The organism is Pantoea sp. RIT413 (assembly GCF_003057675.2).
Classification (GTDB): Bacteria; Pseudomonadota; Gammaproteobacteria; order Enterobacterales; family Enterobacteriaceae; genus Pantoea; species Pantoea eucrina.
Window position 1 is genome coordinate 1 of sequence record NZ_QBJB02000001.1, and the last position, 228,709, is coordinate 228,709.

At 55.8% G+C, this 228,709-nt stretch carries 218 protein-coding genes, 4 tRNA genes, 1 other RNA gene and 2 pseudogenes (1 of these 225 cut by a window edge); 114 read left to right on the forward strand and 111 right to left on the reverse strand.

Annotated features, from left to right (window positions below; genetic code table 11):
- Positions 1-245: 245 nt before the first annotated feature.
- Positions 246-935 (reverse strand): helix-turn-helix transcriptional regulator, encoded by a 690-nt coding sequence (locus tag DBY66_RS00005; RefSeq protein WP_039385017.1) that lies wholly within the window; start codon positions 933-935, stop codon positions 246-248.
- Between the two features lie 723 nt (positions 936-1,658).
- Between DBY66_RS00005 and DBY66_RS17960 the strand changes: the two genes are divergently transcribed.
- From DBY66_RS17960 to DBY66_RS00050, 9 genes are all read left to right on the forward strand, one after another.
- Positions 1,659-1,952, forward strand: coding sequence for a hypothetical protein (locus DBY66_RS17960; protein ID WP_233499554.1), 294 nt, complete (start codon positions 1,659-1,661; stop codon positions 1,950-1,952).
- Positions 1,949-2,650 carry a replication protein P gene (locus tag DBY66_RS00015; protein ID WP_108569409.1) on the forward strand — a complete coding sequence of 234 codons (702 nt, stop codon included), beginning with the start codon at positions 1,949-1,951 and terminating at the stop codon, positions 2,648-2,650. Before DBY66_RS17960 ends, DBY66_RS00015 begins: the two co-directional genes overlap by 4 nt.
- A gap of 94 nt (positions 2,651-2,744) precedes the next feature.
- On the forward strand, positions 2,745-3,512 hold the full coding sequence (locus DBY66_RS00020; RefSeq protein ID WP_104085114.1) for an antitermination protein: 768 nt from the start codon (positions 2,745-2,747) through the stop codon (positions 3,510-3,512).
- A gap of 220 nt (positions 3,513-3,732) precedes the next feature.
- Complete coding sequence (locus DBY66_RS00025) at positions 3,733-4,101, forward strand: hypothetical protein (RefSeq protein WP_039385009.1); 369 nt, start codon at positions 3,733-3,735, stop codon at positions 4,099-4,101.
- Positions 4,102-4,273: 172 nt separating this feature from the next.
- The gene (locus tag DBY66_RS00030; RefSeq protein ID WP_039385006.1) at positions 4,274-4,504 is read left to right on the forward strand and encodes a class II holin family protein; all 231 of its coding nucleotides are present in this window, start codon (positions 4,274-4,276) and stop codon (positions 4,502-4,504) included.
- A gap of 1 nt (position 4,505) precedes the next feature.
- Positions 4,506-5,018 carry a lysozyme gene (locus tag DBY66_RS00035; RefSeq protein WP_039385005.1) on the forward strand — a complete coding sequence of 171 codons (513 nt, stop codon included), beginning with the start codon at positions 4,506-4,508 and terminating at the stop codon, positions 5,016-5,018.
- Between the two features lie 200 nt (positions 5,019-5,218).
- Positions 5,219-5,533: a hypothetical protein gene (locus tag DBY66_RS00040; RefSeq protein WP_071667929.1), complete on the forward strand. Its 315-nt coding sequence runs from the start codon at positions 5,219-5,221 to the stop codon at positions 5,531-5,533.
- A 110-nt stretch (positions 5,534-5,643) separates the two neighbouring features.
- Positions 5,644-7,464 (forward strand): amylovoran biosynthesis protein AmsF, encoded by a 1,821-nt coding sequence (locus tag DBY66_RS00045; RefSeq protein WP_108569408.1) that lies wholly within the window; start codon positions 5,644-5,646, stop codon positions 7,462-7,464.
- Positions 7,465-8,067: 603 nt separating this feature from the next.
- The gene (locus tag DBY66_RS00050) at positions 8,068-8,268 is read left to right on the forward strand and encodes a hypothetical protein (RefSeq protein WP_039385001.1); all 201 of its coding nucleotides are present in this window, start codon (positions 8,068-8,070) and stop codon (positions 8,266-8,268) included.
- 592 nt (positions 8,269-8,860) lie between these two features.
- Here DBY66_RS00050 and DBY66_RS00060 read toward each other — a convergent pair.
- Positions 8,861-9,034, reverse strand: a complete 174-nt coding sequence (locus DBY66_RS00060) for a DUF333 domain-containing protein (RefSeq protein ID WP_108569406.1) — start codon at positions 9,032-9,034, stop codon at positions 8,861-8,863.
- A gap of 14 nt (positions 9,035-9,048) precedes the next feature.
- On the opposite strand from DBY66_RS00060, the gene DBY66_RS00065 reads away from it, so the two are divergent.
- Entirely contained in the window at positions 9,049-9,243 is a 195-nt protein-coding gene (locus tag DBY66_RS00065) for a hypothetical protein (RefSeq protein WP_052246500.1), read from the forward strand.
- Between the two features lie 73 nt (positions 9,244-9,316).
- Here the strand turns inward: DBY66_RS00065 and DBY66_RS00070 are convergent, their stop codons facing one another.
- The 3 genes from DBY66_RS00070 to DBY66_RS00080 form a co-directional block, all read right to left on the reverse strand.
- Complete coding sequence (locus DBY66_RS00070; protein WP_039384996.1) at positions 9,317-9,550, reverse strand: hypothetical protein; 234 nt, start codon at positions 9,548-9,550, stop codon at positions 9,317-9,319.
- Positions 9,551-10,056: 506 nt separating this feature from the next.
- Positions 10,057-10,185, reverse strand: a non-coding RNA gene (locus DBY66_RS00075) — RtT sRNA.
- Positions 10,186-10,231: 46 nt separating this feature from the next.
- Positions 10,232-10,319: transfer RNA gene (locus tag DBY66_RS00080), tRNA-Ser, on the reverse strand.
- A 246-nt stretch (positions 10,320-10,565) separates the two neighbouring features.
- On the opposite strand from DBY66_RS00080, the gene phoA reads away from it, so the two are divergent.
- Complete coding sequence (gene phoA, locus DBY66_RS00085) at positions 10,566-11,972, forward strand: alkaline phosphatase (RefSeq protein WP_094111049.1); 1,407 nt, start codon at positions 10,566-10,568, stop codon at positions 11,970-11,972.
- 62 nt (positions 11,973-12,034) lie between these two features.
- Here the strand turns inward: phoA and DBY66_RS00090 are convergent, their stop codons facing one another.
- The 9 genes from DBY66_RS00090 to pth all read right to left on the reverse strand — a co-directional run bounded on the left by DBY66_RS00090 (position 12,035) and on the right by pth (position 20,546).
- Entirely contained in the window at positions 12,035-12,760 is a 726-nt protein-coding gene (locus DBY66_RS00090) for an amino acid ABC transporter ATP-binding protein (protein ID WP_094111097.1), read from the reverse strand.
- On the reverse strand, positions 12,747-13,511 hold the full coding sequence (locus DBY66_RS00095; protein ID WP_039384993.1) for an amino acid ABC transporter permease: 765 nt from the start codon (positions 13,509-13,511) through the stop codon (positions 12,747-12,749). Before DBY66_RS00095 ends, DBY66_RS00090 begins: the two co-directional genes overlap by 14 nt.
- A gap of 45 nt (positions 13,512-13,556) precedes the next feature.
- On the reverse strand, positions 13,557-14,318 hold the full coding sequence (locus DBY66_RS00100) for a basic amino acid ABC transporter substrate-binding protein (protein WP_071668910.1): 762 nt from the start codon (positions 14,316-14,318) through the stop codon (positions 13,557-13,559).
- A 190-nt stretch (positions 14,319-14,508) separates the two neighbouring features.
- On the reverse strand, positions 14,509-15,735 hold the full coding sequence (locus DBY66_RS00105; protein ID WP_108569405.1) for an MFS transporter: 1,227 nt from the start codon (positions 15,733-15,735) through the stop codon (positions 14,509-14,511).
- An 11-nt stretch (positions 15,736-15,746) separates the two neighbouring features.
- Positions 15,747-16,508 (reverse strand): ABC transporter ATP-binding protein, encoded by a 762-nt coding sequence (locus tag DBY66_RS00110; protein WP_039384982.1) that lies wholly within the window; start codon positions 16,506-16,508, stop codon positions 15,747-15,749.
- A complete protein-coding gene (locus DBY66_RS00115; protein WP_071668908.1) occupies positions 16,505-17,545 on the reverse strand; it encodes an iron chelate uptake ABC transporter family permease subunit in 1,041 nt (346 codons plus the stop codon). Before DBY66_RS00115 ends, DBY66_RS00110 begins: the two co-directional genes overlap by 4 nt.
- Entirely contained in the window at positions 17,545-18,543 is a 999-nt protein-coding gene (locus DBY66_RS00120; protein WP_039384973.1) for an ABC transporter substrate-binding protein, read from the reverse strand. Before DBY66_RS00120 ends, DBY66_RS00115 begins: the two co-directional genes overlap by 1 nt.
- 214 nt (positions 18,544-18,757) lie before the next feature.
- Positions 18,758-19,849 carry a redox-regulated ATPase YchF gene (gene ychF / locus DBY66_RS00125; RefSeq protein WP_108569404.1) on the reverse strand — a complete coding sequence of 364 codons (1,092 nt, stop codon included), beginning with the start codon at positions 19,847-19,849 and terminating at the stop codon, positions 18,758-18,760.
- 109 nt (positions 19,850-19,958) lie between these two features.
- Positions 19,959-20,546, reverse strand: coding sequence for an aminoacyl-tRNA hydrolase (gene pth / locus DBY66_RS00130; RefSeq protein WP_039384967.1), 588 nt, complete (start codon positions 20,544-20,546; stop codon positions 19,959-19,961).
- Positions 20,547-20,808: 262 nt separating this feature from the next.
- Here pth and ychH point away from each other — a divergent pair, with 262 nt between their 5' ends.
- Positions 20,809-21,084, forward strand: coding sequence for a stress-induced protein YchH (gene ychH, locus DBY66_RS00135; RefSeq protein ID WP_071668907.1), 276 nt, complete (start codon positions 20,809-20,811; stop codon positions 21,082-21,084).
- On the opposite strand, the gene DBY66_RS00140 is transcribed toward ychH, so the two are convergent.
- From DBY66_RS00140 to lolB, 4 genes are all read right to left on the reverse strand, one after another.
- The gene (locus DBY66_RS00140) at positions 21,081-22,253 is read right to left on the reverse strand and encodes a GGDEF domain-containing protein (RefSeq protein WP_108569403.1); all 1,173 of its coding nucleotides are present in this window, start codon (positions 22,251-22,253) and stop codon (positions 21,081-21,083) included. The two genes, ychH and DBY66_RS00140, sit on opposite strands and share 4 nt — an antisense overlap.
- 225 nt (positions 22,254-22,478) lie before the next feature.
- Positions 22,479-23,426 carry a ribose-phosphate diphosphokinase gene (prs, locus tag DBY66_RS00145; protein ID WP_104085358.1) on the reverse strand — a complete coding sequence of 316 codons (948 nt, stop codon included), beginning with the start codon at positions 23,424-23,426 and terminating at the stop codon, positions 22,479-22,481.
- A gap of 136 nt (positions 23,427-23,562) precedes the next feature.
- A complete protein-coding gene (gene ispE / locus DBY66_RS00150) occupies positions 23,563-24,420 on the reverse strand; it encodes a 4-(cytidine 5'-diphospho)-2-C-methyl-D-erythritol kinase (RefSeq protein ID WP_108569402.1) in 858 nt (285 codons plus the stop codon).
- Positions 24,417-25,043, reverse strand: coding sequence for a lipoprotein insertase outer membrane protein LolB (gene lolB / locus DBY66_RS00155; RefSeq protein WP_039384950.1), 627 nt, complete (start codon positions 25,041-25,043; stop codon positions 24,417-24,419). Before lolB ends, ispE begins: the two co-directional genes overlap by 4 nt.
- A gap of 215 nt (positions 25,044-25,258) precedes the next feature.
- Between lolB and hemA the strand changes: the two genes are divergently transcribed.
- From hemA to kdsA, 6 genes are read left to right on the forward strand one after another with little or no spacing between them, the layout of a single operon-like run.
- Complete coding sequence (gene hemA / locus DBY66_RS00160) at positions 25,259-26,515, forward strand: glutamyl-tRNA reductase (RefSeq protein WP_108569401.1); 1,257 nt, start codon at positions 25,259-25,261, stop codon at positions 26,513-26,515.
- 41 nt (positions 26,516-26,556) lie between these two features.
- Positions 26,557-27,639, forward strand: coding sequence for a peptide chain release factor 1 (prfA, locus tag DBY66_RS00165; RefSeq protein ID WP_071668904.1), 1,083 nt, complete (start codon positions 26,557-26,559; stop codon positions 27,637-27,639).
- A complete protein-coding gene (gene prmC, locus DBY66_RS00170; RefSeq protein WP_108569400.1) occupies positions 27,639-28,469 on the forward strand; it encodes a peptide chain release factor N(5)-glutamine methyltransferase in 831 nt (276 codons plus the stop codon). Before prfA ends, prmC begins: the two co-directional genes overlap by 1 nt.
- An 11-nt stretch (positions 28,470-28,480) precedes the next feature.
- On the forward strand, positions 28,481-28,879 hold the full coding sequence (locus DBY66_RS00175; protein ID WP_039384943.1) for a SirB2 family protein: 399 nt from the start codon (positions 28,481-28,483) through the stop codon (positions 28,877-28,879).
- Entirely contained in the window at positions 28,876-29,685 is an 810-nt protein-coding gene (gene sirB1 / locus DBY66_RS00180) for an invasion regulator SirB1 (RefSeq protein ID WP_039384942.1), read from the forward strand. The genes DBY66_RS00175 and sirB1 overlap by 4 nt, the downstream gene beginning before the upstream one ends.
- A 24-nt stretch (positions 29,686-29,709) precedes the next feature.
- Positions 29,710-30,564 carry a 3-deoxy-8-phosphooctulonate synthase gene (kdsA, locus tag DBY66_RS00185; RefSeq protein ID WP_039384940.1) on the forward strand — a complete coding sequence of 285 codons (855 nt, stop codon included), beginning with the start codon at positions 29,710-29,712 and terminating at the stop codon, positions 30,562-30,564.
- 63 nt (positions 30,565-30,627) lie between these two features.
- Here kdsA and chaA read toward each other — a convergent pair whose 3' ends face one another.
- Positions 30,628-31,713: a sodium-potassium/proton antiporter ChaA gene (gene chaA / locus DBY66_RS00190; protein WP_039384935.1), complete on the reverse strand. Its 1,086-nt coding sequence runs from the start codon at positions 31,711-31,713 to the stop codon at positions 30,628-30,630.
- Positions 31,714-32,079: 366 nt separating this feature from the next.
- Between chaA and chaB the strand changes: the two genes are divergently transcribed.
- Together chaB and DBY66_RS00200 are read left to right on the forward strand one after the other, a co-directional pair.
- Positions 32,080-32,310: a putative cation transport regulator ChaB gene (gene chaB, locus DBY66_RS00195; RefSeq protein WP_039384929.1), complete on the forward strand. Its 231-nt coding sequence runs from the start codon at positions 32,080-32,082 to the stop codon at positions 32,308-32,310.
- A 231-nt stretch (positions 32,311-32,541) separates the two neighbouring features.
- The gene (locus DBY66_RS00200; protein WP_169713300.1) at positions 32,542-33,216 is read left to right on the forward strand and encodes a gamma-glutamylcyclotransferase; all 675 of its coding nucleotides are present in this window, start codon (positions 32,542-32,544) and stop codon (positions 33,214-33,216) included.
- On the opposite strand, the gene DBY66_RS00205 is transcribed toward DBY66_RS00200, so the two are convergent.
- From DBY66_RS00205 to DBY66_RS00240, 8 genes are all read right to left on the reverse strand, one after another.
- Complete coding sequence (locus DBY66_RS00205) at positions 33,213-34,628, reverse strand: serine/threonine-protein kinase (protein WP_108569399.1); 1,416 nt, start codon at positions 34,626-34,628, stop codon at positions 33,213-33,215. The genes DBY66_RS00200 and DBY66_RS00205 overlap by 4 nt on opposite strands.
- A 64-nt stretch (positions 34,629-34,692) precedes the next feature.
- The gene (locus DBY66_RS00210; protein ID WP_071668903.1) at positions 34,693-35,643 is read right to left on the reverse strand and encodes a hypothetical protein; all 951 of its coding nucleotides are present in this window, start codon (positions 35,641-35,643) and stop codon (positions 34,693-34,695) included.
- Between the two features lie 15 nt (positions 35,644-35,658).
- Positions 35,659-36,435, reverse strand: coding sequence for a PP2C family serine/threonine-protein phosphatase (locus DBY66_RS00215; RefSeq protein WP_108569398.1), 777 nt, complete (start codon positions 36,433-36,435; stop codon positions 35,659-35,661).
- Positions 36,432-37,562, reverse strand: coding sequence for a type VI secretion system-associated FHA domain protein TagH (gene tagH, locus DBY66_RS00220; RefSeq protein WP_108569397.1), 1,131 nt, complete (start codon positions 37,560-37,562; stop codon positions 36,432-36,434). Before tagH ends, DBY66_RS00215 begins: the two co-directional genes overlap by 4 nt.
- A 33-nt stretch (positions 37,563-37,595) precedes the next feature.
- Entirely contained in the window at positions 37,596-38,294 is a 699-nt protein-coding gene (gene tagF / locus DBY66_RS00225) for a type VI secretion system-associated protein TagF (RefSeq protein WP_108569396.1), read from the reverse strand.
- A 13-nt stretch (positions 38,295-38,307) separates the two neighbouring features.
- Positions 38,308-40,422, reverse strand: a complete 2,115-nt coding sequence (gene tssM, locus DBY66_RS00230; RefSeq protein ID WP_108569395.1) for a type VI secretion system membrane subunit TssM — start codon at positions 40,420-40,422, stop codon at positions 38,308-38,310.
- Positions 40,422-41,636 (reverse strand): type IVB secretion system protein IcmH/DotU, encoded by a 1,215-nt coding sequence (gene icmH / locus DBY66_RS00235; RefSeq protein WP_071668898.1) that lies wholly within the window; start codon positions 41,634-41,636, stop codon positions 40,422-40,424. The genes tssM and icmH overlap by 1 nt, the downstream gene beginning before the upstream one ends.
- A gap of 85 nt (positions 41,637-41,721) precedes the next feature.
- Positions 41,722-42,210, reverse strand: a complete 489-nt coding sequence (locus DBY66_RS00240) for a hypothetical protein (RefSeq protein WP_039385979.1) — start codon at positions 42,208-42,210, stop codon at positions 41,722-41,724.
- A gap of 594 nt (positions 42,211-42,804) precedes the next feature.
- Here DBY66_RS00240 and flhB point away from each other — a divergent pair.
- Genes flhB through DBY66_RS00255 form a run of 3 tightly spaced genes read left to right on the forward strand, consistent with a single transcriptional unit; the run spans position 42,805 to position 46,440 of the window.
- Positions 42,805-43,959, forward strand: a complete 1,155-nt coding sequence (flhB, locus tag DBY66_RS00245) for a flagellar biosynthesis protein FlhB (RefSeq protein WP_039384913.1) — start codon at positions 42,805-42,807, stop codon at positions 43,957-43,959.
- Positions 43,952-46,039 carry a flagellar biosynthesis protein FlhA gene (gene flhA / locus DBY66_RS00250; protein WP_039384912.1) on the forward strand — a complete coding sequence of 696 codons (2,088 nt, stop codon included), beginning with the start codon at positions 43,952-43,954 and terminating at the stop codon, positions 46,037-46,039. Before flhB ends, flhA begins: the two co-directional genes overlap by 8 nt.
- Positions 46,039-46,440, forward strand: coding sequence for a flagellar protein FlhE (locus DBY66_RS00255; RefSeq protein WP_071668897.1), 402 nt, complete (start codon positions 46,039-46,041; stop codon positions 46,438-46,440). Before flhA ends, DBY66_RS00255 begins: the two co-directional genes overlap by 1 nt.
- 45 nt (positions 46,441-46,485) lie before the next feature.
- Here DBY66_RS00255 and argS read toward each other — a convergent pair whose 3' ends face one another.
- A complete protein-coding gene (argS, locus tag DBY66_RS00260; protein WP_104085103.1) occupies positions 46,486-48,216 on the reverse strand; it encodes an arginine--tRNA ligase in 1,731 nt (576 codons plus the stop codon).
- A 174-nt stretch (positions 48,217-48,390) separates the two neighbouring features.
- Positions 48,391-48,513, reverse strand: a complete 123-nt coding sequence (locus DBY66_RS18065; RefSeq protein WP_255402039.1) for a hypothetical protein — start codon at positions 48,511-48,513, stop codon at positions 48,391-48,393.
- Between the two features lie 310 nt (positions 48,514-48,823).
- Between DBY66_RS18065 and DBY66_RS00265 the strand changes: the two genes are divergently transcribed.
- Positions 48,824-49,384 carry a VOC family protein gene (locus tag DBY66_RS00265; protein ID WP_094111062.1) on the forward strand — a complete coding sequence of 187 codons (561 nt, stop codon included), beginning with the start codon at positions 48,824-48,826 and terminating at the stop codon, positions 49,382-49,384.
- Here the strand turns inward: DBY66_RS00265 and DBY66_RS00270 are convergent.
- Positions 49,381-50,520, reverse strand: a complete 1,140-nt coding sequence (locus DBY66_RS00270; protein ID WP_108569394.1) for a PatB family C-S lyase — start codon at positions 50,518-50,520, stop codon at positions 49,381-49,383. The two genes, DBY66_RS00265 and DBY66_RS00270, sit on opposite strands and share 4 nt — an antisense overlap.
- Before the next feature lie 85 nt (positions 50,521-50,605).
- Here DBY66_RS00270 and cutC point away from each other — a divergent pair, with 85 nt between their 5' ends.
- Together cutC and DBY66_RS00280 are read left to right on the forward strand one after the other, a co-directional pair.
- Positions 50,606-51,358: a copper homeostasis protein CutC gene (cutC, locus tag DBY66_RS00275; protein ID WP_071668894.1), complete on the forward strand. Its 753-nt coding sequence runs from the start codon at positions 50,606-50,608 to the stop codon at positions 51,356-51,358.
- Positions 51,359-51,626: 268 nt separating this feature from the next.
- Positions 51,627-52,475: a hypothetical protein gene (locus DBY66_RS00280; protein WP_039384901.1), complete on the forward strand. Its 849-nt coding sequence runs from the start codon at positions 51,627-51,629 to the stop codon at positions 52,473-52,475.
- 45 nt (positions 52,476-52,520) lie between these two features.
- Here DBY66_RS00280 and cmoB read toward each other — a convergent pair whose 3' ends face one another.
- The 3 genes from cmoB to DBY66_RS00295 form a co-directional block, all read right to left on the reverse strand.
- Complete coding sequence (gene cmoB / locus DBY66_RS00285; RefSeq protein ID WP_039384896.1) at positions 52,521-53,489, reverse strand: tRNA 5-methoxyuridine(34)/uridine 5-oxyacetic acid(34) synthase CmoB; 969 nt, start codon at positions 53,487-53,489, stop codon at positions 52,521-52,523.
- Complete coding sequence (gene cmoA, locus DBY66_RS00290) at positions 53,486-54,214, reverse strand: carboxy-S-adenosyl-L-methionine synthase CmoA (RefSeq protein WP_039385978.1); 729 nt, start codon at positions 54,212-54,214, stop codon at positions 53,486-53,488. Before cmoA ends, cmoB begins: the two co-directional genes overlap by 4 nt.
- Positions 54,215-54,291: 77 nt before the next feature.
- Entirely contained in the window at positions 54,292-55,113 is an 822-nt protein-coding gene (locus tag DBY66_RS00295) for a DUF72 domain-containing protein (protein ID WP_108569393.1), read from the reverse strand.
- A gap of 201 nt (positions 55,114-55,314) precedes the next feature.
- Between DBY66_RS00295 and aspS the strand changes: the two genes are divergently transcribed.
- The 6 genes from aspS (at position 55,315) to ruvB (ending at position 60,874) form a co-directional block, all read left to right on the forward strand.
- Positions 55,315-57,096, forward strand: coding sequence for an aspartate--tRNA ligase (aspS, locus tag DBY66_RS00300; protein ID WP_039384894.1), 1,782 nt, complete (start codon positions 55,315-55,317; stop codon positions 57,094-57,096).
- Positions 57,096-57,527, forward strand: a complete 432-nt coding sequence (nudB, locus tag DBY66_RS00305) for a dihydroneopterin triphosphate diphosphatase (RefSeq protein ID WP_039384893.1) — start codon at positions 57,096-57,098, stop codon at positions 57,525-57,527. Before aspS ends, nudB begins: the two co-directional genes overlap by 1 nt.
- 270 nt (positions 57,528-57,797) lie before the next feature.
- The gene (locus tag DBY66_RS00310) at positions 57,798-58,541 is read left to right on the forward strand and encodes a YebC/PmpR family DNA-binding transcriptional regulator (RefSeq protein ID WP_039384891.1); all 744 of its coding nucleotides are present in this window, start codon (positions 57,798-57,800) and stop codon (positions 58,539-58,541) included.
- Positions 58,542-58,577: 36 nt separating this feature from the next.
- Positions 58,578-59,105, forward strand: coding sequence for a crossover junction endodeoxyribonuclease RuvC (gene ruvC, locus DBY66_RS00315; protein WP_039384890.1), 528 nt, complete (start codon positions 58,578-58,580; stop codon positions 59,103-59,105).
- Positions 59,106-59,246: 141 nt separating this feature from the next.
- Positions 59,247-59,861, forward strand: a complete 615-nt coding sequence (ruvA, locus tag DBY66_RS00320; RefSeq protein ID WP_039384888.1) for a Holliday junction branch migration protein RuvA — start codon at positions 59,247-59,249, stop codon at positions 59,859-59,861.
- Positions 59,862-59,869: 8 nt separating this feature from the next.
- Entirely contained in the window at positions 59,870-60,874 is a 1,005-nt protein-coding gene (ruvB, locus tag DBY66_RS00325; RefSeq protein ID WP_065649104.1) for a Holliday junction branch migration DNA helicase RuvB, read from the forward strand.
- A 68-nt stretch (positions 60,875-60,942) separates the two neighbouring features.
- On the opposite strand, the gene znuB is transcribed toward ruvB, so the two are convergent.
- Positions 60,943-61,728 (reverse strand): zinc ABC transporter permease subunit ZnuB, encoded by a 786-nt coding sequence (gene znuB, locus DBY66_RS00330; protein WP_039384882.1) that lies wholly within the window; start codon positions 61,726-61,728, stop codon positions 60,943-60,945.
- The gene (gene znuC, locus DBY66_RS00335; RefSeq protein ID WP_039385977.1) at positions 61,725-62,480 is read right to left on the reverse strand and encodes a zinc ABC transporter ATP-binding protein ZnuC; all 756 of its coding nucleotides are present in this window, start codon (positions 62,478-62,480) and stop codon (positions 61,725-61,727) included. Before znuC ends, znuB begins: the two co-directional genes overlap by 4 nt.
- Before the next feature lie 77 nt (positions 62,481-62,557).
- Here znuC and znuA point away from each other — a divergent pair, with 77 nt between their 5' ends.
- From znuA to lpxM, 3 genes are all read left to right on the forward strand, one after another.
- A complete protein-coding gene (gene znuA / locus DBY66_RS00340; protein ID WP_108569392.1) occupies positions 62,558-63,517 on the forward strand; it encodes a zinc ABC transporter substrate-binding protein ZnuA in 960 nt (319 codons plus the stop codon).
- 14 nt (positions 63,518-63,531) lie between these two features.
- A complete protein-coding gene (mepM, locus tag DBY66_RS00345) occupies positions 63,532-64,857 on the forward strand; it encodes a murein DD-endopeptidase MepM (protein ID WP_071668885.1) in 1,326 nt (441 codons plus the stop codon).
- 125 nt (positions 64,858-64,982) lie between these two features.
- A complete protein-coding gene (gene lpxM / locus DBY66_RS00350; protein WP_108569391.1) occupies positions 64,983-65,957 on the forward strand; it encodes a lauroyl-Kdo(2)-lipid IV(A) myristoyltransferase in 975 nt (324 codons plus the stop codon).
- A gap of 45 nt (positions 65,958-66,002) precedes the next feature.
- Here the strand turns inward: lpxM and DBY66_RS00355 are convergent, their stop codons facing one another.
- Positions 66,003-67,238 carry an MFS transporter gene (locus DBY66_RS00355; protein ID WP_104085099.1) on the reverse strand — a complete coding sequence of 412 codons (1,236 nt, stop codon included), beginning with the start codon at positions 67,236-67,238 and terminating at the stop codon, positions 66,003-66,005.
- Between the two features lie 90 nt (positions 67,239-67,328).
- Positions 67,329-68,804 (reverse strand): pyruvate kinase, encoded by a 1,476-nt coding sequence (pyk, locus tag DBY66_RS00360; RefSeq protein WP_108569390.1) that lies wholly within the window; start codon positions 68,802-68,804, stop codon positions 67,329-67,331.
- 617 nt (positions 68,805-69,421) lie between these two features.
- Here pyk and zwf point away from each other — a divergent pair.
- Both zwf and DBY66_RS00370 read left to right on the forward strand, forming a co-directional pair.
- Positions 69,422-70,900 carry a glucose-6-phosphate dehydrogenase gene (zwf, locus tag DBY66_RS00365; RefSeq protein ID WP_071668883.1) on the forward strand — a complete coding sequence of 493 codons (1,479 nt, stop codon included), beginning with the start codon at positions 69,422-69,424 and terminating at the stop codon, positions 70,898-70,900.
- A gap of 215 nt (positions 70,901-71,115) precedes the next feature.
- Positions 71,116-71,754: a bifunctional 4-hydroxy-2-oxoglutarate aldolase/2-dehydro-3-deoxy-phosphogluconate aldolase gene (locus tag DBY66_RS00370; protein ID WP_094111070.1), complete on the forward strand. Its 639-nt coding sequence runs from the start codon at positions 71,116-71,118 to the stop codon at positions 71,752-71,754.
- A 51-nt stretch (positions 71,755-71,805) separates the two neighbouring features.
- Here DBY66_RS00370 and purT read toward each other — a convergent pair whose 3' ends face one another.
- Positions 71,806-72,984, reverse strand: coding sequence for a formate-dependent phosphoribosylglycinamide formyltransferase (purT, locus tag DBY66_RS00375; RefSeq protein WP_071668882.1), 1,179 nt, complete (start codon positions 72,982-72,984; stop codon positions 71,806-71,808).
- Between the two features lie 163 nt (positions 72,985-73,147).
- Here purT and DBY66_RS00380 point away from each other — a divergent pair, with 163 nt between their 5' ends.
- Both DBY66_RS00380 and DBY66_RS00385 read left to right on the forward strand, forming a co-directional pair.
- Positions 73,148-73,783 (forward strand): DUF533 domain-containing protein, encoded by a 636-nt coding sequence (locus tag DBY66_RS00380; protein ID WP_108569389.1) that lies wholly within the window; start codon positions 73,148-73,150, stop codon positions 73,781-73,783.
- Between the two features lie 95 nt (positions 73,784-73,878).
- Positions 73,879-75,942 (forward strand): prolyl oligopeptidase family serine peptidase, encoded by a 2,064-nt coding sequence (locus tag DBY66_RS00385; RefSeq protein WP_108569388.1) that lies wholly within the window; start codon positions 73,879-73,881, stop codon positions 75,940-75,942.
- Here DBY66_RS00385 and exoX read toward each other — a convergent pair.
- The gene (exoX, locus tag DBY66_RS00390) at positions 75,936-76,604 is read right to left on the reverse strand and encodes an exodeoxyribonuclease X (RefSeq protein WP_071668880.1); all 669 of its coding nucleotides are present in this window, start codon (positions 76,602-76,604) and stop codon (positions 75,936-75,938) included. The genes DBY66_RS00385 and exoX overlap by 7 nt on opposite strands.
- A 3-nt stretch (positions 76,605-76,607) precedes the next feature.
- Positions 76,608-76,838: a DNA polymerase III subunit theta gene (locus tag DBY66_RS00395; RefSeq protein WP_039385974.1), complete on the reverse strand. Its 231-nt coding sequence runs from the start codon at positions 76,836-76,838 to the stop codon at positions 76,608-76,610.
- A 191-nt stretch (positions 76,839-77,029) separates the two neighbouring features.
- Here DBY66_RS00395 and DBY66_RS00400 point away from each other — a divergent pair, with 191 nt between their 5' ends.
- Positions 77,030-77,377, forward strand: coding sequence for a YebY family protein (locus tag DBY66_RS00400; protein ID WP_233499556.1), 348 nt, complete (start codon positions 77,030-77,032; stop codon positions 77,375-77,377).
- Positions 77,378-77,751: 374 nt separating this feature from the next.
- Here the strand turns inward: DBY66_RS00400 and DBY66_RS00405 are convergent, their stop codons facing one another.
- Together DBY66_RS00405 and DBY66_RS17885 are read right to left on the reverse strand one after the other, a co-directional pair.
- The gene (locus DBY66_RS00405; RefSeq protein ID WP_108569386.1) at positions 77,752-78,507 is read right to left on the reverse strand and encodes a glycosyltransferase family 25 protein; all 756 of its coding nucleotides are present in this window, start codon (positions 78,505-78,507) and stop codon (positions 77,752-77,754) included.
- Positions 78,508-79,587: 1,080 nt separating this feature from the next.
- Entirely contained in the window at positions 79,588-79,758 is a 171-nt protein-coding gene (locus DBY66_RS17885) for a hypothetical protein (RefSeq protein ID WP_039384855.1), read from the reverse strand.
- 202 nt (positions 79,759-79,960) lie between these two features.
- On the opposite strand from DBY66_RS17885, the gene DBY66_RS00410 reads away from it, so the two are divergent.
- The 3 genes from DBY66_RS00410 (at position 79,961) to DBY66_RS17890 (ending at position 80,777) form a co-directional block, all read left to right on the forward strand.
- A complete protein-coding gene (locus tag DBY66_RS00410) occupies positions 79,961-80,167 on the forward strand; it encodes a hypothetical protein (RefSeq protein ID WP_039384852.1) in 207 nt (68 codons plus the stop codon).
- 137 nt (positions 80,168-80,304) lie between these two features.
- Positions 80,305-80,442 (forward strand): hypothetical protein, encoded by a 138-nt coding sequence (locus DBY66_RS17825; RefSeq protein WP_158086430.1) that lies wholly within the window; start codon positions 80,305-80,307, stop codon positions 80,440-80,442.
- Between the two features lie 167 nt (positions 80,443-80,609).
- On the forward strand, positions 80,610-80,777 hold the full coding sequence (locus tag DBY66_RS17890) for a hypothetical protein (RefSeq protein WP_166713891.1): 168 nt from the start codon (positions 80,610-80,612) through the stop codon (positions 80,775-80,777).
- Positions 80,778-80,973: 196 nt separating this feature from the next.
- On the opposite strand, the gene rsmF is transcribed toward DBY66_RS17890, so the two are convergent.
- From rsmF to yebS, 3 genes are all read right to left on the reverse strand, one after another.
- Positions 80,974-82,398: a 16S rRNA (cytosine(1407)-C(5))-methyltransferase RsmF gene (gene rsmF, locus DBY66_RS00415; RefSeq protein ID WP_108569385.1), complete on the reverse strand. Its 1,425-nt coding sequence runs from the start codon at positions 82,396-82,398 to the stop codon at positions 80,974-80,976.
- A gap of 75 nt (positions 82,399-82,473) precedes the next feature.
- Positions 82,474-85,107, reverse strand: coding sequence for a PqiB family protein (locus DBY66_RS00420; protein WP_108569384.1), 2,634 nt, complete (start codon positions 85,105-85,107; stop codon positions 82,474-82,476).
- The gene (gene yebS / locus DBY66_RS00425) at positions 85,076-86,320 is read right to left on the reverse strand and encodes a membrane integrity lipid transport subunit YebS (protein WP_071668878.1); all 1,245 of its coding nucleotides are present in this window, start codon (positions 86,318-86,320) and stop codon (positions 85,076-85,078) included. Before yebS ends, DBY66_RS00420 begins: the two co-directional genes overlap by 32 nt.
- A 217-nt stretch (positions 86,321-86,537) precedes the next feature.
- Between yebS and DBY66_RS00430 the strand changes: the two genes are divergently transcribed.
- From DBY66_RS00430 to htpX, 4 genes are all read left to right on the forward strand, one after another.
- Entirely contained in the window at positions 86,538-87,038 is a 501-nt protein-coding gene (locus DBY66_RS00430) for a GAF domain-containing protein (RefSeq protein WP_071668877.1), read from the forward strand.
- Positions 87,039-87,134: 96 nt separating this feature from the next.
- Positions 87,135-87,815 (forward strand): RNA chaperone ProQ, encoded by a 681-nt coding sequence (proQ, locus tag DBY66_RS00435; RefSeq protein WP_039384840.1) that lies wholly within the window; start codon positions 87,135-87,137, stop codon positions 87,813-87,815.
- Between the two features lie 20 nt (positions 87,816-87,835).
- Positions 87,836-89,875 carry a carboxy terminal-processing peptidase gene (gene prc / locus DBY66_RS00440; RefSeq protein ID WP_039384838.1) on the forward strand — a complete coding sequence of 680 codons (2,040 nt, stop codon included), beginning with the start codon at positions 87,836-87,838 and terminating at the stop codon, positions 89,873-89,875.
- A gap of 220 nt (positions 89,876-90,095) precedes the next feature.
- Complete coding sequence (gene htpX, locus DBY66_RS00445; protein WP_108569383.1) at positions 90,096-90,977, forward strand: protease HtpX; 882 nt, start codon at positions 90,096-90,098, stop codon at positions 90,975-90,977.
- Between the two features lie 67 nt (positions 90,978-91,044).
- Here the strand turns inward: htpX and DBY66_RS00450 are convergent, their stop codons facing one another.
- Together DBY66_RS00450 and DBY66_RS00455 are read right to left on the reverse strand one after the other, a co-directional pair.
- Positions 91,045-92,421, reverse strand: coding sequence for an MFS transporter (locus DBY66_RS00450; RefSeq protein WP_108569382.1), 1,377 nt, complete (start codon positions 92,419-92,421; stop codon positions 91,045-91,047).
- Positions 92,422-92,563: 142 nt separating this feature from the next.
- Positions 92,564-92,803: a YobH family protein gene (locus tag DBY66_RS00455; RefSeq protein ID WP_039384778.1), complete on the reverse strand. Its 240-nt coding sequence runs from the start codon at positions 92,801-92,803 to the stop codon at positions 92,564-92,566.
- Positions 92,804-93,011: 208 nt separating this feature from the next.
- Between DBY66_RS00455 and DBY66_RS00460 the strand changes: the two genes are divergently transcribed.
- The 5 genes and pseudogenes from DBY66_RS00460 (at position 93,012) to rlmA (ending at position 96,132) form a co-directional block, all read left to right on the forward strand.
- Positions 93,012-93,287, forward strand: coding sequence for a YebO family protein (locus DBY66_RS00460; protein ID WP_094111077.1), 276 nt, complete (start codon positions 93,012-93,014; stop codon positions 93,285-93,287).
- Positions 93,288-93,305: 18 nt separating this feature from the next.
- A complete protein-coding gene (locus DBY66_RS00465) occupies positions 93,306-94,307 on the forward strand; it encodes an MBL fold metallo-hydrolase (RefSeq protein ID WP_104085088.1) in 1,002 nt (333 codons plus the stop codon).
- A 514-nt stretch (positions 94,308-94,821) separates the two neighbouring features.
- A pseudogene (locus DBY66_RS17965) lies at positions 94,822-94,956 on the forward strand (DUF2627 domain-containing protein).
- A gap of 21 nt (positions 94,957-94,977) precedes the next feature.
- A complete protein-coding gene (gene cspE, locus DBY66_RS00475) occupies positions 94,978-95,187 on the forward strand; it encodes a transcription antiterminator/RNA stability regulator CspE (RefSeq protein ID WP_021510024.1) in 210 nt (69 codons plus the stop codon).
- Positions 95,188-95,325: 138 nt separating this feature from the next.
- Positions 95,326-96,132: a 23S rRNA (guanine(745)-N(1))-methyltransferase gene (gene rlmA / locus DBY66_RS00480; protein ID WP_071668874.1), complete on the forward strand. Its 807-nt coding sequence runs from the start codon at positions 95,326-95,328 to the stop codon at positions 96,130-96,132.
- Here rlmA and DBY66_RS00485 read toward each other — a convergent pair.
- The 4 genes from DBY66_RS00485 to manX are packed head-to-tail and all read right to left on the reverse strand — an operon-like array spanning position 96,129 to position 99,295.
- On the reverse strand, positions 96,129-96,587 hold the full coding sequence (locus DBY66_RS00485) for a DUF986 family protein (protein WP_039384768.1): 459 nt from the start codon (positions 96,585-96,587) through the stop codon (positions 96,129-96,131). The genes rlmA and DBY66_RS00485 overlap by 4 nt on opposite strands.
- A gap of 52 nt (positions 96,588-96,639) precedes the next feature.
- A complete protein-coding gene (locus DBY66_RS00490; RefSeq protein WP_108569381.1) occupies positions 96,640-97,485 on the reverse strand; it encodes a PTS mannose transporter subunit IID in 846 nt (281 codons plus the stop codon).
- A 14-nt stretch (positions 97,486-97,499) separates the two neighbouring features.
- Positions 97,500-98,300: a PTS mannose/fructose/sorbose transporter subunit IIC gene (locus DBY66_RS00495; protein WP_108569380.1), complete on the reverse strand. Its 801-nt coding sequence runs from the start codon at positions 98,298-98,300 to the stop codon at positions 97,500-97,502.
- Positions 98,301-98,347: 47 nt separating this feature from the next.
- Positions 98,348-99,295: a PTS mannose transporter subunit IIAB gene (gene manX / locus DBY66_RS00500; RefSeq protein WP_108569379.1), complete on the reverse strand. Its 948-nt coding sequence runs from the start codon at positions 99,293-99,295 to the stop codon at positions 98,348-98,350.
- Between the two features lie 493 nt (positions 99,296-99,788).
- On the opposite strand from manX, the gene DBY66_RS00505 reads away from it, so the two are divergent.
- Complete coding sequence (locus tag DBY66_RS00505; protein WP_039384757.1) at positions 99,789-101,354, forward strand: TerC family protein; 1,566 nt, start codon at positions 99,789-99,791, stop codon at positions 101,352-101,354.
- A 47-nt stretch (positions 101,355-101,401) separates the two neighbouring features.
- Here DBY66_RS00505 and DBY66_RS00510 read toward each other — a convergent pair whose 3' ends face one another.
- The 4 genes from DBY66_RS00510 to pabB all read right to left on the reverse strand — a co-directional run bounded on the left by DBY66_RS00510 (position 101,402) and on the right by pabB (position 106,670).
- Positions 101,402-102,961, reverse strand: a complete 1,560-nt coding sequence (locus DBY66_RS00510) for an EAL domain-containing protein (protein WP_039384755.1) — start codon at positions 102,959-102,961, stop codon at positions 101,402-101,404.
- A gap of 229 nt (positions 102,962-103,190) precedes the next feature.
- On the reverse strand, positions 103,191-104,555 hold the full coding sequence (locus DBY66_RS00515) for an L-serine ammonia-lyase (protein ID WP_039384754.1): 1,365 nt from the start codon (positions 104,553-104,555) through the stop codon (positions 103,191-103,193).
- A gap of 188 nt (positions 104,556-104,743) precedes the next feature.
- The gene (locus tag DBY66_RS00520) at positions 104,744-105,310 is read right to left on the reverse strand and encodes a CoA pyrophosphatase (RefSeq protein WP_039384751.1); all 567 of its coding nucleotides are present in this window, start codon (positions 105,308-105,310) and stop codon (positions 104,744-104,746) included.
- Between the two features lies 1 nt (position 105,311).
- Positions 105,312-106,670 carry an aminodeoxychorismate synthase component 1 gene (gene pabB / locus DBY66_RS00525; protein WP_108569378.1) on the reverse strand — a complete coding sequence of 453 codons (1,359 nt, stop codon included), beginning with the start codon at positions 106,668-106,670 and terminating at the stop codon, positions 105,312-105,314.
- Between the two features lie 111 nt (positions 106,671-106,781).
- On the opposite strand from pabB, the gene DBY66_RS00530 reads away from it, so the two are divergent.
- Positions 106,782-106,967 (forward strand): YoaH family protein, encoded by a 186-nt coding sequence (locus DBY66_RS00530; protein WP_039384746.1) that lies wholly within the window; start codon positions 106,782-106,784, stop codon positions 106,965-106,967.
- Between the two features lie 12 nt (positions 106,968-106,979).
- On the opposite strand, the gene DBY66_RS00535 is transcribed toward DBY66_RS00530, so the two are convergent.
- The gene (locus DBY66_RS00535; RefSeq protein WP_108569422.1) at positions 106,980-107,324 is read right to left on the reverse strand and encodes a RidA family protein; all 345 of its coding nucleotides are present in this window, start codon (positions 107,322-107,324) and stop codon (positions 106,980-106,982) included.
- 124 nt (positions 107,325-107,448) lie between these two features.
- Here DBY66_RS00535 and DBY66_RS00540 point away from each other — a divergent pair, with 124 nt between their 5' ends.
- The 5 genes from DBY66_RS00540 to rnd all read left to right on the forward strand — a co-directional run bounded on the left by DBY66_RS00540 (position 107,449) and on the right by rnd (position 113,868).
- A complete protein-coding gene (locus DBY66_RS00540) occupies positions 107,449-109,359 on the forward strand; it encodes an ATP-dependent DNA helicase (protein ID WP_039384744.1) in 1,911 nt (636 codons plus the stop codon).
- Positions 109,360-109,411: 52 nt separating this feature from the next.
- Positions 109,412-110,110 carry a tRNA (adenosine(37)-N6)-threonylcarbamoyltransferase complex dimerization subunit type 1 TsaB gene (gene tsaB / locus DBY66_RS00545; protein ID WP_108569377.1) on the forward strand — a complete coding sequence of 233 codons (699 nt, stop codon included), beginning with the start codon at positions 109,412-109,414 and terminating at the stop codon, positions 110,108-110,110.
- 61 nt (positions 110,111-110,171) lie between these two features.
- The gene (locus DBY66_RS00550; protein WP_071668868.1) at positions 110,172-110,765 is read left to right on the forward strand and encodes a Slp family lipoprotein; all 594 of its coding nucleotides are present in this window, start codon (positions 110,172-110,174) and stop codon (positions 110,763-110,765) included.
- Between the two features lie 205 nt (positions 110,766-110,970).
- On the forward strand, positions 110,971-112,647 hold the full coding sequence (gene fadD, locus DBY66_RS00555; RefSeq protein WP_139239674.1) for a long-chain-fatty-acid--CoA ligase FadD: 1,677 nt from the start codon (positions 110,971-110,973) through the stop codon (positions 112,645-112,647).
- Positions 112,648-112,746: 99 nt separating this feature from the next.
- Positions 112,747-113,868 (forward strand): ribonuclease D, encoded by a 1,122-nt coding sequence (gene rnd / locus DBY66_RS00560; RefSeq protein ID WP_108569421.1) that lies wholly within the window; start codon positions 112,747-112,749, stop codon positions 113,866-113,868.
- A gap of 55 nt (positions 113,869-113,923) precedes the next feature.
- On the opposite strand, the gene minE is transcribed toward rnd, so the two are convergent.
- The 3 genes from minE to minC are packed head-to-tail and all read right to left on the reverse strand — an operon-like array spanning position 113,924 to position 115,750.
- The gene (minE, locus tag DBY66_RS00565) at positions 113,924-114,193 is read right to left on the reverse strand and encodes a cell division topological specificity factor MinE (protein ID WP_039384731.1); all 270 of its coding nucleotides are present in this window, start codon (positions 114,191-114,193) and stop codon (positions 113,924-113,926) included.
- A 3-nt stretch (positions 114,194-114,196) separates the two neighbouring features.
- Positions 114,197-115,009: a septum site-determining protein MinD gene (minD, locus tag DBY66_RS00570; RefSeq protein ID WP_039384727.1), complete on the reverse strand. Its 813-nt coding sequence runs from the start codon at positions 115,007-115,009 to the stop codon at positions 114,197-114,199.
- Positions 115,010-115,042: 33 nt separating this feature from the next.
- Positions 115,043-115,750, reverse strand: a complete 708-nt coding sequence (gene minC, locus DBY66_RS00575) for a septum site-determining protein MinC (RefSeq protein WP_039384722.1) — start codon at positions 115,748-115,750, stop codon at positions 115,043-115,045.
- 155 nt (positions 115,751-115,905) lie between these two features.
- On the opposite strand from minC, the gene DBY66_RS00580 reads away from it, so the two are divergent.
- The 3 genes from DBY66_RS00580 (at position 115,906) to DBY66_RS00590 (ending at position 117,616) form a co-directional block, all read left to right on the forward strand.
- Positions 115,906-116,181 carry a YcgL domain-containing protein gene (locus tag DBY66_RS00580; RefSeq protein ID WP_039384721.1) on the forward strand — a complete coding sequence of 92 codons (276 nt, stop codon included), beginning with the start codon at positions 115,906-115,908 and terminating at the stop codon, positions 116,179-116,181.
- 263 nt (positions 116,182-116,444) lie between these two features.
- Positions 116,445-117,104 carry a fumarylacetoacetate hydrolase family protein gene (locus DBY66_RS00585; RefSeq protein ID WP_108569376.1) on the forward strand — a complete coding sequence of 220 codons (660 nt, stop codon included), beginning with the start codon at positions 116,445-116,447 and terminating at the stop codon, positions 117,102-117,104.
- A gap of 65 nt (positions 117,105-117,169) precedes the next feature.
- On the forward strand, positions 117,170-117,616 hold the full coding sequence (locus DBY66_RS00590; RefSeq protein WP_039384718.1) for a YcgN family cysteine cluster protein: 447 nt from the start codon (positions 117,170-117,172) through the stop codon (positions 117,614-117,616).
- A gap of 11 nt (positions 117,617-117,627) precedes the next feature.
- Here the strand turns inward: DBY66_RS00590 and dsbB are convergent, their stop codons facing one another.
- Entirely contained in the window at positions 117,628-118,158 is a 531-nt protein-coding gene (gene dsbB / locus DBY66_RS00595; RefSeq protein WP_039384717.1) for a disulfide bond formation protein DsbB, read from the reverse strand.
- A 285-nt stretch (positions 118,159-118,443) separates the two neighbouring features.
- Between dsbB and fadR the strand changes: the two genes are divergently transcribed.
- A complete protein-coding gene (gene fadR / locus DBY66_RS00600; protein WP_108569375.1) occupies positions 118,444-119,163 on the forward strand; it encodes a fatty acid metabolism transcriptional regulator FadR in 720 nt (239 codons plus the stop codon).
- Between the two features lie 34 nt (positions 119,164-119,197).
- On the opposite strand, the gene DBY66_RS00605 is transcribed toward fadR, so the two are convergent.
- Positions 119,198-120,733: a SpoVR family protein gene (locus tag DBY66_RS00605; RefSeq protein WP_108569374.1), complete on the reverse strand. Its 1,536-nt coding sequence runs from the start codon at positions 120,731-120,733 to the stop codon at positions 119,198-119,200.
- Positions 120,734-121,221: 488 nt separating this feature from the next.
- Between DBY66_RS00605 and DBY66_RS00610 the strand changes: the two genes are divergently transcribed.
- Positions 121,222-122,523 (forward strand): D-amino acid dehydrogenase, encoded by a 1,302-nt coding sequence (locus tag DBY66_RS00610; RefSeq protein WP_108569373.1) that lies wholly within the window; start codon positions 121,222-121,224, stop codon positions 122,521-122,523.
- Between the two features lie 21 nt (positions 122,524-122,544).
- Positions 122,545-123,615, forward strand: coding sequence for a catabolic alanine racemase DadX (gene dadX, locus DBY66_RS00615; RefSeq protein WP_108569372.1), 1,071 nt, complete (start codon positions 122,545-122,547; stop codon positions 123,613-123,615).
- Here the strand turns inward: dadX and DBY66_RS00620 are convergent.
- The 6 genes from DBY66_RS00620 to yeaG form a co-directional block, all read right to left on the reverse strand.
- Positions 123,608-124,801, reverse strand: coding sequence for a multidrug effflux MFS transporter (locus DBY66_RS00620; protein WP_039384710.1), 1,194 nt, complete (start codon positions 124,799-124,801; stop codon positions 123,608-123,610). The two genes, dadX and DBY66_RS00620, sit on opposite strands and share 8 nt — an antisense overlap.
- A 118-nt stretch (positions 124,802-124,919) precedes the next feature.
- Entirely contained in the window at positions 124,920-126,386 is a 1,467-nt protein-coding gene (gene wbaP / locus DBY66_RS00625) for an undecaprenyl-phosphate galactose phosphotransferase WbaP (RefSeq protein ID WP_039384708.1), read from the reverse strand.
- A gap of 375 nt (positions 126,387-126,761) precedes the next feature.
- A complete protein-coding gene (locus tag DBY66_RS00630; RefSeq protein WP_108569371.1) occupies positions 126,762-126,995 on the reverse strand; it encodes a DUF1480 family protein in 234 nt (77 codons plus the stop codon).
- 76 nt (positions 126,996-127,071) lie between these two features.
- The gene (locus DBY66_RS00635) at positions 127,072-128,799 is read right to left on the reverse strand and encodes a potassium/proton antiporter (RefSeq protein ID WP_039384705.1); all 1,728 of its coding nucleotides are present in this window, start codon (positions 128,797-128,799) and stop codon (positions 127,072-127,074) included.
- A 227-nt stretch (positions 128,800-129,026) separates the two neighbouring features.
- The gene (locus DBY66_RS00640) at positions 129,027-130,304 is read right to left on the reverse strand and encodes a YeaH/YhbH family protein (protein ID WP_039384703.1); all 1,278 of its coding nucleotides are present in this window, start codon (positions 130,302-130,304) and stop codon (positions 129,027-129,029) included.
- Between the two features lie 88 nt (positions 130,305-130,392).
- Positions 130,393-132,327 carry a protein kinase YeaG gene (yeaG, locus tag DBY66_RS00645; protein ID WP_065649162.1) on the reverse strand — a complete coding sequence of 645 codons (1,935 nt, stop codon included), beginning with the start codon at positions 132,325-132,327 and terminating at the stop codon, positions 130,393-130,395.
- 439 nt (positions 132,328-132,766) lie between these two features.
- Between yeaG and DBY66_RS00650 the strand changes: the two genes are divergently transcribed.
- Both DBY66_RS00650 and DBY66_RS00655 read left to right on the forward strand, forming a co-directional pair.
- Positions 132,767-133,489 (forward strand): MipA/OmpV family protein, encoded by a 723-nt coding sequence (locus DBY66_RS00650; RefSeq protein WP_104085354.1) that lies wholly within the window; start codon positions 132,767-132,769, stop codon positions 133,487-133,489.
- Between the two features lie 64 nt (positions 133,490-133,553).
- A complete protein-coding gene (locus DBY66_RS00655) occupies positions 133,554-134,399 on the forward strand; it encodes an aldo/keto reductase (RefSeq protein WP_104085077.1) in 846 nt (281 codons plus the stop codon).
- Here the strand turns inward: DBY66_RS00655 and DBY66_RS00660 are convergent.
- Positions 134,396-135,280, reverse strand: a complete 885-nt coding sequence (locus DBY66_RS00660) for a D-hexose-6-phosphate mutarotase (RefSeq protein ID WP_039384696.1) — start codon at positions 135,278-135,280, stop codon at positions 134,396-134,398. The genes DBY66_RS00655 and DBY66_RS00660 overlap by 4 nt on opposite strands.
- A 72-nt stretch (positions 135,281-135,352) precedes the next feature.
- Positions 135,353-136,351 (reverse strand): glyceraldehyde-3-phosphate dehydrogenase, encoded by a 999-nt coding sequence (gapA, locus tag DBY66_RS00665; protein WP_039384694.1) that lies wholly within the window; start codon positions 136,349-136,351, stop codon positions 135,353-135,355.
- 338 nt (positions 136,352-136,689) lie between these two features.
- On the opposite strand from gapA, the gene msrB reads away from it, so the two are divergent.
- Together msrB and DBY66_RS00675 are read left to right on the forward strand one after the other, a co-directional pair.
- Positions 136,690-137,100: a peptide-methionine (R)-S-oxide reductase MsrB gene (gene msrB, locus DBY66_RS00670; protein ID WP_039384692.1), complete on the forward strand. Its 411-nt coding sequence runs from the start codon at positions 136,690-136,692 to the stop codon at positions 137,098-137,100.
- Between the two features lies 1 nt (position 137,101).
- Positions 137,102-137,383 carry a DUF1315 family protein gene (locus DBY66_RS00675; RefSeq protein ID WP_039384691.1) on the forward strand — a complete coding sequence of 94 codons (282 nt, stop codon included), beginning with the start codon at positions 137,102-137,104 and terminating at the stop codon, positions 137,381-137,383.
- A 30-nt stretch (positions 137,384-137,413) separates the two neighbouring features.
- On the opposite strand, the gene pncA is transcribed toward DBY66_RS00675, so the two are convergent.
- The 3 genes from pncA to sppA form a co-directional block, all read right to left on the reverse strand.
- Positions 137,414-138,022 carry a bifunctional nicotinamidase/pyrazinamidase gene (pncA, locus tag DBY66_RS00680; RefSeq protein ID WP_039384690.1) on the reverse strand — a complete coding sequence of 203 codons (609 nt, stop codon included), beginning with the start codon at positions 138,020-138,022 and terminating at the stop codon, positions 137,414-137,416.
- A gap of 15 nt (positions 138,023-138,037) precedes the next feature.
- Positions 138,038-139,051, reverse strand: a complete 1,014-nt coding sequence (gene ansA / locus DBY66_RS00685; RefSeq protein WP_039384688.1) for an asparaginase — start codon at positions 139,049-139,051, stop codon at positions 138,038-138,040.
- Positions 139,052-139,135: 84 nt separating this feature from the next.
- Positions 139,136-140,992, reverse strand: coding sequence for a signal peptide peptidase SppA (gene sppA, locus DBY66_RS00690; protein ID WP_108569370.1), 1,857 nt, complete (start codon positions 140,990-140,992; stop codon positions 139,136-139,138).
- Positions 140,993-141,163: 171 nt separating this feature from the next.
- Between sppA and DBY66_RS00695 the strand changes: the two genes are divergently transcribed.
- From DBY66_RS00695 to DBY66_RS00705, 3 genes are all read left to right on the forward strand, one after another.
- Positions 141,164-141,715 (forward strand): NAD(P)H nitroreductase, encoded by a 552-nt coding sequence (locus DBY66_RS00695; RefSeq protein ID WP_039384682.1) that lies wholly within the window; start codon positions 141,164-141,166, stop codon positions 141,713-141,715.
- A 146-nt stretch (positions 141,716-141,861) separates the two neighbouring features.
- Positions 141,862-143,781 carry a DNA topoisomerase III gene (locus tag DBY66_RS00700; protein WP_039384680.1) on the forward strand — a complete coding sequence of 640 codons (1,920 nt, stop codon included), beginning with the start codon at positions 141,862-141,864 and terminating at the stop codon, positions 143,779-143,781.
- Positions 143,778-144,077: a YnjH family protein gene (locus DBY66_RS00705; protein ID WP_039384678.1), complete on the forward strand. Its 300-nt coding sequence runs from the start codon at positions 143,778-143,780 to the stop codon at positions 144,075-144,077. The genes DBY66_RS00700 and DBY66_RS00705 overlap by 4 nt, the downstream gene beginning before the upstream one ends.
- Positions 144,078-144,110: 33 nt before the next feature.
- Here the strand turns inward: DBY66_RS00705 and xthA are convergent, their stop codons facing one another.
- The 5 genes from xthA to DBY66_RS00730 all read right to left on the reverse strand — a co-directional run bounded on the left by xthA (position 144,111) and on the right by DBY66_RS00730 (position 146,793).
- Positions 144,111-144,917, reverse strand: coding sequence for an exodeoxyribonuclease III (xthA, locus tag DBY66_RS00710; RefSeq protein WP_108569369.1), 807 nt, complete (start codon positions 144,915-144,917; stop codon positions 144,111-144,113).
- A gap of 145 nt (positions 144,918-145,062) precedes the next feature.
- A tRNA-Tyr gene (locus DBY66_RS00715) sits at positions 145,063-145,147 on the reverse strand.
- A gap of 43 nt (positions 145,148-145,190) precedes the next feature.
- Positions 145,191-145,275 (reverse strand) — tRNA-Tyr (locus DBY66_RS00720).
- 157 nt (positions 145,276-145,432) lie between these two features.
- Positions 145,433-146,281 carry a formyltetrahydrofolate deformylase gene (purU, locus tag DBY66_RS00725; protein WP_039384674.1) on the reverse strand — a complete coding sequence of 283 codons (849 nt, stop codon included), beginning with the start codon at positions 146,279-146,281 and terminating at the stop codon, positions 145,433-145,435.
- Positions 146,282-146,337: 56 nt separating this feature from the next.
- Positions 146,338-146,793, reverse strand: a complete 456-nt coding sequence (locus DBY66_RS00730) for a YchJ family protein (protein ID WP_039384671.1) — start codon at positions 146,791-146,793, stop codon at positions 146,338-146,340.
- A gap of 96 nt (positions 146,794-146,889) precedes the next feature.
- On the opposite strand from DBY66_RS00730, the gene rssA reads away from it, so the two are divergent.
- The 5 genes from rssA (at position 146,890) to DBY66_RS00755 (ending at position 152,395) form a co-directional block, all read left to right on the forward strand.
- Positions 146,890-147,789, forward strand: a complete 900-nt coding sequence (rssA, locus tag DBY66_RS00735; RefSeq protein WP_108569368.1) for a patatin-like phospholipase RssA — start codon at positions 146,890-146,892, stop codon at positions 147,787-147,789.
- 101 nt (positions 147,790-147,890) lie between these two features.
- Positions 147,891-148,907, forward strand: a complete 1,017-nt coding sequence (gene rssB, locus DBY66_RS00740) for a two-component system response regulator RssB (protein WP_071668865.1) — start codon at positions 147,891-147,893, stop codon at positions 148,905-148,907.
- A gap of 193 nt (positions 148,908-149,100) precedes the next feature.
- A complete protein-coding gene (gene galU, locus DBY66_RS00745) occupies positions 149,101-150,009 on the forward strand; it encodes a UTP--glucose-1-phosphate uridylyltransferase GalU (protein ID WP_039384664.1) in 909 nt (302 codons plus the stop codon).
- A 23-nt stretch (positions 150,010-150,032) separates the two neighbouring features.
- Positions 150,033-151,373 carry a UDP-glucose/GDP-mannose dehydrogenase family protein gene (locus DBY66_RS00750; RefSeq protein WP_039384663.1) on the forward strand — a complete coding sequence of 447 codons (1,341 nt, stop codon included), beginning with the start codon at positions 150,033-150,035 and terminating at the stop codon, positions 151,371-151,373.
- A 14-nt stretch (positions 151,374-151,387) separates the two neighbouring features.
- A complete protein-coding gene (locus DBY66_RS00755; protein ID WP_039384660.1) occupies positions 151,388-152,395 on the forward strand; it encodes an NAD-dependent epimerase in 1,008 nt (335 codons plus the stop codon).
- A gap of 95 nt (positions 152,396-152,490) precedes the next feature.
- Here the strand turns inward: DBY66_RS00755 and hns are convergent, their stop codons facing one another.
- The gene (hns, locus tag DBY66_RS00760; protein ID WP_039384658.1) at positions 152,491-152,898 is read right to left on the reverse strand and encodes a histone-like nucleoid-structuring protein H-NS; all 408 of its coding nucleotides are present in this window, start codon (positions 152,896-152,898) and stop codon (positions 152,491-152,493) included.
- A 373-nt stretch (positions 152,899-153,271) separates the two neighbouring features.
- On the opposite strand from hns, the gene tdk reads away from it, so the two are divergent.
- The gene (gene tdk / locus DBY66_RS00765; RefSeq protein WP_039384655.1) at positions 153,272-153,892 is read left to right on the forward strand and encodes a thymidine kinase; all 621 of its coding nucleotides are present in this window, start codon (positions 153,272-153,274) and stop codon (positions 153,890-153,892) included.
- A 51-nt stretch (positions 153,893-153,943) separates the two neighbouring features.
- Here tdk and adhE read toward each other — a convergent pair whose 3' ends face one another.
- Positions 153,944-156,622, reverse strand: a complete 2,679-nt coding sequence (gene adhE, locus DBY66_RS00770) for a bifunctional acetaldehyde-CoA/alcohol dehydrogenase (protein ID WP_039384652.1) — start codon at positions 156,620-156,622, stop codon at positions 153,944-153,946.
- 386 nt (positions 156,623-157,008) lie between these two features.
- Here adhE and DBY66_RS00775 point away from each other — a divergent pair, with 386 nt between their 5' ends.
- The 6 genes from DBY66_RS00775 (at position 157,009) to oppF (ending at position 164,024) form a co-directional block, all read left to right on the forward strand.
- Positions 157,009-157,656: a YchE family NAAT transporter gene (locus tag DBY66_RS00775; RefSeq protein ID WP_039384649.1), complete on the forward strand. Its 648-nt coding sequence runs from the start codon at positions 157,009-157,011 to the stop codon at positions 157,654-157,656.
- Positions 157,657-158,428: 772 nt separating this feature from the next.
- A complete protein-coding gene (oppA, locus tag DBY66_RS00780; RefSeq protein WP_039384646.1) occupies positions 158,429-160,069 on the forward strand; it encodes an oligopeptide ABC transporter substrate-binding protein OppA in 1,641 nt (546 codons plus the stop codon).
- Between the two features lie 81 nt (positions 160,070-160,150).
- Positions 160,151-161,071 (forward strand): oligopeptide ABC transporter permease OppB, encoded by a 921-nt coding sequence (gene oppB, locus DBY66_RS00785; RefSeq protein ID WP_039384644.1) that lies wholly within the window; start codon positions 160,151-160,153, stop codon positions 161,069-161,071.
- A 15-nt stretch (positions 161,072-161,086) separates the two neighbouring features.
- Entirely contained in the window at positions 161,087-161,995 is a 909-nt protein-coding gene (oppC, locus tag DBY66_RS00790) for an oligopeptide ABC transporter permease OppC (protein WP_039384641.1), read from the forward strand.
- Between the two features lie 11 nt (positions 161,996-162,006).
- The gene (locus DBY66_RS00795; RefSeq protein WP_039384639.1) at positions 162,007-163,023 is read left to right on the forward strand and encodes an ABC transporter ATP-binding protein; all 1,017 of its coding nucleotides are present in this window, start codon (positions 162,007-162,009) and stop codon (positions 163,021-163,023) included.
- Positions 163,020-164,024 (forward strand): murein tripeptide/oligopeptide ABC transporter ATP binding protein OppF, encoded by a 1,005-nt coding sequence (oppF, locus tag DBY66_RS00800; RefSeq protein ID WP_039384638.1) that lies wholly within the window; start codon positions 163,020-163,022, stop codon positions 164,022-164,024. The genes DBY66_RS00795 and oppF overlap by 4 nt, the downstream gene beginning before the upstream one ends.
- Positions 164,025-164,087: 63 nt before the next feature.
- On the opposite strand, the gene DBY66_RS00805 is transcribed toward oppF, so the two are convergent.
- Both DBY66_RS00805 and cls read right to left on the reverse strand, forming a co-directional pair.
- Positions 164,088-164,417 (reverse strand): HI1450 family dsDNA-mimic protein, encoded by a 330-nt coding sequence (locus DBY66_RS00805; RefSeq protein WP_199181676.1) that lies wholly within the window; start codon positions 164,415-164,417, stop codon positions 164,088-164,090.
- Positions 164,418-164,452: 35 nt separating this feature from the next.
- Positions 164,453-165,913 carry a cardiolipin synthase gene (gene cls, locus DBY66_RS00810; protein WP_108569367.1) on the reverse strand — a complete coding sequence of 487 codons (1,461 nt, stop codon included), beginning with the start codon at positions 165,911-165,913 and terminating at the stop codon, positions 164,453-164,455.
- Positions 165,914-166,076: 163 nt separating this feature from the next.
- Here cls and DBY66_RS17755 point away from each other — a divergent pair, with 163 nt between their 5' ends.
- Positions 166,077-166,250, forward strand: a complete 174-nt coding sequence (locus DBY66_RS17755; RefSeq protein WP_128083772.1) for a YciY family protein — start codon at positions 166,077-166,079, stop codon at positions 166,248-166,250.
- Positions 166,251-166,270: 20 nt separating this feature from the next.
- On the opposite strand, the gene DBY66_RS17830 is transcribed toward DBY66_RS17755, so the two are convergent.
- Both DBY66_RS17830 and DBY66_RS00815 read right to left on the reverse strand, forming a co-directional pair.
- Entirely contained in the window at positions 166,271-166,441 is a 171-nt protein-coding gene (locus DBY66_RS17830; protein WP_158086426.1) for a hypothetical protein, read from the reverse strand.
- A gap of 3 nt (positions 166,442-166,444) precedes the next feature.
- Entirely contained in the window at positions 166,445-166,741 is a 297-nt protein-coding gene (locus tag DBY66_RS00815) for a YciI family protein (RefSeq protein ID WP_039384635.1), read from the reverse strand.
- Positions 166,742-166,945: 204 nt separating this feature from the next.
- Here DBY66_RS00815 and DBY66_RS00820 point away from each other — a divergent pair, with 204 nt between their 5' ends.
- Positions 166,946-167,677, forward strand: a complete 732-nt coding sequence (locus DBY66_RS00820; RefSeq protein ID WP_108569366.1) for an energy transducer TonB — start codon at positions 166,946-166,948, stop codon at positions 167,675-167,677.
- 45 nt (positions 167,678-167,722) lie between these two features.
- Here DBY66_RS00820 and yciA read toward each other — a convergent pair whose 3' ends face one another.
- Genes yciA through DBY66_RS00840 form a run of 4 tightly spaced genes read right to left on the reverse strand, consistent with a single transcriptional unit; the run spans position 167,723 to position 169,972 of the window.
- The gene (gene yciA, locus DBY66_RS00825) at positions 167,723-168,139 is read right to left on the reverse strand and encodes an acyl-CoA thioester hydrolase YciA (protein ID WP_039384631.1); all 417 of its coding nucleotides are present in this window, start codon (positions 168,137-168,139) and stop codon (positions 167,723-167,725) included.
- A 54-nt stretch (positions 168,140-168,193) separates the two neighbouring features.
- Positions 168,194-168,733: a septation protein A gene (locus DBY66_RS00830; RefSeq protein WP_039384629.1), complete on the reverse strand. Its 540-nt coding sequence runs from the start codon at positions 168,731-168,733 to the stop codon at positions 168,194-168,196.
- Positions 168,734-168,792: 59 nt separating this feature from the next.
- Positions 168,793-169,527: a YciC family protein gene (locus tag DBY66_RS00835; protein WP_039384626.1), complete on the reverse strand. Its 735-nt coding sequence runs from the start codon at positions 169,525-169,527 to the stop codon at positions 168,793-168,795.
- A 49-nt stretch (positions 169,528-169,576) separates the two neighbouring features.
- Entirely contained in the window at positions 169,577-169,972 is a 396-nt protein-coding gene (locus tag DBY66_RS00840) for a YkgJ family cysteine cluster protein (protein ID WP_108569365.1), read from the reverse strand.
- A 229-nt stretch (positions 169,973-170,201) separates the two neighbouring features.
- Between DBY66_RS00840 and ompW the strand changes: the two genes are divergently transcribed.
- Entirely contained in the window at positions 170,202-170,837 is a 636-nt protein-coding gene (gene ompW, locus DBY66_RS00845; RefSeq protein ID WP_199559907.1) for an outer membrane protein OmpW, read from the forward strand.
- Positions 170,838-170,875: 38 nt separating this feature from the next.
- On the opposite strand, the gene DBY66_RS00850 is transcribed toward ompW, so the two are convergent.
- From DBY66_RS00850 to DBY66_RS00880, 6 genes and pseudogenes are all read right to left on the reverse strand, one after another.
- Positions 170,876-171,190 (reverse strand): BON domain-containing protein, encoded by a 315-nt coding sequence (locus DBY66_RS00850; RefSeq protein ID WP_039384615.1) that lies wholly within the window; start codon positions 171,188-171,190, stop codon positions 170,876-170,878.
- Positions 171,191-171,376: 186 nt separating this feature from the next.
- On the reverse strand, positions 171,377-172,180 hold the full coding sequence (gene trpA, locus DBY66_RS00855; protein ID WP_039384612.1) for a tryptophan synthase subunit alpha: 804 nt from the start codon (positions 172,178-172,180) through the stop codon (positions 171,377-171,379).
- The gene (gene trpB, locus DBY66_RS00860; protein ID WP_039384608.1) at positions 172,180-173,373 is read right to left on the reverse strand and encodes a tryptophan synthase subunit beta; all 1,194 of its coding nucleotides are present in this window, start codon (positions 173,371-173,373) and stop codon (positions 172,180-172,182) included. The genes trpA and trpB overlap by 1 nt, the downstream gene beginning before the upstream one ends.
- Positions 173,374-173,416: 43 nt before the next feature.
- Positions 173,417-174,778: a bifunctional indole-3-glycerol-phosphate synthase TrpC/phosphoribosylanthranilate isomerase TrpF gene (gene trpCF / locus DBY66_RS00865; RefSeq protein WP_199559911.1), complete on the reverse strand. Its 1,362-nt coding sequence runs from the start codon at positions 174,776-174,778 to the stop codon at positions 173,417-173,419.
- A 7-nt stretch (positions 174,779-174,785) separates the two neighbouring features.
- A pseudogene (trpD, locus tag DBY66_RS17970) lies at positions 174,786-176,379 on the reverse strand (bifunctional anthranilate synthase glutamate amidotransferase component TrpG/anthranilate phosphoribosyltransferase TrpD).
- A complete protein-coding gene (locus DBY66_RS00880; RefSeq protein ID WP_108569361.1) occupies positions 176,379-177,941 on the reverse strand; it encodes an anthranilate synthase component 1 in 1,563 nt (520 codons plus the stop codon). The pseudogene trpD and the gene DBY66_RS00880 overlap by 1 nt, the downstream one beginning before the upstream one ends.
- Before the next feature lie 280 nt (positions 177,942-178,221).
- Between DBY66_RS00880 and DBY66_RS00885 the strand changes: the two genes are divergently transcribed.
- Positions 178,222-179,097: a PHP domain-containing protein gene (locus tag DBY66_RS00885; protein WP_039384594.1), complete on the forward strand. Its 876-nt coding sequence runs from the start codon at positions 178,222-178,224 to the stop codon at positions 179,095-179,097.
- A 21-nt stretch (positions 179,098-179,118) separates the two neighbouring features.
- Positions 179,119-179,739: an L-threonylcarbamoyladenylate synthase gene (locus DBY66_RS00890; RefSeq protein WP_039384591.1), complete on the forward strand. Its 621-nt coding sequence runs from the start codon at positions 179,119-179,121 to the stop codon at positions 179,737-179,739.
- A 23-nt stretch (positions 179,740-179,762) separates the two neighbouring features.
- Here the strand turns inward: DBY66_RS00890 and DBY66_RS00895 are convergent, their stop codons facing one another.
- Complete coding sequence (locus DBY66_RS00895) at positions 179,763-180,404, reverse strand: hypothetical protein (RefSeq protein ID WP_039384588.1); 642 nt, start codon at positions 180,402-180,404, stop codon at positions 179,763-179,765.
- 777 nt (positions 180,405-181,181) lie between these two features.
- On the opposite strand from DBY66_RS00895, the gene rluB reads away from it, so the two are divergent.
- On the forward strand, positions 181,182-182,057 hold the full coding sequence (gene rluB / locus DBY66_RS00900) for a 23S rRNA pseudouridine(2605) synthase RluB (RefSeq protein WP_071668861.1): 876 nt from the start codon (positions 181,182-181,184) through the stop codon (positions 182,055-182,057).
- A gap of 28 nt (positions 182,058-182,085) precedes the next feature.
- Here the strand turns inward: rluB and cobO are convergent, their stop codons facing one another.
- Together cobO and DBY66_RS00910 are read right to left on the reverse strand one after the other, a co-directional pair.
- The gene (gene cobO, locus DBY66_RS00905; RefSeq protein ID WP_039384586.1) at positions 182,086-182,673 is read right to left on the reverse strand and encodes a cob(I)yrinic acid a,c-diamide adenosyltransferase; all 588 of its coding nucleotides are present in this window, start codon (positions 182,671-182,673) and stop codon (positions 182,086-182,088) included.
- Entirely contained in the window at positions 182,670-183,434 is a 765-nt protein-coding gene (locus tag DBY66_RS00910) for a YciK family oxidoreductase (protein ID WP_039384584.1), read from the reverse strand. Before DBY66_RS00910 ends, cobO begins: the two co-directional genes overlap by 4 nt.
- 175 nt (positions 183,435-183,609) lie before the next feature.
- Here DBY66_RS00910 and sohB point away from each other — a divergent pair, with 175 nt between their 5' ends.
- The 6 genes from sohB (at position 183,610) to acnA (ending at position 192,815) form a co-directional block, all read left to right on the forward strand.
- Complete coding sequence (gene sohB / locus DBY66_RS00915) at positions 183,610-184,656, forward strand: protease SohB (RefSeq protein WP_108569360.1); 1,047 nt, start codon at positions 183,610-183,612, stop codon at positions 184,654-184,656.
- Between the two features lie 463 nt (positions 184,657-185,119).
- Positions 185,120-187,717, forward strand: a complete 2,598-nt coding sequence (gene topA / locus DBY66_RS00920; protein WP_104085016.1) for a type I DNA topoisomerase — start codon at positions 185,120-185,122, stop codon at positions 187,715-187,717.
- A gap of 184 nt (positions 187,718-187,901) precedes the next feature.
- Positions 187,902-188,876 (forward strand): HTH-type transcriptional regulator CysB, encoded by a 975-nt coding sequence (gene cysB, locus DBY66_RS00925; protein ID WP_039384577.1) that lies wholly within the window; start codon positions 187,902-187,904, stop codon positions 188,874-188,876.
- A gap of 492 nt (positions 188,877-189,368) precedes the next feature.
- Entirely contained in the window at positions 189,369-189,527 is a 159-nt protein-coding gene (locus tag DBY66_RS00930; protein WP_071668859.1) for a YmiA family putative membrane protein, read from the forward strand.
- Positions 189,528-189,530: 3 nt separating this feature from the next.
- On the forward strand, positions 189,531-189,710 hold the full coding sequence (locus DBY66_RS00935; RefSeq protein WP_108569359.1) for a hypothetical protein: 180 nt from the start codon (positions 189,531-189,533) through the stop codon (positions 189,708-189,710).
- A gap of 423 nt (positions 189,711-190,133) precedes the next feature.
- Positions 190,134-192,815, forward strand: a complete 2,682-nt coding sequence (gene acnA, locus DBY66_RS00940; protein WP_108569358.1) for an aconitate hydratase AcnA — start codon at positions 190,134-190,136, stop codon at positions 192,813-192,815.
- 31 nt (positions 192,816-192,846) lie between these two features.
- On the opposite strand, the gene ribA is transcribed toward acnA, so the two are convergent.
- A complete protein-coding gene (gene ribA / locus DBY66_RS00945; protein ID WP_039384570.1) occupies positions 192,847-193,440 on the reverse strand; it encodes a GTP cyclohydrolase II in 594 nt (197 codons plus the stop codon).
- A 225-nt stretch (positions 193,441-193,665) separates the two neighbouring features.
- Between ribA and pgpB the strand changes: the two genes are divergently transcribed.
- From pgpB to yciH, 5 genes are all read left to right on the forward strand, one after another.
- Entirely contained in the window at positions 193,666-194,430 is a 765-nt protein-coding gene (gene pgpB / locus DBY66_RS00950; RefSeq protein WP_108569357.1) for a phosphatidylglycerophosphatase B, read from the forward strand.
- Between the two features lie 124 nt (positions 194,431-194,554).
- Positions 194,555-194,860 (forward strand): LapA family protein, encoded by a 306-nt coding sequence (locus tag DBY66_RS00955; RefSeq protein WP_039384565.1) that lies wholly within the window; start codon positions 194,555-194,557, stop codon positions 194,858-194,860.
- A gap of 6 nt (positions 194,861-194,866) precedes the next feature.
- Positions 194,867-196,036, forward strand: coding sequence for a lipopolysaccharide assembly protein LapB (lapB, locus tag DBY66_RS00960; RefSeq protein ID WP_039384563.1), 1,170 nt, complete (start codon positions 194,867-194,869; stop codon positions 196,034-196,036).
- Positions 196,037-196,223: 187 nt separating this feature from the next.
- A complete protein-coding gene (gene pyrF / locus DBY66_RS00965) occupies positions 196,224-196,931 on the forward strand; it encodes an orotidine-5'-phosphate decarboxylase (RefSeq protein WP_039384561.1) in 708 nt (235 codons plus the stop codon).
- The gene (gene yciH / locus DBY66_RS00970) at positions 196,931-197,254 is read left to right on the forward strand and encodes a stress response translation initiation inhibitor YciH (protein ID WP_039384559.1); all 324 of its coding nucleotides are present in this window, start codon (positions 196,931-196,933) and stop codon (positions 197,252-197,254) included. The genes pyrF and yciH overlap by 1 nt, the downstream gene beginning before the upstream one ends.
- A 62-nt stretch (positions 197,255-197,316) precedes the next feature.
- Here yciH and osmB read toward each other — a convergent pair whose 3' ends face one another.
- Entirely contained in the window at positions 197,317-197,535 is a 219-nt protein-coding gene (gene osmB / locus DBY66_RS00975; protein WP_039384556.1) for an osmotically-inducible lipoprotein OsmB, read from the reverse strand.
- Between the two features lie 316 nt (positions 197,536-197,851).
- Here osmB and araD point away from each other — a divergent pair, with 316 nt between their 5' ends.
- Entirely contained in the window at positions 197,852-198,547 is a 696-nt protein-coding gene (araD, locus tag DBY66_RS00980) for an L-ribulose-5-phosphate 4-epimerase (protein WP_039385955.1), read from the forward strand.
- A 313-nt stretch (positions 198,548-198,860) separates the two neighbouring features.
- Complete coding sequence (locus tag DBY66_RS00985; RefSeq protein ID WP_039384553.1) at positions 198,861-199,727, forward strand: crotonase/enoyl-CoA hydratase family protein; 867 nt, start codon at positions 198,861-198,863, stop codon at positions 199,725-199,727.
- 15 nt (positions 199,728-199,742) lie between these two features.
- On the opposite strand, the gene pdeR is transcribed toward DBY66_RS00985, so the two are convergent.
- The 5 genes from pdeR to DBY66_RS01010 all read right to left on the reverse strand — a co-directional run bounded on the left by pdeR (position 199,743) and on the right by DBY66_RS01010 (position 208,783).
- Positions 199,743-201,725: a cyclic di-GMP phosphodiesterase gene (gene pdeR / locus DBY66_RS00990; RefSeq protein WP_039384551.1), complete on the reverse strand. Its 1,983-nt coding sequence runs from the start codon at positions 201,723-201,725 to the stop codon at positions 199,743-199,745.
- Between the two features lie 153 nt (positions 201,726-201,878).
- Positions 201,879-202,175, reverse strand: coding sequence for a CstA-like transporter-associated (seleno)protein (locus DBY66_RS00995; RefSeq protein ID WP_039384547.1), 297 nt, complete (start codon positions 202,173-202,175; stop codon positions 201,879-201,881).
- Positions 202,168-204,234, reverse strand: a complete 2,067-nt coding sequence (locus tag DBY66_RS01000) for a carbon starvation CstA family protein (RefSeq protein WP_108569356.1) — start codon at positions 204,232-204,234, stop codon at positions 202,168-202,170. Before DBY66_RS01000 ends, DBY66_RS00995 begins: the two co-directional genes overlap by 8 nt.
- A gap of 180 nt (positions 204,235-204,414) precedes the next feature.
- Positions 204,415-206,349 (reverse strand): exoribonuclease II, encoded by a 1,935-nt coding sequence (locus DBY66_RS01005; protein WP_108569355.1) that lies wholly within the window; start codon positions 206,347-206,349, stop codon positions 204,415-204,417.
- A gap of 124 nt (positions 206,350-206,473) precedes the next feature.
- Entirely contained in the window at positions 206,474-208,783 is a 2,310-nt protein-coding gene (locus DBY66_RS01010) for an FdhF/YdeP family oxidoreductase (RefSeq protein WP_108569354.1), read from the reverse strand.
- A 242-nt stretch (positions 208,784-209,025) separates the two neighbouring features.
- Between DBY66_RS01010 and DBY66_RS01015 the strand changes: the two genes are divergently transcribed.
- From DBY66_RS01015 to DBY66_RS01030, 4 genes are all read left to right on the forward strand, one after another.
- The gene (locus DBY66_RS01015; RefSeq protein ID WP_104085012.1) at positions 209,026-210,615 is read left to right on the forward strand and encodes a PTS transporter subunit EIIC; all 1,590 of its coding nucleotides are present in this window, start codon (positions 209,026-209,028) and stop codon (positions 210,613-210,615) included.
- Between the two features lie 721 nt (positions 210,616-211,336).
- A tRNA-Lys gene (locus DBY66_RS01020) sits at positions 211,337-211,411 on the forward strand.
- Between the two features lie 544 nt (positions 211,412-211,955).
- Positions 211,956-212,384 (forward strand): cell envelope integrity TolA C-terminal domain-containing protein, encoded by a 429-nt coding sequence (locus DBY66_RS01025; RefSeq protein WP_108569353.1) that lies wholly within the window; start codon positions 211,956-211,958, stop codon positions 212,382-212,384.
- Positions 212,385-212,893: 509 nt separating this feature from the next.
- Positions 212,894-213,790 carry a LysR family transcriptional regulator gene (locus DBY66_RS01030; protein WP_108569352.1) on the forward strand — a complete coding sequence of 299 codons (897 nt, stop codon included), beginning with the start codon at positions 212,894-212,896 and terminating at the stop codon, positions 213,788-213,790.
- Here the strand turns inward: DBY66_RS01030 and DBY66_RS01035 are convergent.
- From DBY66_RS01035 to pspF, 8 genes are all read right to left on the reverse strand, one after another.
- The gene (locus DBY66_RS01035; protein WP_108569351.1) at positions 213,781-214,902 is read right to left on the reverse strand and encodes an oxidoreductase; all 1,122 of its coding nucleotides are present in this window, start codon (positions 214,900-214,902) and stop codon (positions 213,781-213,783) included. The two genes, DBY66_RS01030 and DBY66_RS01035, sit on opposite strands and share 10 nt — an antisense overlap.
- Positions 214,903-215,096: 194 nt before the next feature.
- The gene (fabI, locus tag DBY66_RS01040) at positions 215,097-215,885 is read right to left on the reverse strand and encodes an enoyl-ACP reductase FabI (protein ID WP_039384517.1); all 789 of its coding nucleotides are present in this window, start codon (positions 215,883-215,885) and stop codon (positions 215,097-215,099) included.
- Positions 215,886-216,026: 141 nt separating this feature from the next.
- Positions 216,027-216,830 carry a putrescine export ABC transporter ATP-binding protein SapF gene (gene sapF / locus DBY66_RS01045; protein ID WP_039384515.1) on the reverse strand — a complete coding sequence of 268 codons (804 nt, stop codon included), beginning with the start codon at positions 216,828-216,830 and terminating at the stop codon, positions 216,027-216,029.
- Positions 216,830-217,825, reverse strand: coding sequence for a putrescine export ABC transporter ATP-binding protein SapD (gene sapD, locus DBY66_RS01050; protein ID WP_039384513.1), 996 nt, complete (start codon positions 217,823-217,825; stop codon positions 216,830-216,832). Before sapD ends, sapF begins: the two co-directional genes overlap by 1 nt.
- Positions 217,825-218,715 carry a putrescine export ABC transporter permease SapC gene (sapC, locus tag DBY66_RS01055; RefSeq protein WP_039384510.1) on the reverse strand — a complete coding sequence of 297 codons (891 nt, stop codon included), beginning with the start codon at positions 218,713-218,715 and terminating at the stop codon, positions 217,825-217,827. The genes sapD and sapC overlap by 1 nt, the downstream gene beginning before the upstream one ends.
- Positions 218,702-219,667, reverse strand: coding sequence for a putrescine export ABC transporter permease SapB (sapB, locus tag DBY66_RS01060; protein ID WP_108569350.1), 966 nt, complete (start codon positions 219,665-219,667; stop codon positions 218,702-218,704). Before sapB ends, sapC begins: the two co-directional genes overlap by 14 nt.
- Before the next feature lie 3 nt (positions 219,668-219,670).
- Positions 219,671-221,287, reverse strand: coding sequence for an ABC transporter substrate-binding protein SapA (sapA, locus tag DBY66_RS01065; RefSeq protein ID WP_104085009.1), 1,617 nt, complete (start codon positions 221,285-221,287; stop codon positions 219,671-219,673).
- A 506-nt stretch (positions 221,288-221,793) separates the two neighbouring features.
- The gene (gene pspF / locus DBY66_RS01075) at positions 221,794-222,798 is read right to left on the reverse strand and encodes a phage shock protein operon transcriptional activator (RefSeq protein WP_108569348.1); all 1,005 of its coding nucleotides are present in this window, start codon (positions 222,796-222,798) and stop codon (positions 221,794-221,796) included.
- A 164-nt stretch (positions 222,799-222,962) separates the two neighbouring features.
- Here pspF and pspA point away from each other — a divergent pair, with 164 nt between their 5' ends.
- The 7 genes from pspA to tyrR form a co-directional block, all read left to right on the forward strand.
- Complete coding sequence (gene pspA / locus DBY66_RS01080) at positions 222,963-223,628, forward strand: phage shock protein PspA (RefSeq protein ID WP_071668851.1); 666 nt, start codon at positions 222,963-222,965, stop codon at positions 223,626-223,628.
- A 59-nt stretch (positions 223,629-223,687) separates the two neighbouring features.
- A complete protein-coding gene (gene pspB / locus DBY66_RS01085; RefSeq protein WP_039384488.1) occupies positions 223,688-223,912 on the forward strand; it encodes an envelope stress response membrane protein PspB in 225 nt (74 codons plus the stop codon).
- On the forward strand, positions 223,909-224,256 hold the full coding sequence (pspC, locus tag DBY66_RS01090; protein WP_039384486.1) for an envelope stress response membrane protein PspC: 348 nt from the start codon (positions 223,909-223,911) through the stop codon (positions 224,254-224,256). The genes pspB and pspC overlap by 4 nt, the downstream gene beginning before the upstream one ends.
- A 45-nt stretch (positions 224,257-224,301) precedes the next feature.
- The gene (gene pspD, locus DBY66_RS01095) at positions 224,302-224,550 is read left to right on the forward strand and encodes a phage shock protein PspD (protein WP_039384485.1); all 249 of its coding nucleotides are present in this window, start codon (positions 224,302-224,304) and stop codon (positions 224,548-224,550) included.
- Positions 224,531-225,928, forward strand: a complete 1,398-nt coding sequence (locus DBY66_RS01100; RefSeq protein WP_039384484.1) for a YcjX family protein — start codon at positions 224,531-224,533, stop codon at positions 225,926-225,928. Before pspD ends, DBY66_RS01100 begins: the two co-directional genes overlap by 20 nt.
- Positions 225,925-226,995, forward strand: a complete 1,071-nt coding sequence (locus tag DBY66_RS01105) for a TIGR01620 family protein (RefSeq protein ID WP_039384483.1) — start codon at positions 225,925-225,927, stop codon at positions 226,993-226,995. Before DBY66_RS01100 ends, DBY66_RS01105 begins: the two co-directional genes overlap by 4 nt.
- 211 nt (positions 226,996-227,206) lie before the next feature.
- Positions 227,207-228,709 carry the 5' portion of a transcriptional regulator TyrR gene (gene tyrR / locus DBY66_RS01110; protein WP_104085005.1) on the forward strand. The gene runs 63 nt beyond the window's last position, so 1,503 of the gene's 1,566 nt are visible here — the first part of the coding sequence; it begins with the start codon at positions 227,207-227,209; the stop codon falls past the right edge of the window.

Consider the following 228,709-nt stretch of genomic DNA (forward strand, 5'->3'; position numbering starts at 1 on the left):
TACGGTGCATAAACGACGCCAGGGACGCATAAATGCGTCCCCTACGGGCGGCACCTGTCATTCGACGCAACCACGTAGGGGCGCCATTTATGGCGCCCTGGCATTATGCGCAAAACGCATAGCATGGCACAAAACAGCTTCAGGTAAACCAAACCAGGCTAATGTTTTCACATTAGATTTTATGAAAATAATGCGGCAGGTACAAAAAAGCCCGCATAACGCGGGCCTGGTTGAAAAGAGGGCGGTTATCCGTGACGTCGGAACTGCTGGGACTGACTGAGCATTACCCTGCCAGCAACATGGAGCATAGAGAGTTCCTCTTCTGAGATAGACCATTCACGATAACGGGGATTGTCAGAGATAACGATAATTTCGCGCTTAACTTTTTGCAGGCGCTTAACAAACATATCGCCGTTGAAGTCAAAGACGTAAATTCCATCCCCATCAAACGTGCTGACAGCTACGTCTACAAAGATGAGATCACCGGGCTCAATGGTTCCCTCCATGCTGTCACCGCGGACGTTGATCAGCTTAACAGAGGTTTCCGGCCGGTTGCCGAATATCACGCGCGCCTGATCCGGAACATATTCAATAGACCTTATGACTTCAACCACATCTTTAGACGGCGACCCGTCTCCGGCACTTGCAGAAACGTCAAGAACATCAATCCTGTACACATCTTTTCTCCCCTTTTTTATAATGGAACTTACACTGTATGAATCTACAGTATCATTAGCCTCATTAGAAGAGAATAGCTCAGAAACAGGAACTGACAGGGCTGCTGCAATTTTGTGTAGCAGACCATCACTGTATCCCTGTATGCCGCGTTCCAGGCGTGACAGATTGCCCACATCGCTATCTGTACGCAGGGCAAGTTCACTCAGGGTCATCTTATTCGCTTTACGAATCTGTCTGATTTTATCGCCTATTTTCATAGCGGATAGTTAACCTTTTTTATGCGTTACACGCAAAGCGCCTTGCGCATATTTGACTATACTCATAATATGCGTGATACGCATTATTTAAATGCATTGCCACAATGCCATCGCGGAAAGTGCGTGTATAGAAAAAAGTGAAAATTTATGACGCTAATCAGGCCCGGACTGCGGGCCGTGGAGACAAGTATGGCAGATACCGAAGAGGGATTTACACGTCTGGCAAACGCGCTGTATGAGGAGCTGATAGGGGCCAGCCTGACGCGAAATCAGGCCAAAGTCGCACACGCCGTTTGCCGGAAAACCTGCGGCTTTAATAAAAGCATGGACCGTATTGCTGACAGCCAGATAAGCCAGTTAACCGGGCTGCCAAGACAGAAGGTTAACAAGGCAAAAAATGAGCTGATTCAGATGGGTGTGCTTATCCGGGAAGGGACGATGATCGGCCCAAATAAACACCTTTCACAGTGGCAAATACCGGGGTGTCACCGGGAGGGTGTCGCTGTCACCAAATCAGCGACAGCGCTGTCACCAAAACAGAGGCATACAAAAGACACTGTGACAAAAGACAATAATTCTGCGTCAGAGAATCCTGGTGAATCCCCTGACACATCCTCTGCAACGCTTTATGCATCGCGTCCTGAAGCCGCGGTCCGGACTCCCAGGGGGGACAAGTGGGGAACCGAAGAGGATCTCAAAACAGCCAGGTGGATGTTCAGCAGGGTGCAGATTGTCGCTCCGCATGCCCGGCAGCCCGCCTGGCCCGCCTGGTCAAACGACATCAGACTGCTGCGCTCGGCCCTGCAGGTTACGCACCGCGATATCTGTGAGGTATTTCTCTGGGCCAGCCGCGATCGCTTCTGGCAGTCAAACGTGCTCAGCCCTGCGAAGCTGCGGGAAAAGTGGGACACACTGAAAATTCAGATGAACCAGCCAGACCGTAACCGGGCGGCACCAGCGGGGCAGCAGCCTGCCGTCCACTGGAACAGCCGGGAAGCATGGGAGAACTTCATATGAGAGATCTCGTCACGGCAGTTAATCATCGTGACAGCCGCGCGCTGGCGCGCATGGCCGGTGACGTCCCGCAGCCGGCGGATCGACGCCTGCATCAGGCGATCGAAAAAGTGATAGATGAGTTCTTCAGCGGGCTGAAGCAGGTTTTCCCCGCCTCAGTCAGCACGGTCTGGCGGGATCCGGCAGACGAAGCCGCCGCTAAACGTCAGTGGATAGCCGCCTTAGCGGAGAACGGCGTGACCAGCAAACAGCAGCTTTCAGCCGGCATGCGCCAGGCGCGCGCCAGCGGCTCGCCGTTTCTTCCATCACCGGGCCAGTTCATCAGCTGGTGTAAACAGGACGCTTTCGCCACTGCGGGCCTGCCGGATGAAGAGACGCTCTATAGCAGGGTGATGACCTACTGCGCGCAGCGTGGCGACTATGCCTCTCCGGAGCACTATCCGTGGAAGAGCAATGCCGATTACTGGATGGTTACCAGCCTCTGCAGCCTGATGCGCGCGAACAACCTGAGCGAGTCTGAGCTGCGCATTACGTGCCGCTCTGAGCTGCGCAAAATGTCTGCACGGATCGAGGCCGGTGAAACAATTCCGGAGCCGCGCAGGCAGCTGCTGAAGGCTGCAATGCCCTCCACCCCGGAAAAGGCGAGGGAGGGCGTGGCCCTGCTGCGCGCTACGCTGAAAGCAAAACGCACTACAGCATGATGCAAAGGATTCAGCACGACATCGATATCCCGCTGTGGCGGCAGATGTACCGCCGGGATAAAACAGGCGAACTGATTAAGCAAAGAGAGGCAGTATGAGCTTAGAAGCAACGGTTAAGTATCATTTTCCGAAGGGGCAGAACTTTAGCGGAACAGCACCGCAGACGTCGCCTGATACGCTTACCGGCATCGACTATATCGCCGCCATAGGTATGACGCAGAGCCGCGTTCAGCTCGGTTACAGCGCTTTCATGGGGAAGATGGGCGTCAGTGAAATCGACGCAGCACGGGCCGTCTCCCTGCTAACTGATTTTGCACTGCAGAGCTGCGATAAGGTTGCCGCCTTTCGCAAGCTTGATGCCGGTGTCAGAACGGCAGTTATGCAAACGCTCGCCGCTTATGCCTGGCTCGATTACTGCCGCAGCGCCGCCAGCGTGAAGCCGTGCGAATGCTGTCAGGCCACCGGATTCATCGAGGCAGAGGTGTTTTCAATGAAATCGCCTCTGCACGGCGGCCTCACCAGAAACGTCAAAGAGGCCGTACGCGTGCTCTGCAGGGCGTGCAAAGGCAAGGGCGTCGTATCAACTGCATGCCGCGACTGTAACGGACGCGGACAGGCAGTGCTAAAAGCGGCAACGGAAAAGCAGGGGGTGCCGGTGAAGGGTGAGTGCAGGCGCTGCTGCGGGCGCGGCTACGAGCGCATACCCTCAACCGGGGCGTATAAGGCAATTTCAGAATTCACCGGCGCTATCAGCCTGGACACATGGAAGAAGAGCGGTAAGCCATTTTACGATCGGCTTATTACTAAGCTGGAAGCTGAGGAAACCCGCGCAGATGCCGCGCTGAAAAGCGCAACTGCATAGCACCCTAAAAAATAGTGTATTAAATTATCGCAGGCTATTTACTTTTCCCGAACCCGGGGGTATACTTTTCAACAGTTGAAGTTGCGTGATGATGTTCAGCCCGCAAACTAAATCAGCTTTCATCACTCTGTGATAATAAAAGAGCCCTGCAGATTCACACGCTGCGAGGGCTTTTTTTATGGGCATCTGAAATATATGACGCCGGTTTCAGGGAGGAATAATGAGAATTCTGTGCGCCCTTTTAATCGTGCTGTGCGCGCCATCTTTTGCTGTGATATCGGATGCGCAACGCGCAGCTAACGATCTGTGCGAAATGGAATGGCGTATAACTGACCGATCAATGTCGACCCATCTCAGCACCAGGCAAATAGTGTCAGAAGAAGTTCAGGCGTTTGAAGCGGATGGGCACGCTCTTTCCGACTACGCTATTGAAAAAGATGACTTCATAAGCGTCTCTGTAAAAGGCGCAGAAACCTACAGAAAGATGGCTAAGGGTGTCAGCTATCCCTATGCAGATACAAGAGATTTTTTGCGGGGAAGAATGATGCCGCTGTGTATCAAAAACGTTCTGGAAACGCTTAAAAAATAATCCTGAATAGATTATTTCCTTTTCTAAAGGCACTGCTTCGGCGGTGCCTTTTTCGTTTCCGCCCCCGCCACTCAATGCGACATCAATGCTATCCGTTGTGGCGGAGGGCCTCTTTTCTTCTGTTGATCAACAGCACCTGTCCGATCGGACGGCGTCTGCGAGCACTCAAACTATGAGCAAACTTGTTACTGGTGTTGCCCTGGGCACGTCCGGGGGCACCATTCTTAACGGTGTACTCACCAGCCTGAGTCCTGATGAGTGGTCTGCCATCGGCGTACTGGCAGGTATTGCCGGCATCATCATTACAGGGCTCATCAACTGGTACTTCAAACGCAAGGTCGCCAACGCTCAGGTAAAAGCACTTGAGAAATATGGTCCGGCCGTAAAAGTGGAGGAGGATTGATATGACTATGTCCGGCAGCGTGCGCAGAAAACTGATCGCCGCCGCAGGTGGCGGCTCCATGCTGATTGCCACCCTGTTTCTTGGCGGAAAGGAGGGAGCGGAAGGGCGTACTTATAAAGCTTATCAGGATGTGGCCGGCGTCCGGACCGTCTGTGACGGGCATACCGGCAGCGATATCATCAGTGGCAGGCAGTATAGCGATAGCGACTGCGATCGGCTGCTGCAAAACGATCTCCGGTCCGTTAAAAAGGTGGTCGATGGCGTGGTAAAGGTTCCCCTGAGTGAATACCAGCGCGCATCGCTATACAGCTTTGCTTATAACATCGGCCCGTCTGCTTTCACCCGCTCCACTCTGCTCAAAAAACTCAACGCTGGCGATCGGGCTCAGGCCTGCGAAGAGCTGCGCCGCTGGGTCTATGCCGGTGGCATAAAATGGCGCGGGCTGATGCATCGTCGCGACATGGAACGCGCTTTGTGCCTGGCGGAGAGTAGTGATGATTTGGCTGATAAATAACGGGCATCTGGTACTCAGGCTTTTCCTTATGGCGACGGTTGTGATATCTGCCGCCGTTGCCGGTCACTATCACTCGCGAATGTTGCAGGCGCAGGAGGAGATCTCCCGGGCAGTCCAGGCCCGGAAAAAGGCGGAGTCAGTAACCAGCAACTTCATTACCGCAGTAATGCTCTTTAACGATATCGCAAAGGCTGCTCATCATGATCGATATCAAAACGACGCTGAAAGCGAGAGGCGCGTTGTCTACATCAGGCAGGCGATTAAAGAGGATGCGTGTTCCGCTCACTCTGTTCCTGCTGATGTGGCTGACAGCCTGCGCAGACACAGAGAAAGAATACGTTCAGCTTCCGGCAATGCCCGTTCCGGCAGAGCTGCTGGCTGACTGCGAAATCCCCCCCGTACCCGATCCTATGACCTGGGGCGACAGCCTCGAACTTAACGAAAGGCTTATGACGTCGGTTGAAAACTGCAACCGGGATAAGCGCGCCATAAGAAAAATTGAATCGCTCCGGTAACTCATCAGGCGATTTTCTCACTATCTGCATTTTGCAGGTTATTTACCTTAACCGAAAAATAAAGCTTCTCCACGAGCAAACAGGCTCAATAAACCCTAAAAGGAAATATCATGATCGAAGTAAATTCATTTGCTGAACTCCGCACCACCAAACCTTCTGCATCAGGTGAAATTGCATTTCTTAAGCGCTATTACGACAGGGACTCAACCTTTAATGGTGGTGGCCGCTTTGTAGGCTTTGTCGACACAAAGGGTAAAGCGCCTGCGGATGACAGTGGCACCGTTGCGGTCTCTTCTGCCGGCGATTATTACTGGCAGCGTATTATTGATGATGTATCCGCTATTAATATTTTCCATTTTGGCGGCAAGCGCTTACGCGGCTCGGTTTCATTTGATGCTGATAACGGCTCAGTTAACCACGATGCCTGTATCAACATGTACCGCTGGGCCAGAGGCTTTGTATCACCGGTTGATGATCCGAACAAAAACCCTATCCGCGATATCGGAATACGTTTTCCCGCCGGTAAATTTATTATTAATCCTGTCGATTTAACCGGTGAGGGCGAGCTGCCATTCTTCAATCTTTATGGCGACGACTGCGAATATGGTGTTGCACCCAGAACGATTATTACCTCGGATAAGTCAGCTAACACCGTTTTCAAAATTAAAGCGCGCCGGACGGCTATTCGCGGTATTTTCTGGGATGGTCAGGCGACCGCCGATACCACGGTCAACACCGGCGCGATTACCACTGCAATGGTAAGTAACCAGCAGCCATTTTTTGAAAATATTACTATTGAAGGCCAGTACATCAACGTCACCTGTTTCCGTGTGGAAAACAATGGTAACTCGGTGTTCAGGTTTATCGATACGCTCGATACGCGACTGGATCAGATTTACTCCAGCAATACCTATGGCCGGGTATTTGATATTACCTGGTCCGATTCACCTCAGGGTAACTGGGACCACTCAACGGCCGTGGAGCTAACCAACTCCAATTTCCAGCACGGCTATGGTGATGCCACACTGTTTATGCCGCGCGTGGGGCAGGGCCTGATCCGTAATGTATGGATTGAACATACGCGCTTCCCGGGCGATCTGAGTAATGGTCAGTGGATCATCGATGCCCTGAGCATCGAATCTTCCATTAACCCGCTGAAGCTCAACTACTCACGCGTTCTGATGCGCCAGCTGAGCCTGCAGTCCGGCTCCAGCATCGATACCGAGCGCACCGGCTTTGCGCTGCTTTCAAACTATGAACAGGGCTGGCGCCGCGATGAGAACTTTGGCACCCAGATGACGGGTTCAATGAAGGCGGGCTGGTACTCGGGATATCGCGTCTCCAATACCAGCACGGAAGATAAGTGGTTCCGCCTCGGCAAGTTCTTTTTCCCTCGTGCTAATCAGCACTGGAACATCGACATGTTGGGCAAAGCGCTGCGTGATACTCAGACACAGCCAGCTACCGCACCACTGCTTACCAACGTCTGCGGTAAAACATTGCTCAATATTTATCGCGGAGAAAGTTCGGTCGGCGGCAATCTGCATTATGAAGGTGATTCCGGTGTCATCGACTGCATTGTTCGCACCACTGATGATAAAGGAAAATATGCTGAAGTCTGGATCAAGCTTAAAGCACAGTGTGGTGATGTAGTCATCAACCTTACTACTGATGGCCCGTCGCGGTTCGATGGCGGTGAATGTTCACTGTTTAATCCTGATTTGTCTGAAGTGACCAATCTGAATACGGATAACCGCGTTAACCTGTCAACGGTGATGAACTATCACAACGGCACCGCCGGCGTGGGTTATGACGGCAAAGTGGTTACGCTGACGTCCGATCCGGCATCGGCACCGGCCGCATCAGCCACGGCGGCGGGTTACATTACCGTCAGGATTAACGGCGTTAACCGCAAGCTCGCCTATTTTTAACCGCCTGAGAGAGTATTGCGGCAGGTAAAAAAGAGCCTGAACGAGAGTTCAGGCTCTTTTCACTCTCTGTTTTGATCCCAGGTCTCGACAGGTGCCCATCGTATCAGCGTGGGCAGCACGGCGGCGTTCTTGTGCGTTTATAGTTATTCTCCTGTCAGTTAGCTTTGATTGAGCGTTGCCGCGCACCAAAGCTTACTGCTTTGTATGTTTGCGCTTTTTCAGCGCCTGATGTTAAGGCGCGGCGGGACTCAGTTCCGTGCCCCTGCGTTGCTTCAGCGTGCTGCTGATGAGATTAAATGCATCTGATATGTGATTTTATTTTTTTTCAGACGTAAAAAAACCCGCGTTACACGGGCGTAAATTCGTTCAATAAGGGCAAATCATTTGTCAGCGTTAGCTGACGACAGTAAGGATATGCGTTCAGTGTTACTTAAGGAAACAACCATTCGGCAAATTACTCTGCGTGGCACGCATTGCATAAAAAAGCCCGCTTAGCGCCGGCTTTAAGAGGAAGCATAGTAGCTCAATAGAAGAAAAAGCCCGATAAACCGACATCCCGACCCCGCAAGTGTTAATGTGGTTAGCAGTTACAGATGGGGGATTATGGAAAATGACAATGACAGAGTGGAATTGATAGCTAATGCCATTTTGAAAGCAGCACTCGAACTCGCTGACACCGGGGCTGAAACCACAATCGAAGAGTTGCTGGGCAGGCTTGAGGCCTACCGGCGAGCAACCAATGATGTCTTCATGGCAGATGTATACCGCGATGCCATAGTGATCATCAAAAAAGGCAAGTTATAGGCATAAAAAGCCCGCTCAGTGGCAGGCTTATGGGTGAGGGAGCATGAAAAACCAGGATGCGATCCGGATATTTTTTACAGTTCAGGCTTCATTTTCCCAAATACTTTCTCAATATCAGCTTCATATTCTTCTTTGTTATCACTCATGGCCGCCACGCCCGGGAGCTTAACGATGTGCTGCCTGAAAGATTTGACGCCGATTTCGGAAAGAAACAAGTGTAAATTATTGATCGATAAGCTGTATCGATGTAAATGCCTTAGCGTGTGCAATGCCGCATTTCTGCGGCCTTATCTTATCTAAACGCTCTTTCCGGCTACTAACCCGTAGTAAACGCTATCACGACATTCACAAAGCCAGCAGCTAACAGAACAAAGCCCGGAACGAGGTAATTTTTGTCCCGCTTATTGCGCGCCAAATAGAACATTGCGAACGCAATGCAAAACATCGGAATTGATATCTTCGCAAAAACTGACATGCCATCTCCTTAGCTAAAATTTTCTTCCTGCTATCAAACAGTAAACCAGACGCATTTTCGTACCGATCGCCAGGCCCGGCACCTTACATTTTAGTTACCGTTAACCGGCACCACAGCTTATTGGTTATCTTGGCGGTACAGTGCCCACTCCTCGATACGCTTCCCACCCGGAAGGGTGCAGTAACCTGAATCACCATCAGGACCTTTAACTATGTCCGGTTTACCCCCCATTTTTTCACAATAAACTGAGGCAGGGTTAGACATGCCTGTTTGCTGAGGCTTGTTTGTCATTCATCAGCTTCATCATGCGCGAGCCATCAGGCCGCAGCACCGTTGCCACTTCTGACTTCGTAGAGGAGCTGGAGCGCGTTAACTGGCACTTTACGCTCAAGGCAGCCAATGACTGGATCCGGAGCCATACAACCACCTTCCGCGACGCTTCAACGCAGGAGGGCGAGAACATGACGTGGTTCCGGTTCAACCTTAACGGTGGCCTCTGAGGGGTTCCCTTCACCGGCGCAGGACTACACAGAGCCGCGGCTTAACTTTGCCAGGCTATCGATAACCGCGAGGCTATAACCTTCCGTTAACGCGCTGGTTATCTCTCAGAACATCAATAGCGGTCTGCATTGCTATTTTATTATCGCGTAACTTCTGTTTGTTTTGCTGTATCTGGAGGTATTCAAGAAGTGTGCGTGTATTGACTGGCCGTCCGGTTCTGCCGACTTCGATCACAGCATCACCGAGTATGGTTTTTACAGGAGGAAGCTGGGCAGGGTACCAGTCCAGCGTGTCTTCAGATTTCATATCAAATTTCTCAGGGACGGGCAGTATATCACATGACAGGGGATATAGCGCCCGACTATAAAAACAACCATTCCTGTTATGGTTCCTTCTCATTATTATTGTTAGAAACCTGTGAGGCAATCTTAACCAGCGCGACGCTACCTGCGCCGGCGAATGCAATCATTAGAATGATAGCGATCCAGCATGGAAAATTCATTTTGTACTGTCGCTTATGGCCTCCTGTATGAAGGCGCCATTAAGCCTGACATTGCCTGAGCAAATAGTAATCACATCAATTAGCCGTACCATGTGTTAGCGCAGGCAGTCACGAAGCATGAAGATATAGGGAAAATGATCACGGAAGGGCTGAGTTGGTCGCTTGCGCCATCTCAAAAGCTGTATGTGAGCTCATGTCTGAAGGTCATGATGTCACCGTCGAACCTGGTCGGAGGTTCTCATACCCCTCTCACTGTGCAATATGCAAAAAAAAAAGCCTGAACGTGAGTTCAGGCTCTTCTTCAAATTTGTGGCGGTGAGAGGGGGATTGATTTGCTTCGCTCACCCTGCGGGCAGCGTCGCAGGCTCCGCTGTCCGGTGAACAGAGTTCACCGTCGAACCCGGTCGGAGGTTCTCATACCCCTCTCACTGTGCAATATGCAAAAAAAAAGCCTGAACGTGAGTTCAGGCTCTTCTTCAAATTTGTGGCGGTGAGAGGGGGATTCGAACCCCCGATACGTTGCCGTATACACACTTTCCAGGCGTGCTCCTTCAGCCACTCGGACACCTCACCACATATTTTTTTGCTAACCGCACTGGGTCAACGGGGCGCTACTATAGGGAGTTAGCTGAAAAGGGTCAAGCGCTATTTTCTCCTTTTTTTCTATCTGCTTAAGCTCTGCGCAGATTGTATTAACCCTGTTCGCTTCGCGGCGATTGTCATAGAAACGTTGCGCGTCTGACACAAAAATGTCATCCCGCTGACGCAGACTTGGCAGCGAAAATAACCGGGTTGTCTCACTGATAAGGATGCTGAAGAATGAAACACTTACCTCTGCTGACGGTTTCACTGCTGGCTTCGCTGATTGCCACCTCCGCGGTGGCAGATGTTACAACATACAATAGAGCAGCAACTGGCGATTTGACGCAGCATGGTGGCGCGCGTCGGCTGAGCAGCGATCAGACTGAGGCGCTGAAAGCCTCGCTGAGTAATCAGACGGCGAAAAATGTCATTTTACTGATCGGCGACGGCATGGGTGACTCTGAGATCACCGCGGCACGTAACCTTGCAGTGGGAGCAGGCGGCTTTTTTGCCGGTATTGATGCGCTTCCGCTTACCGGGCAGTACACGCACTATTCGCTGGATAAAAAAACGCATAAACCCTCTTACGTCACTGACTCTGCCGCGTCCGCCACCGCGTGGGCTACAGGCACCAAATCCTATAACGGGGCGATTGGCGTCGACGTCAATGGCAAGGATCAAATCACGCTGCTTGAGCTGGCTAAAGCGGCCGGCAAAGCAACGGGTAATGTCTCTACTGCCGAACTGCAGGATGCTACGCCAGCGGCACTGATGGCGCATGTTACCTCACGCAAATGCTACGGCCCGGAGAAAACCAGCGAACTCTGCCCGGGCAACGCCTTAGAGCAGGGCGGCCGCGGCTCAATTACCGAGCAAATGCTGCTGACCCGGCCGGATGTGGTCCTGGGCGGCGGTGCAAAGAGCTTTAACGAGGTGGCTAAAGCAGGCGACTATAAAGGCAAAACGCTGTATGAGCAGGCGCAGGCGCGCGGCTATCAGCTGGTAGAAAACCTGGACGCAATGAACGCGGTACAGCAGGCCACCCAGCAGCAGCCTCTGCTGGGGCTGTTTGCGCCGGGCAATATGCCGGTGCGCTGGCAGGGTCCCAAAGCCAGTTATCATGGCAACATCGATAAACCGGTGGTGACCTGTGAGGTTAATCAGGATCGTCCGGCATCGGTGCCGACGCTGGCGCAGATGACAACAAAAGCGATCGACCTGCTGAGCAAAAATGAGAAAGGGTTCTTCCTGCAGGTCGAGGGCGCTTCAATCGATAAACAGGATCACGCGGCTAATCCGTGCGGCCAGATTGGCGAAACGGTCGATCTCGACGAAGCGGTCCAGGTGGCGCTGGCCTATGCCCGCGAACATGGCGATACGCTGGTGGTGGTCACCGCCGACCACGCGCACAGCAGTCAGATTGTTGAGAACGGCACCAAAGCGCCGGGCCTGACCCAGGCGCTGAACACAAAAGATGGTGCGGTAATGACCATCAGCTACGGCAACTCGGAAGAGGATTCGCAGGAGCATACCGGTGCTCAGCTGCGCATTGCTGCTTACGGACCGCACGCGGCAAACGTGGTGGGGCTGACCGATCAGACCGATCTGTTCTTCACACTAAAAAATGCGCTGGCGCTTAAATAAGCGTATAGCAGACAGAAAAAATCCACGCTGCGGCGTGGATTTTTATTATTACCGGAGCAGTATCACCCCAGCACTTTGCTGAGAAACGCCTGAGTACGCGGATTTTGCGGCCGGGTGAACAGCACATCTGGCGTGTCCAGCTCCTGAATGATCCCCTGATCCATAAACATCACGCGATCTGCCACTTCGCGCGCAAACCCCATTTCATGCGTGACAATCACCATGGTCATGCCTTCCTGCGCCAGCATTTTCATGACGCTCAGCACCTCGCCGACCAGCTCAGGGTCGAGCGCGGAGGTCGGCTCATCGAACAGCATGATCTCCGGCTCCATCGCCAGCGCCCGTGCAATAGCAACGCGCTGCTGCTGGCCGCCGGATAAGCTGTTTGGCCAGGCGTGCATCTTATCGGTTAAGCCCACCTTCTCCAGCAGCGCTTTAGCCTGCTCTGTGGCCTGCTGGCGCGACAGTTTGCGCACATCCATCGGCGCCATAATCAGGTTTTCCAGCACGGTCATGTGCGGGAACAGATTGAAGCGCTGAAACACCATACCCACGTGTTGACGCAGCGTATTGATGCGGGTTTTGGGATCCTGTACCTCAAATCCGTTCACCACCACGCGACCGCCGTCAATGCTTTCAAGCCCGTTCAGGCAGCGCAGGAAGGTGCTTTTACCGGAGCCGGACGGACCGATAACGCACAATACTTCCTGCGCCGGAATGTCACAGCTGATGCCGTTCAGCACCTGGTTTTCACCAAAGTTTTTCTGCAAGTTTTCAACGTGGATCACTTTTGCCAAACCTCTTTTCCATGTAACGAACCAGCAGCGACAGCAGGAAGGTGAATACCCAGTACACCAGCGAAATCACCAGATAGGGCTCCCAGTAAGTCGCATAGGCGCCTGAAACCGTACGGGCAGCATACGCCAGATCGGCGAGGCCGATCGCTGACGCCAGCGATGAATCCTTAACAATAGCGATCGCGTTGTTGCCGAGCGGCGGCAGCATGCGGCGAAACGCCTGCGGCAGGATCACTCTGCGCATAGTGCGACCATATGGCATGCCGAGCGATCGCGACGCTTCCATCTGGCCGCGATCGATCGACTGGATCCCGGCGCGAAAAATCTCTGATACGTAAGCGCCTGCATTAAGAGTGATGGCCACAACGCAGGAAAGAAAAGCGCCATAGTTAGCGCGCAGCTCGCGGGCAAACTCTGCCGGCATAATGCCGTTCGCCACCAGCACGCCGTCGCGCGGATTGATAAATAGCGGGATCAGCGCAAAGTGCACGACCATAATCTGCACGAACAGCGGCGTGCCGCGAAAAGCGCTGATATAGATGCGCACCGGCCACTGAATGCCGTAATGCAGTATATATTTCCACGGGCCGTGCGGCGCCGACGCCAGGCGGCCTAAGCCGAGCGTCAGGCCCCACAGGGTGCCCGTGATCACACAGATAAGCGTGCATTTGAGGGTCATCATCGCGCCGTCGATAAACAGCGGCATATATTCCCCGATGATTTCCCAGCGGAAGCCAGTCATAAAAACGTCCTTATTGTGCCGCGCGAGCGCGCGGCGACGGGAAAATTACTGCGCGGGAAGAGCAGGAACGTTGCTGTCGAACCAGGTCGCGTAAATTTTCGCATAGGTGCCGTCGGCAATGATTTTTTGCAGGCCGGCGTTGATCTTGCTGCGTAATTCATCGTTGCCTTTTGCTACCGCGATGCCGAAATACTGGCGCTCAAACTTGTTATCAGAAACCAGTTTGAACTGCTTTTCCGGATGCGTTTTTATGTAGTATTTCACCACGCCAACATCCCCCACGGCCGCGCCAATACCATCTTCATACAGCTCCTGCAGCATCAGCGGCGTATTATCAAAACGTTTAATCGCCGTGCTGTTTTTGCCCAGCACATCGGAGACCACGATATCACCGGTACTGGAGTTCACCACGCCTACGTTCAGGTTCTTCAGCGACGCCAGTGACGATACGCTGGCGGTTTCCGGTACCACAATAGCCTGTTCAGCCGGGAAGTAGGGCGCGGAGAAATCCACCATCTGTTTGCGCTTATCGGTGATGGTAATGCCGGAGATAATGATGTCGCGATCGCCCGAATTGAGTGTGGCAAAGATGCCTTCCCACGGGGTATTGACCAGCTTAATATCAAAATTTTCCGCTTTGGCGACGGCCTTGATAATGTCGATATCAAACCCTTCCAGCTGCTTCTGCGCGTTTTCAAATTCGAACGGACGGTAAGTGCCGCCAGAGCCGACAACATAGGTAACGGCCTGCGCCGCCGTGGCTGACAGTGCCAGCACTAAGCCCAGCAGGGCTGAACGGGTAAACATAGTGATTCTCCTGGAGAAGGGACAAGATGCGTAATTTATGCAAATTTAATGCATAAAAATACACATTGCTGCATGCTCTGGCAAGCGGAATAGTCAGCGCTGAGGACAATATTCATCAAAGCGTGAAGGGGGGCATCCGCCCGTTGTGGCACAGTGCGGAACGCAGGAGAGCAGCGCGTCCGGCCGCAGGTCACGCTTTGCGCAATGGCGCACAGATAATGCGCATGGCAATCGCGCTGGCGAGAGGAAACAGCGCCAGCAGTAGCCACGGCAGCCGTGCCGCCTCTGAGGGTTCGCGCGCCTGTTCCAGCACGCCTCCCAGCAGGACGTTACCCAGCAACACCGCCACGCCACCGGCAGTGGCCAGGGCGCCATAGTGCGCGCCTAGCGATGACGGCTCCGCAAACCACGGCACCAGGTCTTTTGCCGCCGGCACCAGCAGCATCTGTCCCAGCGTCAGCAGCGTGACAAAAGCTGCTGCGGGCAGCAGGCGTAGCCAGCCCGCGGCGGGAGTAGCATCAGCACACAGCGCCACGCTGAGAAATGCCACGGTAATCAGCGCAAAGCCCCACGGCACAACCCGCGCCGCGCCGGTGTGGCGGGCGAGACGGGCCAGCGGCAGCTGCAGCGTAATGATCAGCAGCGAGGCCAGCATAAACAGCGGCGCCAGATCGCTCTCCTGACCGCCGGCGCGCTGGATCTCCACCGGCAAGGCCAGATAGAGCTGGTTATAGCTCAGCAGCCAGCTGCTGTAAGCGATAATAAATGCTACAAAGCGCGGCTGGCGAAAGGTGCGCCACCACGGCACGATCTGCAGCGAAGCGCGGCGTACTGGCGCGGCGGGCAGGGTGAAAAACAGCACAATCATCGCCAGCACAAATACCGCCGCGCCGGCATAGGCGATCTGGCGAAAACCGTAGCCGGTCAGCAGCGCGCCCGCGGCCGGACCGATAACGGCACCCAGTTCACCGCAGACGGCAAACAGGGCGAACCACTCTGCCCGGCTGCGTTTACCTTCAGCTTCACTCTGCGTACCCGCTTTCGCCAGCAGCGCTTCAATAGAGGGCGAAAACAGCGCGCCGCCAATACCGGTCAGACAGGCACCCATGATAACCGGCGTTAAAGATTCACCGCCTGCCAGCAGCAGATAGCCGCTGATACGCACCATGCAGCCTGCCAGCACCACACGCCGGGCACCAAAGCGATCGGAGAGCGCGCCGCCGAGCAGAAACATACCCTGCTGACAGAAGGTGCGCAGTCCCAGTATCAGCCCGACAAGCGTGCCGGAGAGCGCCAGATCGTCGCGCAAAAAAATGGCCAGGAAAGGCACCACGGCGTAAAAGCCAAGGTTGAAAATAAACTGGCAGCCCGGCAGCAGAGGCAGCCAGAGCCGCGTGGCGGGCCGGGGCACAGACATGAAGGTTTCCGTCAGGCGATATAGTGAATGTGTTTACCGCTGTGGTAAGGGGAGTTTTCAATTTTTGCCCGCACGCGGAAAACATCCCACAGCAGATCCTCATTCAGAATCGCCTGCGGCGTGCCGGTGGCAACAATCTCTCCCTGCTGCATCACAATCAGCGTATCGCAAAACATCGAGGCGTGATTGAGATCGTGTATTGCGACGATGCTGGTCACCGGCAGTTCGCTGATCAGTTTCATTAACTGCATCTGGTGATGAATATCGAGGTGGTTGGTCGGCTCGTCCAGCAGAATTTCGCTCGGCATCTGCGCCAGCGCCCGCGCAATATGCACCCGCTGCCGCTCACCCCCGGAGAGGCTCTGCCAGCCCTGTTCACTTTTCTCTACCATATCCACGCGCTGCAGCGCCGCCAGCACCGCGGCGTCATCCTGCGCACTCCAGCTGGAGAAAGGGGAGTGATGCGGAATACGCCCCAGTTTCACCACGTCGCGCACGCGCATATTGGCCTCCGTCATCCCGTGCTGCTCAACAAAGGCCACCCGGCGCGCCAGCGCTTTTTTGGCGATAAAGCGGATATCGTTGCCATCCAGCGTGACCTGTCCTGCATGCGGACGCCGCAGGCCCGCCAGCACGCGCAGCAGCGACGATTTACCGGAGCCGTTTGGCCCCAGCAGGCCCACGGTCTCTCCGCGCGCTACGTTCAGCGAGACATCATTAACAATGACTTTCCTGCCCACTTTCCACGTAATATTTTCAGCGCAAATACTCATGGTTTATTTCCTGAGCGGTAAATGATGATGGCGAAGAAAGGAACGCCGACCAGCGCAGTAACCACGCCTACCGGCAGGCTTTGCGGCGCAATCAGCAGGCGCGAGGCGATATCCGCCAGCACCATCAGAATCGCTCCCGCCAGCGCGCACGCGAGCAGCAGGGTGCGATGCAGCGGGCCGAAGAAAAAGCGCATCACGTGCGGCACAACCAGGCCGACAAAGCCGATCGAGCCGGCCATGCTGACAATGGTGGCGGTGATCAGTGCGGTAGTGGTAAACAGGATCAGGCGCACCCGCGGTACGGCGATACCCAGCGACGCGGCGGCATCATCACCAAAGGTAAACGCATCCAGCGCGCGCGCGTACCAGAGACAGATCGCCAGCCCCAGCAGCACCACAATCAGCACCAGCTGAAATTCCGGCCAGCGCACGCCGCTAAAACTGCCCAGTAACCAGAACATCACGTCACGCGCCTGCTGGGCGCTGGCTGACGTGCTGATGGTGTAGGCGGTCACGGCATTAAACAGCTGAGAGGCCGCGACGCCGGCGAGGATGGTGCGTTCATTGCCGCTGCGCGCGCCCTTAGTGAGAAAAGCGACAAACGCAAACGCGGCAAAGGCGCCGGCAAACGCCCCCGCCGAGAGCGAAACAGCGCCGGTGCCGAGACCCAGAATAACAATGGCCACCGCGCCGGTAGAGGCGCCCGCCGATACGCCCAGCACGTAAGGCTCCGCCAGCGCGTTTTTCAGCAGGCTCTGCAGCACCGCGCCGCAGATGGCGAGACCCGCGCCGCAGCAGGCGGCAACCAGCGCCCGGCTAAGCCGGAAGTCCCAGATCACGCTCTCATAAATTCGATTGAGCGGCTCTGCCGTCAGGCCCAGACGATTGCTGAACGCGTAAAACACGCTTCTGAGCGGCACCGGGAGTTCGCCCACGCTGATCCCCAGGGCAATGACCAGGGTCAGAAGCAGCAGCGCCGCTGCTGTGGTCACGCTGAGCATCAGCGTCTGCCGCACGGCGGTAACAGCGGAGGGCATTAATTCAGCCCCAGCTTACGCAGCTGCTCTGCCACCTGCTCCGCGCCGTAGATGGTGCGGATAGTCGGGTTCATCGCCTGGCCATCCATGACCACGATATGCCCTTTTTTCACCGCATCCAGCTGGCTTACCGCCGGGTCGCTCTTAAGGAATTTAATCTTCTCTTCGGCGCTGTCCAGCGTCCAGCGGTTACGATCGAGGCTGGAGACAACAATCACATCCGGGTTGGCAGCAATAATGCTCTCCCAGCCCACGGTAGGCCACTCGGTCTCGGTAGTAATGGCGTTATGCCCGCCCAGCACGCTGGCAATGAAACCGGAAGCGCTGTTTTTGCCGCCCACATAGGCGTCTGCCGCAGGGGAGGAGCTGGAGAACCAGAAGACAAAAGAGAGGTTACGCTTGTTTTTACTGAAGGTTTCACGCAGTGCGGCTTCACGCTGTCTGAAATCCGCAATCAGCGCCTGACCGCGATCTTCCACATTGAAGATACGTGAGAAATCGTCAATCTCTTGATACAGATAAGTCATGTCCCACAATTTCTGACGACTGCCGTACATATCACCCGCGCCTTTTTTGGTGGCGCACATGCCGGGCGACATATAGCTGTTCAGCCCCAGCGTGGCAAAATCTTCACGCTTTGCGACCTTGCTTTCCGGACCGAGCAGCAGCGGCGCCTGCGCCGGTACAAAGTCCGGGTTCTGCGCCAGAATCGATTCCAGCGTCGGGATCTCCACGGTCAGCGTTTTGATTCCGGCGTTCTGCTTCGCCAGCTGCGGCAGCACTTTTGTCGGCCAGAAAGCGCTGGCAACAATCTTATCCTGCAGCCCGAGCAGCAGCAGGATCTCCGTGGTGTTCTGTCCCAGCGCAACCACGCGCTCCGGCGCCTTGGTAAACGTCTCTTTATAGCCACAGTTTTCGATGGTCAGCGGGTAGGGGGCAGCAGCGACTTGACTGGCGGCAGTAAACAGTAAAGCAAATGCACAAATGACGTTTTTCATCTAACCCTTTCTCGTTTAAAAACGCTGATCCGTAAAGTTTATGCCCGCGATAATAATGATAATGAATTACATTATCAATGGTTGGCTATCGCCGGTGACTGCCTGACGGTAATGGCATAAGCCGCCATAAAAAAATCCACGCCGGAGCGTGGATTTGAAAGCAGTTGCTTAGCTTCGCGAGATTAACGGTGATCCCGCGAACCAGCCGGGGTCATCAGACGTTGAACAGGAAGTTCATCACATCGCCATCTTTAACGATGTACTCTTTGCCTTCGGAACGCATTTTGCCCGCTTCTTTGGCACCCTGCTCACCTTTATAGGTGATGAAGTCATCAAAGGCGATGGTTTGCGCACGGATAAAACCTTTTTCAAAATCGGTGTGAATTTTACCGGCGGCCTGTGGGGCAGTGGCGCCTACCGGGATGGTCCAGGCGCGCACTTCTTTAACGCCAGCGGTGAAGTAAGTCTGCAGGTTCAGCAGCGCGTAACCGGCGCGGATCACGCGGTTCAGACCTGGCTCTTCCAGACCCAGCTCAGCCATAAACTCATCGCGCTCTTCATCATCCAGCTCAGCGATGTCAGATTCAACGGCAGCACACACCGGCACCACTACCGAGCCTTCTGCTTCAGCAATAGCGCGTACCTGGTCAAGGTACGGGTTGTTCTCAAAGCCATCTTCATTGACGTTGGCGATGTACATGGTGGGCTTCAGCGTCAGGAAGCTCAGGTAGCGAATAGCGGCTTTTTCATCAGCGTCCAGCTTCAGGGCACGCAGCATACCGGCGTTTTCCAGGTGTGGCAGGCACTTCTCCAGCGCAGCCAGCTCCACTTTCGCGTCTTTATCACCGCCTTTGGCTTTTTTCTGGCAGCGCTGGATGGCGCGCTCACAGGTATCAAGGTCAGAAAGCGCCAGCTCAGTATTGATGATATCAATATCCTCCGCCGGGTTAACTTTGCCTGAGACGTGAATAATGTTCTCATTCTCAAAGCAGCGCACTACGTGACCAATCGCTTCAGTTTCACGGATGTTGGTCAGGAACTGGTTGCCGAGGCCTTCGCCTTTCGATGCGCCTTTTACCAGTCCGGCAATATCCACGAACTCCATGGTGGTAGGCACCACGCGCTGGGGTTTAACAATCTCGCTCAGCTGATCGAGGCGCAGATCGGGCATCGGTACTACGCCAGTGTTTGGCTCGATGGTGCAGAACGGAAAGTTCGCTGCTTCGATACCCGCTTTAGTCAGCGCGTTAAACAGGGTAGATTTACCAACGTTTGGCAGGCCCACGATACCGCATTTAAATCCCATGATCTGATTACCTTTCTCACTGAGGGTGGCACACCGCCGGGCGGTACGCCTGATTCAAAAAATTTCGCGCATTATACACAGAATTGCCCGGCGCGGCGCGGGAATTGCCTTAGCCCGCTTTGAAAGCGTGCAGACGATTCATCGCTTTAATCTTATCCTCTTTCAGCCACAGCTCCGTGCAGCGCACCGCTTCATCAACCGCGTCATCAATCAGCTTCTGCTCGCTGGCCGGCGGTTTCCCCAGCACAAATCCGGTCACCTTGTTGCGATCGCCAGGATGACCGATACCTACGCGTAAACGGTGAAAATTATTGTTGTTACCCAGCTTGCTGATAATGTCTTTCAGGCCGTTATGCCCGCCGTGCCCGCCGCCCTGTTTAAATTTGGCAACGCCCGGCGGCAGATCCATCTCATCATGCGCCACCAGAATCTCTTCAGGCGTAATGCGGTAAAACGTGGCCATTGCCGCCACCGCTTTACCACTGAGATTCATATAGGTGGTCGGCACCAGCAGCCGCACATCATTCCCGGCCAGAGCCAGGCGCGCCGTATAGCCAAAGAATTTAGGCTCCTCTTTTAGCGCCTGATTATGGCGGCTGGCCAGCAGATCCAGATACCACGCGCCGGCGTTATGACGCGTCGCCGCATATTCGGCACCGGGATTTGCCAGTCCCACAATCAGTTTAATGCTGCTCACAATATTTATCCTGTTCTCCTGCAGAAAGGTGGCTAGTTTACTGTCTGCTGAGAGGGATGACAAAGATTGTCAGGCAAAAGTAGTGTCAGAGTGTGATTAGTCAATTTCTATATAAAACAAGATGCTGCAGGTAAATTTTTGTCATTTGCACATTGTGTTGTGTGATCCTGGGCGCAAAATGTCCCGCTATCATTGCCTAAACTTATGACAGGTTAACGTTATGTGCGGTTTTTTACTTTGCTCATAAGGATGGAGGTGATTCATGAAACGTCATCAATGCCGCGTTATAGGCAATAGCCTGATGTGTCTGGGACTGCTGACCATGGTTGCAGGCGTTGCCTCATCCGTGATCAATCAGCTGCCGTCAGTGAATATGCCGCCTCTGCTGGCCAGTGGAGCCATGTTTGGCATCTTTATCGGGGCGCTGTTGTGGCTGGCGGGCGCCCGCGTCAGTGGCCGCGAGAAGATTGAAGATCGTTACTACTGGCATCGTCACCATGGTGACGTCCGCTGTCGCCGTAACCATACGCCACATTAAATCGCCACTTCAGTAACCGGCTGTGGCCGGGCAATGTAGCACTCTGTCCGGTTGCGGCCGTGGGCTTTCGCGCGATAGAGCGCTTCATCAGCCAGCGCCAGCAGCGCCGGAAACTGACTGACGGTCGGATCGGCCGGCGCATAGCCAATGCTGACGGTATAACCAATGCCGGCCGGCTGCGACCGCTGCGTTGCCACGCGAATAGCTTCGCACACGCGCTGCACCTGTGCACTGTCGCCTGTCACCAGCGCGGCAAACTCCTCGCCGCCAAGTCGGGCGAAATAGCTCTCTGCCGGCATTTGCGCCTCAGCTATCTGACAAAAGTCGATTAACACCCGGTCACCCTGCAGGTGGCCGTAGCGGTCGTTAATACTCTTAAAATGGTCAAGATCGAACAGCACCGCGCTAAACCCGGCGGCAGAGGAGATTCTGACCCGCCGCCGCAGCACATTATCCGCCTGCTCAAACAGCGCGCGCCGGTTCCATGTGCCGGTCAGCGGATCGCGCAGTGACGCCAGCCTGTGCGCCACCTGCGACCGTTCATTAACCATGGCCAGCAGGGTAAAGGTCAGGCCAATCACAAACAGAATCGACTCAAGGATCACGTAAATCGAGAAACCCGAGCCGCCAATGGCGCCCGGCAGGCGGCTGGCCACGGCGTCATCGAGAAAAATCCGCGCAAGATGAAAGCCGAGATGGATCCACAGCAGCGTCTGCGCAGGCCAGAACGTCACTTTCAGCATGCTGCGCGCGCGCCACAGCAGAGTGATAAACGCTGCGGTGTAGAGTATGCAGAGCAGGCAGAGCACCAGCACCCGCAGTGGCTGACTGTGATAGAAATCGGGCAGCAGGCAAAGCAGCGCCCAGAGCAGCGCGCCACCGGGCCACAGCAGGCCAGCGGGTCGTTTACAGAAAGTACGAAATGCGCACAGCAGCGTACCATAAGCCAGCATAACTATGACATTGCCCAGCGCAACCGGAAGAAACTGCAGGCCGGCACTGCGCAGGCTGCTGAGAAACACCGCGCACAGCGTCAGGATCAGGGTCAGCGTGGTAAAGCCCAGCACGCGATCGTACTGAGCGCCGACCCAGGCAAATATCATAATGATGCTCAGAAACCCCAGCACATAAAGCTCGCAAACAAACAGCGTATAAATATCGAGCATCATGGCAGTGGGCGTTCCCGGAAAAAAGTGGCGCTGAAAATAGCACTATTTCCGGGGCTGCTGAAGTGCCGGACAGCGCGAAAGTGAAAAAGAGCAGAAGGCAGGGGAAATAGTGCACAGACTGAAAATTTATAGGGCGAAGCGCGCGGGAAAAAGCAGCTTCAGCAAGGCAGGAGGAAGCGGATAAGCATAAAAAACCGGGCGCGAGGCCCGGTTAAGCGTGAACAATTAATGTTCAAACATAGCAGAGATAGATTCTTCGTTACTGATACGACGAATAGCTTCAGCCAGCATGCCGGAAAGCGTCAGCGTGCGCACGTTTGGCAGCGCTTTCATCTCTTCCGAGAGCGGGATGGTATCGCAAACAATTACTTCATCAATGACGGACTTGCGCAGATTTTCAACCGCGTTGCCTGAGAAGATAGGGTGGGTGGCATACGCGAATACGCGCTTGGCACCACGCTCTTTCAGTGCTTCAGCCGCTTTGCACAGCGTACCGCCGGTGTCGATCATATCGTCGACCAGCACGCAGTCACGGCCTGCGACATCACCAATAATATGCATAACCTGAGAAACATTCGCGCGCGGGCGACGTTTGTCGATGATAGCCATATCCGTGTCATTAAGCAGTTTGGCAATTGCGCGGGCGCGCACCACACCACCAATATCCGGGGAAACCACGATAGGGTTTTCCAGGCCAAGCTGCAGCATATCTTCCAGCAGAATCGGGCTGCCGAAGACGTTGTCTACCGGCACATCAAAGAAGCCCTGAATCTGTTCGGCATGCAGATCAACGGTCAGCACGCGATCCACGCCGACGCTGGAGAGGAAGTCAGCCACCACTTTAGCGGTGATCGGTACACGCGCTGAGCGCACGCGGCGATCCTGACGGGCATAACCGAAATAGGGGATAACAGCGGTAATTCGACCAGCAGAAGCCCGACGCAGCGCGTCGACCATCACAACCAGCTCCATCAGATTATCGTTGGTGGGGGCACAGGTGGACTGGATGATGAAAATATCGCCACCGCGTACATTTTCGTTAATCTGTACACTTACTTCGCCGTCGCTGAAACGACCGACAGCGGCGTCTCCGAGGCTGGTGTAAAGGCGGTTGGCAATACGTTGTGCTAGTTCCGGGGTGGCGTTACCAGCAAATAGCTTCATATCAGGCACGAGAAGAACCTCAGGCTTGGACGTCCAGAGAATGAACCGCTCAAACATAACCGGCGAATATGTTTGAGCCTGTTCATACGGTGTGTTAATGCGCAACGTGCCATATCTGGAACGGGTAATACGGTCACGTAAACGCTTAAAGCCCGGAAAGGGTTTGCTGCAACGGCGAGAGGTTAAGCCCGCGCGCCACAAATCCGCGAATCCATTTCGGGGCAAGCTCCAGCACCTGACGAGCGTCGGACTCGGTGTCAAATTCAGCAAACACGCAAGCGCCGGTCCCGGTCAGGCGCGACGGCGCGTATTCTAGCAGCCAGGAAAGCAGCGCATCAACCTCACGAAAACGTTTTCTTGCCACAGCTTCACAATCATTGTGAAAAGGCAGGCTCAACAGTTCATCTAATGTGCGTATCGGTGAATTGCGCGTCAGATCGGGATCGCGGAAGATATCGGGCGTGGCGATACTTACGCCCGGATGCGCCACCAGATACCACTTTTCTGGCGGCGAGGCGGGCTGCAGCTGCTCACCGACGCCTTCGGCAAACGCAGCGTGGCCGCGCACAAACACCGGGACATCGGCGCCCAGCGTGACGCCCAGCGCAGACAGTTCATCTGTGCTCAGCCTGCACTGCCACAGGTGGTTCAGCGCCACCAGCACCGTGGCGGCATCCGAGGAGCCACCACCCAGCCCGCCGCCCATCGGCAGTTTTTTTTCCAGCGCAATCTGCGCGCCCGCGCGATCGTCAAGCGTGCCTTTTGCCACCGCCGCCTGCTTCAGCGCCAGCGCCGCGCGTACAATCAGATTGTCAGCGTCCGCCACGCCGGCCAGCGGCGTCAGCAGGCTGATGCGCCCGCTGCGGTCCGGCGTCATCTCCAGCGTATCGCCGGCATCAAGAAACTGAAACAGCGTTTGCAGATTGTGGTAGCCGTCAGCGCGCTGGCCGGTAATGTAGAGAAACAGATTAAGTTTTGCCGGAGCGGGCCAGGTGGTCATCATTGCAGGGTCCAGCTATCCATACGCAGTTTGATACGCTGGTCACCTTCGGTCAGCTCCAGATTAGCGGGCAGAGAGGGCGTGACTTTCGTGTCGTAGTCGCCGATAGCGACGTGCCACTGCTGGCCGTTGCGGCTGTAGCTCAGGCTTTTCAGCTGGTAGCTATTATTGAGCTGATAATCGGTGGCATCGCCCGGCAGACCCATCATCCACTGCCGCAGGTTGGCCAGCGGAATATCCATGCCGGTGAGCTGCGAAATCATTTTCTCAGCATCGTTGCTGGTGTAGCGCTTGCCCTTGTTGTCAACAATCTGCACCACGGAGCCCTGCGCATCCAGCTGCAGTTCGGTGCTGCCCAGCGGGTTGGTCAGCAGCAGACGATAGCGGTCAGGGGCGGTCTGCTGCCAGTTGAAGCGGGCGTAGACCTTCTGTTTATCGGACAGATAAGCAAAGGCGCCGCGCGTCTGATAATGGCTGATACCGGCTACCTGCTGCTGGTGCTGTTGCCACTGCGGTGCGGTGGTAGCGGGCCCCGCGCCCTGCTGCGGTTTGTTGATGCTGCAGGCCGCCAGCAGAACGCTGGCAAGGGGTAAAAGGCGCAACAGTTTGCGCGTGGGCAATGGCATCACGTGGTCATCTCCTCAGACACGTTTTTAATTCGTAACCGATAACGCTAACTGCCCGCCTGAGAACCGTCAATGCCGGCCAGCGGAAAATTGCGCACGATCAGTTTAATCTTATCACTGTCATAGCCTTTGTATGGCTTTCCATGATCTGCCGCATCTTGTAGAATGCGCTTCACAAAACCAGACAATCAATGGGACTTCCCAGCCGCAATCACATGACGCTCCTGGCACTCGGAATCAATCACAAAACTGCTCCTGTCGCTCTGCGTGAACGCGTGTCGTTTACGCCGGACACGCTTGACCAGGCGCTGAACAGCCTGCTGTCGCAGCCAATGGTACAGAGCGGAGTGGTACTCTCTACCTGTAACCGCACCGAACTCTACCTCAGTGTAGAGCAGCAGGCGGATTTGCAGGAGAAGCTGGTACGCTGGCTATGTGATTATCATAATTTGCCGGAAGCGGACGTGCGCAACAGCCTTTACTGGCACCAGGATAACGCTGCGGTCAGCCATCTGATGCGCGTAGCCAGCGGCCTCGATTCGCTGGTACTGGGTGAGCCGCAAATCCTCGGCCAGGTGAAAAAGGCGCATGCTGACTCCTCACGCGACCGGGCGCTGACCAGCGAGCTGGAGCGTATGTTCCAGAAAACCTTCTCAGTGGCCAAGCGCGTGCGGACCGAAACCGAAATCGGCGCCAGCGCGGTCTCTGTTGCGTTTGCCGCCTGCTCGCTGGCGCGGCAGATATTTGAGTCGCTCAGCACCGTTAATGTGCTGCTGGTCGGGGCGGGCGAAACCATTGAGCTGGTCGCACGCCATTTGCGCGAGCACAGCGTAAAAAAACTGATGATCGCGAACCGCACCCGCGAACGTGCTCAGCTGCTGGCTGACGAGGTGGGTGCCGAGGTGATCAACCTCGCTGAGATTGAAACCCGTCTTTCTGAAGCTGATATCATTATCTCCTCTACCGCCAGCCAGCTGCCAATTATTGGTAAAGGCATGGTGGAGCGTGCGCTGAAAGCGCGACGTAATCAGCCGATGCTGCTGGTGGATATCGCCGTACCGCGCGACGTTGAGCCTGAAGTGGGCAAGCTGCCCAACGCCTACCTCTACAGCGTCGACGATCTGCAGGCGATCATTGAGCAGAATATGGCGCAGCGTAAAGCGGCAGCCCTGCAGGCGGAAAGCATTGTCGTGCAGGAGAGCGGAGAGTTTATGGCGTGGCTGCGCGCGCAAAGCGCCGGCGAATCGATCCGTGAATACCGCATGCAGGCCGAGCAGGTGCGCGCTGAACTGCATGAGCGCGCGCTGGCTGCGCTGCGGCAGGGAGCAGACGCAGAAAAAGTGCTGCAGGAGCTGGCACATAAACTCACCAACCGCCTGATCCATGCGCCAACCAAATCACTTCAGCAGGCCGCCCGCGATGGCGATGGCGAACGCCTGCAGATCTTACGCGACAGCCTCGGTTTAGAGTAATCTCCGCTGTCACGACCTATCACCGGGATACCTACAATTAGATGAAAAGCTCGATTATTGCCAAGCTGGAAGCGTTACAGGAACGCCATGAAGAAGTGGAAGCGTTACTGGGCGATGCCGGCGTGATTGGCAATCAGGAACGTTTCCGCGCGCTGTCACGCGAATATGCCCAGCTGAGCGATGTGACCCGCTGCTTCCGCGACTGGCAGCAGGTGCAGGATGATGTGGATACCGCTGAAATGCTGCTTGAGGACCCGGAAATGCGCGAAATGGCGCAGGACGAACTCAGAGTGGCGCGCGACAAACGCGAGGTGCTTGAGCAGCAGCTGCAGGTGCTGCTGCTGCCGAAAGATCCGGATGACGAACGCCCCTGCTTTATTGAAGTGCGTGCCGGAACCGGCGGCGACGAAGCGGCGATTTTTGCCGGCGATCTGTTCCGGATGTACAGCCGTTACGCTGAAGGGCGGCGCTGGCAGGTAGAGATCATGAGCGCCAATGAAGGCGAGCATGGCGGCTATAAAGAGGTGATCGCGCGGGTGACGGGCGAGGGCGCTTACGGGCGGATGAAGTTTGAGTCGGGTGGTCATCGCGTTCAGCGCGTGCCGGAAACTGAATCGCAGGGGCGTATCCACACCTCGGCCTGTACCGTGGCCGTTATGCCGGAGCTGCCGGAAGCGGAACTGCCGGACATTAATCCGTCCGATCTGAAAATCGATACCTTCCGCTCCTCAGGCGCGGGCGGGCAGCACGTCAACACCACCGACTCGGCTATCCGCATCACCCACCTGCCTACCGGCATTGTGGTTGAGTGTCAGGATGAGCGTTCACAGCATAAAAACAAAGCCAAAGCGCTGGCGGTGCTGGGTGCGCGTATTCACGCAGCTGAGATGGCAAAACGCCATGCGGCTGAGGCATCAACCCGGCGCAACCTGCTTGGCAGCGGCGATCGCTCCGACCGTATCCGCACCTATAATTTCCCGCAGGGACGCGTGACCGATCACCGCATTAACCTCACGCTTTACCGGCTGGATGAAACCATGGAAGGCAAGCTGGATACGCTGATCGAGCCGATCGTTCAGGAGTATCAGGCCGATCAGCTCGCCGCGCTGGCCGGACAGGATTGATGGAGATCCGCCGCTGGCGTCAGCTGGCTATGACGGCGCTGAGCGGAGGCGAAAGCCCGAAGCGGGACGCCGAGATCCTGCTCAGCTTTGTGACCGGCAAAACGCGCAGCTGGCTGCTGGCCTTTGATGAGCACCCGCTGAGTGACGCGCAGCTGGCACAGCTGGAGCAGCTGCTGGCGCGCCGTCAGCGGGGTGAACCGATCGCTCACCTGACGGGCGAGCGGGAGTTCTGGTCGCTGCCGCTGCGCGTCAGTGACGCCACGCTGATCCCGCGTCCGGATACTGAAGTGCTGGTGGAACAGGCGCTGCTGCGTCTGCCTGCGGGACCCTGTCACGTGCTTGATCTGGGCACCGGCACCGGTGCTATTGCGCTGGCGCTCGCCAGTGAACGACCTGACGCGCAGATCACCGGCTGCGATCGCATTCCCGCTGCCGTTGCGCTGGCGCAGGAGAATGCGGCACGGCTGGGTCTCACCAACGCCCGCTTTCAGCTCAGCCACTGGTTTGACAGCCTGCCTGCGACCCGTTATCACCTCATCGCCAGCAACCCACCTTATATCGACATGGACGATGCGCATCTGCTGCAGGGCGACGTGCGTTTTGAGCCGCGCAGCGCGCTGGTAGCCGATGACGCTGGACTGGCTGATATTCGTTTTATCATTCACAGCGCCCCGGCGTGGCTGCAGCCGCAGGGCTGGCTGCTGCTGGAACATGGCTGGCAGCAGGATGCCGACGTGCGCACCCTGATGCTTGAGCAGGGCTATCAGCAGGTTACCACTCTCAACGACTACGGCGGCAATCCGCGCGTGACGCTTGGGCAATATGCATAAAGGGGCACTGGATGGCCAGCTGGTATCCGCAGATTAAGCAGTTTCATATTTTTATCGTGATAGTCAGCGTCAGCCTGTTTCTGCTGCGCTTTTACTGGCTGACGACCGCTTCAGGCTTGCTGCAGCAGCGCTGGGTGCGGATTGTGCCGCACCTGTGCGACACGTTTTTACTGCTGAGCGGCGCGCTGCTGGTGATAATTACTCACTTTTATCCTTTCACACCACAAGGAAGCTGGCTGACGGAGAAGCTGTTAGCGGTTATTATCTACGTCGCCTTGGGTTTTGTGGCACTGAGTCGTCGTCCGCGGAAGCTGAGCACGCGCTGGATCGCCTGCCTGCTTGCGCTGGTTGCTCTGCTGTTTGCAGGCAAGCTGGCGATGACCAAAATGCCGATTTTGGGGATAGTATGACCTCATCAGTAGAATTTGATTTTAATGAATCACCGTTAAGTGAAGCGGTTATCGGTGCAACCTGCGCCATCCGCGACGATTTTTCCGCGCCTTCGGTTCAGCAGCAGCTGTCAAAGCTGGTGGAAGAAGCGCGCGACTATATCAGCAGCGCCACAGATGCCGATCTGCGGCTGGAAAAGCTGCTGGAGCTGTTCTATCGCGAATGGGGCTTTGGCGGCGCCAGCGGTGTCTACAACCTTTCAGATGCGCTCTGGATTGATAAAGTGCTGAAAAGCCGTCAGGGCACGGCGGTGTCGCTCGGCGTGATACTGCTGCATATCGCCGAGCAGCTGGAGCTGCCGCTGATGCCGGTGATTTTTCCGACTCAGCTGATTCTGCGCGCAGACTGGCTGGATGGCGAAATGTGGCTGATCAATCCGTTTAACGGTGAAACGCTCGATACCCATACGCTTGAGGTCTGGCTGAAGGGCAATATCAGCCCCACGGCCAAACTCTATACCGACGATCTGGATGAAGCCAAAACGCTCAGCGTAATGCGGAAAATGCTCGACACGCTGAAAGCGGCGCTGATGGAAGAGAAGCAGATGGAGCTGGCGCTGAATGTCAGTAAAGTACTGCTGGAGATCGATCCTGACGACCCCTATGAAATCCGCGATCGCGGTCTCATCTACGCCCAGCTGGAGTGCGAGCATATTGCGCTCACTGACTTAACCTATTTTGTTGAGCAGTGCCCGGAAGATCCGGTGAGTGAAATGATTAAAGTACAGATCCACGCAATCGAACAGAAACAGGTCACGCTACACTAAGCGTTGCCGGCATAAGGAAAGGTCATGACAGAGAAAGTAGTTAAAATTGGCGATATCGATGTCGCAAACGATCTGCCGTTTGTGCTGTTTGGCGGCATGAACGTACTGGAATCACGCGAGCTGGCGATGCGCATCTGTGAGCACTACGTGACGGTTACCGACAAGCTGGGTATCCCTTACGTTTTCAAAGCCTCTTTTGACAAGGCAAACCGCTCCTCGATTAAATCGTATCGCGGTCCGGGTCTGGACGAGGGGATGAAGATTTTTCAGGAGCTGAAGCAGACGTTCGGCGTGAAAATCATCACCGACGTCCATGAATCCTGGCAGGCGCAGCCGGTTGCCGATGTGGTTGATGTTATTCAGCTGCCAGCGTTTCTGGCACGCCAGACGGACCTGGTAGAGGCGATGGCAAAAACCGGCGCGGTAATTAACGTTAAAAAACCGCAGTTTGTCAGCCCGGGCCAGATGGGTAATATCGTGGATAAGTTTGCGGAAGGCGGTAACGATAAAGTTATCCTGTGCGATCGCGGCAGCAACTTCGGTTATGACAACCTGGTTGTGGATATGCTGGGCTTTAACGTGATGAAGAAAGTCACCAACAACAGCCCGGTCATTTTCGACGTGACGCATGCGCTGCAGACGCGCGATCCTTTTGGTGCCGCATCGGGCGGTCGCCGTGCTCAGGTTGCTGAGCTGGCGCGTGCCGGTATGGCCGTGGGTATTGCCGGCCTCTTCATCGAAGCGCATCCGGAGCCAAACAGCGCAAAATGCGACGGTCCTTCCGCGCTGCCGCTGGATAAACTGGAGCCGTTCCTGGCGCAGATGAAAGCGATTGACGATCTGGTCAAGAGCTTCCCGGCGCTGGACACCAGCAGCTGACAGCCTCTGGCAAATAAAAAGGCACCCGTAAGGGTGCCTTTTTTGTTTTCGCGGTGTATCCGGTCAGAGCATTATTGTCAGCAGATAACCGGCGAACAGCGCCAGATGTGCCGCACCGTTAAGCACATTCGTTCGGCCGGTTGAAAACGAAATATGGCACAGGATCAGAACGGCGATGAGCATGACCATATGCGGTGGCTCCAGGCCAAAAATCAGCGTCTGACCCGTCAGCGTGGCGATGATACTGACCGCGGGCACGGTAAGTGAAATTGTCGCCAGCACGGAGCCGAAAAACAGGTTCATGGCGCGCTGCACCTGGTTGGTCAGTACCGCCCGGATGGCACCCAGCCCTTCCGGTGAAAGGATCAGCAGCGCGACGAGGAAGCCGGTAAACTGTTCCGGAGCGTTAAGCTCTGTGAGCAGCAGCTCAAGCGGGTTAGCGTTCATTTTAGTCACGCTGATAACCGCAATCAGATGGACGATCAGCCAGATTGTATGCCACAGCGAGCTGTGTGCTGAAGGCTTACCGTGATGCGGATCGTCCCCCTCATCCTCATGCTCATAGACAAACAGGCTCTGGTGCGTTTTGGTTTGAATCAGCAGGAAAACGCCATACATCGCCGCAGAGATAGCCGCGATAATCAGCGCCTGGGCGGTGGTGAAATTGCCGCCCGGCAGGGCGTTCGGGAATACCAGTACCAGAATGGCAAGCGGGAAGATGGCAATCATATACTGTTTGACGCCAGCCAGATTGACGTACTGAGTAGCGAATTTTCTGCCTCCCAGCAGCAGCGCGCAGCCTACCAGCCCGGATGTGACGATCATAATGATGGAATAGAGCGTATCACGCATCAGTGCCGGTGCGGCGTCGCCCGTTGCCATCAGCGCAGAGATCAGGCTGACCTCCAGAATCACCACGGAGAGGCTGAGGATCAGCGAGCCGTAAGGTTCGCCCAGCCGGTGAGCCAGCACGTCAGCATGGCGCACAACGCTGAAAGCGCTGCTCAGAATAGCCACCAGTGCCAGCAGGTTGATACCGATAACCGGCAGAAGCGCTGTCTGATCGCCAAAAAAGGTCAGCACCGTCAGCGCAGCAACGGGAAGAATCAGCGAAAACTCGCTGTGTCGTGTTTTCTCATGTCCAGGCATTCACCATCCCCATTAGCAAAATATTTAAAAACCGGCGTCATTGCCTGTTAACTATACGCATTAATTACACTGGCGCAGTGTAGCTTTTCATCACTCGCTGAACAGTTTTTTTACGCGACTTTACTTTTTGCACTTTATTGCTCCTGGTGGCTTAAACAGGAAGTTATTGTCATATTTATATTTCAATTCAGCTAAATATAAACTGCGGTTAAGCAGACAGAGCACAGAAAATGTTGTTTAACGGCTGCAATGACAGGCTTTTTTTTGCCTTATGTAGGCCACTTCAGCGATGAGCGGCAAAAGACAGTATTTGCATTTTAGCTAAGCTGTTCCAGACTTTAAGTGATACCTGATACCGGAGGAGCTATGCCTTATTCATCAACCAGCGAACTGCCGGACAGCGTGCGTCATGTGCTGCCGGCTCATGCACAAACCATTTACCAGAACGCATTTAACAGTGCCTGGGATCAGTACAAGGATAAAGAGGATCGGCGGGGCGACGCATCACGGGAAGAGGTCGCACACAAGGTCGCCTGGGCGGCAGTGAAGCATGACTACGTGAAAGGTGACGACGACAAGTGGCATCCAAAAAAGTAGTTTCCGCTGCGGGCCTGAACAGCCCGCATCATCCCTGGTTTTAATCCCCTCATTATTTTTTCCCGCCAGCCGATACTCTGAAACAGTTCTTTATATGAAAAGCGTCAGGACAATCTTGAAACCGCAGCAATGAATGCATTACTGTTTCTGACTGTGCCGACGCGCGTCGTTTTCAGGATACCGGTTCGGGATCCAGGCGTGCGGGATGCCAGGGCAGTAGAGGAGATCGCAGTGTTAACCCGGGAATTCTTACTTAAAGCCGATTGCAAAACATCCTTTGGTGATATCGATGAAGCACTGCTGTGGAGCTGTGAAAAGCGCGCCGCTTCGCTTTCTGCCACGCTCGCCTGTCGGCCCGATCAAAGTCCGGTGTGGATCTTTGGTTATGGTTCGCTGATGTGGAACCCGGTGTTTGACGCGGAGGAGGTGGCTTCGGGGCGCCTGGAAGGGTGGCATCGTGCGTTCTGTCTGCGGCTCACCGCCGGACGGGGCACCGAGGCCGCACCCGGACGCATGCTGGCGCTGAAAGAGGGCGGCAGCACCAGCGGTCTGGCCTTTCGTCTGCCGGAGGCGCGCCTGCATGAAGAACTGGAGCTGCTCTGGAAGCGCGAGATGATCACCGGCTGCTATCTGCCCACCTGGTGTGAGCTGCAGCTGGAGGATGGACGCCGCGTTACCGCGCTGGTGTTCATCATGGATCCGCGTCATCCGCTATATGAGGATGACTCCTGCCGCAGTACCATTGCACCCCTGATTGCGCAGGCGAGCGGGCCGCTCGGAACCAATGCGCAGTATCTTTTCTCGCTTGAGCAGGAGCTGGTCAGACGCGGCATGCAGGAAGCCGCGCTGACGCGTCTTGCCGCTGAGGTAAGAGCGCTGCAGCAGCGCAGCGCACCTCAGGCTTAATTACCGGGGTTAATGAGCCAGGTACCAGGCTGCTTAATCGTCAGGGCCTGGCTGCGCACCTGGTCACCATGCCGCACTTCAAGACGATAGCTGCCGGCAGCGAGATTGAGTGACGCAAAACCGCTGCTGGCGGCTTTCACATCCTGCACTTCACCATTCAGCACGACGCTTTCGCCTGACTGCAGCTGCAGATAGATGGTGGCAATGGCAGGCGTACTGGCCGCCGCCGCCGGTACCTTCGTTGCTGCCGGCGCAGCGGCTTCCGGCGCGGCTGCGACCGGCGGCGTCTCACTGTGACGCACCGTCTGCCACACGACCAGACCCACAGCCAGCAGCGCCACAGCAGCCAGCGCCACTATACCCGGCGAGACGCGCCGGCCTGCTGCACTGCCAGCGATCGGCTCAGCAGCGGCGGCGGGATTCACCGCCACCAGCGGAGGTTCCGGTTCAGCGGCGGTCTCCGGCAGCCCGGCGGGCAGGGCAACAACCGGCAGCGGCGTGCTGAGCGCTTCGGCATCGCTCACCGGCAGATCGATAAGCTGCGCAAAGGCGTCGATGGTCTGCGGACGATCCTGAGGCTTCATCGCCAGCGCACAGTCGATGGCGTGCAGCAGCGGCAGGGAATAGCCTTCAGGCCGGGTGACGGCAAGCGGCTGGTAATTATCCTCAATGCAGCGCACTACGCTGACCGGCGGCGCATGGCCGGTAATCAGCGTGTGTAATACCGCCCCCAGCGCGTAGATATCGGTCCACGGACCCTGTTCAACCTCACCCTCTTCGCTATATTGCTCGATCGGCGCAAAGCCCGGCTTCAGCATGATTTCAGTTTCATCTGACAGATTGCCGATCTCTTTACGCGCTGAACCAAAATCGAGCAGTACCGGCAGCTGGTTATCCTGAATCTGAATATTATCCAGCGAGATGTCGCGATGCAGATAGCCGGCAGTATGAATGGTGTTGATGGCACCAAACAGCGGCGGAAGCAGGCGACGGATCCAGGCTTCATCAACGGCGTCAGACTGGCTCGCCTGCCACGCTTTCAGCGTCATACCGCTATAGAACAGCGTGCCCATATAGGCGGTGCCGTTCTCTTCCCAGAAGCGCAGCACGTGCAGCAGCCCCGGATGATTAAAGCGTGCCAGCAGGCGTGCTTCCTGAATAAAGCTGTTGCGGCCCGCGTTGAAGAGTTTCTGAAAGCGCTCACCACGCAGTTCAAGCGACATGTCGGCAGCGCGCACGGCCAGCGACTGCGGCATATACTCCTTGATGGCGATAAACCGTTCCAGCTGGTGATCCCAGGCGCGGTAGACGATGCCAAAGCCGCCCCCGCCCACGACGTCCCTGATTTCAAACTCGTTAAACCGGTAGCCTGCAGGCAGGGCATTAGGGATATGATTTTCGTTTGCCGACATAGTGAGTTCTCTGAACACATCCTGTAGTGCCTGTTGCCGCGGGGCAGCAGGCAGCGATCGCTGATTAATTAATGTTACGCCAGGCACCGATAGCCGGATCGGCGAGATCCGCATGCAGGGTGTCAATCAGTAACACTGTCACTTTTTGCTGTGGCATAAACTGCGGCGACCAGATGCCGCGTAAACGATCGACCTGCGCTTTCACCGTGCTGCTGTCACTGCCAGCTTTTTTATCCATCTGAATCAGCAGGGTACCGCCAAAGCGCCAGACATGCTCCCGCGCATCAAACGGCAACACCAGCCAGCTCCCGGCAGCGTCCGGCCGGGTCACAATCATTCGCTGTTTATTGACCGCGACAATCTCCAGCGGTTTGCTGCCGGTCGCGAGGCTGGCGACCGGATACCCCTGATAAAAGGTCACCGGCAGCGTTGCAGGTTCACCTTTACTCAGCAGCGTTATGCTGGCTGCGCCTTCCAGCCAGCCTTCCGTTGAGCAGCGCTGCGCCGGCGCATCAGGAATAAACAGCGAAGCACCTTTGTCGTCCCACCAGGTGCGGAAATGACAGCCGCCCGGCAGCGCAAAGTGCTGCAGCGGCGTGTTGTCCGCCGGACGGGAGAGATCCAGCGGTGCGGCGGTGGTGGCGCTGGCGCTGGCGGTTGCATCATTCAGGATAATCGGGCGCCAGTTCTGCAGTTTTGCTGCGCTGCCGTTAGCCAGCACGCTGCCTTCTTTGGTCATCATCTGCCACGGCAGCTCGTCAAGGCTGCCGCACTGGTTCGCCAGCAGCGTGCCTACCCGGGGCAGGAAGCTGGTGAGAATGCGCGTGTCGCTGCTTTTACCGGAGACAATACGTAACGGCAGCGTCTCTTTGCACCAGTCGTCGGGCGCTTTACTGGCAACGTTGTCGATCCAGACCTCGAGCGCCAGGCTGGGCGAATAGACCACACGATAATCTTCTGCCTGTGCATTCTGGGCCAGCAGCAGGGCGGCAATGCCCGACAACCACACTTTCATAGGGATCCTTGCAAATCAATAGTGAGGCGGCACAAAGCGCGCCGCATCAGCCTGAGAATAGAGCAGCGTGGCATCCTGCGGTTCGCCAATCCAGATTGCCAGCGCGCTCAGGTTGTCCCGCTTGTCGCTGCGATTGACCGCCTGTTCCATCAGCGTCAGCCACTCTTCACAGGCGTTAACCATGCGTAACGCCTGTTCCATCTCCTGCGTGGTCAGGTTGAGCCAGAAGCCATCCGTGCAGACCAGAAACGCATCGCCGTCCTGGAGGTCAATCGCGCTGCTGAAGGTCACCGGGCGTACCGGCTCAGTGCCGAGGGCATTATAAAGTAAATTACTGTTAATGCCGGAATTTTCATAGCCTGCCTCTTGCAGATGTTGGGCCAGACTATGGTCCCGGGTTACCTCACATAGCGTACCATGACGAAAGTGATAAACCCGGCTATCACCGGCGTGCGCCCACCATGCACGCTGTTTTTCACGGTCAATAAACAGAGCCGCGAGCGTGGTGCTCATGCGGGAAAATTTCGGATTCTTCCCCTGCTCAGCCGCCAGCGTTTGCTGACAAAGAGCGATAGCCGCCTGGGTAGTGGCAGGCGTAAAGCTGCTGCTGTTTTGCACCGCGCTGAGGAGCGTATCGCGCACCAGCTGCGCTGCGTAGTCGCCACCGGGTAATCCGGCTACGCCATCACACACCAGAAAGCAGGCGCGCTCGTCGTCGAGTTGCGCACCGGTGCGATCCTGATTTTCGTCACGCCGGCCCTGCTGACAGCGGCTGGCAAACATCATTTTCATGTCTCATCCGTCCGCGTCTGTGAATCTTTATACTGATTAACTTCCATGTCATACGCGTTGAGAAACGCTTCGCCAAACAGCGTATGGAAGTCATCTTCAATCTCGCCGGCAGTGCGCTGATAGTGTCGCGTAAAGGCGTCCCACAGGGCGGCCTTGCGCCCGCTGCTGAAGGCGATTTTAGGCAGAGCGCCATCCTCGCGCGCGCGATCTTCCAGCCGCTGCGGATTAAACGATTGCAACATGGCAGCAATGATCGCCCGGATACCGGCAATCATGCCCAGCTGATGCGCCTGCAAATCTACCAGCGCATCGCGCACTGCGGCTTCAGGCGGCATAAAACCCGGCATCTGGCTCTGATACATCTGCATCAGCACGGTTTTGCCGGAAGGCAGGATCTTAAACGGATTGTTGGCTTCGTTCAGAATCATGGTCATATCCGCTTTCACGCCGCGCTTAAGAATTGAACGCGAGGAGAGCAGGGCAACGGTTCCCTGAGAAAACAGGCTGAGCATACGACCGGTAACGCGCATCTGCTCTTCACCGAGCGATGTCTGATGACCATTATTGAGTCCCATTCCCTCCAGCAGAGCGGCGATAAGCTTCTCCTCGCCAGCTTCTGCAGGCTGGCGGGTTTGCGGTGCGCTGTCTCGGGCGGGATCGATGGCCAGCCGCGGATCGGGCCGCCGCTCCTGACGTACCGGGGCTGGGGGTTCCGGCATCAGCTCAGCACTCAGGACGGCCTCCTGCTGCATGCCAAGTGGATCGCTGGCGTCCTCGCTAAAAAACGACAGCGGATCGTCCTGTAGCGCAGGCTGGTGCGCAGGATCGGTAATTTCCAGCCTGTATTGACCAATCTGCAGCCGATCGCCATGCTGCAGCAGGGCCTGGGCACCCCGCTGCACCACCTGACCATTGAGCTCAATCGCCGTCACGCTGCCCTGTGCGGTCAGACGGCATTCCCCTTCGGCAGAGAGATGGACAAGCGCCTGCAGGCGTGAGATGGCGCGCGTCTCATCAGGCAGTATCAGATCGTTATCCTGACTGCGGCCAATGGTGCCGCCAGGCGGCATAAAGGTGACGCTTCTGGCGGGCACATCCGTATCGCACTGCACAAAGGTAAATTGCATGAGTCATCCCGTTAACAAGGCAAACGTGCCGGCTTATTCAAACATGGGTGGATAGAGGCCATTACGTCCCGGCTGCGCACCCGCCGCCGGGTTAAATAACAGTGAAAAAAGCTCTGCGGTCAGCGGGCCGCTGTGTTTATGGGTGGCGTGGGCAAAGCCGTCACTGCGATTGCTCCACCAGTAGCTGATATGCTGCTGCGGTTCAAACCGTTCTGCCACTTCCTGCCAGCTCAGGGTGCAGGGAAGATCCGCAAAACCGATGACATCCATAATATCGCTGCGCTGATTGCCGGGCACCAGCAGGGGTGAGAGCTGCTGCATCTCTGCTTCCAGGCTCTCCGGCAGGGTGCGATCGCGCACCGCTGACCAGAGCAGCCCGCCCAGCTCGCGAAACCAGTCGCCGGAGATAGTCAGCTGCGCCGGGTGCCACTCATTCAGCGTAAAGGTGCGCAGGGCCAGCAGCGGCCAGGCGCGTCCTACGCGATCGCACGAGGGCAGCAGGCAGCCCATCTGCACCTGCTGACGCAGCGGCGACAGCGGCAGAACAAAGTTCCACACCGGCGCGCGCAAAAAGAGCTGCGTGCTGGCATGCTGCTGCTGATGCCAGTGGGTGAGTCCCTGCTGAAACCAGTGACTCCAGGGGGAGACCGTGGCCTCGCTCAGGCGCTGCCGCAAAAAATCGCCGGTAGCGGGGAGTTTGCCATACCAGCCCGGCACGCTGTGGTTCGCCATGTTTACCTCACCGTCACTCACTATAGCGGGTCAGCTGTCCGGCAGAGGCCTCTGGCGCGGTCGCCAGCACGCTGCTCTCCTGACCCGCCCGTTTCAGGTTTTCTGCAAGCTTGCGCATCATCAGCGCGTTATCACGTGCATAGGGTGAAGATTGTATCTGCTGATCGAGCAGCTGACTGAGATGCCAGTCGAGCTGCTGCAGATCGCGCACGCTGACATCGGCCGGCAGCGTGCGCTGCAGATTTTCGATCAGCCAGCTGCGCAGAAACGTGCCGTCGTAATTTCGCGGCTGATAAAGCATCTGATAGGCGCGCAGCGCGTTGCGGCTGTAAGCGTTATCGGTGCCAGGATCGTCGCGCAGCAAATGCGTGATCTGCTGCGCCACCCGCGGCAGCAGCAGAGACTTAAGCGCATTTTGATAAAGCACCCAGGCCGCGTCGCTGACCTGTGTGCCGCGATAGAGTCCGGCGCGCATAGTAAGCGGCGGATTATCCAGCGAAAAGCGCTCGGACAGCGGCAGCTTTACCAGGTTATTTAAGAAGGGTAGCAGATCAAAAATATTATCGACGGGCTGATGTGTGACCTGCTGACTCTGCTGCGTCAGGGGCGCAATACGGCTCGCCACCTGATCAAGATAGCGCTGGTTTTGCACATAGCTGGTAAGCCATAAGCCGCACAGCAGGATCAGCGCACCCGCCAGCGCGCCATAGCCAATCCAGTGCAGCAGACGGTTGCGGTATTCCCAGTGGCGGTTGCTGCCGGCAAGGCCGCTTTCGCGAAACACCAGTTCGCTGAGCAGATCGCGGATAAAGTAGCTCTGGCCTTTATTGCCCGGAATAGGATTACTGCGGTTAACGCTGTCCCAGGCTGCCAGGGTGTGGTCACCGCTCTGCGGCAGCTGCAGCTTGCGATTAAGGGTGCCCATAATGCGGTCAAACGGCAGGCCTTCCTGGGTCCCGCTGGTAAAAAACAGCCCGCGGGCAGACCAGGCAATATCCTCCTCATGACGGGAGAAGATCACGTCCAGATACTCATTAAGCAGCGGGCGCAGGGAACCAAACTCCTGCGGAAAGAGAAAGCTGTCAGCGCGCTGCATCAGATCGCGGTCGGCCGCCATGCGCTCCGCCAGCTGCTGCTTAAGCTGCTGCTCAAGCCGCTGAAAACGTGCCGTAAAACTGCTCTGCCACTCGTCTTTGTGAGGTTTGCCCGGCTCCCAGGGAAAGGTAAATCCCCAGATGGCATCCCGCTGCGGCTTGCTGAGGCCCGCATGAAAGCTCAGAAATCCCTTCAGCAGATCCGTTTTGGTTACCATGATATAGACCGGAAAATGGATACCGGTTTGCTGATGCAGCTCAGCCATACGGCAGCGCAGCGCCGTGGCCTGCGCATGCCGCGCCTCTGCGGTGTCGGTCAGCAGGTCGGCCACGCTGATGGTGAGGATCACGCCATTAATTGGCTGACGCGTGCGGTAGCGCTTGAGCAGGTTGATAAAGCTCTGCCACTCGGCGCTGTCGCGCGCGCGCTGGCTCTCCTGCAGCGCATAGCGCCCGGCGGTGTCGATCAGCACGGCGCTGTCGGTAAACCACCAGTCGCAGTGACGGGTGCCGCCTACGCCACGCACTGCGCTATTGCCGTGCGTATCCGTAAGGGGAAAAGAGAGGCCGGCGTTCAGCAGCGCGGTGGTTTTGCCCGCGCCCGGTGCGCCGACAATCAGATACCACGGAAGCTCATAAAGATAGTGACTCTGAAAACGCGCCAGCCAGCTTTTTTGATGATGGCGACCAAACTGCGTGCGTTTCAGACGCAGCGCGGCTTCGCTAAAGCGCTGTGCCAGCACCTGTTCGGTGGAGTGACGATCGGAGAGCTCTTCCTGACTCATGCTCTGGAGACGATTCAGCAGCTTGCTATTGAACCAGCCGCGCCATATTGCCGGAATAAGCTGAAACAGCGTCCAGCAAAAAAAGAGCAGGGCCACGGCCAGCTGCCGGGAGAAAACCGGCTCCAGCGGTCGGGTCTCACCCCATACCCAGAGCGGGCCAAGCATCCACACCAGGCAGCTGAGGGCGGTAACACCAATCAGACTCCAGAGCAGGCGATGAGTCAGCAGGTGACGAACAGATGTGCGCATCAGCGTTGGCCCTCCGGGGTAGCCGCTGCTTCCGGCGCAGCGAAGAGTGTGATCTCAACCCGGCGGTTGCGGGCGCGGTTTTCATTGCTGTCGTTAGGCAGCAGCGGATTACTGTCGCCGCGCCCCTCAGCTTTAACGCTCTGCCCCGACGCCAGCTGCGTCGTCAGCAGCTGCGTAATAGCGCGCGCGCGGGCCAGTGAAAATTCATAGCTGGAGGCGAAACGGCCATCGACGGCGCGGTTATCGGTATAGACCGAGACCAGAACGGTTCCTTTAACGCTTTTCATAGCGCTGGCGACGTGCGCCAGCAGCGCGCGGCCGACCGGGTTTACAACGGTGCCGTCCGGAACAAAAAGTTTATCGGCGGGAATAATGACTTTGCTGCCAAACGCGCCATCGCTGACTTCCAGCTGACCGGCGGCAATCACATCATTCAGACGCTGGCGCAGATCGAGCAGCGCCTGCGGTGAAGCGGGGCGTCGTCCGGGCATGATCTGCGGGAGGGGAGTCTGATAGATATCGCGCAGCAGCGGTTCAGCCGCATTGCCGAGCCGCCAGTTCAGCATGCTGTAGACCATGCAGGCGATAAGCGCCGCCACGGTGGCACAGGCCCAGAGCGGGACCATCGGCCGCGTCAGGCTGTTCACTAACGGATGCACCTCGACCAGCGGCGTTGCGGTGCTACTCTCTGCAGCGCGCGCGTCGTGGATCAGCTGCGCCAGACGTTTACGGATCCCTTCACACTGTGTGCGGCCGCTTTCGCTGCCGCGGTAGCGACCTTCATATCCCAGCAGCAGACAGTAATGGATGACTTCAAGCAGCCAGAGATGCTGCTGCGGGCTTTGTGATACGCGGGAGAGAAGCTGAAAGAATTTTTCACCCCCCCAGCTCTCATTGTGAAAACTCACCAGCATGCCGTTGCCTGACCAGACGCCGCGCGTCCCCCACGGCGTCTGTGCCGCCGCCTCATCCAGCACGCTGCAAAGACAGTAGCGTGCGCCGATGATCATCTCAAACGGCAGGCCAGCCTGCTTGCAGCGCTGTTCAAACAGCCGGATTTCATCAATCAGCAGCTGGCGCAACCCGGCCGGATCGTCATGCGTGGCAGCCTGCCGGATGCGGACAACAGCATTCAGCACCGGGGCGGCGGCGTTCAGCAAAAGGTTATCGTTGCCCGCGCTGATATCCTCGCGGGCAATGGGATCCTGCATCATTAACTCTCGTTTTTCCTGGCGATGACGGCGCTATTTTGCCATAAACTGCGGTATGACTGTCGCCAATATGCGCCAGATTGTTGACTCAATCCAGGATCCAGGTCGCGGTATCAGTGGTGCGGCACGCCTTACTGGCACCGCCTACTGCCACGCACACCTGTTTAGCGCGACGCGGTTTCGGGCGATCGCTGCGCAACGTGGCGTCATAGCGGCTGGTCTCAACGGCCGCTTTAGGGGGGATATAGCCTATCAGCTGGCCTTCAGGCTCTTCAGCAATCGCCAGCCAGTTATGCTCCACCCGGCCAAGCACTTCAAAGCGCTGGGCATTATCAAGGTAGCGCACGACTTTACCGCCGTAGTCAGGGGTGGTCATAACGGAAGCGGCGTAGAGTGCGCGCCAGGATGCGTTGACGGGGGTGAACTCTGCCGGTGCGGCAACCGCATAACGATGCGTCAGGGTAACGCCGTTAACCGTACTGGTTACCAGCGTATCCTCTGTCACTGCCGGCGGCGGGGTTTTGCACCCGGCCAGCGTCAGGGTCGCCAGCAGCGTAAGCATAAGCGTTTTTTTCACCATCATCCTTATCATTCCATCAGATTAATTGCAGAGTAACAGTGGGCGTACCCGGCGAGTATGAACATAGTGTGTTGCGAAAAAACCACGAAAAACAGCCAGATCTCTTCAGGACAACGTGCGTCTCAGTCTACCTAAGACTTTTGAGAATTCAAACTATTGCATCGCGGTAAATTGCGTGTTAGCGCCATAACATCACGCCTGAAGCCGCAGAGGAGGTCTGCAGAAGGCTGCAACAGTTAAGCGACTTTTACGGTTCACCCGGCATCGGGCAGGCCGGGTAGCGAAGAATCTTTTCAGGCAAACGTCTGTCCGGGATAAAACATTATAAAAATTTATGTTTTACAGTGAAATTAATAATGTGATCTCTTTGCAGAAAATTCTCATTTTAAGATTTTCCGCGCCTGTTCAGATCCCTAAAACCCCGATCGCGTCACGTCTTTTGTGCGCTGTTTCTGCTGAGAAAACGGACAGGGCACGACAACGATTTTACTTATGACGCAATAAGCAGGTTATTTCGTCGTTTAATCCGCGCTTCACTCCCGGGTAAGTTTGTCATCCTGTACTCAGAATTTCTGCCAGCTGAGGTGTGCTGTGTCTGAAGAGAGTAGCAGCGAGGACAAAACAGAATCGCCCACCCCCCACCGACTTGAGAAAGCGCGGGAAGAGGGGCAGATCCCGCGATCGCGCGAGCTGACATCGGTGCTGATGCTGCTGACCGGGCTGATGATCCTCTGGCTTGGCGGTTCCCACATGGCCACGCAGCTTGCCCGTATGGTGGCAACCGGTTTTCGCTTCGATCACGGTATGGTGAACGATGACAAAATTATTGTGGCGCATATCGGCAATCTGGTCATGCAGGCAGTGGTGGCGCTGCTGCCGCTGATGGGCGGGCTGGTAATTGTTGCCATGGCGGCCCCGATGGCGCTGGGCGGCATTCATATCAGCGGTAAGTCGATCAAACTCGATTTTAAGAAGCTCAACCCGCTGCCAGGCATAAAACGCCTCTTTTCCGGCCAGAGCGCGGCTGAACTGGTGAAGGCGATCCTCAAGGCGGTGCTGGTAGGGGTGGTAGCGGGCTGGTATCTCTGGAGCCACTGGCAGGAGATGCTGCGGCTGATCGCGGAATCGCCGGTTAACGCGCTGCACCATGGCCTGAGTATGGTCGCCACCAGCTGCGGGCTGGTGATGCTGGGTCTGTTTCCGATGGTCGGTTTTGATGTGTTCTGGCAGCTCTACAGCTATTTCAAAAAGCTGCGCATGACGCGTCAGGAGATCCGCGACGAACATAAACAGAATGAGGGCGATCCGCACGTGAAGGGGCGGATCCGCCAGGCGATGCGCGCGGCGGCCCGCCGCCGCATGATGGCTGATGTACCGAAAGCTGACGTGATTGTGACGAACCCGACGCACTACTCGGTGGCGCTGCAGTATCAGGAAGGCAAGATGAATGCGCCAAAAGTGGTGGCGAAAGGCGCAGGTGACATCGCGCTGCGCATTCGTGAAGTGGCAAAAGAGCACCGCGTGCCGATCCTTGAAGCGCCGCCGCTGGCGCGAGCGCTCTATCGGCATACTGAAATTGGTCAGTTTATCCCCGGTGCGCTGTACGCTGCCGTAGCGGAAGTGCTGGCCTGGGTCTGGCAGCTGCGGCGCTGGAAGCGCGAAGGCGGCCTGATCCCGACCAAACCTAAGCATCTGCCGGTCCCGGCAGAGATGGACTTTGCAGGAGAGAACAGAGACGATGGCTAATCTGGCCGAAAAGCTGCGTTTACCGGGCAGTTTTAAAGAGACGCAATGGCAGGTGCTGGCAGGACCGGTGCTGATAATGTTGATCCTGTCGATGATGGTGCTGCCGCTGCCCGCCTTCATTCTCGATCTGCTGTTTACCTTTAATATCGCGCTATCGATCATGGTGCTGCTGGTGGCGATGTTCACCCAGCGCACCCTGGAGTTTGCGGCGTTCCCCACCATACTGCTGTTCTCAACGCTATTACGCCTGGCGCTGAACGTCGCCTCCACCCGTATCATTCTGCTGGAAGGACATACCGGGGCCGACGCAGCGGGCCGCGTCGTAGAAGCGTTTGGCCACTTTCTGGTCGGTGGTAACTTTGCCATCGGTATTGTGGTGTTTATCATTCTGGTGATCATCAACTTCATGGTCATCACCAAAGGCGCCGGACGTATTGCGGAAGTTGGCGCCCGCTTTGTACTGGACGGAATGCCCGGCAAGCAGATGGCGATTGATGCCGATCTTAACGCCGGTCTGATTGGCGAAGATGAGGCCAAGCGTCGCCGTTCCGAAGTGACGCAGGAGGCCGATTTCTACGGTTCAATGGATGGTGCCAGCAAGTTTGTGCGCGGGGATGCCGTCGCCGGTATTCTCATCATGGTGATCAACGTCATTGGCGGCCTGCTGGTGGGCGTTGTGCAGCATGGGATGGATGTTGGCCACGCCGGTGAGACCTATACGCTGCTGACTATCGGTGATGGCCTGGTGGCGCAGATCCCGGCGCTGGTGATCTCCACGGCAGCAGGCGTCATCGTCACCCGCGTCGCCACTGACCAGGATGTCGGTGAGCAGATGGTCGGGCAGCTGTTTAATAATCCACGCGTGCTGATGCTCAGCGCCGGGGTAATCGGCCTGCTTGGTCTGGTGCCCGGCATGCCTAACTTTGTCTTTCTGCTGTTTACCGGCGCGCTGCTCGGGCTTGCCTGGTGGCTGCGCGGCCGTGAGATGCAGCCGAAGAAGCAGCCTGAATCAGCCAGCCTGATGAAAACCCAGGAGACGCCCGCCACGGTTGAGGCCTCCTGGACCGACGTTCAGCTGGAGGATTCGCTGGGAATGGAAGTGGGCTATCGCCTCATTCCGATGGTTGACCATACCCAGAATGGCGAGCTGCTGGGCCGTATCCGCAGCATCCGTAAGAAAGTGGCACAGGAGGTTGGTTTTCTGCCGCCGGTGGTACATATCCGCGACAACATGGAGCTGCCGCCCGCACGCTATCGCATTCTGATGAAAGGCGTGGAGATTGGCAGCGGTGACGCCTACCCTGGCCGCTGGATGGCCATTAATCCCGGCACCGCAGCCGGCAGCCTGCCGGGCGAGCCTACCGTTGATCCGGCGTTTGGCCTGGCGGCGATCTGGATCGACAGCGCCCTGAAAGAGCAGGCGCAGATTCAGGGTTATACCGTGGTCGAGGCAAGCACCGTGGTGGCAACGCACCTCAACCACCTGATTGGACAGTACGCCAGCGAGCTGTTTGGCCGGCAGGAGGCGCAGCAGCTGCTGGATCGCGTTACTCAGGAGATGCCGAAGCTGACGGAAGATCTGGTGCCGGGGGTAATCAGCCTGACCACGCTGCATAAAGTGCTGCAGAACCTGCTTACCGAGCGGGTATCAATCAGGGATATGCGCACCATCATCGAAACGCTGGCGGAGCACGCGCCGGTGCAGAGCGACCCACAGGAGCTGACCAGCGTAGTACGCGTGGCGCTGGGGCGGGCGATCACCCAGCAGTGGTTCCCGGGCAGCGGAGAGGTGCAGGTTATTGGCCTGGATGCCATGCTGGAGCGTCTGCTGCTGCAGGCGCTGCAGGGCGGCGGTGGCCTGGAGCCAGGGCTGGCCGATCGTCTGCTGATGCAGGCACAGGCGGCGCTGCAGCAGCAGGAGATGAGCGGTGCGCCGCCGGTCCTGCTGGTGAACCATCCGCTGCGTGCGCTGCTGGCGCGCTTCCTGCGGCGTAACCTGCCGCAGCTGGTGGTACTTTCCAATCTGGAGCTGAGTGACAATCGCCAGATCCGCATGACCGCCACGATTGGAGGCAAATAATGCGGCGCTGCTATCCGTTAATGTTGCTGCTGCTGTTCACACCGCTGGCGGGCATAGCCGCTACCGGTGCGTGGAGCGCCAGCGTCAGCGGTCCCGGACTTGGGGCACGCGGCAGCTGGCTGTTATCGCCAGCGCTCAGGGCGCCTTCTGCGGCACCCGGCAACATCGCCGTGGTGAACTGGCGCTATCAGCTCAGCCGTCCGGCACCATCCGGGCTGGTGGTGCGCCTCTGCGCCAGCCAGCGCTGCGTGGAGCTGGATGGTGCCAGCGGATCCACGCGCGGTCTGGCGCTGATCCCGGCCGAAGAGCCGCTCTATCTGGCGTTTGGCTTTCAGGGGCAGGGAGCGCTGCCGCCGGGTCTGCGGGTGCTCAGCAGTGAAGTGACCGTAAACTATCGGTAATAACAAAAAACCCGCACAAGGCGGGTTTTTTATCAGCTGCTGTCATTACATCCGTTCGACGGTTTTAATCCCCAGCGTATCCAGCCCCTGTTTCAGGGTCTTCGCGGTGAGAGCCGCCAGCTGCAGGCGGCTGTTGCGTACAGACGCCTCTTCAGCCGCCAGAATCGGGCAGTGCTCATAGAAGCCGGAGAAGAGTCCGGCCAGGTCATACAGATAAGCACACATAACATGCGGCGTACCATCACGCGCAACCTGCGTGATCACCTCTTCAAACTGCAGCAGGCGCGTGGCCAGCAGCGCTTCGCGCTCATCCGTCAGCGTAATCTCACCGCTCAGGGTCTCTGCATCCAGACCCGCTTTACGGAACACCGACAGGACGCGGGTATAGGCATACTGCATATAAGGCGCGGTATTGCCCTCAAATGCCAGCATGTTGTCCCAGTCGAAAATGTAATCTGTGGTACGGCTCTTAGAGAGATCGGCATATTTAACCGCGCCGATGCCAACAATTTCCGCCAGATCGGCCAGTTCCTGCGGCGACATCTCCGGATTTTTAGCGCTGACCAGCGTGTGGGCACGTTCAACGGCTTCATCCAGCAGATCCGCCAGCTTAATGGTGCCACCGCTGCGGGTTTTAAACGGACGGCCATCTTTGCCCAGCATCATGCCGAAGGCGTGGTGCTCAAGCGGCACGGAGGCTGGCACGTAGCCCGCTTTACGTACGATGGTCCATGCCTGCTGCAGGTGCTGATGCTGGCGTGAGTCGATATAGTAGAGCACGCGATCGGCATGCAGCGTTTCATAGCGATATTTTGCGCAGGCGATATCGGTAGTGGTATAGAGATAGCCGCCATCCTTTTTCTGGATGATAACGCCCATCGGCTCGCCTTCCTTGTTTTTATACTCATCAAGGAAAACCACCGTCGCGCCTTCGCTGGTGACCGCCAGACCCTTTTCACGCAGGTCAGCGACAATGCCTGGCAGCATATCGTTGTAGAGGCTCTCTCCCATGACATCATTACGCGTCAGAGTGACATTCAGACGGTCATAGACCAGCTGATTCTGGCTCATGGTGATATCCACCAGCTTTTTCCACATGGTGCGACAATACTCATCGCCGCCCTGCAGCTTGACGACATAACTGCGCGCGCGCGCGGCGAACGCTTCATCTTCATCGTAAGTACGCTTTGCTTCGCGATAAAATGCTTCCAGATCGGCGAGAGCAATATCAGCATGATCTTCATTCTGCTGCTTTTCCAGATAGGCGATAAGCATGCCAAACTGCGTACCCCAGTCGCCGACGTGGTTAGCCCGGATCACATTGTGACCCAGAAACTCCAGCGTCCGCACTGCCGCATCGCCGATGATGGTGGAGCGCACGTGGCCCACGTGCATCTCTTTCGCCACGTTAGGTGCCGAGTAGTCGATAACAATGGTTTGCGGTTCAGGTTTGCTGACGCCGAGATCGGGCTGCTGCAGCGCCTGCGCGGCCTGCTGTGCCAGCCACTGGCGATCGAGGAAAATATTGATAAAGCCAGGCCCTGCAATCTCGGTATGACTGGCAATGCCGGTCAGATCCAGATGCTTCACCACCTGTTCAGCCAGCTGACGCGGTGCCTGGCCCAGCCGTTTTGCCGCGCCCATGATGCCGTTCGCCTGATAATCACCAAACTGGACTTTAGCTGACTGACGAACCAGCGGTTCGCAATCGTCGGGCGCACCCGCTGCACGCATCGCCTGACTGACTTTATCGGAAAGAAGAGCCTGAATATTCACCGCGTTACCTTCATATGCTGAAAAGGCCCGTCAGCAGAGGACGAGCCGATACCATCATCCCGCGCTTGTGTCGGGACGGAAAAAAAGAGAGGGGAAGTATACGTGAAATGTTAGGATGCGTCAGCAACAGCAGTCGGCCCGGACTGGTCAGCTGACGGCAAAACCGCGCGCCGATTAACGGCGGCGCGGGTGACGACGAGGATTTTTGACGCTTTTGTCTTCACGCACCTTCCAGTGACGGGAAATGGCGAATCCCGTTAATGCAATGAGAACCGCGACAACAATGAGCATAGACATAGAGCCGTTCCTTGTGAGGTAGAAACTCAAATTTATAAGAAAGGGGGGTTATCTGCAATTCATTGGCGCCCAAATAAGAGTTATCTCATTGTGTAAAGATTTGTCAATCTAATCATAAGCTTAGCTTGTTTTTATAAAGTTAAGCCTGGCCCTGATTAGGCGAATAATCTGAATGTAAGCCTGTTTTTATCTGGTTTTGGCAGTTTTTATTGACTAAATCGGATGAATCCGAAGGTTTTGTCTGGCTGAAAAAGCTGGCATATTGATTTTAATGATTAATTTCACTGAACAGACGTTGAGGTTTCAGGTAATGAAGCTGGACTTTCCCCCGGAGTTAGACGATTTAACAGAAGATTTTTGCCGTTTTGAGCAGGCGCTGCAGGCTTTTGCTGCGCGACTCGGACTTTCACCGCAGGCACACGAGATTGATCATCTGGCCGTGCGCTGTCACCAGTTTGCTACCGCCGAACGCTGGAAGCGCGGCTTTTTGCAGATTGGTGAGCTCTTTTCAGAAGCGATGATTAACGGTCGACCGATCTGTCTGTTTAAACTCCGGCAGCCGGTTACGCTGGCAGGGCAGCAGATTGATGTGATTGAGCTGCCCTGGCCGGGCGCGAAGCTGTACCGGCACGAGGGCTGGGAACATATTGAGATCGTCCTGCGCGGTGAGCCGGAAACGCTGGGCATGCGCGCCATGGCGCTGCTCTCTGATGCGGCATTGACGCAGCCCGGCATCTCTTTTAAAACCAGCGCGCCGCAGGGCGAGAATGAACGCCTGCCTAATCCTGTGCTGGCCGTCACCGATGGTGAAACCACGATTAAATTTCACCCCTGGCGACTTGAAGAGATTGTCGCCAGCGAGCGCGATTAACGCCGGGCTTCCACCGCCTGCTTCAGGCGCGCTGCCGCTTCCTGCAGGGTGGCGCGCGTGCAGCCAAAATTGAAGCGGACAAAGCGGTCATCGCCAAAATCGCCTCCGGGCGAGAAGCCGAGCCCGTACTGCTCAAAATAGCGCGCCGGGTTTTCACTCTGCAGGCCGCTGGCGTCAATCCAGCCGAGATAGGTCGCGTCCGGCACGACCATATCGAGGCCGGGCAGGGCATCAATGCGGCTCGCCAGCCAGTCGCGGTTTGCGCGCAGATAGGCAATTTGCGCCTGCAGCCACGCATCACCCTCGCGCCACGCCGCCTCGGCGGCAACCAGCGCCAGAATATCCACGCCCGGCACGATCCCCTCACGCACCTGCTTAAAGCGCCGGCGCAACGTATCATCGGGAATAATGGCCATAGAGGCGCCCAGCCCGGCGATATTGAAACTTTTAGAGGGAGAGATAAGCGTTATGCTGCGCTGTGCGGCATCCTCACTCAGCGCGGCAAACGGCGTGTGCTGCACGCCCGGCGTAAGCACCAGATCGGCATGGATCTCATCTGAACAGACGATAAGATCGTGACGCTGCGCAAATGCGAGCTGGCGGGAGAGTTCATCGCGCCGGTATACCGTGCCACCGGGGTTTTGCGGGTTGCACAGCATCAGCAGTCGCTCGTTGCCCGTCATCTCCGCCCGATCTATGTCCATGACCCAGCGATCTTCTGTCCGCTGCAGCGGCAGACTGAGCTGCGCGCGATCGGCCAGCCGGGAAGCGCCGCGAAACGGCGGATAGATGGGCGCAGGCGCCACAGTACGTTCTCCGGCTGCGGTAAAAGCACGCACGGCAATGTTAAGTCCGCTTACCACACCCGGCAATATCACTATCCATTCCGGCCTGATAATCCAGTCATAACGCTCCGCCATGCGCTGCACGATAATCTCTGTCAGTCCGGCAGGCGTGACACCGTAACCAAATACGCCGTGTGCGACTCGTTTTTGAATGGCCTCAATAATACAGGGTGGCGAGCGAAAATCGGTATCTGCAATCCAGAGTGGCAGCACATCACGGTCACGATATTTGTGCCATTTAAGACTATCACTGTGACCGCGGTCTATCCGTTGATCAAAATCGAATACCATAGTGCGCTTTCCACGTAAAATGAGTGAGTAACAGACTAACCGAAGCTACCCCCTCTGAGCCAGCAGTCGTGATAAGGAGAAACCGATGACGAAACTGGAAATTTGTTGCTACGGCATTGATTGCGCAGTGACCGCCCAGCGCGCCGGTGCCGATCGCGTAGAGCTTTGCAGCGCCCCGCGCGAGGGCGGGCTGACGCCATCAGCGGGCATGCTGCAGGCCGCGCTGCGCGAGCTGACTATTCCGGTGCATCCCATCATCCGGCCGCGCGGCGGCGATTTTTGCTACTCCCGTCTGGAGTTTGACATCATGAAATCGGATATCGCGCAGATACGCGAATGGGGCTTTCCCGGCGTCGTCGTGGGCGTTCTGGATGAAGATGCGCATATCGATGTGCCGCGTATGCAGCAGATTATGCAACTGTGCGATGGCCTGGCCGTGACGTTTCACCGGGCGTTTGATCTGTGCCACAGCCCCAGGCGGGCGCTGGAGGTGCTGACCGATCTGGGTGTCGCGCGCATTCTGACGTCAGGCCAGCAGCAGAGTGCAGAAACAGGAATTGCACTACTCAGGGAACTTAATCAATTAAGCACGGGTCCAATCATTATGGCCGGTGCTGGTGTACGCCTGAGCAATCTGCAGAAGTTTCTGGATTGCGGCTTGCAGGAGGTCCACAGCTCAGCCAGTCGCGCCATCGCTTCCCCTATGCGCTATCGCAAAGCGGGTGTTTCGATGTGCGCCGAAGCAGAAACCGATGAATTCAGCCGTTCCTGCGTTGATGGTGACGTAATAGAAGCCATGAAAAGTATGATGCAGATGAACGTTAACCGGGTCGCCTGATCCGCTATCGATTTTGCCGCACAGCACGCCACCAACCCTGACGTGATGTTTGCAAGTACCACGCCCCAGTCATTTGCTGGGGTTTTTTTTATGCCGTTAAAAACGCGCAGGTGAGCCGGCTGCCGGCAAACATAGCCTGTTCTGCGGTTGATTCAGCCCCTTGTATATTCGCTATACCCGGCATAATTTTCTTCTCCGCCCGCCATCTGCATAGCGATTTGCCGGAAAAGGTGCTTTGCTTAACAGATGGCTCCATGCGGATAACCCTATGAAATGCCACCTTTGTGCAACGCTGTTGCTGACATATTTAGCTGCCTGCCCGACGCAGGCGGCCACCGCTCCCTGTCCGCCGCTCAGCCATAACATCAGCAGCAGCAATCTCTGGATCCTGCTGGGCGGCGCGGCAAAAGGCGCGGTGCGGCAGGTTATTGCCGGGGAGTTTGGTAAAGACGTTGACTCCCAGAAACGCGTGCTGGGCCAGTTTGACCGCTGCGGCGACCTGATGGTGGCTGATATCAGCTACGATAAGCGCGAAGGGAATATTGTGCTGAGCATGGAGCAGCATATTGCCCGCGTACAGCGCGGCTGGGTAGCGGAGTACGCCTGGCGGGTTACCGCGATTAAGTCGGGGCGTGAAGAAGTGGTGGATCAGCGACAGGGTACGCTGAGCTGGCGCAAAGGGCCGCAGGGAAACATCATCAGCGCTACCGATAAATTCGTGAATATGGGCAGTGAGGGTTCTGCAGCGATCGCCTATCATTACGACCCGCGATTACGGGTGCAGAAGAGCGTCACGCGCGGCAGCGATAAACAGAATAACGGTGAAAACCGCTGGCGCTGGAATGCGCAGGATCGGGTGGTTGAGACGCAAAGCGCGCGCAGCCGGGAGATCTGGCGTTATGATAAGCAGTGGCGCGAGCTGGGATTAAGCGGGCTGGCGACCACGCCGGTCAGCACGCTGCACTCTACGGACACCTGTCAGCTCTGGGATGAAGCCGGCAACTGTACGCTGAGTTTTCTGCACGAAAAAGAGGTATTTGCCAAAGGCACTATCGAGCGTCATCTTACTTCCGCCTATAAATATCAGTACTGGGATCGGTCAGCGGATGAGCAGTAGCAGGACAATGTCTGACGCGCCGCGACGCCGTCGCGGCGCGGATTTTCAGGGCTTGCGGGCAACCAGTACGGCGCGCAGCGGCGCGGGGTAACCCTCAACCGTTTTGCTGCTATCGGCCGGATCGAGAAACTCTGCCAGCGACTCGCTGGTCATCCAGCTGGTGCGACGCTGCTCTTCCACGGACGTGACCGCATAGTCGGCAATGCGTACATCAACAAAACCGCACTTCTCCAGCCAGCCTTTCAGCGCTGCCGCTGACGGAATAAAGTAGACGTTGCGCATCTGCGCATAGCGCTCACCCGGTACCAGGACGGCATGTTCATCGCCCTCAATCACCAGCGTTTCCAGCACCAGCTCACCCTCGCTCACCAGCTGATTTTTCAGCTGCAGCAGATGATCGAGCGGTGAACGGCGGTGGTAGAGCACGCCCATTGAGAATACGGTATCAAACGCCTGCAGCGCGGGCAGCTGTTCAATGCCGAGCGGCAGCAGATGCGCGCGGCGATCGTCACCCAGCAGCTTGCGTACCGCTTCGAACTGGCAGAGAAACAGCTGCATCGGGTCGATGCCCACCACCATCTGCGCGCCAGCGCCCAGCATACGCCACATGTGATAGCCGCTGCCGCAGCCAACGTCCAGAATCGTCCGCCCGGCGAGCGGAGAGATATGGGGTAACACCCGATCCCATTTCCAGTCAGAGCGCCATTCCGTGTCAATCTCCGTACCGTAAAGCGCATAGGGGCCTTTACGCCACGGCATCAGATTACGCAGCAGCTTTTCAATACCGGCGCGCTGGCGATCGGTCAGATCGTCACGCTGCGCGCTGACGCTGTGCACCAGATCCAGCGTTTGCGGCGTCAGCAGCGGCAGATACTCCACCGCTTTTTCCCAGTTGCGAAAATGTCCGTGCAGATTGTCACGCTGCCAGGCCGCGATTTGCGCCGGCAGAACTTCCAGCCAGCTCGCCAGCGGGCCGGTGGCGATTTGCTGATAAAAACGGCCAAAGTCGATCATTTCAGCGCCACCAGTGAACCAAAGTTGAAGCACTGGAACCAGAGTTCTGCATGAGCAAAGCCCGCCGCTTTAAGGCGGGCTTTGTGCGTTTCCACGCTGTCGGTCAGCATGACATTCTCCAGCATGCTGCGCTTCTGGCTAATCTCCAGTTCGCTGTAGCCGTTGGCACGCTTGAAATCGTGATGCATGTTAAACAGCAGTTCGCCCACCTCAGCATCTTCAAAGCTGAACTTTTCTGACAGCACCAGGGCGCCGCCGGGATTCAGGCCGCGGGCAATTTTTTCCAGCAGCGCAATGCGGGCGTCAGGCGCCAGAAACTGCAGCGTAAAGTTGAGCACCACCAGCGAAGCGTTCTCAATTTCGATATCGCGGATATCAGCCTCCAGCACCTGTACCGGCGTATCGGCACGAAAGGCGTCGATATGGCGGCGGCAGCGCTCAACCATCGCCGGCGAATTATCCACGGCAATAATCTGGCAGCCGGGTACGCGGATATTGCGGCGCACCGAAAGAGTGGCGGCCCCCAGTGAACAGCCGAGGTCATACACCTGGCTGTCGGGCTGTACAAAGCGTTCTGCCAGCATACCAATCATTGAAATGATGTTGGAGTAGCCGGGCACCGAGCGCTGAATCATATCGGGGAAGACTTCAGCCACGCGCTCGTCAAAGGTCCAGTCACCCAGCTTATCGATAGGTGCGGAAAATAGCGTATCGCGGTCAGACATAATGGAAAATCCGAAGAGAAAAACGGAAAGGGCGCTATTCTGGCAGAAAGTCGCCTCTGCTGCACCCGTTTCCCTGCTCAGAACAGCGCGCTCTGCTGCGGCCACGCTGGCAGGTCGCGCAGGCCGGGTTCCAGCGCCTGCAGCTGTGGCCAGAGCGCCTGCACCAGCGGAAACACCTCTCCCATATCCGGCGTATGAATAAACAGCAGCGGATCGCTCTCTGTCTGCCACGCTGCCAGCTTGCTGCGCCACGGCGGAAAGAGGGCTTCGCTCTCTGCCACGCTATCGCTGCCGATAAACCGGACCATCGGCTGAGTACCGGTGCGCACCGCATGTGGCGGCACGCGCGGTTTTTTCGCCCGCGCGTCGATAGCTGCAGCCGATTGTGAGGCAGAAGCGTGCACTGGCCGGCTGTCGAGTACCACCCGGTTAACGCCGCGCGCGTGCAGGCCACGGTTTAGCTGGCGCTCCGCCTCGCCACGGGCAAAAAATGCCTGATGACGCACTTCAACGCCATAGCTGAAGCTGCGCGGCAGGCTATCCAGAAAGCGCCACAGATCGTCAAGCTGTGCCGGTGAAAAACTGGCGGGCAGCTGCAGCCAGTATTGCCCCAGGCGCGTGCTGAGCGGATCCAGCAGGCGAAAAAAATCGCTGACTAAATCATCACAATTACGCAGAGCAGCCTGATGAGAGATGGTTGCGGGAAATTTAAAGCAGAAGCGGAAATCGTCATGCGTCATGTCGCGCCAGCGCTGCACCGCCTCAGGTTTTGGCAGCGCATACAGCGTTGTATTCCCTTCTACGCAGCTAAACAGACGCGCATAATCCTCCAGCGTGTGCAGACCAAACTGTTTCCACTGCGGGTGATGCCATTGTGGTAGACCAATACGAAGCGTCAAAACGGACTCCGGATGCCGGTTGTAAGAGAAAGCGGGCAGAGGATAACGCATAAATGCCGATGAATTAGCTGCTTTGCAGCAGCTCTACTTATCCTGCCTGGCTTTTTCCATTATAATAGCTGCCTTTTTTGCGGCAGCATCTTCAGAGGTTACGCGCCCTGATGCTGCCTGGCAGCAGCGGCGAAGTTAAAAGGATACGTTATGCGTACAGAATATTGCGGACAGCTCAACCTGTCTCATGTGGGTCAGCAAGTTACTCTCTGCGGCTGGGTTAATCGCCGTCGCGATCTCGGCAGCCTGATTTTTATCGATATGCGTGACCGCGAAGGGATCGCTCAGGTGTTTTTTGATGCCGATTATCAGGAGGCTTTCCAGCTGGCGTCTGAGCTGCGCAACGAATTCTGCATCCAGATCACCGGTACGGTGCGCGCGCGTGAAGAGAAAAACCGCAACAGCGATATGGCGACCGGCGATATCGAAGTGTTTGCCCACGCGCTGACCATCATTAATCGCGCGGAGCCGCTGCCGCTGGACTCCAACCAGGTCAATAGCGAAGAAGCGCGTCTGACCTATCGTTACCTCGATCTGCGTCGCCCGGAGATGGCACAGCGCCTGAAAACGCGCGCCAGAATTACCAGCTTTGTTCGCCGCTTTATGGACAGTGAAGGTTTCCTGGATATTGAAACGCCGATGCTGACCAAAGCAACGCCGGAAGGCGCGCGCGACTATCTGGTGCCAAGCCGCGTGCATAAAGGCAAGTTCTATGCGCTGCCGCAGTCGCCACAGCTGTTTAAGCAGCTGCTGATGATGTCCGGCTTCGATCGCTACTATCAGATTGTAAAATGCTTCCGCGATGAAGATCTGCGGGCCGATCGCCAGCCTGAATTTACGCAAATCGACGTTGAAACCTCCTTTATGAGCGCGGAAGAGGTGCGGGAGAAGATGGAGCGCCTGATCCGCGAGCTCTGGCTTGAGATCAAAGGCGTTGATCTGGGTGATTTCCCGCTGATGACGTTTGCAGAAGCGATGAACCGCTACGGCTCTGATAAACCCGATCTGCGTAATCCGATGGAACTGGTGGACGTTGCCGATCTGCTGAAAGACGTAGAGTTTAAGGTGTTCTCTGGTCCGGCGAACGACGCCAAAGGACGGGTTGCTGCGCTGCGCGTGCCGGGCGGTGCGACGCTGACGCGTAAGCAGATTGATGAATATACGAAGTTTGTTGAGATTTATGGTGCACGTGGCCTGGCATGGATGAAAATCAACGCCCGCGCCAGTGGCGCTGAAGGCGTGCAAAGTCCGGTGGCCAAATTCCTGACGCCTGAGATCGTGGAAGCGATTCTGGATCGCACCGGCGCTCAGGATGGCGATCTGATCTTCTTTGGCGCCGATCGCGCTAAAGTTGTGGCGGATGCGCTGGGTGCACTGCGCCTGAAAGCTGGCCGCGACCTGAAGATCACCGACGAGAAAGCCTGGGCACCGCTCTGGGTCATCGACTTTCCGATGTTTGAAGAGGATGACGAAGGCGGTCTGGCAGCGATGCACCATCCGTTTACCTCACCTAAGTCGCTTACGGCGGAGCAGCTGGCAGCCGAGCCGACGCAGGCAGTGGCTAATGCCTACGATATGGTGATCAACGGCTACGAAGTGGGCGGCGGCTCTGTGCGTATCCACAACGGGACGATGCAGCAGACTGTGTTCAGCATTCTCGGCATTACGGCTGAAGAACAGCAGGAGAAGTTTGGCTTCCTGCTGAACGCGCTCAAATATGGTACGCCGCCGCACGCCGGTCTGGCGTTTGGCCTTGATCGTCTGACTATGCTGCTCACCGGCACCGATAATATTCGTGACGTGATCGCTTTCCCGAAAACCACGGCGGCAGCCTGTATGATGACGGAAGCACCAAGCCTGGCAAATCCAGCTGCGCTGAGCGATCTGGGCATTCAGATTGTCGCGAAGAAAGAAAAGCCAGAGCAGCAGTAATGGGCTTTAAACATCCGGTATCGGTGCTGGTGGTGATCTTTGCGCGAGATACCGGCCGGGTGTTGATGCTGCAGCGGCGCGATGATCACGGCTTCTGGCAGTCGGTCACCGGCAGTCTGGAGCCGGGTGAAACGCCGGCTCAGGCTGCAGCACGCGAAGTGGCGGAAGAGCTGGCGATCGATATCTGTGGCGAAGGGCTGCAGCTTGAAGATTGCCAGCGGCAGATTGAATTTGAGATCTTCCCTCATTTTCGTCACCGCTATGCGCCAGGCATAACGCACAATCGCGAGCACTGGTTCCGGCTGGCGCTGCCGGCTGAACGGATGCCGCTGCTGAGTGAGCACCTGGCTGCCCGCTGGCTGATCGCTGAAGAGGCTGCGGCGTTAACCAAATCCTGGAGCAATCGCCAGGCGATTGAAGAGTTTATCTGAGCGAGCGCCGCCGCGTGTTTTCCGGTGGCAACCAGGGTAAATTCCACACATTCGACGAAGCGTATTCCCTTCGTCCAACTATCGTGTGCTGTTTTATCAAACCGCACCGCTAACATTGAGCAGTCAGGCGTTATCGGCGCAGCGCAATTGTTCATCGTCAGCGCCACCACCGCCGCGCAGATCTCTGCGTGCGGATGGCGTGGATGCTGCCGGGGATAAGAGCGCAGGCAAGATAGCCTGCACCCTGTAAAAGATCGGAGAAAATGTAAGATGGCTGGTCACAGTAAATGGGCGAACACAAAACATCGTAAGGCGGCGCAGGACGCCAAGCGCGGCAAGATCTTTACTAAAATCATTCGCGAGCTGGTCACTGCCGCGAAGCTGGGCGGCGGCGATGCAGGTTCTAACCCGCGTCTGCGCGCAGCGATGGATAAAGCGCTCTCAAATAACATGACGCGCGACACAATGAACCGCGCCATTGCACGCGGCGTCGGCGGCGAAGATGATTCCAATATGGAAACCATCATTTATGAAGGCTACGGTCCGGGCGGCTCTGCGGTAATGATCGAATGCCTGAGTGACAACCGTAACCGTACCGTCGGAGAAGTGCGCCACGCCTTCACCAAAACCGGCGGTAATCTGGGCACTGACGGCTCTGTCTCCTATCTCTTCAGCAAAAAAGGAGTGATCTCCTTTGCTCCGGGTCAGGATGAAGATGCGGTGATGGAAGCAGCACTGGAAGCGGGTGCGGAAGATGTGGTGAGCTATGATGACGGTGCCATCGATGTCTTCACAGCGTGGGAAGAGCTGGGCAACGTGCGTGATACGCTGGAAGCGGGCGGTCTGAAAGCTGACAGCGCTGAAGTCTCCATGATCCCGTCAACCAAAGCGGAACTGGATGCAGAAACGGCACCAAAACTGCTGCGGCTGATCGATATGCTGGAAGATTGCGACGACGTGCAGGAGGTTTATCACAACGGTGAGATCTCTGACGAGGTGGCGGAAACGCTGTAATGGCGTGGTTATTTTTCCGGCAACCGGAGGCGTGCTGTGGCGATTATTCTCGGGATTGACCCCGGCTCGCGCATTACCGGCTACGGCGTTATCCGTCAGACCGGCCGTCAGCTGAGCTACCTGGGCAGCGGCTGTATCCGCACCAACGTGACCGATTTACCGGGACGCCTGAAGCTGATTTATGCCGGCGTCTGCGAAATCATCACGCAGTTTTCGCCTGACTACTTTGCGATTGAGCAGGTGTTTATGGCGAAAAATGCGGATTCGGCACTGAAACTTGGCCAGGCTCGCGGCGCAGCGATTGTGGCCGCGGTCAATGCCGATTTGCCGGTGTTTGAATATGCGGCGCGGCAGGTTAAACAGACGGTTACCGGAACCGGCGGGGCGGAGAAGAGCCAGGTGCAGCATATGGTCCGCACGCTGCTGAAACTGCCGGCCAACCCGCAGGCGGATGCGGCAGATGCGCTGGCTATCGCCATCACCCACTGCCACGTTAGCCAGAATGCGGCGCGCATGAGCGACAGCAAACTGGTGATGACGCGCGGGCGGCTGCGCTCGGGTTAAGCTGCCATCAGACGCGCTAACAGGCTGGATATGCATCCAGCCTTTTTTATGTTATACATAGCCGCTATCACACCGCCAGCGGCTGCGCTGGTCACAGGGAATACCCTGCACCGCTTACTCACAGATTAAGGAATTGCTCAGGTGATTGGTCGTTTACGAGGCAACATTCTGGAAAAACAGCCGCCGCTGGTGCTGCTTGAAGCGCACGGCGTCGGTTATGAAGTGCATATGCCAATGACCTGCTTCTACGAGCTGCCGGAGATCGCCCAGGAGGCGGTCATTTTCACCCATTTCGTGGTGCGTGAAGATGCCCAGCTGCTGTTTGGTTTCAACAGCAAACAGGAGCGCGCGCTCTTTCGCGAGCTGATCAAAGTCAACGGCGTTGGCCCCAAGCTGGCGCTGGCGATCCTATCGGGCATGTCAGCGCAGCAGTTTGTGACCGCTGTTGAGCGTGAAGAGGTCGCCTCGCTGGTGAAGCTGCCGGGTGTCGGCAAAAAAACCGCTGAGCGCCTGGTGGTTGAGATGAAAGATCGCTTTAAAGGCATGCATGGCGACCTCTTTGGCGGCGACTCAGCCTTCACGCTGACGACCCCAGCGGTCGCGCCGGAGAGCAACGACGCTGAAGCAGAAGCGGCGGCTGCGCTGGTGGCGCTGGGATATAAACCGCAGGAAGCCAGCCGCATGATCAGCAAAGTGGGCAAACCTGACGCAGACTGCGAAACCCTGATCCGCGAAGCGCTGCGTGCAGCTATCTGAGGTAACACATGATTGAAGCCGATCGCCTGGTCTCGGGCAGTTCATATAATGAAGAAGAGAGCCTGGATCGTGCTATTCGCCCGAAGCTGCTCGCGGAGTATGTCGGTCAGCCGCAGGTGCGCGAACAGATGGAGATTTTTATCCAGGCGGCGAAGCTGCGCGGCGATGCACTTGACCATCTGCTGATTTTCGGCCCGCCGGGGCTGGGAAAAACCACGCTGGCGAATATCGTGGCGAATGAGATGGGCGTCAATCTGCGCACGACGTCAGGGCCGGTGCTGGAGAAAGCGGGCGATCTGGCGGCGATGCTCACCAATCTCGAACCGCACGACGTCCTGTTTATTGATGAGATCCACCGTCTCTCCCCGGTAGTGGAAGAGGTGCTCTATCCGGCAATGGAAGATTATCAGCTGGATATCATGATCGGTGAGGGGCCGGCCGCCCGCTCAATCAAGCTCGATCTGCCGCCGTTTACCCTGATTGGCGCGACGACGCGCGCCGGGTCGCTGACCTCACCGCTGCGCGATCGTTTTGGCATTGTTCAGCGGCTTGAGTTCTATAACGTGCCGGATCTGCAGCACATTGTCAGCCGCAGCGCGGCCTGTCTCGGTCTGACGCTGAGTGAAGAGGGCGCGCTGGAAGTGGCCCGTCGCGCACGCGGCACCCCGCGTATCGCTAATCGCCTGCTGCGCCGCGTGCGTGATTTTGCCGATGTCCGTGCCGCAGGCAACATGAGCGGTGACGTGGCGGCCAGCGCGCTGGATATGCTGAATGTCGATACGCAGGGTTTTGATTACATGGACCGCAAGCTGCTACTGGCGATTATCGATAAGTTTATGGGTGGCCCGGTAGGGCTGGATAACCTGGCGGCAGCAATAGGCGAAGAGCGCGAAACGATCGAGGATGTTATAGAGCCTTTCCTGATCCAGCAGGGATTTATTCAGCGTACGCCGCGCGGCCGTATGGCAACGCAGCACGCTTACCGGCACTTTGATATCGTGCGCGAAGAATAGGGTGCAGCACGCAGGCAGACAAAAAACGGGCACCTCAGGTGCCCGTTTTGCATGGCTGAACGGATAACTCAGACAGCCGGTTTTTTTATCATGCTGAGTATAAACAGCACGGCGGCGCAGAGCACCACAGAAGGTCCGGCAGGGGTATCATAGGTGGCGGAGAACGTCAGGCCACCGGTCACGGCGATCAGTCCGGCGAGCGTTGCACAGCCCGCCATCTGTTCCGGAGAGCGCGAAAAGCGGCGCGCCGTTGCGGCAGGGATAATCAGCAGTGAGGTAATAATCAGCGCGCCGACAAACTTCATTGCGACGCCAATCGTCAGGGCGGTCACCAGCATCAGCATCAGCCGGGTACGCTGAATATTCACGCCGTCAACCTGCGCCAGCTCCGGACTGATGGTCATAGAGAGCAGGGCGCGCCACTGCCACGCCATTACCACCAGTACAATGGCAACGCCGCCGCCCATGAGCCAGAGATCGTCTGGCGTAATCGCCAGCAGGTCACCAAACAGGTAGGCCATAAGATCAACGCGGACTCCCTGCATCAGGCTGACCACCACCAGACCAAGTGAAAGCGCGCTGTGCGCCATAATCCCTAACAGCGTATCAATGGCCAGATGCGGGCGACGTTCCAGCCATACCAGGCCGAGCGCCAGACAGATTGTCACCAGGATAACCGCGTAGTAAGGGTTAACGTTCAGCAGCAGGCCAAAAGCCACGCCCAGCAGCGAGGCGTGCGCCAGGGTATCGCCAAAGTAGGACATGCGGCGCCAGACCACAAATGAGCCGAGCGGTCCGGCCGCCAGCGCCAGCAGCGCGCCGCCGAGCCAGCCGGGAAGTAATAATTCAATCATGACGGGCTGTTTCCTTTGCGTAAAACGATACGTCCCTGTAGGTCGTGACGATGGTTATGCTGATGCCGGTAAATGGCCAGCTGCTGTGCGCCGCGCGGACCAAACATGGCGATAAACTCAGGATGCTGCGACACCGCTTCCGGCGTACCGGAACAGCAAATATGGTGGTTAAGGCACAGCACTTCGTCGGTTTTCGCCATCACCAGATGCAGATCGTGTGAGACCATCAGCACGCCGCAGTTAAGTTCGCGTCGCAGCTGATCGATTAAATCGTAAAGCGCCACCTGACCGTTTACATCAACGCCCTGGGTCGGTTCATCCAGCACCAGCAGCTGCGGCTGGTTCAGCAGGGCGCGCGCCAGCAATACGCGCTGCGTTTCACCACCGGAGAGTTTCTGCAGCGGCGCCTGCAGCAGATGCCCGGCCTGTACGCGCTTCAGCGCCGGCAGGATATCGGCACGCCTGCTGCCGCCTGTCAGACGCATAAAGCGTTCTACGGTAACCGGCAGCGTGGGATCGATATGCAATTTTTGCGGCACGTAGCCAATACGCAGACCCGGCGCGCGCTGTACGCTGCCGCGGTCCGGCGTCAGCAGACCTAAAACCGTTCGCACCAGCGTTGACTTGCCGGCGCCGTTAGGGCCCAGCAGGGTCAGAATTTTACCAGGCTGAAGCGTCAGCGAGATACCTGCCAGCACACGGCGCTGGGCAAAGGTCACTGAAATATCGTCAAGTGTAACAAGTGAAGACATATAATTTACGGGTTGCATTGAAATTAGAATGTTATAATATCACATTCCATCACCCAGTCACGATGGAATGACGCATTATGTTACACAATAAGCAGCGCCTGTTTTTTAACCTTTCTGCCACTGCCATTTTAGCCGCGCTTGCGCTTCCGGCCCACTCAGCGGTCGTCACGTCAATCAAACCGTTAGGATTTATCGCAGCTGCGATTTCAGAAGGCATTACGCCGGTTGAAGTATTGCTGCCGGATGGCGCCTCGGAACATGATTACGCACTCCGTCCTTCTGATGTAAAACGCATTAAAAACGCGGACTTAGTCATCTGGGTCGGGCCTGAAATGGAGGCTTTCCTGACCAAACCTGCCGCCGCTCTGCCCGCCAGCAGGAACCTGGAAATCGCCGCGCTGCCGGCGGTGAAATCTCAGCTGATTCGGGGCGGAGAAGATGAGGATGAGCACGAAGAAGGGCACGCCTCAGATAAGTCCGAAGATCAGGACTCCTCTCATACTCACCATCATCATGGTGAATATAACATGCATCTGTGGATGTCACCGAAGATTGCACAAGAATCCGCTGTTGCAATCCACGGAAAATTATTGGAACTTATGCCCGAAAGCAAAGCCAAACTTGACGCCAATCTGCAGCAGTTTGAAGCAGCACTGGCCGAGACGGACAAACACATTGGCGCGCAGCTTGCGCCGGTGCGGAACAAGGGTTATTTCGTTTTTCACGACGCGTATAGCTATTTTGAGAAACACTACGGTTTGTCCCCCGCGGGGCATTTTACCGTCAATCCTGAAATCCAGCCTGGCGCTCAGCGTTTACATCAAATACGAACACAGTTGGTTGAGCAAAAAGCCGTATGCGTTTTTGCTGAGCCACAATTCAGGCCGGCGGTCATCGATGCCGTGTCACGTGGCACCAGCGTACGCAAAGGCACGCTGGATCCATTAGGCATGGGGATCAGCTTAACCAAAGACAGTTATGTGAAATTCCTCTCACAGCTGTCGAGCCAGTATGCGAGCTGCCTGAATGGAGCATAGAGGAAAAGATAAAAGTGCAGCAGATAGCCCGCTCTGTCGCCCTCGCATTTAATAATTTGCCGCGCCCCCACCGCGTTATGCTGGGGTCATTAACCGTTGTCACACTGGCCGTCGCTGTCTGGCGGCCGTATGTCTATCATCCCCATGACGTTGCGCCGATTGTCAAAGAGATTGCGCTGGATAAAAACGCATTGCGCACTCTGCTGCCGGAAGCCAGCGAGCCTATCGATCAAACCACGGCCGAACCTGAAGAGGATTTGCCGGCGGACGATATCGACAAAGATGTGCCTGACAATCCCGATCAGCATGACTACACCATTTCATCTGGCGATACATTAAGCAGCGCGCTGAATCAGTATGGCATCGATCTCAGCGACATCAATGCGCTGGTCGCCAGTGATAAAGCGCTGCGCAATCTGCAGGTGGGCCAGCAGCTGAGCTGGACGCTGGATGCAGAAGGGCAGCTGCAGGCGTTTAGCTGGGAAATCAACCGCCGTGAAACCCGTACCTATGCGCGTCAGCCAAATGGCAGCTTCAGCATGCAGCAGGAGATGCAAAAAGGCGAATGGCAAAACAGCGTGCTGAAAGGGGAAGTGCGCGGCAGCTTTGCTGCCAGTGCGCAGCGTGCCGGTCTGAGCAGCGCTGAAACCAGCAACGTCATTAAAGCGATGCAGTGGCAGATGGATTTTCGCAAACTGCGTTCGGGCGATGAGTTCAGCGTGCTGATGTCGCGCGAGATGCTGGATGGCAAAAGTGCCCAGAGCCAGCTGCTGGGCGTGCGCGTGCGCAGCGGCGGCAAAGATTACTACGCTTTCCGCGCGGAAGATGGCAAGTTCTACGATCGCAGCGGTTCGGGTCTGGCGCGGGGCTTTATGCGCTTTCCAACGGTTAAGCAGTATCGCGTCTCTTCAAACTTTAACCCGCGCCGCCTCAACCCGGTAACCGGGCGCATCTCACCGCATAAAGGCGTCGACTTTGCGCTGCCGGTGGGGACGCCGGTGCTGGCCGTCGGCGATGGCGAAGTGGTGGTGGCTAAAAACGGCGGGGCTGCGGGCAACTACGTGGCGATTCGTCACGGCCGTCAGTATATGACCCGCTATATGCACCTGAGCCGTGCGCTGGTAAAGCCGGGGCAGAAAGTTAAACGCGGCGATCGCATCGCGCTCTCGGGTAATACCGGGCGCTCAACCGGTCCTCACCTGCATTACGAGGTGTGGATTAATAATCAGGCTGTTAACCCGCTGACGGCGAAAATGCCGCGTATGGAAGGGCTGACCGGGAAAGATCGCAGTACCTACCTTGCACAGGTTAAAACCTGGCTGCCGCAGCTGGCGCTGTAAAAGTCCGGCGGCGAATAAACGTTAAACCGACGATTAATTCGTCGGTTTTTTGCTTTCAGGCGCGTGAAGATTGCAAAAATAGCTGCCGTCACTATTATTGAGCCGTCATTGTCAGAGGCGAGTGCATGGAAACCCGAAAAAAAAATAACAGCGAGTTTATTCCCGTTTTTCAACGTTCTTTTTTAAAACCTAAATACTGGGGAAGCTGGCTGGCGGTTGGTGCGCTGGCGGGCATGGCAATGCTGCCGCCACGCCTGCGCGATCCTTTACTGGGTAGCTTAGGCACCTTTGCCGGTAAGCTGGCAAAAAGTGCGCGGCGTCGTGCGCTGATCAATCTCTATTACTGCTTGCCGGAACTGAGTGAAGCGCAGCGCGAAGAGATTGCTGACCGCATGTTTGCTACCGCGCCGCAGGCGATGGCGATGATGGCAGAACTCGGCATGCGCAACCCGGAGCGGGTGCGCCAGCGGGTAGAGTGGCACGGCCGTGAAATTATTACTGACTTACAGAATAACAATGAGAATGTGATCTTCCTGGTGCCGCACGGCTGGGGCGTGGATATCCCCGCCATGCTGCTGGCGTCGGAAGGGCAGAAGATGGCAGCGATGTTTCACAATCAGAGCGATCCGCTAATGGATTATCTGTGGAACACCGTACGCCGCCGGTTTGGTGGCCGTATGCATGCGCGCAACGACGGGATTAAGCCCTTTATCGCCTCAGTGCGTCAGGGCTACTACGGCTACTATCTGCCGGATCAGGATCACGGTGCTGAGCACAGCGAGTTTGTCGATTTCTTTGCAACCTACAAGGCTACGCTGCCGGCAGTGGGACGACTGATGAAAGTCTGCCGGGCGCGGGTAGTGCCGCTGTTTCCGGTATACAACAGTAAAACGCACCGCCTGGAGATCTACGTGCGGCCGCCGATGGACGATCTGGTGGATGCGGATGACACCAGGCTGGCACGCCGTATGAATGAAGAAGTGGAGATTTTTGTGCGGCCGCATCCGGAGCAATACACCTGGATCCTGAAGCTGCTGAAAACGCGTAAAGAGGGGGATATCGAGCCTTACCGGCGTAAAGATCTCTATCCGCGTAAGTGATTCTGTATGCTGCCGCTACCCGCAGTGCGTAGCGGCAGCGCACGGTTATACGACCTCTTCGACCCTGCTCAGTCGTCTGCGCTCACGCAGAAACAGCGTAACCAGCACAAACCACAGCAGACCCGCAGCAAAATTCAGCGTACTGAACCACGGCGTCCCCCCGTGAAAATAGCCCGCTTTAGCCAGCTCAATGCCCGCTGCCAGCGTCAGGATGCTGATCATTCCCAGCATAGCGGCAATACTGCCTTTGCCTTCACTGCTGGCGTAAAGCGTCAGGCGATAGAGACCGGCATTCACCATGCCAGCCCCGAACGCGTAGAGACTGAGTCCGGCGGTTAACAGCAGGTAAGTATGACTGTTCATCAGGTTGGCAATCAGCGCAATGCCGAGTCCGATTAAGATGGGCCAGGCGGCCAGTTTTACCGGCTGTTCAATCGGTACGCGGCCTGCCAGTTTGCCCAGCGTCAGATTGCCGGCAATCATAGCCAGAAACACCGGCAGCTGGAGCAGGGCATAATGCATGCGCGACAGGCCCTCATCGTGCATGAGGATCACCGGAGACAGCGCCACCCACGTCAGAATGGGAATAAACACCAGGCCGATAGCAAAGGAACCGTACATCACCTGTTTGTCACGTGCCAGCCGGCCATAGCCGCGCGCCAGCACCGGCAGCGCTACGGAGCGACTGCGATCGCCTGCCGTTTCCGGCATGATGCGCCACAGTAAAATAAACGCTATCACGCTGCAGATCGCAAACAGCCAGAACATACTGCGCCAGCTGCCTGCGGTAAGCCATGCCGCCCCGGCCAGCGGACCAGCCAGCGGCGCCAGCAGCGCCACATTCGCCATCAGAGCCATTACCCGCACCGCGAGCGCCTCTTCAAACGCTTCCTGCACCGCCGCATAGCTGACGGCGCCAATAAAGCAGAGGCTGATGCCCTGAACAAAGCGCAGCGTGACAAACTGCTCAATTGTGCTGACCCAGGTGGTAAGGATGCAGGCCAGCACAAAAAACAGGATGCCGGAAAGCAATACCGGACGCCGGCCATACTTATCCGATAGCGGGCCCAGCAGCCACTGCAGCACCACGCCGCCCATCAGATAGGCAGTCAGAGAGGTGGAGACCCACTGCGGGCCGACGGCAAACTCCTGCGTGACCAGCAGCATGCCGGGCTGGATCATGTCATGAGCGATATAAGTAGCGAACTCAAACAGGACCAGCGCCAGTGGAAACAGCAGCGTACGTCCGGTTAAGCGGACAATAGGTTGGTAGCGGGCCATCAAGCCTCCCTGAAAATGCAAAATAAAACGCGACCGCCAGAGCAGTCGCGTTTGTCCATTTTTACAGCCGCTACGCGTAACGCGTTGGCGTTAGTCGACGCGCAGCACGCGGCTGGTGTTGGTGGTACCGGTTGCGCCCATCACATCGCCCTGGGTGACAATCACCAGGTCGCCGGAGACGAGGAAACCTTTATCGCGCAGCAGATTTACCGCGTCGTGGGCGGCAGCCACACCGTCGTTGTTGCTGTCAAAATAGACCGGCGTCACGCCGCGATAGAGAGCGGTCAGGTTCAGCGTACGCTCATGGCGCGACATCGCAAAAATCGGCAAACCTGACGTGATACGTGACGTCATTAGCGCGGTACGGCCTGATTCGGTCATGGTAATAATGGCAGAAACACCCTGCAGATGGTTTGCCGCATACATAGCTGACATCGCGATCGCTTCTTCGACGTTATCAAACTGTACGTCCAGGCGATGTTTGGAGACGTTTACGCTTGGGATCTTTTCAGCGCCGAGGCAGACTTTCGCCATCGCAGAAACGGTTTCCGCCGGATATTGCCCGGCTGCGGTTTCCGCTGACAGCATCACGGCGTCAGTACCATCCAGTACGGCGTTGGCCACATCCATCACTTCCGCACGGGTTGGCATGGGATTGGTGATCATCGATTCCATCATCTGCGTGGCGGTAATGATGGTGCGGTTCAGCTGACGGGCGCGACGGATCAGCGCTTTCTGAATACCAACCAGTTCCGGATCGCCGATTTCAACGCCCAGATCGCCGCGCGCCACCATGACAACGTCAGACGCGAGGATAATATCATCCATTGCTTCCTGTGTCGCAACCGCTTCTGCGCGCTCCACTTTGGCCACCAGCTTTGCATCACAGCCGGCGTCGCGAGCCAGACGACGGGCGTAGTTCATATCTTCGCCATTGCGCGGGAATGACACCGCCAGATAATCAACGCCGATTTTTGCCGCCGTGACGATATCCAGCTTATCTTTTTCAGTCAGCGCTTCGGCAGAGAGGCCGCCGCCCAGCTTGTTGATACCTTTGTTATTAGAGAGCGGACCACCGACGGTAACTTCAGTGAAGACTTTCACATCCTGCACCTCCAGCACCTTCAGCTGTACGCGGCCATCATCGAGCAGCAGAATATCGCCCGGCACGACATCTTCCGGCAATCCTTTGTAATCGATGCCGACTTTTTCTTTGTCGCCTTCACCTTTGCTCAGGTTCGCATCAAGCAGAAAACGATCGCCGACGCTGAGAAATACTTTCCCTTCTTTAAACGTAGAGACGCGGATTTTTGGCCCCTGCAGGTCGCCGAGAATCGCCACGTGACGCCCCAGCTTGGCGGCTATCTGACGTACGCGATCGGCGCGCTGCTGGTGATCTTCGGGCGTGCCGTGGGAGAAATTAAGGCGTACTACGTTAGCGCCTGCCGCGATGATTTTTTCAAGGTTATTGTCGCGGTCGGTTGCCGGGCCGAGGGTAGTAACAATCTTGGTTCTTCTGAGACGACGTGACGGGGATTTTGGGATGAAAGCTGTAGGGCTGGTCATTCGGTGATCCTTTTATTCTATCTGATTGATTGGCATTAAATTTACAATGCGCGTGTCTCTGTTTGGCTATTGATACTGCTTCCAGGGTGTTGACGCAAAAGGGCTTGAAGTATTAACGCCAGGTAAACGCTTACACCTAAGGTACACCAAATGTCTGACCCTGTTAAGATGGGTCTGCTTTGTCAAAGTGCGGAGCGATCTATCACGCTAAAACGCGGCACAGGATAACCCCGGTTTTGCTTGCGCATTTTTAGCATCGGTATAACACGGCTGCATAGCAGAGCTAAAATGCGCCCGAACGGCACCGCACAGACATGAAAGCGCTTACATCACCATGATTTAGTAAAAATTTGCTCTGTGAAGCACGCCTTCGCGCAGCGGCAGATAAATGCGAAGCTGAATTCTTTGTCATACTTCTGCAGGCCCCGTCTGTAATGACTGACGTAAACCCTGGTCAGGGACGCCGGCCTGTTGGTTACGCGACGTCGCGATGAACAGCGGGACGCTCGCTTGTCCTGGCGCGGCGAAAAAAGTACATTGTGCCGTAAGAACATGACAATAAAGGTCCGGGATGGTGAGGATGCACATCCGGGAGATCCTGCAACGAGGAGAGGAAAATGGCGGTAACACAAACAGCCCAGGCATGCGATCTGGTGATTTTCGGTGCCAAAGGCGATCTTGCACGCCGTAAACTGTTGCCTTCGCTGTATCAGCTGGAGAAAGCTGGTCAGATCCACGAAACCACCCGTATTATCGGAGTAGGACGTGCGGAGTGGGATAAAGCGGCTTATACCAAAGTGGTACGCGAGGCGCTGGAAACCTTCATGAAAGAGAAGATTGATGAAGCGCTGTGGGATAAGCTCAGCGGCCGTCTCGACTTCTGTAACCTCGATGTGAACGATACAACGCATTTCACCAAACTGGGTAAAATGCTCGATCAAAAAGAGCGCGTAACCATTAACTACTTTGCTATGCCACCGAGCACGTTCGGTGCCATTTGTGAAGGGCTTGGCGCAGCGAAGCTGAACGCAAAACCTGCCCGCGTGGTAATGGAAAAGCCGCTGGGTACCTCGCTGGAAACCTCGCGTGAAATCAACGACAGCGTGGGTAAATTCTTTGACGAGAGCCAGGTGTTCCGTATTGACCACTATCTGGGCAAAGAGACGGTGCTGAATCTGCTGGCGCTGCGCTTTGCTAACTCAATCTTTGTGAATAACTGGGACAACCGCACCATCGACCACGTGCAGATCACCGTGGCAGAGGAGGTGGGGATTGAAGGCCGCTGGGGTTATTTTGATAAAGCGGGCCAGATGCGCGACATGATTCAGAACCACCTGCTGCAGGTACTGACCATGATTGCTATGTCACCGCCCTCCGATCTCAGTGCAGATGCAATCCGCGATGAGAAAGTAAAAGTACTGCGTTCACTGCGCCGGATCGATCAAACCAACGTGCGTGAAAAAACCGTACGCGGTCAGTACACGGCAGGATTTGTACAGGGTAAAAAAGTACCGGGCTATCTGGAAGAGGAGGGCGCTAACAAGCAGAGCGCAACCGAGACTTTCGTGGCTATTCGCGTTGATATTGATAACTGGCGCTGGGCGGGTGTACCTTTCTACCTGCGCACCGGCAAACGTCTGCCTTCCAAATGCTCTGAGGTCGTCGTCTATTTCAAGAACCCGGAGATGAACCTGTTCAAAGACTCCTATTCTGAACTGCCGCAGAACAAACTCACTATTCGTCTGCAGCCGGATGAAGGTGTGGATATCGAGATCCTTAACAAAGTACCAGGGCTGGATCACAAGCATAAGCTGCAGACCACTAAGCTGGATCTGAGCTATTCAGAAACCTTTAATCAGTCACATCTGGCGGATGCCTATGAGCGTCTGCTGCTGGAATCGATGCGCGGCATTCAGGCGCTGTTTGTCCGTCGCGATGAGGTAGAAGCGGCATGGGGCTGGGTGGATTCGATTATCGAGGCCTGGAATGCGGATGGCGATGCCTCTAAACCGTATCAGGCAGGCACCTGGGGCCCGGTGGCTTCCGTTGCGATGATCACCCGCGACGGCCGTTCATGGAACGAATTTAGCGAGTAATCGCCCGTCGTACGGATGCGCTATTCAGACTCAACCAATACCTCTGCCATGCAGGGGTATTTTTTTGCGCAGCGCGTGCCAACGCCCATAGCAGAGAGAGTCCACAGCAGCATCACCACGTGGTGTTGCATAGACGCAAAGCCGTTTTATCTTGTATGGTAAAGCGCTAATGATGAGAACGCAGCCGTCGGGGCTGCGGTGACCAGGGAAACCTCATGAAGAACTGGAAGATAAGTGCAGAGCAGGTGCTGAGCACCGGGCCGGTCGTGCCGGTTATTGTAGTAAAGCAGCCTGAGCACGCTGTGCCGATGGCAAAAGCGCTGGTCGCAGGCGGTATCCGGGTGCTGGAGGTGACGCTGCGTACGCCGGTTGCGATGGATGCGCTGCGCGCCATTATTCGTGAGGTGCCGGAAGCGATTGTGGGCGCCGGTACGGTTATCAACACGCAACAGCTGAAAGAGGTCACGGATGCAGGCGCGCAGTTTGTGATAAGCCCGGGACTGACCGAATCGCTGCTGCGGGCCGCAACAGAGGGGCCGGTACCGCTGATCCCGGGGATAAGCACCGTATCAGAGCTGATGATGGGTATGGATCATGGCCTGCGCGAATTCAAGTTCTTCCCGGCTGAAGCCAGCGGCGGCGTAAAGGCGCTTTCCGCGCTTGCCGGACCTTTTCCGCAGGTACGGTTTTGCCCGACCGGCGGCATTTCACCGGCAAACTATCGTGACTATCTGGCGCTGAAAAGCGTGCTGTGTATCGGCGGCTCGTGGCTGGTACCGGATGAGGCGCTGCAGCAGGGCGACTGGGAGCGGATCACGCAGCTGGCGCGTGAGGCGATAGCGGGCGCGCGGTAGCCCGGGAAGCAGATATCTGGCAGCAGGCGCGTTGACCTGCTGCCAGCGCTGTCAGCCTTCGGCAGTTATCGCGGCCGCGCTGGCGACGGCGCGCGCCACCGCTTCTTCCGTGTTCTCTCCGGTTGCCAGCGCCACGCCCAGGCGCCGCTGTCCGCTGATCTCCGGTTTACCAAACAGACGCAGCTGCAGACCCGCGCCCAGCGCGGCATCAACGTGCGCAAAGCGCACATCCTGACTCTCCAGCTGCGGCAGGATCACGGCTGACGCCGCCGGTCCATACTGGCGAATACTGCCGATCGGCAGCCCGAGAAACGCCCGCACGTGCAGAGCGAACTCAGAGAGATCCTGAGAAATCAGCGTCACCATGCCGGTATCATGCGGGCGGGGCGACACTTCGCTGAACACCACCTCATCACCACAAACGAACAGCTCAACGCCAAACAGGCCATATCCACCCAGCGCGTTTACCACGCTGGCCGCAATCTCCTGCGCCCGTGCGAGGGCAGCGGCGCTCATCTGCTGCGGCTGCCAGGATTCGCGGTAATCTCCCTCCTCCTGGCGATGGCCGATCGGGGCGCAGAAGTGGATGCCGTCAACGGCGCTGACCGTCAGCAGCGTAATTTCGAAATCGAATCTGACCACGCCTTCAACAATCACCCGGCCCGCACCGGCACGGCCACCCTGCTGGGCATAATCCCACGCCTGCTGCAGCGCGTCCGCGCTGCGAATAAAGCTCTGACCTTTGCCGGATGAACTCATCACCGGCTTCACGATGCAGGGAAACCCTATCGCTTCCGCTGCGGTAAAAAAGTGCGCCTGGCTGTCGGCAAACTGATAGCGTGAGGTGGGCAGGTTCAGTTCTTCGGCGGCCAGACGACGGATCCCCTCCCGGTTCATGGTCAGGCGTGCAGCGCGAGCAGTCGGCACCACTTTCTGCCCCCGGGCTTCAAGCTCAACCAGCGTATCGGTGGCAATCGCCTCAATTTCCGGCACCACAAAGTGCGGCTGTTCACGGGCGATCAGTGCAGCCAGCGCCTCGCCATCCAGCATATTGATTACGTGGCTGCGATGCGCAACCTGCATCGCCGGCGCATCGGCATAGCGATCAACAGCGATCACTTCCACACCTAAACGCTGGCACTCCAGCGCGACCTCTTTACCCAGCTCGCCTGAGCCCAGCAGCATAACGCGCGTGGCACCGGGTCGCAGTGCCGTTCCGAGAGTTGTCATACCTGTCACCTTAGCAGTCAAAAAAGCGCCGGCAGTATATACGAAAACGTTTGCGCGCTCACGTTTTACGCCGGTAAAGATTTTCCGTACTTTGCCCGCTCTGACATTTTCTGACGCAGGTTGCGCCAGGATAAAGCGGGCTAACTTAAACGGGAGTTAAACAATGAATCAGTGGCTGCAGCAGCTTCAGACGGTTCTGGCAAAGAAAAAGGGCGGGACTTCCGGGTTGGGTGACCTCCTGGGGCCCGGGGCACTGGGTGGACTGGCAGGCGTGCTGGCGGGCAGCAAATCGTCACGTAAACTGCTGACAAAATTTGGCGGCAAGGCGCTGCTGCTGGGCGGCGGTGCGGCAGCCGGTGCGCTGTTATGGAATAAATATAAAGATCGTATCCGCACAGCGTATTCGTCCGCATCCGGCACTGACGGGCAGCAAACGCCGCCTGACCAGCGCGCAGAACGGCTGATCGCTGCGCTGGTATTTGCTGCCAAAAGTGATGGTCATATCGATGAGGCTGAACAGGCTGCAATTGAGAAACAGATTCAGCAGGCGGGCTATGGCGCGCAGGCGGAAAGCCTGATTAAGCAGGCGATGGCGCGTCCGCTCGATCCGCAGTGGCTGGCGGCTGGAGTAAAAAATGAAGAGGAGGCGCTGGAGCTCTACGTGCTCAGCTGTGCAGCTGTCGATATCGACCACTTTATGGAGCGCAGTTATCTCACCGCGCTGGGCGATGCGCTGAATATTCCGGAGGATGTTCGTGACGGGATCCAGCGAGACATCGCCGCAGAATCTGCTGGCTGAGAGGTCGGAAACAGCTGCGCCTGCGGCAGTTCTGGCATTCCCGCCTGATTGGTGCCACGCTTGCATAAAACGATTTCTCCGGGAGAAACCGCGTTATGAAACAGCCGCAGGCAAAAAAAATTCCGCAAGTCATGACTTTGCATGGCGATACGCGCACCGATGATTATTTCTGGCTGCGCGATGACGATCGTGAAGACCCCAGCGTGCTCGCCTATCTGCAGGAGGAGAACCGCTACGGCAGGGCGATGATGGCGTCGCAGAATGCGCTGCAGGAGAAGGTGCTGAAAGAGATTGTCGATCGTATTCCGGGTCAGGACTATTCCGTGCCCTATACGAAAAACGGCTTTCGCTATCAGCGCCGCTATGAGGCTGGCAACGAATATGCAGCGTTTTATCGGCAGCCGGTTGAGGGCGGAGCGGACGCACCCTGGCAGCTGCTGCTTGACGGCAACCGGCGCGCTGCGCACAGCGACTTCTACACCATGGGAGCGCTGGATATCAGCCCGGACAATCAGGTTATGGCACTGGCGGAAGATTTTTTATCGCGCCGTCAGTATGGTATCCGCTTTCGTAACCTGCAGAGCGGCAGCTGGTATCCTGAAGTATTACATAACGCCTCATCCAGCGTAGCCTGGGCAAACGACTCGCGTACGCTTTACTATGTGCGCAAACATCCGAAAACGCTGCTGGCGTATCAGATATGGCGCCATGAGCTGGGCCATCCGCAGAGTGATGACCAGCTGGTATATGAAGAGAAGGATGAGAGCTTTCATCTTAGCGTGCATAAAACCACGTCAGAGCACTTTATTCTGATTGCGCTCTTCAGCACCACCACCAGCGAGATCCTGCTGCTGGACGCGGAGTATCCTGACGCGCAGCCGCAGGTATTCTGCCCGCGCCGGCGCGATCACGAATACAGCATCGACCACTATAACCACAATTTTTATATCCGCTCGAACCGCGACGGCAGGAACTTCGGTCTCTACCGCAGCGCCTGGCTGGCGGAGCAGCGCTGGGAGACGCTGATACCGGCGCGCGAGCACGTCGTTCTGGAGGATTTCCAGCTGTTTCGCAGCTGGCTGGTAGTAGAAGAGCGCCAGCGCGGCGTCAGTACTTTGCGGCAGATTAACCGCGCCAGCGGCGAGAGCTATGGTATCGCGTTTGACGATCCCGCCTATGTGACCTGGCTGGCGTTTAACCCCACGCCGGAGAGCGATACGCTGCGCTACGGCTACTCCTCGATGACCACGCCCGATACGCTGTTTGAACTGAATATGGAGACCGGGGAGCGGCGCATCCTCAAACAGACGCCGATACCAGGCTTTGATCCGGATGAGTACAGAAGTGAGCACCAGTGGATCAAAACGCGCGACGGTACCGAAGTGCCGGTATCGCTGGTTTATCATCGGAAATATTTTCAGCGCGGTAAAAATCCGCTGCTGGTCTATGGCTATGGCGCCTACGGCAGCACAATGGAGGCGAACTTTAGCGCCAGCCGCGTCAGCCTGCTGCAGCGCGGTTTTATCTATGCCATTGTGCACGTCCGCGGCGGGGGCGAGCTGGGCCAGCAGTGGTATGACAGCGGCCGTCTGATGCATAAGATGAACAGCTTCACCGATTTTATCGACGTGACGCAGGGACTGGTGGCCAAAGGCTATGGCGATCCGCAGCGTCTCTACGCCATGGGCGGTAGCGCGGGCGGGCTGCTGATGGGCGCGGTTGTCAATATGGCACCGACCCTGTTCCACGGCGTGGTAGCGCAGGTGCCGTTTGTGGATGTGGTGACAACCATGCTCGATCCCACTATCCCGTTAACCACCGGCGAGTATGATGAGTGGGGCAATCCGGAACAGCCCGACGCCTATCACTACATCAGCCGTTACAGCCCCTATGATAATGTGACCGCGCAGGCGTATCCGCATCTGCTGATCACCACGGGGTTGCACGATTCACAGGTGCAGTACTGGGAGCCCGCCAAGTGGGTGGCAAAGCTGCGCGAATATAAAACCAGTGACGCGCTGCTGCTGCTCTGTACCGACATGGATTCCGGCCACGGTGGTAAGTCGGGACGCTTCAAATCCTATGAGGGCGTTGCGCAGGAGTTTACGTTCCTGATTGCGCTGGCGCAGGGCAGCCTGCCGGATCGGGTGGATTACTGATCGTCTTTGACATATTTACGCAGCGCCTGCCGCAGCGGCGGGCGCAGATCGCGGACATTGTCCAGTACCCAGCGCAGATAACCCGGATCGCGGCGCGCAATAGCGCTGATACTCTGTCCGCGATATTTGCCAAACGGAAAGATATCGCCGGAGAGCGCAGCCGGTTCAGTCCGGCTTACCATCTCCGCCGGACTCCAGCCGGAGATCTCCATAATACGGATCAGCAGCGCGGCGGTAACGTAGCAGTCATAAAGCGCGCGGTGTGCATGCAGGTCTGCAGGCGGCGTCACCTCAAGTTTCAGGCTGTGCCGCAGCGCCTGATTACCATATTTAATGCCGGGCCACAGTTTGCGCGCCAGCGTCATGGTACAGATCCATTCACCCGGCATGGCGGGCAGCATGCGGCGGTCAAAGCTGGCGTTATGAGCCACATAGTGCGGGCTGCCGTGATAGCGGCTGATGATCGCTTCTATCGGAGGTTTATCCGCCACCATCGCTTCTGTGATGCGATGCACCATCATTGCCTGACGACTGATAGGGCGATCCGGGCAGACCAGATCGCTCATCGGATTGACAATCTGCCCGTCAATGACATCCACCGAGGCGATCTCTACCACGCCGCCCTGCAGGCCGCAGGTTTCTGTATCTATCACGCGTAACATAGGTTATTTCTGCTTAGGTTCGTAGGGCAGGCGGGAGAGGCTGAGCGAAGCCTGGCGATAGTGCATCAGGCGCTGACGGAACCAGTCGCGCAGCGCTTCCGGCTGCTCGCGTTCAACCATCTCCGCCACGACCGGCATATTGTAGCGCTCTTTGAACGCGACGCCTGCCGCCGCCAGCTCAACGTTGACCTTGTCTTTCTCTTCCTGCGACAGCTGTGCAAGATTATAACGCATGCTTTTCTCCTGATAATCAGCGGCAAAAATAATGGTTTCATGCAGCAGGATCAAGGGCAACCGGATCGCACTGCAGGTCTCGACACGCTGAATCGGGCGGCGTATCCTGCTGCCACATCAGCGGCAGCGCCGGAAAACCCGCCGGGTAATCTGTCTGCCTGCCGTGTCAGTGAAGATGAAATGAGGTCAATATTTTGCTGAAAAAAGTGATTCCTGCCTGCCTGCTGCTGGCGCTCTGCAGCCAGGCGCTGGCGGGCGAAATTATTACGGTCAGTCGTTTTGAAATCGGTAAGGCAAAGTGGCCCTTCACGCGTGAAGAGGTGATGCTGACCTGTGAAAAGGATGGCGCACTGTTTGCCATTAACCCCAGCACGCTACTGCAGTACCCGCTGAATGAAAAAGCGCTGGCGCGTGCCGATGCGGGGCAGGGCACGCTGCAGTCGATTAATACTATCCTGGCAGATGATAAGGCGCATCACGGCAGTAAAATGTCGCTACAGCCGATTATCGATCGCGCGCAGCAGCTGTGCGTTAAGTAAAAGCCGGCAGACGCCGCCGTCAAAAAGTGTTGCAGGCGTCTGGTAGTGCCAGCGCGATCACAGAGTTGGCAGCTTTCCGGCTCGCCTCAGGCTGCTTGCTGGACAATGTTCGCCGTTGGACTACCTTTAAAAGGCAAGGCACCTCGCCTTCAAAAATGCCAACTTTTAGCGCACGGCTCACTACGAGCCATTTCCCTGGACCCGATACAGGAATCGTATTGGGTCTTTTTTTAACTGGTTGTTATTGAAAGATAACTCAGGGGTTTCCCAGCATTTACCCGACATCTCACTCCGGACGGCACTCTCACCTATTCTGAATACGTAAGTCAAGGCGCTATCAGATAGCCAGTAAGCTACCTGACAGAACAGAAGCGTTATCCCTTTCCCTGATCCACTATTTTATAAAACAGTGGAACGATCGCTCGCCGGAAACGGTGTTTTAACCTGGCTTTTAACGGTCGTGATGACATAAGTTGATTCCAGATAACCTTTTTTTGCCGGGCAATCTCACTCATATCATTATTACCGTTTATTGTAGACTGGCTGGCTTCTTCAGAGAGTTGAACCGGATGCGGAATCACTGAAAAAACGCTTACAAAAGCGTGCTCTTCAAAAAGCGTCCACTTATCTGCAGTGATCCAAATAGGGTGCAGGTTTTTTAACAGAGATTGCGCGGCTTTGTGGTTAATTACGTAGGAGTGAGTGGTGGTGGCCTGCAGCGTTTTATGCAGAGTATGTTTATGGGTTAAATGAGAGACAGGCGATAATAAATAACTGTTTGCACGGCTAAAAAGGATCACTTCTGGTCTGTGGCTGGCGGGCTTTATTTTTTCCAGTACGTCCCTGGCTTCGCGAGTGAAAATAATGTCATCTTCCAGAATCATTGCCGCTTCAATATTGCTGTCGACGATTTTCTGGTAAATTTTTTGATGACTTAATGCACACCCAATCTCTCCGGGTAAAAACGCATAATTAATGGTTGCGCTTGCGGCAGCTCGTTCATCGGCTGTCATGAGCGTGCCATCGACCGCTTCGACAAATTCATAATCAAGATTAAGTGCATCAAGCTGGGATGCAATTTTATTCCGTCTTTCGACCGATCTTTTTAAGTTTACAATAAAAATTTTCATTATCTGCCGTGCGCGATGTGCGGTTCCTTTACATTCCTGACCTGAATAATGCAGATATTATCATATAAACAATCTTGCTGAGTATAAGGCCTCAGCTGGTAACTGGCTCCGTTCTGTAGTTTATAAACGGACAAAACAGGTTAAAAGTTTGCCTTATTGCTGAAACAGGCTACGCTTAAAGGGTGACAACTCAATGCGCCGTATCTAACGACGGACTGTTTGCTAATCAATGATGATCAACAGGCGCACCAATTCAGGGCTCTGCTTCGGCAGGGCCTTTCCTTTGCCCGCTGCTGCCCGCAAAGCGCGCGCAGCAGCGGGTAAAGCGCTCACTCCAGCAGATAAATACCTGCAACGAGTGTGCCTACAGAAATAATGTGCAGTAGCTCAGTCATGGTTCGCCCTCCCGGATATGTACAAACAAAGTCAAGGACGGATATCACACTTCGTCAAATTTAATCATGGCGGGTGATTATTCTGGAACAGTGCTATCGTCCTGCGTTTTGTCTGAATTCAGCGTGACGGCGGTGACGCTGACAGACCGCTAACTGATTAAGTTCAGAGAATAAAGTGGTTTACCTGCCGCACTAACTTCAGGTTGCGCTGTCTCAGTTACAGATGTTTTAGTCCGTATCGATCTTAAAAACACAGCAAAACTCTTTTTTTGTACTATATTGTTATAGCAAAGGGTGATTTTTGTAAAAAAGAGTCATGCTGTACCCTTAACAATAAACAGACAGGCCGCGAAAGGCCGTTTTAAACCAAAGGATATAAAAATTATTTCAGTTTCAATTTCTATGCGTTGCCCTCACTGTCTGGGCTCGCAGTATCGCAAATCCGCATTTGACGTTTCTGAGAAGAATCCGGCGGGTGCTAAGTGCATATTCTGTAAAACAGCGATGGTTGCTCTTAACCCTGCGGCGATGAATACGTTAGCTAAGCTTAAAATGAATAACGATATGCTTCACAGATAACCGATCTCTGCCACGCAAAAGGCCACCTCAGGGTGGCCTTTTTACTTGTTGCGGACGGCAGCATCTACCCCGATGGCTACAGAATAATCCAGCGCCTGGCAGGCGCTCAGGCTTCAGGCTGGCCTGCCGGGCCTTTACTCATCGGCCCGCCGGGCACCGGATGCTCCATCGGCGGAGCAGGGCGGCCATCCGGACCCAGCGGGCGTTCCGGCTGCTGACAACCGGCCAGCATCAGCAGGCTGGCAGAGATAATTAATCCACTAAAAAACAGCTTCATCAGAGACTCCTTGATTAACAGGCAACCCGGCGTTGCACATTAACCCTAGCTGATAAATCTGTGCGCTGACGGCAGCGGCTGGCTTAATTTTATCGTCCTGATTAAAACCGCTGTAAGGCCAGATTTTTATCTCAGACGTCGCCATTCATGGCGTCATTGCTTCTGTTGCCTATACTTAGGTTCTTGATGACAGGAGGCGAACATGTTCAAACATAACAGTAATGAAGAGCGTAAACATGAGGGCGATGTAGCCAAAGGATTGCCTGAAGCGGCCCCCTCTGCCGGAAATGCGTATGAAGAGGATGACCATCCGGTTCAGGACGCGCCGGATGAGCATGGCGAAATTCCCCGTACGCGTGACAGCAGTGAAGATGAAAAGAAAGATCCCTGGGAAGATAAAGGGAAATAACGCGTAGACGCTAAATAAGAGTGGTGTGACATTTATCTTTTTTTCTGTGGCTGGCGCACATATCCCTCAGGCTGCCGCAGAGCGTCAGACAGCAGTGCCTATACTGAAAATACCCAACCCAGGGTCAGGAGGTAAATATGTCAGAACGTCCAGAAGATATTCAGCCTATCCCCGATGATGGACAGGCACCCGGTGCAGATGAAGATTTGCCCATGGATGACGGTGCTGTGCCCAATGATGACGCGCTTCCTGTGGATGACACGCGCAGAATCTGATCGGGATGTATTTACCACTCAGTTAACCCGTATGGCCTGACGCTATACGGGTTTTTTAATGAGCGCTTCTCTGGCTGTACCTGAGATCGGGAAAGAGTAAAGCAGCGTTATACTGCCTGAAATGGTATAAAATGCCCTGGTTTCGTATATTTCAGGACAGATCATTAATGGCAGATACACACTATTTACTTTGGGTAATGACAGGGACGCTGACCATCCTCAGCCTGTTTATTGGTGCAATTGTCGGACAGGCAAAAACCCGCCGGCTGGGTATGATGACCTTTACCGGTCTCTGGGCATTTTTTATGCTGGCAATATTTTTGATAACCCGCTAACCCACTATCAGCAGATGCACCAGCCGGGCCAGCGATTCAAGCAGCAGCAGGCTGCCGGTCACCAGCATAATCAACACAATGATAAACTGCTTACGGCCTTTCATGCTGTGCTCTCCATGGCGACGCCATACCGGCATTACACTATGCCGGTTGGGTTAAACTAACGCTCAACCATCAGATTATGAGCCGCAGCCTGCTAGCGAAACAGCCGGCCGTCACGCACCAGCTCGCGCGGATAGCTGTTTTTAATGCGGTTGCCCACTTTTTTAGCCAGTCCAAGCGGCTGCTGCTGCCAGGTGACGATGACTTCATCCCGGTCAGGCAGTGTCTCCGGGTGGATATCCTGTCCGCGATACCAGCTTTCCGCTTCCGCTTCATTCAGCGCAAACGCCAGCGATGCATCAGGCCTGGCCAGTGCCATCACCGCCTCATGCTGCCAGCGGTAGCCTTTGGAAAAGGTTTCAGCCAGTTTCAGACCAATGCGTGAGAAGCGTACCTTATTCAGCCACTGCTCTGCGCTGGCCGGAAACAGCCACAGCTCTTTATCGCGCTGCCAGAGCGTCAGGCTCTCATCCCACTGCAGGCCCACCTTAGCCGCTGCCTGCATCACCTCCGCGCTGAGTTTTCGGCTGGCGGGCGCAAACGGCAGTTTCCCGAGTTTATAGCCCGGCGCCGGCAGTGCCGGTACGCTGGCGGTTTTACGCAGACGCGCGACGAAAAATCCTTCGCTGTCGAAGCAGTGAGGAAACACGTGCAGATAGCCTTCCGGCGTCAGGGCAGCCTCTGCGCCGGCAAACAAATCCTGCAGCGACATGATCTCAATGGCGTCGGGATAGCGTGTCAGCAACCAGGCTATGACCTGCTGATTCTCGATGGTGTTAAGGGTACAGGTTGAGTAGATCAGCACGCCACCGGGCCTGAGCGCGTGAAAAGCGCTGTCGATAAGATCGCGCTGGGTGGCCGCAATCGCCTCGGTGCTGGCCAGCGTCCAGTTGCGCAGCGCATCTGCATCTTTACGCACCACGCCTTCGCCTGAGCAGGGGGCATCAAGCAGGATGGCGTCGAACTGTTCCGGCAGCGCTGCGCCAAACACCCGGCCATCGAAATGCGTCAGCGCCACGTTGCTGACGCCGCAGCGGCTGATATTGGCATGAAGGACTTTGACCCGGCTGGCGGAGTATTCATTGGCGAGGATCGCGCCGCGATTATGCATCAGCGCCGCCAGCTGCGTGGTTTTGGATCCCGGTGCCGCCGCCATATCCATAACCTGCTGTGCGTCCGGCGCGGCGGCAAACAGCGCCGTTACCGGCAGCATCGAGCTCGCTTCCTGAATGTAGAACAGACCGCTGAGATGTTCAGCCACGCTGCCAAGCGGCAGGCTCTCATCATCGCGCTCGATCCAGAATCCCTCTGCGCACCAGGGAACCGGCGTCAGCCGCCAGCCATACTGCGCCGTGCGGGCAAGAAAATCAGCCACGCTGATCTTCAGCGTGTTGACGCGTACACTTTTGCGCAGCGGCTGCTGGCTGATAGCAAGAAAGCGTTGCAGTTCAGCCTCATCAGGGAGGCTGGCACGCATGAGGGTAATGAACTCTTCAGGAAAACGACTGGACACAACAATTTACCGCGCTGACAAATGATGGACGCAGTGTAACACGCGCAAAGAGAACGGGCAGCCTGCTGGCTGCCCGGTTGTTTAGCGCGGAGCAGGGATAGCGGTACCCCAGTCACGCCACGCTTTCGGCGCTTCATCCTGCAGCAGGAAGTGTTTGTTGGCGCCTGCCTGCGGTGCCAGCGGCACGGTTGGCGGCGTAGCGAACTGAATGCCGCCGCGAATAAACTGCTGGAAGGTGCCGGTTTTCACCACGCCGCCAATCAGGCCAAAATCGAGGTTATAACCGGATGCCAGCCAGAATACTGAGTTATTCCGCACCAGATGCTGATACTTTTTACTGATGCGCAGCGCAATCTGCACCCGATCGGCCATGTTACCCAGCGAGGTGCCGGTGACCGTACCGACCTCAACGCCGCGGAACAGAACCGGCGTACCCAGGGAGAGCGATCCCGCCTCGGCGGCATCGACATAAATGTTCAGGCCGTTCAGGTAACGCGAGTCGGTGATTGTGCTTTCCTGCAGCTCAAAGCTGCGCGCCATCGCACCTTTGCCGGGATCGACGTTGACATAGGGCTGCAGAATCGTCTCCAGATGGTTAACGCCTGCCGCAGAAATTTCCGGCGATACCACTGAGAAACGGCTGCCCGTGCGGGCAAAGTCCTGCACATACTCCGGATAGAGCACGGCTTTAGCGACCACCTGATTGTTATCCTGACTCAGCGCCAGCGACTCCACCTGACCGACATTAATACCGAGATAGCGCACCGGCATGCCTGCCGCCAGCTTGCTGCCGTCGTAGGTGTGCAGGGTGATCTGGCTGCCGACGGCGCGCGCTGCGGTTTCTGACGCATAGAGCACGCGCTTAACGCCTTTTTTCGCCTGTGCTCCGGTCAGATTGTCAAAGCTGATGGCGCCTTTCAGCGCCCGGTTAATCGGCGACGCCTGCACGGTCAGACCGCTGCCGTTGAGCTGCACTTTTGCGCCACCTTCGGCCCAGAATACGCTTTCGCTGGTCAGCAGCTTGCGATACTGCGGCTGAATATGCACTGAGATATCAAACGCATCCGCACGCGGCACCACGTCGACCACTTCACCGACTTCAAACTTACGGTAGAGCACTACGGAACCTGCCTGTACGTCCGGCAGGCTGGTTGCCGTCAGCGTCAGCGTGGCAGGCGGCTGATCGCCGGTGATCCCTTCAGCAGCACGCTCGGCGTCTGCATAGAGCGGGTAGCGGCTGGAGGCTTTCCCTTTTGCGCCGGGATCGAGACGAATACCGCCATCCACCCATTCACGTGCGCTGGCACCCAGCACCTGCATACCATCAAGGCCAAATTTTACGTTCAGGCGACTGTTGACGATAAACTTGCTGTCAGCGTGCACCAGCTGACGATATTCAGGATTAATCGCGACCACGAAATTGATGCCGTTCTCATCCAGTTTGCGCGAGATCACCTGACCAATCTTCATGCCATAGATCACCAGGGGCTGGCCGGCATCGATACCGTAGGTTTCCGGCGCGCTAAGCTGTACCGTCAGGACATTCGGTTTCTGCAGCAGCGTTTCGCTGGCGGGCAGCACGCTGAAATGGTCCTGCGGTTCGCCCTCACCGGGCACCAGCTCCAGCGTGTTACCGGTGAGCAGGCTGCTCAGGCTGGTGTCAGTGAGGCTGAGTTTCGGTGCGCGCATCTCAATACGTGTTCCGCTGCGCATCAGGCCGGTCACTGAGGGATCAATCGTCAGTTCGCCAGAGACTTTGCCGTCAGGCAGCAGCGTAAGTTTTGTCAGGGTGCCTACTTCCAGCCCCTGATACATCAGAGGCGTACTGTTGGCTTTGAGGTTGTTACCATCAGGCAGATCGAGGTTAATCAGCACGCCGCGCTGGCTGTGTGCCAGATCCGGATAGAGCTGATAGTTCTGCTCGCTCTCAGCCGGTTCGCCTTTATCGGGTGAATCAAACGCGATAGCGCCGTTTACCAGCGCGGCCAGACTCTCCAGCTTCACTTTCGCGCCGCTCAGGCTGACATCTGCATCAATACCGGAAACATTCCAGAAGCGGCTCTGCTTTTTGATGAGATTGATAAAGCGCCGCTCGATCAGCACATCAATGGTGACGCCATCAGTATTGCTATTAAGGCTGTAGTCATAGACGTGACCCACCGGAATTTTCCGGTAGTAGACCAGCGAGCCGGTATTAAGCGAGCCGAGATCGGGCGCATGCAGATGGATGAGCAGCTCGCCGGTATTGACCCGGTATTTAGGCTGCGTATCAAGCGCGGTGAAATGGTCGCGCTCTTTACCATCGCCAGGCATCATACCGATGTAGTTACCGCCCACAAGCGCATCAAGCCCGGAGACGCCGGCCAGGGAGGCTTTTGGCGTCACCAGCCAGAATTGCGTATTCTCGCGCAGGGCGTCGCGCATATCGCTTTTGATGCTCGCTTTGATACGAATGCTGCGATAATCATCACTCAGCTCAATACCCTGCACAGTACCGACCTCCACGCCCTGATAGCGAATCGGCGTGCGGCCCGGCACTATGCCGTCCGCCGTCTGGAAGTTGATGGTAATGGTGGTACCGCGCTCCTGATAATTGGTCCATAAAAGCCAGCCGGCAATCAGCAGGGCGATAATGGGCAAAAGCCAGAATGGCGACAACTTGCGTTTGTTACGCACGGTTGCGCTAGTCGGTGTAGTCGGCGTTTCCTGTTGCATGTGCATCCCAGATCAGGCGGCTATCCAGCCACTCAACAGCCATAATAGTCAGGATTACCGCTGCGCCGAAGTAAAGCGCGGCAGGTCCCATGGTAAAAGCCAGCAGCTGATCGCGATTGACCAGCGACATGGTTAAAGCAATAACAAACAGATCCAGCATCGACCAGCGTCCCACCCAGGTCACCACGCGCAGCAGCCGGATGCGGGTTTTCAGCCCCTGTTCACATTTGAAGTGAATACTGAGCAGCAGCGTCAGCATCACCAGCACTTTAGTGAAAGGCACCAGGATACTGGCGATAAACACCACCGCAGCAATGGGAATATTGCCTGAGCCCAGCCCGAGGATACCGGAAAAGATAGTGTCTTCACGCCGCGAACCGTTTACAAACACCACGGAAATCGGCAGCAGGTTGGCGGGTATCAGCATCACGATCGACGCAATTAACGCCGCCCAGGATTTTTGCAGGCTGTGGCGACGGCGAAAATCAAGCGGCGTGTGGCAGCGGGTACAGCGACCACGCTCATCGGGCATGCCGGTGTGATGACAGTTGAGGCACACCTGCCAGCGCTCTGGCGGCGCGGTTGGGATGGACTGGGGATAGTAGTGCTCCCAGAGCTCTTCCACATTAAGATGAATAATAGTGAGCAGGCTTAACAGGGTCAGAGCTACGTAAGCGACCAGACCATAACCCAACGCCAGCGAGGCGTAATCCTGAACTTTGATAGAGGCGACGCCAATACCTACCAGGTAGATATCCAGCATCACCCACTCTTTCAGCCGCTCAAGCATTAGCAGCACCGGTCGCAGATTCATGCCCAGCCGGTTGCCAATCCACAGATAGCTGATGCCGGCAACCAGCGTCACCGGAGCCCCGATTGTACAAAACGCGACCATGGCGGCCGTCAGCACGTTGCCCTGCTGCGCCATCTGCAATACGCCTTCCAGCAGACTGGCGTTTATGCGCATGCCAAGTAAGCGAATTTCAACCAGTGGCAGGCTGAAAGCAAAGGGCATCAGCACCAGCATTGTCACTGCCATCGCGGTCAGACGACGCATTGACCAGTCACGGCCATTCTGGATTTTGGCATGACAGCGCGGGCAATAAGCCGTTTGATGCGATTTCACATCCGGTAAGGAAAAAAGGGTATCGCATTGGGGGCAACGCTGATAACGTGCGTGGGGCAAGCTCTGGCTGATAGCGTGAATTTTCATAAGTGACGCGAGTGGCCCATCATTCGTTACGGTTGCCGGCAGTCTGAACAGAACGTGCAGCCTGCACTATCTTGTGGTACGAGATCAGTCTCAATCATAGCGTGCTAAGGGTATAGCAACTTATTCAATGATTCACCTTGTTGGGCTGGATTATTAGTGCTTATTTTAACAACTGAGGGAAAACTGATACCTCTCAGTGATGAATTATGGTTGATCAATGAACAAAAAAGCCTTTTACGAGGAATTAAATCGTGATGCCCGGGCGCTGCTGGCGGGCGAAACCTCTTTTCTTGCCGCGCTGGCTAACTGCAGTGCGCTGCTGTTTGAGCGTCTGGAGGGGGTTAACTGGGCAGGCTTCTATCTGCTGACTGAAGAGAATACGCTGGTCCTGGGTCCGTTCCAGGGCAAGATTGCCTGCGTGCGTATTCCGGCAGGTAAAGGCGTTTGCGGTACGGCAGTGGCTGAAGAGCGCGTGCAGCGCGTGGATGACGTTCATGCGTTTCCCGGTCATATCGCCTGCGACGCCGCCAGTAACGCAGAAATCGTGATTCCTCTGAAAGTGAACGGCCTGCTGGCAGGCGTTCTTGATATCGACAGTACGCTTTATTCCCGCTTTGACAGTGAGGATGAAGCAGGGCTGGTAGCCCTTGCCGACGGGCTTTGTGAGGTGCTGGCGAACAGCAACATCGAAAAATTTATTGCGCTGTCGCATAGCTAATCGTCTGGATTGCATGGCATTTGGCGATGTTGTCATTATAATGTCGCCTGTTCATGCCCGCTCTGGTCGGCAAATCCGTTGTAATCAGGAAATTTCATGGAAAATCAACCTAAGTTGAATAGCAGTAAAGAAGTCATCGCCTTTCTGGCGGAACGTTTTCCGCACTGCTTTAGCGCCGAAGGTGAAGCGCGTCCGCTCAAAATCGGTATCTTTCAGGATCTGGTCGAGCGTGTTCAGGGCGAAAATAGTCCGAGCAAAACGCAGCTGCGTTCAGCTCTGCGTCTTTATACCTCCAGCTGGCGTTATCTTTACGGTATCAAAGCCGGCGCAACGCGTGTCGATCTCGATGGCAACGCCTGTGGCGTACTGGATGAGCAGCACGTAGAGCATGCGCGGAAGCAGCTGGAAGAGGCAAAGGCACGCGTTCAGGCGCAGCGTGAGCAGCAGCGGGCGAAGAAGCGCGAGGCAGGAGAGGAGAGTGCAGAGCGTCGTCCGCGTAAGCCAGCACCGCGTAAAGCGGCTGAAGGTGATACGCCGCGCAAGCCGCGCCCTCAGACGCCACGCACCGGTGCTGCAGAACGCAACGCCGCACCACGTCCGCCGCGGGCAAAACCCGTTACCGACACCTCAGCTTTGCAGCCAGGCCAGAATATTAAAGTCAAAGCAGGCAAAAGTGCTATGGACGCCACCATTCTTGAAATCACTAAAGATGGCGTTCGGGTACAGCTTGCTTCAGGCCTGGCAATGATTGTGCGCGCAGAACACTTGCAGTTCTGAAACGGAGGCCCGACCCTGGCATGAACAGCTTTTTTAAGATCGGTATGATCGCGGGCCTGCTGCTGGCAGGCCCCTCCGTTGCCGCAGACAATATCACGCGTGCAGACCAGATCCCGCAGTTACATGAAGAAGCGCAGCATCCCACGGTCAGTGAGCGGGTTACATCGCGCTTTACCCGCTCTCACTACCGTCAGTTCGATCTGAATCAGGATTTCTCAGCAAAGATTTTTGATCGCTATCTGAACCTGCTGGATTACAGCCATAACGTGCTGCTGGCATCAGACGTTGCGCAATATGCGGACAAAAAAACCACGCTCGGCGACGAGCTGCGCAGCGGCAAGCTGGATCTGTTTTACGCGCTCTATAACCTGGCACAAAAACGCCGTTTTGAGCGCTATCAATATGCGCTGACGGTGCTGGATCGTCCGATGGATTTCAGTGGCAATGACACCATTGATATTGACCGGGCGAAAGCACCATGGCCGAAGAGCACCGCAGAGCTGAACGCGCTCTGGGACGCCAAAGTTAAATATGATGAGCTCAGCCTGAAGCTGGCGGGCAAAGATGACAAAGAGATCCGTGAAACGCTGACCAAGCGCTACAACTTTGCCATCCGTCGCCTGGCTCAGAGCAACAGTGAAGATGTCTTCCAGCTGGCAATGACCGCCTTCGCTCATGAGATCGATCCCCACACCAACTACCTTTCCCCACGCAATACTGAGCAGTTCAACACCGAGATGAGCCTGTCGCTTGAGGGGATTGGTGCCGTGCTGCAGATGGATGATGACTACACGGTCATCAACTCTATGGTCGCTGGCGGTCCGGCAGCAAAAAGCAAATCGATTACCGTTGGCGATCGCATTGTCGGCGTCGGTCAGCCAGGCAAGCCTGTTGAGGATGTTATCGGCTGGCGGCTGGATGATGTGGTATCGAAAATCAAAGGACCTAAAGGCAGCAAAGTGCGTCTTGAGATCCTGCCTGCCGGTAAAGGCACCAAAACCCGGACCGTAACGCTCACGCGTGAAAAGATCCGTCTGGAAGATCGGGCAGTTAAAGGCACGGTGCATAACGTCGGCAAAGAAAAAGTGGGCGTGCTGGATATTCCGGGCTTCTATGTCGGTCTGACTGACGATGTCAAAGTGCAGCTGCAGAAACTGCAAAAGCAAAATGTGGACAGCGTCGTTATCGACCTTCGAACCAACGGCGGCGGTGCACTGACTGAAGCGGTCTCTCTCTCCGGACTCTTTATTCCGGGTGGCCCGGTGGTTCAGGTCAGGGATAACAATGGACGGGTGCGTGAAGACAGCGATACCGACGGCATTGTTTACTACAAAGGTCCGCTGGTAGTGCTGGTCGACCGGTTCAGCGCGTCAGCTTCGGAAATCTTTGCCGCGGCGATGCAGGACTATGGCCGGGCTCTGATTGTTGGCGAACCGACCTTCGGCAAGGGAACCGTACAGCAGTATCGTTCTCTGAACCGCATTTACGATCAGATGCTGCGTCCGGAGTGGCCTGCGCTGGGTTCCGTACAATATACCATTCAGAAATTTTATCGTATCAACGGCGGCAGCACGCAGCGTAAAGGGGTAACCCCCGATCTGCTGATGCCAACCGGCGTTGAAGCGGCAGAGACCGGCGAAAAATTTGAAGATAACGCGCTGCCGTGGGACAGCATTAATGCGGCAACCTATACCAAAACCGGTGATATCACCGCGCTGGTGCCGAAGCTGACGCAGTCTCATGCCGATCGCATTGCGCAGGATCGTGAGTTTCAGTACATCATGAAAGATATTGCGCGTTTCAATGCGATGAAAGATAAACGCAATATCGTGTCGCTCAATCTTGCCCAGCGTGAGAAAGAGAGTCACGAAGAGGACGCGCTGCGTCTGGAGCGTATTAACGCGCGTTATCAGATGGAAGGTAAAAAGCCGCTTAAGAATCTTGAGGCGCTGCCAAAAGATTATAAAGAGCCCGATCCCTATCTGGATGAGACGGTGAAGATCGCTAACGATCTGGCTCAGCTGGCCTCCTCTCAGCCCGCTGCCACTCCGGCGAAGTAATCCTGAAGCCGGTCACAAAACACCGCTACGGCGGTGTTTTTTTTTACACTATACTCGCTAAATAAGTGGTCTGAGCAGTTTGCAATCGATCGCCAGAGTGGAATGTAAAGTTTTGTTTTTTTAGGCACTTAAAGATTAAGGTCGCTTGAAAAGCCGCGCAATGAACATAGGATATATATCCGCGTACAAGCGCGTGAACAACTGAGGAAGATTAACATTTATGATGCGTATTGCTCTTTTCCTGATCACCAACCTGGCGGTGATGTTGGTATTCGGACTCATTCTGAGTCTGACAGGAATCCAGTCAAGCAGTGTTCAGGGCCTGATGATTATGGCGGGTCTGTTTGGCTTTGGCGGTGCGTTCGTTTCACTGCTGATGTCCAAATGGATGGCGCTACGCTCCGTTGGCGGGGAGGTGATTGCACAGCCCCGTAATGAGACCGAGCGCTGGCTGATGGAGACCGTGGGTCGCCAGGCGCAGCAGGCTGGCATTGCGATGCCGCAGGTCGCGATTTATCATGCGCCCGATATCAATGCCTTTGCGACCGGTGCGCGCCGTGATGCGTCCCTTGTCGCTGTCTCAACCGGTCTGCTGCAAAACATGAGCCGCGATGAGGCTGAAGCCGTGCTGGCGCATGAGATCGCGCATATCGCCAACGGAGATATGGTCACCATGACCCTGATTCAGGGCATTGTGAACACCTTTGTTATCTTTATCTCGCGCATTATTGCGCAGGTTGCGTCGGGCTTTATGTCCGGCAACCGCGATGGTGAAGAGAGCAGCAACGGTAATCCGCTGGTCTATTTTGCGGTTGCAACGGTGCTGGAACTGCTTTTTGGTATCCTCGCCAGCATCATTACCATGTGGTTCTCACGCCACCGTGAGTTTCACGCTGATGCAGGATCGGCAAAACTGGTTGGCCGTGAAAAAATGATCGCCGCGCTGCAACGTCTGAAAACCAGCTACGAGCCGCAGGAGCCAGGCAGCATGATGGCGTTCTGCATCAACGGTAAAAACAAGTCGTTCAGCGAGCTGTTTATGTCTCACCCGCCGCTTGATAAGCGCATCGAAGCGCTGCGCAGCGGGCAGTATCTGAAATAATCCGCTCAGGCGACGAAAAAAAAGGCATCACCCTGGTGATGCCTTTTTTATTTGCGTGCGGATAGCGTCAGGCTGGCGCGCGTGACTGGGTCATCCGCACCAGACTTATCGCAGCAGCAGCGGAAGCAAAGCCACCGGCAAGGATCAAAGAAGCGTGCGTGCCGCTGTCGCTGAACAGGTTAAACATCAGAGCCACCAGCGCGGCACCGGCACTCTGTCCTGTCAGCCGGGCGGTGCCCAGCATGCCGCTGGCTCCGCCGCTGCGGTTGCGCGGGGCAGCAGAGATAATGGTGTGATTATTGGGTGACTGAAACAGGCCAAAACCGGCACCGCACAGCATCATACGCCAGATGATATCTGCATCAGCAGGCTGCGCCGGGAGCATGGCCAGCAGAAACAGCCCGGCGGCAAACAGCGCCAGCCCCAGTCCACCCAGCAGGCCGGCGTGATACTTCTCAATCAGACGTCCGGCAATCGGCGCCATCACCATTGTTGCCAGCGGCCACGGCGTCAGCAGCAGCCCGGTTGCCACTTCATCCCGGTCAAGCACGTTCTGCAGGTAAAACGGCAGCGATACCATCGCCAGCATCTGCGCGCAGAAAGAGCAGACGGAGGTGCCAATGGAGAGCGAGAACAGCGGCAGACGTAGCAGATCAACCGGTAACAAGGGCACCGGCAGGGTTAGCTGACGCCGCACAAAGATAATACCGGTAACGATCAGCGCCGCCAGTTCGGCCACGATAAGGCTGGCTGGCTGCCCCTGCGAAAAGCCGCTCAGTGCAGTGATGAGTAACCCAAAAAAGAGCGCGTTCATCACCGCACTTGGAATATCAAACTTCTGCTGGCGCGCTTTTTGCGGATTGTCAGGCAGGAAGCGCAGTGCCAGCCAGAGTGCGGCAAGGCCAAACGGGATATTGATTAAAAAGAGCCACTGCCAGCTGGCCACGGCCAGAATAGCCGCGGCAATAGTGGGGCCGGCGGCGCTGGAGACCGCCACAATGAGTGAGTTGATTGCCATGCCGCGTCCAAGAAAGCGCTGCGGATAAATAATCCGGATTAGCGCGGTGTTGACGCTCATCAGCGCGGCGCCGCCAAATCCCTGCAGTACGCGCGCCACGGTTAGCGTCGTCAGCGTGGAGGAGAGGGCGCAGAACAGCGATGTCGCGATAAACAGGATCAGGCCGGCCTGAAAGATACGGCGGTATCCCAGCATATCTCCCAGAAAGGAGAGCGACAGCAGCGAGATCACGATTGCGATCTGATACGCGTTAACTATCCAGATTGATTCAGCCGGGCTGGCGCTGAGATCGCGGGCTATCGTCGGCAGCGCTACGTTAGCGATAGCGCCATCGAGTACCGCCATCATAATACCCAGCGCAATCGTGATGATTGCGCCATAGCGCTGCGGTAGCGGAAGTCCATCCTGAGGGGCAATTGAAGGCATAATAGTGGTAAGTAAAGGGAGTAAATATCATCATGCTAATCAATTTAGCGCCGGAAAGCATCGCCGCAGGCGTGAAAAACCTCTATTTCGCTGATGCCGGCATAGCGAAAATCAAAATGGGCTCACGCTGAGCCCGGAAGGGTTACTGGTTATCAATGACATCGCCGCTTTTTTTCAGCAGCGGACAGGCCGTTACACCGACAATTCCGCTGTCGCTATGCAGATAACGGGCGGTCATCATGCCGCGTGCGGTCAGGTAGTTACACTCCAGGCCAAGACCGGCTGCTTTCTCAGCGCTGCCGGTCAGAACACCATAGCCGGTGAAGAGCAGCGCCAGCCACAGCAGGGCGAACAGCATCACCAGACGAATAAAATATTTCATTATTATCTCCCGAAATTGAAAACGCGCCGCATCCGTTTGGCAATAAGCGCGACAGGCGTACCATGCCGTGCTTTACACGTTAATACGATCGGAGATAGCTGAAAGCGCTGCGGCAGGCAACTGCTTTGGTTGCAGAAGATATCTTTTCCTGGCGCAACAGGTAGAATTAGCGCCGTTAAATCCTTACTGATAGTTACCCGAGGCAGTTATGAACGAATTAGCCGCAAACTCCAGCCCGCTGCTGCACTATGGTATCGTGGCGCTCATTATTCTTGTGGCCTTTATCGTCTGGTTTTTTGTTAATCGCGCCAGCGTGCGTGCCAGCGAGCATCTGCAGCTGCTGGAAATGCTGGTGGAAGAGCAGAAAAAACAGACCGCGCTGCTGCGCCGTATTGCGGAGGCGCAGGGAGAAACGTCGTCCGCTGTGCAGGATGACGAAGGCACGGCTTCACGCGATTTTATCCGGCTGATCCCGGAGCGCTGAGAGTAAAATGGAGAGGGAATGAGCCGCAGAAATCCCTGGTACGACGCTTCAAAAGCACACCATACCCCTGACGGGTTTTGCAATCCTGAAGGGGAACAGCGCAAGCCGGGTGATTTACAGCGCTGGCGTCGTGAACGTAAAGCGCAGCATCTCCCGCTGCCGCCTGCCAGCGGCTATGCTGATTTCAGCGCTCGCTGGTATCAGCCCGCCGACCTGAGCGGCAGTGACGATCGCATCTGGTGGCTGGGTCACGCCGCGCTGCTGCTGCGCCTTAAGCAGCGCTATATCCTGATTGACCCGGCTTTATCACCGCGCGCTTCGCCGCTGCCCTTTGCCGGTCCTGAACGCCGGGTACCCTCACCGCTTGATGTGACCCGGCTGCCGCAGCTCGACTATGTACTGATTTCACATAACCACTACGATCATCTTGACCGGGGCACGATAAAGCGCCTGCTGCGCTGTTTTCCGGAGGTAAAGATGATAGTACCGCTTGGCCTGGGCGCATGGTGCCGGAAGCGGGGGGCCCGCAACGTCACCGAGATGGACTGGTGGGAGTCAGCGGATAGTCAGGATTTGAGCATTACCGCTGTGCCGGCGCGCCACTGGAGTATGCGCACGCTGTGGGATCGCAATCGCTCGCTATGGTGTGGCTGGGTAGTGCGCTGCGGCACGCTCAACTTCTGGTTTTCCGGCGACAGCGGTTACAGCGATAACCTGCTGCAGATTGTGCAACGGCTGGGGCCGTTTAATCTGGCCGCCCTGCCGGTTGGCGCGTATGCACCAGAATGGTTCATGGGCAGCCAGCACATGAACCCGCAGCACGCCGCAGACTTATGGCAGTATGCCGGGCATCCATTAACAATACCTATACACTGGGGTGTTTATGAACTGGCTGATGAGTCGCTGGATGCGCCTCCTGCTGAACTGCAGCGTGTGCTGGACGCAGCCGGGACGCCTCTGGCCGGACGGTTCAGCCCGTGGCGGATAGGGGAGAGCCGGACGCTGGCGGATATTGAATGAGATTTTTCTCACCGGTAATGAATAAGGTGTACAGTTTTCTTAACCTGTCCGGATTAGCGTGCTTATAAAAATAACAGATAAGTTCAGCAGGTTAATGATTATATCCGGAGCAGCCGGATAATAATTTTCCCGGTTTTGGTGCAAAAGCGTTTTATAACCTGTACTCCGCGGGTTTAATTGTACACCTTGTGCATTAAGAGAAGCAGGCGCTGTTATTTTACACTGCAGAGAGAAATAATCTTTGTCTGCCATAATAGTGCAACACGTTTAACGTAGCGTCTGGCACTTAACGCAAATTCATGTCCTGCCGCTGCGCTTGACGTTGCTGCAGAAAAACGCTGGTCATCAAGTATTTTGTGCGCCATCAGGTGTTTGCGGTTCCTGTTTCACCACGAAGGAGCAGGGGTCCCGGATAATAATGTGCGACAAGTCGACCACTGTTTAAAAATGGCTTGCCATTATTTAGCGGATATGTGATAACCATCAGCGGGTCAAACGAGGTACAGTTCTGTTTATGCATGGCATCTTCAGTAAAGAAGTTTTGAGTAAAGACGTTGACGTTGAATACCGCTTCCTTGCCGAACCTTAAATTAGTGCCTCATTCAGTAACGTCTCTGTTTCTCTGCAATACTGCCTTCGGGCAAAATAAACATTTAAAGGAATTTGCAAAATGGCAAAGATTAAAGGTCAGGTTAAGTGGTTCAACGAGTCTAAAGGTTTTGGTTTCATTACTCCTGCTGACGGCAGCAAAGATGTGTTCGTACACTTCTCTGCTATCCAGGGTAACGGCTTCAAAACTCTGGCTGAAGGCCAGCAGGTTGAGTTTGAAATTCAGGATGGCCAGAAAGGTCCTGCAGCGGTTAACGTTACCGCTATCTGATTTTCCGCTCAGCCCGGGTCACTGTACCTGCTGAAACGAATCGTAAGCCCTGCTCTCTGAGCGGGGCTTTTCTTTATGCTTTTTGTTACTCCTGCTTCAGGGTAAACTGCGCCGCTTATCGTTGAACCGGAGTCCGCTATGTCCCTGATCTGTCCCCTGTGCCGCCAGCCATTAACCCAGCAGCCGGGCGTATTTCGCTGTGACGCTGGTCATCAGTTTGATCGGGCCAGAGAAGGGTATGTCAATCTTCTGCCGGTGCAGCACAAGGGGTCGCGAGAGCCGGGTGACAGCCTGGAGATGCTGCAGGCGCGCCGTGCTTTCCTGGATGCCGGGCACTATCAGCCGCTGCGCGATCGCGTGGCGGCGATACTGGCGCAACGCCTGACGCAGCCTGCGGCTCAGGTTCTGGATATCGGCTGCGGTGAGGGGTATTACACCAGCGCCCTGACCAGCGCGCTGCCTGACGCCGAAATCTATGGGCTTGATGTTGCCAAACCGGCTATCCGGATGGCGGCAAAACGCTATACGCAGGTACGCTTTTGCGTTGCCTCCAGCCAGCGGCTGCCGTTTGCCAGCGCGGTGCTGGATGCGGTGGTACGCATCTATGCGCCCTGTAATGAAGAGGAGCTTAGCCGGGTGGTAAAGTCAGGCGGTTATCTGCTGACCGTTACGCCGGGTCCGCACCATCTGCAGCAGTTCAAGGCGCTAATCTATTCGCAGGTGCAGCTGCATGCTGCAGAAGAGAAAACCTATACCGGCTTTACGCTCTGCGAGTCGCAGTCTCTCAGCTATGACCTGACGCTAAGCGGCGCTGAAGCGGTAAGCCTGCTGCAGATGACACCCTTTGCCTGGCGTGCATCGGAAGCGGTATGGCAGACGCTGGCAGCGGCAGAGCAGTTCCGCTGTGACGCGGACTTTACCCTCTCTCTGTGGCAGCGCGATTAGCGAGCGGTGAGGAGCGTATGCCAGATACGCTCCAGGTCATCCAGCGTATGAACAGCAATAAGCAGCCGGCGCCGCTCCAGCTGCATCATTAAAACCCCCTCCGGCGAGAGGTTAATCGCGGCAATGCGCGCATAGCGGATCCAGATCCCGTTATCAAACAGGCCCTCCTGCTTCATCAGCAGCACCGGACGGCGCAGCCAGAATACCCAGAGCGTCAGGGCGCACAGCACCATGATAAGCGTTGTCGTCAGCACCGGCCCTGCATTGCTGATATTTTTCCACAGCAGAATCAGCAGCAGTCCGATAAAAATCGCGCTATCGGGCAGGTGACGTCGTCGCAGTGCGACCCGCAGCAGGGTGACGCCTTTACGGCGCGGCAACACTACATCATGGTAAATAGCAAACAGCAGCAGAGCGGCGATGCAGAACATCAGCAGCAGATCGGTCAGCGCCATTATCGCTCCTTTTTACACTCTGCCCATATTACGCGTCCGGCCGGAAAGCGGCTTACAGTCCCAGCAGGCCAATCGAGTAACCAATAATCCCGATCGCAAAGAAACCGATGATGATCCACAGCGCGTTAACTTTACGACGCAGCAGCCACATACAGCCAAATGTCAGCAGCAGCGGGATCAGGCCGGGCATAAGCTGGTCAAGAATAGACTGAACGGTGGTTACCGTGGTTTTACCGGTCTGGTCGGTAATACTCGATACCACCAGCGGCACGTTAACGTGGGTCCATTTATTGACCAGTGCGCCCATCACAAACAGGCCGAGGATCGAGGCGCCTTCGGTGAGCTTCTGCAGAAAACCGCCGCCCATATCGCTGACGATATCAACGCCTTTGCGATAGCCGTAAGCAACGCCGTAATAGCGGGTCAGCAGGCGCACAACGTTAAACAGCACAAAAAACAGCAGCGGGCCCAGCAGGCTGCCGCTCATGGCAATCCCTGCACCAAGCGCGGCAAACACCGGCCGTACGGTGCCCCAGAAGATGGGATCGCCTACGCCTGCCAGCGGCCCCATCAGACCCACTTTAATGCCGTTAATAGCACCATCATCAATGGCGGCGCCGTTTGCCCGCTGCTCCTCCATCGCCATAGTGACGCCCAGTACCGGCGCGGCGACATAGGGCTGCGTGTTGAAAAACTCCAGATGACGCCGGATCGCCTGTTTACGTGCGTCGTCGTTTTCCGGGTAGAGGCGACGGATCACCGGCACCATGGAAAAACAGAAACCGAGCGCCTGCATACGTTCAAAGTTCCATGACCCCTGAAGCAGGTTAGATCGTATGAACACGGCGCGGACATCACCGGAGGTGAGCTTTTTAGCTATTCGCGTGCTGTCAGCCATAGTGGCACCTGCTCCTAGTCAAGTTCATTATCAAGGTCGTTTTGCGAGGCACCTGCCGGCGCTGCGCCTGCGACCCGGTTATATTTCGGGGCGAGCTGGATATAGAGAATCGCCATCACGACGCCGATAACGCCCAGCGCAACCAGATTGAAATCAGTAAACGCGGCGGTGACAAATCCGAGATAGAAGAACGGCATCAGATAACCGGCGCGCATCATATTGATGACCATTGCGTATCCCACTACCACAATCATGCCGCCGGCGATGTTGAGGCCGTTAGTGACCACCTCCGGAATGGAACTCAGCAGCGTATGCACGGCGCTGGTGCCGACAGAGATAGCGACAATCAGCGCCGGGATGGCGATGCGCATCGCCTGCAGCAGCAGGGCAGAGACATGGATCCAGGAGATAGCGGTGAGGTTACCTTTTGCGGCCGCGTTATCTGCCGCATGCTGAAACGCCACGGTCAGCGTTCGCACAAGAATGGTCAGCACCTGACCCGCTGCGGCCAGCGGGATCGCCAGAGCGATACCGGCACCGACGCTCTGGCCGCCGGCAATCACCAGAATGGTGGATATGATGGAGGCGAGAGCCGCATCGGGCGCTACCGCCGCCCCGATATTCATCCAGCCCAGCGCAATCATCTCCAGCGTGCCGCCGATAATAATGCCGGTTTTCATGTCACCCAGCACGGCACCAATCAGGGTACAGGCCACCAGCGGACGGTGAAACTGAAACTCATCCAGGATAGAACCCATACCGGCAATACAGGCCACGATAAATATCAGCACAATCTGTAGCGTGGTTATTTCCATGTTGCATCTCCTCAGCACGCCCGCCGTAATGGCCGGGCGATAGCAAGTCAGGCGGTGGCCTTCGCAATCAGGTCCATCATAGTGAGTTTTTGATCGGTAGAGACTTTGCGTACCTCAAGCTCAATCCCGCGGGCGTTGAGCTGACGAAAAGCGGCAATATCTTTTTCATCTACTGAAACCGCATTATTGACCTGCGTTTTACCCTGACGAAACGCCATGCCGCCGATATTCACAGAGGTAATATTGACGCCCTGCGCAACCACGCGCTCAACGTCGGTGGGATTGGTAAACAGCAGCATGACGCGTTCGCCCGCATATTTGGGGTTATTCCAGACGCGGATCATTTTTGCGATATCGACCACGTGCGCGGTAACGCCCGGCGGCGCCACCTGGGTCAGCAGGGTTTTACGCACGTGATCGTTTGCCACTTCATCACTGATCACAATAATGCGACTGACGCCGGTCTCTTTAGTCCAGCGGGTCGCTACCTGGCCATGGATCAGACGATCGTCTATGCGCGCCAGGCCGATTTTCATATGCTGGCCCGAAGCCAGCGGCGGCGGCGCAGATTTAACCGGCGCTGCGGCAGCGGAAACAGGTTCCGCCTTTAGCGCTTTTACGCCCTGACGCCCGGCATCGGTGGCGACCTGCACCAGCGCCGCCAGTTCAGGATTATCATCGCGGGCCATCAGCGTTTCGACCAGCATCGGAATATTCACGCCAGCAATGACCTCCTGATCCGGGCGATCCGTGACGAGACGGCTGGCGGCATTAAACGGGCTGCCTCCCCATGTATCGACCAGAAACAGGACTCCCTGAGCGGTATCAAGTTCGGCCAGCCGGGCACGATACTTCTCCATCAGCGTTTCGGCGTTTTCACCGGGTGCAAAATCGATACAGGCGACATTGTGCTGTTCGCCCAGCAGCATCTCTGCTGTTTTCAGGAGCGGCTCTGCTGCCCAGCCGTGTGTACCAATGACTAATGCGATGGTCACCTGCTACCTCCGTTTATGACGAAACCCTGTCATTAAAGGACGTAGACAGGAATAAAGGATGCGGCCGGGCCCGTCAGGCAATATAAGCCTGAGCCGCACCGATGGAGCGCCCATCGGTTTGCGTTGAGGTCGCCGTTTATTTTAGTTAGCGAAAGAAGAAAGAGTGTGACGCCTGTCGGTTATCTGGTGTAACGGCGGTTCAGCGGACTTTTTTATGCCGTTTTTATGCGCCAGCGCAGCTATGTGTAAATGTAAGAAAATTTTTTGATCTTGTTGAGGTAACTGATACATTAACTTTCTGTTTATTACTCAGGAGTACCGGGCTCAAGCTCACCTTTATGGACCGTCACCGACGTCGCTTCTTATCCTTACTGTGCCAGCCGGCGCAGATCGCCACGCCATTCAGCGTTATTTCGCCTTCGACTCTTCAGCTGTCTCACTTACCGGTGCAGGCTGATTTTCGTGCGTCTACTTTCTTAGCAAGGAGTCACTAATGGAGTTTCTCTTGGATCCCTCGATCTGGGCGGGGCTGTTAACGCTGATCGTGCTGGAAATTGTGCTGGGTATCGATAACCTGGTCTTTATCGCCATTCTTGCTGACAAACTGCCGCCAAAGCAGCGCGATAAAGCGCGACTGATCGGTCTGTCGCTGGCGCTGGTGATGCGCCTCGGCCTGCTCTCCCTGATCTCGTGGATGGTCACGCTGACCCGTCCGCTGTTCAGCGTGATGGATTTCAGCTTTTCCGGTCGCGATCTGATCCTGCTGTTTGGTGGCCTGTTCCTGCTTTTCAAGGCCACGATGGAGCTGCATGAGCGTCTGGAAAATAAAGGCATGGAGCAGCAGGGTAATCGCAACTATGCCAGCTTCTGGGCAGTGGTCGCACAAATCGTGGTGCTGGATGCCGTCTTCTCACTGGATGCCGTGATTACCGCAGTGGGTATGGTTAACCACCTGCCGGTGATGATGACTGCGGTGGTGATCGCAATGGGCGTAATGCTGCTGGCATCGAAGCCGCTGACTAATTTTGTCAACGCTCATCCGACGGTTGTCGTGCTCTGCCTGAGCTTCCTGCTGATGATCGGTTTGTCGCTGGTAGCGGAAGGGTTCGGTTTCCATATTCCGAAAGGTTATCTCTATGCGGCGATCGGCTTCTCAATTTTGATTGAGCTGTTTAATCAGATCGCGCGCCGTAATTTTATGCGCCATCAGGCGCGCCGGCCAATGCGTGAGCGCACGGCAGAAGCTATTTTACGCCTGATGGGCGGGCGCAATCGTCAGCAGCAGCCTTCAACGGATGAGCATACGCTGAATAACGCTATGCCGCAGGAAGCGTTTAAGGATGAAGAGCGCTATATGATTAACGGCGTACTGACGCTGTCGCAGCGCTCTATTCGCAGCATCATGACGCCGCGTGGCGATATCTCATGGGTTGATGTGACGCGTCCGCTGGATGAGATCCGTATGCAGCTGCTGGATACGCCACACAGTCTGTTTCCGGTGTGCCGCGGTGAGCTGGATGAGATTATTGGCGTGGTGCGCGCAAAAGAGCTGCTGGTGGCGCTGGAGCACGGTATGGATGTGACCACGTTCGCATCAGGCTCGCCGGCGATTGTTGTCCCTGAGACGCTGGATCCTATTAATCTGCTGGGCGTGCTGCGCCGGGCGAAAGGCAGCTTTGTTATCGTAACCAACGAATTTGGTATGGTGCAGGGTCTGATTACGCCGCTGGACGTGCTGGAAGCGATTGCCGGTGAGTTCCCGGATGAAGATGAGACGCCGGATGTGATCGCCGATGGTGATGGCTGGCTGGTCAAAGGCGGCACCGACCTGCATTCGCTTCAGCAGCTGCTCGACTACCATGAACTGGTTAAACAGGAGGACGATCACGCTTCGCTGGCGGGCCTGCTGATTGAGCAGAAAGGTCAGCTGCCGCAGCCTGGTGAGGTAATCGATCTGCCGCCGCTGCACTTTGAAATTGTTGAGGCGACAGATTACCGTATCGACCTGGTACGAGTGACCAAAGATGCGCCTCACGATGAAGATGAAGAAAACGCGTAATCGCGCGTAGCTGTTCAATCAGGGCCGTCGTGAAGACGGCCCTTTTTTTAACCCGCTGTTTCCTGATGCTGAGCCAGCCATGCCGGAAAATCTTCGATCGGCATGGGGCGCGCATAGAAGTAACCCTGCAAATGATCTACCCCGCGCTCGCGCAGATAGGAGGCCTGTTCAGCGGTCTCCACGCCTTCGGCCACCAGCGCAATCTTCAGCCGCTGCGCCAGTGAAATCACCATATCGGTTACCGTGGCGTTGATCGCGTCAGTGCCGATCGCCGCGGTAAAAATCTTGTCAATTTTCAGCACATCCGGCTGCAGATCTTTCAGGTAGGCCAGCGAACTGTGCCCGGTGCCGAAATCGTCTATCGCCAGGCGTACGCCAATGTTATGCAGCTGCGCCACGACCGACTGATCGATAACCGGCAAGGCGTCACGCTCTGTCAGCTCCACAACCAGCTGCGGATGGGGGTTAGCAGGCCACCAGATCTGCTGCAGATCTTCCACAATGGCGCGATCGTGAAAATGGCTGGCGGCGACGTTAATCGCAATATGGAACGCGCTGCTTTGCGGCAGCTGCGGCAGCGCTTCTACGGCCCGGGCAATCACGAAGCGGGTAAGGGGAGCGATCAGGTTTTGCCGTTCCGCCAGAGGGATAAAGACGTCAGGCGCAATCCATCCCTGACGCGGATTATGCCAGCGCAGCAGAAGCTCAATACCTTCACACTGTTCGCTGCGGGCATTGATCAGCGGCTGACAGTAAACCATAAACTCGCTAGCGGTGATGCCGTAGCTGATCTGCCAGCTGAGGCTCATGCGATTGGCCGTTGCCAGCCAGACAATATAGCCAATCAGCAGGCTCAGCATCACCGCCAGCGGCAGCTGGGAAGGCAGCGTATTTAACGCCAGGCGCGCCGGCGAAGGGCCGTAGAGCGTAATGGTGAACGGGTAGCGTAAAGATGCCTGATCGTAAGCGACCTCGTCATCCGAGGGCACCGTATGTTCAATCATCGGATTACCATACTCAAGGCTCTGGCCGCCCACGTTGAAAATAGCCCGCTCTACCCACGGCAGCTGAGGCTCAAGCAGATAATTGCTCATCAGTTCAACATTCACCACCTGCAGCAAGCCATCGCGATTATCCAGCGACTTTGGCGTCCAGAGCAGCAGCACCGGCGAGCCTTTAAGCAGATAATCATCTGTGGTCAGCAGCATGCGCTGATTATTGAGCGCCAGCTCCGGATAGGTCTGACTAAAAGAGATATCGCGGGCGCCATAGATGCTGGAGCAGTAGATAGTGTCATTTTGCACCAGCAGCACGGTGCGTACCGTCTGCAGCGCAGCGATCTTTTCAATCAGCGGATAACGCACCAGCGAACAGGGCAGGCCCACCAGGCCCAGCGTGTTATTGGCGGAGACGTCCAGCGGCGAGAACATACGGTCAAAGCGCTCAATGGCGCGGCTGGCAAAGTTAAGAGACTGCTGCTCAATACGTGACTTCTCTTCGATATAACGAAAAGTCAGGGTAAGGATCAAAACCAGCGTCGCGATCACTAACGCAATAAGCAGCCGCTTACGGCGAAATTGACCCACAAATTGCTGGGGAATGAGCATCAGTAACCACCTTGTTAAGACACAGACCAGGAGCAAATTAACGTGAAGGTTATCGGCATCGGGACGGCCAGGTTTAGCGCTGCCCGTTAAAAAAGCAGGCAATAAAAATTGCGTCCTGCCGGATCCGCGCAGGAAAATTACAATATCTGGTTTGGCAACGCCGAGGTAGGTAAAAAAGCAGAAATCAGTATGAGTGCGCTGATTTTAACCAGCGCACTCCGGACAGGTATCAGTCACACTGAACTTTGATGGCCAGACCGCCACGCGAGGTTTCGCGATATTTAGCGTTCATATCTTTACCGGTCTCATACATGGTCTCAATGACTTTATCCAGCGAGACGCGCGGGGCGCTGGTCCGGCGCAGCGCCATGCGCGCTGAGTTGATGGCTTTGACCGATGCAATAGCATTGCGCTCAATGCAGGGCACCTGCACCTGACCGGCAACCGGATCGCAGGTCAGACCCAGGTTATGCTCCATACCAATTTCCGCGGCCACGCAGACCTGCTCCGGGCTGGCGCCCAGCAGCTCCGCCAGACCCGCCGCCGCCATAGAGCAGGCCACGCCCACTTCACCCTGACAGCCTACTTCGGCACCGGAGATAGAGGCGTTCATTTTATAGAGAATACCGATAGCGCCTGACGCGAGAAAATAACGGATAAAGATATCGGGCGTGACGCTTTCGATAAAGTGATCGTAATAGGCAAGCACCGCCGGCACGATGCCGCAGGCTCCGTTAGTCGGGGCCGTTACCACGCGTCCGCCTGCCGCATTCTCTTCGTTTACCGCCAGGGCAAACATATTGACCCAGTCGATAACGTTCATTGGATCATTGGAGTGCTTGGTCGATGAGACCAGCAGGCGACGCAAAGAGGCGGCACGGCGCGGAACGCGCAGCGGCCCCGGCAGCACGCCTTCGGTGTTCAGACCGCGGTCAATACACGCCTGCATGGTCTGCCAGACATCGGTAAAATAGCGGGTGATCTCTTCACGGCTGTGCAGCGCCAGCTCATTTTGCATCACCAGTCCTGAAAGCGACATGCCGGTCTCGCTGCAGTGGCTGAGCAGCTCTTTTGCCGAGTGAAACGCATAAGGTACCGCGACTTCGTCCAGCACCGGCTGGCCAAAATGCGCTTCATCCACGATAAACCCGCCGCCAATTGAGTAGTAGGTTTTCGTCAGAATCAGCAGATCGCCGGCAAACGCATACAGCGTCATACCGTTTTCATGCAGCGAAAGATTCTCACTGCGGAACACCATGCCGCCTTCGCGTGGAAAGTCGACCTCATGCGCGCCCTTAGCCAGCAGCAGGCGCTCACGCGTTTCCGTATCTTTAATAAATGCCGGGATCGCATCAATATCCACGGTGGCAGGTTCATAACCCGCCAGACCCATAATGATAGCGATATCCGTATGGTGACCTTTGCCGGTCAGCGAGAGAGAGCCATACACATCCACCGCTACGCGCGTGACATCCTGCAGTTTGCCCTGCTCAGCCAGCAGATCCACAAACTGTTTGCCCGCTTTCATCGGACCTACGGTATGTGAACTGGATGGGCCGATGCCCACTTTGAACATGTCAAAAACACTAATCAACGGTAACGCTCCTCACAAATACGGGGTTCTGCGGCCTGAGCCGTAATTGCGGCTAATAGTAATCGCCACGGCGGGCGAAAGAACAGCTTTTCGCATGAAATAATCTAATTATAAACCGCAGAAATAGTTATCAATCCATACCTTTGTGAAGTGGATCGATTTTTCAGCTATGAGTTTACACACGGCATTCAGGGCAGCGCGATCTGCTGACCAAGCGCACGAATAATTCCGGCCGTCATGCCCCAGATAAAATAATCGTTATACCAGGAGAGCCATATCCGGTGCTGACGCTGGCCGCGATATAACGTCAGCGGATGATAGCGGGCCAGATGCAGTGCTTCACGCAGCGGCATGGTAAAGGCGCTTTCGACTTCATCCGGGTTCAGACGGAGCGGCATGGCTGGCAGGATCCCCACCACCGGCGTGACGGCAAAACCGGTACTGCTGGTGACCGCCGGCAGTACACCGGCTATCTGCACCTGACGGGGATCGATCCCGATCTCTTCCTGCGCTTCACGCAGCGCGGTATCGATCAATGACGTATCGCTGGCATCCTGCATGCCGCCCGGAAAAGCGACCTGGCCGGCATGTTTACGCAGCAGCGCCGAGCGCCGCGTCAGCAGCAGTGCCGGCTCGGCGCTGTTGATAATCGGCACCAGCACTGCCGCATGACGTCCGGCAGGGGCCGGCAGGCGTGCGGGTGGCGGAGGCTGCAGCATAAAACGCGTCAGAAACTGGCTGAGTTCGGCAGTCATATTACTTCTCATCGCTGAGGCAGGGCAGAATGCGGTTAACCTTATGGAAGGTCTCTTCATATTCAGATTGCAGATCGCTGTCAGCCACCAGTCCGCCACCGGCGGCGCAGTAGAGGGTATTGTTTTCAGCGATCAGCGTACGAATGGTAATACTGCTGTCCATACGGCCACACAGGCTGATATAGCCTATGCTGCCGCACCAGGCGTTGCGACGATGCGGCTCCAGCTCTTCGATAATCTCCATCGCACGGATTTTTGGCGCTCCGGTGATTGAGCCGCCTGGAAAGCAGGCGCGCAGCAGATCGGTGGCGCGCAGCCTGTCGGGCAGACGGGCCCGCACGGTGCTCACCAGATGATGCACTGCCGGAAAGGGTTCAACCACAAACAGCTCAGGCACGCTCACGCTGCCGGGTTCAGCCACCCGACCAATATCATTACGCATCAGATCAACAATCATCAGATTCTCCGCACGATCTTTCGCGGAGTGCGCCAGCTTTTCCGCCTGCAGACGATCGGCCTCTGCATCGGCCAGACGCGGCAGCGTGCCTTTGATCGGACGCGTTTCAATAACGTTTTGCTGCAGAGAGAGAAAACGTTCCGGCGACAGGCTGAGCAGCGCGCTGTCCGGCAGACGCAGAAAGGCGCTAAAGGGCGCGCGATTGGCGCGCGTAAGGCGCAGAAACGCCTGCCACTCATCCCCGCTATAGCGCGCCTCGAAACGCTGAGCAAGATTGACCTGATAGCAGTCACCTGCCTGAATATACGCCTGTACAGCATTGAAGCGTGCTGCATAGGCTTCGCGCGTCAGGTCAGAGCGCCACGCGCTGGTTAAGTGAAACGCACGCGGCAGCGGAACCGCCTGCGCCTGCAGCCAGCGCCAGCGCGCGTCAGCATCGCTGAGAGAGACCAGCGTAAGCCGCTGCAGGTGATGATCGGCAATCAGCGCCCAGTCATAAAGGCCCACTGCCATATCAGGCGTCTGCAGATCCTGCTGCGCCACCGCCGGCAGCTGTTCAAACCGGCGGCCGAGATCGTAGCCAAACAGGCCCAGCGCACCGCCCTGAAAAGGCAGATCGGGATGGGAGGCGGGCTGCAGGCCCAGCCGGTCAATCTGCCGCTGCAGCAGCTGTAGCGGATCCTCCTCAGAGCGCTGAATGCCGGTGCCATCATCGGTTTCGGTATACCCGCCGCGCGTGATGAGCGTGATGCGCGGATCGGCGGTCAGAATATCAAAGCGGTTATCGGCGTGATCGGCCTGACCTGAGGTCAGCAGCATGGCCCACGGGCGATGCGCCAGCGTGGCAAAGCGGTTCAGCAGTGCATCGGGACTATAGGTAAGCGTGAGGGTTTTCGCGATCATGGGTTCAGCAGCATTCAACAGGCAGAGGCGTAGCCTGGCATATTTTTTTGCCACTGGCACCTGTTTGTTCCGCGTGGGATAATGCCCGTCCGATTTAATCTGGAGTAACGTATGTTTACAGGGCTTCCGGCACTATCTCATGAGCAGCAGCAGCAGGCGGTTGAGCGAATTCAGGAACTGATGGCGGGCGGCATGGCCAGCGGCCAGGCGATTGCGCAGGTGGCGCAGGAAATTCGTGAGACCTTTACCGGTGAGGCGATTCGGGCACGCTTCGAAGATGAAGATGAAAACGAATAGTGCCCGTGCCGCTTAACGTGCGGCGATAATTTTTATTTCTACTTTATATTTCGGGTTCATCAGTCCGGCCTGTACGGTGCAGCGTACCGGCGCGTTGCCCGGTGATACCCATGCGTCCCAGGCGCGATTCATCGCCGCAAAATCCGCTTTATCCACCAAAAAAATCGTGGCGTCGAGAATATTGCTCTTGTCCGATCCGGCACGCGTCAGAATACGATCGATAACTGCCAGCGCGTCGGCCGTCTGCGCCTCCGCATCGGCATCCAGATTTTCCGGGACGCTGGTGTAGTAGATCGTATTGTCGTGTATTACGGCTTCGGACATACGATGTTCGGGATCGATACGCGTAATAGACATGCTGTTCTCCTCTGTTTTTTGCTGCGCCAGCCTGGCATAACCGGGCTGCGATGTCATCTGTTGTGGTCGCGTCTGCGGAATCCTGACATAATCACAGTGTTTTTCAGGTTACAGGTGAGGATGTGTGGCAGACGATTTTGCAGCAGATGGCGCGTTAGCGCAGGCAATTCCGGGTTTTAAACCGCGTGCGGCCCAGCATGAGATGGCACAGGCGGTCACGGCAGCGGTAACGCACGGCGGTGAGCTGGTGGTGGAGGCGGGCACCGGAACCGGTAAAACCTACGCCTATCTGGCGCCTGCACTGCGCGCAAAAAAGAAAGTCATTGTCTCTACCGGCTCCAAAGCGCTGCAGGATCAGCTCTACAATCGCGATTTGCCCACCATTGCCCGGGCGCTCAAATTCAGCGGAAAAACTGCGCTGCTGAAAGGCCGCTCTAACTATCTTTGTCTCGAACGTATGGAGCAGCAAAACCAGAGCGGCGGCGATCTTACCGTACAGGCGCTGGGCGATCTTATCCACGTGCGCAGCTGGTCATCGGAAACCAAAGATGGCGATATCAGCAACTGCGCCGGTGTCGCTGAAGATAGCCCTGTCTGGCCTTACGTCACCAGCACCAATGACAACTGTCTTGGCAGCGACTGCCCGCTCTATAAAGAGTGTTTTGTCGTAAAAGCGCGTAAAAAAGCGATGGATGCTGACGTTGTGGTGGTCAACCATCATCTGTTTCTGGCTGACCTGGTGGTCAAAGAGGGCGGGTTTGGCGAGCTGATCCCGGAAGCGGACGTAATGATCTTCGATGAGGCACATCAGCTGCCCGACATCGCCAGCCAGTACTTTGGCCAGCAGCTCTCCAGCCGTCAGCTGCAGGATCTCGCCAAAGATATCATTCTTGCCTATCGCACCGAGGTGCGTGATGTGCAGCAGCTGCAGAAATCTGCCGATCGTCTGGCGCAGTGTGCGCAGGATTTTCGCCTGACGCTTGGCGAACCCGGCTTTCGCGGTAATCTGCGCGATCTGCTCAGTGATAACAACGTCATGCGCATGTTTACTCTGCTGGATGATGCGCTGGAACTCTGTTACGACGTCATTAAACTCTCCCTGGGACGCTCAGCGCTGCTTGACGCGGCCTTTGAGCGCGCGGCGCTCTATCGCACCCGCCTGAAGCGTTTACGTGCCATCAGCGAACCCGGTTTCAGCTACTGGTATGAATGTACCAGCCGGCATTTTACGCTGGCGCTGACGCCGCTTTCAGTTGCGGAGCGCTTTCGCGAAGTGATGGATACGCGTAAAGCGGCCTGGGTGTTTACGTCCGCCACGCTGGCGGTGAATGAACAGGTCGGGCATTTCGCCAGTCGGCTCGGGGTTGAGCAGGCGCAGACGCTGATCCTCGACAGTCCGTTTGACTACGCCCGGCAGGCGCTCCTGTGCGTGCCGCGCAACATGCCGGAGCCAAATGCGCCTGGCGGGGCCCGGCAGCTGGCGCGGATGATGAAGCCGCTGATTGATGCCAATAAAGGACGCTGCTTTTTTCTCTGCACCTCACACAAGATGATGCGTGAGCTGGCGGCCGAGTTTCGTGCATCAATGACTCTGCCGGTGCTGCTGCAGGGCGAGACCAGCAAAGGGCAGCTGCTGAAGCAGTTCCTGGAGGCGGGTAATGCGCTGCTGGTTGCCACCAGCAGCTTCTGGGAAGGTGTCGACGTGCGCGGCGATGCCCTGTCGCTGGTCATTATTGATAAACTGCCGTTTACCTCGCCAGACGATCCGCTGCTGAAGGCGCGCATGGAGGATTGCCGGCTGCGCGGCGGCGATCCGTTCAGTGATGTGCAGCTGCCGGATGCAGTAATCACCCTCAAACAGGGGGTGGGGCGTTTGATCCGCGACACCGCCGATCGCGGCGTACTGGTGATTTGCGATCAGCGTCTGGTCTCCCGCCCCTACGGCGAACTCTTTCTCAACAGCCTGCCACCCACGCCGCGGACCCGCGATCTGGCGCGTGCGATCGACTTTGTCCGGCAGGCTGAGGAACACTAATTTATGCCGCTTTGTGATAAGATGCGCGCCATTTTGATTCTCTGAGGTTGTTATGTCCGCCCGAATTTTAGCACTGGACACGGCGACAGAAGCCTGTTCTGCCGCGCTGCTGAATCAGCAGCAGCTCGATGCCCGTTTTGAAATTGCTCCGCGCGATCACACGCAGCGCATTCTGCCGCTGGTGCAGTCGCTGCTGCAGGCGCAGCAGCTGGACCTGACCGCGCTGGATGCGCTGGCGTTTGGGCGCGGGCCGGGTAGTTTTACCGGCGTTCGCATTGGTATTGGCATTGCGCAGGGGCTGGCGCTGGGCGCAAACTTACCCATGATTGGCGTCTCTTCGCTGGCAACGATGGCGCAGGGGGCCTGGCGGCTGACCGGTGCCACTCGTGTGCTGGTGGCGATTGATGCACGCATGGGTGAAGTCTACTGGGCTGAATATCAGCGCGATGATGCGGGTCACTGGCACGGCGCCGACAGCGAAGCGGTGCTGAAGCCTGAGGCTGCCGCCGCTCGCATCGCGGCGCTGAGCGGCGAATGGGCGACCGCAGGTACCGGCTGGCAGGCATGGCCTGAGCTGATGACCACGCCGGGCGCAACGCTACTGGCCACCCCGGTTACGCTGCCCGCGGCTGAAGATATGCTGCCGCTGGCGCTGCAGGCGTGGCAGCGAGGCGACACCGTAGCGGTTGAGCATGCAGAGCCGGTTTATCTGCGTAACGAAGTGGCGTGGAAAAAGTTGCCCGGACGCTGAGCCGCCACGCAACTTATTTTTGCACCTCCAGTCTAAATTAAAAATTACAGGAGATGTGCTTATGCCAGGTTATCGTGCTGGAATCGCTGGTGGCGTACTGGCGTGTGTATTGCTGCTGAGCGGCTGCGTCAGCGTACCCGATTCTATTAAAGGAAGCTCGGCGCTTCCGCAGCAGGATTTATTGCGCGTGATGAATGCTCCTCAGCTCTATACCGGGCAGGAGTCACGCTTTGGCGGTAAAGTGGTTCGCGTTACAAACCTCAACGGACTGACGCGGCTGGAGATAGCCACGCAGCCGCTGGATGAGAGCGCACGGCCCCGGCTGGGGGCTGCCTCAATCGGACGGATATATGCCGATCTCAAAGGATTTGTCGATCCGGTTGATGTGAATAACCAATATGTTACGGTGCTGGGTACCATCAAAGGCACCGAAAAAGGTGAAATTGGCAAGGCCAGTTATAACTTTGTTGTGATTGATGTGCGCGGCTATCAGCGCTGGCATCTGACTCAGCAGGTAATGACGCCGCCGCAGCCAATCGATCCCTGGATCGGATATGGCCCGACGCGGCATCATCCGGGTTACTGGGGGCCAAACCCTTACTGGGGGATGAACCTGGGGGGGCCGGCTCAGGTACAGACTATTCTGACCGAGTAGCCGCCACATACTTTTCCGGCCCGGTTGCGGTGCACGCAGCCGGGCTTTTTTATTGGGCGCGTAACCGGCGCGCGAAATTTAGTGATGGGCTTCGCAACCTGAAAATGCCGTAACCGGCAAACTGGTACAATCAGTTAAAGTATTGTTAATAACACTGATTGCAGAGGCGGCGATGGCTACGCAACAAGAATATCGGGGTGACTCTTTGACCAAAGTTTGGCTGAAACGCTATCCGCCAGATGTGCCAGCAGAAATAAATGCCGACCGTTATCCCTCTCTGGTCGATCTCTTTGAACATGCGGTGTTGCACTATGCCGACAACGTTGCCTTTATCAATATGGGGCAGCCGCTGACCTATCGCCAGCTCGACGCGCAGAGCCGCGACTTTGCCGCCTGGCTGCAGCAGGGGCTGGGACTGCAGCAGGGCGATCGCGTGGCGCTGATGATGCCTAATCTGCTGCAGTATCCGGTGGCGTTGTTTGGCGTACTGCGTGCCGGTATGGTGGTGGTAAATGTTAACCCGCTCTATACCCCGCGCGAGCTGAAACATCAGCTCAATGACAGCGGTGCCAGCGCCATTGTTATCGTTTCCAATTTTGCTCACACGCTGGAAAAAGTTGTGGCAGAGACGGCGGTAAAGCACGTGATGCTGACGCGGATGGGCGATCACCTGGCACCGGTCAAAGCGACGCTGGTGAACTTTGTGGTCAAATATGTCAAAAAGCTGGTGCCGAAATACCATTTGCCCGGAGCTGTACCGCTGCGGCATGCGCTGCAGCAGGGCGCACGCATGGCTTATCAGCGTCCGGCGCTCAGCAATGACGATCTGGCATTTCTGCAGTATACCGGGGGCACCACCGGCGTCGCCAAAGGCGCGATGCTCACCCATGGCAACATGCAGGCAAACCTGGAGCAGACAAAAGCCACCTACGGCAAACTGCTGCGCGCCGGGCAGGAGCAGGTGGTAACGGCGCTGCCGCTCTACCATATTTTTGCGCTGACGGTTAACTGTCTGCTGTTCCTCGATCTGGGCGGCACTAATCTGCTGATTACCAATCCGCGCGACATACCCGGATTCGTTAAAGAGCTGGCTAAGTTTCCTTTTACCGCCATTACCGGCGTAAACACGCTGTTCAATGCGCTGCTGAATGATGAAAACTTTAATAAACTCGATTTCTCCACGCTGCGGCTCTCCGCTGGCGGAGGCATGTCGGTTCAGAAAGCGGTAGCGGAGCGCTGGGAAAAGCTTACCGGGCATTACCTGCTTGAAGGCTACGGCCTCACCGAATGCTCCCCGCTGGTATCGGTTAACCCTTACGATATTACCTGCCATACCGGCAGTATCGGCCTGCCGGTGCCCTCTACTGATATCCGGGTTATTGACGATCAGGATAATGATGTGACGCCGGGTGAGCCGGGTGAGCTCTGTATCCGCGGCCCGCAGGTGATGGCGGGCTACTGGCAGCGTCCTGATGCCACGCTGGAAGTGCTGAAAAATGGCTGGCTGCATACCGGCGATATTGTTACCGTGGACAGTGAAGGGTTTATCCGGATTGTCGATCGTAAAAAAGATATGATTCTGGTATCCGGCTTCAACGTCTATCCTAACGAAATTGAAGATGTGCTGATGCAGCATCCAAAAATTCGTGAAGCTGCAGCGATTGGCGTGCCAAGCGAACTCTCGGGTGAAGCGGTGAAGGTCTGTATCGTTAAAAAGGATCCCGGGCTGACTAAAGAAGAGGTGCTGGATCACTGCCGTCGTCAGCTGACCGGCTACAAGGTGCCGAAAATTATCGAGTTTCGTGAAGAGCTGCCAAAGACAAACGTGGGCAAAATTTTACGCCGCGAACTGCGCGATGAGGCGAAGCGGGAAGGGCAGTAGTGTCGCCATGCTTCCCCAGGTTAACGCCGGCTACGACCGGCGTTTTTATTGTTTTTAACATGGAGCGCTGCGCGGGGTTTGCGCAGCGGGAATAAATACGTGAATTACACCCTGATCGACCAAGACCACCAGCTGGCTGACGTGTGCCGCCTGGCTCGCCAGCATGATGCTGTTGCTCTGGATACTGAATTTGTACGTACCCGGACCTACTATCCTCAGCTCGGGCTGATTCAGCTGTTTGATGGCGAACAGCTGGTTCTGATCGATCCACTGCCGATTGGTGACTGGACGCCGTTTATCGCCCTGCTGCAGGATACGCAGGTGACTAAATTCCTGCACGCCGGAGGCGAAGATCTGGAAGTCTTTCTGCATCGCTTTGGTTGCCTGCCGCAGCCGATGATCGATACGCAGATTCTGGCCGCCTTTTCCGGCCAGCCGCTCTCCTGGGGATTTGCAGCGATGGTTAATCACTTTAACCAGATTGAACTGGATAAAAGTGAGGCCCGCACCGACTGGCTTGCGCGCCCGCTGACCGAGCGTCAGCGCCAGTATGCCGCAGCGGATGTCGCCTACCTGCTGCCTATTGCCCGTGAGCTGATGGCGCAGACTGAAGCCGCCGGCAACATGAAGGCCGCCCTGAGCGAGTGCGACATGCTGTGTCAGCGCCGGCTCGATATATTGCAGCCTGAAGAGGCATGGCGCGATATTACCAACGCCTGGCAGCTGCGTCCGCGCCAGCTGGCCGCACTGCAGCGCCTGGCGGCCTGGCGCCTGAAGGTCGCGCGTCAGAAAGATATGGCGGTTAATTTTGTGGTACGTGAAGAAAATTTGTGGAAGGTCGCTCGCTATCTGCCCGGCAGCCTCGGTGAACTGGATCACCTTGGACTCAACGGCCATGAAATCCGTTTTCACGGTAAAGCGATGATTGATCAGGTCGCTGAGGCGCAGGCACAGGATGAGGCAACGCTACCGGCACCGCTGCCCAATCTTATTGAGCATCCGCACTATAAGCAGGTCTTTAAAGCGATTAAAGCGCTGGTACAGCAGGTAAGCGAAGAGACGGGATATGGTCAGGAACTGCTGGCTTCACGCCGTCAGATTAATCAGGTTCTCAGCGTGTTCTGGGGGCTGAAATCAGCAAACCGTCCACCCGAACTGCTGAACGGCTGGCGTGGCGAGCTGCTGAAGCCGGGAATCGACAAGATTCTGCAGGCACTTTAAGCGCGCTGTTTTCCCCTGCGCTATTACGCAGGGGAAACGCTGCGATCCGCTACACTCATTTCGGCGCGTCTTCCGTTTCCGGCAGCGTCACGTTCAGCTCCAGAATCGAAATATCGTCGCCTTTCTGATCGAGCTGTACTGTCACCATATCGGGATCGATTTTGACATATTTGCAGATCACTTCCAGGATATCGCGTTTAAGCTGAGGCAAATAGTGGGGCTCACTGTCGCCCCTCCTGCGTTCAGCAACGATGATCTGCAGCCGCTCCTTGGCTATATTGGCTGTGCTCTTTTTACGGGATAAAAAGAAATCGAGTAAGGCCATTGGTTATCCCCCGAACAGGCGTTTCAGGAAACCCTTCTTCTCTTCTTCAATAAAGCGGAAGGGGCGTTCTTCGCCAAGCAGGCGTTCTACGGTATCAGCATAAGCTTTACCGGCGTCAGAATTGATGTCGAGGATCACCGGTTCGCCCTGGTTTGAGGCGCGCAGCACAGACTGATCTTCCGGAATAACACCGACCAGCGGAATACGCAGGATTTCCAGCACATCTTCCATGCTGAGCATATCGCCACGGGTCACACGGCCTGGGTTGTAACGGGTCAGCAGCAGATGCTCTTTGACCGGGTCCTGGCTGTTTTCAGCACGGCGCGATTTAGAGGAGATAATGCCCAGAATACGGTCAGAGTCGCGTACGGATGAGACTTCCGGGTTGGTTGTGATGATCGCTTCATCAGCGAAGTAAAGCGCCATCAGCGCGCCGGTTTCGATACCCGCCGGGGAGTCACAGACGATAAAATCGAACTCCATAGCGGCTAAATCGTTCAGCACTTTCTCTACGCCTTCGCGCGTCAGAGCGTCTTTATCACGCGTCTGTGATGCCGGCAGAATGTAGAGCTGCTCGGTGCGTTTATCGCGGATCAGCGCCTGATTCAGGGTGGCATCACCCTGAATAACATTCACAAAGTCATACACGACGCGACGTTCACAGCCCATAATCAAATCGAGATTACGCAGACCGATATCGAAGTCGATAACAACGGTTTTTTTGCCCTTTTGCGCTAACCCTGTCGCGATGGCCGCGCTTGACGTGGTCTTGCCAACGCCCCCTTTGCCCGATGTTACTACAATAATGCGTGCCATAAATGTTGATTTCCTTAACGAAAGAAAAGGGGCCTAATTAAGTGTCTGGATGGTAAGCGCGCCCTCTTTCAGACAGAGGCGCGCCGCTTTACCAAAAAATTCCGCCGGAATCTGATCCATGATCCAGTACTCACCGGCGATTGAGACCAGCTCAGCGGCAAGGTGAGTACAAAAAATCTGGCAGTCACGATCGCCACTGGCGCCTGCCAGCGCCCGGCCGCGCATCATGCCGTAAATATGTATATTGCCATCGGCAACCAGTTCTGCTCCGGCGCTAACGCTGCTGGTCACAATCAGGTCGGCGTTACGGGCATAAATCTGCTGACCGGAACGCACTGGCGTATTCACCACGCGCGTTTTGTTAATGCTCTCGGTAACAACAGCGGGTGCAGCAGCTTCTTCCGCAGGCGGCGCTTCAGCCGTTTTGCGGTTCTCTTTGCCTTCAGAGAGCACCGGTAAGCCCGCGCGGGCCACCATTTTTTTCTGGGCGTCATCTTTGCAACCGCTGACGCCAACGATACGCAGCCCGGTGGCGCTGATCGCCTGCTGCATCTGCTTCCAGTTAATATCTCCGGATAGCGCTGAGATGTTCAGGACGACCGGAGCGTTCTGTAAAAAGGCCGGCGCCTGATCGATCTTCTCCTGCAGCGCCTGACGAATCACATCGGGTTGTGAATGGTGCAGATGAACAACTGACAGGGTAAAACTGCTTCCCTTGAATTCGATTGGCGATTGCGGCATCTGTCCTGGCTCAGTCCTGTTTTTTTTGACCCGGAGATGAACGTCGATAAAATCGCCATTAACATCATCGGGTCAATATTCGAAGTTCTGCAAGCATGTTATAGTTACTGTAATATTCAGGCAAGTGACGCTAACAGTTAATTCGAGTAAAAAATATGTTTTGTGTGATCTATAGAAGCCCGCAACGCGACCAGACTTATCTTTATGTAGAAAAAAAGGACGATTTCTCCCGCGTGCCGGAAGCGCTGCTTAAAGGTTTTGGCAAGCCGCAGTTAGCGATGGTGCTGTCGCTGGACAAGCGTGAGAGACTGGCCAACGCCGACATTGAAAAGGTAAAGCAGGGACTGCGCGAGCAGGGTTTTTATTTGCAGATCCCGCCGCCTGTAGAAAGTTTGCTCAACGTCCATCTTGAGCAGGGTAAAGAAGTTTAATTCAGATTCATCTGTAAAAAATATAGCCTGTAAATATATTCAGTGTTCAGTGATTAATTAATTGCCCATGTTCCATCCTGTCGTGGGCAATTAATATTTGTTTGCCCGCCGTCGTAAGAAAGATAAATCTCTTTTGACAATTTCTGTTACACCTGTCGCGATAACCGTTAATATTATCTTTACTGGCGCCCCGTTCCGGCCGCTACTCACAGAGCCTCTGTCATCCCGACAGAGCGCAGACATAACTCAGGCAGGTGAAAAATATGTATCAGCATCGTAACTGGCAGGGTGCTCTGCTGGATTTTCCGGTCAGCAAAGTGGTATGCGTAGGCAGTAATTATGCAAAACATATTAAAGAAATGGGAAGCGCAACGCCGGATGAGCCGGTGCTGTTTATCAAACCTGAGACAGCCTTATGCGATTTGCGGCAGCCGCTCTCTATCCCGACCGCGTCAGGCGACGTACATCATGAAGTGGAACTCGCTGTCCTGATCGGCGCCACGTTAAAGCAGGCCAGCGAAGAGCATGTGGCAAAAGCGATTGCGGGTTACGGCGTAGCGCTGGACCTTACGCTGCGCGATCTGCAGGCGGGGTTCAAAAAAGCGGGTCAGCCCTGGGAGCGCGCGAAAGGGTTCGACAACGCCTGTCCGCTTTCCGGCTTTATTCCGGTCGGTGAGTACACGGGCGATCCGCAAAACAGCGAGCTGCAGCTGGTGGTGAACGGAGAGCGGCGTCAGCATGGTTCTACGTCCGATATGATCCACAAAATCAAGCCGCTCATCGCCTATATGAGCCAGTTTTTTACGCTGCGCGCGGGCGATGTGATCCTGACCGGCACGCCAGAGGGCGTAGGCCCGCTGCGCTCAGGGGATAAACTTGAGATATCGCTGGCGGGTCACGGTATCAGCACGCGCGTGCTGTAATACTTGCATCACCGCATCTTAACCTTTATAAGGTGCGGTTTTGCTGAACAACCCGGACCGCAATGATGAGTGACCAACCTTTCTGGCAGACCAAACGTCTGGAACAAATGGACGACGCTGAGTGGGAATCGCTGTGTGACGGCTGCGGACAGTGCTGTCTGAATAAGCTGCAGGACGCCGATACGGATGAGATCTATTTCACCAATGTCGCCTGCAACCAGCTGAATATTAAAACCTGCCAGTGCCGCAACTACGAACGCCGGTTTGAGTATGAAGAAGATTGTATCAAGCTCACGCGTGAAAACCTCACAACTTTTAACTGGCTGCCGCGCACCTGCGCCTACCGGCTGCTTGGCGAAGGCAAAGCGCTGCCCGCCTGGCATCCGCTGCTGGCGGGATCAAAAAAAGCGATGCATGCCCAGCGGATCTCGGTGCGCTACATCGCTGTACGCGAAAGTGAAGTACGCGACTGGGAAGATCACATTATTGACCGACCCGATCGGAATGGCTGATTCTGCGTCCCTCAGCGGCCAAACAGGTTGCGCTGACGCGGCCTGAATATCTGAGCAACAAGTACCACTATCGCCACCAGCAGGTAGGCGGCAAAAATGGCGATCATCCACTGCGGCATGCTCCAGCCGAGGAGCGTCCAGCCGCGCTCAGCGCAGTCGCCGCTGGCAACAAATACCGCGGGCAGCCATTTGTCCAGCGGCAGCCATGCCGGAAAGCGTGCGGCAAAGTCGCAGGTGACAAACGGGTTAGGGTGCAGCTGCAGCATGGTATGCTCCCAGGATAAGCGCAGGCCCTCAGCGGCGCTGTAGATCCAGATGGCCAGGCTGGCCCAGCGCAGCGGAGTCTGCGGCGCAATAGCGCCCACCACGCCTGCCGCCATTACGCCAAACAGCGCACACCGCTCGTAGATACACATCACGCAGGGCTTAAGCCCCATACCGTGCTGGAAGAACAGCGCCACCAGCTCCAGCGCCAGCGCGGTCAATGCCAGCAGCAGCCAGGCGCCACGCCCGCGCGAGCAGAGATTCAGATATCGCAACATAGTGGATTTCCCTTAGCTATCAGTGCCTGGCAGTGTAAACCAAAAGCCTGACGCTGCCAGCCTGCAAACAGGAATTCAGCGATAAAAATGACGCAGATCGTTTATGTGGCAGGTTGTCTGACCCGCCAGCCGCTTGCCCGGTACGGACCAGGTGAAAGCATTCAGCCCGCATGCTGAAATTTGCGCCAGGCCATGCTTTTAATCCGCCGGCAGACTATTTCCGCTATAGCCCCTCTGGTATGATGAGTGTAATGACGATTAAGAACGCAATGAGAACGTAACGCTATGGTTATCAAGGCGCAGAGCCCTGCAGGATTCGCAGAAGAGTACATAATTGAGAGTATCTGGAACAGTCGTTTTCCCCCCGGGTCGATTCTGCCTGCTGAACGTGAATTGTCTGAACTGATTGGCGTTACCCGCACCACCCTGCGCGAAGTGCTGCAGCGTCTGGCGCGTGATGGCTGGCTCACTATCCAGCACGGCAAGCCGACGCGCGTAAATGATTTCTGGGAAACCTCCGGCCTCAACATCCTTGAGACGCTGGCCCGGCTCGATCACGACAGCGTGCCGCAGCTGATTGATAATCTGCTCTCAGTTCGCAGCAACATCGCCTCTATTTTTATCAGCCGTGCGCTGCGTCACCATCCGGAAAAAGCCCGCGAAGTGCTGGAGAGCGCGCTGCATGAGCAGGATCAGGCGGATGCCTATGCTGAGCTTGATTACCGGGTATTCCGCGGTCTGGCGTTTGCTTCCGGCAATCCGATTTACGGTCTGATCCTCAACGGACTGAAAGGGCTCTATACGCGGGTTGGACGCCACTATTTTTCCAATCCTGAAGCGCGCGAGCTGGCACGCAGCTTTTATCAGCAGCTGGCGGATATGTGTTCGCAGCAGCCGACGCAGGAGCAGGTGGTTGAGTGCGTGCGTATGTATGGACGCCGCAGCGGGGAGATCTGGCACAGTATGCAGAAAAATCTGCCAGACGATCTCGGCAACAAGCGCTAAAGAAAACCGGACTCTTCAGTCCGGTTTTTTATGCTCAGAGTCCGGGCGCACGCGGCGGACAGCGGTCAAGCAGTTCTATACTGCCATCTTCGTTCTGCTGCTCCAGATGAATATCAAATCCCCAGAGCCGGTGAACATGTTTCAGCACATCGCGCCGGCTTTTATCCAGCGGCGCACGCTGCTGAGGAACATAGCGCAGCGTCAGCGATCGATCGCCGCGCAGATCCACGTTATAGACCTGAATATTGGGTTCCAGATTGCTGAGATTATACTGGGCAGAGAGCTGCTGACGGATGGCGCGATAGCCAGCCTCATCATGAATCGCCGCAATTTCCAGATAGTTATTGCGATCGTCATCCATCACGGTGAACAGACGGAAATCGCGCATCACTTTCGGCGACAGGAACTGACTGATAAAGCTCTCATCTTTAAACTCGCGCATCGCAAAATGCAGCGTTTTAAGCCAGTCGGAGCCGGCAATATCGGGGAACCAGTGGCGATCTTCTTCTGTCGGTGACTGACAGATGCGTTTGATATCCTGGAACATAGCAAATCCCAGGGCATAGGGGTTAATACCGTTATACCACTGGCTGTTATAAGGCGGCTGATAGATAACGTTGGTATGACTGTGCAAAAACTCCATCATAAAACGTTCTGATACTTTGCCCTCGTCATAGAGATGATTGAGGATCGTGTAGTGCCAGAAGGTTGCCCAGCCCTCATTCATCACCTGCGTCTGTTTCTGCGGATAGAAATACTGGCTTACTTTACGCACGATGCGCAGCACTTCGCGCTGCCACGGCTCCAGTAAAGGGGCATTTTTTTCCATAAAGTAGAGCAGATTCTCCTGCGGCTCAGAGGGATAGCGCGCGGCTTCTATGTGCGACGCCTCTTTCTCTTTACGCGGCAGCGTACGCCATAGTGTGTTTACCTGACTCTGCAGATACTCTTCACGACTCTTTTGCCGCGCTTTCTCCTCCTGCAGTGAAATTTTCTGCGGGCGCTTATAACGGTCAACGCCGTAGTTCATCAGGGCGTGGCAGGAGTCAACCAGGCGCTCAACCTCTTCGACACCAAAGCGCTCCTCACAGTCAGCAATATAGTTACGCGCAAACAGCAGATAATCGACGATTGAACTTGCATCCGTCCAGCTGCGGAACAGATAGTTATTTTTAAAGAAAGAGTTGTGTCCATAGCAGGCGTGAGCCATCACCAGCGCCTGCATGGTCATCGTATTCTCTTCCATCAGATAGGCGATACAGGGATTAGAATTGATGACGATCTCATAGGCGAGCCCCTGCTGCCCATGCTTATAACGCTGCTCGGTTTCAATAAACTTTTTACCGAATGACCAGTGCGCATAATTGATCGGCATCCCCACGCTGGAGTAGGCATCCATCATCTGTTCGGACGTAATAACTTCAATCTGATGCGGGTAGGTATCAAGCCCGTAGCTTTTCGCCACGCGGTCGATTTCAGCCAGGTAGACATCAAGCAGTTCAAATGTCCAGTCGGGCCCGTCACTGAGTCGTTTACTGCTGCGGGTTGGCTCGTCAAACATTGTCGTCATAGCGCACCTCTGTTTTGCAGGCGGCAGGAAGACCCTGCCACACGGGTGAAGGCTTCGTCCTGAGAAAGAGCGCCCAAAAACTGAGCGAACAGATCAAGGATAGTTCACTGTCTCGCATCCGATAACGGAACTCAAACGAATTCTTTTGGCAGAAAATCATCCGGATAGCGCGATCCAACTATGCTGTGAGATATTAATCCGGCTGAAAATAAAAACGCAGAATAATAAACTGAAAAAACAGCGGTCAGGCAGCAGCGGGTGATTCTGCTGAAAAAGGGAAAAAGCCCTGATTTTTTTCTGACAAAGCGCTCCGGTCAGCGCTTCAGAAGCGGTAAAACTCTGATCTTTGCTATCAGGAAGGATTTAAGTGTGCAGAATGTTAAAAAAGATGTGAAATAGCCGGGTCAATTCTAAGATAAACAGAGCAGCCTGATTATTCTGACTCAGGTGCTCATACCAGTTAATTATGCTTTTGTCTCGAGGGGCCTATGCGTGTCGTGATTCTGGGTAGTGGGGTGGTGGGAGTGGCAAGTGCCTGGTATCTGGCGCAGGCCGGACATGAGGTTACCGTCATCGATCGACAGCCTGCCGCCGCGCTGGAAACCAGTGCCGGTAACGCCGGTCAGATCTCGCCTGGCTATGCGGCGCCGTGGGCCGCGCCTGGCGTGCCGCTGAAAGCGATTAAATGGATGTTTCAGCGCCACGCACCGCTGGCTATGCGGCCAGACGGCAGCCGGTTTCAGCTTGAGTGGATGTGGCAGATGCTGCGTAATTGCGATATGCGCCACTATCAGGAAAACAAAGCCCGCATGGTACGTATCGCTGAATACAGTCGCGACTGCCTGAAAACGCTGCGGGCGGAAACCGGAATTGCCTATGAAGAGCGGCAGGGCGGAACGCTGCAGCTGTTTCGTACTCAACAGCAGTTCGACAGCGCCAGTAAAGATATCGCCGTGTTGAAAGAGGCGGGCGTGCCCTATGAGCTGCTGCAGGCTCATGAGCTGCAGCGTGCCGAGCCGGCGCTGGCAGCTACCGCGCACAAGCTGACCGGTGGCCTGCGGTTGCCTAATGATGAAACCGGTGATTGTCAGCTCTTTACCCAACGCCTGGCAGAAATGGCTATGGCGGCAGGCGTCACGTTTCGCTTCAATACGCCGGTTGATCGGTTACTGCGTGAAGGCAACCGCATCTATGGTGTGAAGTGCGGAGATGAAGTGATTAAAGCGGATGCTTACGTCGTGGCATTTGGCTCCTATTCGACCGCGCTGCTGAAAGATATCCTCGCCATTCCGGTTTATCCGCTGAAAGGCTATTCGCTGACTATTCCGGTAAAAGATGCTGACGCTGCGCCACGCTCTACGATCCTTGATGAGACCTATAAAGTCGCTGTGACCCGCTTTGATAACCGTATCCGGGTAGGCGGCATGGCTGAAATTGTTGGTTTTAACACCAAACTGTTGCCGGCACGGCGGGAAACGCTGGAGATGGTGGTGCGCGATCTCTATCCTGAAGGCGGGTTTACCGAACAGGCCTCTTTCTGGACGGGGCTGCGTCCGATGACGCCAGACGGTACGCCAATTGTGGGACGTACCCCGCTGACAAATCTCTATCTCAATACCGGACACGGTACGCTGGGATGGACCATGGCCTGTGGTTCCGGCCAGCTACTGGCTGATATTGTATCGGGTCAGAAACCCGCGATTGCCGCAGACGATCTCTCTGTATTGCGCTATCTGCCGGGTTTTGCCTCGCACGCATCGCCTTTACGCCGCGCGGATATCGCACGCTAACACTCACGGAGAGTTAACACTATGTCACGTCCTGTGCGCGCGTCGGTTAACCGACAGGCGCTGCGTCATAATCTGTCTGTGGTGCGTCAGGCCGCGCCGCAGTCACACGTATGGTCAGTGGTCAAAGCTAACGCCTACGGACACGGCATTGCCCGCGTCTGGCAGGCGCTGGAGAGCACCGACGGTTTTGCGTTACTCAATCTCGAAGAGGCTATTCTGCTGCGCGAGCAGGGATGGAAAAAACCGATTCTGCTGCTGGAAGGTTTTTTCCACGCAGAAGATCTGAAGCTTATCGATCGCTACCGGCTGACCACCAGCGTGCACAGTAACTGGCAAATCAAAGCGCTGGCGACCGCACAGCTCTCTGCTCCCGTGGATGTTTACCTGAAAATGAACAGCGGTATGAACCGGCTCGGTTTTCGCCCTGAACAGGTGCATAACGCCTGGCAAAAACTGCGTGCGCTGCCGGGGGTAGGTGAGATCACGCTGATGGCACATTTCGCTGATGCCGATAATCCCGAGGGGGTAGCCGGGCCACTGCAACGCATTGAGCAGGCAGCTGAAGGCCTGAACTGTCCGCGTTCGCTCGCTAACTCCGCCGCCACGTTGTGGCACCCGCTTACGCATTATGACTGGGTTCGCCCCGGCATCGTGCTGTATGGCGCCTCACCCAGCGGTCGCTGGCAGGATATCGCCGGTACCGGGCTGCAGCCAGCTATGACGCTGAGCAGTGAAATTATCGGCGTGCAGCAGCTGACAGCGGGCGACGGCGTCGGCTACGGCTATCGCTACCGGGCCAGCGGAGCGCAGCGGATTGGTATTGTGGCCTGCGGCTATGCAGATGGTTATCCGCGCCATGCACCTACCGGCACACCGGTATCCGTTGGCGGCGTACGCACCCGCACCCTGGGAACGGTGTCGATGGATATGATGATGATCGATCTCGAACCCTGTCCGCAGGCGGGTATCGGCACCGCCGTTGAGCTGTGGGGTAATGACGTGAAGATTGATGACGTTGCTGCAGCGGCCGGCACGGTCGGGTACGAGCTGATGTGCGCGCTTGCCCCGCGCGTGCCGGTTGAGGTTATTTAAGCGCGGTCACGCTGCCGCGTATTTTACGGCTGCAGCGCCAGGCAATCAGTGCCAGCGCTGCCCCAGTCAGCATCATCAGGGCCAGTGACGATTTTTCCGCGACCGGCAGGGCAACAATCAGCATGCTGCCGCCAGCGCCTCCCGCCATCTGAATAAAGCCCTGCAGCGCTGCGGCTACACCCGCCTGCTGCTGATAGGGTTCCAGCGCATAGCTGGTGGCCGGGCCAACGGTAAAGGCAAGGCCTGCCACCGAGACCGCCACAGGGATCATATAGAGCGCCCAGTGAGGCTGCCATTCAGCAGGCAGAAGGTGAGCGCCCGCCAGCAGCAGTATTGCCCCCAGCAGCATCGTAATAAAGCCCATCGCCAGACAAAATGGCCGGCCCGCTTTGCGGATCGTTTTATTCACAAAGGCGCTGACCAGCATGATCCAGAAGCCGTTGGCCCCAAAGGCAAATGAGAATTGCAGCGGCGTCAGGCCGCCTTCAGTCATCAGCACATGCGGAGCCAGAGAAACGTAGGTCAGCACCATGCCCAGCGCGCCTGCATTGGCAAACGCAAAAGCGAGAAAGCGCGGCTGGCGCAGAATCGCGCCATATTGCGCCAGCGGCAATCCCTTCACCCGCAGCGTATCCGCCGGCCGGGTTTCCGGTAAGGCCACGATCACCAGCAGGCCAATCGCCAGCGCATAGCTGCACAGGAACCAGAAAGGTGCACGCCAGCCATAGGCTTCCGCCAGAAGGCCGCCCAGCAGCGGTGCCAGAGCCGGAACGATGTTTAGCGCGCCATTCAGAAATCCGTAAGCGCGTGCCGCCTCATCGCCGCTCAGGCGATCGCGTACGCCGCTGAATGCCACCACCGCGCTGCAGCAGACGCCGCAGCCCTGAATAATGCGGGCCAGGAAAAATACCGGCCAGAGCGTGGCGGTTGCCGCAACGGCGCTGCCCACGATATAGAGCAGCAGGCCAGCCAGCGCCACGGGCTTGCGGCCAAAGTTGTCCACCAGCGGACCCGTCACCAGCTGACCTATGCCCATCACCAGCAGGAACAGCGGGATGGTAAGCTGGATCAGGCTCACCGGGGCGTTAAGGCCATCGGCAATCTGCGGCAGAACAGGCAGGTAGAGATCAATACCGAGCGGAGCCAGCAGCACCAGACTCAGCAGAATAAGCGTAAATTTTTGCATGAAGAACCAGAAACGTCCTGTTAAACAGGCGAGAAGGGTAATGAGTCTGCGGATAAAAAGAAAGCGCTAAAGTGAAAAGGCGATGCCTGCCGGAAGGCAGGCATCGCACAGAGAGCGGTCAGTAGGCACCGTCGCGGCGCAGTACCACGCCAGCGGTTTTAAACAGAATGGCAATATCGGTCCACAGCGCCCAGTTTTTTACATACCAGGAATCAAAATAGACGCGGGTGTCATAATCGATATCATTACGACCGCTTACCTGCCATAAACCGGTCATACCTGGTTTGGCCATCAGGTAGTAATCAACGTCACCGGCATAGCGCTCCAGTTCAGCTTCGATAACCGGACGCGGCCCCACCAGGCTCATCTCTCCGCGGATCACGTTCCAGAGCTGCGGCAGCTCATCGAGGCTGGTTTTACGCAGGAAGCCGCCGATGCGGGTAACGCGCGGATCGTTTTTCAGCTTAAAGTCACGATCCCATTCGGCCCGCGCCTCTTCGCTGGTGGCCAGCAGCGCCTGCAGGACGTCCTGCGAATTGGTAACCATAGAGCGAAACTTCAGGCATTTAAACTTTGCGCCATCCTGACCTACGCGCTCATGACCGTAGATAGCGTTACCGCCATCGCGTTTCACCATCCAGCAGAGCAGGCCAAATATCGGTGCGAGAAACAGCAGCAGCAGCGACGCTACCACAATATCAAAGGTGCGCTTCAGGAAGCGCGATGAGCGCTTGGCCAGATTATTGCTGACGCGCAGAATCATCACTTCATGACTGAAGATAAATGACATATCGGTACCGTAAAGCGGTACGCCACGCAGCGTCGGGATCACTGAGACAGAGCGGCATTTCATTCTGGAGAGAAACTTCAGCCAGTGATCGCGCACCGCCTGCTGTTCATATTCGGTCGCCACGATAAACTGCGTGTTATCGCGATCCATGGTCTGCCAGTTAATATCCTTGCGGGTGATAACCGGCACGCCGTTGAGTTTATCCGGGGTGTTTTCATCATCCAGTGAGATAAACGCCTGCACGTTATAACCAAGGATCTCTTCACTCTGCAGCGCGGCATAGGCTTCCAGGGCATTTTTGCCTGAGCCGATGATAATGGTCTCTTTCTGCCACTGTCCTGCACGGCTGATCGCCCGTTTTACCATTGCGCGCATCAGCGGCAGCAGCAGCAGCGCCCAGCTCCAGCTGAACACCCAGACCATGCGTGAAAAGTCCCATTTTGAAAAGGCAATCAGCGCCAGATCCAGCAGTGAAAAAACAAACAGCGTTTTAACCACTTCTTTCAGCTCAAACCAGAAAGGTTTGCGGTAGGTGTAGTGCCGCATCCGGACCCAGAACCAGGCGGTGCAGAGTACCGAGAGGCCAAGCTGCGCGATAAACCGGTACTCAATCTGCTGCGGCGGAATAAAGCTGTCCAGCTCTCCCCAAATCCCCTGGACGGTAGCCGCGGATAAAAACAGCGCCAGATTAAGTGCAATAAGATCGGAAAGACTTAATGCGACTTTAGCAATGAGATTTTTGCGCAGGCCGCTCCATGAGCGGCTTGCGTCATTCATTACAATTGTACTTGCCATAACACCCGCTCTCTTTTCTTAAGTAAAAGATGGCCTGACCAGAATCAAGTACGCGCTCAGGGTTAATGGCTGACAGGAAAAATAACGTTTGTTATCAGCACACTAACCATTAGTGATCACTCAAGCGCTGCACGGCAAGGGCCGGATAAGACGTGATACAAGTCACGAAAACAGCAGCAACGTTTACGAGTATGCAAGAGGAATCTGACGGAGTTAATATGGAATTACTCTTAAAAGGAAATTATTGACCTGAGGGACTATCAGCTATGTTATTGAAAACAGAGAGATGGTGATGAAAAAGAGGACAAAAACAGCGTTTTTTTTCAGCAATTTTTAGGAATCACCGCCATACGCAGGCATGACGGTGTGGTGAGATCAGGCGGGGCGATTGAGTACCCAGCGATCCTGCTCTTTATCGTAGTGGCCAATTTTCAAATCGACAGGCTCGCCATCAATCCACGCCGGCACGCTGGTCTCATGATCCCAGCCATCAAGCTGATAGCTCAGGCCCGGGTTAGTCTGGCAGGGGATAGAGACGGTATAAGGTTTATCGCCTCCCATCTCCGCATCAACAATTTCATAGCGACCAATTTTGACTACCGTTCCCATTTTTTGCTCCCGTTTGCTGACTGATAAGTAAAATCATAGTCGCTGCTGACCGCTTCAGGGGCGCTAAAACCTCAGATTATTCTCGCTCTTCGCTGACGCGCACGCCGACTTTCATGATTTTATTATCCTCTTTTTCCGCGACGGTCCAGGTCAGCTGCTTCCACTCCACCTGGTCACCTACCACCGGCGTGCTGCCGAGCAGGCTCATCACCAGCTGCCCCAGCGACTGTTGATCGCTGGTTTCATCATCCAGCTCCAGGCCATAAATCTGTGCCACGTCCCGCAGGCGTGCATCAGCGTCGAGAATAAAGTCGCCGAAAAAGCGCTGGTCAAGGGCCACCGGCGGCGTCTGACTGAACATTTTACCCAGCGCCGGTAAATCGCGCTCGCGGCCTATGACGCACAGTACATCACCCTCTTTTAGCCGGGTAGCGCCGCTGGGATGCATCAGCGTGTTATCGCGGAACAGCGCCGCAATGCGCGTTTCACGCGGCATTTTGAGATCGCGCAGCGCCGCGCCCACACACCATTTGTCGGCATTGAGCTGGTAGACAAACTGCTCCCACGGATTTTCCGGATGGATATCAAGCCCGATACGGCTGACAGGCGAGGCGAGCGGCGGAACAACCACTCTGGCGCGTTTCGCTGCGTAACCCAGCGACGTTCCCTGCAGCATCAGTGATACCAGCACCACAAAGAAAGCGATATTAAAATAGAGTCTGGCATTCTCCAGTCCCGCCATCATCGGAAACACGGCCAGGATGATCGGCACGGCGCCGCGCAGGCCGACCCAGCTGATAAAAATACGTTCCCGACCGGTGAATCCTTTGAAAGGCAGCAGTCCGACCAGTACCGAAAGCGGGCGGGCCACCAGAATCAGCCAGAGTGAGAGGATCATGGCCGGCAGGGCGATGTGCCACAAATCGGATGGCGTCACCAGCAGCCCCAGCACAATAAACATGCCGATCTGGCTGAGCCAGGCCATGCCATCAAACGTTTGCAGAATGCCGTGGCGATTGCGGATAGGGCTGTTGCCCAGTAAAAAGCCACACAGATAGACCGCGAGGATCCCGCTGCCCTCCATCACCGTGGTCAGCGCGAATACGATAATGCCACCGCTAAGCGCCAGCAGCGGATAAAGCCCCTGAGCCAGGCTGATACGGTTAACCAGCTGCTGCAGCGCCCACCCGCCGCCGAGGCCAAAGACGATGCCCAGACCAAACTGCTGTACCAGATGTACCACAAACATCCAGCTCAGGCCGCTCTGACCCTGCTGGATCATATCAATCAGCGTGATAGTCAGAAATACCGCCATCGGGTCGTTGCTGCCCGATTCAATCTCCAGCGTAGAGCTGACGCGTTCGTTGAGGCCTTTATCACCCAGCAGAGAAAAAACCGCTGCTGCGTCCGTTGAGCCGATAATGGCGCCAATCAAAAATCCCTGCATCAGGTCGAGTTTAAACAGCCAGGCTGCAATCAAACCGGTCAGGCCGGCGGTGATCATGACGCCGACTGTTGCCAGCGACAGCGCCGGACCGAGCGCGACTTTCAGCGAGCTGGCTTTCGTGCGCATGCCGCCGTCCAGCAGAATAACCGCCAGCGCAAGGTTGGAGACCAGATAGGCTACCGGGTAGTTATCGAAGGCGATACCGCCGATGCCATCCACACCGGTCAGCATACCGAGCGCGAGAAAGATCACCAGAATGGGGATGCCAAGACGCGAGGAAAATGAGCTCAGTAAAATGCTTGCAGCGACCAGCACGGAACCAATAATAAAAAGACTGTAAATCATGCTGGTATTCAATAGCATTCTCCTGCAACCGGGGCAAAACTGACAAGCACGAACAATTCGTACAAATAAGTTCAAAAGATAATGCCTTATCAACGGCTTGTCAGCGCTTAATTTCCTGTTTTTTGTTTATGCGAGCTATGATGACATTAAACAGGAAAATCCTGCAACAGGCGGGTCGTTTTGCGGGTAAACAGGTCGTAATCAGATATAAAAAAGCCGGTCAGTGACCGGCTTACGATTCAGGCCTCGGCAGCCTGCTTGTGGAAAAGCTCCCGGAATACCGGGTAGATATCTTCAGGTTCACGAATATGCTGGATAGCAAAATTGTCAAACATAGCCTGTAAGTGTTCATATTCGCGCCACAGAGTCTGGTGGGCCCGCCGGGTGATCTCGATATAGCTGTAATAGCGTACCACCGGCAAAATATGCTTCGCCAGGATCTCGTGGCATAGCGGCGAATCATCTGCCCAGTTATCTCCGTCTGATGCCTGCGCCGCATAAATATTCCACTGGGACGGGTCATAACGTTCTTTGACCACCTCATCCATCAGCTTCAGCGCGCTGGAAACAATGGTGCCGCCGGTTTCCTGCGAGTAGAAGAACTCCTGTTCATCCACCTCTTTTGCCTGCGTATGGTGACGGATATACACCACTTCAACGTTTTTATAGGTACGACTCAGGAACAGGTAAAGCAGAATATAGAACCGTTTGGCCATATCTTTGGTGGCCTGATCCATAGAGCCTGAGACGTCCATCAGGCAGAACATCACCGCCTGACTGGAGGGTTCAGGACGTTTTTCAAAGTTTTTGTAGCGCAGATCGAAGGTGTCAATAAACGGCACCCGTTCGATACGCGCGCGCAGTTCAGCAATCTCATGACGCAGTCGATCCTCTTCAAGCAGCTGGGCCGGCTCGCTGTTTTCAACTTCATGCAGGGCAGCTTCCAGCTCATGCAGCATACGGCGCTTGCCTGCTGTCATAGCCGTACGCCGGGCGAGCGAGTTCTGTAATGAGCGTACCACGCTGATATTGGCCGGGACGCCGTTTGAGGTAAACCCGGCACGGTGCGTTTTAAACTCATTGAGCTGGCGATGCTGATTTTTGCGCAGGTTCGGCAGCGCCAGGTCTTCAAACAGTAAGTCGAGATACTCATCTTTCGATATCTGAAAGACAAACTCATCCTGCCCCTCACCATCCTGGCTGGCGTTGCCCTGACCACTGCCGCTGCCGCCCGCGCCGCCCTGAGGCCGCTCGACACGGTCATTTTGTACAAAGTGATCGTTGCCGGGATGAACACGATGGCGGCTTCCGCCGCGACCCTGATGAAATACGGGTTCATTGATGTCATCAATCGGGATCGACACCGACTCACCACTCTCTGTATCGGTTACCGAACGCTTGTTGATGGCCTCGGAAATCGACTGCTTGATTTGCGACTTATAACGGCGCAGAAAGCGCTGCCGGTTGACCGCACTCTTGTTTTTACCGTTGAGACGCCGATCGATAAAATAGGCCATGGTTTCCCCTCAACTGCAGTGTAAGCCAGGCCGGAAAGGGTTCTCCGGCCTGATTAACGGCACGCAAGGCGCCGGGCTTACGGATCGATTATGACGATTTACGCACGCGGAGATACCACTCGCAGAGCAGACGCACCTGTTTGCGGGTATAGCCTTTCTCCATCATACGGTCGACAAAATCATCATGTTTTTTCTGCTCATCGGTAGACGTTTTAGTATTGAACGAGATAACCGGCAGCAGCTCCTCAGTATTGGAGAACATTTTTTTCTCAATGACCGTGCGCAGTTTCTCATAGCTGGTCCAGTTTGGATTACGGCCGCTATTTTGCGCCCGGGCGCGAAGAACAAAGTTGACGATTTCATTACGGAAATCTTTTGGATTACTGATGCCGGCTGGTTTCTCTATCTTCTCCAGTTCCGCATTAAGCGACTCACGGTCAAACAGTTGTCCGGTATCCGGATCGCGATACTCCTGATCCTGGATCCAGAAGTCGGCATAAGTGACATAGCGGTCAAAGATATTCTGACCATATTCTGAATAGGACTCCAGATAAGCGGTCTGGATCTCTTTACCGATAAACTCCGCATATTTCGGAATTAAATAACCCTTCAGATGCTCCAGATATTTCTCTGCCTGATCCTGCGGAAACTGCTCCCGCTCAATCTGCTGCTCCAGCACGTAAAAAAGATGAACCGGGTTAGCCGCCACTTCAGTGTGATCAAAGTTGAACACGCGCGACAGAATTTTGAAGGCAAAACGGGTTGAGAGGCCATTCATCCCTTCGTCGACGCCCGCGTAGTCGTGATACTCCTGCCAGGATTTTGCTTTGGGATCGGTATCCTTCAGGCTTTCACCGTCATACACCCGCATTTTCGAGTAGATGCTGGAGTTTTCCGGCTCTTTCATGCGCGACAGGATAGTGAAACGGGCCAGCGTTTCAAGTGTGCCAGGGGCGCAGGGCGCAGTGGTGAGATCGCTATGGTTAAGCAGCTTCTCGTAAATCTTGATCTCTTCTGAAACGCGCAGGCAGTAGGGCACCTTAACGATATAGACACGGTCGAGGAAGGCTTCATTATTCTTATTGTTGCGGAAGGTGACCCACTCCGATTCGTTGGAGTGCGCCAGAATAATGCCGTTAAAAGGCAGAGCGGAAATGCCTTCAGTACCGTTGTAGTTGCCTTCCTGCGTAGCAGTCAGCAGCGGGTGCAGCACCTTAATCGGCGCTTTGAACATCTCTACGAATTCCATGATGCCCTGGTTCGCGCGGCAGAGCGCACCAGAGTAACCATAGGCATCCGGATCGTTTTGCGCATGATTCTCAAGCTTGCGAATATCAACCTTACCTACCAGCGCGGAGATATCCTGGTTGTTTTCATCACCGGGTTCAGTTTTAGCGATAGCCAGCTGTTCCAGAATTGATGGCCACACTTTTACCACTTTGAAGCGGGTGATATCACCACCAAACTCATGCAGACGTTTTGCTGCCCACGGCGACATAATGGTGCCAAGGTAACGCCGAGGTACGCCATACTCTTTCTCCAGAATATTGGCATCTTCCTGCGGATTAAACAGGCACAGCGGATGATCGTTAACCGGGCTGCGTTCGCCATCGGCACTCAGTACATAAATAGGCACGCGCTGCATCAGCGCTTTTAAACGTTCAGCGAGAGAGGATTTACCGCCGCCCACCGGACCGAGTAAATAGAGGATCTGCTTCTTCTCCTCCAGCCCCTGCGCCGCATGTTTCAGGTAGGAGACGATCTGTTCAATCGCTTCCTCCATACCGTAGAACTCTTCAAACGCCGGGTAACGGCCAATAACACGATTCGAGAAGATACGGGAAAGGCGTGGCTCCTGAGCGGTATCAACCATAACGGGCTCACCAATAGCCGTTAACAGTCGTTCTGCCGCATTGGCGTATGCACTGCGATCCTGCTTACAGATAGTAAGAAATTCCTGCAGTGTGAACTCTTCGTCCTTGGCAGCTTCATAACGCTGACGATAGTGATCGAATATATTCATAGCGATGCCCGTCCTGTTAGAATTGTTGGGAACAATAAGCGTAACCTTACAAACAGTGGTGCCAACCTCTCAATTTTAAGGATATAAATCTCTCTGCTTCTCTATTGTTATGAGCGTGTATCGGATAAAGATCAAGTAGTAAGTGGCGCAGGATTAAACGATTAGCGCACAAAAAACGCGCAAATTTCCGCATATTGTTTTAAGCCACGATCGTTTTGCGAAATATTCGCCTGTGAGGATGGGAGACGGCCTGTAAAGATGCCAACAACTCTGTTCGGTATAAGCTGCGTAAATTTCTGCAAGATGTGAAGAGCGGCAGAATTAGCCATTACGGTTAACAGCAGATTGCCTCTGTTGCAAAATATTCGCTAGACTGCAAAAGCAATTAGTGACTTAACAGGCAAAATATATAGTGAACACCTTTAAACTTTCTGCGTTTATGCTGCTGTCTCCCGCGCTGGTGACCGCATTTACTGCTCATGCTGACCCGCTGTCGCTGGGCGCCTCTGTTATCTATGCTCAATCGCCTTATCGTGGCGGACAGGATCGCTATCTGCCCGTACCGGTTATCAACTATGAAGGCGAAAACTTCTGGTTTCGCAGCCTGCAGGGCGGCTATTACCTGTGGAAAGACCCGCAGAATCAGCTGTCGCTGACGCTGCTCGGTTCGCCACAGCAGTATGACCCGGATGATAACGATCTTGGCGATATGAAATCTCTGGATAAGCGCCGGATGACGTTAATGGCGGGTGGCACTTATCGTCATGTTGCAGAGTGGGGCATCCTGCGCACGGCATTACTGGGTGATGTGCTGAATAACAGTAATGGCATCATCTGGGATCTGACGTATCTCTACCGCTTTGAGTTTGGCGCATTCAGCCTGACGCCCGGTATCGGGGCCCTGTGGAACAGCGCAAATCAAAACCGTTACTACTACGGCGTTTCTTCGCATGAGAGTGCCCGTAGCGGTATCGCCACCTACCGGCCCGATGACAGCTGGTCGCCCTATGTCGAGCTGAACGCCAGCTACCAGCTTACCCAAAACTGGAACGCCAGTTTTTCCGGGCGCTACACTCGCTTTGATGATGAGGTTAAAGACAGCCCGATGGTCGATAAAAACGGCCAGGTCACGCTCTGGACCGGCCTCAGCTACAGCTTCTGATGCACTATCGCAACGCCTGATATCAGGCGTTGTTTTTTTATAGCCGTACCGCGCAGGAGGGATGATGCAAAACGTCTGGATCAATGGTGCTTCGCTGCCCGCTATCGGGCAGGGAACCTGGTATATGGGGGAAAACCCCGCGCTGCGTGCTCAGGAGATCGCTGCGCTGCAGGCGGGGCTTGCTGCCGGATTACAGGTGATAGATACGGCCGAAATGTACGCTGACGGGGAAGCTGAGAGAGTGGTGGGTGAAGCGCTGCAGGGACGACGTGATAGCGCCTGGCTGGTTTCCAAAGTCTATCCGTGGAACGCCAGCGAAGCTGATATCACCGGAGCCTGTGAGCGCAGCCTGCAGCGACTTAAAACCGACTACCTCGATCTTTATCTGCTGCACTGGCGCGGTAATATCCCGCTGGAGGAGACCCTTCGCGGCATGGAGAAACTGGTGGCGCAGGGAAAGATACGCAGCTGGGGCGTATCAAATTTTGACAGCGATGATATGGAAGAGCTGTGGGCAGAAGAGGGCGGCTTCTCCTGCGCGACGAACCAGGTGCTGTATCATCTTGCATCCCGCGGCATTGAGCATACGCTGCTGCCGCTCTGCCAGCAGCGCGCCATGCCGGTAATGGCTTATTGCCCGCTGGCCCAGGCGGGGCGGCTGCGACAGGCGCTGTTTGATAATGCGCAGCTGCTGGCGCTGGCACGGGATAAGCAGATTAGTGTGGCGCAGCTGCTGCTGAGCTGGGCGATCCGGCATGAGGGTCTCATAGCGATACCTAAAGCAGGCAGCGTCGCGCACGTTCAGGAAAACGCTGCGGCGCTGAACATCACGCTCAGCGCCGAAGAGATCGCGTTGCTCGACCAGCTGTTTCCTGCTCCGCAGCAGCGCGTGCCGCTGGATGTGGTTTAAGCTGGCTTAGCGCTGCGCACGCGTAAGGTTGTCCCCAGGCGGGCAGGTGTTTCGCCCGCGCTTTTTAGCGGCTTAGTGATGCGCGCCGTCTCGACGCAGACCATGCGCTTGTAGCCATCATTCGGCATATCCGCCATGCTGCAGGAGAGTTCAGGACCCGGGTTCCAGGTGACAACGTCACTTTGATAGTGATGATAAACTTCAATCTGCCTGCCGCCGCTGCTGTCTTTGATCACGCTGCACTCGTCAGGCGCAGTATAAATACGGTCAATCCGTCCCGGGTAGCGCTGTACGCCGCTACTGTTTTCACCCGGTGAGTTATCCGCCACTTTATCGATAAACGTCTTACCCAGCCCGCTGACTGCGGTCTCAGCGATATCCGCTACGCTAAAATAAGCATGCAGCGCGGCTGTCGCGTCGAAATCGCCCCAGGCTTCAAGTTCAATCTCGCACTGATCGGCCAGCCGGAAACGGGCCAGCAGCGTAAAGTCGTGAGGCCAGAGCTTTTTCGTCTGGCTGTTACTTTCCAGCGTAAAGGTCAGCATGACGGCATCGTCATTTTCATCGTGTGCTGTCAGCGTCCATGGCTGGGTGCGGGCAAATCCGTGAGCCGGTTCACCGGCAGGGCCAAACCACGGCCAGCAGATCGGCACGCCGCCGCGAATCGCTTTACCTGCTTTAAACGCACTTTTATCACTCAGCCAGAGAACAGGCTGCTGACCGCTGGGCTGCCAGGCGAGCAGATGCGCGCCCTGAAGCGCGATAGCTGCACGAACTTTCGGATGACTGATAATCACGACCGGCAGGTCATCCTGCTGACGCAGCGACAGGTAAGGGGTTATCTGCTCTGTCACAGGCAGTGTAAAAAGCGTATTTGGCATCGTTCAGCCTCTGTTTATCTGGTCGAAAAAAAAGGGCGACCGAAGTCACCCTTATTGATATAGCCTGGTCGCTTATTTAGCAGCAACCAGAGCAATCAGGTCGAGAACCTTGTTGGAATAACCGGTTTCGTTATCGTACCAGGAAACCAGTTTCACAAAGTTATCATTCAGCGCGATACCTGCTTTGGCATCGAATACTGAAGTCAGTACTTCGCCGTTGAAGTCAGTAGAAACCACGTCATCTTCAACATAGCCCAGTACATCTTTCATTTCGCCTTCTGAAGCCGCTTTGATAGCTTCACAGATCTCTTTGTAGGTCGCTGCTTTTTCCAGACGAACGGTCAGGTCAACCACAGAGACGTTAGGCGTAGGAACGCGGAAAGCCATACCGGTCAGTTTACCGTTCAGCTCTGGCAGTACTTTACCAACCGCTTTTGCTGCGCCAGTAGACGATGGGATGATGTTCTGTGCTGCACCGCGGCCGCCGCGCCAGTCTTTATGTGACGGACCATCAACGGTTTTCTGGGTAGCAGTGGTGGCGTGAACGGTGGTCATCAGGCCTTCAACGATACCGAATTTATCGTTGATGACTTTTGCCAGCGGTGCCAGGCAGTTGGTGGTGCAGGATGCGTTAGACACGATATCCTGGCCAGCATATTTATCAAAGTTGGCACCGCGTACAAACATCGGGGTGTCATCTTTAGATGGACCGGTCAGAACCACTTTCTTTGCACCGGCAGAGATATGCTTACGTGCGGTTTCGTCAGTCAGGAAGATCCCGGTTGCTTCAGCAACAACGTCAACGCCTGCTTCGTCCCACTTGAGGTTAGCCGGGTCTCTCTCAGCGGTAACACGGATTTTTTTGCCGTTAACAATCAGCGCGCCATCCTGTACTTCTACGGTGCCGTCAAAACGACCATGGGTAGAATCGTACTTCAGCATGTAAGCCATGTAATCGGCGTCGAGCAGATCGTTGATCGCGACGATTTCGATGTCTGAACGCTGCTGAGCAGCACGGAAAACGATGCGACCGATACGGCCAAAACCGTTGATACCTACTTTGATAGTCATATATTCCACCAGCTATTTGTTAGTGAATAAAAGGTTGGCTGTAAAATTACAAAAACCTTACCAGGCGTCAAGCGGAATCGTGTCAATTGTTGCGACAGGTCAATTCCAACGCCAGGAATAATCTGTATTGCAACCGCTTGCGCGCCGATTTTACAGCGCGTCTATCTTACGCTGATTAGCGTGTGAAAAGGGAAGTTTGTCACAAAGAGTGATCGTCATCACAAAACCACGCTGCAGCGACCAGGGCAGAAAAGTTCGCACAAAAAAAACGTCGGGCAATGTTGTCCGTTTGTTAGAATAGTAGCTGATTTCTACAGAAAGATACTCTGGAAGCAAAAATGGCAAAAGATACCGCATCTGAAGCAAAAATCGGCCAGCTGTCGGAAATGCAGCGCTACGTCACGCAGCATCGGGGTACCGAACCACCCTTTACCGGCGCGCTGTTGCACAACAAGCAGGATGGCATTTATCACTGTCTGGTCTGTCAGGCACCGCTGTTTCTGTCAGAAAGCAAATATGATTCAGGCTGTGGCTGGCCCAGTTTCTACCAGCCGGTCAGCGATGAGGCGATACGCTACCTTGAAGACGACTCGCACGGCATGCACCGGGTTGAGATCCGCTGCGGCAGCTGTGACGCGCATCTGGGGCATGTTTTTCCGGATGGCCCGCAGCCTACCGGTGAGCGCTATTGCGTTAACTCCGCCTCGCTGAGCTTTACTGACGAACAGGGCAAACAGCAGGAGGGATAGAATGAATCAGGAACTGAATGCGATGCTGGATGCGATGACGCCTGAGATCTATGCACGTCTGGCAACCGCCGTTGAGACGGGTAAATGGCCTGATGGTGTTGCATTAACGCAGGAGCAGCGCGAGCACTGTCTGCAGCTGGTCATGCTGTGGCAGGCGCGTCATAACGACTCACCTCAGCATATGAGCATTGCCAAAGGGGGAGATATTGTGACCAAATCTAAAAAGCAGCTGAAAGAAGAGTTTGGCATCGAGCCGGATGTCACGCGCATCAATCTGCACTAAGAAAACAGGCTGGAATACCCAGCCTGTTTTTCAGATTATTTCCGCACCCTGCGCCTGCATTTGCGCCAGCGCAATGTCACTGTCTTCCGGATTGAGATTCACGCCGCGGCAGCCCTCTTTAACGACCTGAACGTGATACCCGAGCTCCAGCGCATCCAGCACGCTATATTTCACACAGTAGTCAGTCGCAATCCCCAGCATAACCAGATGCGTGATATCGCGTTCGCGCAACCAGTTATCCAGTTCAGTTTTGCGCCGGTGTCCGTTATCGAAAAAGGCGCTGTAACTGTCGACATCAACGTCTCCACCTTTGTGAAATACGGCGTCAATCAGAGAGCGATCGAGGTCGGGATGAAAATCTGCGCCCGGGCTGTTTTCGATACCGTGGTCCGGCCACCAGATTTGCGCCAGCCCGTTAAGCTCACCCAGCGTGTAGACAGGCTCACCGGACACTGAGGCAAAGCTGCCATGATTTGCCGGATGCCAGTCCTGCAGGGCCACAACACATTCGCCGCGCTGGCGAAATTCACGCGCATAGCGATTCGCTACCGCCACAGTCTGATCACCTTCGCGCACGGCCATCGGACCGCCGGGGCAAAAGTCATTCTGGATATCGATAATTACCAATGCCCGCTTCATATCATTTTGCTCCGTTCAATCTTCAGTCAGTTCGCCACGTAAGTTCTGCTGCATTCTGGCACGAATTTCATCGGGGCTAAGGTCCTGACTCAATAAATAGTGCAGTTTTGTTAACGTGGCCTCAACGGTGAGGTCAAAACCGCTGATCACGCCAGCATGCTCCAGCGCATTGCCGGTGGCATAGCCGCCCATATTCACTTTGCCGGACATACACTGCGTCAGGTTAACCACGATAATCCCGCGTTCGCTCGCCTGCTGCAGCTCATGCAGGAACTCCGCATTTTGCGGCGCATTGCCCACGCCATAAGAGCGCAGAATCAGCGCCTTAACCGGCTGGCGCAGGAAGTTGCGCACAACGTCTGCAGAGATGCCCGGATAAATGGTGACCACGCCAATAGGCTGCGGGGTAATGGGATGAACCACCAGCTCGCCCGTCTGCTGTGGCGCGGGAGAGGTGTTCAGACGGCGGATATGGATACCCGCTTCCAGCAGCGGCGACAGATTTGGCGAGGCGAAGGCGTTAAAGCCGTCGGCGTGCGCTTTGGTGGTACGGTTGCCGCGGAACAGGGTGTTATTGAAAAACAGTGCCACTTCATTGATCGGATAGTTAGCCGCCACGTAGAGGGAGTTCAGCAGATTTTGCTGACCGTCAGAGCGCAGTTCCGCCAGCGGGATCTGCGATCCGGTGACGATGACCGGTTTTGCCAGATTTTCCAGCATGAAGGAGAGAGCCGATGCGGTGAAAGCCATGGTATCGGTTCCATGCAGAATAACAAAACCGTCATAGGCGTCATAATTCTGGCGGATATCATCTGCGATTGCCTGCCAGTCCTGCGGCGTCATATCAGAGGAGTCGATAAGCGGGGCGTATTCATGAATCGTAAAATCCGGCATCTCCGGCCGGTGAAACTCAGGCATATTGGCCAGCTGCTGCTGAAGGTGGCCTGATACCGGTACATAGCCCTGCGCAGAGCGCTGCATCCCGATAGTACCGCCCGTGTAGGCTACATAGATATTTTTCTTTTGCATGAGTGTACTCAGACTTGCCGTAAAACGCGCAGTATAAGGGGATTGACAGGGAAAAGCAGCCCGACCAGCGGCCGGGCTGTAAAATTAGCGAACGCTGCCGCAATTCAGACAAAAGGCGTAACGATTTTGCGGATCGTTAAGCTTACCGAGCAGGCCCGGCTGCGACTGCATGGCGCTGACAACATCCTGCACCGGTGCGGGCAGCCAGATTTTCAGCGCGTCGGGCAGTACCGCCTGCGCCGAGGCGTTCATCTGATTAAGCAGCAGATCAAGCATACCGGGTTCATCCTGATACCAGTTCAGCGCAGGCTGTTTCACGCTGGCCAGCGAGGCAGCTTTCGCCACGGCGTCATCAAAATCACCCAGCGCGTCAACCAGACCATTGCCTTTGGCATCGCTGCCGGTCCAGACATGGCCCTGTGCAATCGCATCAATCTGCTCAGGCGTCTTATGGCGCGACGCAGCGACCAGACCGATGAAATTGCGATAGCCATTCTCAATCGTCAGCTGCATCAGCTGCTGTACCTCTGCAGGCAGCGTTTTGGTGGTAGCCACATCAGCGAGCGGTGAGGTGGCTACGCCATCCGTATGTACACCGATTGCGTCGAGGCTGTTTTCGACCGTATTAATCACGCCAAAAATGCCAATTGAACCGGTCAGCGTAGAAGGCGCGGCGATGATGTAATCTGCCGGCGTTGAAATCCAGTAACCTCCCGATGCGGCCATGCCTCCCATGGAGACCACCACCGGCTTACCGGCTTCATGCGCGGCGGCCAGCTCTTCACGAATCGCTTCCGATGCGGTGACGCTGCCGCCCGGGCTGTTTACCCGCAGCACGATAGCTTTAATGGCGGGATCGAGGCGTGCTTCACGGATCTGTGCGGCCGTCGTATCACCGCCGACATTGCCTGCGCTCTCTTCTCCATCCATGATCGCACCGCTGGCGAGGATCACCGCGATGTTGCCTTTTTGCTGCGCTGGCTGTTTCAGACGGTAGTCATAGATGCTGACATAGCGGTAGTCATTATTCGCTTTGTCCCAGCCAAAGGTTTTCGCCAGCGCCTGGTCAGCTGCCGCGCGTGAGCTCAGCGTATCCACCAGTTTGTTATTCAGCGCATATTTAGCGGTGTCACCCTGTACCGCCTCCAGTCCGCTGATCACGCCTGCCGCACCGGGAAAGAGCTGCTCTGGCGTAATCTGACGGTTGGCCGACACCGTATTGAGATAATTTTGCCATAGCTGAGTGATCCAGCGGCTGTCCGCATCGCGTGCATCCGGTGACATATTGTCGCGCAGGAACGGTTCAACGGCTGACTTATAGGTGCCTACGCGGAAAACGTGGGAAGAGACCTTCAGCTTTTCCAGCAGCGTTTTGTAATAGAGGCCGTTGGTCGCAAAGCCGTGCAGGTCAACCGTACCCTGAGGGGAGAGCCAGATTTTATTCGCGAAGCTGGCCAGGTAATACTGCGCCTGACTGTAGCTGTCACCCAGCGCATAAACCGGTTTACCGCTGTCGCGAAACTCCCGCAGCGCTTTACCGACATACTGCAGAGAGGGCTGATCGCCACCGGCAAAATCGCGCAGATCCAGCACGATACCGGTGATATTGCTGTCAGTTTTAGCCTGACGAATCGCATCAACCACATCAAACAAGGAGTTTTCCTGCAGGCGATCGCTGTTCGCGCCCAGCAGCTGACGGCTGATGCGGCTCAGACGGTTACTCACTGAAGGTTTATCCACCAGCATACCGCTAAGATCGACTTTTAATGCTCCCTGCTGGACCGGTTCACTGTTGCCGGCGCTCGACAGCTGCAGCCAGATGCCGACACCGGCCAGGATCAGGACAATGAGAAACAGGTTAAGGATAAATTCCCGGATAAAATTCAGAACCCGCCAGCTCCAGCGGAACAGACCGGTAATCATTCGCCACAATGTGCGCATAAACTCTCCATATTCACGTAGCCAGGGCCGGCAGCAGGCGTGCGGACCCCGATATCGGCATCATCCTAAAGAGCAGCGGCTGAAAAGTCAGCAGGAATTCGCACCAGACTGTTACAAAAGATCGCGCTGTGCCAGGATTAGCACATCATCAAAAGGCACAGGAGAACCCTTATGGATGCACTGGAGTTATTAACCAATCGCCGCTCAGCTTCGCGACTGACTGAACCCGCTCCGGCAGGTGAGGTGCTGCAAAACATTCTGCATGCCGGTATGCGGGCACCCGATCACGGTACGCTGCGCCCGTGGCGTTTCGTTATAGCGGAGAATGAGGGACGGGACCGGCTAAGCCGCGTGCTGGAGCAGGCCGCCCGCGAGAGCGCGCTGGATGAAAAAGCCATCGCGAAAGCGGCGGCGGCGCCGTTTCGTGCGCCCATGGTGATAACGGTCATTGCAGACTACAAGCCCTCTGAAAAAGTGCCGCAGTGGGAGCAGGTTGTCTCTGCGGGCTGTGCCGTTATGGCGATGCAGATGGCCGCGCTGGCTCAGGGGTATAACGGCATCTGGCGCAGTGGCCCCTGGACCGACCATCCTCACGTGCGGGCGGCGTTCAACTGCAAAGAAAAAGATGCCATTGTGGGCTTTCTCTATCTCGGCACGCCGCAGCTTAAAGCCAGCACCACGGTTGTCGCACCGGATACCACAGAGTTTGTCTCCTGGTTTTGATTCTCTCGCCTGCAATCTGGCAGAATTGCAGGCGTCGTGCGCAAAAGCGCCGCATCCGTGCAGAGAAAGCTTACCTCCAGCAGGCCGCCAGGCTACCATCGCTTCACTGTTTTCGTTAAAGCTAAAAGAAAGGATTTGCGCCTTCCATGCGTCTATTTATTGCTGAAAAACCGAGCCTGGCGCGCGCCATCGCAGATGTTTTGCCAAAGCCGCATCGCCGCGGAGAGGGCTATATCGCCTGCGGCAACGATCAGGTGGTGACCTGGTGCGTCGGGCATTTGCTGGAGCAGGCGCAGCCTGATAGCTACGACAGCCGCTATGCCCGCTGGAACCTGGCCGATCTGCCTATTATTCCTGAAAAGTGGCGTCTGCAGCCGCGCCCCTCGGTAGCGAAACAGCTGAAAGCCATAGAAGGCTTACTGCAGCAGGCCAGCGAAATTGTGCACGCCGGCGATCCGGATCGCGAAGGTCAGCTGCTGGTGGATGAGGTGCTGGACTATCTGCAGCTGCCGGCCGGGAAGCGCCAGCGGGTGCAGCGCTGCCTGATCAACGATCTTAATCCGGCGGCCGTTGAGCGTGCGGTGAGCCGGCTGCGCGAAAACCGCGAATTCATCCCGCTCTGCGTCTCAGCGCTGGCGCGTTCACGCGCTGACTGGCTGTATGGCATTAATATGACGCGCGCCTGGACCCTGCTGGGGCGTAACGCCGGCTATGATGGCGTTCTGTCGGTGGGGCGCGTGCAGACGCCGGTGCTCGGGCTGGTTGTGCGGCGGGATGAAGAGATTGAGCACTTTGTGCCCAAAGACTATTTTGAAGTGAAAGCGCACGTCGTCACGCCAAAAGAGGAGCGCTTCGTTGCCAGCTGGGTGCCAAGCGACGCCTGTGAGCCCTGGCAGGATGAAGAGGGGCGCGTCCTGCACCGGCCGCTGGCAGAGCATGTGCTGGCGCGTATTCAGGGACAGCCCGCGCAGGTAACCGGCTATAACGACAGGCGTGAATCGGAAACTGCACCGCTGCCGTTTTCGCTCTCCAGCCTGCAGATTGAAGCCGCAAAGCGTTACGGGCTGAGCGCGCAGAGCGTGCTGGACTGCTGTCAGCGTCTCTATGAGACGCATAAGCTTATTACTTATCCGCGTTCGGATAGCCGCTATCTCCCTGATGAGCACTACGCCGGTCGTCATGCCGTGCTGAAAGCGATCGCTGTGCATCAGCCCGATCTCACGCCACCTGCTGACTTCAATACGGAACAGAAAAACCGCTGCTGGGACGATAAAAAGGTCGATGCGCATCACGCTATTATTCCCACCGCGCGTACCGGCAAAGTCGCACTCAGCGACAACGAAGCCAGGATCTATGCGCTGATTGCCCGGCAATATCTGATGCAGTTCTGTCCGGATGCGCAGTTTCGCAAATGCGTTATCGATCTGGAGATCGGTGGTGGCCGGTTTGTGGCAAAAGCGCGGTTTCTGGCGGAAGCGGGGTGGCGCGCGCTGCTCGGGAATAAAGAGCGTGACGAAGAGAATGACGGCACGCCGCTGCCGGTCGTCGCTAAAGGCGATACCCTGCTGTGCGAGCGCGGTGAACTGCTGGAGAAGCAGACACAGCCGCCGCGGCCGTTTACTGATGCCACGCTGTTATCCGCCATGACCGGCATTGCGCGCTTTGTGCAGGATAAAGAATTAAAGAAAGTGCTGCGTGCGACCGATGGTTTAGGAACGGAGGCGACGCGGGCCGGCATTATTGAACTGCTGTTTCGCCGCACCTTCCTGGTTAAAAAAGGGCGCTATATCCACTCAACGGAGGCGGGCAGAGCCCTGATCCATGCGCTGCCGGAAATGGCGGCGCGGCCGGATATGACGGCGCAGTGGGAGTCAACCCTGACGCGCATCAGCGAAAAAAGCTGCCGCTATGATGAGTTTATGCAGCCGCTGGTGTCAACGCTGACCACGCTGATTGGCGAGGCGCGGCAGCGGCCTTCTTTGCAGGCGTTCAAAGGGCTGGCCGCCGCTTCGCCAGCGCGCGCGAAAGCCAAAAAACAGCGGCGAAAGCCAAAGGAGACGCAATGAGCGGGTATACAACAGGAGTGGCGCTGGCGCTGCTGATCTGCAGCACTACGGCGCTGGCAAACCGGATGCCGGAGCCGGGGCGGACGGGTAATACGGATGTGGTGGTGGATATGCCGGCGGAAGTCTGGACGCAGGGCCAGAATCGTCAGCAAAACAGCTGCCTTCAGTGCTGCATTTATGAAAACCGCAGCTATTCAGAAGGCGCAGTGGTTAAGGCCGAAGGGGTACTGCTGCAGTGCTCGCGGGATGAAAAGGTGCTGGGGACCAATCCGCTGCTGTGGAAAATCATTAAATAGTTAAGCGTGGCGCGCCGGCGCCACGCCTGACGTTTACAGATCGAACGTCGCCCAGACGGGAGCATGGTCAGAAGGTTTTTCCATGCCGCGAATGGCGTAATCGATACCGGCATCGACGCAGCGCGCGGCCAGCGGCTGACTGGCCAGCAGCAGATCGATGCGCAGTCCGCGGTTGTCATCAAATCCGCGCGAGCGGTAGTCGAACCAGGAAAAGCGATCGTTTGTCGTCGGGTTTCTGGCGCGCCAGGTATCGGTAAGACCCCACTGCAGCAGCCGATCCATCCACTCACGCTCTTCCGGCAGAAACGAGCATTTTCCGGTACGCAGCCAGCGCTTGCGGCTCTCCTCACCAATCCCGATATCCAGGTCAGTGGCGCTGATATTCATGTCGCCCATGATCAGCACCGGCTTGTCAGCGGCAGCGTGCTCCATCAGATAGCTCTGCAGATCGCGGTAGAATTTCTCTTTAGCCGGGAATTTAAGCGGGTGGTCGCGGCTTTCACCCTGCGGGAAATAGCCGTTGATAACGGTGATGTTACCTGCCGGGCTCGGTATCTCCGCCATAATCAGGCGTCGCTGGGCGTCAGCGTCATCGCCCGGAAAACCGCGCATGACCCGTACCGGTGCGTTTTTGGTAAGTAGCGCGACGCCGTAGTGACCTTTTTGCCCATGATAGAAGACGTGGTAGCCGAGCTGGCTGACCTCTTCCAGTGGGAACATCTCATCGTGAACCTTGGTTTCCTGCAGGCCGATAACCTCAGGCTGATGCTGTTCCACCAGCGCGGCCAGCTGATGAGGGCGGGCGCGCAACCCGTTGATGTTGAATGAAACAAATTTCATATCGCTGCCATTTTAATAACCTGTATGCGGCGCGATGGTAACGGCTTTTTGGCAAAAAGTCATGCCCGAAGCGGAGCAGGCAGCACAGTATCAGAGGGGAAGAGCAAACTGAGTTTTTTCAGGATGTAGCGAACGGAACAGGAGATGGTGGCGGGAGAAGGATTCGAACCTTCGAAGTCGATGACGGCAGATTTACAGTCTGCTCCCTTTGGCCGCTCGGGAATCCCGCCTGGGATATAAAGCTCAGATTCAGGCACTGCAGAGTGATTCAGATGGTGGCGGGAGAAGGATTCGAACCTTCGAAGTCGATGACGGCAGATTTACAGTCTGCTCCCTTTGGCCGCTCGGGAATCCCGCCACTTGCCTGAATCTTTGTGCCTGAAGGCGGGGCGCATCATATCAAATGCGTTCCGCCTGTAAAGCACCGGATGTAAAAATAAAACCTGTTTGCCCGTTTTTTACGCGTAGCGCTGAAGAGTTAGACAATTCAGCGCCCTGGCGCCAAAACGCCGCGCTTAAAGAATAATCGTGCGGTTGCCATAAACAAACACGCGCTGGCCGAGCACTTTATAGAGCGCGCGACTCAGCACGTTTTTTTCCACATCGCGTCCGGCGCGCATCATCTCTTCAGCGGTATAGCTGTGATCCACGTTAATGACATCCTGCATAATGATTGGACCTTCGTCCAGGTTGTCATTGACGTAATGCGCCGTTGCGCCAATGATTTTAACGCCGCGTTCATACGCCTGATGATAAGGACGCGCGCCGATAAAAGCTGGCAGGAACGAGTGGTGAATATTGATGATCTGGTTAGGGTAGCGCTGCACAAAAGCAGGCGTCAGCACGCGCATATATTTTGCCAGCACCACGTAATCAGGCTGATAGCGATCGATCTCTTCCGCCATGCGGTTGTCATGCTCTTCGCGCGTTTTGCCTTCATGGCTGACCAGCACAAAAGGAATATCAAAACGTTCTACCAGCGAGCGCAGCGTATCGTGATTGCCGATCACCGCAGCGATCTCCATATCCAGACCGCCAAACGCGCTTTTCATCAGCAGGTCACCCAGGCAGTGCGCCTCTTTTGTGACCAGAATAACGACGCGGCGGCGACCGGCAGTGTGCAGCTCACGCACCGAACCGGTCGGCAGAGCGCTATCCAGATCGGCCAGCAGCGTATTGTCGTTAAAAATGCCTTCCAGCTCGGTGCGCATAAAAAAGCGGCCGGTGCGGTGATCGACAAACTCATTGTTTTGCACAATGTTGAGCTCATGCTTGTAGCAAATGTTGGTGATCTTGGCGATCAGACCTTTAGCATCAGGGCAAATGGTCCGTAAAACTTTTCGTTGCAGTGTTTGCGCTTGCATCTCAGTCAAGGTCCTGTCAAAGCGATAAGGGTATTACCATTGCGGCGAAGCGGATGTCAGCCACAACATTTTTTGTATTTTTTGCCAGAGCCGCAGGGGCAGCGATCGTTACGCCCGATTGCTGGCGCTGTTCCATCCACATAGTACCAGCGACCCTCCTCCCGAAGAAAGCGTGAACGTTCAGCGATCGCTGACTCGCGCTCTTTTTCGCGGTAGCGCGCAAAAAAGGTCACAAAGGCTTCGTTCTCATGGATGCCATGATTACAACAGGTTACATTTAGTCCGAGCCACGTTGTACCGGCAAAACTTTCAGATAAACGCGCCGTCAGATCGACGCTGCGCTGGCTGGCGTGCCAGGTTTCTGTCAGATAAACTGCATTACCCGTGGCGTAGGCCGTATAGCGAGATCGCATCAGCTGTTCAGCACTTAGCGGGATGGCCTCGCCGTTTAAAAAGGGCTGACAACATACGCTATACTGCTTCCCGCTGCAGCAGGGGCACTTTTCGGACACATCATCTCCTGAGAGTGGTTAACGTTATCATAGGCGTGCGCTATGGTAGCCGACTGCGTGGCATGATGCTACGTACCAGCAGCATCACGAGGTAAGATGAGAAAGGTCAAGATTGGACTGGCTCTGGGGTCGGGCGCCGCGAAGGGCTGGGCGCATATCGGCGTCATCAATGCGCTGGAGCGTGCCGGTATTGAAATTGATGTGGTAGCGGGCTGCTCAGTCGGCGCGCTTGTTGGTGCCGCTTACACCAATGGTCACCTGGCAAAGATGGAGAAGTGGGTCAGCGCGTTTCGCTACTGGGATGTTATACGCCTGATGGATCTCTCCTGGCAGCGCGGGGGACTGTTGCGCGGCGATCGCGTTTTCAGTCATATTCGCCAGCTGATCCCGCATGACCAGATTGACGGCGGCCTGAAACCGTTTGGCGTGGTTGCCACCAACCTGAGTACCGGCCGTGAGCTCTGGCTGACTGAAGGCGATCTGCATCAGGCCGTGCGCGCTTCCTGTAGTATGCCAGGCTTATTACCACCTGTTGGCTACAATGGATACTGGCTGGTGGATGGCGCGGTGGTAAACCCGGTGCCCATCTCCCTGACGCGCGCACTTGGCGCCGACATTGTTATTGCGGTCGATCTTCAGCATGATGCGCATCTGATGCAGCAGGATCTGCTGTCGGTAACGCCGGAAAACGGCGATGACGCGGCAGAGGCGCTCTCGTGGGGTAAAAAATTACGTCAGCGTCTGATGGGATTTTCCCGCCAGCGCGCGGCGCATTCACCTGGCGCAATGGAGATCATGTCGACCTCAATTCAGGTGCTGGAAAACCGCCTGAAACGTAACCGTATGGCGGGCGATCCGCCGGATGTGCTGATTCAGCCGTTTTGTCCGCAGATTTCAACGCTGGATTTTCATCGTGCTGAAGAGGCGATGGCTGCCGGTAAGGCGGCCGTAGAGAAAAAAATGGATGAACTATTACCACTGGTCCGTAGCAGATAGTCAGTTGTTCATTCAGGGGGGTTGTCGCTGATGACAATAATTAAAGGCGCAACTGCATTTTATGAACCACTATTGCAATATCTGGTACGCAGGGGGAGAGAATGGAAAAACCACTACTCGGCAAAAAGATACTCATTGTCGAAGATGAGGTCGTTTTCCGTTCATTGCTGGAAAATGTACTGACCAGTCTGGGGGCAACAGCCCTGCAGGCCGGCGATGGGCTGGAAGGCCTCGACATTCTGTCGTCGCACAGCGCCGATCTGGTGATTTGCGATCTGGAAATGCCCCGGATGGGCGGTATTGCGTTTGTTGAGCATCTGCGCAGTCAGGGGAATACGGTGCCTGTACTGGTCATATCTGCTACCCAGAATATGGCTGATATCGCGCATGTGCTGCGGCTTGGCGTGCAGGATGTATTACTGAAACCCCTGAAAAATATCGAACGCTTCCGCGAGGCTGTTTTTGAGTGTCTTTATCCCTCGATGTTCACCTCGAAAGTGGAGGAGGATGAGCAGCTGTTTCAGGACTGGGATGCGCTGGCCCGCGATCCGATCGCCGCGGCAAAACTGCTGAAGCAGCTGCAGCCGCCGGTGCAGCAAACCATTGCGCACTGCCGCATCAACTACCGACAGCTCACCATGGCGGAACAGCCAGGGCTGGTTCTGGATATCGCTGCGCTCTCCGATAAAGATCTCGCCTTTTACTGTCTCGATGTTACCCGGGCGGGCGACAACGGCGTGCTGGCCGCGCTGCTGCTGCGGGCGCTATTCAACGGTTTACTGCAGGAGCAGCTGTCCGGACAGCATCATCGGCTGCCGGAACTCAACGGTCTGCTGCGTCAGGTGAATATGCTGCTGCGCCAGGCAAACCTTACCGGGCAGTTCCCGCTTCTGGTGGGATATTATCATCGCGAACTGCGTAAATTAATTCTGGTTTCAGCAGGGCTTAATGCCACGCTGCACCTGGAAACGCAGCAGCTGCAGTTAAACAGCGGTGTACCGCTGGGTACGATGGGGGGGACCCATCTTAATCAGATTTCTCAGCATACCGGTGCCTGGCAGTGCCACGTCTGGGGTGCCGGCGGCAGGCTACGTCTGATGTTATCGGGTGAAGAATAAGCAGTTAAACAGCGGGTTAAATCAGTTAAGCGACAGCGCCAGACCTATCCTTTACACTTGGGTAAAAGTCTTAAATTCCATGGATTAACTTTATCCAGGATAATTCCGCCTGATACTAACTGATATACTCATTTCGTTTTTTAAACCGACATATCAAGTATTAACTTGAGCGGCCTATTAAGAGAGGTATTTGATGTCTGCCTATAAGTCAAAAGTAAAAAAAGCGGTAATCCCGGTTGCAGGTTTAGGTACGCGTATGCTGCCAGCGACCAAAGCTATTCCAAAAGAGATGTTACCGCTGGTCGATAAGCCGTTGATCCAGTATGTCGTAAATGAGTGTATTGCTGCGGGCATTAACGAAATTGTGCTGGTTACGCACTCTTCTAAAAACTCAATCGAAAACCACTTTGATACCAGCTTCGAACTGGAAGCCATGCTGGAGAAGCGTGTTAAGCGTCAGCTGCTGGATGAAATCCAGTCTATCTGTCCGCCACACGTCACCATCATGCAGGTGCGTCAGGGTATCGCTAAAGGTCTGGGCCATGCGGTCATGTGTGCACATCCGCTGGTAGGCGATGAGCCGGTAGCAGTCATTCTGCCAGACGTTATCATCGACGAATATGAGTCAAACCCGACCAAAGACAACCTGGCAGAGATGCTGGCGCGTTTTGAAGAAACCGGTCACAGCCAGATCATGGTTGAGCCAGTAGCAGACGTAACCGCATACGGTGTGGTTGACTGCAAAGGCGCCGAGCTGAGCGCGGGCCAGAGTGCACCGATGGTGGGCGTTGTTGAGAAGCCAAAAGCGAATGAAGCGCCTTCAAACCTCGCGGTAGTAGGTCGTTATGTTCTTTCTGCTGATATCTGGCCTCTGCTGGCTAAAACCCCTCCGGGTGCAGGCGGCGAAGTTCAGCTGACCGACTCTATCGCTATGCTGATGGAAAAAGAGACTGTAGAAGCTTATCACCTGACTGGCGTCAGCCACGACTGTGGTAACAAGCTGGGTTACATGCAGGCTTTTGTTGAGTACGGCGTACGTCACCCGGTGCTGGGCAAAGATTTTGCACAGTGGCTGGACAACGCGGTAGGCAATAAAAAGTAATTCATTAAGCACAGGATAATTTAATGAAAGTCACTGTATTTGGTATCGGCTATGTCGGTCTGGTTCAGGCTGCGGTGTTGGCCGAAGTCGGACATGACGTTCTCTGCATTGATGTCGACGCGAACAAAGTCGAAAACCTGAAAAAGGGTGTTATCCCGATTTTTGAACCGGGTCTGACGCCGTTGGTGATGTCCAATTATGAATCGGGTCGCCTGAAATTCAGTACTGACGCCAAAGAGGGCGTTAATCACGGGGTGATGCAGTTTATTGCTGTTGGCACACCGCCTGACGAAGATGGTTCTGCCGATCTGAAATATGTGACCGCGGTTGCGCGCACGATTGCAGAACATATGAACGATCACAAAGTCGTTATCGATAAATCAACGGTGCCAGTCGGCACAGCCGACCGCGTACGCAATGTGATGCAGGAGACGCTGAAACAGCGTGGCGCCAGCGTTTCTTTCGATGTGGTTTCCAACCCGGAATTCCTCAAAGAGGGTGCGGCCGTTAACGACTGCATGCGACCAGAGCGTATCGTTGTCGGTACTGACAATGATGATGTGGTGGAACTGCTGCGCGAGCTCTATGAGCCGTTCAACCGTAACCACGATCGCATGATCCTGATGGATATCCGCAGTGCAGAGCTGACAAAATATGCGGCAAACTGCATGCTGGCGACCAAAATCAGCTTTATGAACGAGATCTCTAATCTCGCTGAGCTGCTGGGCGCTGACGTGGAGAAAGTCCGTCAGGGTATCGGTTCTGATCCCCGTATCGGCTATCACTTCATCTATCCGGGCTGCGGCTATGGCGGTTCCTGCTTCCCGAAAGATGTGCAGGCGCTGATCCGTACAGCAGAGTCTATTGGCTATAAACCGCGCCTGCTGCAGGCGGTGGAAGAGGTCAATGACGCGCAGAAAAACAAACTGCCTGCCTTTATCAAGCGCCATTTTGGTGACGATCTGCGCGGCAAGACGTTTGCGCTGTGGGGCCTGGCGTTTAAACCCAACACCGACGATATGCGTGAAGCCTCCAGCCGTGTGCTGATGGAAGCGTTATGGGAAGCGGGTGCTACGGTTCAGGCTTACGATCCGGAAGCGATGGAAGAAGCGCAGCGCATCTATGGTCACCGTGACGATCTGAAACTCACAGGGACTAAAGAAGCGGCACTGCAGGGCGCTGATGGTCTGGTTATCTGTACCGAATGGCAGAATTTCCGGGCGCCTGATTTTGACGTAATTAAAAATGCGTTAAAACAACCCGTGATTTTTGATGGTCGTAACCTGTATGATCCAGAGCGTATCAGCAAACGCGGTTTCGTTTATTATGCAATCGGCCGCGGAGCGTCTATTCAAATTGCGTAATAAATGAGGGATGTATGAATTTTCTGGTTACCGGCGCAGCAGGATTTATCGGTTTTCACGTAAGCCAGCGTTTGCTCGCTGCCGGTCACCAGGTTGTTGGTATCGACAACCTGAATGACTATTATGATGTCAGCCTGAAACAGGCTCGCCTCGATCAGATTTCACCGCATCCCGCCTTTACTTTTATTAAAATGGACCTGGCCGATCGCCAGGCCATTTCCTCTCTGTTTGAACAGCACGCGTTTGAGCGCGTTATCCATCTCGCCGCGCAGGCGGGTGTGCGTTACTCAATCGATAACCCGCACGCTTATGCAGATGCTAACCTCACCGGCCATCTGAATATTCTGGAAGGCTGCCGTCACCATAAGATTGGCCACCTTCTTTATGCATCTTCAAGCTCAGTTTATGGGCTGAACCGCAAAATGCCGTTCTCCACCGATGACAGCGTTGATCACCCGGTTTCCCTCTATGCGGCGACGAAAAAAGCCAACGAACTGATGTCGCATACTTATTCGCACCTTTATCAGCTGCCGACAACCGGACTGCGTTTCTTTACCGTGTATGGCCCATGGGGTCGGCCCGATATGGCGCTGTTTAAATTTACCCGTGCAATGCTGGCAGGCGAGGCGATCGACGTTTATAACCGCGGTGAGATGACGCGCGACTTTACCTATATCGATGATATCGCTGAGGCGATTGTTCGCCTGCAGGCGGTGGTACCACAACCTGACAGCGCATGGAGCGTGGAGCACGGCTCCCCCGCCAGCAGCTCTGCGCCTTATCGGGTATATAACATTGGCAACAGTCAGCCAACGCGCCTGATGACCTATATAGAGTCGCTGGAGAAAGCTTTGGGCATTGAGGCAGTGAAGAACATGCTGCCGATGCAGCCCGGCGATGTACTGGGCACCAGCGCAGATACGCAGCCTCTCTATGACGCCATCAATTTCCGGCCGCAGACCAGCGTTGAGCAGGGCGTACAGCAGTTTGTCGACTGGTATCGCGACTTTTATCAGAAATAAGCGCATAAAAAAAGGAAGCCGCGGGCTTCCTTTTTTTTACCTGGCGAAACGAATATTGCAGTAAAAGTGCAGACAGTTAAAACGAAGCGCGCGGATTACAGCAGGAAATCGTCCAGCTGTTTACCATCTTCTTCAATCGCTTTTTTAATTACGGCAGGCGTGCGGCCCTGACCGGTCCAGGTGCGGCTTTCACCGTTTTCATCTACATAGCTGTACTTGGCGGGACGGGCAGCGCGACGCGCTTTGGTCACCGTTTTGTTTTCTGATAATGCGTTCAGCAGTTCATTAGGATCGATGCCGTCAGCCAGCAGCATTTCGCGATACTGCTCCAGTTTGCGGCTGCGTTCAGCATTTTCAGCCTGAGCATGACTCTCTTCTTCACGACGCTCATTAACCACTACGTCAAGTTTTTCAAGCATCTCTTCCAGGGTTTCCAGAGAGCATTCGCGAGCCTGAGCACGCAATGTACGGATATTATTAAGGATTTTAAGTGCTTCGCTCATTGTTCTTATCTCAGAATATAAAAAGGAGTGGTTAAGCTGTTCCATAATAGTGGCGGGAATATATAACTGCAATAGTGAAACCTGAGTGAGGAGATTTATTTATTTTTTTAGTTATGTCAGCAGAGTTAATTATCAATCGCTGTGCTGCATAAATTATCCGCGATATGTCTCGTTGCGTGACGGCTATTCCATTTGGCTGAGATTAAATTAACCGCTATTAGTGATTTAACCGCAGCGTGCCGGCATTGATTTTCAGCGTCCAGCAGCGTGGCTTTCTGCTACGGTAAACCTGTCGTTTGTGAGGTGCTCTGCGGCAATACATTTGTGTTAAACTGCCGCCTTCTGAATTTAGTATCCCCGGAGAGACTGGTAAGTGGCTCAACTCTATTTCTATTACTCGGCGATGAATGCGGGTAAATCCACCGCGCTGCTGCAATCTTCCTATAACTATCAGGAGCGCGGCATGCGCACCCTGGTCTATACCGCAGAGATAGACGATAGATTTGGTGCCGGCGTGGTCAGCTCACGAATCGGGCTCTCTTCGCCTGCCTGTCTGTATAATGATAAAACAGAACTGGCCGAAGCCATTGCGGAAGAACATGCGCGCCAGCCCGTACACTGCGTGCTGGTTGACGAAAGTCAGTTTCTGACGCGTGAGCAGGTTTATGCGCTCTCTGACGTGGCGGACAATCTTGATATTCCGGTTCTCTGCTACGGTCTGCGTACTGACTTCCGCGGTGAGCTGTTCACCGGCAGCCAGTATCTTCTTGCCTGGGCCGATAAACTGGTCGAGCTTAAAACAATTTGCCACTGCGGCCGTAAGGCGAGCATGGTGCTGCGCCTTGACGGGGAGGGCAGACCGTTCAGCGAAGGTGAGCAGGTCGTAATTGGCGGTAATGAGCGCTATATATCCGTATGCCGGAAACATTACAAGCAGGCGATTAATCTGGGTACGCGTGAGGCGATATATGGCGCTAATCCGCCACCGGTTTAATCAGCCAGCCATAAAAAAACCCGCCGCGGCGGGTTTTTTATTTTCAGCGGACTACGCTTTCTTTACTTTTTTTTCACGGGCAGCGGACTGCAGCTCGCAGATTTCTGCAGAGGGTATGTCCGTTTCTGAATAATCACGTCCGTAGAACGTATCCAGCATAATCTGTTTTAGCTCAGCGATTAATGGATAGCGCGGATTGGCGCCAGTGCACTGATCGTCAAAAGCGTCTTCAGCCAGCTTATCTACTTTCGCCAGGAAATCCGCCTCCTGCACGCCTGCTTCCCGAATAGAAGCGGGAATACCGAGCTGCGTTTTTATTTCATCCAGCCACGCCAGCAGTTTTTCGATTTTCTGCGCCGTGCGATCCCCGGGCTGAGTCAGGCCGAGATGGTCAGCAATTTCCCCATAGCGGCGCCGTGCCTGCGGCCGGTCATACTGGCTGAACGCCGTCTGTTTCGTCGGGTTATCATTGGCGTTATAGCGGATGACGTTACCGATAAGCAGCGCGTTTGCCAGCCCGTGCGGGATATGAAACTCTGAGCCAAGTTTATGGGCCATAGAGTGGCACACCCCGAGGAAAGCGTTGGCAAAGGCAATGCCGGCGATAGTCGCCGCGTTGTGTACGCGTTCACGCGCAACCGGATTTTTCGCACCATCGCGATAGCTGGCAGGCAGGTTCTCTTTAAGCAGCTTCAGCGCCTGTAGTGCCTGTCCATCTGAGTACTCACTGGCAAGCACCGAGACGTAAGCCTCCAGCGCATGCGTCACCGCATCGAGGCCGCCAAAAGCGCAGAGCGAGCGCGGCATATCCATCACCAGGTCGGCATCGACAATCGCCATATCCGGCGTTAAGGCGTAGTCCGCCAGCGGATATTTTTGCCCGGTGGCGTCATCGGTGACAACGGCAAACGGGGTGACTTCTGAGCCGGTGCCTGACGTGGTGGCGATCGCGACCATGCGCGCTTTCACGCCCATTTTCGGGAATTTGTAGATACGTTTACGGATATCCATAAAGCGCAGCGCCAGCTCTTCAAAATGCGTTTCCGGATGCTCATACATGACCCACATGATTTTCGCTGCGTCCATCGGTGAACCACCGCCCAGGGCGATAATCACGTCGGGCCGGAAACTGTGCATCTGCTCTGCACCCTTACGCACAATGCTCAGGGTCGGATCGGCTTCCACTTCAAAAAATATCTCGGTTTCGATACCCTGTGATTTCAGCACCCGCGTAACGCGCTCGGCATAGCCGTTATTAAACAGAAAGCGATCGGTAACGATAAACGCGCGTTTCGCTCCCTCAGCAGCAACCTCTTCCAGCGCAATCGGAAGAGAGCCGCGGCGGAAGTAGATAGACTTCGGTAACTTATGCCACAACATATTTTCTGCTCGCTTAGCCACGGTTTTCTTATTGATCAAGTGTTTAGGGCCTACGTTTTCAGAGATAGAGTTGCCCCCCCAGGAGCCGCAGCCCAGCGTCAGGGAAGGGGCAAGTTTGAAGTTGTAAAGATCGCCAATGCCGCCCTGTGAAGCCGGGGTGTTGATCAGGATGCGGGCCGTTTTCATTTTGTCGCCAAAATAGTGGATCCGCCCGGCCTCGTTATCCTGATCGGTGTAGAGACAGGATGTGTGACCAATGCCGCCCATCGCGACCAGCTTCTCTGCTTTTGCTACCGCGTCCGCATAATCTTTTGCCCGATACATCGCCAGCGTCGGCGAGAGCTTTTCATGTGCAAAAGGCTCCGATTCATCAACGGCTGACACCTCGCCAATTAAAATTTTGGTGCCCGGCGGGACACTAATGCCGGCAAGCGCAGCAATATTGCAGGCGGGCTGGCCCACAATTGCCGCGTTCAGTGCGCCGTTTTTCAGCAGGATATTCTGAACCGCGCTCAGCTCATGGCCCTGCAGCAGATAGCCGCCGTGGCTGGCAAACCGTTCGCGGACCGCGTCATAGACGGCATCAACGATAATGACCGATTGCTCAGAGGCACAGATCACGCCGTTATCGAACGTTTTAGACATTAAAATGGAAGCGACCGCGCGTTTGATGTCAGCCGTTTCATCAATCACCACCGGCGTATTGCCCGCGCCAACGCCAATCGCCGGTTTACCTGAGCTATAGGCCGCTTTAACCATGCCCGGGCCGCCGGTCGCCAGAATCAGGTTGATATCCGGATGATGCATGAGCTGACTGGAAAGCTCGACCGAAGGCGCATCGATCCAGCCGATGATATCTTTGGGAGCGCCCGCAGCAATAGCCGCCTGCAGCACGATATCGGCTGCTTTATTGGTGGCATTTTTTGCGCGCGGATGAGGAGAAAAAATAATGCCGTTGCGGGTTTTCAGGCTGATAAGCGCCTTGAAAATAGCCGTGGAGGTAGGGTTGGTGGTAGGGACGATACCGCAGATGAGGCCAATGGGTTCGGCAATGGTAATGGTGCCAAAGGTATCATCGCTTGCCAGCACGCCACAGGTTTTTTCATCTTTGTACGCGTTGTAGATATATTCTGAAGCGAAATGATTTTTGATCACTTTATCTTCAACAATACCCATGCCCGATTCCGCTACCGCCATCTTAGCCAGCGGAATGCGGGCGTCAGCTGCCGCCAGCGCCGCGGCGCGAAAAATTGCATCAACCTGCTCCTGGCTAAAACTGGCAAACTCGCGCTGCGCGCGTTTTACACGTTCAACCAGTGCATTGAGTTCGGCAACATTGGTTACGGCCATAATACTCTCCTGAGGAAGTTAAACTTTTTTAATAAACAGGCCAGCGCAGAGAAAGAAATCAGCTAAGGTTTGACAGGGCAGGCCCGTCTGTTTAGTAAAAAGGTCTGACGTGAATGATTTACTGCACCCAGCGTAGCGCTGGTGGAGAGACGTAATCATGATGCAGATCAAGAGAGGCTGCAGCGGTGAGCGGTCAGCCAGATCGTTTACGACTAAAGGCGCCGTTTTTTAGACGCTGCTGTTCTGCAGGCATATATGAAAATAGCCAGATTTTTATGCCATCTCTGTGGCGGACATATAGCAGATATTTCTGCCATATACGCTGTTTTTCAGCAGACATATGCACTACATTAAGCGCGTTTTTTTGACTTTTTCAGGAGCCTGTTGTGACCCCCGTGCTACTCGATCTTTCCGGCTATATAAAATTTTTTGTCGGCCTGTTTGCGCTGGTGAATCCGGTAGGCATCATTCCGGTTTTTATCAGCATGACCCGCTATCAGGCGGTGGCTGAACGCAACAAAACCAATCTTACAGCCAACCTTGCGGTCGCGATTATTCTCTGGACCTCGCTGTTTCTTGGCGATGGGATCCTGCATCTGTTTGGTATCTCAATCGACTCTTTCCGAATCGCAGGCGGCATACTGGTTGTGACCATTGCGATGTCGATGATTAGCGGCAAGCTGGGTGAGGATAAGCAAAATAAGCAGGAAAAATCAGAAACGGCTATTCGTGAAAGCATCGGTGTTGTCCCGCTGGCGCTGCCGCTCATGGCAGGGCCGGGGGCTATCAGTTCCACTATCGTCTGGAGTTCGCGCTATCACAGCTGGCTTAATTTGCTGGGTTTTACGCTGGCGATTGCGGTTTTCGCCTTTTGCTGCTGGTTACTGTTCAGAGCGGCGCCGTTAATGGTACGGATATTGGGTCAGACCGGAATTAACGTCATTACCCGTATTATGGGGTTGTTATTAATGGCGTTAGGGATTGAATTTGTCGTCACCGGCATAAAAGCAATCTTTCCAGGATTACTGAATTAGACCTGACCTGTTTTTTGCTGAAAAACATCTTCATGAACCAAAAGGGTGCATCGCGACGTGCAGACGCACCTTTTTGGTGAAATTAGTTATCGGGCTACTTTCAGGCTCGCTTTTATCACTTTTACTACTCAGTCAGTCATCCCTGCTTAATATCCGTTTATTAATGTGATTATTGTCACAGATTTACCTGCTGCTAAATCCGCGCTGAAAGTGATTAGCTGTGCCTCTCTTGTAAAGTAGTCGCTGAATATTCCGCTTTGAAGTAAAAACTCAATAGATTTGCGCAGAATGAGTTTTGCATAAAATAAGTGCGCGCATAATCGCCAGAATTGCTTAAATAATCATATTTATCAATGTATTAACTGATATTTAGCGGAAATAATTAACGCTTTCAACGTTATCCCGGACATGATAAAAGAGAAATAGCTAACATTTTTCTGCATTGGCTTTGGCGCAACGGGATAGCTTCTGATAATTTCTGGCACTTCCAGGATTTTTATCGCTCTCTCAGCAGATGTGTACGATTTTTGCTTATTAGCACGCGGGCGTAGTTATACCGGCAACGCGTATCAGAAACCGGCAGCTGAACGCTTTCTTTATCAAAAGAACAGTGAGTGAGTTGTCAGCAAATATCATTACCCGCTGGCGGCTTGCTGAAGTCACCCGGAAGGGGACAGGGATCTTTGCTCGAACGAGACGAAGATCGCCCGGTAAACGGGATACGTCAGGCGCGATAGCGCACCGACGACAATAATAAAACTGGAGCATAACAATGAACAACATCACGAAAAAAAGTCTGATTGCGGCCGGCGTTCTGGCCGCAATTGCCTCTCTGACAGGGAACGCTGCGCTGGCTGCAACGGTACCGGCTGGCGTTGAGCTGGCCGCCAAACAGGAGCTGGTGCGCGGTAACGGTGACGAAGTTCAGTCGCTCGATCCGCATAAAATTGAGGGCGTACCGGAAGATAATATTGCCCGCGATCTCTATGAAGGGCTTATCGTCAGCGATGCCAGCGGCAAACCGGTTCCGGGCGTTGCAGAGAGCTGGGAAAACAAAGATTTTAAAGTCTGGACTTTCCATCTGCGTAAAAATGCCAAATGGTCTAATGGCGAGCCGGTTACCGCACAGGATTTCGTCTACAGCTGGCAGCGTCTGGTTGACCCGAAAACGGCGTCACCTTATGCCAGCTATCCGCAGTATGGCCATATCGCTAACGTTGATGAAATTATTGCCGGTAAAAAGCCGACCTCTGAACTGGGCGTAAAAGCGCTGGACGATCATACGCTGGAAGTTACGCTAAGCCAGCCGGTACCTTACTTTTATAAGCTGCTGATCAATGCCGTGATGTCACCGGTCTATAAGCCTGCAATCGAAAAATCGGGCGATCAGTGGACGCAGCCGCAGAACTGGGTAGGAAACGGCGCGTTTAAACTGGAAGCGCACGTTATCAACGAGCGCGTCACGCTGGTACGCAACCCGCAATACTGGGATAACGAACATACGGTACTGAACAAAGTCACCTTCCTGCCCATCAACTCAGAAGTGAGCGATGTGAACCGCTACTTCTCTGAAAATGGCAGCGACATCACCTATAACAATATGCCGATTGAGCTGTTCAAAAAGCTGCAGCGCGATAATGGCAAAGAGCTGATGGTAAAACCGTATCTCTGCACCTACTACTACGAGATCAATAACCAGAAAGCGCCTTTCACTGATGCCCGCGTGCGCACCGCGCTGAAGCTGGGTCTGGATCGCGACATCATGGTGAATAAGGTACTGGCGCAGGGTCAGCTGCCCGCCTACAGCTATACACCGCCGGCAACCGATGGCATGGAACTGCTGCCGCCGGACTGGTTTAAATGGGATCAGAACAAGCGTAACGCAGAAGCGAAAAAACTGCTGGCTGAAGCAGGCTATACCGCAGATAAGCCACTGACGTTTAACCTGCTGTATAACACCTCAGATCTGCACAAAAAGCTGGCAATCGCGGCGTCCTCTATCTGGAAAAAGAACCTCGGCGTTAATATCAAGCTGGAGAATCAGGAGTGGAAAACGTTCCTGGATACCCGTCATCAGGGCAACTACGACGTTTCACGTGCGGCCTGGTGCGCGGACTATAACGAACCGACCTCCTTCCTGAACACCATGCTGTCCGACAGCAGCAGTAATACAGCGCACTACAAGAGCGCTGATTTTGACAAAGTGATCCACGATGCTGTGAAAGCTGCCGATGAAAAAGCGCGCGTGGCTGACTACCAGCAGGCAGAGCAGATTCTGGATAAAGACAGTGCCATCGTGCCGGTCTATTACTACGTTAACGCCCGTCTGGTTAAGCCTTATGTCGGCGGCTATACCGGTAACGATCCGCTGGATAAAACGCTGGATAAGAACCTGTACATCATTAAGCACTAATAGCACACAGGCTATCGACAGTGGCGGTGCTGCGGCACCGCTTTTTTGATTTTGTGAAGCAACAGCCTGGCAGGTACGGCAATGTTAAAATTTATTCTGCGTCGGCTTCTGGAAGCGATTCCGACGCTCTTTATTCTGATCACCATCTCGTTTTTTATGATGCGTTTAGCGCCGGGCAGCCCGTTTACCGGCGAGCGCACGCTCTCCCCTGAGGTGATGGCCAATATTGAAGCCAAATACCATCTCAACGATCCGATTGGCAAACAGTACCTGAGTTATCTGGGGCAGCTGGCGCACGGCGATTTTGGTCCTTCGTTCAAATATAAGGACTATTCGGTTAACTATCTGGTAGGGCACGCCTTCCCGGTCTCCGCGAAGCTGGGACTGGCGGCCTTTTTCCTGGCGGTGATCCTGGGCGTAACCGCTGGCGTTATCGCGGCGCTGAAGCAGAACAGCCTGTGGGACTACGCCGTCATGGGGGTGGCGATGACCGGCATTGTTATCCCGAGCTTTGTTGTGGCGCCGCTGCTGGTATTAATTTTTGCCATTACGCTGCGCTGGCTGCCGGGCGGCGGCTGGAACGGCGGGCAGTGGAACTACATGCTGCTGCCGATGGTGGCGCTCTCGCTGGCTTATATCGCCAGCATCGCCCGTATTACGCGCGGTTCCATGATTGAGGTCATGCACTCAAACTTCATTCGTACGGCTCGGGCAAAAGGGTTGCCGCTGCGCCGTATCGTGCTGCGCCATGCGCTCAAGCCTGCGCTTTTGCCGGTGCTCTCCTATCTGGGGCCTGCCTTTGTCGGCATCATTACCGGTTCGATGGTGATTGAGTCGATCTATGGCCTGCCCGGTATCGGCCAGCTGTTTGTTAACGGTGCGCTAAACCGTGACTACTCGCTGGTAATGAGCCTGACGATTCTGGTCGGCGTGCTGACTATTCTGTTTAATGCGATCGTTGATGTGCTTTACGCCGTTATTGATCCCAAGATTCGCTATTAAGGGTGGAGCACGCTCATGATGTTAAGCAAAAAAAACAGTGACGTGGTGGATGCCTTCAGCGAAAAGCTCGAGGTGGAGGGGCGCAGCCTGTGGCAGGATGCACGCCGCCGCTTTATTCACAACCGTGCGGCGCTGATCAGCCTGCTGGTGCTGTTGCTGATTGCCCTGTTTGTGGTGTTTGCGCCGATGCTGGCGCAGTTTAACTATGATGATACCGACTGGGCGATGATGTCGTCGCCGCCGGATACGGTTTCAGGCCACTGGTTTGGAACGGACTCCTCCGGGCGCGATCTGCTGGTGCGGGTGGCGATTGGCGGACGTATCTCCCTGATGGTGGGCATCGCCTCTGCACTGATTGCGGTGCTGGTGGGAACGCTCTATGGCTCGCTGGCGGGCTATCTCGGTGGCAAAATCGACTCGGTGATGATGCGTATTCTGGAGATCCTCAACTCCTTTCCGTTTATGTTTTTTGTGATCCTGCTGGTGACCTTTTTCGGCCGCAATATTCTGCTGATCTTTGTCGCCATTGGCATGGTCTCCTGGCTCGATATGGCGCGTATTGTGCGTGGTCAGACGCTGGGACTAAAACGCAAAGAGTTTATCGAAGCGGCTCAGGTAGGAGGCGTCTCCACGGCCAGTATCGTGCTGCGCCACATTGTGCCTAACGTACTGGGCGTCGTAGTGGTCTACGCCTCGCTGCTGGTGCCCAGCATGATTCTGTTTGAATCTTTCCTGAGCTTCCTGGGTCTGGGGACGCAGGAGCCGCTCAGTAGCTGGGGCGCGCTGCTGAGTGACGGAGCGAACTCGATGGAGGTTTCTCCGTGGCTCCTGATGTTCCCGGCCGGCTTTCTGGTGGTCACGCTATTCTGCTTTAACTTTATCGGCGATGGTCTGCGTGATGCCCTCGACCCGAAAGATCGCTAAGGAGTTTCCCGATGAGTTTTGAAACCACAACGCCAGCGCGTGCTGTGCCGGCGGGAAGCCCGGAGCTGCTGCTGAATGTGCAGGATCTGCGCGTAACCTTTACCACGCACGACGGCGACGTTACCGCCGTCAACGATCTCAATTTTTCACTGCGTGCCGGGGAAACCCTTGGCATTGTAGGTGAGTCAGGCTCCGGCAAATCGCAGACGGCGTTTGCGCTGATGGGGCTGCTGGCAAAGAACGGCCGCATTGACGGATCGGCACGTTTTAACGGACAGGAGATCCTGAACCTGCCCGAAGGCAAGCTGAACAAGCTGCGTGCGGAGCAGATTGCCATGATATTTCAGGACCCCATGACCTCGCTCAATCCCTATATGCGGGTAGGGGAGCAGCTGATGGAAGTTCTGCAGCTGCACAAAGGCATGAACAGCGCGCAGGCTTTTGAAGAGTCGGTACGCATGCTGGATGCGGTAAAGATGCCGGAAGCGCGGAAGCGGATGAAGATGTATCCGCATGAATTTTCGGGCGGGATGCGCCAGCGCGTGATGATTGCCATGGCGCTGCTGTGTCGTCCTAAGCTGCTGATTGCCGATGAGCCCACCACTGCACTGGATGTAACGGTTCAGGCGCAGATCATGACGCTGCTTAATGAGCTGAAACGCGAATTTAACACCGCCATCATTATGATCACGCACGATCTTGGCGTCGTAGCCGGGATCTGCGACAAAGTACTGGTGATGTATGCCGGGCGCACCATGGAGTATGGCCGTGCCCGCGATGTGTTTTATCAGCCGGCGCATCCATACTCTATCGGGCTGCTGAATGCGGTACCGCGACTCGATGCAGAGGGTGAGTCTCTGACGACCATTCCCGGCAATCCGCCAAACCTGCTGCGGTTGCCGCAGGGCTGTCCGTTCCAGCCACGCTGTGCTTATGCAATGGAGATATGTGCCGCTTCGCCGCCGCTGGAGCCGTTTGCCGACGGACGCCTGCGCGCCTGCTTCAAACCGGTGGAGGAGTTAGTATGAGCACTGTTGTGGAAGAGAAAAAAGTACTGCTGGAGATAGCCGATCTTAAAGTGCATTTTGAGATCAAAGATGGCAAACAGTGGTTCTGGCAGCCGCCGAAGACGCTGAAAGCGGTGGATGGTGTCAGCCTGCGGCTGTATGAGGGCGAGACGCTGGGTGTGGTAGGCGAATCGGGCTGTGGTAAATCGACGCTGGCGCGCGCTATCATCGGGCTGGTGAAAGCGACCGAAGGGCGTGTCGCCTGGCTGGGACGCGATCTGCTGGGGCAGAGCGCGGAAGAGTGGCGTCAGGCCCGCAGCGATATTCAGATGATTTTTCAGGACCCGCTGGCGTCACTGAACCCGCGTATGACCATTGGCGACATTATTGCTGAACCGCTGCGCACCTATTATCCCAAAATGCCGCGTCAGGAAGTCAGAGACAAGGTCAAAGCGATGATGATGAAAGTCGGCCTGCTGCCGAATCTTATCAACCGCTATCCGCACGAGTTCTCTGGCGGCCAGTGTCAGCGTATCGGTATTGCGCGCGCGCTGATCCTGGAGCCGAAGCTGATTATCTGTGATGAGCCAGTCTCGGCTCTGGATGTCTCTATCCAGGCGCAGGTGGTGAATCTGCTGCAGAAACTGCAGCGCGAGATGGGGCTGTCGCTGATATTTATTGCGCACGATCTGGCGGTGGTGAAACATATCTCCGATCGCGTGCTGGTGATGTATCTGGGCCATGCCGTTGAGCTGGGTACTTATGATGCGGTGTACAACGATCCGCAGCATCCCTATACCCGGGCGCTGATGTCGGCGGTGCCGATCCCCGATCCTGACCTGGAGAAGAATAAACAGATCCAGCTGCTGGACGGAGAGCTGCCTTCGCCAATCAATCCGCCTTCAGGCTGCGTATTTCGTACCCGCTGTCCGATTGCCGGGCCGGAATGTGCCAAAACCCGCCCGCTGCTGGAGGGCAGTTTCCGCCATGCGGTATCCTGCCTGAAGGTAGATCCGCTCTGACGTCAGTCAGCAGGCTCTGAATAGCAAAACGCCGGGCAAAGGCCCGGCGTTTTTATGGCTGACTTATTCGCGCCAGAGAATATGGCAGAGCTTATGATCCTTCTCACGGCAGAGCAGCACGCGGGCAAACACATCCGTGATAGGTTCGCCATCGGCCTCACCCAGACCAATCACAACCTCTGAGAAAAAGTCGGGATTTAAGTCAAAATCAACATGTTCCTGCCAGTCTTCCGACGGGTCAAACAGCTCTGCGCCGCCACGCTCTTCAAACTGCAGGTTAAACAGAATAATATCAGCCGGATCGAGGTTATCGCCCGCCAGCTCCAGAAAAATATCGTAGGCCTGCTCCAGCGTTTCATCATCGGTCAGGCGGTTGTCTAAATCCATGGTCATGTGCTTATCCTGCGGCGGTAATCTTTCCGCTCGTTTTACAGTAATGGACTAAAGAAGTAAAACAGTCGTTCAACGATGCGCTGCCACCAGGCACGTTTCGCCCAGCGGGCGTTGTCCAGCAGGCGCGAACGGGCAATATAGTCATCCTGCACGGTAGCGAGATCGCTGCCAAAACCATCATCATCTACCACCAGGGTGATCTCAAAATTGAGCCACAGGCTGCGCATATCAAGGTTCACCGTGCCCATCAGGCTGAGCTGCCCGTCAACCAGCACGCTTTTGGTATGCAGCAGGCCATCTTCAAACTGATAGATTTTTACGCCCGCTTCCAGCAGTTCCGTAAAGAATGCCCGGCTGGCCCAGCCAACCAGCAGTGAATCGTTGTGACGCGGGACAATAATACTGACCTCTACGCCGCGCAGCGCAGCCGTGCAGATAGCGTGCAGCAGATCGTCGCTGGGAACAAAATAGGGGGTAGTCATGATCAGCTGCTCGCGCGCGGAGTAAACCGCGGTCAGCAGCGCCTGATGGATCATATCCTCGGGGAAACCCGGCCCGGAAGCGATAACCTGAATAGTGTGGCCGCTCTCCTGTTCAAACGGCATGATGTTGCCGTCTGGTGCCGGAGGCAGAATACGCTTACCGGTCTCAATCTCCCAGTCGCAGGCGTAAACGATCCCCATTGTGGTGGCAACAGGCCCCTCCATCCGCGCCATCAGATCGATCCACTGCCCGACACCGGCATCCTGCTTAAAGAAACGCGGATCGACCAGGTTCATGCTGCCGGTGTAGGCGATGTAGTTGTCGATGAGCACGACTTTGCGGTGCTGCCGCAGATCCATACGCCGCAGGAAGACACGCAGCAGGCTGACCTGCAGCGCCTCAACCACATCGATCCCGGCGTTACGCATCATATTTGCCCATGGGCTACGGAAAAAGGCGACGCTGCCGGCAGAATCGAGCATCAGACGACAGTGCACGCCCCGGCGTGATGCTGCCATCAGCGACTCCGCCACATCGTCAGCCAGGCCGCCTGGCTGCCAGATATAGAACACCATCTCGATATTATGACGCGCCAGCTGAATATCACGGATTAGCGCCTGCATCACCTCATCGCTGCTGGTCAGCAGCTGCAGCTGATTGCCTTTGACGCCGGCGATCCCCTGCCGGTGCCGGCAGAGATCAAAAAGCGAGCGTGCAACGTCGCTGTGCTCGGTGGCAAAGATATGCCGGCACTGCCTGAGGTCGGTGAGCCACTTAGCCGTAGAGGGCCACATGGTGCGGGCGCGCTCGGCCCGGCGCTTGCCAAGATGCAGCTCCCCGAACGAGAGATAGGCGATAATCCCTACCAGCGGCAGAATATAGATGATCAGCAGCCAGGCCATAGCTGAGGTCACTGCGCGACGTTTCATCAGAATACGCAGCGTTACACCCGCAATCAGCAGCCAGTAGCCAAACAGCAGTAACCAACTGATCAGGGTATAAAAGGTGGTCATTGAGTGGACATCCTGTTCGCGCATTTATAGGCAAAGTTTACGTGCTGATGCGCTGTAGCGAAACCTTAATCTGCCCTGAGATTTATCGATAAAGGTTTCGAATTGGCATTTCTGTGCAGATCACTATAATGCGTGCCGAAATATGCCGGACTGAGAGAGTGTCATGAGACGAAGCAGAAATGAAGTGGCCCGCTGGAGAATGTTACGCCAGGTGCATCGCCGTCGTGCCCGCTGGCTGGAGGGCCAGTCGCGTCGCTATAAGCGCATCCATGCCATTCGTCACCAGGTTGCGCAGCAGCAGCGCCGTTCAATTCTGTTTATTACGCAGAATATGTGAGACCGGCGCGGCTGGGTTCGTTAATGGCCGCGCAGCATCAGCGTAATGTTGACGATCTGCGCCGCCGCCGCCAGGACTATCAGCATGACAATCTGCTGGCGCGCCTGGAGCCAGCCCTGACGGCGCCAGATCCAGAGCGCACGACCGGTAAGCAGCAGTGCCACCAGTAGCAGCAGCAGTGATAACATCACGAATTAAAATACCCGCTTAAACGGCTTAACGGTAACTTTTTCGTAAACGCCAGCGGCGATATAGGGATCGTCCTGAGCCCAGGATTGCGCCGCCTCCAGCGAATCAAACTCTGCGACAATTGCCGAGCCGCTAAAGCCAGCGGGGCCTGGATCGTTGCTGTCGACCACCGGTAGCGGGCCGGCAACAATCAGTCGTCCCTCATCCTGCAGCAGCTGCAGACGAGCAAGGTGCGCAGGGCGCACGCTGTTGCGTTTTTCCAGTGAATCTGCGGTATCTTCCGCGTAGATGAGGTAAAGCACGATGGGATACTCCCGTTAGACTGGCCGAAATTGCGAGACACGTTAAGGGATCGCCCGGCAGAGTGCAAACGAAACCTCAGGGCAATCGGCGCCAGCGCAAGCGGGGTTAAAAAAAAGAGGAAACGGGGCACTTTTACGCTGCTTATTGAAACTGATTGCTATTTGCATTTAAAATCATCTTCTCACTCAATGACCACAGCTGCTATGACGACATTGACAACGCCTTTTCCGACCCGTACGCCTGTTTCACTGATCCTCTCCGTGGTACTGCACGGGTCCGTTATTGCCGGCATTCTCTATGCCTCGTGGCATCAGTCCCGTGAGCTGCCTGCCGCGTCTCAGCCTATCGCCATCACCATGGTCGCGCCTGAGGTGCAGCCGGAACCTGCGCCGGCTGTGGTAGCACCGGCACCGCAACCTGAGCCTGAACCCGAGCCGCAGGCCGCCCCGGAGCCGCCAAAAACGGAGCCGGTTCCTATTGCAAAACCGGAGCCGAAGCCGAAACCTAAGCCGAAGCCAAAACCAAAAGCAGAAAAAAAACCGGCGCCAGCCCCCCGTCAGCCGGCACCGGACCGGGCCGATCCGTTCAGGCAGGAGACCGCAGCAGCTCAGCCCCGGCCCGCCACTGCACCAAAAGCGGCCACTGCTCCGGCACCGGTTAAAGCGAGCGGACCGAAAGCGCTCAGCATCAGCAAACCAGCCTATCCGGCACGCGCGGCCGCGCTGCGTATTGAGGGTAATGTACGGGTGAAATTTGATGTCGACAGTGACGGCCGGGTTGGCAACGTCACTATTCTTTCGGCACAGCCGCGCAATATGTTCGAGCGCAGCGTCAGGGATCAGGTTAAAAAGTGGCGCTACCAGCCGGGCCAGCCGGGCCAGGGCATCACCATGAATATTGTTTTCCGTATTAACGGCGGCGCGAAGATCGAGTAGGGCGCAGAGCAGAGCGGCCGAAAAAGCCGCTCTGCTTTTCATCACTCAGTGGCTGCGGTTAGCGCGATCTGCCGGCAGCGGACGCGACTTGCCGCTGTTGTCTACTGCGACGTAAACGAACACCGCTTCGGTGGCGCAGTAGGTCTGGCCTATCGGCTCAGATGAAACCTTTTTAATCCACACCTCAACGTTGATAGTCATTGAGCTGTTTCCGGTGCGCAGGCAGTGCGCATGGCAGCTGACCACATCGCCTACCGCGACCGGCTTCAGAAAACTCATGCCGTCGACCCGAACCGTGACCACGCGACCTTCAGCGATCTCTTTTGCCAGAATTGCACCGCCCATGTCCATCTGCGACATCAGCCAGCCGCCAAAAATATCGCCGTTGGCATTGGTGTCGGCTGGCATAGCCAGCGTACGCAAAACCATTTCGCCCGTGGGCTGCTTATGCTTCTCGTTCATTGCTCAGTTCTTCTGCAGGTGAAAAAAAGCCCGGCTGGCCGGGCGATGGAAAGACTATTTTGATTCCTGCTGGGGCATCTGCCGCCAGATGTAGAGCCCGCTCAGCAGGGTAAACAGCAGCGTCAGCCCTGTCAGGCCAAACACTTTAAAGTTCACCCATACCGGCTGTGGCAACCAGAACGCAACATAGATGTTGGCAAGGCCGCACAGCAGAAAGAACAGCGCCCAGGCGATGTTGAGCCGGCGCCAGACCGTGGCAGGCAGCTGCAGCTCTTTTCCCAGCATGGTCTGGATCAGGGGCTGCTGCATGAACCACTGGCTGTAGAGCAGTGCGAGCGCAAACAGCGAATAGATTACGGTGACCTTCCACTTGATGAATTCATCATTATGAAACACCAGCGTCAGGGTGCCGAACACCGCCACCAGGACAAAGGTAAACAGGGTCATCTTTTCCAGCTTGCGATAGAGCACCCAGCTCACTACCAGCGCCAGGCCGGTAGCCACCACCAGCGCGCCCGATGCAACGTAGATGTCGTAGAGTTTGTAAAAAACAAAGAAAACGACCAGGGGGAGAAAGTCGAGTAACTGCTTCATAGCGTTTCCAGTCCGGACAGTAGCCTGTGGTTATAGCGCTCAGCGGAGCGCCGTAACCCTTAACGTAACAGCATATAGAGCCGATACAAATAAATAATCAAAACGGCAGAAACCAGATTGCCCAGCGCGTTAAGCACCACGGAGGCAATATTGGCGGGCAATACCGTCAGCGAAGAGAAAAAGAACATCAGAATAATTTTTGCCAGCAGCCACAGCAGAATAGCGGGTGCAATCAGGCGAATATTTTTCCACGCCAGGCGCAGGCTGGCGCGCATGGCACCGATTACGCCCATTTTTTCACTGACCAGCATCACCGGCGCCAGAGAGAGCAAGATAGCGAGCACGATGCCAGGCACCATCAGCACCATAAAGCCAAGCTGCACCAGCAGCGTGATCAAAAAGGTCTGCAGCAGCAGCTTAGGCAGCAGCGGTGCAGCGGTACCGATAGCGCGCAGGGCACTGACGCGCTGACCGCTGGAGACCAGCGGGATCAGGCAAAGCATGCCGCCGAGCAGCAGCGTATTACCAATCAGCGCCGCCAGGGTTCCTGCTGCGGAAGCGCGCAGCAGTATACGCTGCTGATCCGGAGACATATTCTGTACCAGTTCAAACAGGGAGGATGCGCTGCTGTCACTCTGACTCAGCAGCGACAGCTGCTCATCATCAGGCGTTAACGCATGCCCGATAATCACGGTAATGAATGAGGTCAGCAGCGCCATCAGCATTATAGTGACCAGCTGATGGCGCAAAAAATTTCCTGTGTCACGGTATAACGAGCTTGCCGTGATAGACATGTACACTCCTTGAAAAAAACCGGGTTAATTAACCCGGCGATTGTACATGCTAAGCGGTCAGGCTGGCACCCGGAATACCATAACTTTCTGTCATGTCAGGTAAAGAAGGGTGAAAAAGGGCAGGTAATCCATGGCGGGCGCGGGCACGGTCGCAGGCTTCGTTAACGACGCCATTTTCCCCGGACATCGCAAATTCACGGCAGGGAGAGGGGCGCTGCTCATAGATACCGCAGGAGACGCAGCTACCGGGCTCGCCCTGCAGAGCAACGCAGCGCGGCGTGCGATCGCTGGTGCCGCGCATATTGCGCATCAGCAGGTTTAGCGGCTCGGTGAGTTCGGCTGGCACTGCGCCACCGGCATCATCGGCTTCAGCCCAGTAAAAGGAAACGCGAAAATAGGCGCAGCAGGCGCCACAGGTTATACAAGGGTTGGTTATATCGCTCATCTGATCGCCCGCCACTCCTGAGGCATCGAACCAAAATCACTCGGGATCAGCAAAGTAATCACGTTATGAAACTTCAGCAACCTGTTTTTGATCTTTTTTCGCGCTGGCAAATTTGATCTGTGTCAATTCATTGTTAACTAAGCATTTATTCTGCCAGTCAGTTAATGAAATCTGCGCTGAAAACCGTTACATCTGTGCCGCGAAAAATTTTAATTCAGGCAAAGGAGTGATGATGAAACTGGCAAAATGCGCACTGTTCATGGCGATGGCGATACCGCAGCTGGCGCTGGCTCATCAGGCGGGCGACTTTTTTATGCGCGCCGGTACGGCAACGGTCCGTCCGACTGAGGGATCCGATAATGTGCTGAACATGGGCGAATTCAGCGTCGATAATAATACGCAGCTGGGTCTGACATTCACCTGGATGGCGACCGATCATATCGGAATTGAGCTGCTGGCTGCCACGCCATTTCGTCATAAAGTCGGCCTTGGTCCGACCGGTAACCTGGCCACGGTGCGTCAGCTGCCGCCCACGCTGATGGCGCAATACTATTTCCTCGACAGCAACAGCGCGGTACGCCCTTATGCGGGCGTCGGCATCAACTACACCACCTTTTTTGACGCTACGCTGAATCAGACCGCCAGGGATGCACAGCTCAGCGATTTGAGCGTTAAAGACTCCTGGGGCATTGCGGGTCAGGTGGGGCTCGATTATCAGATTAACCGTGACTGGATGCTGAACGCTTCGCTGTGGTACATGGATATTGATACTGAAGTGAAATTCAGACATCAGGGCGTACAGCAGAATATTAATACGCGTATCGATCCGTTTGTCTTTTTCTTTGGTGCAGGCTATCGCTTCTGAGGCAGAAGAAGGGCGACCTGCCGGCCGCCCTTTTGGTATTACTTGATCTGCATATTATTAACAACAGACTTCACGCCTGCCACGCTGCGCGTAACGGAAACGGCGCGGTTAGCCATCTGTGGCGAGCTGACAAACCCGCTCAGCTGAACCTTACCTTTGAACGTTTCAACATTGATTTCTGTAGATTTCAGCGCTTCATCATTCAGCAGCTGCGCTTTTACTTTCGTGGTGATGACGGTGTCATCAATATAACCGCCGGTGCCTTCTTTGGTTGGCGTTGGCGCACAGGCGCTCAGTGTCAGTGCCACAAATGCAGCCATAAAAATTCCCGCAACGACCTTGAACAATTTCATTTGGTTATCTCCCTGTCATAGATGGATTCACACCGTAACGCAACGGCGCATTTAAGTGTGGGTCGGCCCTGAATAATCGGCAACCTGCTGGCAGAGAAAAAGTGAAAAAAGCTGGCGCTCAGGCAGAAAGGATGGGGGTGACGGAAAAAAGAGTGTGGCCCCGTCGGAGTGACGGAGCCACAGCGATTAGCGGGTGGCCGCTTTCAGGCCGCTGACAAAGGCTTTCAGCTCACGCAGCAGCGTTGCCGGGTCGCGCTGATTTTTCTCAATGATGCGTACAATGGCGGAACCGGAGATCGCTCCCGCTGCGCCTGCAGCAATCGCTTCACGTACCTGCTCCGGCTCGGAGATGCCGAACCCCTGCAGGGCAGGCGGCGCCTGAAACTCACGCAGTTTATCAATCAGATGGTGAAGCGGCTGACTGGCGCGGTTTTCAGCACCGGTCACCCCTGCGCGCGACAGCAGATAAGTGTAACCGCGGCCATGCTGAGCCAGTTCACGCAGCAGGTCATCGCTGGCATTAGGCGGGCAGATAAAAATCGGCGCAATGTTGTGACGCAGCGCAGCCTGGCGGAAGGGGGCTGACTCTTCAACTGGCACATCAGCGACCAGTACCGAGTCGACGCCCGCGGCGGCACACTGCGCATAGAACGTATCGATGCCGCGGCTGAACACCAGATTAGCGTACATCAGTAAACCAATGGGCAGATCGGGGTATTTCTGCCGCACTACCTGCAGCATTTCAAAGCATTGCGCCACCGTGGTGCCGGCCGCAAAAGCCCGCAGCGTGGCGCTCTGAATGGTGGGTCCATCTGCCAGCGGATCGGAGAAAGGGATCCCCAGCTCCAGCGCATCAGCGCCGCCTTCAACCAGCGTATCGATAATCTGCAGTGAGAGCTCCGGAGAGGGATCGCCCAGCGTAACAAAAGGGACAAACGCGCCTTCCTGACGCGCTGACAGGCGTGAAAACAGCTGATTATAACGCTCCATCAAATCTCTCCTTTCGCTTTAAGCAGATCGTGAACCGTGAAAATATCTTTATCGCCGCGACCGGAAAGGTTAACCACCAGCAGCTGCTCTTTTTCCGGATTTGCCCGCATCATTTTCAGCGCATGGGCCAGCGCATGAGACGATTCCAGGGCCGGAATAATCCCTTCTGCGCGGCACAGCGTTTTAAACGCGTCGAGCGCTTCATCATCGGTAATGGAGACATACTCTGCGCGCCCGATGCTGTTCAGATGCGCGTGCTGTGGACCAACTGACGGAAAGTCGAGGCCGGCGGAGATAGAATAAGACTCTTCAATCTGGCCCTCTTCGGTCTGCATCATTGGCGCTTTCATACCAAAATAGATACCAACCCGGCCGTGCTTCAGTGGCGCGCCGTGCTCGCCGCTTTCAATACCGTGACCAGCGGGTTCAATACCAATCAGGCCCACGCTGCTCTCTTCAATGAAATCAGCAAACATGCCAATCGCATTGGAGCCGCCGCCTACGCACGCCAGCACGGCATCGGGCAGGCGGCCTTCCGCTTCGAGGATCTGCGCTTTGGTCTCTTCGCCGATCATACGCTGGAATTCGCGCACGATGGTCGGGAAGGGGTGCGGACCTGCTGCGGTTCCCAGCATATAGTGTGCGGTCTCATAGCTGCCTGACCAGTCGCGCAGCGCCTCGTTACAGGCATCTTTCAGCGTAGCTGAGCCGCTGTGAACCGGGATCACTTCCGCGCCCATCAACCGCATCCGGAACACATTGGGAGACTGACGCTCAACATCTTTCGCCCCCATATAAATACGGCACTTCATGCCGAGCAGCGCGCAGGCGAGCGCGGAGGCGACACCATGCTGGCCGGCGCCGGTTTCCGCAATGATCTCATTTTTCCCCATTCGCTTTGCCAGCAGCGCCTGACCCAGTACCTGATTGGTTTTATGCGCGCCGCCATGCAGCAGATCTTCGCGCTTCAGATAGAGGCGGGTTTTCGTCCCCTGAGTCAGATTACGGCACAGGGTCAGCGCCGTCGGACGACCAGCGTAATTTTTCAGCAGATCGGTAAACTCCTGCTGAAACTCAGGATCGCGCTGCGCTTCAACAAAAGCAGCTTCCAGCTGGCGCAGAGCCGGCATCAGGATTTGCGGAACGTACTGGCCGCCAAATTCACCAAAATAGGGATTCAATAACGTCGACATAATTGATCTTTCCTCAACGGCCCGCACTGGCGGGCCAGCAACATTAGTAAGCGCGTAATGTGGTAAATACCGCAGCAATTTTGCCGGCATCTTTTATGCCAGGGGCGGACTCCACGCCGGAGTTAAAATCAAGACCAGCGCAGCCCAGCTGGGCTGCCGTCACGCAGTTATCAGCGGCGAGACCGCCAGCCAGCAGCACGTTGTCCAGCGACTCTCCCTGCAGCAGCGACCAGTCAAACTGCTGCCCGCTGCCGCCCTGGCCATTATCAAACACGTAGCGATCAACGTGCGGCCAGTCGCGCGCCGGCAGGCTCTCTTTGACACTCAGCGCTTTCCAGATTTGCGTCTGTGGCGGCAGCGCCTGACGCAGCGTGGCAACATAGTCACGATCTTCGGCGCCATGCAACTGCACTGCTGCCAGATTCAGCTCTACCGCCAACGTGACAACGTCACCAACCGGCGCATTACGAAACACGCCCACATAGCGCAGCGGCGCTGCGGCCATCACGAGGTGTGCCTGGACAGTATCGATTTTGCGCGGTGAGCCTTCAGCAAAAATCAGACCGCCATACAGGGCTCCCGCTTCACTGGCGGCGCGCGCCGCTTCCGGCTGCGTCAGGCCGCACACTTTATTATCACCCAGCAGCACGCGACGTACCGCAGCTGCCAGGTCAGCCTCTTCCATCAGCGCCGAGCCGATGAGAAAACCGTTAGCAAAGCGGCTCAGCTCACGCACCTGCGCATAATTATGAATACCGGATTCACTGATGACCGTGACGCCGTGACTGAGGCGCGGTGCCAGCTCGCGGGTGCGGTTAAGATCGATTGAAAGATCGCGCAGGTCGCGGTTGTTGATGCCCACCACCTGAGCGTCGAGGGCAATCGCCCGTTCCAGCTCCGCCTCATTGCTGACTTCGGTCAGGATGCCCATGTTCAGGCTGTGAGCCACTGCGGCGAGCTGCCGGTACTGTTCATCATCCAGTACGGAGAGCATCAGCAGGATGGCGTCCGCCTGGTAGTGGCGCGCCAGGTAGATCTGATAGGGGTCGATGATAAAATCTTTGCACAGCACGGGCTGGGTCACCGCCGCGCTGACAATCGGCAGAAAAGCGAAGTCACCCTGAAAATATTTCTCATCCGTCAGTACCGAAATGGCAGACGCGTGATGACGATAGACGGCGGCGATGGCGGCAGGATCGAAATCCTCGCGGATCACCCCTTTTGACGGTGACGCTTTTTTACACTCAAGGATAAAAACGGTGCGGGTGCCGCGCAGGGCGTCATAAAAAGAGCGCGTTGCCGGCTGCAGTTCCGGGTGGAATGTCTCCAGCGGCTGCTGCTGCTGACGCTCTGCTATCCAGATCGCCTTATCCTGCACAATTTTCTCTAATACGGTGCCTTTAATACTCATCTCATCCTCTCGCTGCCAGTGCAACCACGCGCTCATAAGCCTGTCCGCTGCGAATCGCGGCAATGGCCCGCTCCGCGTTGTCGCGCAGGTCTTCATGACCAAACACTTTCAGCAGCATCGCCACGTTAACGGCGACCGCCTGCTCATGCGCGGGCTCTCCTTTACCCTGAAGTAAACGGGTCAGAATGTCACGGTTTTCTTCCGGCGTCCCGCCCGCCAGCGCCTCTTTGTCATGCATGCCAAAACCAAAGTCATCCGGCGTCAGCTGATAGCAGGTAATTTCCCCTTCGCGCAGCTCAGCCACCTGCGTGGCGCTGTGCAGAGCGACCTCATCCATTCCGCCGCCGTGGACCACAGCGGCCCGCTGATAGCCGAGCACCTTCAGCGTTTGCGCGATGGGCAGCACCAGCTCCGGGCTGTACACGCCAATCACCGCCAGCGGCGGTCGGGCCGGATTGATCAGCGGGCCGAGCACGTTGAACAGCGTGCGCGATTTCAGCTGCTGACGCACCGGCATTGCGTGACGAAAGCCGGTATGGTACTGCGGCGCAAACAGGAAACAGACATTAAGATCGTCCAGCGCCTGGCGCGCCTGCTGCGCGGGCATGTCCAGATTAATACCAAACGCTGCCAGCAGATCGGAGGAGCCGGATTTGCTGGAGACGCTGCGATTACCATGTTTGGCCACTTTAAGGCCGCAGGTTGCGGCCACAAACGCGCTGGCGGTCGAGATATTAATGCTGTTACTGCCGTCGCCTCCGGTGCCGACGATATCAGCAAACGCATAGTCAGGACGCGGGAAAGGTTTGGCATCAGCCAGCAGCGCCGATGCGGCGCCGGCTATCTCCTGTGGCTGCTCGCCGCGCACTTTCATGGCAATCAGCGCTGCGGCCAGCTGAGTGGGCTCCAGCTGACCGGTAATAATGGCGCTGAACAGCTGGTGGCTCTCCGCCTGGCTCAGCGTTTGCGCCTGATACAGTTTTTCCAGAATAGTTTGCATCTTTATCTCCCTGTTACTGCGCCAGCGCCCAGGCCAGCGTCTGCTCAAGCAGGCGTGCGCCCTGGGTGGTGAGAATCGATTCAGGATGGAACTGAAAGCCGCAGACGCGATCGGCATCATGCCGCACGGCCATGACCATGCCGTTGTAGCTGGCGTTAACCGTCAGCTCAGCGGGCGTATTACTCCCCACCAGCGAGTGATAGCGTGCCACCGGCAGCGGATTACTCAGGCCGCTGAACATCGCGCTGCCGTCATGCTCTACCGCAGACGCCTTACCATGCAGAATTTCACCCGCCTGGCCCACGTGGCCGCCATACGCTTCAACGATAGCCTGATGACCCAGACAGATACCGATAATGGGGAGCTGGCCGCGCAGCGCCTGCAGCAGGGCTGGCATACAGCCCGCATCAGTCGGCGCGCCAGGACCGGGTGACAGCATCAGCACCGGATTTTCCATCTGCTGCAGCCGCGCAATCAGCGTCTCAGCCGGCACGCTGTTGCGGTAGATCACTACGTTGTGACCAAAGCTGCGCAGCTGATCCACCAGGTTATAGGTAAACGAGTCGATATTATCGAGCAGCAGGATATCAGCCATCAGAACATCTCCTTGCAGTGGTGCGCGGTTGCGATAGCGCGCAGAACTGCGCGTGCTTTGTTGCGGCTTTCATCCGCTTCAGCCTGCGGGACAGAATCCAGCACCACGCCGGCACCCGCCTGCACGGTAGCCACACCTTCTTCGACCCAGGCGGAACGGATCACGATGCAGGTATCGAGATCGCCGGTCGCCGTGAAGTAGCCCACGGCACCGCCGTAACTGCCGCGCCGCGTGCCCTCTTTTTCAGCAATCAGCTGCATGGCGCGTACTTTAGGCGCGCCGCTCAGCGTGCCCATATTCATACAGGCGCGGTAGGCGTGCAGGACATCCAGATCGTCACGCAGCGTGCCGACCACGCGGGAGACCAGATGCATAACAAAAGAGTAGCGGTCAACTTTGGTCAGATCGGCAACGTAACGACTGCCGGGTTTGCAGATACGGGCAAGGTCGTTACGTGCCAGATCCACCAGCATCAGATGTTCGGCCAGCTCTTTATGATCGGTACGCATCTCCAGCTCGATACGGCTGTCGAGATCGCGATCCAGCGAGCCGTCGGCATGGCGGCCGCGCGGGCGGGTGCCGGCAATGGGGTAGATCTCAATCTGGCGCGACTGCGCGTCATACTTCAGCGAGCTTTCCGGTGAGGCACCAAACAGGGCGAATTCCCGATCCTGCATAAAGAACATATAGGGGCTGGGATTGCTGTTCTTCAGCGTTTCATAAGCGGCAAGCGGTGACGGACAGGGTAGCGAGAAGCGGCGCGACGGCACGACCTGGAAAATTTCACCGATGCGGATAGCCTGCTGCAGCGACGCCACCACCTCGCAGTAAGCATCATCGCTCTGGCTGGTGCTGAGCGTCATCTGTTCCACGCGCTGCACCGGCAGGGCGGGCGCCGGCTGTGTCATCTGGCCGTGCAGCTGCTCAATACGGCTCTGCAGACGCTGAAACTCACTGGTTGACGGCGTAAACAGGCTCGCCTGCAGGCGGGCTGAACCCTGCTGGTGGTCGATAATCAGCAACGTTTCCGCCAGATAGAAGCAGTAGTCGGGACAGCGCTGGTCGTTGCGCAGCGCCGGCAGCGCTTCAAAGCCGGCGACCAGGTCGTAAGCAAACAGTCCGCCCAGAAGCATCGCTTCACGCTCATTGGCAGGTGTATTAACCAGTTGCGGAATCAGACGCAGCGCATCAAACACCGAGAAGGCTTTTAGCCGCGAATCTTCATCCTGTACATCATTCGCCGTAGCAAAATGCAGCTCACGACCATCCGGACGAACGTCGATTTTTACGCTCTCAGGCAGAGCGGCATCCAGCAACGGCAGCAGGGCACGGCCATTTTCAGAGAGCGCCTGTAAAGTCACGGTCTGACCAAGGGCGCTGATGCGCAGTGCACTATCAACAATCAGCAGGCTTTTCAGATTTTTTTTGCTGTCGATGTCCGCAGACTCAAGCAGCAGAGTGGCCGGACGTGCGCCGCACAGTTGATGAAACACCGCGGCCGGATCTTCGCGATAGGGTGCGTTTCCGGTAATCAACTTCAATGTAGGTTTCGCATTTGCCATGATAATTTCTCTGAAATTCGCTCAAAAAAAAGCCCGCATGGTGGCGGGCTCAGGTATCTGCACAGGAATCAGGCTTGTGCACAATAACGCCACCCGTTACAGGAAGACGTACGCCAGCTATCTGTTAACCGCATTGCTACCTGACTCATGGCAGATACCCACTGTGTGTGAACTTGTGTACTAGTTAACTGGTTCGGGCGAAAAATGTCAATACCCTTTCTCAGTTAACAACAAAATCGCTATCATGCCCGCTGATTTTTAGCCGTGCTCCGGAGTTACTTTGTCAGATATTAGCCGTTTCCCGCTTTACGATCTTCACAGCCATACCCGCGCCTCCGATGGATTGCTGACCCCAGCGGCCCTGGTTCAGCGCGCGGTTGATAAGCAAGTTGGCGTGCTGGCCATCACCGATCACGATACGGTCGCGGGCGTTGCTGAGGCGCAGGCGTTTGCACAGGAGCAGAAACTGCCGATAAAAGTGCTGGCCGGTCTGGAAGCGTCCACGTTGTGGGAAAATCACGAAATTCATATCGCAGGCCTGAATATCGATTGCGATCATCCGGCACTTAAGGCCTTTCTGGCAGCGCAGCACCAGTGTCGTTATGAGCGGGCGCTGCAGATTGCTGAACGGCTGGAGCGGGCCCGCATCCCCGACGCACTGGCGGGCGCACAGCGGCTGGCACAGGGTGGGGTGATTACGCGCGGTCATTTTGCCCGTTATCTGATTGAACAGGGTAAAGCTGAGAATATGGCCCAGGTGTTCAAACACTATCTGGCGCGTGGCAAAACCGGCTATGTGCCACCACAATGGTGTACAATTGAACAAGCTATTGAAGCTATTCATCATTCCGGCGGCGTCGCGGTGCTGGCGCATCCGGGACGCTACGGCCTGTCGGCAAAATGGCTGAAGCGGCTGATTGCCTTTTTCGCACAAGCGGGAGGCGACGCGATCGAGGTGGCGCAGTGTCAGCAGCCGCCTAACGAACGCACCCAGCTGGCAGGCTATGCGCGCGATAATCAACTGGCAGCATCGCAGGGGTCCGACTTTCACCAACCCTGTCCCTGGATTGAGCTGGGGCGTAAACTCTGGCTGCCGGGTGGCGTTGAACCCGTCTGGGAACGCTTTCCCGCTCTGGCCCCCGCTTCAACTGCCTGAGACAGATGACAAGAGGTTTTTATGAGTCAACGTTTTCACATTCATCCTGATAACCCGCAGCCGCGCCTGATTAATCAGGCGGTGGATTATCTCAATAAAGGCAGCGTCATTGTCTATCCCACCGACTCCGGCTATGCGCTGGGGTGCCGGCTGGAAGAAAAAAACGCGATGGAACGTATCTGCCGTATCCGTCAGCTGGATGGTAACCACAACTTTACGCTGATGTGTCGCGACCTCTCAGAGCTTTCGGTTTACTCTCAGGTCGACAACTCAGCCTTTCGTATCCTGAAAAACAACACCCCAGGTAATTACACTTTTATTCTCAAGGCGACGAAAGAGGTGCCGCGCCGCCTGATGAATGACAAACGCAAAACCATCGGGCTGCGCGTGCCTTCGCATCCGGTTGCGCTGGCGCTGCTTGAGCGACTGAATGAGCCGATGATGTCGACATCACTGATGCTGCCCGGTAATGACTTTACGGAATCCGATCCGGAAGAGATCCAGCACAGCATCGGAAAACTGGTCGATCTGATCCTCGATGGCGGCACGCTGGGGCAACAGCCGACGACGGTTGTCGACCTGACGGAAGACACGCCGGTCGTGGTGCGCGCAGGTGCCGGAGATACGCGGCCATTTAGCTAATCGCCCGGCCAGGCCAGGTGTCGCTACGTGACAGGCGCCTGGCTGAGATTGCGCTCAAGCCAGCGCTTAAAATCGCCATAGGGAATATAGAGTGACACATCTTTAAGGATCACTTTTCTGCTACGTCTGTTCGCAATTTCATGACTGTATCCCACAATCACTCCGGCAATGGTTTCATCACTGTTATAGACCGCGCCGCCTGACATTCCCTGAGTCACACCCGCATTAGATGCCATTGCCATACAGGGTTTTTTATTCCAGCGATTAGTAATAGCCGTGCGCGCCAAATTAACGCCGCTCGATTCAACCGGCATGGCAGAAATAAAACTGTAGCCATACATTTTAATCGCTTCTCCGGGCGCGCTGGTACGAAACCTGGCCAGCGTATCAGGACTATTTTTATGATAAATAATCGCAACGTCACAATAAGGATGATAGGCCTTAACGCGCTGCACAGACGTTTTAGCAACGTGCGCCGCTGTCAGGCTGTACTCCGGCGTAAGGGGAATAGTTGTACCGAGAACACCCAAACCCAGCACTGTCGGCACGCCTGTTACGCTCATATCAACATGTTCAAGCGCCGCTTTGCTGTATTCAGTCTGTCCAACGGAACAACCGGTTAGCGCCAGCGCGAACAGCGCCGGGCAAAGTACGGTTATTTTCATTGTTACGATCTTCTTTAAGGCGCGTCAGTAACATCCCTGGTGAGGAGAGCAGACACGCTAATTAATTATGTCAGCCTGTACGGGCATATAGACGGGATATTTTCCGTTAAAACAGCCGTCATGCAGAGTGACGTTAATAATTTGTTATAAATAGCTTTAGGCTTAATAAAATAATATTTCTTCGAATCTACATCTGGCCTGCTGCTTTATTTTACACCGCTTTTATTTATGCACAAATTCAGCGCGCTAATAGATGGCAATAAAACAGAATATAGAGCCTTAAACCAACCTGTAGCGCGGATTATACGCACAACCCACTCAGGGCGAGGTGAAATTTTGTTTTAAGCTGGTTGGGTAGATGATTGTGTGGTTTTCGTAAGCGATAGCACTATTTTGCCGTGCAGCCGGGGCCTGAGCGGTTTTAGCGGGTTCATTGCTTTAAAGCGATTTCCCCGGTCGGGCTCATCAGGCATCAATATAATACGAGCTTCTCTATCGCCAGGTCATTGACCAGGCTGTAAACATGAGAGTGTCAGGGATAAAAACGCCTGTCGTCATGAACGGCAAAACCGGCAGAGGCGGGAAAACGCCGGCCGGCTATTATCGGCAGCAAAGTTAAAGGTGTTAACGCAACCTTAGCTGGTGTAAAATCGCAGGCCGTTTGCATCCGGTCAGATTGATGCGCAACGTTAACAGTTTCTGACAGAGGACGTGGTAATCCCGCTGTCTTACCCATTCTTACCACGACGCCTGGGAAGGCGACAACGAGGCAGCTCCATGAGCGAAAAATTACAGAAAGTATTAGCGCGCGCCGGTCACGGCTCGCGCCGCGAAATCGAAACCATGATTTCCGCCGGACGCGTCAGCGTAGATGGCAAACTGGCCACGCTGGGCGATCGCATTGAAAATGACAAAAGCCTGAAAATTCGTATTGATGGTCACCTGGTCTCTATTGCCGAGTCCACTACGGAAGTGTGCCGCGTGCTGGCTTATTACAAGCCGGAAGGGGAGCTTTGTACCCGTAACGATCCGGAAGGGCGCCCAACCGTGTTTGACCGCCTGCCGCGCCTGCGTGGATCGCGCTGGGTGGCAGTGGGTCGTCTGGACGTTAACACCTGCGGTCTGCTGCTGTTCACTACCGATGGGGAACTGGCTAACCGTCTGATGCATCCAAGTCGCGAAGTTGAACGCGAATATGCGGTGCGTGTTTTTGGCGAAGTGGGTGACGATAAAGTGCGTCTGCTGAGCAAGGGCGTTCAGCTGGAAGATGGCCCGGCTGCCTTTAAAACCATTAAGTTTGCTGGCGGTGAAGGGATCAATCAGTGGTACAACGTTACCCTTACCGAAGGACGCAACCGCGAAGTGCGTCGTTTATGGGAAGCGGTAGGCGTTCAGGTTAGCCGCCTGATGCGCGTGCGTTATGGTGATATTCAGCTGCCAAAAGGCCTGCCGCGCGGCGGCTGGATGGAGATGGAGCTGCCGGCGGTAAACTACCTGCGTAAGCTGGTGGGCATGCCGGAAGAGACCGTTACCAAAGTTGCCGTTGAGAAAGATCGCCGTCGCACCAAAGCGAATCAGATCCGCCGCGCAGTGAAGCGTCACAGCAGCGCCGGCAATACCACTCAGCGCCGCAGCAGCAAACGCGGCGCCTGATGGCTGTGTGCCGCTGCCCCGGCAGCGGCTACCAGTCAATTCCCTGTTGCGCCTGGATGCCGGCATCAAAGGCATGTTTTACCGGGCGCATCTCAGTCACGGTATCTGCCAGCTCCAGCAGGCGCCGGTGACAGCCGCGTCCGGTAATAATCACGCTTTGCGCAGACGGACGCTGTTGCAGAGCAAGCATCAGCGCCTCCAGATCCAGATAATCCATGCTCACCATATAGGTGATTTCATCAAGGATCACCAGGTCAACATCGCTATCAGCCAGCATGCGTTGTGCCTGCTGCCAGACCTGCTGGCAGGCGATCGTATCCGTGCTGCGGCTCTGGGTCTCCCAGGTAAATCCGGTGGCCATTACCTGAAACTCAACCCCGTGCTGCGCCAGCAGATTACGCTCGCCGTTGGGCCACTCCCCCTTAATGAACTGTACCACTGCCACCTTTTTTCCGTGGCCGCAGGCGCGCAGCGCCGTACCGAAAGCCGCCGTGGTTTTTCCCTTACCGTTACCGGTAAATACCATAACGATACCGCGATGTTCTGTCGCCGCAGCGATGCGCGCGTCAACCTGCTCTTTCAGGCGCTGCTGACGTTGCTGATGGCGATCGCTCATGCGCTGGCCGGACCCGCTTTACGTCCGGGCTGAGCATCGAAGCTCATGCCCGTTTTACGCCGGCTATCATCGCCCATCAGGTAGAGATAAAGCGGCATTAAATCGGCCGGAGTTTTCAGCAGGTTTGCATCCTCCTCCGGAAACGCGCTGGCGCGCATCTTCGTACGCGTGCCGCCGGGATTGATACAGTTTACGCGCAGGGCGTGGTTTTTATACTCATCGGCGAGCACCTGCATCATGCCTTCAGTGGCAAATTTAGAGACGGCGTAAGCGCCCCAGCCGGCGCGCCCGGTGCGGCCTACGCTGGAGGTAGTGAATACCAGCGATCCCGCCTCTGATTTCAGCAACAGCGGCAGCAGAGCCTGCGTCAGATAAAAGGTGGCATCGAGGTTGATCTGCATCACCTCGCGCCAGAGGGCCGGCTCAAGATCGGCCAGCGGAACAATTTCACCCAGAATACCGGCGTTATGCAGCACGCCGTCCAGACGCGGCACGCGCTCAGCAATCTGCGCGGCCAGCTGCTGACATGATTCAGGCGTGGCGGTCGCGAGATCCAGCAGGTATGAGCTGGCGGGCTGCTTATTAAGCTGGTTAATCGCCGCTTCTGTCTGCTGCAGGGTAACGGCGTTACGTCCGAGCAGGATAACGCGGGCGCCGTAGCGGGCATAGGTCAGCGCCGCTTCCCGGCCAATGCCGTCTGATGCGCCGGTAACCAGAATAATGCGGTTTTCGAGTAGATCGCCTTTAGGCTGATAGTGCACAGCAATCTCCTTCAGTCAGTGGTAGAGGTTTCTGGCTTTATGCCTGAATTCGCCAGCCGGTGCAATGCTACAGAGGAGCATTCTGTGCCGCCTGCGGGCTTTTCAGGCGACGAACCGGGTTAAAGCAGTTACACTCAGCTGTTAATTGTAATTCACTGTTTAATAAGGCGGCAGAATGGATTTTTTCTTCAGCTATGGGCTCTTCCTGGCCAAGGCTGTCACAGTAGTGATCGCCATTGCGGCCGTAGTATTTATCATACTGAATGCTGCGCTGCGCAAACGTCATCACGCCGGTCAGCTGCAGGTGACGCATCTGGATGATGAGTATCGTCAGATAAAAGAGGATCTGCAGCTGGCTAAAATGAAGCCGCAGGTACAAAAAGTCTGGCTGAAACAGCATAAAAAAGAAGAGAAGCTGAAAGCGAAAACAGAGAAGCGCAACGCAAAAAACGGCGTCACTGAAACCGCGAAGCCAGTACTCTATGTGCTTGGCTTTAAAGGCAGCATGGACGCGGGTGAAGTCGCCTCCCTGCGTGAAGAAGTATCCGCTGTACTGGCCGTAGCGCAACCGGGTGATGAAGTCCTGCTGCGGCTTGAAAGCCCGGGCGGGGTGGTGCATGGCTACGGTCTGGCAGCGTCGCAGCTGCAGCGCCTGCGCGACGCGGGTCTGCGCCTGACCGCCGCCGTAGATAAAGTGGCCGCCAGCGGCGGATATATGATGGCCTGTGTGGCAGATCGCATTGTCGCCGCGCCGTTCTCCATTATCGGTTCAATCGGCGTTGTGGCGCAGATCCCCAACTTCAACCGGCTGCTGAAGCGCAATGATATTGACGTGGAGCTGCATACTGCAGGCCAGTACAAACGTACCCTGACGCTGTTTGGTGAAAATACCGAAGAGGGGCGTGATAAGTTCCAGCACGATCTGGATGAAACGCATCAGCTGTTTAAGGGCTTTGTGCAGCAAATGCGTCCGTCGCTGGATATGAACCGGGTAGCGACCGGCGAACACTGGTATGGGCAGCAGGCGCTTGAACTGGGTCTGATTGATGAAATCGGCACCAGTGATGCCCTGATTATCCGGCATATGGAGCGCTTCACCGTGCTGGGCGTACAGTATGCGCGTAAGAAAAAGATGATGGATCGTTTTACCGGCAGCGCCAGCCAGGCGGCAGAACGGCTGTTGCTAAAAATCTGGCAGCGTGGCGAAAAGCCTCTGCTGTAACAGAAACCCGGCTCCGGCCGGGTTTTTTATGCTTAGCAACGGGTGAGTCCCATTTACTTCGGCCGGGTTGTGAAATGAATTCCATTTTTGTCCCGAATTATCCGACTTTTTTTGACAGCGCATTTTCTCCTTCTATATTACCTGCCATTCTGTTGCCACTTATCCGTGTTCACGCCTGCAGCTGGCGCAAAATTAAACAGAGTGCTATTTAAGTTGCGTATCAGATTTTATCAGGTAGAGTGTGGGCGATTCAGCTTTCAGGGAGTTCACACCAGGATGTGTGATGATGTCAGGCGGAAAAAGTGTAGTTAATCATAAGGTTGCGCACACCGTTTTAAACTGAATAGTGGCAGTCCCCGCCAGCTTGAAAATCAGATTGCTGGCAGCAATATTAAACCCACTGGGTTTTGGGGCATTAATCCTCTCCCGTTTATCAGGACGTTTCAATCAGGTAAAGGTACATATGGGTAAAGCACTCGTTATCGTTGAGTCCCCGGCAAAGGCCAAAACAATCAATAAATACCTCGGTAATGACTACGTGGTGAAATCCAGCGTCGGTCATATCCGCGATTTGCCGACCAGTGGTTCAACGACCCGTAAAAGTACTGACGGTGAGAAGGTAAAAACCGGGAAAAAAGTTAAAAAAGATGAAAAGGCGGCGCTGGTCAACCGAATGGGTGTTGATCCGTGGCATGGCTGGGAAGCTGATTATCAGATTCTGCCAGGCAAAGAGAAGGTTGTGTCTGAACTTAAGAGCCTGGCCGCTGACGCCGATCATATCTATCTCGCAACCGACCTTGACCGCGAAGGAGAAGCCATTGCCTGGCACCTGCGTGAAGTCATTGGTGGCGACGACAAGCGTTTCAGCCGGGTGGTGTTTAATGAAATCACCAAAAATGCGATTCGCCAGGCGTTTGAAAAGCCGGGTGAACTGAATATCGAGCGGGTTAATGCCCAGCAGGCGCGCCGTTTTATGGATCGCGTTGTGGGGTATATGGTTTCGCCTCTGCTGTGGAAAAAGATCGCCCGCGGTCTCTCTGCCGGACGCGTTCAGTCGGTAGCGGTACGTCTGGTGGTTGAGCGCGAGCGCGAAATCAAAGCGTTTGTGCCAGAAGAGTACTGGGAGATCGACGCAGATTTTGCTACGCCAAAAGGCGATGCGCTGGCGATGCAGGTGACGCATCAGGGCGACAAAGCGTTTCGTCCGGTTAACCGCGAGCAGACGCACGCGGCGGTCGCGATACTGGAAAAAGCGCGTTATGAAGTGCTGGATCGTGAAGATAAACCGACCAGCAGCAAACCTTCTGCACCTTTTATTACCTCAACGCTGCAGCAGGCTGCGAGCACACGTCTCGGCTTTGGCGTGAAGAAAACCATGATGATGGCGCAGCGGCTTTATGAAGCGGGTCACATCACCTACATGCGTACTGACTCCACGAACCTGAGCCAGGATGCAGTGACCATGGCGCGCGACTATGTCGCCAGCGAGTTCGGCAAAAAATACCTGCCGGAAGCGCCGGTGACCTATACCAGCAAAGATAATTCGCAGGAAGCGCACGAAGCGATTCGCCCGTCAGATGTCAACGTAAGCGCTGAGCAGCTGAAAGATATGGAAGCGGATGCGCAAAAACTTTACCAGCTTATCTGGCGCCAGTTTGTGGCGTGTCAGATGGTTCCGGCTAAATATGACTCCACCACGCTGACCGTAGGCGCAGCCGAATTCAGGCTCAAGGCAAAAGGCCGCACGCTGCGTTTTGATGGCTGGACGCGCGTTATGCCGGCACTGCGTAAAAACGATGAAGACAGGACGCTGCCGCCAGTAGCGGTAGGGGAAATACTGGATCTGACTGCGCTGCAGCCGAGCCAGCATTTTACCAAGCCTCCGGCGCGATTCAGCGAGGCGTCGCTGGTGCGCGAGCTGGAGAAGCGCGGTATTGGCCGTCCCTCAACCTACGCGTCTATTATTTCCACTATCCAGGATCGTGGTTATGTACGCGTTGAGAACCGTCGTTTTTATGCTGAGAAGATGGGTGAGATCGTCACCGACCGGCTGGAAGAAAATTTCCGCGAGCTGATGAATTACGATTTCACCGCTCATATGGAAAACAGCCTCGATCAGGTAGCCAACAATCAGGCGCAGTGGAAAGGCGTTCTCGACTCCTTCTTCAGTGACTTCAGCCAGCAGCTGGAGCAGGCTGAAAAAGATCCGGAAGAGGGCGGCATGCAGCCGAATCAGATGGTGCTGACCTCTATCGACTGCCCGACATGCGGTCGCAAAATGGGCATTCGTACGGCCAGCACCGGCGTATTCCTCGGCTGTTCGGGCTACGCCCTGCCGCCAAAAGAGCGCTGCAAGCAGACCATCAATCTGATCCCGGAAAACGAAGTGCTGAACGTGCTGGAGGGTGACGACGCGGAAACCAACGCGTTACGTGCCCGCCGCCGCTGCGTTAAGTGCGGCACCGCGATGGACAGCTATCTGATTGATAACAGCCGCAAGCTGCACGTCTGTGGTAACAATCCAGAGTGCGATGGCTATGAAATTGAGCAGGGCGAGTTTCGCATCAAGGGCTATGATGGCCCTATAGTCGAGTGCGAGAAATGCGGGTCGGAAATGCACCTTAAGATGGGACGCTTTGGCAAGTATATGGCGTGTACCAACGAAGAGTGTAAAAACACCCGTAAAATCCTGCGCAATGGCGAAGTCGCGCCGCCGAAAGAGGATCCGGTACCGCTGCCTGAGCTGCCGTGCGAGAAGTCAGATGCCTATTTTGTGCTGCGTGACGGAGCAGCCGGCGTCTTCCTTGCGGCTAATACGTTCCCGAAATCGCGCGAGACCCGCGCGCCGCTGGTGGAAGAGCTGAAGCGTTTCGCTGACCGTCTGCCGGAAAAGCTTAAATATCTGGCAGAGGCACCGGCAGCCGATCCGGAAGGAAATAAAACCCTGGTGCGTTTTAGCCGCAAGACAAAACAGCAGTACGTTTCGTCTGAAAAAGAGGGTAAAGCAACCGGCTGGTCAATGTTCTATATTGACGGTAAATGGCAGGAAGCGAAAAAATAACTCTCCGGGGCTGGCATCTGCCAGCCCCGTTTACTTTCCCCGCCTTATAACCTAACGTTCTTTATTCGGTTAAAAACTGATATAGTTGTTATAGTTTTTCTATTCTCAATTCGCTCTGTTCCTCACATCTGCATCATGGGCGGCTGCCGGCACGCACGTTAGTCGCTAACGGGAAGATATAACTATGAAACTGCAGCAGTTGCGCTATATCGTGGAAGTGGTCAATCACAATCTCAACGTCTCATCGACCGCTGAAGGTCTCTATACCTCACAGCCTGGCATCAGCAAACAGGTACGTATGCTTGAAGATGAGCTGGGGGTGCAGATATTTGCCCGCAGCGGCAAACATCTGACGCAGGTTACACCAGCCGGTGAAGAGATTATCCGCATAGCACGTGAAGTATTATCAAAAGTTGATGCGATTAAATCCGTAGCGGGCGAACACACCTGGCCTGACAAGGGATCGCTTTATGTCGCCACCACGCATACGCAGGCGCGCTATGCGCTGCCGGGCGTAATCAAAGGATTTATCGAGCGCTACCCTCGCGTTTCACTGCATATGCATCAGGGCTCCCCTACGCAGATTGCTGAAGCGGTATCCAAGGGCAACGCTGACTTTGCCATTGCTACTGAAGCCCTGCACCTCTACGACGATCTCATCATGCTGCCCTGTTACCACTGGAATCGTGCGATTGTGGTAACGCCCGACCATCCGCTGGCAGGCAAAGACAACGTGACTATAGAGGAGCTGGCCGATTTCCCACTGGTAACCTACACCTTTGGTTTTACCGGCCGCTCCGAGCTCGATACAGCGTTTAATCGTGCAGGTCTGACCCCGCGTATCGTGTTTACCGCAACTGACGCAGATGTAATTAAAACTTATGTACGGCTTGGCTTAGGTGTGGGTGTGATTGCCAGTATGGCGGTTGACCCGGTAGCCGATCCGGATCTGGTTCGCATTGAAGCTTCAGAGATTTTCACCAATAGTACGACCAAAATAGGCTTCCGCCGCAGCACCTTCCTGCGCAGCTATATGTATGATTTTATTCAGCGATTTGCACCGCATCTCACGCGTGATGTGGTAGACACCGCTGTTGCTCTGCGCTCCAATGACGACATTGAAGCGATGTTCCGCGATATCAAACTCCCTTTCAAATAATTCGCCAAATCATGAATTTACCGAGGTGTCCAGTGGGCACCTTCAGGTTTCCCCTCGCTTAGCGCCATCAGTAGTTCAACAAAAGCTGACATTTTTCTGTAAATAAAACATGCATCACAGGTTTTTTCATTGTTATTAATTAATTGAGAAACAGTACACATTTTTCGGTTCACTTCTTTGCACACTGCCAGGATTATTCCCATACTCCAGTTAACACCTGATGAAGAAGGGCTTTATTACTGAGGTTTCTTATTTAACTCAAATTTAAAGTGGTACTAATTGTTGTTTAACCCAAATTTCGGTCGCCGTTTTTTTAATAGTTCTGAGGTCTGTGTTTCAATAAGGCTAATCAGTTTTCGAAGCTTTGATTAATAGCGTTAATCGTTGTGCTCAATAAAAATAACTGGATTTTTGGACTTAAGAAGTTTAGGATTCATCCTAAATCTTAATCGTTGTTATCAATCGTTTTGTTGAGAGTGATTATCAAAAACTATGGCTACGAGAATAACTGTACAACCCGACTTCCGGGCTAAGAGCACCAAGGTTCAGCGTACCGGTAACACCCGTCGCAAAGCCTGGTTGGCTGTCTTCGCTGCTTCAGCGCTGTTCTGGGTAGTGGTGGCATTAATGATTTGGCGTTTATGGGGCTAAGCCATGTGGGCAAACTCACTCAGTCGTAAATATCCGGTCAATGCACGGCAGCCAAATACACCTGCGTGCAAAGCAAAAGAAGCTCCTGCTGCTGAGCAGTCTGTAGCGATTCCTGCTTCCTGGGATCTGAGTGACAAGCAGCGCAGCTTTATCGAATCTTTTATGGATCCAAAACTCAAATAATTGTTGTTGCACTTATTTTTAGCATCTGATGTTGCTTTGATTTTTTTCCGGTTATTCCGGCGGGCCAGCAAAAAGCCCATGACCTTACACTGCAAATAAGCGTCGACAGTAGATTACTGAAGATTAAAGAAAATTTAGCCCGAGAACCGGGAAGGAGTGACGAATGAATACAACCACTTTTTCATGGCTTAGCGTTTATGCTTTCTCATTTGCCTTCTGGGCAGCGGCAGCCTGGGCTCTTATGTAACCGACGCTTCTTATCACCGAATTTATGGAAATGCCCCGACTCAGGTCGGGGCATTTTTGTTTGTAGCACCCAGTGCCCTTTCGGGTTGTTATCAAAACGTTAACGAAAATGTGGTCTATCTTTAAGCTAAACCTTGCACTCTCTGAGGTTTAGCCTAAGGAATTAAAGGAGGAGACATGTCGTTAACATTACGCGAGCAAAGTCAGGATACGCTGGCGGTCGGGGCACACACCTATCATTATTACAGTCTGGCTAAAGCCGCACAGCATACCGGCAATATTGATCGCTTACCGAAATCGATGAAAGTGCTGCTGGAAAACCTGCTGCGCTGGCAGGATGGCGAGTCCGTTACCCTTGAAGATATTCAGGCGCTGGCAGACTGGCAGCAAACCGCCCACGCTGACCGGGAGATTGCATATCGTCCGGCACGCGTGCTGATGCAGGATTTTACCGGCGTACCCGCCGTGGTCGATCTTGCCGCTATGCGCGAAGCAGTCGCACGACTGGGCGGAGATGTGGCAAAAGTTAACCCTTTGTCCCCGGTGGATCTGGTTATTGACCACTCCGTAACCGTCGATCGCTTCGGTAACGATGACGCCTTTGGCGAAAACGTCAGGCTGGAGATGGAACGTAATCACGAGCGCTACGTTTTCCTGCGCTGGGGACAGAAAGCGTTCAACCGGTTCCGCGTGGTGCCGCCGGGTACCGGCATCTGTCATCAGGTTAATCTGGAATATCTGGGTAAATCCGTCTGGCATGAAGAGCTGGAGGGCAAAAACGTTGCCTGGCCTGATACGCTGGTGGGTACCGACTCGCATACCACGATGATCAATGCGCTGGGCGTGCTGGGCTGGGGCGTTGGCGGCATCGAAGCGGAAGCGGCTATGCTGGGTCAGCCGGTTTCAATGCTTATTCCCGATGTGGTTGGCTTTAAGCTGACTGGCAAACTGCGTCCGGGCATTACCGCGACCGATCTGGTGCTGACCGTTACCCAGATGCTGCGTAAGCATGGCGTTGTCGGCAAATTTGTCGAATTCTACGGTGACGGGCTGGCCGATCTGCCGCTGGCCGATCGCGCAACGATCGCTAACATGGCACCAGAATATGGTGCCACCTGCGGTTTCTTCCCGATTGATGACGTCACCCTGAGCTATATGACGCTGACCGGGCGCGATGAGCAGCAGGTTAAATTGACGGAAGCGTATGCGAAGCAGCAGGGCCTGTGGCGAAATGCGGGCGACGAGCCGATCTTTACCAGCACGTTGGCGCTGGATATGGCTGACGTCGAATCGAGTATCGCAGGACCTAAGCGCCCGCAGGATCGGGTGGCGCTGGGCGATGTGCCCGCCGCGTTTGCCGCCAGTAATGAGCTGGAGATCAACCACGCACAAAAGCCGCATAAAGCGGTCAGTTACCGCGACAGTGAAACCCGCCAGTCGCATCAGCTTGATGATGGTGCGGTAGTTATTGCCGCGATTACTTCCTGTACCAATACGTCAAACCCCAGCGTGCTGATGGCCGCCGGCCTGCTGGCAAAAAAAGCGGTTGAGCGCGGGCTGAAGCGCCAGCCGTGGGTAAAAGCTTCCCTGGCCCCCGGATCAAAAGTGGTATCTGACTATCTGGCCACAGCCCGTCTCACGCCTTACCTGGACAAACTCGGTTTCAACCTGGTGGGGTATGGCTGTACAACCTGTATTGGTAACTCAGGGCCGCTGCCGGATGAGATCGAAAGCGTTATAAAAGAGGGCGATCTGACCGTTGGCGCCGTGCTCTCCGGGAACCGTAATTTTGAAGGCCGTATACATCCGCTGATTAAAACTAACTGGCTGGCTTCACCCCCGCTGGTGGTGGCCTATGCGCTGGCCGGCAATATGAACATCAATCTGCAGAGCGAGCCTATCGGTCAGGATCAGACCGGCAAAGATGTTTATCTCAAAGATATCTGGCCATCACCGGAAGAGATCGCCGCCTCGGTGCAGCTGGTTAACAGCAGCATGTTCCGCAAAGAGTATGCGGAAGTGTTTGACGGAACGCCGGACTGGCAGCAAATCTCCGTGAGTGAAGCGGCAACCTACGACTGGGATGAAGGATCGACCTATATCCGCCTTTCACCTTTCTTTGATGACATGGAGAAAACGCCAAAGCCGGTTGAAGATATTCGCGGCGCCCGTATTCTGGCGATGCTGGGTGACTCAGTCACCACTGACCACATTTCGCCTGCGGGGAGTATTAAGGCTGAGAGTCCGGCGGGACGCTATCTGCTGGCGAAAGGCATAGAGCGTAACGACTTTAACTCCTACGGGTCGCGCCGTGGTAACCATGAAGTAATGATGCGCGGTACCTTTGCCAATATTCGTATCCGCAATGAAATGGTGCCCGGTACGGAAGGCGGCTACACCCGGCATTTTCCGGGTAATGAAACGCTGGCTATTTATGATGCCGCAATGAAATATAAAGAAGAGGGCGTGCCGCTCGCCGTGGTGGCCGGGAAAGAGTACGGTTCAGGTTCCAGCCGCGACTGGGCTGCTAAAGGACCGCGCCTGCAGGGAGTACGCGTCGTGATCGCTGAGTCTTTTGAGCGTATTCACCGTTCAAACCTGATTGGTATGGGGATCCTGCCGCTGGAGTTCCCGGCGGGCGTTACCCGTAAGACGCTGCAGTTAACCGGTGAGGAGCGGATAGATATTGCTGACCTGGCGCAGCTGACGCCGGGCTGCACGGTCAATGTTACTCTGACCCGCGCAGACGGCAGTGAGGAGCAGGTGGCCGCACGCTGCCGTATCGATACGGCAACGGAACTGACTTACTACCGCAATGACGGCATACTGCACTATGTTATCCGCAATATGCTGAACTAAAAAAAGCCGGGCTTGCCCGGCTTCTTTTCTCTCAGGATTTCGGCAGCAGATGCCCCATCTTTTCCGCTTTGGTATCGAGATAGTGGGCATTTTTTGGATTGCGCCCGACGATCAGCGGCACGCGCTCAACAATATTAATGCCCGCTTCGCTGAGGATCTCAACCTTGCGCGGATTATTTGTCAGCAGGCGCACTTCATCGATACCCAGTAATTTGAACATATCAGCGCACAGGGTGAAATCACGCTCATCAGCGGCAAAGCCCAGCTGATGGTTCGCCTCGACGGTGTCATAGCCTTTATCCTGCAGCGCATAGGCGCGGATTTTGTTCAGTAAACCGATATTACGGCCTTCCTGACGGTGATACAGCAGCACCCCGCGCCCCTCTTCAGCAATCGCTGTTAACGCCGCTTCAAGCTGAAAGCCGCAGTCGCAGCGCAGACTGAACAGCGCATCACCGGTCAGACACTCAGAGTGGACACGCGCCAGCACCGGCGTATGATCGCTGATATCACCGTAAACCAGCGCCACATGATCGTGGCCGGTTGCCAGTTCTTCAAAACCTACCATCAGGAAATCTCCCCATGGCGTGGGCAGTTTAGCTTCTGCTACCCGTTTAAGCTGCATGTGATTCTCCAGAACCTTCAGAGGATGCGCTATCATCTTGATAACGCACGGGCCGACTGACCCGAAAATTGTGTCTATTGTGCCATATCCACAAGCAGGCCCGCTAATCAGTCAGAAAGATTGTAGTGATAAAGCACGATTATCCAAGCCGCTTTAGGTATGTTATTCTTTTTTCAGCTAAAGTTATTCAGTAAACGCATCATAACTCGCAGGAAAAGCCAAAGTATGTTGAAAATAGTGCAGCGCACGACTCTGGGTGCCCTCTTATTAATTGCGATGCCACTCTGCGTCTGGCTGTCGGGCTGGCAATGGCAGCCGGGTGAAAGCGGGGGAGTGCTGCGCTTTTTGTTCTGGATGACGGAAACCGTCACCAGCCCGTGGGGGATTATCACCAGCAGCGTGCTGAGCGCCTGGATGCTGTGGTGTCTGCGCTTCCGCCTTAAGCCTGCTATCCTGCTGCTGATTATCATGAATGGCGCGATTCTCGCCGGGCAGTACACGAAGTCATGGATTAAAGAGCAGGTGCAGGAGCCGCGACCCTATGTGGTCTGGCTGGAGCAGCAGCATGGCATCAGCAACGATGAATTTTATCAGCTGAAACGGCAACAGCGGGGCGAGATGGTTAATGGGCTGCTGGCCAGCGATACGCAAATTCCCCGCTGGTTAAAGCAGCACTGGGCATTTGAAACAGGATTTGCTTTTCCTTCCGGCCATACTATGTTTGCTGCCAGCTGGGCGCTGCTGGCAATGGGCCTGCTCTGGCCGCGTCGCCGGGTGGTGACGCTGGTGGTGCTGTTCAGCTGGGCCATTATGGTGATGGGCAGCCGGCTGGTGCTGGGTATGCACTGGCCGCGCGACCTGATTGTCGCAACCCTTATCTCCTGGCTGCTGGTGACCGTCGCGACCTGGCTGGCGCAGCGCTTTTGCGGTCCGCTTACGCTTCCGCCTGATGAGCAGCGCGAAGTCAAAGCGCGGGACGATGGATTGTAATCAGCCGAACTGCCCCCATATAGCTGATTACGCTTGCGCAAAGCCAGCTAACTGATAACGTGAAAGCAGCATGGTACGCGCTTTTTTGGCATACTCTATTGGAAACTCTACGACAGGACGCATTGTGAAATATTTGCTGATTTTTCTGGTGGTACTGGTCATTTTTATCATTTCAGTGACGCTGGGTGCTCACAATGATCAGGTGGTGACGTTCAACTATCTGCTGGCGCAGGGTGAATTTCGTATCTCCACGCTGCTTGCGGTGCTGTTTGGCGCCGGTTTTTTACTGGGCTGGGCAATCTGCGGACTATTCTGGTTACGCATCCGCGTTTCACTGGCACATGCTCAGCGTAAACTGAAGCGTATGCAGGCGCAAAACGAACACGCTTCGGCAGCCACCACCGTATCGACTACAGGTCGTCGGGATTAATGTTCAATGCATGAATTGCTGTTTCTGCTTCTCCCGGTCGCAGCGGCCTACGGCTGGTATATGGGACGACGCAGCGCGTACCAGAATAAGCAACAGGAAGCGAACCGCCTGTCACGAGAGTATGTGGCCGGGGTAAACTTTCTGCTTTCAAATCAGCAGGATAAAGCCGTCGATCTGTTTCTCGACATGCTGAAAGAAGACAGTGGTACGGTTGAGGCGCACCTGACGCTCGGTAATCTGTTTCGCTCACGCGGCGAGGTAGATCGCGCTATACGTATTCACCAGTCGCTGATGGAAAGCGCCTCGCTTACCTACGACCAGCGACTGCTGGCGATTCAGCAGCTTGGCCGCGACTATATGGCGGCGGGCCTCTACGATCGCGCAGAAGATATGTTCAGTCAGCTAACGGATGAAACCGATTTTCGCATTGCCGCTCTGCAGCAGCTGCTGCTGATTCATCAGGCAACCAGCGACTGGCAGAAAGCGATCGACGTTGCTGAGAAGCTGGTAAAACTGGGAAAAGAGAAGCAAAAAGGCGAGATTGCGCACTTCTATTGTGAGCTGGCGCTGCAGGCGATGAGCAGTGACGATCTCGATCGCGCAATGTCGCTGCTGAAAAAAGGTGAATCGGCCGATCATCAGAGCGCGCGCGTTTCCATCATGATGGGACGCATCCTGATGGAGCAGGGGGAGTATGCGAAAGCAGCACAGCGTCTGCAGCGGGTGCTGGATCAGGATAAAGAACTGGTCAGCGAAACGCTGCCGATGCTGGAAACCTGCTATCAGCGGCTGGCGCAGCCAGAGGTGTGGGCCGGTTATCTGCAGCGCTGTACCGAAGAGAATACCGGTGCCGCCGCTGAGCTCTATCTGTCAGATATTCTGGAGCAGCAGCAGGGGCCGGAAGCGGCACAGCTCTATATTAATCGCCAGCTGCAGCGTCATCCGACCATGCGCGTCTTCCACCGGCTAATGGACTTTCACCTGCATGAAGCGGAAGATGGCCGGGCAAAAGAGAGTCTGATGGTTCTGCGCGATATGGTTGGTGAACAGATCCGCACCAAACCGCGCTATCGTTGCCATAAATGCGGTTTTACCGCCTACGCACTTTACTGGCACTGCCCATCCTGCCGGGCATGGTCTTCAATAAAACCGATCAGAGGACTTGACGGGCAGTAACAGCTATTTTAAAAAAAACAGGCACAATAGTTACAACGTACTTTTCTAATAATCGCCTTATCGCGCATCAGACACCGGCATATGGCTCAACAGGTCACGTATCCCGGGCGTAAGATTGTTCTGCCGCAGCATGGCAGGTAGAATGCAGGCCGTTTGTTGCCCCTGTGCCTGCTTATGAGGAAACGTTATGTCTGTAACCCCTTCACCCATTCTGGTGGCGCTCGACTACAGTAATCTGGATGACGCACTGCGATTTGTGGACCGTATTGATCCTGCTCAGTGTCGCCTCAAAGTAGGCAAAGAGATGTTCACGCTGTTTGGTCCGTCAGTGGTCCGGACATTGCAGGCACGCGGATTCGATCTCTTTCTCGATCTGAAATTTCACGATATCCCCAACACCACCGCACATGCCGTAGCCGCTGCCGCAGAGCTGGGCGTCTGGATGGTGAACGTGCACGCCAGCGGGGGAGCACGCATGATGCAGGCTGCACGCGAGGCGCTGCTGCCTTTTGGAAAAGATGCACCGCTGCTGATTGCTGTAACCGTGCTGACCAGCATGGATGAAGAGGATCTGCGCGGACTGGGCATCACCCTGTCACCGGCGCAACAGGCAGAGCGGCTGGCGCGCCTCACGCAACAGTGTGGCCTGGATGGTGTCGTCTGCTCAGCCCATGAAGCGGCTGCATTCAAACAGGCGTTCGGCAGCGAATTTGCGCTGGTCACGCCCGGTATTCGACCGGCAGGCAGCGACGCTGGCGATCAGCGCCGTATTATGACGCCCCTGCAGGCGAAGCAGGCCGGGGTTGATTATATGGTTATCGGCCGTCCGGTTACGCAGTCAGCCGATCCCGCTGCCACGCTGCAGCAGATTATTACATCGTTACAGGAGGCGTAATGGCGCAGGACAATCCACTGGTTTACTCCACCGACAGCGGGCGTATTGTGCCGGCAGAGGAGAAGCCACAGCGACCGCGCGGCGACGGTATTGTACGCATTCAGCGTCAGACCAGCGGACGTAAAGGCAAGGGCGTCTGTCTGATCACCGGTATCGATCTGGACGACAGCGCGCTGGCTACTCTTGCCGCAGAACTGAAGAAAAAGTGCGGCTGCGGGGGGGCGGTAAAAGAGGGCGTGATTGAGATTCAGGGGGATAAACGTGACCTGCTCAAAACGCTGCTCGAAGCCAAAGGCATGAAGGTTAAGCTGGCGGGCGGTTAATGAAAGCGGGCCACGCATTGTGGCCCGGACAAAAGGGTGTCTGCTGTGTAGCCTGCAAAAAATTAACGGTCGATTTGATGGCCGATAATACCGCCCACCGCCGCGCCGCCCACGGTACCCAGGCCACTGCCGTTGGTCAGGACTGAACCACCAATAGCACCGGCACCGGCACCAATTGCCGTGTTGCGATCGCGTTTAGACCAGTTTGAACAGCCGCTCAGCGCAACAACTAATGTTGCTGCCAGCACGGCAACGGATACACGTTTCACTGTTGTAGTCATAGATATCTCCTTGATGATTGGCTCAGAGGCAACAGCAATAAGTATAGATGCCCGACGGCAAAGTTCTTTATTCCCGGATGGAAAAGTTGGGCCAGGCCGCCGGGTTTATGCTGTCTGCCAGCGTAAATATCCTGAAACCGAATGGTCCTGTTTAATTTTAAACGCTGCGGCGCAGTCGTCAGACAGAAAACGCTGAATCTGCGCCGCATTTATGACGAGACAGCGACTTTCCACTGAGCATTCAGCCATTCCTTCCATAACATCCGATCCCCTCTCTGCGCACAATCTCTCTATCACAGACTGGTGGAGAACAATGATGCTGGAAGCGCTAAAGCAGCAGGTACTGGAAGCGAATCTCGATTTACCGCGCTACAACCTGGTCACGTTCACCTGGGGCAACGTCAGCGCCATTGACAGAGAGCAGGGTGTACTGGTGATCAAGCCTTCAGGGGTGCGATATGAAAAGATGCAGCGGGATGACATGGTAGTGGTAGATCTGGAGAGTGGTGCGGTGATCGAAGGCGCGCTACGACCCTCATCGGACACGGCCACGCATCGTGCGCTTTATCAGGCGTGGCCCGATATTGGCGGTATCGTTCATACGCACTCGCGGCATGCAACCATCTGGGCACAGGCAGGACGCGACATACCCGCCTGGGGCACGACCCACGCGGATGATTTCTACGGCACGATCCCCTGCACCCGCGCCATGCTGCGCATGGAGATCGAGCAGGAGTATGAGTGGAATACCGGACAGGTCATCATCGAAACTTTTGCCCATCGTAATATTCAGCCCGCCGCAATTCCCGCAGCGCTGGTTAACTCTCACGGGCCTTTCGCATGGGGCAGCGATGCGGCGGCGGCAGTACACAGTGCGGTGGTCCTGGAGGAGGTCGCCTATATGGCGCTGCATACCGAACAGCTGCGAGCTGAACTCCCGCCTATCTCGCAAAATCTGCTGGATCTGCACTACCTGCGCAAACATGGTAAAAATGCGTGGTATGGACAATAAGGCTGTTCTTACAGCCTCAGGCGCCTGCGGGCGCTTTTTTTATCGCTGCATCAGTAAATTCCTGGCTAACGATGCGTGATTCACGCGCGTGCAGTGTGCTAAATCGTCTTTATTCACAACGCGTTAGGCGATCTCATGTACTCTGGCTTTCGCTCTGCTCTATCCTGAAATGGCGCTAATGATTTTTCACCCCCCTGTTCAGGGATACTTCTGGATTTTGCTTTATAAATCAATCTCTCATTTGGTCTGGCCTCACTCTGCATTACGCTGATGTGGCGTTAAACGCATCACATAAATATTAGAGGATGAGACTATGACCGTTATTAACCAACCAACCTGCCGCCTGTTTACCGAAGCGGGACAGACCACCCAACTTGTTGCTTACTACGAGGAAGGGCGTCGCACCATGTGGATGATGTTGCGGGCTCAGCCACGCCCAAGCTTCAACCATGAATTAATCGAGGAGATCATGAACCTGAGCTATACGGCTCAGCGCTCCGGACTGCCGATCGATTTCTGGGTAACCGGCTCTTTAGTCCCACAGATGTTCAACGCCGGTGGCGATCTGCGCTTTTTTGTTGAGTGCATTCGCAACAACCGTCGCGAAGCGCTGCGTGCCTATGCCCGGGCCTGCGTCGACTGCATTCACTCGGCGGCTCGCGGGTTTGATACTGGCGCGGTAACGCTGGCGATGATTGAAGGCAGCGCTCTGGGCGGAGGCTTTGAGGCCGCGCTGGCGCACCATTTCATTCTGGCACAGAACAGCGCGCGTCTCGGTTTCCCGGAGATTGCGTTTAATCTGTTCCCGGGAATGGGTGGCTATTCGCTGGTCGCGCGTCGTTCCGGTATGAAGCTGGCGGAAGAGCTGATCTGTGAAGGAGAGTCGCACAGTGCAGAGTGGTATGAGACGCGCGGCCTGGTCGATAAAGTGTTCCAGCCGGGTGAAGCGTACCGCGCGACGCGCACCTTTATCGATACCTTACGGCCGAAGCTGAATGGCGTGCGTGCCATGCTGAAAGCGCGCCAGCGCGTACTGCAGCTGTCACGTGCTGAACTGATGGATATTACGGAGGACTGGGTAGATTATGCCTTTACGCTTGAACCCAAGGATATCGCCTATATGGAGCGCCTGGTGCAGTTACAAAATCGCCACAGTGCTTCATTACGTAAAGCCGGATAACACTTCCGCGCAGCGTTAAACACGGGCAGGATGCTTCAGCCAATGCCCGAGCTGTTCTGCGGGCATTGGTTTGGCGTAAAAATAGCCCTGGCGCCCATCCACACCGTTAGTGAGAACAAATTTCTCTTCCGCTTTGGTTTCAATACCCTCTGCAATCACCTGCAGCTCAAGGGCTTTGGCAACCGCCACAATCGCGCGCACTAAAGATTGCGAAACCGGTTGTTTGTTGATATCCCGGACAAAACTCTGATCCAGCTTAATGGCATCAATGGGTACCCGTGCCAGCTGAGAAAGGGAGGAGTAGCCGGTGCCAAAGTCATCAAGATGTACCTGCGCCCCAAGCTCCTGAAACTGTTTCATGAGCTTAAGCGCACCCGCTTCATTCTCAATCAGGCAGCTTTCAGTTAATTCAATATCGATCGGGGATTCCGTCAGCCCCGCTTCGCCCAGCGCATTTTTCAAATCGCTGTAGATGCTCTGATCGATAAGCTGTTTCGCGGAGACGTTGACGGCAACGCGCAGAAAAATGCCTTCACTGCGCCACTTTATAATCTGCTGCAGCACATTAAGCATGACCCAGCGGCCCAGCGGGACAATGAGACCGGACTCTTCGGCATAGGGGATAAAGTCGCCGGGCGAGACCATGCCGCGTTCCGGAGAGTTCCAGCGTACCAGCGCTTCGGCGCTGCGCACCTCGCCGTCGCGATCGACCTTAGGCTGGTAATAGACCACCAGGTGATCCTGCTCCAGCGCTTTACGCAGATTGGTATCGAGCCAGAGGTATTCAAAGACCCGCTTGTTCATTTCGCTGGTGAAGATGCAGAACTTGCCGCGGCCATTCTCTTTGGCATGATACATGGCCGTATCCGCATTGCGGATCAGGCTTTCGCGATCTTCACCATGCAGGGGAGCCAGTGAGATCCCGATAGAACAGCCGCTGTAAACCTCAATAAGCCCGATGCGAAAGGGCTGCCGCAGCCGCTCAAGGATACGCGACGACATCGCCTCCAGCGCCGCCTGACTGGTATGCTCAGCCAGCACCACAAATTCATCGCCGCCAAGACGCGCCAGCGTCTGATCTTTGCCCAGGCAGCTGAGGATAGCCAGCGATACCGCCTGCAGCAGCTGATCGCCGAACATATGACCGTAAGCGTCATTTACCTTTTTAAAATTGTCGAGATCGAGGTAGACCACGCCGGTCTGAGAACCGTTCGCCAGCTCCAGTGCCAGGCTAATTTGCTGGTGAATAGCGTTACGATTAGGCAAACCCGTGACCGTATCGGTATTTGCCAGCACCCGAAGCCGCTCCTGTGCCCGTCGCTCTTCGGTGATATCCGTACCAGAACAGATGAGGAAAATTTCATTTTTCCCGCTGCCGCTGTGAACGAACTTATTACGGAACAGAAACAGTCGCTGACCCTTTTTGGTTTTGACCCAGCGCTCAACTTCATACGAATTTCCGTCGCGGAAAAAACCGGTGATATTACGGCGTGAAGCCTGCGCCTCCTGCCGGGTCATAAATAGCTGAAAGACGTTACGACCGATAACTTCCTGCTCTTTCAGGCCGGTATACTCTTCACTCAAACGATTAAAGCGCTGAATGTTACCGCGCTGGTCGAGGATAACGATAACCGAGTTAGCTTCAGATACCACCTGTTCGGCGAAAGAGAGTCCCTGGGTGAGATCGCGGGCAACCGACGACGTATCACCCCATGCAGAGGCGGTGCCGGCCCAGGTAGACTGGTTCACTTTACGTCCGACAAAGTGCATTGGCACCGGGGTTCCGTGCAGCGGCAGAGTAAGATTAATGCTGGAGGTGATCACCGTCATCGCCCGTAACAGACTGGCCTGCGCCGGAGTAAGCGAAACGGCCAGATTGGTATTGGCATTTTCATCTTCGGCAAAATGCAGTGCGTCACTGTCAGAGGTTAACCGCCAATGGGGGCTGGTGGTGCCAAACAAGGCATACAGCAAGGTTTGCCCCTGTTCATCGGTCATTTAAACTTCCTCCGGCCATGTCTCTAAGACTCTATCTCATTATTTTAGCAACAGTATTCAACCTCCTGCGTAAGCACAAGATGCAAACCGAATATATTTTTGTTTTTATTAAAGAATGGCACGAAAAAGCCCCGAAAACGGGGCTTATAATCATCAGCAGGGACATCTGCCGGGGTTTCCAGCCTGGCTCGGAAAGCGGGCATTGAGACAGTGCCGGTGAAAAGTGCGCTCATCCATGGGCGGCGTTTCAGGATGATGGAGGCGCATATGCTTCAGATAAGTTTGATAATCGTGCACGCCAACCATTAAACGAAAGCTCTGCTGCAATCCGCGCCAGATTTGCTGCCAGCGGGAGAGCGGCGGGGTATCAGCGGCACTCACTATCAGTAAGCAGCGCTTTATCTGCCAGCCTGCGCCGGGAGGCGTCCAGCGATAGATGGACTCAGACATTGCGTACCTCCTTACGCAGTGAAACCTCTGCTTCGCGCACGGTCGGTGACGTGCTGCGGAGCGCACGACGAATAACAAAGAAGGCGGCAACCAGCATGGTGACTGCAACCAGCATAAAGAAGCCGCACAGCGCCGCGTTGATCTGATTGCTGAAGATAATGGTCTGCATATCCGCCACGCTTTTGGCCGGGGCGATCACGATGCCATTGTCGATGCCCTGCTGAAATTTGCGCGCCTGAGCCAGAAAGCCGATGGCGGGTTTTTCATGAAAAATCTTCTGCCAGCCCGCGGTCATCGAGGTGATAAATAACCATGCGGTAGGGAGAATAGTGACCCACGCGTAGCGCTGTTTTTTCATCTTAAACAGCACCACTGTCCCGAGGATCAGCGCCATTGAGGCGAGCATCTGGTTACCAATGCCGAACAGCGGCCACAGCGTATTGATCCCGCCCAGCGGATCGACCACCCCCTGATAGACAAAAAAGCCCCAGCCGGCAACGGCAACGGTGGTGCCGGCCATATTCCCCAGCCAGGAGCGGTTGCTGCCCATTGCCGGAACCACGGTACCCACTAAGTCCTGCACCATAAAACGGCAGGCGCGGGTGCCGGCATCCACGGCGGTCAGGATAAATAAGGCCTCAAACAGAATGGCAAAGTGATACCAGAACGCCATCATCGCGCGACTGTTGAATACCTCGGTGATGATGTGTGCCATACCCACGGCGAAGGTGGGTGCGCCACCGGCGCGTGAGAGCACCGTACTTTCACCGACGTCACGTGCAATGCCGCTCAGCATCTCCGGCGTGACAACAAAGCCCCAGCCATTAATCACCTGCGACGCGTTCTCGACGGTGGTTCCAATCAGCGCAGCCGGGGAGTTCATGGCGAAGTAGACGCCCGGGTCCAGTACCGAGGCGCAGATCAGCGCCATAATAGCCACGAACGACTCCATCAGCATGGCGCCGTAACCGATAAACCGGATATGGCTTTCGCGCTCTACCAGTTTAGGCGTGGTGCCGCTGGAGACCAGCGCATGAAACCCGGAGATAGCCCCGCAGGCAATAGTGATAAACAAAAACGGGAAGAGCGCACCGGAGAACACCGGGCCGGTGCCATCAATGAATTTTGTGACCGCCGGCATTTTCAGCTCCGGCATAGCAAACAGAATTCCTATTGCCAGCCCGACAATAACGCCAATCTTCAGGAAGGTGGAGAGGTAGTCGCGCGGTGCCAGCAGCAGCCAGACCGGCAGCGAAGAGGCGACGAAACCGTAGATCACCAGCACCCACGTCAGCTCTGTGCCTTTAAGGGTAAAGAAGGGGCCCCAGTAAGGATCGGCGGCCACATCGCCTCCATAGATAATCGCTGCTATCATCAGTACAAAACCGATAAGGGAAACCTCAGCAATTTTTCCCGGACGCAGAAAGCGCATATAGACGCCCATAAACAGCGCAATGGGAATGGTGGCTGCGATGGTGAAGAGTCCCCACGGGCTGTTAGCGAGTGCTTTAACCACCACCAGCGCCAGCGCAGAGAGAATAATGATCATCACGCCCAGCGCACCGAGCATCGTCACCACGCCAGCAAAAGAGCCCAGCTCCTGGCGCGCCATTTCACCCAGCGAGCGCCCGTCACGGCGGGTAGAGATAAACAGGATCAGGAAGTCCTGCACCGCGCCGGCGAGCATCACCCCCACCAGGATCCAGATAGTGCCCGGCAGAAAGCCCATCTGTGCCGCCAGGATCGGTCCGACCAGCGGTCCTGCACCGGCAATGGCGGCAAAGTGGTGACCAAACAGCACCCATTTGTTGGTCGGAACATAATCCAGACCATCGCTGAGTCGCTCTGCCGGCGTACGGCGGCGATCGTCAAGTTCGAAGATGCGGCGGGCGATAAACAGGCTATAGAAGCGGTAGGCGATGCTGTAGCAGGCGACCGATGCAATAACCAGCCAGACCGCATTGACATGTTCGCCGCGACTGAGCGCAAGCATGGCAAATGCGCCAGCACCGATTAACGCCACTGCTAACCAGACGATGCCGGTTTTGACGTTGTTCATGAGTTAACTCCTTGTAGAGGCCGGAAAAACAGGCAAGCGAAATACAACGAGTTAAAAGTAAGGTAAAAAAATGTTAACGAAAGGTAGTAAAAGCAGAAGTGTGAAGCGCGATACAAATTTTAAAGCAGAGCAGAAAAGAAGAGGCGGGATAACATCTGTTATCCCGCACTATGAGCGCCGTCAGGCTGCCGGGCGGGCAACCACGCTGCGGGTCTCCATGCGCACTTCGGCGATGGTGACATCAATGATATCGGTGACGCGATACACCACTTCACCTTTAATCTGCACCGTGCCGCTCTCCTGCGAGCAGACCAGCTCATCGCGTACCGCATGAATAAACGGCGCCGGAATAAAGGCCACCGCACCGTTTTCCTGCAGGCGTACGCGCATACCACCGCGCGATACATCAATGATCTCGGCGCTGAATTTGCGCTCGCTGCCGGCGAAAGGCGTCAGGAAACGCGCATAAAGCCAGTCACCCACATCGCGCTCAGCCATCCGGTTAAGGCGGCGACGCTCACCCATGATAACCGTAACGTCACTCTGCGGACGGGCAATGCTCTCACCGCGTACAATAGCTTTCAGCAGGCGATGGTTGATCATATCGCCAAACTTACGGATAGGTGAGGTCCACGTCGCATAGGCATCCAGACCCAGACCAAAGTGCGGGCCGGGTTCGGTGCCAATCTCAGCAAAGCTCTGGAAACGGCGAATGCGGCTGTCGAGATACTGTGTCGGCTGCGCGTCGAGTTCGCGACGCATCTGACGGAACCCTTCCAGTGTCGTAATGGCCTGCGGATCGACGGTAATGCCGTGACCAGCCAGCACGCCGGCTACCTGTTCAGCGTTGGCCAGATCGAAGCCGGTGTGCAGGTTATAGATGCCAAAACCCAGTTTTTTCTGCAGCACGTTCGCCGCGCAGATGTTGGCCAGAATCATCGCCTCTTCAACCATGCGGTTAGCGATACGACGATGTTCAGCGATAATATCCAGCACTTCGCCTTTCTCTCCCAGCAGGAAGCGGAAATCGGGGCGATCTTTAAATACCAGCGCATGGGTCTGACGCCATTCACTGCGCGCCAGGCAGAGACGATGCAGCAGACGGATCTGCTCAGCAATCGCCTCATTTTCCGGCTGCCAGCTGCCGCTGTTTTCCAGCCAGTCTGAGACGTTGTCGTAAACCAGTTTGGCTTTGGATTCAATCCAGGCTGCAAAGAAATGCACGTCGTCAGCGAGTGCGCCATCCGGCTGGACCGTCACCCGGCAGGCGAGCACCGGACGTTTCTCATGCGGGCGCAGCGAACAGATATTATCGGAGAGCTCGCGCGGCAGCATAGGAATGTTAAAGCCGGGAAGGTAGTTGGTAAACGCGCGCCGGGCGGCCAGCTTATCAAGCTCGCTGCCTTCCGCTACGTAAGCGGTCGGATCGGCAATAGCGATGGTCAGCAGCAGGCTGCCATCCGCCTGCGCTTCCGCATAGAGCGCATCGTCCATATCCTGCGTACTGGCGCTGTCGATGGTGACAAAGTTCAGCGCGGTGAGATCTTCACGCGTCAGCTGCTCATCCAGCATTTCGCCGCATTCACTCTCTGGCGCTTCGCGCTCCAGGTTATGGCGCGACAGCGTGACCCACCACGGCGCCAGGTGGTCGTCTGCGGTAACGATAAATTCAGTCAGCTCAGCATAAAAGCCGCGATCGCCTTTCAGCGGATGGCGACGCATTTCAGCCACAGCCCAGTCACCGTTCCGGAAATCGTGCGTCAGACCGCGCACGGCGCGACACTGAATGGCATCTTTCAGCAGCGGATGATCCGGCACGATGGCGAGACGATCGTCTTTTTTCTGCACCCGGCCGACGAAGCGCGTCAGAAACGGCTCAATCAGGGTATCCGGCTCTGCACTTTCACGATCTTTATCGGTGTGGATCACCGCGGTGATACGATCGCCGTGCATCACTTTCTTCATTTGCGGTGGCGGAATGAAGTAGCTTTTCTGAGCATCAACTTCAAGGAAGCCAAAGCCTTTTTCTGTGCCTTTCACAACGCCTTCGGCGCGCGGAGTCTGCGCGTGAAGCTTCTCTTTCAGCTGCGCGAGCAGCGGGTTATCCTGGAACATAATTTAGTCAGTTTCGTGGCCTAAGAGCGGTGGACAGTTTTACGCGAATCAGGGGCGCGCGGCAAGGTTAAAACGGGTTAAAAAGCCGCAGAGCGCGGCTTTTGTTTCAGAGAATAACGCGTAATCAGGCGATACGCTGCGTGGGCAGGGCGGCGCTAAGCGTGAGCTTCACCGGCACCGATTTAGAGGTCGGCGTTCCGCTGATATCGCCGTAGCTTGAGAGCGGTACCAGCGGGTTGGTTTCCGGATAGTAGGCTGCGAGATTCCCGCGCGGAATGTTGTAAGGCACCAGTTTAAAGCCGCTGACGCGACGGGTCAGGCCATCATTCCAGAGGGTTTCAATATCCACCTGCTGACCTTCGGTAAAGCCCAGCGCCGCCATATCCTCAGGATGAATAAACACCACTTCACGCTGACCATAGACGCCGCGATAACGATCGTCGAGACCGTAAATCGTGGTGTTGTACTGATCGTGTGAACGCAGCGTCTGTAGCGTAAACGGCACGGTCACGTCGCTGCCGAGCTGAGGAAACAGCGAGTCGGGCAGGGCGGACGCGCTGAATTCAGCACGCTGCGATGGCGTATTAAAGCGCAGCTCTGCCGCCGCGTTGCCGAGATAAAAACCGCCAGGCTGGTCGCACTTTGTATTGAAATCAGCAAAGCCCGGGATCGTTGCGGCGATATGATCGCGGATAATATTGTAGTCCGCCGCCATGCCGAGCCAGTCGATATGATCGCTGCCCAGCGTCGCGTGGGCGATACCTGCCACAATGGCGGTTTCTGAACGCTGCGTCTCCGCCAGCGGGATGCCCACGCCTTCTGAAGCGTGAACCATACTGAATGAGTCCTCAACGGTAATGAACTGATTACCACCAGCCTGACGATCGCGCTCGGTGCGGCCCAGCGTAGGCAGGATCAGCCCTTCATGACCCGGCACCAGATGACTGCGGTTGAGCTTGGTGCTGATATGCACCGTCAGACCACAGTGCTGCAGCGCGGCTTCCGTAACCGGAGAGTCGGGCGCTGCCGCCGCCAGATTGCCGCCGAGAGCAATCAGCACTTTCACTTCATCACGCAGCATGGCGCCCAGCGCTTCAACGGTATTGTGACCGGCATTACGCGGGGGTTCAAAACCAAAATGGGCGCCCATGGCATCAAGGAAAGGCTTAGAAGGCTTTTCATCGATGCCCATGGTGCGGTTGCCCTGCACGTTGCTGTGGCCACGTACCGGGCAGAGGCCGGCACCTTTTTTACCCAGCTGACCAAACAGCAGCTGCAGGTTGACGATTTCGCGTACGGTGTCGACGGAGTGCTTATGCTGCGTGATCCCCATCGCCCAGGTGATAATCACCCGTTCCGTGCTCTGATAAATGGCCGCCGCTTCGCGGATCTGCGCTTCGCTCAGGCCCGACTGCTGCACAATCTGCTGCCACGAGGTGTTATCTACCGCGTCCAGATAGGCCTCAACGCCCTGCGTGTTTGCGGCGATAAACGTCCGATCGAAAATGCCCGGCTCACCGGCAGCAAGGCGCGCGCGCTCCACTTCCAGCAGCGCTTTCACCATGCCGCGCAGGGCGGCCATATCGCCACCGAGGTTGGGCTGATAGTAGGCGGAACTGATGGTGCCAGCTTTGGATGTGACCACTTCCAGCGGCTTTTGCGGATCGGCAAAGCGCTCCAGACCACGTTCACGCAGGGTATTAAATGTCACAATTTTAGCGCCGTGATCGGCAGCATGACGCAGGCTGTGCAGCATGCGCGGATGGTTGGTCCCCGGGTTTTGCCCGAGCACAAAAATGGCGTTAGCGTGATCGAAATCGTCGAGACGAATGGTGCCTTTTCCGACACCGATGCTGCGTTTCAGGCCGCTGCCGCTGGCTTCATGGCACATGTTGGAACAGTCAGGGAAGTTATTGGTGCCCATCACACGACCAAACAGCTGATAGAGCCAGGAGGCTTCATTGCTGGCGCGCCCGGAAGTGTAGAGTTCCAGCTGATCGGGATGGTCCATCGCTTTCAGGTGCTGAGCAATCAGCGCAAACGCCGCATCCCAGCTGATGGGTTCATAGTGATCAGTGGTGCTGTTATAGCGCATCGGATGCGTCAGACGCCCCTGATACTCGAGAAAATAGTCGCTCTGCTGATAGAGCGTGCTGACGCTGTGCTGAGCAAAAAACTCAGGCTCGACCACGCGTCGCGTCGCTTCCCAGGTCACCGCTTTGGCGCCGTTCTCACAGAAGCTAAACGTACTTTTATTATCATCGCCCCAGGCACAGCCGGGGCAGTCGAAGCCGCGCGCTTTGTTCATGCGCATCAGATTACGCATATTTTTCAGGGCAGCTTTGCTGTCAAATACGAAACGGGTGGTCGCTTCCAGTGAACCCCAGCCGCCAGCAGCAGCGCGGTAAGGCTGAATTTTACGTTTAAATTTCATGGTAGTCGCAGGCTTATTGTTTATGAGTTGTTATCAGAATATGTCTTCTGTTGAAAAGAAGTGTGCGACTGAGAACAGAGGTTGTCTAATTGATTGACTTAATTGAGCGATAGGCGGCGTTTATCGCCATGGCGGCAAACTGTGATCTACTTCAAATTACCTCAGCTCTGAGAGACACGCGGCTGCGTAAGCAGCGTAATAGTGGCTAATAATTGCTCTTTCACCGTGTGAAGGAGCGCGTCATGAAACAACTCACCAGCCAGATCCACGCGTTTGGTAAAGCGCTGATGATGCCTATCTCGGTTATCGCCGCCGCTGGCATATTTCTCGGACTGGCCGCCGCGCTGCAGAACCCGGCGATCACCGGTGAAGCCTTTGCACAGATGCAGGTGCCACAGCTGATCATCGGCTTTATCCGCAAGGTTGCCGGTGCACTTTTTGCCAACCTGCCGCTGTTCTTTGCCGTTGCCAGCGCAATCGGGCTGGCGAAAGCGGAGAAACCCACGGCCGCTTTTGCCGCCGTCATTGGTTATCTGATGATGAACACAGGCATCAGCGCCACCCTGGCAGCCAAAGGGCTGACCGCCGCAACCACCACGCCGCAGGCGCTGCAGCAGGCGGGGATGGATCAAACCAGCGCGATGATGCTGTCGGCAGAATATATCCAGATGCTGGGCATTTTTACCTACAACATGAGCGTACTGGGCGGGGTGATTGCCGGGCTGCTTACGGTAGTACTGCACAACCGCTTTTATACTCAGCAGCTTCCGGTGGCGATCAGCTTTTTTGGCGGACGCCGCTTTGTGCCGATTATTACCGTGGTTGTGCTGCCGCTGGCGGGCGTGCTGCTGGCGCTCATCTGGCCAACTATCGGAGCCGGTATTGCCTGGGTCGGAGAGATGATTGGTAAAAGCGGGCAATATGGCGCCTTTCTGCTGGGAGCGTGCGAACGGCTGCTGATCCCGACCGGCCTGCACCATATTCTGAACGAGACGGTGCGCTTTACTCCGATTGGCGGGATGGCCACCGTCGAGGGACAGAGCGTCGTCGGCGCGCTCAATATCTTTAACAGTTCGCTGACGCATCCGGGGGCGATTCCGGATGACACCGTACGCACCGCCACGCAGTTTCTGGCGCAGGGCAAAATCCCGGTCATGATGTTTGGTCTGCCGGCCGCCGCCCTGGCGATCTACCATACGGCCCGTCCGGAGCATAAGCAGCGGGTAAAAGCGCTGGTGCTGGCGGGGGCGCTGACCTCATTTACCACCGGTATTACTGAGCCGCTGGAGTTCTGTTTTATCTTTGTCTCACCAGTACTTTATGTGCTGCATGCGCTGCTGACCGGCCTCTCGTTTATGCTGATGTCGATGCTGCACCTGATGATTGGCAACGTGCAGGGCGGCGCTATCGATCTGGTGGTATTCGGCATTCTCGGCGGCAGTAAGACCCATTGGTGGTGGACGCTGGTGCTGGGTGCCTGTTACGCGCCGCTTTATTACTATCTGTTTCGCCTGGTCATCACGCGTATGGGGGTAGAGACGCCGGGACGCGAGAGTGAAGATGAGCAGAAAGCGCTGCAGGTCACGGCAGACGATCGTACCAGAGTCATTATCAGCGGTCTGGGCGGCGAAGCGAATATAGAGGAAGTCGATTGCTGCTTTACCCGCCTGCGGGTACGCGTCAAGGCAATGAATGAGGTAGTTGATCAGACGCTGCTTTCCACCGGAGCTAACGGCGTTAACCGCGTGACGGAACATGATGTGCAGGTGATCTATGGCCCGCAGGTTGAAAAAATTGCGAATGAAGTCAAACAGGCGCTCGGGGTAAGCTGATTTGTAAGCCTGCTAATAGTGAGGATCGCAATCATTGTTAAAAGCGTCGGGCGGATATTTGCGATAGTAACGCTGCCCTTTCAAGAGCTAAGCCATTGCGAGTGCCGGAGATAAGCGCCGGGTAGGGCATTACCCTGAAGCTGCCTGCGGGCAGCTTTTTTGTGCGCAGCGCTTACCGGTTATGAAGCGCAGAGTGCATAAAAAACCCACCTGTCGGTGGGCTGGCTGAGAACAACGCTGGCTCTTTATCCTGTAAACGCACTTACAGGAATCAGTAACACGTACCGCCAGCATGGTGCGAGCCGGTACCGCCGTGAGGGTGGGTCCCTTTAGGACAGGCAACCGCTGCCGTTGAAAAAACAAATGCTGCAGTTAAAACCAGAAGCGTGGCGACTTTTTTCATTTTTATAGTCCTTTTGCTGTGTGCAATCTTTGCACACCTAATGTATCAGAATAATCCTATAAGTAAATGTTTATTTATCATTAATGCTTATGAGTTATCCCCCAGCCCGTATCGCTTACCGGCTCAGGCAGAGCCAGCTGACAGCTGGCCAGACCGCGCTTGCCCCTCTGTTTGCTCTGTCCCGGCATCGTCGGGTAACCAATATGTTATAATCAGGTCATACGTTAAATTGCCTTCGCGGGCAGTATCAGTTTGCCATCGGGTAAGGCTCACCAGCTGCTTTAACAGCAATCTGAAAACGTCTGGCACCACAGTTATCCGCCGTTAGCTCATTGGACAGAGCGCTGGCTACTTAGGGCAGAGAGCGGGGTTAAAATCCCCGACGGCGGTCCAGCCCTCATTTTGCAACATTAAAGGCACTGCATCGGCAGTGCCTTTTTCGTTTTCACCCCCGCCAGTCAAAGCGATTTCAAATCTATCCGTTAGACAGCGGGCATCTTTTACACGCGAATAGCCGTAATCGCGGCCTTCTCATTATGATCAACTAAAGCTGCATCGGGCATTTAGCGGCGGGAAGGATCAGGGAAGTTCCTCAGGTGGCAGTGAGAAGTTTAACCGGGCTTGTTCTGTTCACCCTGTCATCAATCCCTGCACAGAAAAGGAGCCGCAGCTGCCGATACCGGCAAGCCTGCTCAGTAATTGCCCGGTGCCGGCTCTTCCGAAACTGACGACCTGGGGTGACAGCATCCTGCTTAACTTCCTGCTGCTGGATTCACTGAATAAATGCAACGGCAAATTGAGATCCATCAGCAGGATTGACGAAAACAGAGCCTCGCAGCACGATGCATTCAGGGAATGTTAGCCCTGGTTAGGTGCAACTTTCCATGCGGGTAATTTGGGTGATATAAGAGACCAAATTACCCGCATGGAAGCCATGATGAAAAAATCGTTTTTTTTAGCTCTTGTCGTACTGCTGGCTGGTTGTCAGTCTAATCCGCAATCTCAGGCCAGACTAAAGGCGAAGCAATCTTCTAAATTTCCAACTGCGGTCGAGTTGAAGAATCAATGTGAGTCGCAAATTCCTCAGGCGAAAGCAGACAGAGATACACTTCTGTGGGTATGCCAGTTCACTTCTGCCATACAATATCGCCTCTTTGATACTGATCTATACCGAGGCAAGATCTGCACCCTGCAAGTTACACAGCCAGTAGGCCAGCAGCCTACGGATGTCATGGTGCTTGAAGGAAACCAAAAGCTCTGTGCTGCAGCAGTCGACGCTATAAAGGGAGCCATAGAGTCAGAAACATTTCCTATGCGTCCGAAAAGCATGAATGAAGTTATACCAGTTCGTGTCGCACCTCAGTAGAAAGAGTCGGGCTTCTCTGGAGAAAATCGGCTAACGAATTATCCAGCAAGGAGTAGCGGCCATTGGCAGGTTGTAATTCAGCCAAAGAGCAGCGATTCACACCGTTTTTTAACCGCCCCCAGGCGGTTTTTTGCTGGAATTAATAAGCCAGGCATCTGCCACATCACGGTGTATTAATCAATGGGAAGCAGGTCTCAGCTGCAGCGGTAAAGCCTGGAAACAGGATTGCGTATCAGTAGAACGGCTATTCAGGACCGGGGAAGGTGTATCGCAATAGCCTGGTGAAAGAAGAGGGTGAGTTGATCGAAGGTGAGCCGCTGAATGATGTCATCGTAATGAGAAGGTAACGTGCGAGATGCGGAACAGAGATGTTTCATTTTGACATTCATGCTGAGCTACCTGATGATCCGCACTCTGTATCTGAGCAATTTTTTATTTATTACGCAGGTTAGTACATAATAATTTTATCAGATGTTTTATAGTTCATAAGTCATTGATAGGTAATCAAAATAGACATAAAACAATTAATTTACCTGTGTAATCTTGAGCGGGAGCGCCATTTTGGTCGGGCGGCAGAAGCGAGTTTTGTCAGCCAGCCCACGCTCTCAATGCGGCTCAAAAACCTCGAGCGTGAGCTGGGGTTATCGCTGATTAACCGCAGTAATAACTTTGACGGCTTTACCCCGGAAGGTGAACGGGTGCTGACCTGGGCGCGGGAAATTGTTTCCGTCTATCAGGGACTGAAGCTGGAGGTTGAATCTCTCAAACATGGCGTAAACGGCACGCTGCGGCTGGGCGTGATGCCGCAGTGCAGCGTGGCGCTGCCGGCGCTGCTTAAAGCGGTCGAGACGCGCTATCCTCAGCTGGACTACCGCGTCGCGGCGATGAGCGCCGATCAGCTACTGGAAGCGCTAAACAGCCATACCGTCGACGGCGGGATCGGCTTTTTTGAGCTGACGTCCCTGCGCGAGCTGCACTTTCAGACGGCATTGCTGAACGACGGCGGGGTGGAAGCGATTTTTAACCCGCAGCACTTTCCGGCGCTGCTGAAGCAGCAGCGGCTCTCACTGCATACCCTGGCGGCGCAGCCGCTCTGTCTGGCTGAACCCACGCGCTATTTCCGGCGTTATCTTGATGGCCAGCTGCGCGAAACCGGCCTGCTGCCGCGTGTAATAGTTGAGAGCGCATCCATTATGCAGCTGCTGCAGAGCGCGCAGGTTGGCCTCGGCGTGATGGTTTCACCGTGCGGGCATCTGCTGCCAGAGCTGCTGCAGAATCTGGCACGCCGCCCGATCGATATGGCACCAATGGGACGACAGGCTGCGCTGGTAATCGCAGAGCCGGGACGTGCCTCACCGCTGGCGCAGCACTTTTTTGATGAGGCGCGCCGCCATCTTCATGACTGACGCGTCTCTGCCAGCGCCATAGTAAGCCGGTCTTCCCAGCTGGCCAGCGCCACTCTCTGCAACAGCGTAAACAGGGCGGTATGATCCCAGCCGCTGTTGATCAGCGGCTGCAGGTGGGCGGCACTAAACCGATCGGGCTGACGCGTCAGCTGCCCGCTCAGCGCAGCCACCGCGTCGCGATGATGCGCAGCGTCAGCCAGCAACGCTTCCCGCCACTCACCGGCGTAGCGTGTAAAACGCTGACGACAGCCGTGAATACGCGCGCTGACCGCCAGCGCCAGCGCCTCCGCCTCAGGGTTAACCGGCATCAGCTGCTGTTTCAGGCGCTGCAGGCCGCTCAGAACCGGCGCATCATACATCAGCAGCCAGCTCAGCGGCTCCAGATCGCTATCGTTCAGACAGTCAGCCTGCGCGCTCAGCTGCTGCGGGCTGGCGTAGCGTCGCTCCAGCGGCTTCAGCCCGGGCGAGCAGAGATTATCTTCAGCAAACAGCGTGGCGCAGGCGTCGGGCGGCACTGATGCGCCGGGGATCCAGCGTACCGGCTGTGCCAGCAGCGCCTGCACGCCAGCCACCATCCGCGCCTGGAATCCTGTGAAACCGATAATCTGGGTCAGCGTAATGATATCGGGCTCTGTCAGTCCCACCGCCTCCAGCGCGCCGAGGCTGTGAGCGTTAATCAGCGCCGGCTGCATCGCCAGCTGACGAGCATACTGCGTCATCTGCGTCAGGCGATTGTTGCTCTCGCGGGAAGAGTCGGGACCGGGGAGCGGGTTGAGGCGCGCTGAGTAGTGATTGCACAGGCGCTGAACGCCCGCTACCTGGGCGACCGTCAGGGCCGCACTCAGCCGGTCGTAGAGTGTCAGCGTATGCGTGTGCGATGCCGTCAGGCTGTCAGGAAACAGCAGCTGGCTTACATCGCGAGCCGCCAGCAGCGCCGGCTGAAAATGGCGAAACAGCGGCTGTAAAACCGTTGCTTCCTGCTGCAGGCCGAGCAGGAATCGATCGTTAACCAGGGCGGCCTCGGGGACCAGCGGGGCGGTGGTGGAGGTGTATGGGCGAGCCTGGCTTTCATACAGCCAGAGGTTATGGCCGGTAAAACGGCGTTGTTCCATAATCCATCCTTTCGCTAAATTCGGGCTGAGCGTACGACGGGAAATTCTGAAAAGCGTGTCGCCACTCGGGGGCAGGCTTATCGTCGCTGATGGTCAGGCGCAGGCAAAAGAATGAAGGGGAATAATTAATATCGAATGGGTATATAGTGCGGTCAGAGAGGGAGTGGGGCGAGTCAGGCTCGCCCCTGCAGAACTTATTTCAGTTCCAGCTCGTTCATTGCAGCGATGCTAAAGCCGCCATCAACGTGAACAACTTCACCGGTGATACCACCTGCCAGGTCGGAGCACAGGAAGGCCGCAGAGTTACCTACGTCTTCAATGGTCACCGTACGGCGAATCGGGGTAACCGCTTCACAGTGAGAGAGCATCTTACGGAAATCTTTGATGCCGGAGGCAGCCAGGGTACGGATTGGACCCGCAGATACGGCGTTGACGCGCACGCCTTCCGGACCCATTGCGTTAGCCATGTAGCGTACGTTAGCTTCCAGCGACGCTTTCGCCAGACCCATAACGTTGTAGTTTGGAATAGCACGCTCTGCGCCCAGATAAGAGAGGGTCAGCAGGGCTGCATTCGGGTTCAGCATCGCGCGGCACTCTTTGGCCATCGCCACGAAGCTGTAAGCGCTGATGTCGTGCGCGATTTTAAAACCTTCGCGGGTCACGGCATTGACGTAGTCACCATCCAGCTGATCGCCCGGGGCAAAGCCGATAGAGTGCACGAAACCGTCAAATTTTGGCCAGGTTTTTGCCAGCTCAGTGAACAGGGCAGTGATGCTCTCATCTTCTGCCACATCGCAAGGCAGAACAATGTCTGAACCCAATTCTTTAGCGAACTCTTCCACACGACCTTTCAGTTTGTCGTTCTGGTAGGTGAAAGCCAGTTCTGCGCCCTGCTTATGCATCGCCTGCGCAATACCGTAGGCGATGGAGAGTTTACTGGCAACGCCAGTAATCAGAATGCGCTTACCGGAAAGAAAACCCATAGCTGTAATCCTTATGGTCATTGTTGTTGGCGGTCGTGATGATTAAAAAGTATACGACCGACGTTAATCGACGTGCGGATTCTAGCACGTCTGTGTCAAATACGGTAAACCGCACCGCGTTTTCCGCGAGACGGGCGGCATTCAGAGCGCGCGCCGCCAGGCTTCAGCGGTCAGCGCTTCACCAAAGTGGCTGGCGATGAGCCTTTTGGTCAGCTCATGCAGCGGCGAGGCTAAAACATCTGCGGTGCCGCCGCGCTCAACCACTTCACCCTGATGCATCACCAGCACCTGATCGCTGATATGTTTCATCATGCCAAGATGCTGCGTGACGTAGATATAGGCGATGCCATGTTTCTCCTGCAGCTCCAGCATCAGGTTAACCAGCTGAGAGCGCATGGTCATATCCAGCGAGGCGAGCGCCTCATCGGCCACGATCACCTTGGGCTGCAGGATCAGCGCCCGCGCCAGCGCCAGGCGCTGCTTCTGGCCCGGCGCCAGCATATGCGGATAGTATCCTGCATGGTCGCGCAGCAGCCCGACCTGACGCAGCGTGCTGATAATACGCTGCTCGCGCGCCTCATCATCCAGCTCCGTATTCAGACGCAGCGGCAGGTCGAGGATCTGACTGACGCGCTGGCGCGGATTCAGCGAGGTCGACGGGTCCTGAAAAATCATCCGGATGCGCTGGCTGCGATAGCCGTAGTCGCCATAGCTCAGCGGATGATCGTCAATCAGCATTTCACCGGCACTGGGAGCCACCATGCCGCTCAGCATCTTGGCCAGCGTGGATTTGCCGGAGCCGTTCTCGCCAATGATTGCCAGCGTCTGCTTTTCACGCAGCGTAAAACTGACATTTTTTACCGCCTCGACGTGCTGGCGACGAAACAGCCCGGTGCGATAGCGATAGGTTTTGCTCAGGTTGCGTACTTCCAGCAGGGTTTCCATTACTGACGCTCCCGGTTAAGCGGAAAGTGACAGGCAAACAGATGCGATTTACTGCCGGTCAGGCGCGGCGTTTCAACGCATTTGCGCTGCGCGTAGGGGCAGCGCGGGCCGAGCCGGCAGCCAATCGGCAGATGCTCCAGCGACGGAATCGCGCCGGAGAGCGTGTTCAGACGGCTTTTGTGCGGTAGCGCGCTGCCAAAATCGGGCATCGCGCGGATCAGCGCCTGCGTGTAGGGGTGGTGCGGCGTGCTCATCAGCTCTTCGCTCTGCGCGGTCTCCACCGTCTGTCCGCAATACATCACGTTAATGCGGTCAGCCCATTTGCTCATGGTGCGCAGATCGTGGCTGATCAGCAGAATCGTGGTGTTGTTATTCTGGTTCAGGCGGCTCAGCAGGCGAAATATCTGCGCCTGGGTGGTAGGCTCCATGGCGTTAGTCGGCTCATCGGCAATCAGCAGGCGCGGCTGATTTGCCAGCGCAATCGCTATCATCACTTTCTGACACTCACCCTCGGTAAGTTCGTAGGGAAAGCTGCGCATAATATCTTTGTGATCGCGAATACCTACCCGGTGCAGTAATTCAATAGCGCGTGCTTTGCGCCAGAACCACAGGCGCTGATACCAGCGGCCCTTATGCGTCCAGCGTGGGATCGCCTGCATCAGCTGGCGGCCGACGCTCTCCGAGGGATCGAGACAGGATTGCGGCTCCTGAAAAATCATCGAGACATTGTGCCCCATGATTTTACGCCGTTCGCGCGGCGAAAGACGCTGCAGATCGATGTCGTCAAACACCATACGATCGGCGGTTACACGCCAGTTATCTTTCGTTACGCCGCAGATCGCTTTAGCCACCAGGCTTTTTCCGGAGCCTGATTCCCCCACCAGCCCGCGGATCTCTCCCTCGCTCAGCGTCAGGTTAATGCGGTCCACCGCCTTGACCGGCCCTTCGGGCGTCATAAACTCAATCGTCAGATTGCGGATATCCAGTAGCGGCATTATTCAGCTCCTGCCTCAACCGCGCGACGGATACCGTCGCCCAGCAGGTTAACAATCAGGACGCTTATCATCAGCGCCGCACCCGGCAGCATCACCGTCCAGGGCGCAACATAGATCAGCTCCAGCGCATCTCCCAGCATCGCTCCCCATTCCGGCGAAGGAAGCTGTGCGCCCAGGTCCAGGAAGCCCAGCGCGGCGATATCCAGGATTGCCATCGACAGTGAGCGGGTAAACTCACCAATCAGCAGCGGCAGGATATTGGGCAGCACCGCGTTCCAGAGAATGCTGAGATTGCGGGCGCCGTCCAGACGCAGCGCCACAACATACTCTTTCTCCAGCTCATCGTGCACGGCGGTGTAGATCTCCCGTACCAGCCGCGGGATCAGCGCCAGCAGCACCGCCAGCATGGCGTGCGCCAGCTGCGGCCCGAGAAAAGCAACCACGATAATCGCCAGCAGCAGTGACGGAATTGACAGCAGCGTATCCAGAACGTGGTTCATCACGGCGGAACGCACGCCGCGCGTCATGCCCGCCAGAATACCCAGCAGCAGCGCGGCCAGCGCGGCCAGCAGCGTCACCACCAGCGCGGAACCCACCGTCGGTGCCACGCCGCTCAGCAGGCGGCTCAGCACATCACGGCCCAGGTCGTCAGTGCCGAGGAAAAATGAGACGTCGCCGTAGCGTGACCAGGAGGGCGGCAGCAGCTGATAGCCCAGAAACTGCTGATCGATGCCATACGGCGCGATCAGCCGGCCAAACAGGCAGAGCAGCAGCAGCGTGCCAAAGCCATACAGGCCGATCATCGCGCCCGTATCGCGGTAGAAGTGATGCCAGCTGAGGCGCAGCGTGCTTGGCAGCCGCTTCTCGGCGTAAACGTTATCGATGGGCATACCACTCCTTGTGCTTTAGCGGGTTCAGGACGGCGCCAAGAATATCAGAGAGAACGCTGACGATAATCACCAGCCCGCCCGCCACCATTACGCCGGCGGAAATGGCCGCATAATCCTGCTGGCGGATGGCGTTAATCAGCCAGCGTCCCAGACCCGGCCAGTTGAAAACGACTTCGGTGATCATCGCCAGCGTCAGCATGGTCGAAAATTGCAGTCCCAGCCGCGGGATCACCGGTGGCAGGGCGTTATGCAGTACGTGACGGCGGATTACGGTGAAGCGCGACAGGCCGCGGGTAGCCGCCGCTTTAACATAATTTTTATCCATCACTTCACTGGTACTGATGCGCAGCAGCCGGATCACTTCGGTGGTGGGTGCCACGGCGAGCACGATCACCGGCAGCACCATATGTGACAGCGCGCTCAGCAGCATCTCATGACGCCAGCGCGACGGACTCAGCCAGGCGTCGATCAGCGCAAACCCGGTGACATTCTGCACCGGATAAAGCAGGTCGAATCGACCCGATACCGGCAGCCAGCCGAGCGTTAGTGAAAAAAACAGGGTAAACAGCAGCGCCAGCCAGAATACCGGCATGGAAAAGCCCAGCAGCGCCAGCGCGCTGATCGCTCTGTCCGGCCATTTTTTACGCATCACGCCGGCACAGATACCGAGCGGGATCCCGGCCAGCAGCGCGAGCACAAACGCAAGAACGCACAGCTCCAGCGTGGCAGGGAAAACTTCACGCAGCTGCAGATCAACCGGCAGCCCGTTAATGCTGGAGACGCCAAAATCAAACTGCAGCAAACCCTGGGTCCAGAACCACCACGCATCGAGAAGCGACGCGCCTTCGAGCGGCGCGTTTGGGGTGAAATAGCTCAGGCTGAAGCTCACCAGCGACAGCAGAAACAGGGTGATCACCAGCAGCAGCAAACGGCGCAGTAAATAGATAATCATCGGTTACTCTCCGCTCTGCTCATCACGATGTACGCCGGCGAAAGAGGCGTTGCCAAACGGACTCAGTACCAGCCCCTGAATATCGTGCCGGTACGCCTGCACGCGCAGTGAAGAGGCGAGCGGCAATACCGGCAGCTCCTGAGCAAGCAGCTGCTGTGCACGGTCATAGCTTTCAATCCGCGCGGAGAGCTGCTGAGAGAGCAGGGCGCGCTGCAGAGACTCATCGAACGCCGGGGAACACCAGTGAGCATAGTTGGTCTGGGAACGGATCGCCGCACAGCTGAGCAGCGGACGGAAGAAGCTATCAGGATCGTTGCTGTCGGTGGCCCAGCCGCTCAGGGTTAAATCGTGGTTCATCGCCATCAGCTGCGCTTCCTGAAAGCGGCCCTCAACCGGGGTGATAATAACGTTAACGCCGACCTGCGCCAGATCCGCCTGCAGCAGCTCGGCGGTTTTAAGCGGGCTGGGGTTCCAGGACATGGAGGTGGTTGGCACCACCAGACGCAGCGTCAGGTTTTCGATGCCGAGGGCTTTCAGCGCCGCGCGCGATTTGTCCGGATTATATTCCGTTACGCGGGCGTCGCTGTCATAGGCCCACGAGGCGCGCGGCAGGATAGACGCTGCAGTTTCCGCCGTGCCGTAATAAATGGACTCCATCAGGCGCTCATTATTGATTGCCAGCGCCAGCGCGTGCCGCACTTCAGGCCGGTCCAGCGGCGCTTTACGGGTGTTAAACGCCAGATAAGCGATATTCATGCCGGGGCGCAGCGTCATGCGCAAACGCGGATCGTCGCGCAGGATCGAGAGCTGGCTCGCCGCCGGATAAGCCAGTACGTCACACTCGCCGGTCAGCAGTTTTGACAGACGGCCGGTGCCGCCAACGCCCAGGTCAATCACCACCTGCTGCAGGCGCGGTACGCCCTTCCAGTACCAGGGATTACGCGCCAGGCGCAGATACTGCCCGGTACGATACTCGCTCAGCTGATAGGGACCGGTGCCCACCGGTTCGCGATCCAGCTTCTCCTGCTGCCCTTTGGCATCCAGCTGCGCGGCATACTCCTGTGACAGTACCGGCGCGTAGTGGGTAGCGATATGCCATAAAAAAGAGGCGTCAGGCGCGTTCAGGCGGATCTCCACGGTATAGCGATCCAGCTTTTTGACGCTCTGGACGGAGTCGGCAAACTGCAGGCTGTCAAAATAGGGATAGCTGCCGCCGTTAACATTATGCCACGGATGATGCCGGTCAAACATCCGCGCAAAACTGAATACCACATCATCGGCGTTCAGCGTGCGGCGGGGCGTAAAGCTGGCGGTATGCTGGAAAGAGACATTCCGCCGCAGATGAAACCGGTAGGTTGCGCCGTTATCGCGCACTTCCCAGCTCTGCGCCAGATCGGGTATTAAACGATAAGTGTAAGGGTCAACGTCCAGCAGTCTGTCGTAGAGCTGCGCGGCCAGGGTATCAACCACCAGGCCGCTGCTGACCATCTGCGGGTTAAAAGTGTTAACGCTGCCGTTTACACAATAGACAAAGCCGGTCTGACGGATCGATTCCGCAGGCGCAGCAGACGCGCTCAAAGCGCTGAAACTCAGCAGCAGCGAGAAGAGAATTTTTAGCATAGAACTCAACGATTCTGAGGCAATAGCCAGAGTGTATCGCAAACCGGTAAGAGTTCCCAAACTCCCCCGCACGCCAGCAGCAATAACAGCCATATCGTCCAGAAAGCAGGCGCAGTAACTGTGTGGGAATGAGAAAAATTCTCAATAAAGCTTTACAGATGATAATAGGAATGATTATTATTCACCTGCGCTTCACCGGTGGCTCTGCCGGAGAAGAGCACGACATTGCTCACATTGCTTCCAGTATTATGTTGCCCGCCCTGTGCGGGCTTTTTTTTTCTTCCTGACTGGCGCGGCAGCGGCGTTGGCTGCGTTCAGCAGAACCGGTCACATACTGATGTATGCTCCCGGTCGCGGCTTCACTTGCCGCCTTGCTGCCACACCAGTCAGTTTGAAAAAAGGCTGTCTGGTCTGCGGCAGCTGCACTGGCCGCGTTCAGCAGAACCGGTTACATACTGATGTATGCTCCCGGTCTCCGCTTCACTTGCCGCCTTGCTGCCACCTTACTACTCACTCTCATCCCGTACCTGAATATCATGCTTTTTCATCATTGCCCGCAGCTGATGATAGGTCACACCCAGCAGCCCGGCCGCGCGCCGCTGGTTAAACTTTGCCTGTTGCAGGCTCACTTCCAGCAGCGCGCGCTCCTGCTGATACTGCCACTGGCGCAAATCGAGCGGCAGCGCGGGCAGGGCTGCAGATTCGGCAGGGCGCTGCGGCTCTGCTGAATCTGTGGCACGTGAAGCAAACGGATTGATGATGATCGTGTCCAGCGGCTCTTCGGTGCTGCGGTGACGATACACGGAACGCTCCACGACATTCTTCAGTTCGCGCACGTTGCCGGGCCAGTGGTAAGCCAGCAGCTCCCGCTGCGCACGTTCGCTGAAGCCGGGAAACAGCGGCAGACGCAGCTCGCGACACATCTGAATAGCAAAATGCTCCGCCATAAGCAGAATATCGCTGCGTCGCTGGCGCAGCGGCGGCAGCTGCACCACATCAAAGGCGAGACGATCCAGCAGGTCCGCCCGGAATTTTCCGGCAGCAGCGAGCGCGGGCAGATCTTCATTGGTGGCGCAGACCAGGCGTACATTAACCTGCAGCGCGTGATTACCGCCAACGCGCTCCAGCTGGCCATATTCGATTACGCGCAGTAGCTTCTCCTGAACCAGCATCGGTGCGGTCGCCAGCTCATCAAGAAACAGCGTGCCGCCGTCGGCGCGCTCAAAGCGGCCAAGATGACGCTTCTGCGCGCCGGTAAAAGCGCCCGCCTCATGCCCGAAGAGTTCCGAGTCGAGCAGGCTCTCATTAAGCGCTGCACAATTAAGCGAGATAAAAGGGCCCTGCCAGCGTTCAGACAGATAGTGCAGCCGGCTGGCGATCAGCTCTTTACCGGTGCCGCGCTCACCAATGACCAGCACCGGTTTTTCCAGCGGTGCCAGCTGAGACACCTGCTCCAGCATTTCAAGAAAATTATTCGACTCGCCCAGCAGGTTATCGTTGCCATTAGCCATGATGAATTTCACCAACAGTTGTGTAATTTACTCATCCTGGCCTTTCGCAGCAGGAATGTAAACCCAGAGCACTCAATAAAATCAGTTACTTAAAAGTTGGCACGCATCTTGTAAGCACTACAGGCGTCCCGACCATATACATGACAATATTGAGGAACATCATTATGGGTATTTTTTCTCGTTTCGCTGACATCGTAAACGCTAACATTAACTCGCTGCTTGAGCGCGCAGAAGATCCGCAGAAACTGGTACGCCTGATGATTCAGGAAATGGAAGACACGCTGGTTGAGGTACGTTCAACTTCAGCGCGCGCGCTGGCTGAGAAAAAGCAGCTGCTGCGCCGTATTGAACAGGCTGAGGTCCAGCAGTCGGAGTGGCAGGAAAAAGCGGAGCTGGCTATCAGCAAAGAGAAAGAGGATCTGGCACGCTCTGCGCTGATTGAAAAACAGAAACTCACCGATCTGATTAGCCTGCTGCAGCAGGAATCAACGCAGGTGGATGAGACGCTGGAGCGAATGAAAGGCGAGATCGGCGAGCTGGAAAATAAGCTCGGTGAAACCCGCGCCCGCCAGCAGGCGCTGACGCTGCGCCATCAGGCGGCTTCCTCATCACGCGATGTTCGTCGTCAGCTCGACAGCGGCAAAATTGATGATGCGATGGCGCGCTTTGAGTCCTTTGAACGTCGTATCGACCATATGGAAGCTGAAGCGGAAAGCCAGCGCTTTGGTAAATCAAAAACGCTGGATCAGCAGTTTGCTGAGCTGAAAGCTGATGATGAAATCAGCCAGCAGCTTGCCGCACTGAAAGCCAGAATGAACCGCGGTGAGTGATCGCGTCCGGGCCCGTTTTCGGGCCCGGCTGAAACGGTGTAGATGATTAAGGAGAGTCAATGAGCGCACTTTTTCTTGCCATACCCCTGACGATTTTTGTGCTATTTGTCGCACCCATCTGGTTATGGCTGCATTACAGCAACCGGCGCAGCGCAGGTGAACTGTCGAATAATGATATGCAGCGGCTGCAGCAGCTGACGCAGGAGGCGCAACGTATGCGCGAACGCGTTCAGGCGCTGGAAGCGATTCTTGATGCGGAGCATCCAAACTGGAGGCAGCCATGACAGGCGATCGCAAACTCTGGCGCATTCCGCAGCAGGGCAAAGTACGCGGCGTGTGTGCCGGCGTAGCGGAATATCTCGACATACCGGTGCGTCTGCTGCGCGTCATCGTCGTGCTGTCACTGTTCTTTGGCCTGTTTATGATCACCGTGACCGCCTATTTTATTCTCGGCTATGTGCTGGATGAGAAACCGGCCACGCTGCCGGATCAGAAGCAGCCAACGGCCCGTGAACTGCTGGATGAGCTGGCGCTGACCCTGAGCCAGGATGAGCGCAGCGTTCGTGATGTAGAGCGTTACGTGACCTCTGAAACCTTCAGCGTGCGCAGCCGTTTTCGTCAGCTCTGATCCCCGGACCCTCGCGGGTCCGCATCTCAACTCATAAGGGGCTTTATGCACACTCAGCGAATGACTGCTCTGCGCCGTCGCGCAACACCTGCGTTGAAGTCGGCCGGAAAATTCATCATTATCAGTGCGGTAACATATGGTCCCGGCGGGCTCGCCGGCTGGGCTGTTAAATCGGTGGCGCGCCGTCCGCTGCGCCTGTTGCTGGCGGCCGCCCTGGAACCGCTGCTGAGCAGGGCGTTTCGCCGTCTGTCAGCGCGATTCATCAGGGAGAACGATGAAAAAACTGCAAAATGAACTTGTCGCGTTGATGAACCGCGGCGTGGATCGTCATCTGCGCCTGGCGGTCACCGGACTGAGCCGCAGCGGCAAGACCGCGTTTATTACCTCGCTGGTCAATCAGCTGCTGAACGTCCATCACGGCGCGCGCCTGCCGCTGTTTTCAGTGGTACGCGAAGAGCGTTTACTTGGCGTCAAGCGCGTGCCGCAGCGCGAGCTCGGTACGCCGCGCTTTACCTATGATGAAGGGCTGGCTCAGCTCTACGGCGCGCCACCCGCATGGCCCACCCCAACGCGCGGCGTCAGCGAAATGTGCCTCGCGCTGCGCTACCGGCCTGATAACTCACTGCTGCGTCACTTCAAAGATACCGCCACGCTCTATCTTGAGATCGTTGACTATCCCGGTGAATGGCTGCTCGATCTGCCCATGCTGGCGCAGGATTATGTCAGCTGGTCGCGGCAGATGCGCGGGCTGCTGCAGGGCGACAGAGAGAAATGGTCAGCCCGCTGGCGTGAGCTCTGCCATAACCTCGATCCGCTGGCACCCGCTAATGAAAACCAGCTGGCAGAGATTGCCGCCGCCTGGACAGATTATCTGCACCACTGCAAAAGCCAGGGGCTGCACTTTATTCAGCCGGGCCGCTTTGTGCTGCCGGGCGAGATGGCGGGCGCACCGGCGCTGCAGTTTTTCCCGTGGCCCGATGCGGATGAGCAGGCTGTGAGCAAACTGGCACAGGCGCCGGCCGGCAGTAATTTTGCCGTACTGCAGCAGCGGTATAACTACTACTGTTCGCACGTGGTGAAAGGCTTCTATAAAAATTATTTTCTGCGTTTTGACCGGCAAATTGTGCTGGTGGACTGTCTGCAGCCGCTGAACAGCGGGCCGCAGGCGTTTAATGATATGCGTCTGGCGCTGACTCAGCTCATGCAGAGTTTTCATTACGGTCAGCGGACCCTGTTCCGGCGCCTCTTCTCCCCGGTGATAGACAAGCTGCTGTTTGCCGCGACGAAAGCCGATCACATCACCGCCGATCAGCACGCCAATATGGTGTCGCTGCTGCAGCAGCTGGTACAGGATGCCTGGCAGAACGCCGCATTTGAAGGTATCAGCATGGATTGCCTCGGACTGGCCGCTATACAGGCTACCGAAAGCGGCCTGGTGGATCACCGGGGCGAAAAGCTGCCGGCACTGCGCGGTGAGCGGCTGACAGATGGTGAGCCGCTCACCGTTTATCCGGGTGAGGTGCCGCCCCGTTTGCCGGGGAACAGCTTCTGGCAGCAGCAGGGGTTTCAGTTTGAGCAATTCCGGCCGCAATCGCTGGATATAGATCGGCCTCTGCCGCATATCCGCATGGATGCCGCGCTGGAATTTTTACTGGGAGATAAATTGCGATGAGTGATGAGACGCCGTTAAAAGCGCGAATCGATTTTGCCCGTCCGCTCAGCAGCGATGCGCAGCCACCGCTGCGTGCTGCGCAGACGTTTGACGTAAAAACTGCCGATTTTGTCGCAGCGACCGGGGCAGATCCGCTGCCTGAAGGCGCCGGTGAAAAGATGGTGGAGGCGGCGCTGCGACCTAAACGCAGCCTGTGGCGTAAAATAGCCGCTGCGGGCGTGGCGGTGTTCACCGTGAGCGTGCTGGCTCAGGGCGTACAGTTTATGCACGATGCGTGGCAGGCGCGCGACTGGTTTGCCCTGGGCAGCGGGGCGGCAGGCGGGCTGATTGTGCTGGCTGGCGCCGGCGCACTGATTGCGGAGTGGCGGCGTCTGTGGCGGCTGCGCCAGCGCGCAGAATCGCGCGATGTGGCGCGTGACCTGCTGCAGAGTCACGGCATCGGCAAAGCACGCGCCTTTTGTGAAAATCTCGCGCAGCAGGCGCGGCTCGATCAGGCGCATCCGGCGCTGCAGCGCTGGTATGCCGCGCTGCATGAGACGCATAACGATCGCGAGATTGTCACGCTCTACGCACAGCTGGTGCAGCCGGTACTCGATCGCCAGGCGCGCAGTGAAATCAGCCGCCACGCCGCGGAATCGACCCTGATGATTGCCGTCAGCCCGCTGGCGCTGGTGGATATGGCGTTTATCGCCTGGCGTAATCTGCGGCTGGTGAATCGTATCGCCGCGATTTACGGCATCGAACTGGGTTATTTCAGCCGTATCCGTCTGTTTCGTCTGGTGCTGCTCAATATGGCCTTTGCCGGCGCGTCCGAACTGGTGCGCGAAGTGGGGATGGACTGGATGTCGCAGGATATCGCGGCGCGTCTTTCAGCCCGTGCCGCACAGGGTATCGGTGCCGGGTTGCTGACCGCGCGGCTGGGCATAAAAGCGATGGAGCTGTGCCGTCCGCTGCCGTGGCTGGAAGAGGATAAACCCCGCCTTGGCGACTTCCGCCGCGACCTGGTGAGCCAGCTTAAAACCTCGCTGGCAAAAGGCAGCTCCGCCTCAGAGCAGAGTGCTAAATAATCAACGTTCCTGTCACTTTCATTCTGCTCCCATGCTAAAAGGCAACGTAAACGTTGCCTTTTTCGTTTCTTCCCGGCATAAGCAGCTCTGTCTGACCCGGCGAAAAGGGGAATCTGTGCTGCACTGTCAACTTTTCATGACACAGCCCTTCTGAGGTGCTGCAAGTTAGCGTATTATCTCTGAAATCAAAACCTGACTAAGGCTTACTGCCATGCGTTTGGAAGTTTTTTGTCATGACCGAATCGGTCTGGCGCGTGAACTGCTCGACCTGCTGGTCGCCCGCAATATCGATTTACGCGGCATCGAAATTGCCCCGCAGGGCCGCATCTATCTCAGCTTTTCTGCGCTGGAGTTTGACGCTTTCAGCAATTTGATGGCAGAGATCCGGCGCACGCCCGGCGTCACCGACGTGCGTACCGTGGCATATCTGCCCTCTGAGCGCGAACATCGCGCGCTCAGCGCGCTGCTGGTGGCGATGCCGGAGCCGGTCTTCTCTATCGATCTTAAAGGCAAAATTGAGCTGGCCAATCCGGCTGCGCAGCATCTGTTTGCGCTGGATGAGCAGAAAATCCGCAATCACAGCGTGGCGTCACTGATTGGCGGCGTTAATTTTCAGCGCTGGCTGGAGAGCGAACGGGTAGAGGCGCAGACCCAGCATGTGGTGATTCAGGGGCGTGACTTTCTGCTGGAAGCGCGACCCATCTACCTTGCAGACAGCGATGAGCAGGGCGATAACCCGGTGGGCGCAATGATTACGCTGAAGTCCACGGCGCGTATGGGACGTCAGCTGCAGAATCTCAGCGTCACGGATGAGTCCGAGTTTGACCATATCGTGGCGGTGACGCCTAAAATGCGTCAGGTCATTGAGCAGGCGCGTAAACTGGCGATGCACGATGCGCCGCTGCTGATTGTGGGCGATACCGGCACCGGCAAAGATATGCTGGCGCGCGCCTGCCACCTGCGCAGCGCACGCGGTAAAAAACCGTTTCTCGCGCTCAACTGCGGTTCGATTCCGGACGACGTGGCGGAGAGCGAGCTGTTTGGCCACGCGGCCGGCGCCTATCCCAACGCGCTGGAGGGGAAAAAGGGCTTTTTTGAGCAGGCCAGCGGCGGCTCGGTGCTGCTGGACGAAATCGGTGAGATGTCGCCGCGTATGCAGACCAAGCTGCTGCGTTTTCTCAACGACGGGACCTTTCGCCGCGTAGGCGAAGATCATGAAGTGCATGTTGATGTCCGGGTGATCTGCGCCACGCAAAAGAACCTGATTGAGATGGTACAGCGTGGGGAGTTCCGCGAGGATCTCTTTTACCGGCTCAACGTGCTGACGCTGAATCTGCCGCCGCTGCGCGAGCGTCCGCTTGATATTCTGCCGCTGACAGAGATGTTTGTGGCGCGTTTTGCCGATGAGCAGGGGCTGCCGCGCCCGCGCCTGTCACCGCAGCTGCTGCCGTTCCTGACGCGCTACAGCTGGCCGGGCAATGTCCGGCAGCTGAAAAACACGCTCTATCGGGCCATGACGCAGCTGGAAGGTTATGAGCTGCGTCCGCAGGATATCGTGCTGCCGGAGCAGGCGCTGGATGTGTCGCTGGGTGAAGAGGCGCTGGAGGGATCGCTGGATGAGATCACCGGCCGCTTTGAGCGTTCGGTACTGACCCGGCTCTATCTCTCCTATCCCAGCACGCGTAAGCTGGCCAAACGTCTGGGCGTATCGCAC

Coding starts and splice junctions, on each gene's coding strand:
- DBY66_RS00005 (WP_039385017.1), bottom strand. CDS start 935: ATGAAAATAGGCGATAAAATCAGACAGATTCGTAAAGCGAATAAGATG.
- DBY66_RS00015 (WP_108569409.1), top strand. CDS start 1,949: ATGAGAGATCTCGTCACGGCAGTTAATCATCGTGACAGCCGCGCGCTG.
- DBY66_RS00020 (WP_104085114.1), top strand. CDS start 2,745: ATGAGCTTAGAAGCAACGGTTAAGTATCATTTTCCGAAGGGGCAGAAC.
- DBY66_RS00025 (WP_039385009.1), top strand. CDS start 3,733: ATGAGAATTCTGTGCGCCCTTTTAATCGTGCTGTGCGCGCCATCTTTT.
- DBY66_RS00030 (WP_039385006.1), top strand. CDS start 4,274: ATGAGCAAACTTGTTACTGGTGTTGCCCTGGGCACGTCCGGGGGCACC.
- DBY66_RS00035 (WP_039385005.1), top strand. CDS start 4,506: ATGACTATGTCCGGCAGCGTGCGCAGAAAACTGATCGCCGCCGCAGGT.
- DBY66_RS00040 (WP_071667929.1), top strand. CDS start 5,219: ATGATCGATATCAAAACGACGCTGAAAGCGAGAGGCGCGTTGTCTACA.
- DBY66_RS00045 (WP_108569408.1), top strand. CDS start 5,644: ATGATCGAAGTAAATTCATTTGCTGAACTCCGCACCACCAAACCTTCT.
- DBY66_RS00050 (WP_039385001.1), top strand. CDS start 8,068: ATGGAAAATGACAATGACAGAGTGGAATTGATAGCTAATGCCATTTTG.
- DBY66_RS00060 (WP_108569406.1), bottom strand. CDS start 9,034: ATGACAAACAAGCCTCAGCAAACAGGCATGTCTAACCCTGCCTCAGTT.
- DBY66_RS00065 (WP_052246500.1), top strand. CDS start 9,049: ATGCGCGAGCCATCAGGCCGCAGCACCGTTGCCACTTCTGACTTCGTA.
- DBY66_RS00070 (WP_039384996.1), bottom strand. CDS start 9,550: ATGAAATCTGAAGACACGCTGGACTGGTACCCTGCCCAGCTTCCTCCT.
- phoA (WP_094111049.1), top strand. CDS start 10,566: ATGAAACACTTACCTCTGCTGACGGTTTCACTGCTGGCTTCGCTGATT.
- DBY66_RS00095 (WP_039384993.1), bottom strand. CDS start 13,511: ATGACTGGCTTCCGCTGGGAAATCATCGGGGAATATATGCCGCTGTTT.
- DBY66_RS00100 (WP_071668910.1), bottom strand. CDS start 14,318: ATGTTTACCCGTTCAGCCCTGCTGGGCTTAGTGCTGGCACTGTCAGCC.
- DBY66_RS00105 (WP_108569405.1), bottom strand. CDS start 15,735: ATGTCTGTGCCCCGGCCCGCCACGCGGCTCTGGCTGCCTCTGCTGCCG.
- DBY66_RS00110 (WP_039384982.1), bottom strand. CDS start 16,508: ATGAGTATTTGCGCTGAAAATATTACGTGGAAAGTGGGCAGGAAAGTC.
- DBY66_RS00115 (WP_071668908.1), bottom strand. CDS start 17,545: ATGCCCTCCGCTGTTACCGCCGTGCGGCAGACGCTGATGCTCAGCGTG.
- DBY66_RS00120 (WP_039384973.1), bottom strand. CDS start 18,543: ATGAAAAACGTCATTTGTGCATTTGCTTTACTGTTTACTGCCGCCAGT.
- ychF (WP_108569404.1), bottom strand. CDS start 19,849: ATGGGATTTAAATGCGGTATCGTGGGCCTGCCAAACGTTGGTAAATCT.
- ychH (WP_071668907.1), top strand. CDS start 20,809: ATGAAACGTCATCAATGCCGCGTTATAGGCAATAGCCTGATGTGTCTG.
- DBY66_RS00140 (WP_108569403.1), bottom strand. CDS start 22,253: ATGATGCTCGATATTTATACGCTGTTTGTTTGCGAGCTTTATGTGCTG.
- ispE (WP_108569402.1), bottom strand. CDS start 24,420: ATGATGACCACCTGGCCCGCTCCGGCAAAACTTAATCTGTTTCTCTAC.
- lolB (WP_039384950.1), bottom strand. CDS start 25,043: ATGCCATTGCCCACGCGCAAACTGTTGCGCCTTTTACCCCTTGCCAGC.
- hemA (WP_108569401.1), top strand. CDS start 25,259: ATGACGCTCCTGGCACTCGGAATCAATCACAAAACTGCTCCTGTCGCT.
- prfA (WP_071668904.1), top strand. CDS start 26,557: ATGAAAAGCTCGATTATTGCCAAGCTGGAAGCGTTACAGGAACGCCAT.
- prmC (WP_108569400.1), top strand. CDS start 27,639: ATGGAGATCCGCCGCTGGCGTCAGCTGGCTATGACGGCGCTGAGCGGA.
- DBY66_RS00175 (WP_039384943.1), top strand. CDS start 28,481: ATGGCCAGCTGGTATCCGCAGATTAAGCAGTTTCATATTTTTATCGTG.
- sirB1 (WP_039384942.1), top strand. CDS start 28,876: ATGACCTCATCAGTAGAATTTGATTTTAATGAATCACCGTTAAGTGAA.
- kdsA (WP_039384940.1), top strand. CDS start 29,710: ATGACAGAGAAAGTAGTTAAAATTGGCGATATCGATGTCGCAAACGAT.
- chaA (WP_039384935.1), bottom strand. CDS start 31,713: ATGCCTGGACATGAGAAAACACGACACAGCGAGTTTTCGCTGATTCTT.
- chaB (WP_039384929.1), top strand. CDS start 32,080: ATGCCTTATTCATCAACCAGCGAACTGCCGGACAGCGTGCGTCATGTG.
- DBY66_RS00205 (WP_108569399.1), bottom strand. CDS start 34,628: ATGTCGGCAAACGAAAATCATATCCCTAATGCCCTGCCTGCAGGCTAC.
- DBY66_RS00210 (WP_071668903.1), bottom strand. CDS start 35,643: ATGAAAGTGTGGTTGTCGGGCATTGCCGCCCTGCTGCTGGCCCAGAAT.
- DBY66_RS00215 (WP_108569398.1), bottom strand. CDS start 36,435: ATGAAAATGATGTTTGCCAGCCGCTGTCAGCAGGGCCGGCGTGACGAA.
- tagH (WP_108569397.1), bottom strand. CDS start 37,562: ATGCAATTTACCTTTGTGCAGTGCGATACGGATGTGCCCGCCAGAAGC.
- tagF (WP_108569396.1), bottom strand. CDS start 38,294: ATGGCGAACCACAGCGTGCCGGGCTGGTATGGCAAACTCCCCGCTACC.
- tssM (WP_108569395.1), bottom strand. CDS start 40,422: ATGCGCACATCTGTTCGTCACCTGCTGACTCATCGCCTGCTCTGGAGT.
- icmH (WP_071668898.1), bottom strand. CDS start 41,636: ATGATGCAGGATCCCATTGCCCGCGAGGATATCAGCGCGGGCAACGAT.
- flhA (WP_039384912.1), top strand. CDS start 43,952: ATGGCTAATCTGGCCGAAAAGCTGCGTTTACCGGGCAGTTTTAAAGAG.
- DBY66_RS00255 (WP_071668897.1), top strand. CDS start 46,039: ATGCGGCGCTGCTATCCGTTAATGTTGCTGCTGCTGTTCACACCGCTG.
- DBY66_RS18065 (WP_255402039.1), bottom strand. CDS start 48,513: ATGTCTATGCTCATTGTTGTCGCGGTTCTCATTGCATTAACGGGATTC.
- DBY66_RS00265 (WP_094111062.1), top strand. CDS start 48,824: ATGAAGCTGGACTTTCCCCCGGAGTTAGACGATTTAACAGAAGATTTT.
- DBY66_RS00270 (WP_108569394.1), bottom strand. CDS start 50,520: ATGGTATTCGATTTTGATCAACGGATAGACCGCGGTCACAGTGATAGT.
- cutC (WP_071668894.1), top strand. CDS start 50,606: ATGACGAAACTGGAAATTTGTTGCTACGGCATTGATTGCGCAGTGACC.
- DBY66_RS00280 (WP_039384901.1), top strand. CDS start 51,627: ATGAAATGCCACCTTTGTGCAACGCTGTTGCTGACATATTTAGCTGCC.
- cmoB (WP_039384896.1), bottom strand. CDS start 53,489: ATGATCGACTTTGGCCGTTTTTATCAGCAAATCGCCACCGGCCCGCTG.
- cmoA (WP_039385978.1), bottom strand. CDS start 54,214: ATGTCTGACCGCGATACGCTATTTTCCGCACCTATCGATAAGCTGGGT.
- aspS (WP_039384894.1), top strand. CDS start 55,315: ATGCGTACAGAATATTGCGGACAGCTCAACCTGTCTCATGTGGGTCAG.
- nudB (WP_039384893.1), top strand. CDS start 57,096: ATGGGCTTTAAACATCCGGTATCGGTGCTGGTGGTGATCTTTGCGCGA.
- DBY66_RS00310 (WP_039384891.1), top strand. CDS start 57,798: ATGGCTGGTCACAGTAAATGGGCGAACACAAAACATCGTAAGGCGGCG.
- ruvB (WP_065649104.1), top strand. CDS start 59,870: ATGATTGAAGCCGATCGCCTGGTCTCGGGCAGTTCATATAATGAAGAA.
- znuB (WP_039384882.1), bottom strand. CDS start 61,728: ATGATTGAATTATTACTTCCCGGCTGGCTCGGCGGCGCGCTGCTGGCG.
- znuC (WP_039385977.1), bottom strand. CDS start 62,480: ATGTCTTCACTTGTTACACTTGACGATATTTCAGTGACCTTTGCCCAG.
- znuA (WP_108569392.1), top strand. CDS start 62,558: ATGTTACACAATAAGCAGCGCCTGTTTTTTAACCTTTCTGCCACTGCC.
- lpxM (WP_108569391.1), top strand. CDS start 64,983: ATGGAAACCCGAAAAAAAAATAACAGCGAGTTTATTCCCGTTTTTCAA.
- DBY66_RS00355 (WP_104085099.1), bottom strand. CDS start 67,238: ATGGCCCGCTACCAACCTATTGTCCGCTTAACCGGACGTACGCTGCTG.
- pyk (WP_108569390.1), bottom strand. CDS start 68,804: ATGACCAGCCCTACAGCTTTCATCCCAAAATCCCCGTCACGTCGTCTC.
- zwf (WP_071668883.1), top strand. CDS start 69,422: ATGGCGGTAACACAAACAGCCCAGGCATGCGATCTGGTGATTTTCGGT.
- DBY66_RS00370 (WP_094111070.1), top strand. CDS start 71,116: ATGAAGAACTGGAAGATAAGTGCAGAGCAGGTGCTGAGCACCGGGCCG.
- purT (WP_071668882.1), bottom strand. CDS start 72,984: ATGACAACTCTCGGAACGGCACTGCGACCCGGTGCCACGCGCGTTATG.
- DBY66_RS00380 (WP_108569389.1), top strand. CDS start 73,148: ATGAATCAGTGGCTGCAGCAGCTTCAGACGGTTCTGGCAAAGAAAAAG.
- DBY66_RS00385 (WP_108569388.1), top strand. CDS start 73,879: ATGAAACAGCCGCAGGCAAAAAAAATTCCGCAAGTCATGACTTTGCAT.
- exoX (WP_071668880.1), bottom strand. CDS start 76,604: ATGTTACGCGTGATAGATACAGAAACCTGCGGCCTGCAGGGCGGCGTG.
- DBY66_RS00395 (WP_039385974.1), bottom strand. CDS start 76,838: ATGCGTTATAATCTTGCACAGCTGTCGCAGGAAGAGAAAGACAAGGTC.
- DBY66_RS00405 (WP_108569386.1), bottom strand. CDS start 78,507: ATGAAAATTTTTATTGTAAACTTAAAAAGATCGGTCGAAAGACGGAAT.
- DBY66_RS17885 (WP_039384855.1), bottom strand. CDS start 79,758: ATGAAGCTGTTTTTTAGTGGATTAATTATCTCTGCCAGCCTGCTGATG.
- DBY66_RS00410 (WP_039384852.1), top strand. CDS start 79,961: ATGTTCAAACATAACAGTAATGAAGAGCGTAAACATGAGGGCGATGTA.
- DBY66_RS17825 (WP_158086430.1), top strand. CDS start 80,305: ATGTCAGAACGTCCAGAAGATATTCAGCCTATCCCCGATGATGGACAG.
- DBY66_RS17890 (WP_166713891.1), top strand. CDS start 80,610: ATGGCAGATACACACTATTTACTTTGGGTAATGACAGGGACGCTGACC.
- DBY66_RS00420 (WP_108569384.1), bottom strand. CDS start 85,107: ATGCAACAGGAAACGCCGACTACACCGACTAGCGCAACCGTGCGTAAC.
- yebS (WP_071668878.1), bottom strand. CDS start 86,320: ATGAAAATTCACGCTATCAGCCAGAGCTTGCCCCACGCACGTTATCAG.
- DBY66_RS00430 (WP_071668877.1), top strand. CDS start 86,538: ATGAACAAAAAAGCCTTTTACGAGGAATTAAATCGTGATGCCCGGGCG.
- proQ (WP_039384840.1), top strand. CDS start 87,135: ATGGAAAATCAACCTAAGTTGAATAGCAGTAAAGAAGTCATCGCCTTT.
- prc (WP_039384838.1), top strand. CDS start 87,836: ATGAACAGCTTTTTTAAGATCGGTATGATCGCGGGCCTGCTGCTGGCA.
- htpX (WP_108569383.1), top strand. CDS start 90,096: ATGATGCGTATTGCTCTTTTCCTGATCACCAACCTGGCGGTGATGTTG.
- DBY66_RS00450 (WP_108569382.1), bottom strand. CDS start 92,421: ATGCCTTCAATTGCCCCTCAGGATGGACTTCCGCTACCGCAGCGCTAT.
- DBY66_RS00455 (WP_039384778.1), bottom strand. CDS start 92,803: ATGAAATATTTTATTCGTCTGGTGATGCTGTTCGCCCTGCTGTGGCTG.
- DBY66_RS00460 (WP_094111077.1), top strand. CDS start 93,012: ATGAACGAATTAGCCGCAAACTCCAGCCCGCTGCTGCACTATGGTATC.
- DBY66_RS00465 (WP_104085088.1), top strand. CDS start 93,306: ATGAGCCGCAGAAATCCCTGGTACGACGCTTCAAAAGCACACCATACC.
- cspE (WP_021510024.1), top strand. CDS start 94,978: ATGGCAAAGATTAAAGGTCAGGTTAAGTGGTTCAACGAGTCTAAAGGT.
- rlmA (WP_071668874.1), top strand. CDS start 95,326: ATGTCCCTGATCTGTCCCCTGTGCCGCCAGCCATTAACCCAGCAGCCG.
- DBY66_RS00485 (WP_039384768.1), bottom strand. CDS start 96,587: ATGGCGCTGACCGATCTGCTGCTGATGTTCTGCATCGCCGCTCTGCTG.
- DBY66_RS00490 (WP_108569381.1), bottom strand. CDS start 97,485: ATGGCTGACAGCACGCGAATAGCTAAAAAGCTCACCTCCGGTGATGTC.
- DBY66_RS00495 (WP_108569380.1), bottom strand. CDS start 98,300: ATGGAAATAACCACGCTACAGATTGTGCTGATATTTATCGTGGCCTGT.
- DBY66_RS00505 (WP_039384757.1), top strand. CDS start 99,789: ATGGAGTTTCTCTTGGATCCCTCGATCTGGGCGGGGCTGTTAACGCTG.
- DBY66_RS00510 (WP_039384755.1), bottom strand. CDS start 102,961: ATGCTCATTCCCCAGCAATTTGTGGGTCAATTTCGCCGTAAGCGGCTG.
- DBY66_RS00520 (WP_039384751.1), bottom strand. CDS start 105,310: ATGACTGCCGAACTCAGCCAGTTTCTGACGCGTTTTATGCTGCAGCCT.
- pabB (WP_108569378.1), bottom strand. CDS start 106,670: ATGATCGCGAAAACCCTCACGCTTACCTATAGTCCCGATGCACTGCTG.
- DBY66_RS00530 (WP_039384746.1), top strand. CDS start 106,782: ATGTTTACAGGGCTTCCGGCACTATCTCATGAGCAGCAGCAGCAGGCG.
- DBY66_RS00535 (WP_108569422.1), bottom strand. CDS start 107,324: ATGTCTATTACGCGTATCGATCCCGAACATCGTATGTCCGAAGCCGTA.
- tsaB (WP_108569377.1), top strand. CDS start 109,412: ATGTCCGCCCGAATTTTAGCACTGGACACGGCGACAGAAGCCTGTTCT.
- DBY66_RS00550 (WP_071668868.1), top strand. CDS start 110,172: ATGCCAGGTTATCGTGCTGGAATCGCTGGTGGCGTACTGGCGTGTGTA.
- minE (WP_039384731.1), bottom strand. CDS start 114,193: ATGGCCTTACTCGATTTCTTTTTATCCCGTAAAAAGAGCACAGCCAAT.
- minD (WP_039384727.1), bottom strand. CDS start 115,009: ATGGCACGCATTATTGTAGTAACATCGGGCAAAGGGGGCGTTGGCAAG.
- minC (WP_039384722.1), bottom strand. CDS start 115,750: ATGCCGCAATCGCCAATCGAATTCAAGGGAAGCAGTTTTACCCTGTCA.
- DBY66_RS00580 (WP_039384721.1), top strand. CDS start 115,906: ATGTTTTGTGTGATCTATAGAAGCCCGCAACGCGACCAGACTTATCTT.
- DBY66_RS00585 (WP_108569376.1), top strand. CDS start 116,445: ATGTATCAGCATCGTAACTGGCAGGGTGCTCTGCTGGATTTTCCGGTC.
- DBY66_RS00590 (WP_039384718.1), top strand. CDS start 117,170: ATGAGTGACCAACCTTTCTGGCAGACCAAACGTCTGGAACAAATGGAC.
- dsbB (WP_039384717.1), bottom strand. CDS start 118,158: ATGTTGCGATATCTGAATCTCTGCTCGCGCGGGCGTGGCGCCTGGCTG.
- fadR (WP_108569375.1), top strand. CDS start 118,444: ATGGTTATCAAGGCGCAGAGCCCTGCAGGATTCGCAGAAGAGTACATA.
- DBY66_RS00605 (WP_108569374.1), bottom strand. CDS start 120,733: ATGACGACAATGTTTGACGAGCCAACCCGCAGCAGTAAACGACTCAGT.
- DBY66_RS00610 (WP_108569373.1), top strand. CDS start 121,222: ATGCGTGTCGTGATTCTGGGTAGTGGGGTGGTGGGAGTGGCAAGTGCC.
- dadX (WP_108569372.1), top strand. CDS start 122,545: ATGTCACGTCCTGTGCGCGCGTCGGTTAACCGACAGGCGCTGCGTCAT.
- DBY66_RS00620 (WP_039384710.1), bottom strand. CDS start 124,801: ATGCAAAAATTTACGCTTATTCTGCTGAGTCTGGTGCTGCTGGCTCCG.
- wbaP (WP_039384708.1), bottom strand. CDS start 126,386: ATGGCAAGTACAATTGTAATGAATGACGCAAGCCGCTCATGGAGCGGC.
- DBY66_RS00630 (WP_108569371.1), bottom strand. CDS start 126,995: ATGGGAACGGTAGTCAAAATTGGTCGCTATGAAATTGTTGATGCGGAG.
- DBY66_RS00640 (WP_039384703.1), bottom strand. CDS start 130,304: ATGGCCTATTTTATCGATCGGCGTCTCAACGGTAAAAACAAGAGTGCG.
- yeaG (WP_065649162.1), bottom strand. CDS start 132,327: ATGAATATATTCGATCACTATCGTCAGCGTTATGAAGCTGCCAAGGAC.
- DBY66_RS00650 (WP_104085354.1), top strand. CDS start 132,767: ATGCTGCTGTCTCCCGCGCTGGTGACCGCATTTACTGCTCATGCTGAC.
- DBY66_RS00655 (WP_104085077.1), top strand. CDS start 133,554: ATGCAAAACGTCTGGATCAATGGTGCTTCGCTGCCCGCTATCGGGCAG.
- DBY66_RS00660 (WP_039384696.1), bottom strand. CDS start 135,280: ATGCCAAATACGCTTTTTACACTGCCTGTGACAGAGCAGATAACCCCT.
- gapA (WP_039384694.1), bottom strand. CDS start 136,351: ATGACTATCAAAGTAGGTATCAACGGTTTTGGCCGTATCGGTCGCATC.
- msrB (WP_039384692.1), top strand. CDS start 136,690: ATGGCAAAAGATACCGCATCTGAAGCAAAAATCGGCCAGCTGTCGGAA.
- DBY66_RS00675 (WP_039384691.1), top strand. CDS start 137,102: ATGAATCAGGAACTGAATGCGATGCTGGATGCGATGACGCCTGAGATC.
- pncA (WP_039384690.1), bottom strand. CDS start 138,022: ATGAAGCGGGCATTGGTAATTATCGATATCCAGAATGACTTTTGCCCC.
- ansA (WP_039384688.1), bottom strand. CDS start 139,051: ATGCAAAAGAAAAATATCTATGTAGCCTACACGGGCGGTACTATCGGG.
- sppA (WP_108569370.1), bottom strand. CDS start 140,992: ATGCGCACATTGTGGCGAATGATTACCGGTCTGTTCCGCTGGAGCTGG.
- DBY66_RS00695 (WP_039384682.1), top strand. CDS start 141,164: ATGGATGCACTGGAGTTATTAACCAATCGCCGCTCAGCTTCGCGACTG.
- DBY66_RS00700 (WP_039384680.1), top strand. CDS start 141,862: ATGCGTCTATTTATTGCTGAAAAACCGAGCCTGGCGCGCGCCATCGCA.
- DBY66_RS00705 (WP_039384678.1), top strand. CDS start 143,778: ATGAGCGGGTATACAACAGGAGTGGCGCTGGCGCTGCTGATCTGCAGC.
- xthA (WP_108569369.1), bottom strand. CDS start 144,917: ATGAAATTTGTTTCATTCAACATCAACGGGTTGCGCGCCCGCCCTCAT.
- purU (WP_039384674.1), bottom strand. CDS start 146,281: ATGCAAGCGCAAACACTGCAACGAAAAGTTTTACGGACCATTTGCCCT.
- rssA (WP_108569368.1), top strand. CDS start 146,890: ATGAGAAAGGTCAAGATTGGACTGGCTCTGGGGTCGGGCGCCGCGAAG.
- rssB (WP_071668865.1), top strand. CDS start 147,891: ATGGAAAAACCACTACTCGGCAAAAAGATACTCATTGTCGAAGATGAG.
- galU (WP_039384664.1), top strand. CDS start 149,101: ATGTCTGCCTATAAGTCAAAAGTAAAAAAAGCGGTAATCCCGGTTGCA.
- DBY66_RS00750 (WP_039384663.1), top strand. CDS start 150,033: ATGAAAGTCACTGTATTTGGTATCGGCTATGTCGGTCTGGTTCAGGCT.
- DBY66_RS00755 (WP_039384660.1), top strand. CDS start 151,388: ATGAATTTTCTGGTTACCGGCGCAGCAGGATTTATCGGTTTTCACGTA.
- hns (WP_039384658.1), bottom strand. CDS start 152,898: ATGAGCGAAGCACTTAAAATCCTTAATAATATCCGTACATTGCGTGCT.
- adhE (WP_039384652.1), bottom strand. CDS start 156,622: ATGGCCGTAACCAATGTTGCCGAACTCAATGCACTGGTTGAACGTGTA.
- oppA (WP_039384646.1), top strand. CDS start 158,429: ATGAACAACATCACGAAAAAAAGTCTGATTGCGGCCGGCGTTCTGGCC.
- oppB (WP_039384644.1), top strand. CDS start 160,151: ATGTTAAAATTTATTCTGCGTCGGCTTCTGGAAGCGATTCCGACGCTC.
- oppC (WP_039384641.1), top strand. CDS start 161,087: ATGATGTTAAGCAAAAAAAACAGTGACGTGGTGGATGCCTTCAGCGAA.
- DBY66_RS00795 (WP_039384639.1), top strand. CDS start 162,007: ATGAGTTTTGAAACCACAACGCCAGCGCGTGCTGTGCCGGCGGGAAGC.
- oppF (WP_039384638.1), top strand. CDS start 163,020: ATGAGCACTGTTGTGGAAGAGAAAAAAGTACTGCTGGAGATAGCCGAT.
- DBY66_RS00805 (WP_199181676.1), bottom strand. CDS start 164,417: ATGACCATGGATTTAGACAACCGCCTGACCGATGATGAAACGCTGGAG.
- cls (WP_108569367.1), bottom strand. CDS start 165,913: ATGACCACCTTTTATACCCTGATCAGTTGGTTACTGCTGTTTGGCTAC.
- DBY66_RS17755 (WP_128083772.1), top strand. CDS start 166,077: ATGAGACGAAGCAGAAATGAAGTGGCCCGCTGGAGAATGTTACGCCAG.
- DBY66_RS00820 (WP_108569366.1), top strand. CDS start 166,946: ATGACGACATTGACAACGCCTTTTCCGACCCGTACGCCTGTTTCACTG.
- yciA (WP_039384631.1), bottom strand. CDS start 168,139: ATGAACGAGAAGCATAAGCAGCCCACGGGCGAAATGGTTTTGCGTACG.
- DBY66_RS00830 (WP_039384629.1), bottom strand. CDS start 168,733: ATGAAGCAGTTACTCGACTTTCTCCCCCTGGTCGTTTTCTTTGTTTTT.
- DBY66_RS00835 (WP_039384626.1), bottom strand. CDS start 169,527: ATGTCTATCACGGCAAGCTCGTTATACCGTGACACAGGAAATTTTTTG.
- DBY66_RS00840 (WP_108569365.1), bottom strand. CDS start 169,972: ATGAGCGATATAACCAACCCTTGTATAACCTGTGGCGCCTGCTGCGCC.
- ompW (WP_199559907.1), top strand. CDS start 170,202: ATGATGAAACTGGCAAAATGCGCACTGTTCATGGCGATGGCGATACCG.
- DBY66_RS00850 (WP_039384615.1), bottom strand. CDS start 171,190: ATGAAATTGTTCAAGGTCGTTGCGGGAATTTTTATGGCTGCATTTGTG.
- trpA (WP_039384612.1), bottom strand. CDS start 172,180: ATGGAGCGTTATAATCAGCTGTTTTCACGCCTGTCAGCGCGTCAGGAA.
- trpB (WP_039384608.1), bottom strand. CDS start 173,373: ATGTCGACGTTATTGAATCCCTATTTTGGTGAATTTGGCGGCCAGTAC.
- DBY66_RS00880 (WP_108569361.1), bottom strand. CDS start 177,941: ATGGCAAATGCGAAACCTACATTGAAGTTGATTACCGGAAACGCACCC.
- DBY66_RS00890 (WP_039384591.1), top strand. CDS start 179,119: ATGAGTCAACGTTTTCACATTCATCCTGATAACCCGCAGCCGCGCCTG.
- DBY66_RS00895 (WP_039384588.1), bottom strand. CDS start 180,404: ATGAAAATAACCGTACTTTGCCCGGCGCTGTTCGCGCTGGCGCTAACC.
- rluB (WP_071668861.1), top strand. CDS start 181,182: ATGAGCGAAAAATTACAGAAAGTATTAGCGCGCGCCGGTCACGGCTCG.
- cobO (WP_039384586.1), bottom strand. CDS start 182,673: ATGAGCGATCGCCATCAGCAACGTCAGCAGCGCCTGAAAGAGCAGGTT.
- sohB (WP_108569360.1), top strand. CDS start 183,610: ATGGATTTTTTCTTCAGCTATGGGCTCTTCCTGGCCAAGGCTGTCACA.
- topA (WP_104085016.1), top strand. CDS start 185,120: ATGGGTAAAGCACTCGTTATCGTTGAGTCCCCGGCAAAGGCCAAAACA.
- cysB (WP_039384577.1), top strand. CDS start 187,902: ATGAAACTGCAGCAGTTGCGCTATATCGTGGAAGTGGTCAATCACAAT.
- DBY66_RS00930 (WP_071668859.1), top strand. CDS start 189,369: ATGGCTACGAGAATAACTGTACAACCCGACTTCCGGGCTAAGAGCACC.
- DBY66_RS00935 (WP_108569359.1), top strand. CDS start 189,531: ATGTGGGCAAACTCACTCAGTCGTAAATATCCGGTCAATGCACGGCAG.
- acnA (WP_108569358.1), top strand. CDS start 190,134: ATGTCGTTAACATTACGCGAGCAAAGTCAGGATACGCTGGCGGTCGGG.
- ribA (WP_039384570.1), bottom strand. CDS start 193,440: ATGCAGCTTAAACGGGTAGCAGAAGCTAAACTGCCCACGCCATGGGGA.
- pgpB (WP_108569357.1), top strand. CDS start 193,666: ATGTTGAAAATAGTGCAGCGCACGACTCTGGGTGCCCTCTTATTAATT.
- lapB (WP_039384563.1), top strand. CDS start 194,867: ATGCATGAATTGCTGTTTCTGCTTCTCCCGGTCGCAGCGGCCTACGGC.
- pyrF (WP_039384561.1), top strand. CDS start 196,224: ATGTCTGTAACCCCTTCACCCATTCTGGTGGCGCTCGACTACAGTAAT.
- yciH (WP_039384559.1), top strand. CDS start 196,931: ATGGCGCAGGACAATCCACTGGTTTACTCCACCGACAGCGGGCGTATT.
- osmB (WP_039384556.1), bottom strand. CDS start 197,535: ATGACTACAACAGTGAAACGTGTATCCGTTGCCGTGCTGGCAGCAACA.
- araD (WP_039385955.1), top strand. CDS start 197,852: ATGCTGGAAGCGCTAAAGCAGCAGGTACTGGAAGCGAATCTCGATTTA.
- DBY66_RS00985 (WP_039384553.1), top strand. CDS start 198,861: ATGACCGTTATTAACCAACCAACCTGCCGCCTGTTTACCGAAGCGGGA.
- pdeR (WP_039384551.1), bottom strand. CDS start 201,725: ATGACCGATGAACAGGGGCAAACCTTGCTGTATGCCTTGTTTGGCACC.
- DBY66_RS00995 (WP_039384547.1), bottom strand. CDS start 202,175: ATGTCTGAGTCCATCTATCGCTGGACGCCTCCCGGCGCAGGCTGGCAG.
- DBY66_RS01000 (WP_108569356.1), bottom strand. CDS start 204,234: ATGAACAACGTCAAAACCGGCATCGTCTGGTTAGCAGTGGCGTTAATC.
- DBY66_RS01005 (WP_108569355.1), bottom strand. CDS start 206,349: ATGTTCCAGGATAACCCGCTGCTCGCGCAGCTGAAAGAGAAGCTTCAC.
- DBY66_RS01010 (WP_108569354.1), bottom strand. CDS start 208,783: ATGAAATTTAAACGTAAAATTCAGCCTTACCGCGCTGCTGCTGGCGGC.
- DBY66_RS01015 (WP_104085012.1), top strand. CDS start 209,026: ATGAAACAACTCACCAGCCAGATCCACGCGTTTGGTAAAGCGCTGATG.
- DBY66_RS01025 (WP_108569353.1), top strand. CDS start 211,956: ATGAAAAAATCGTTTTTTTTAGCTCTTGTCGTACTGCTGGCTGGTTGT.
- DBY66_RS01035 (WP_108569351.1), bottom strand. CDS start 214,902: ATGGAACAACGCCGTTTTACCGGCCATAACCTCTGGCTGTATGAAAGC.
- fabI (WP_039384517.1), bottom strand. CDS start 215,885: ATGGGTTTTCTTTCCGGTAAGCGCATTCTGATTACTGGCGTTGCCAGT.
- sapF (WP_039384515.1), bottom strand. CDS start 216,830: ATGGAAACCCTGCTGGAAGTACGCAACCTGAGCAAAACCTATCGCTAT.
- sapD (WP_039384513.1), bottom strand. CDS start 217,825: ATGCCGCTACTGGATATCCGCAATCTGACGATTGAGTTTATGACGCCC.
- sapC (WP_039384510.1), bottom strand. CDS start 218,715: ATGCCCATCGATAACGTTTACGCCGAGAAGCGGCTGCCAAGCACGCTG.
- sapB (WP_108569350.1), bottom strand. CDS start 219,667: ATGATTATCTATTTACTGCGCCGTTTGCTGCTGCTGGTGATCACCCTG.
- sapA (WP_104085009.1), bottom strand. CDS start 221,287: ATGCTAAAAATTCTCTTCTCGCTGCTGCTGAGTTTCAGCGCTTTGAGC.
- pspF (WP_108569348.1), bottom strand. CDS start 222,798: ATGGCTAATGGCAACGATAACCTGCTGGGCGAGTCGAATAATTTTCTT.
- pspA (WP_071668851.1), top strand. CDS start 222,963: ATGGGTATTTTTTCTCGTTTCGCTGACATCGTAAACGCTAACATTAAC.
- pspB (WP_039384488.1), top strand. CDS start 223,688: ATGAGCGCACTTTTTCTTGCCATACCCCTGACGATTTTTGTGCTATTT.
- pspC (WP_039384486.1), top strand. CDS start 223,909: ATGACAGGCGATCGCAAACTCTGGCGCATTCCGCAGCAGGGCAAAGTA.
- pspD (WP_039384485.1), top strand. CDS start 224,302: ATGCACACTCAGCGAATGACTGCTCTGCGCCGTCGCGCAACACCTGCG.
- DBY66_RS01100 (WP_039384484.1), top strand. CDS start 224,531: ATGAAAAAACTGCAAAATGAACTTGTCGCGTTGATGAACCGCGGCGTG.
- DBY66_RS01105 (WP_039384483.1), top strand. CDS start 225,925: ATGAGTGATGAGACGCCGTTAAAAGCGCGAATCGATTTTGCCCGTCCG.